The sequence below is a fragment of the Microthrixaceae bacterium genome, from assembly GCA_016702505.1.
GTDB lineage: Bacteria > Actinomycetota > Acidimicrobiia > Acidimicrobiales > Iamiaceae > Aquihabitans.
Genome location: JADJDU010000003.1, coordinates 57,672 through 288,357 on the forward strand (window position 1 = coordinate 57,672; position 230,686 = coordinate 288,357).

At 66.8% G+C, this 230,686-nt stretch carries 193 protein-coding genes, 3 tRNA genes and 12 pseudogenes (1 of these 208 running past the window's edge); 76 read left to right on the forward strand and 132 right to left on the reverse strand.

Annotated features, from left to right (window positions below; all coding sequences use genetic code 11):
* Nucleotides 1-32: 32 nt before the first annotated feature.
* Complete coding sequence (locus tag IPG97_03395) at nucleotides 33-1,034, reverse strand: rod shape-determining protein (protein MBK6855617.1); 1,002 nt, start codon at nucleotides 1,032-1,034, stop codon at nucleotides 33-35.
* A 233-nt stretch (nucleotides 1,035-1,267) separates the two neighbouring features.
* A complete protein-coding gene (locus IPG97_03400) occupies nucleotides 1,268-1,807 on the reverse strand; it encodes a molybdenum cofactor biosynthesis protein MoaE (protein MBK6855618.1) in 540 nt (179 codons plus the stop codon).
* Nucleotides 1,808-1,884: 77 nt separating this feature from the next.
* Between IPG97_03400 and IPG97_03405 the strand changes: the two genes are divergently transcribed.
* Complete coding sequence (locus IPG97_03405) at nucleotides 1,885-2,667, forward strand: PDZ domain-containing protein (protein MBK6855619.1); 783 nt, start codon at nucleotides 1,885-1,887, stop codon at nucleotides 2,665-2,667.
* A 92-nt stretch (nucleotides 2,668-2,759) separates the two neighbouring features.
* On the opposite strand, the gene IPG97_03410 is transcribed toward IPG97_03405, so the two are convergent.
* Nucleotides 2,760-3,476: an NAD-dependent epimerase/dehydratase family protein gene (locus IPG97_03410; GenBank protein ID MBK6855620.1), complete on the reverse strand. Its 717-nt coding sequence runs from the start codon at nucleotides 3,474-3,476 to the stop codon at nucleotides 2,760-2,762.
* Nucleotides 3,476-3,847, reverse strand: a complete 372-nt coding sequence (locus IPG97_03415; GenBank protein ID MBK6855621.1) for an NAD-dependent epimerase/dehydratase family protein — start codon at nucleotides 3,845-3,847, stop codon at nucleotides 3,476-3,478. Before IPG97_03415 ends, IPG97_03410 begins: the two co-directional genes overlap by 1 nt.
* Nucleotides 3,848-3,871: 24 nt before the next feature.
* On the opposite strand from IPG97_03415, the gene IPG97_03420 reads away from it, so the two are divergent.
* On the forward strand, nucleotides 3,872-5,062 hold the full coding sequence (locus IPG97_03420) for a zinc-dependent metalloprotease (protein MBK6855622.1): 1,191 nt from the start codon (nucleotides 3,872-3,874) through the stop codon (nucleotides 5,060-5,062).
* Nucleotides 5,063-5,108: 46 nt separating this feature from the next.
* On the opposite strand, the gene IPG97_03425 is transcribed toward IPG97_03420, so the two are convergent.
* Nucleotides 5,109-6,887, reverse strand: a complete 1,779-nt coding sequence (locus tag IPG97_03425) for an MFS transporter (protein ID MBK6855623.1) — start codon at nucleotides 6,885-6,887, stop codon at nucleotides 5,109-5,111.
* A gap of 227 nt (nucleotides 6,888-7,114) precedes the next feature.
* A complete protein-coding gene (locus tag IPG97_03430; protein MBK6855624.1) occupies nucleotides 7,115-7,555 on the reverse strand; it encodes a hypothetical protein in 441 nt (146 codons plus the stop codon).
* A 622-nt stretch (nucleotides 7,556-8,177) separates the two neighbouring features.
* Here IPG97_03430 and IPG97_03435 point away from each other — a divergent pair.
* Nucleotides 8,178-9,380, forward strand: coding sequence for an IS256 family transposase (locus tag IPG97_03435; GenBank protein ID MBK6855625.1), 1,203 nt, complete (start codon nucleotides 8,178-8,180; stop codon nucleotides 9,378-9,380).
* Here the strand turns inward: IPG97_03435 and IPG97_03440 are convergent.
* On the reverse strand, nucleotides 9,274-10,467 hold the full coding sequence (locus tag IPG97_03440; protein MBK6855626.1) for an IS110 family transposase: 1,194 nt from the start codon (nucleotides 10,465-10,467) through the stop codon (nucleotides 9,274-9,276). The two genes, IPG97_03435 and IPG97_03440, sit on opposite strands and share 107 nt — an antisense overlap.
* 258 nt (nucleotides 10,468-10,725) lie before the next feature.
* On the opposite strand from IPG97_03440, the pseudogene IPG97_03445 reads away from it, so the two are divergent.
* Nucleotides 10,726-10,941 (forward strand): annotated as a pseudogene (locus tag IPG97_03445) (transposase).
* 434 nt (nucleotides 10,942-11,375) lie between these two features.
* Here IPG97_03445 and IPG97_03450 read toward each other — a convergent pair.
* From IPG97_03450 to IPG97_03545, 20 genes and pseudogenes are all read right to left on the reverse strand, one after another.
* On the reverse strand, nucleotides 11,376-14,267 hold the full coding sequence (locus tag IPG97_03450; protein ID MBK6855627.1) for a hypothetical protein: 2,892 nt from the start codon (nucleotides 14,265-14,267) through the stop codon (nucleotides 11,376-11,378).
* A complete protein-coding gene (locus IPG97_03455) occupies nucleotides 14,264-15,289 on the reverse strand; it encodes an RHS repeat protein (protein ID MBK6855628.1) in 1,026 nt (341 codons plus the stop codon). The genes IPG97_03450 and IPG97_03455 overlap by 4 nt, the downstream gene beginning before the upstream one ends.
* On the reverse strand, nucleotides 15,273-15,872 hold the full coding sequence (locus IPG97_03460) for an RHS repeat protein (protein MBK6855629.1): 600 nt from the start codon (nucleotides 15,870-15,872) through the stop codon (nucleotides 15,273-15,275). Before IPG97_03460 ends, IPG97_03455 begins: the two co-directional genes overlap by 17 nt.
* Nucleotides 15,873-15,908: 36 nt before the next feature.
* On the reverse strand, nucleotides 15,909-16,655 hold the full coding sequence (locus IPG97_03465; protein ID MBK6855630.1) for a transposase: 747 nt from the start codon (nucleotides 16,653-16,655) through the stop codon (nucleotides 15,909-15,911).
* Nucleotides 16,656-16,824: 169 nt separating this feature from the next.
* Complete coding sequence (locus IPG97_03470; GenBank protein MBK6855631.1) at nucleotides 16,825-17,877, reverse strand: IS110 family transposase; 1,053 nt, start codon at nucleotides 17,875-17,877, stop codon at nucleotides 16,825-16,827.
* 177 nt (nucleotides 17,878-18,054) lie between these two features.
* Nucleotides 18,055-18,596, reverse strand: a pseudogene (locus IPG97_03475) (molybdopterin-dependent oxidoreductase).
* A 352-nt stretch (nucleotides 18,597-18,948) separates the two neighbouring features.
* Nucleotides 18,949-23,676: a hypothetical protein gene (locus IPG97_03480; protein ID MBK6855632.1), complete on the reverse strand. Its 4,728-nt coding sequence runs from the start codon at nucleotides 23,674-23,676 to the stop codon at nucleotides 18,949-18,951.
* A gap of 912 nt (nucleotides 23,677-24,588) precedes the next feature.
* Nucleotides 24,589-25,299: a response regulator transcription factor gene (locus IPG97_03485; GenBank protein MBK6855633.1), complete on the reverse strand. Its 711-nt coding sequence runs from the start codon at nucleotides 25,297-25,299 to the stop codon at nucleotides 24,589-24,591.
* Between the two features lie 8 nt (nucleotides 25,300-25,307).
* Nucleotides 25,308-26,516: a two-component sensor histidine kinase gene (locus IPG97_03490; protein ID MBK6855634.1), complete on the reverse strand. Its 1,209-nt coding sequence runs from the start codon at nucleotides 26,514-26,516 to the stop codon at nucleotides 25,308-25,310.
* A gap of 80 nt (nucleotides 26,517-26,596) precedes the next feature.
* Nucleotides 26,597-27,367 carry a phosphate signaling complex protein PhoU gene (gene phoU, locus IPG97_03495; protein ID MBK6855635.1) on the reverse strand — a complete coding sequence of 257 codons (771 nt, stop codon included), beginning with the start codon at nucleotides 27,365-27,367 and terminating at the stop codon, nucleotides 26,597-26,599.
* Between the two features lie 14 nt (nucleotides 27,368-27,381).
* On the reverse strand, nucleotides 27,382-28,224 hold the full coding sequence (locus IPG97_03500; GenBank protein MBK6855636.1) for a phosphate ABC transporter ATP-binding protein: 843 nt from the start codon (nucleotides 28,222-28,224) through the stop codon (nucleotides 27,382-27,384).
* A gap of 42 nt (nucleotides 28,225-28,266) precedes the next feature.
* Nucleotides 28,267-29,193 (reverse strand): phosphate ABC transporter permease PstA, encoded by a 927-nt coding sequence (pstA, locus tag IPG97_03505; protein ID MBK6855637.1) that lies wholly within the window; start codon nucleotides 29,191-29,193, stop codon nucleotides 28,267-28,269.
* Nucleotides 29,194-29,201: 8 nt separating this feature from the next.
* Nucleotides 29,202-30,140: a phosphate ABC transporter permease subunit PstC gene (gene pstC, locus IPG97_03510; GenBank protein ID MBK6855638.1), complete on the reverse strand. Its 939-nt coding sequence runs from the start codon at nucleotides 30,138-30,140 to the stop codon at nucleotides 29,202-29,204.
* A complete protein-coding gene (gene pstS / locus IPG97_03515) occupies nucleotides 30,137-31,216 on the reverse strand; it encodes a phosphate ABC transporter substrate-binding protein PstS family protein (protein ID MBK6855639.1) in 1,080 nt (359 codons plus the stop codon). The genes pstC and pstS overlap by 4 nt, the downstream gene beginning before the upstream one ends.
* A 124-nt stretch (nucleotides 31,217-31,340) precedes the next feature.
* Nucleotides 31,341-32,396 carry a substrate-binding domain-containing protein gene (locus IPG97_03520; protein MBK6855640.1) on the reverse strand — a complete coding sequence of 352 codons (1,056 nt, stop codon included), beginning with the start codon at nucleotides 32,394-32,396 and terminating at the stop codon, nucleotides 31,341-31,343.
* 171 nt (nucleotides 32,397-32,567) lie between these two features.
* A complete protein-coding gene (locus IPG97_03525) occupies nucleotides 32,568-32,978 on the reverse strand; it encodes an NUDIX hydrolase (GenBank protein ID MBK6855641.1) in 411 nt (136 codons plus the stop codon).
* Nucleotides 32,979-33,110: 132 nt separating this feature from the next.
* Nucleotides 33,111-35,171 (reverse strand): annotated as a pseudogene (locus IPG97_03530) (RNA degradosome polyphosphate kinase).
* A 69-nt stretch (nucleotides 35,172-35,240) separates the two neighbouring features.
* Entirely contained in the window at nucleotides 35,241-35,510 is a 270-nt protein-coding gene (locus IPG97_03535; protein ID MBK6855642.1) for a hypothetical protein, read from the reverse strand.
* Between the two features lie 55 nt (nucleotides 35,511-35,565).
* Nucleotides 35,566-37,221, reverse strand: coding sequence for a molybdopterin-dependent oxidoreductase (locus IPG97_03540; GenBank protein ID MBK6855643.1), 1,656 nt, complete (start codon nucleotides 37,219-37,221; stop codon nucleotides 35,566-35,568).
* 104 nt (nucleotides 37,222-37,325) lie between these two features.
* A complete protein-coding gene (locus IPG97_03545) occupies nucleotides 37,326-38,489 on the reverse strand; it encodes a trypsin-like peptidase domain-containing protein (protein MBK6855644.1) in 1,164 nt (387 codons plus the stop codon).
* 457 nt (nucleotides 38,490-38,946) lie between these two features.
* Here IPG97_03545 and IPG97_03550 point away from each other — a divergent pair, with 457 nt between their 5' ends.
* Nucleotides 38,947-39,213, forward strand: coding sequence for a WhiB family transcriptional regulator (locus IPG97_03550; protein ID MBK6855645.1), 267 nt, complete (start codon nucleotides 38,947-38,949; stop codon nucleotides 39,211-39,213).
* Here the strand turns inward: IPG97_03550 and IPG97_03555 are convergent.
* Nucleotides 39,207-39,704 carry a hypothetical protein gene (locus IPG97_03555; GenBank protein MBK6855646.1) on the reverse strand — a complete coding sequence of 166 codons (498 nt, stop codon included), beginning with the start codon at nucleotides 39,702-39,704 and terminating at the stop codon, nucleotides 39,207-39,209. The genes IPG97_03550 and IPG97_03555 overlap by 7 nt on opposite strands.
* Before the next feature lie 111 nt (nucleotides 39,705-39,815).
* On the opposite strand from IPG97_03555, the gene IPG97_03560 reads away from it, so the two are divergent.
* The 8 genes from IPG97_03560 (at nucleotide 39,816) to IPG97_03595 (ending at nucleotide 51,626) form a co-directional block, all read left to right on the forward strand.
* Nucleotides 39,816-41,357 (forward strand): trypsin-like serine protease, encoded by a 1,542-nt coding sequence (locus tag IPG97_03560; GenBank protein MBK6855647.1) that lies wholly within the window; start codon nucleotides 39,816-39,818, stop codon nucleotides 41,355-41,357.
* Nucleotides 41,354-42,283 (forward strand): glycosyltransferase family 2 protein, encoded by a 930-nt coding sequence (locus tag IPG97_03565; GenBank protein MBK6855648.1) that lies wholly within the window; start codon nucleotides 41,354-41,356, stop codon nucleotides 42,281-42,283. The genes IPG97_03560 and IPG97_03565 overlap by 4 nt, the downstream gene beginning before the upstream one ends.
* A complete protein-coding gene (locus IPG97_03570) occupies nucleotides 42,273-43,418 on the forward strand; it encodes a hypothetical protein (GenBank protein ID MBK6855649.1) in 1,146 nt (381 codons plus the stop codon). The genes IPG97_03565 and IPG97_03570 overlap by 11 nt, the downstream gene beginning before the upstream one ends.
* The gene (locus IPG97_03575; protein ID MBK6855650.1) at nucleotides 43,415-44,974 is read left to right on the forward strand and encodes an oligosaccharide flippase family protein; all 1,560 of its coding nucleotides are present in this window, start codon (nucleotides 43,415-43,417) and stop codon (nucleotides 44,972-44,974) included. Before IPG97_03570 ends, IPG97_03575 begins: the two co-directional genes overlap by 4 nt.
* Nucleotides 44,975-44,976: 2 nt before the next feature.
* Nucleotides 44,977-46,407, forward strand: coding sequence for a hypothetical protein (locus IPG97_03580; protein ID MBK6855651.1), 1,431 nt, complete (start codon nucleotides 44,977-44,979; stop codon nucleotides 46,405-46,407).
* Nucleotides 46,408-46,423: 16 nt separating this feature from the next.
* Nucleotides 46,424-47,734: an O-antigen ligase family protein gene (locus IPG97_03585; GenBank protein ID MBK6855652.1), complete on the forward strand. Its 1,311-nt coding sequence runs from the start codon at nucleotides 46,424-46,426 to the stop codon at nucleotides 47,732-47,734.
* Nucleotides 47,731-48,657 carry a sulfotransferase gene (locus IPG97_03590; GenBank protein MBK6855653.1) on the forward strand — a complete coding sequence of 309 codons (927 nt, stop codon included), beginning with the start codon at nucleotides 47,731-47,733 and terminating at the stop codon, nucleotides 48,655-48,657. Before IPG97_03585 ends, IPG97_03590 begins: the two co-directional genes overlap by 4 nt.
* Nucleotides 48,658-48,764: 107 nt before the next feature.
* A complete protein-coding gene (locus IPG97_03595) occupies nucleotides 48,765-51,626 on the forward strand; it encodes a hypothetical protein (GenBank protein ID MBK6855654.1) in 2,862 nt (953 codons plus the stop codon).
* 134 nt (nucleotides 51,627-51,760) lie between these two features.
* Here the strand turns inward: IPG97_03595 and IPG97_03600 are convergent, their stop codons facing one another.
* From IPG97_03600 to IPG97_03610, 3 genes are all read right to left on the reverse strand, one after another.
* Nucleotides 51,761-52,690 carry a glycoside hydrolase family 16 protein gene (locus IPG97_03600; protein ID MBK6855655.1) on the reverse strand — a complete coding sequence of 310 codons (930 nt, stop codon included), beginning with the start codon at nucleotides 52,688-52,690 and terminating at the stop codon, nucleotides 51,761-51,763.
* A gap of 231 nt (nucleotides 52,691-52,921) precedes the next feature.
* A complete protein-coding gene (gene larE / locus IPG97_03605; protein MBK6855656.1) occupies nucleotides 52,922-53,818 on the reverse strand; it encodes an ATP-dependent sacrificial sulfur transferase LarE in 897 nt (298 codons plus the stop codon).
* Between the two features lie 45 nt (nucleotides 53,819-53,863).
* Nucleotides 53,864-54,550, reverse strand: a complete 687-nt coding sequence (locus tag IPG97_03610) for a chlorite dismutase family protein (protein ID MBK6855657.1) — start codon at nucleotides 54,548-54,550, stop codon at nucleotides 53,864-53,866.
* A gap of 184 nt (nucleotides 54,551-54,734) precedes the next feature.
* Here IPG97_03610 and IPG97_03615 point away from each other — a divergent pair, with 184 nt between their 5' ends.
* Both IPG97_03615 and IPG97_03620 read left to right on the forward strand, forming a co-directional pair.
* Complete coding sequence (locus tag IPG97_03615) at nucleotides 54,735-59,192, forward strand: FHA domain-containing protein (GenBank protein ID MBK6855658.1); 4,458 nt, start codon at nucleotides 54,735-54,737, stop codon at nucleotides 59,190-59,192.
* Nucleotides 59,193-59,227: 35 nt separating this feature from the next.
* Entirely contained in the window at nucleotides 59,228-59,503 is a 276-nt protein-coding gene (locus tag IPG97_03620) for a WXG100 family type VII secretion target (protein ID MBK6855659.1), read from the forward strand.
* 161 nt (nucleotides 59,504-59,664) lie between these two features.
* Here IPG97_03620 and groL read toward each other — a convergent pair whose 3' ends face one another.
* Together groL and IPG97_03630 are read right to left on the reverse strand one after the other, a co-directional pair.
* A complete protein-coding gene (gene groL, locus IPG97_03625) occupies nucleotides 59,665-61,284 on the reverse strand; it encodes a chaperonin GroEL (protein MBK6855660.1) in 1,620 nt (539 codons plus the stop codon).
* A gap of 295 nt (nucleotides 61,285-61,579) precedes the next feature.
* A complete protein-coding gene (locus IPG97_03630) occupies nucleotides 61,580-61,855 on the reverse strand; it encodes a MoaD/ThiS family protein (GenBank protein MBK6855661.1) in 276 nt (91 codons plus the stop codon).
* A gap of 60 nt (nucleotides 61,856-61,915) precedes the next feature.
* On the opposite strand from IPG97_03630, the gene IPG97_03635 reads away from it, so the two are divergent.
* Nucleotides 61,916-62,917: a glucosyl-3-phosphoglycerate synthase gene (locus IPG97_03635; GenBank protein ID MBK6855662.1), complete on the forward strand. Its 1,002-nt coding sequence runs from the start codon at nucleotides 61,916-61,918 to the stop codon at nucleotides 62,915-62,917.
* 17 nt (nucleotides 62,918-62,934) lie between these two features.
* Here the strand turns inward: IPG97_03635 and IPG97_03640 are convergent, their stop codons facing one another.
* From IPG97_03640 to IPG97_03655, 4 genes are all read right to left on the reverse strand, one after another.
* Nucleotides 62,935-63,462, reverse strand: coding sequence for a hypothetical protein (locus IPG97_03640; GenBank protein ID MBK6855663.1), 528 nt, complete (start codon nucleotides 63,460-63,462; stop codon nucleotides 62,935-62,937).
* Between the two features lie 66 nt (nucleotides 63,463-63,528).
* Entirely contained in the window at nucleotides 63,529-64,143 is a 615-nt protein-coding gene (locus tag IPG97_03645) for a hypothetical protein (GenBank protein MBK6855664.1), read from the reverse strand.
* Nucleotides 64,144-64,161: 18 nt separating this feature from the next.
* A complete protein-coding gene (locus IPG97_03650) occupies nucleotides 64,162-65,643 on the reverse strand; it encodes an NAD(P)/FAD-dependent oxidoreductase (protein MBK6855665.1) in 1,482 nt (493 codons plus the stop codon).
* A gap of 165 nt (nucleotides 65,644-65,808) precedes the next feature.
* Nucleotides 65,809-67,239 (reverse strand): aldehyde dehydrogenase family protein, encoded by a 1,431-nt coding sequence (locus IPG97_03655; GenBank protein MBK6855666.1) that lies wholly within the window; start codon nucleotides 67,237-67,239, stop codon nucleotides 65,809-65,811.
* Between the two features lie 95 nt (nucleotides 67,240-67,334).
* Here IPG97_03655 and IPG97_03660 point away from each other — a divergent pair, with 95 nt between their 5' ends.
* The 3 genes from IPG97_03660 (at nucleotide 67,335) to IPG97_03670 (ending at nucleotide 70,404) form a co-directional block, all read left to right on the forward strand.
* Nucleotides 67,335-68,153 (forward strand): phosphotransferase, encoded by an 819-nt coding sequence (locus tag IPG97_03660; GenBank protein MBK6855667.1) that lies wholly within the window; start codon nucleotides 67,335-67,337, stop codon nucleotides 68,151-68,153.
* Nucleotides 68,154-68,239: 86 nt separating this feature from the next.
* The gene (locus IPG97_03665) at nucleotides 68,240-68,785 is read left to right on the forward strand and encodes a DUF1697 domain-containing protein (GenBank protein MBK6855668.1); all 546 of its coding nucleotides are present in this window, start codon (nucleotides 68,240-68,242) and stop codon (nucleotides 68,783-68,785) included.
* Between the two features lie 131 nt (nucleotides 68,786-68,916).
* Nucleotides 68,917-70,404, forward strand: a complete 1,488-nt coding sequence (locus IPG97_03670; protein MBK6855669.1) for a DUF222 domain-containing protein — start codon at nucleotides 68,917-68,919, stop codon at nucleotides 70,402-70,404.
* A gap of 23 nt (nucleotides 70,405-70,427) precedes the next feature.
* Here the strand turns inward: IPG97_03670 and IPG97_03675 are convergent, their stop codons facing one another.
* The 3 genes from IPG97_03675 to IPG97_03685 all read right to left on the reverse strand — a co-directional run bounded on the left by IPG97_03675 (nucleotide 70,428) and on the right by IPG97_03685 (nucleotide 72,302).
* A complete protein-coding gene (locus IPG97_03675; protein MBK6855670.1) occupies nucleotides 70,428-71,324 on the reverse strand; it encodes a response regulator transcription factor in 897 nt (298 codons plus the stop codon).
* Nucleotides 71,258-71,821 (reverse strand): hypothetical protein, encoded by a 564-nt coding sequence (locus IPG97_03680; GenBank protein ID MBK6855671.1) that lies wholly within the window; start codon nucleotides 71,819-71,821, stop codon nucleotides 71,258-71,260. Before IPG97_03680 ends, IPG97_03675 begins: the two co-directional genes overlap by 67 nt.
* A 109-nt stretch (nucleotides 71,822-71,930) precedes the next feature.
* Nucleotides 71,931-72,302 carry a cupin domain-containing protein gene (locus tag IPG97_03685; protein ID MBK6855672.1) on the reverse strand — a complete coding sequence of 124 codons (372 nt, stop codon included), beginning with the start codon at nucleotides 72,300-72,302 and terminating at the stop codon, nucleotides 71,931-71,933.
* A 352-nt stretch (nucleotides 72,303-72,654) separates the two neighbouring features.
* Here IPG97_03685 and IPG97_03690 point away from each other — a divergent pair, with 352 nt between their 5' ends.
* Nucleotides 72,655-73,191, forward strand: coding sequence for a TIGR03086 family protein (locus IPG97_03690; protein MBK6855673.1), 537 nt, complete (start codon nucleotides 72,655-72,657; stop codon nucleotides 73,189-73,191).
* A gap of 243 nt (nucleotides 73,192-73,434) precedes the next feature.
* Here the strand turns inward: IPG97_03690 and IPG97_03695 are convergent, their stop codons facing one another.
* Both IPG97_03695 and IPG97_03700 read right to left on the reverse strand, forming a co-directional pair.
* The gene (locus IPG97_03695; GenBank protein MBK6855674.1) at nucleotides 73,435-73,716 is read right to left on the reverse strand and encodes a preprotein translocase; all 282 of its coding nucleotides are present in this window, start codon (nucleotides 73,714-73,716) and stop codon (nucleotides 73,435-73,437) included.
* Nucleotides 73,717-73,778: 62 nt separating this feature from the next.
* Nucleotides 73,779-74,954 carry an SIR2 family protein gene (locus IPG97_03700; GenBank protein ID MBK6855675.1) on the reverse strand — a complete coding sequence of 392 codons (1,176 nt, stop codon included), beginning with the start codon at nucleotides 74,952-74,954 and terminating at the stop codon, nucleotides 73,779-73,781.
* Between the two features lie 838 nt (nucleotides 74,955-75,792).
* On the opposite strand from IPG97_03700, the gene IPG97_03705 reads away from it, so the two are divergent.
* The 5 genes from IPG97_03705 to IPG97_03725 all read left to right on the forward strand — a co-directional run bounded on the left by IPG97_03705 (nucleotide 75,793) and on the right by IPG97_03725 (nucleotide 78,824).
* Nucleotides 75,793-76,368, forward strand: coding sequence for a hypothetical protein (locus tag IPG97_03705; protein MBK6855676.1), 576 nt, complete (start codon nucleotides 75,793-75,795; stop codon nucleotides 76,366-76,368).
* Between the two features lie 35 nt (nucleotides 76,369-76,403).
* Nucleotides 76,404-77,438, forward strand: a complete 1,035-nt coding sequence (locus tag IPG97_03710) for an EcsC family protein (protein MBK6855677.1) — start codon at nucleotides 76,404-76,406, stop codon at nucleotides 77,436-77,438.
* Nucleotides 77,439-77,736: 298 nt separating this feature from the next.
* Nucleotides 77,737-78,036 carry a hypothetical protein gene (locus tag IPG97_03715; GenBank protein ID MBK6855678.1) on the forward strand — a complete coding sequence of 100 codons (300 nt, stop codon included), beginning with the start codon at nucleotides 77,737-77,739 and terminating at the stop codon, nucleotides 78,034-78,036.
* A gap of 16 nt (nucleotides 78,037-78,052) precedes the next feature.
* Entirely contained in the window at nucleotides 78,053-78,253 is a 201-nt protein-coding gene (locus IPG97_03720) for a hypothetical protein (GenBank protein MBK6855679.1), read from the forward strand.
* A 118-nt stretch (nucleotides 78,254-78,371) separates the two neighbouring features.
* Nucleotides 78,372-78,824, forward strand: coding sequence for a PASTA domain-containing protein (locus IPG97_03725; protein ID MBK6855680.1), 453 nt, complete (start codon nucleotides 78,372-78,374; stop codon nucleotides 78,822-78,824).
* A 55-nt stretch (nucleotides 78,825-78,879) separates the two neighbouring features.
* Here IPG97_03725 and IPG97_03730 read toward each other — a convergent pair whose 3' ends face one another.
* Complete coding sequence (locus IPG97_03730) at nucleotides 78,880-80,610, reverse strand: amidohydrolase family protein (protein ID MBK6855681.1); 1,731 nt, start codon at nucleotides 80,608-80,610, stop codon at nucleotides 78,880-78,882.
* Between the two features lie 168 nt (nucleotides 80,611-80,778).
* Between IPG97_03730 and IPG97_03735 the strand changes: the two are divergent.
* A pseudogene (locus IPG97_03735) lies at nucleotides 80,779-83,011 on the forward strand (NADP-dependent isocitrate dehydrogenase).
* A 139-nt stretch (nucleotides 83,012-83,150) separates the two neighbouring features.
* Here IPG97_03735 and IPG97_03740 read toward each other — a convergent pair.
* Nucleotides 83,151-83,459: a nucleotidyltransferase domain-containing protein gene (locus tag IPG97_03740; GenBank protein MBK6855682.1), complete on the reverse strand. Its 309-nt coding sequence runs from the start codon at nucleotides 83,457-83,459 to the stop codon at nucleotides 83,151-83,153.
* 164 nt (nucleotides 83,460-83,623) lie between these two features.
* On the opposite strand from IPG97_03740, the gene IPG97_03745 reads away from it, so the two are divergent.
* Together IPG97_03745 and IPG97_03750 are read left to right on the forward strand one after the other, a co-directional pair.
* Nucleotides 83,624-84,160, forward strand: coding sequence for a Uma2 family endonuclease (locus IPG97_03745; GenBank protein MBK6855683.1), 537 nt, complete (start codon nucleotides 83,624-83,626; stop codon nucleotides 84,158-84,160).
* 1,066 nt (nucleotides 84,161-85,226) lie between these two features.
* Complete coding sequence (locus IPG97_03750; GenBank protein ID MBK6855684.1) at nucleotides 85,227-86,612, forward strand: ISL3 family transposase; 1,386 nt, start codon at nucleotides 85,227-85,229, stop codon at nucleotides 86,610-86,612.
* 278 nt (nucleotides 86,613-86,890) lie between these two features.
* On the opposite strand, the gene IPG97_03755 is transcribed toward IPG97_03750, so the two are convergent.
* The 10 genes from IPG97_03755 to IPG97_03800 form a co-directional block, all read right to left on the reverse strand.
* Nucleotides 86,891-88,426 (reverse strand): RHS repeat-associated core domain-containing protein, encoded by a 1,536-nt coding sequence (locus tag IPG97_03755; GenBank protein ID MBK6855685.1) that lies wholly within the window; start codon nucleotides 88,424-88,426, stop codon nucleotides 86,891-86,893.
* 156 nt (nucleotides 88,427-88,582) lie between these two features.
* The gene (locus IPG97_03760; protein ID MBK6855686.1) at nucleotides 88,583-89,611 is read right to left on the reverse strand and encodes an RHS repeat protein; all 1,029 of its coding nucleotides are present in this window, start codon (nucleotides 89,609-89,611) and stop codon (nucleotides 88,583-88,585) included.
* 26 nt (nucleotides 89,612-89,637) lie between these two features.
* Nucleotides 89,638-90,309, reverse strand: coding sequence for an RHS repeat protein (locus tag IPG97_03765; GenBank protein MBK6855687.1), 672 nt, complete (start codon nucleotides 90,307-90,309; stop codon nucleotides 89,638-89,640).
* Nucleotides 90,285-91,607, reverse strand: coding sequence for an RHS repeat protein (locus IPG97_03770; GenBank protein ID MBK6855688.1), 1,323 nt, complete (start codon nucleotides 91,605-91,607; stop codon nucleotides 90,285-90,287). Before IPG97_03770 ends, IPG97_03765 begins: the two co-directional genes overlap by 25 nt.
* Before the next feature lie 892 nt (nucleotides 91,608-92,499).
* Entirely contained in the window at nucleotides 92,500-94,746 is a 2,247-nt protein-coding gene (locus IPG97_03775) for a nitrate reductase (protein MBK6855689.1), read from the reverse strand.
* A complete protein-coding gene (locus tag IPG97_03780) occupies nucleotides 94,743-96,548 on the reverse strand; it encodes a dimethyl sulfoxide reductase anchor subunit (GenBank protein ID MBK6855690.1) in 1,806 nt (601 codons plus the stop codon). Before IPG97_03780 ends, IPG97_03775 begins: the two co-directional genes overlap by 4 nt.
* Nucleotides 96,549-96,738: 190 nt before the next feature.
* On the reverse strand, nucleotides 96,739-97,869 hold the full coding sequence (locus IPG97_03785) for a uroporphyrinogen-III synthase (GenBank protein MBK6855691.1): 1,131 nt from the start codon (nucleotides 97,867-97,869) through the stop codon (nucleotides 96,739-96,741).
* 87 nt (nucleotides 97,870-97,956) lie between these two features.
* Nucleotides 97,957-98,340, reverse strand: a complete 384-nt coding sequence (locus IPG97_03790) for a nitrite reductase (NAD(P)H) small subunit (GenBank protein ID MBK6855692.1) — start codon at nucleotides 98,338-98,340, stop codon at nucleotides 97,957-97,959.
* Nucleotides 98,337-100,961 carry a nitrite reductase large subunit gene (nirB, locus tag IPG97_03795; protein ID MBK6855693.1) on the reverse strand — a complete coding sequence of 875 codons (2,625 nt, stop codon included), beginning with the start codon at nucleotides 100,959-100,961 and terminating at the stop codon, nucleotides 98,337-98,339. Before nirB ends, IPG97_03790 begins: the two co-directional genes overlap by 4 nt.
* Nucleotides 100,962-101,128: 167 nt before the next feature.
* Nucleotides 101,129-101,995, reverse strand: a complete 867-nt coding sequence (locus IPG97_03800) for a methylenetetrahydrofolate reductase (GenBank protein ID MBK6855694.1) — start codon at nucleotides 101,993-101,995, stop codon at nucleotides 101,129-101,131.
* A gap of 154 nt (nucleotides 101,996-102,149) precedes the next feature.
* On the opposite strand from IPG97_03800, the gene IPG97_03805 reads away from it, so the two are divergent.
* Together IPG97_03805 and IPG97_03810 are read left to right on the forward strand one after the other, a co-directional pair.
* Nucleotides 102,150-103,124: an ATP-binding cassette domain-containing protein gene (locus IPG97_03805; GenBank protein ID MBK6855695.1), complete on the forward strand. Its 975-nt coding sequence runs from the start codon at nucleotides 102,150-102,152 to the stop codon at nucleotides 103,122-103,124.
* The gene (locus IPG97_03810; GenBank protein ID MBK6855696.1) at nucleotides 103,121-103,969 is read left to right on the forward strand and encodes an ABC transporter permease; all 849 of its coding nucleotides are present in this window, start codon (nucleotides 103,121-103,123) and stop codon (nucleotides 103,967-103,969) included. The genes IPG97_03805 and IPG97_03810 overlap by 4 nt, the downstream gene beginning before the upstream one ends.
* A 4-nt stretch (nucleotides 103,970-103,973) precedes the next feature.
* On the opposite strand, the gene IPG97_03815 is transcribed toward IPG97_03810, so the two are convergent.
* The 5 genes from IPG97_03815 to IPG97_03835 all read right to left on the reverse strand — a co-directional run bounded on the left by IPG97_03815 (nucleotide 103,974) and on the right by IPG97_03835 (nucleotide 109,463).
* Nucleotides 103,974-104,840 (reverse strand): bifunctional 5,10-methylenetetrahydrofolate dehydrogenase/5,10-methenyltetrahydrofolate cyclohydrolase, encoded by an 867-nt coding sequence (locus IPG97_03815; GenBank protein ID MBK6855697.1) that lies wholly within the window; start codon nucleotides 104,838-104,840, stop codon nucleotides 103,974-103,976.
* Between the two features lie 121 nt (nucleotides 104,841-104,961).
* Entirely contained in the window at nucleotides 104,962-105,885 is a 924-nt protein-coding gene (locus tag IPG97_03820) for an alpha/beta hydrolase (protein MBK6855698.1), read from the reverse strand.
* Nucleotides 105,886-105,997: 112 nt separating this feature from the next.
* Nucleotides 105,998-106,846 carry an SGNH/GDSL hydrolase family protein gene (locus tag IPG97_03825; GenBank protein MBK6855699.1) on the reverse strand — a complete coding sequence of 283 codons (849 nt, stop codon included), beginning with the start codon at nucleotides 106,844-106,846 and terminating at the stop codon, nucleotides 105,998-106,000.
* 396 nt (nucleotides 106,847-107,242) lie between these two features.
* Nucleotides 107,243-108,799, reverse strand: a complete 1,557-nt coding sequence (gene purH / locus IPG97_03830; protein ID MBK6855700.1) for a bifunctional phosphoribosylaminoimidazolecarboxamide formyltransferase/IMP cyclohydrolase — start codon at nucleotides 108,797-108,799, stop codon at nucleotides 107,243-107,245.
* A gap of 58 nt (nucleotides 108,800-108,857) precedes the next feature.
* Entirely contained in the window at nucleotides 108,858-109,463 is a 606-nt protein-coding gene (locus tag IPG97_03835; GenBank protein MBK6855701.1) for a phosphoribosylglycinamide formyltransferase, read from the reverse strand.
* Nucleotides 109,464-109,553: 90 nt separating this feature from the next.
* Between IPG97_03835 and IPG97_03840 the strand changes: the two genes are divergently transcribed.
* The gene (locus IPG97_03840; GenBank protein MBK6855702.1) at nucleotides 109,554-110,036 is read left to right on the forward strand and encodes a hypothetical protein; all 483 of its coding nucleotides are present in this window, start codon (nucleotides 109,554-109,556) and stop codon (nucleotides 110,034-110,036) included.
* A 10-nt stretch (nucleotides 110,037-110,046) separates the two neighbouring features.
* Here IPG97_03840 and IPG97_03845 read toward each other — a convergent pair whose 3' ends face one another.
* On the reverse strand, nucleotides 110,047-111,564 hold the full coding sequence (locus tag IPG97_03845) for a hypothetical protein (protein ID MBK6855703.1): 1,518 nt from the start codon (nucleotides 111,562-111,564) through the stop codon (nucleotides 110,047-110,049).
* Nucleotides 111,565-111,642: 78 nt separating this feature from the next.
* Between IPG97_03845 and IPG97_03850 the strand changes: the two genes are divergently transcribed.
* Together IPG97_03850 and IPG97_03855 are read left to right on the forward strand one after the other, a co-directional pair.
* The gene (locus IPG97_03850; GenBank protein ID MBK6855704.1) at nucleotides 111,643-112,353 is read left to right on the forward strand and encodes a glycerophosphodiester phosphodiesterase; all 711 of its coding nucleotides are present in this window, start codon (nucleotides 111,643-111,645) and stop codon (nucleotides 112,351-112,353) included.
* A 182-nt stretch (nucleotides 112,354-112,535) separates the two neighbouring features.
* The gene (locus IPG97_03855) at nucleotides 112,536-113,048 is read left to right on the forward strand and encodes an HAD-IA family hydrolase (protein MBK6855705.1); all 513 of its coding nucleotides are present in this window, start codon (nucleotides 112,536-112,538) and stop codon (nucleotides 113,046-113,048) included.
* Nucleotides 113,049-113,082: 34 nt separating this feature from the next.
* Here IPG97_03855 and IPG97_03860 read toward each other — a convergent pair whose 3' ends face one another.
* From IPG97_03860 to sucC, 3 genes and pseudogenes are all read right to left on the reverse strand, one after another.
* The gene (locus IPG97_03860) at nucleotides 113,083-114,261 is read right to left on the reverse strand and encodes an L-lactate dehydrogenase (GenBank protein MBK6855706.1); all 1,179 of its coding nucleotides are present in this window, start codon (nucleotides 114,259-114,261) and stop codon (nucleotides 113,083-113,085) included.
* 269 nt (nucleotides 114,262-114,530) lie between these two features.
* Nucleotides 114,531-115,416 (reverse strand): annotated as a pseudogene (gene sucD, locus IPG97_03865) (succinate--CoA ligase subunit alpha).
* Between the two features lie 31 nt (nucleotides 115,417-115,447).
* Nucleotides 115,448-116,587, reverse strand: a complete 1,140-nt coding sequence (sucC, locus tag IPG97_03870) for an ADP-forming succinate--CoA ligase subunit beta (protein ID MBK6855707.1) — start codon at nucleotides 116,585-116,587, stop codon at nucleotides 115,448-115,450.
* A gap of 136 nt (nucleotides 116,588-116,723) precedes the next feature.
* Here sucC and IPG97_03875 point away from each other — a divergent pair, with 136 nt between their 5' ends.
* Nucleotides 116,724-117,227 (forward strand): hypothetical protein, encoded by a 504-nt coding sequence (locus tag IPG97_03875; GenBank protein ID MBK6855708.1) that lies wholly within the window; start codon nucleotides 116,724-116,726, stop codon nucleotides 117,225-117,227.
* Between the two features lie 10 nt (nucleotides 117,228-117,237).
* Nucleotides 117,238-118,209 carry an NADPH:quinone oxidoreductase family protein gene (locus IPG97_03880; protein MBK6855709.1) on the forward strand — a complete coding sequence of 324 codons (972 nt, stop codon included), beginning with the start codon at nucleotides 117,238-117,240 and terminating at the stop codon, nucleotides 118,207-118,209.
* 26 nt (nucleotides 118,210-118,235) lie between these two features.
* Here the strand turns inward: IPG97_03880 and IPG97_03885 are convergent, their stop codons facing one another.
* The gene (locus tag IPG97_03885) at nucleotides 118,236-119,747 is read right to left on the reverse strand and encodes an AMP-binding protein (GenBank protein ID MBK6855710.1); all 1,512 of its coding nucleotides are present in this window, start codon (nucleotides 119,745-119,747) and stop codon (nucleotides 118,236-118,238) included.
* Between the two features lie 58 nt (nucleotides 119,748-119,805).
* The gene (locus IPG97_03890) at nucleotides 119,806-121,137 is read right to left on the reverse strand and encodes a diguanylate cyclase (protein MBK6855711.1); all 1,332 of its coding nucleotides are present in this window, start codon (nucleotides 121,135-121,137) and stop codon (nucleotides 119,806-119,808) included.
* A gap of 103 nt (nucleotides 121,138-121,240) precedes the next feature.
* On the opposite strand from IPG97_03890, the gene IPG97_03895 reads away from it, so the two are divergent.
* The 4 genes from IPG97_03895 to IPG97_03910 all read left to right on the forward strand — a co-directional run bounded on the left by IPG97_03895 (nucleotide 121,241) and on the right by IPG97_03910 (nucleotide 125,778).
* Nucleotides 121,241-122,443 carry a nucleotide sugar dehydrogenase gene (locus IPG97_03895; GenBank protein ID MBK6855712.1) on the forward strand — a complete coding sequence of 401 codons (1,203 nt, stop codon included), beginning with the start codon at nucleotides 121,241-121,243 and terminating at the stop codon, nucleotides 122,441-122,443.
* Nucleotides 122,440-123,141, forward strand: a complete 702-nt coding sequence (locus IPG97_03900; protein MBK6855713.1) for a glycosyltransferase family 2 protein — start codon at nucleotides 122,440-122,442, stop codon at nucleotides 123,139-123,141. Before IPG97_03895 ends, IPG97_03900 begins: the two co-directional genes overlap by 4 nt.
* The gene (locus tag IPG97_03905) at nucleotides 123,141-124,166 is read left to right on the forward strand and encodes an NAD(P)-dependent oxidoreductase (GenBank protein ID MBK6855714.1); all 1,026 of its coding nucleotides are present in this window, start codon (nucleotides 123,141-123,143) and stop codon (nucleotides 124,164-124,166) included. The genes IPG97_03900 and IPG97_03905 overlap by 1 nt, the downstream gene beginning before the upstream one ends.
* Nucleotides 124,167-124,326: 160 nt before the next feature.
* Nucleotides 124,327-125,778, forward strand: a complete 1,452-nt coding sequence (locus IPG97_03910; protein ID MBK6855715.1) for a hypothetical protein — start codon at nucleotides 124,327-124,329, stop codon at nucleotides 125,776-125,778.
* Between the two features lie 7 nt (nucleotides 125,779-125,785).
* Here the strand turns inward: IPG97_03910 and pcrA are convergent, their stop codons facing one another.
* Entirely contained in the window at nucleotides 125,786-128,038 is a 2,253-nt protein-coding gene (pcrA, locus tag IPG97_03915; protein ID MBK6855716.1) for a DNA helicase PcrA, read from the reverse strand.
* 242 nt (nucleotides 128,039-128,280) lie between these two features.
* Between pcrA and IPG97_03920 the strand changes: the two genes are divergently transcribed.
* A complete protein-coding gene (locus IPG97_03920; protein MBK6855717.1) occupies nucleotides 128,281-129,339 on the forward strand; it encodes a flippase-like domain-containing protein in 1,059 nt (352 codons plus the stop codon).
* Between the two features lie 13 nt (nucleotides 129,340-129,352).
* Here the strand turns inward: IPG97_03920 and IPG97_03925 are convergent, their stop codons facing one another.
* Nucleotides 129,353-130,081: a hypothetical protein gene (locus IPG97_03925; protein MBK6855718.1), complete on the reverse strand. Its 729-nt coding sequence runs from the start codon at nucleotides 130,079-130,081 to the stop codon at nucleotides 129,353-129,355.
* A 117-nt stretch (nucleotides 130,082-130,198) separates the two neighbouring features.
* Here IPG97_03925 and IPG97_03930 point away from each other — a divergent pair, with 117 nt between their 5' ends.
* A complete protein-coding gene (locus IPG97_03930) occupies nucleotides 130,199-131,926 on the forward strand; it encodes an EAL domain-containing protein (protein ID MBK6855719.1) in 1,728 nt (575 codons plus the stop codon).
* Here the strand turns inward: IPG97_03930 and IPG97_03935 are convergent.
* The 5 genes and pseudogenes from IPG97_03935 to IPG97_03955 all read right to left on the reverse strand — a co-directional run bounded on the left by IPG97_03935 (nucleotide 131,927) and on the right by IPG97_03955 (nucleotide 137,411).
* Nucleotides 131,927-133,382 (reverse strand): annotated as a pseudogene (locus IPG97_03935) (amidase).
* A 203-nt stretch (nucleotides 133,383-133,585) separates the two neighbouring features.
* The gene (locus tag IPG97_03940; GenBank protein MBK6855720.1) at nucleotides 133,586-134,569 is read right to left on the reverse strand and encodes a glycerate kinase; all 984 of its coding nucleotides are present in this window, start codon (nucleotides 134,567-134,569) and stop codon (nucleotides 133,586-133,588) included.
* Entirely contained in the window at nucleotides 134,547-135,974 is a 1,428-nt protein-coding gene (locus tag IPG97_03945; protein MBK6855721.1) for a trehalose-6-phosphate synthase, read from the reverse strand. The genes IPG97_03940 and IPG97_03945 overlap by 23 nt, the downstream gene beginning before the upstream one ends.
* Nucleotides 135,975-135,987: 13 nt before the next feature.
* Nucleotides 135,988-136,734, reverse strand: coding sequence for a trehalose-phosphatase (gene otsB, locus IPG97_03950; protein MBK6855722.1), 747 nt, complete (start codon nucleotides 136,732-136,734; stop codon nucleotides 135,988-135,990).
* Between the two features lie 56 nt (nucleotides 136,735-136,790).
* A complete protein-coding gene (locus IPG97_03955; protein MBK6855723.1) occupies nucleotides 136,791-137,411 on the reverse strand; it encodes a LytR C-terminal domain-containing protein in 621 nt (206 codons plus the stop codon).
* Nucleotides 137,412-137,568: 157 nt separating this feature from the next.
* Here IPG97_03955 and IPG97_03960 point away from each other — a divergent pair, with 157 nt between their 5' ends.
* The 6 genes from IPG97_03960 to IPG97_03985 are packed head-to-tail and all read left to right on the forward strand — an operon-like array spanning nucleotide 137,569 to nucleotide 143,279.
* Nucleotides 137,569-140,322 carry a DUF4040 domain-containing protein gene (locus IPG97_03960; protein ID MBK6855724.1) on the forward strand — a complete coding sequence of 918 codons (2,754 nt, stop codon included), beginning with the start codon at nucleotides 137,569-137,571 and terminating at the stop codon, nucleotides 140,320-140,322.
* On the forward strand, nucleotides 140,319-140,678 hold the full coding sequence (locus tag IPG97_03965) for an NADH-quinone oxidoreductase subunit K (protein ID MBK6855725.1): 360 nt from the start codon (nucleotides 140,319-140,321) through the stop codon (nucleotides 140,676-140,678). Before IPG97_03960 ends, IPG97_03965 begins: the two co-directional genes overlap by 4 nt.
* Nucleotides 140,675-142,177 (forward strand): Na+/H+ antiporter subunit D, encoded by a 1,503-nt coding sequence (locus tag IPG97_03970; protein MBK6855726.1) that lies wholly within the window; start codon nucleotides 140,675-140,677, stop codon nucleotides 142,175-142,177. The genes IPG97_03965 and IPG97_03970 overlap by 4 nt, the downstream gene beginning before the upstream one ends.
* Nucleotides 142,174-142,683, forward strand: a complete 510-nt coding sequence (locus IPG97_03975; GenBank protein ID MBK6855727.1) for a Na+/H+ antiporter subunit E — start codon at nucleotides 142,174-142,176, stop codon at nucleotides 142,681-142,683. The genes IPG97_03970 and IPG97_03975 overlap by 4 nt, the downstream gene beginning before the upstream one ends.
* Nucleotides 142,684-142,704: 21 nt before the next feature.
* A complete protein-coding gene (locus IPG97_03980; GenBank protein ID MBK6855728.1) occupies nucleotides 142,705-142,929 on the forward strand; it encodes an MrpF/PhaF family protein in 225 nt (74 codons plus the stop codon).
* Nucleotides 142,926-143,279, forward strand: coding sequence for a monovalent cation/H(+) antiporter subunit G (locus IPG97_03985; GenBank protein MBK6855729.1), 354 nt, complete (start codon nucleotides 142,926-142,928; stop codon nucleotides 143,277-143,279). Before IPG97_03980 ends, IPG97_03985 begins: the two co-directional genes overlap by 4 nt.
* Before the next feature lie 109 nt (nucleotides 143,280-143,388).
* Here the strand turns inward: IPG97_03985 and IPG97_03990 are convergent, their stop codons facing one another.
* Nucleotides 143,389-144,675: a diguanylate cyclase gene (locus IPG97_03990; protein MBK6855730.1), complete on the reverse strand. Its 1,287-nt coding sequence runs from the start codon at nucleotides 144,673-144,675 to the stop codon at nucleotides 143,389-143,391.
* 183 nt (nucleotides 144,676-144,858) lie between these two features.
* Here IPG97_03990 and IPG97_03995 point away from each other — a divergent pair, with 183 nt between their 5' ends.
* The 5 genes from IPG97_03995 (at nucleotide 144,859) to IPG97_04015 (ending at nucleotide 150,150) form a co-directional block, all read left to right on the forward strand.
* The gene (locus IPG97_03995) at nucleotides 144,859-146,496 is read left to right on the forward strand and encodes a hypothetical protein (GenBank protein ID MBK6855731.1); all 1,638 of its coding nucleotides are present in this window, start codon (nucleotides 144,859-144,861) and stop codon (nucleotides 146,494-146,496) included.
* Between the two features lie 36 nt (nucleotides 146,497-146,532).
* The gene (locus IPG97_04000; GenBank protein MBK6855732.1) at nucleotides 146,533-147,477 is read left to right on the forward strand and encodes a MoxR family ATPase; all 945 of its coding nucleotides are present in this window, start codon (nucleotides 146,533-146,535) and stop codon (nucleotides 147,475-147,477) included.
* 12 nt (nucleotides 147,478-147,489) lie between these two features.
* A complete protein-coding gene (locus IPG97_04005) occupies nucleotides 147,490-148,518 on the forward strand; it encodes a DUF58 domain-containing protein (protein MBK6855733.1) in 1,029 nt (342 codons plus the stop codon).
* Nucleotides 148,515-150,083, forward strand: a complete 1,569-nt coding sequence (locus tag IPG97_04010) for a hypothetical protein (protein MBK6855734.1) — start codon at nucleotides 148,515-148,517, stop codon at nucleotides 150,081-150,083. Before IPG97_04005 ends, IPG97_04010 begins: the two co-directional genes overlap by 4 nt.
* Nucleotides 150,074-150,150: transfer RNA gene (locus tag IPG97_04015), tRNA-Thr, on the forward strand. The genes IPG97_04010 and IPG97_04015 overlap by 10 nt, the downstream gene beginning before the upstream one ends.
* 8 nt (nucleotides 150,151-150,158) lie before the next feature.
* Here the strand turns inward: IPG97_04015 and IPG97_04020 are convergent.
* The 5 genes from IPG97_04020 to fdhD all read right to left on the reverse strand — a co-directional run bounded on the left by IPG97_04020 (nucleotide 150,159) and on the right by fdhD (nucleotide 156,142).
* Nucleotides 150,159-150,644, reverse strand: coding sequence for an HD domain-containing protein (locus IPG97_04020; protein ID MBK6855735.1), 486 nt, complete (start codon nucleotides 150,642-150,644; stop codon nucleotides 150,159-150,161).
* A gap of 98 nt (nucleotides 150,645-150,742) precedes the next feature.
* Nucleotides 150,743-151,495 carry a phytanoyl-CoA dioxygenase family protein gene (locus IPG97_04025; protein MBK6855736.1) on the reverse strand — a complete coding sequence of 251 codons (753 nt, stop codon included), beginning with the start codon at nucleotides 151,493-151,495 and terminating at the stop codon, nucleotides 150,743-150,745.
* Between the two features lie 7 nt (nucleotides 151,496-151,502).
* The gene (locus tag IPG97_04030) at nucleotides 151,503-153,017 is read right to left on the reverse strand and encodes an amidase (GenBank protein MBK6855737.1); all 1,515 of its coding nucleotides are present in this window, start codon (nucleotides 153,015-153,017) and stop codon (nucleotides 151,503-151,505) included.
* Nucleotides 153,018-153,086: 69 nt separating this feature from the next.
* Nucleotides 153,087-155,381, reverse strand: coding sequence for an FdhF/YdeP family oxidoreductase (locus IPG97_04035; protein ID MBK6855738.1), 2,295 nt, complete (start codon nucleotides 155,379-155,381; stop codon nucleotides 153,087-153,089).
* Nucleotides 155,378-156,142: a formate dehydrogenase accessory sulfurtransferase FdhD gene (gene fdhD, locus IPG97_04040; GenBank protein MBK6855739.1), complete on the reverse strand. Its 765-nt coding sequence runs from the start codon at nucleotides 156,140-156,142 to the stop codon at nucleotides 155,378-155,380. Before fdhD ends, IPG97_04035 begins: the two co-directional genes overlap by 4 nt.
* A gap of 142 nt (nucleotides 156,143-156,284) precedes the next feature.
* Between fdhD and IPG97_04045 the strand changes: the two genes are divergently transcribed.
* Entirely contained in the window at nucleotides 156,285-157,640 is a 1,356-nt protein-coding gene (locus tag IPG97_04045; GenBank protein ID MBK6855740.1) for a diguanylate cyclase, read from the forward strand.
* A gap of 215 nt (nucleotides 157,641-157,855) precedes the next feature.
* Here the strand turns inward: IPG97_04045 and rlmB are convergent, their stop codons facing one another.
* The 3 genes from rlmB to IPG97_04060 all read right to left on the reverse strand — a co-directional run bounded on the left by rlmB (nucleotide 157,856) and on the right by IPG97_04060 (nucleotide 160,012).
* Nucleotides 157,856-158,815 (reverse strand): 23S rRNA (guanosine(2251)-2'-O)-methyltransferase RlmB, encoded by a 960-nt coding sequence (rlmB, locus tag IPG97_04050; GenBank protein ID MBK6855741.1) that lies wholly within the window; start codon nucleotides 158,813-158,815, stop codon nucleotides 157,856-157,858.
* A gap of 100 nt (nucleotides 158,816-158,915) precedes the next feature.
* The gene (locus IPG97_04055; GenBank protein MBK6855742.1) at nucleotides 158,916-159,398 is read right to left on the reverse strand and encodes a 2-C-methyl-D-erythritol 2,4-cyclodiphosphate synthase; all 483 of its coding nucleotides are present in this window, start codon (nucleotides 159,396-159,398) and stop codon (nucleotides 158,916-158,918) included.
* Nucleotides 159,389-160,012, reverse strand: a complete 624-nt coding sequence (locus tag IPG97_04060; GenBank protein MBK6855743.1) for a 2-C-methyl-D-erythritol 4-phosphate cytidylyltransferase — start codon at nucleotides 160,010-160,012, stop codon at nucleotides 159,389-159,391. Before IPG97_04060 ends, IPG97_04055 begins: the two co-directional genes overlap by 10 nt.
* A 138-nt stretch (nucleotides 160,013-160,150) precedes the next feature.
* Between IPG97_04060 and IPG97_04065 the strand changes: the two genes are divergently transcribed.
* Nucleotides 160,151-160,750 carry a Crp/Fnr family transcriptional regulator gene (locus IPG97_04065; GenBank protein ID MBK6855744.1) on the forward strand — a complete coding sequence of 200 codons (600 nt, stop codon included), beginning with the start codon at nucleotides 160,151-160,153 and terminating at the stop codon, nucleotides 160,748-160,750.
* Nucleotides 160,751-160,766: 16 nt separating this feature from the next.
* On the opposite strand, the pseudogene disA reads toward IPG97_04065, so the two are convergent.
* Together disA and radA are read right to left on the reverse strand one after the other, a co-directional pair.
* Nucleotides 160,767-161,830: pseudogene (gene disA / locus IPG97_04070) on the reverse strand (DNA integrity scanning protein DisA).
* Nucleotides 161,831-161,875: 45 nt separating this feature from the next.
* Nucleotides 161,876-163,233, reverse strand: a pseudogene (radA, locus tag IPG97_04075) (DNA repair protein RadA).
* A gap of 156 nt (nucleotides 163,234-163,389) precedes the next feature.
* Here radA and IPG97_04080 point away from each other — a divergent pair.
* Nucleotides 163,390-164,598 carry an LLM class flavin-dependent oxidoreductase gene (locus tag IPG97_04080; protein MBK6855745.1) on the forward strand — a complete coding sequence of 403 codons (1,209 nt, stop codon included), beginning with the start codon at nucleotides 163,390-163,392 and terminating at the stop codon, nucleotides 164,596-164,598.
* Nucleotides 164,599-164,620: 22 nt separating this feature from the next.
* Nucleotides 164,621-165,226 (forward strand): TetR/AcrR family transcriptional regulator, encoded by a 606-nt coding sequence (locus IPG97_04085; GenBank protein MBK6855746.1) that lies wholly within the window; start codon nucleotides 164,621-164,623, stop codon nucleotides 165,224-165,226.
* Here the strand turns inward: IPG97_04085 and IPG97_04090 are convergent.
* Nucleotides 165,216-167,787, reverse strand: a pseudogene (locus IPG97_04090) (ATP-dependent Clp protease ATP-binding subunit). The gene IPG97_04085 and the pseudogene IPG97_04090 overlap by 11 nt on opposite strands.
* 110 nt (nucleotides 167,788-167,897) lie before the next feature.
* On the opposite strand from IPG97_04090, the gene IPG97_04095 reads away from it, so the two are divergent.
* Nucleotides 167,898-168,887: a polyprenyl synthetase family protein gene (locus tag IPG97_04095; protein MBK6855747.1), complete on the forward strand. Its 990-nt coding sequence runs from the start codon at nucleotides 167,898-167,900 to the stop codon at nucleotides 168,885-168,887.
* 23 nt (nucleotides 168,888-168,910) lie between these two features.
* Nucleotides 168,911-170,140 carry a CapA family protein gene (locus IPG97_04100; protein ID MBK6855748.1) on the forward strand — a complete coding sequence of 410 codons (1,230 nt, stop codon included), beginning with the start codon at nucleotides 168,911-168,913 and terminating at the stop codon, nucleotides 170,138-170,140.
* Here the strand turns inward: IPG97_04100 and IPG97_04105 are convergent.
* From IPG97_04105 to IPG97_04215, 23 genes and pseudogenes are all read right to left on the reverse strand, one after another.
* The gene (locus tag IPG97_04105; GenBank protein MBK6855749.1) at nucleotides 170,124-171,050 is read right to left on the reverse strand and encodes a hypothetical protein; all 927 of its coding nucleotides are present in this window, start codon (nucleotides 171,048-171,050) and stop codon (nucleotides 170,124-170,126) included. The genes IPG97_04100 and IPG97_04105 overlap by 17 nt on opposite strands.
* Nucleotides 171,051-171,112: 62 nt before the next feature.
* On the reverse strand, nucleotides 171,113-171,943 hold the full coding sequence (locus IPG97_04110) for an alpha/beta fold hydrolase (GenBank protein ID MBK6855750.1): 831 nt from the start codon (nucleotides 171,941-171,943) through the stop codon (nucleotides 171,113-171,115).
* A 4-nt stretch (nucleotides 171,944-171,947) separates the two neighbouring features.
* Nucleotides 171,948-172,625: a hypothetical protein gene (locus IPG97_04115; GenBank protein MBK6855751.1), complete on the reverse strand. Its 678-nt coding sequence runs from the start codon at nucleotides 172,623-172,625 to the stop codon at nucleotides 171,948-171,950.
* Nucleotides 172,622-173,620, reverse strand: a complete 999-nt coding sequence (locus IPG97_04120) for an NAD-dependent epimerase/dehydratase family protein (protein ID MBK6855752.1) — start codon at nucleotides 173,618-173,620, stop codon at nucleotides 172,622-172,624. Before IPG97_04120 ends, IPG97_04115 begins: the two co-directional genes overlap by 4 nt.
* Nucleotides 173,617-174,953 (reverse strand): annotated as a pseudogene (lysS, locus tag IPG97_04125) (lysine--tRNA ligase). The gene IPG97_04120 and the pseudogene lysS overlap by 4 nt, the downstream one beginning before the upstream one ends.
* Before the next feature lie 151 nt (nucleotides 174,954-175,104).
* Nucleotides 175,105-175,452 (reverse strand): hypothetical protein, encoded by a 348-nt coding sequence (locus IPG97_04130; protein ID MBK6855753.1) that lies wholly within the window; start codon nucleotides 175,450-175,452, stop codon nucleotides 175,105-175,107.
* 39 nt (nucleotides 175,453-175,491) lie between these two features.
* The gene (locus IPG97_04135; protein MBK6855754.1) at nucleotides 175,492-176,307 is read right to left on the reverse strand and encodes a type III pantothenate kinase; all 816 of its coding nucleotides are present in this window, start codon (nucleotides 176,305-176,307) and stop codon (nucleotides 175,492-175,494) included.
* 53 nt (nucleotides 176,308-176,360) lie between these two features.
* Nucleotides 176,361-177,233 (reverse strand): carboxylating nicotinate-nucleotide diphosphorylase, encoded by an 873-nt coding sequence (gene nadC / locus IPG97_04140; protein MBK6855755.1) that lies wholly within the window; start codon nucleotides 177,231-177,233, stop codon nucleotides 176,361-176,363.
* A 61-nt stretch (nucleotides 177,234-177,294) separates the two neighbouring features.
* Nucleotides 177,295-178,845 carry an L-aspartate oxidase gene (gene nadB / locus IPG97_04145; protein MBK6855756.1) on the reverse strand — a complete coding sequence of 517 codons (1,551 nt, stop codon included), beginning with the start codon at nucleotides 178,843-178,845 and terminating at the stop codon, nucleotides 177,295-177,297.
* Between the two features lie 71 nt (nucleotides 178,846-178,916).
* Nucleotides 178,917-179,342, reverse strand: coding sequence for an aspartate 1-decarboxylase (locus tag IPG97_04150; GenBank protein ID MBK6855757.1), 426 nt, complete (start codon nucleotides 179,340-179,342; stop codon nucleotides 178,917-178,919).
* Nucleotides 179,343-179,471: 129 nt separating this feature from the next.
* A complete protein-coding gene (locus tag IPG97_04155) occupies nucleotides 179,472-180,329 on the reverse strand; it encodes a pantoate--beta-alanine ligase (protein MBK6855758.1) in 858 nt (285 codons plus the stop codon).
* A 46-nt stretch (nucleotides 180,330-180,375) separates the two neighbouring features.
* A complete protein-coding gene (locus IPG97_04160) occupies nucleotides 180,376-181,137 on the reverse strand; it encodes a DUF2520 domain-containing protein (GenBank protein MBK6855759.1) in 762 nt (253 codons plus the stop codon).
* Complete coding sequence (gene folK, locus IPG97_04165; protein ID MBK6855760.1) at nucleotides 181,124-181,597, reverse strand: 2-amino-4-hydroxy-6-hydroxymethyldihydropteridine diphosphokinase; 474 nt, start codon at nucleotides 181,595-181,597, stop codon at nucleotides 181,124-181,126. The genes IPG97_04160 and folK overlap by 14 nt, the downstream gene beginning before the upstream one ends.
* Nucleotides 181,594-182,001 carry a dihydroneopterin aldolase gene (folB, locus tag IPG97_04170; protein MBK6855761.1) on the reverse strand — a complete coding sequence of 136 codons (408 nt, stop codon included), beginning with the start codon at nucleotides 181,999-182,001 and terminating at the stop codon, nucleotides 181,594-181,596. The genes folK and folB overlap by 4 nt, the downstream gene beginning before the upstream one ends.
* Nucleotides 181,998-182,510, reverse strand: coding sequence for a hypothetical protein (locus tag IPG97_04175; GenBank protein ID MBK6855762.1), 513 nt, complete (start codon nucleotides 182,508-182,510; stop codon nucleotides 181,998-182,000). The genes folB and IPG97_04175 overlap by 4 nt, the downstream gene beginning before the upstream one ends.
* Nucleotides 182,511-183,317: a dihydropteroate synthase gene (folP, locus tag IPG97_04180; GenBank protein ID MBK6855763.1), complete on the reverse strand. Its 807-nt coding sequence runs from the start codon at nucleotides 183,315-183,317 to the stop codon at nucleotides 182,511-182,513.
* A 59-nt stretch (nucleotides 183,318-183,376) separates the two neighbouring features.
* Nucleotides 183,377-183,946, reverse strand: a complete 570-nt coding sequence (gene folE, locus IPG97_04185) for a GTP cyclohydrolase I FolE (GenBank protein ID MBK6855764.1) — start codon at nucleotides 183,944-183,946, stop codon at nucleotides 183,377-183,379.
* Nucleotides 183,943-184,503 carry a hypoxanthine phosphoribosyltransferase gene (gene hpt, locus IPG97_04190; GenBank protein ID MBK6855765.1) on the reverse strand — a complete coding sequence of 187 codons (561 nt, stop codon included), beginning with the start codon at nucleotides 184,501-184,503 and terminating at the stop codon, nucleotides 183,943-183,945. The genes folE and hpt overlap by 4 nt, the downstream gene beginning before the upstream one ends.
* Before the next feature lie 53 nt (nucleotides 184,504-184,556).
* Nucleotides 184,557-185,483, reverse strand: a complete 927-nt coding sequence (gene tilS / locus IPG97_04195) for a tRNA lysidine(34) synthetase TilS (GenBank protein MBK6855766.1) — start codon at nucleotides 185,481-185,483, stop codon at nucleotides 184,557-184,559.
* Entirely contained in the window at nucleotides 185,450-186,511 is a 1,062-nt protein-coding gene (locus IPG97_04200) for a zinc-dependent metalloprotease (protein ID MBK6855767.1), read from the reverse strand. Before IPG97_04200 ends, tilS begins: the two co-directional genes overlap by 34 nt.
* 192 nt (nucleotides 186,512-186,703) lie before the next feature.
* A complete protein-coding gene (gene rsrA, locus IPG97_04205; GenBank protein ID MBK6855768.1) occupies nucleotides 186,704-186,934 on the reverse strand; it encodes a mycothiol system anti-sigma-R factor in 231 nt (76 codons plus the stop codon).
* Nucleotides 186,935-186,948: 14 nt separating this feature from the next.
* Complete coding sequence (locus tag IPG97_04210) at nucleotides 186,949-187,548, reverse strand: sigma-70 family RNA polymerase sigma factor (GenBank protein ID MBK6855769.1); 600 nt, start codon at nucleotides 187,546-187,548, stop codon at nucleotides 186,949-186,951.
* On the reverse strand, nucleotides 187,506-188,456 hold the full coding sequence (locus tag IPG97_04215; protein ID MBK6855770.1) for a serine/threonine protein kinase: 951 nt from the start codon (nucleotides 188,454-188,456) through the stop codon (nucleotides 187,506-187,508). Before IPG97_04215 ends, IPG97_04210 begins: the two co-directional genes overlap by 43 nt.
* An 81-nt stretch (nucleotides 188,457-188,537) precedes the next feature.
* Here IPG97_04215 and IPG97_04220 point away from each other — a divergent pair, with 81 nt between their 5' ends.
* A complete protein-coding gene (locus IPG97_04220; GenBank protein ID MBK6855771.1) occupies nucleotides 188,538-191,117 on the forward strand; it encodes an EAL domain-containing protein in 2,580 nt (859 codons plus the stop codon).
* A gap of 32 nt (nucleotides 191,118-191,149) precedes the next feature.
* On the opposite strand, the gene IPG97_04225 is transcribed toward IPG97_04220, so the two are convergent.
* From IPG97_04225 to IPG97_04275, 11 genes and pseudogenes are all read right to left on the reverse strand, one after another.
* Nucleotides 191,150-192,115: a hypothetical protein gene (locus tag IPG97_04225; GenBank protein ID MBK6855772.1), complete on the reverse strand. Its 966-nt coding sequence runs from the start codon at nucleotides 192,113-192,115 to the stop codon at nucleotides 191,150-191,152.
* Between the two features lie 109 nt (nucleotides 192,116-192,224).
* Nucleotides 192,225-192,300: transfer RNA gene (locus tag IPG97_04230), tRNA-Thr, on the reverse strand.
* 50 nt (nucleotides 192,301-192,350) lie between these two features.
* A complete protein-coding gene (locus tag IPG97_04235; GenBank protein MBK6855773.1) occupies nucleotides 192,351-193,433 on the reverse strand; it encodes an ATP-binding protein in 1,083 nt (360 codons plus the stop codon).
* Complete coding sequence (tmk, locus tag IPG97_04240; GenBank protein MBK6855774.1) at nucleotides 193,430-194,032, reverse strand: dTMP kinase; 603 nt, start codon at nucleotides 194,030-194,032, stop codon at nucleotides 193,430-193,432. The genes IPG97_04235 and tmk overlap by 4 nt, the downstream gene beginning before the upstream one ends.
* A 36-nt stretch (nucleotides 194,033-194,068) precedes the next feature.
* Nucleotides 194,069-196,730 (reverse strand): annotated as a pseudogene (gene topA, locus IPG97_04245) (type I DNA topoisomerase).
* A 63-nt stretch (nucleotides 196,731-196,793) separates the two neighbouring features.
* Entirely contained in the window at nucleotides 196,794-197,063 is a 270-nt protein-coding gene (locus IPG97_04250) for a metal-sensitive transcriptional regulator (GenBank protein ID MBK6855775.1), read from the reverse strand.
* A gap of 14 nt (nucleotides 197,064-197,077) precedes the next feature.
* Nucleotides 197,078-199,363 carry a copper-translocating P-type ATPase gene (locus tag IPG97_04255; protein MBK6855776.1) on the reverse strand — a complete coding sequence of 762 codons (2,286 nt, stop codon included), beginning with the start codon at nucleotides 199,361-199,363 and terminating at the stop codon, nucleotides 197,078-197,080.
* Nucleotides 199,364-199,440: 77 nt separating this feature from the next.
* Nucleotides 199,441-199,626 carry a hypothetical protein gene (locus IPG97_04260; GenBank protein ID MBK6855777.1) on the reverse strand — a complete coding sequence of 62 codons (186 nt, stop codon included), beginning with the start codon at nucleotides 199,624-199,626 and terminating at the stop codon, nucleotides 199,441-199,443.
* Nucleotides 199,623-199,841 carry a heavy-metal-associated domain-containing protein gene (locus IPG97_04265; protein ID MBK6855778.1) on the reverse strand — a complete coding sequence of 73 codons (219 nt, stop codon included), beginning with the start codon at nucleotides 199,839-199,841 and terminating at the stop codon, nucleotides 199,623-199,625. Before IPG97_04265 ends, IPG97_04260 begins: the two co-directional genes overlap by 4 nt.
* A gap of 91 nt (nucleotides 199,842-199,932) precedes the next feature.
* Nucleotides 199,933-200,985, reverse strand: a complete 1,053-nt coding sequence (locus IPG97_04270; protein ID MBK6855779.1) for an acyl-CoA desaturase — start codon at nucleotides 200,983-200,985, stop codon at nucleotides 199,933-199,935.
* Nucleotides 200,986-201,178: 193 nt separating this feature from the next.
* The gene (locus IPG97_04275) at nucleotides 201,179-201,583 is read right to left on the reverse strand and encodes a 2Fe-2S iron-sulfur cluster binding domain-containing protein (GenBank protein ID MBK6855780.1); all 405 of its coding nucleotides are present in this window, start codon (nucleotides 201,581-201,583) and stop codon (nucleotides 201,179-201,181) included.
* A gap of 252 nt (nucleotides 201,584-201,835) precedes the next feature.
* Between IPG97_04275 and IPG97_04280 the strand changes: the two genes are divergently transcribed.
* On the forward strand, nucleotides 201,836-202,522 hold the full coding sequence (locus tag IPG97_04280) for a TetR family transcriptional regulator (GenBank protein ID MBK6855781.1): 687 nt from the start codon (nucleotides 201,836-201,838) through the stop codon (nucleotides 202,520-202,522).
* Nucleotides 202,523-202,595: 73 nt separating this feature from the next.
* On the opposite strand, the gene IPG97_04285 is transcribed toward IPG97_04280, so the two are convergent.
* The 8 genes from IPG97_04285 to IPG97_04320 all read right to left on the reverse strand — a co-directional run bounded on the left by IPG97_04285 (nucleotide 202,596) and on the right by IPG97_04320 (nucleotide 210,166).
* Complete coding sequence (locus tag IPG97_04285; GenBank protein MBK6855782.1) at nucleotides 202,596-203,057, reverse strand: nitroreductase family deazaflavin-dependent oxidoreductase; 462 nt, start codon at nucleotides 203,055-203,057, stop codon at nucleotides 202,596-202,598.
* Between the two features lie 61 nt (nucleotides 203,058-203,118).
* A complete protein-coding gene (locus IPG97_04290) occupies nucleotides 203,119-204,552 on the reverse strand; it encodes an ABC transporter substrate-binding protein (protein ID MBK6855783.1) in 1,434 nt (477 codons plus the stop codon).
* Complete coding sequence (locus IPG97_04295) at nucleotides 204,549-205,439, reverse strand: carbohydrate ABC transporter permease (protein ID MBK6855784.1); 891 nt, start codon at nucleotides 205,437-205,439, stop codon at nucleotides 204,549-204,551. Before IPG97_04295 ends, IPG97_04290 begins: the two co-directional genes overlap by 4 nt.
* A complete protein-coding gene (locus tag IPG97_04300) occupies nucleotides 205,429-206,352 on the reverse strand; it encodes a sugar ABC transporter permease (GenBank protein MBK6855785.1) in 924 nt (307 codons plus the stop codon). Before IPG97_04300 ends, IPG97_04295 begins: the two co-directional genes overlap by 11 nt.
* Nucleotides 206,349-207,431 (reverse strand): ABC transporter ATP-binding protein, encoded by a 1,083-nt coding sequence (locus IPG97_04305; protein MBK6855786.1) that lies wholly within the window; start codon nucleotides 207,429-207,431, stop codon nucleotides 206,349-206,351. The genes IPG97_04300 and IPG97_04305 overlap by 4 nt, the downstream gene beginning before the upstream one ends.
* 167 nt (nucleotides 207,432-207,598) lie before the next feature.
* Nucleotides 207,599-208,750: a class I tRNA ligase family protein gene (locus IPG97_04310; GenBank protein MBK6855787.1), complete on the reverse strand. Its 1,152-nt coding sequence runs from the start codon at nucleotides 208,748-208,750 to the stop codon at nucleotides 207,599-207,601.
* Nucleotides 208,751-208,811: 61 nt separating this feature from the next.
* Nucleotides 208,812-209,660, reverse strand: a complete 849-nt coding sequence (locus IPG97_04315; GenBank protein MBK6855788.1) for an SDR family oxidoreductase — start codon at nucleotides 209,658-209,660, stop codon at nucleotides 208,812-208,814.
* A complete protein-coding gene (locus IPG97_04320) occupies nucleotides 209,648-210,166 on the reverse strand; it encodes a carboxymuconolactone decarboxylase family protein (protein ID MBK6855789.1) in 519 nt (172 codons plus the stop codon). The genes IPG97_04315 and IPG97_04320 overlap by 13 nt, the downstream gene beginning before the upstream one ends.
* 224 nt (nucleotides 210,167-210,390) lie before the next feature.
* On the opposite strand from IPG97_04320, the gene IPG97_04325 reads away from it, so the two are divergent.
* The 7 genes from IPG97_04325 to IPG97_04355 all read left to right on the forward strand — a co-directional run bounded on the left by IPG97_04325 (nucleotide 210,391) and on the right by IPG97_04355 (nucleotide 220,508).
* A complete protein-coding gene (locus IPG97_04325) occupies nucleotides 210,391-211,623 on the forward strand; it encodes a chloride channel protein (protein ID MBK6855790.1) in 1,233 nt (410 codons plus the stop codon).
* Nucleotides 211,620-212,045, forward strand: coding sequence for a winged helix-turn-helix transcriptional regulator (locus IPG97_04330; GenBank protein ID MBK6855791.1), 426 nt, complete (start codon nucleotides 211,620-211,622; stop codon nucleotides 212,043-212,045). The genes IPG97_04325 and IPG97_04330 overlap by 4 nt, the downstream gene beginning before the upstream one ends.
* Nucleotides 212,046-212,157: 112 nt before the next feature.
* Nucleotides 212,158-212,233, forward strand: a tRNA-Lys gene (locus IPG97_04335).
* Between the two features lie 230 nt (nucleotides 212,234-212,463).
* Nucleotides 212,464-213,918 (forward strand): tyrosine-type recombinase/integrase, encoded by a 1,455-nt coding sequence (locus tag IPG97_04340; GenBank protein MBK6855792.1) that lies wholly within the window; start codon nucleotides 212,464-212,466, stop codon nucleotides 213,916-213,918.
* 125 nt (nucleotides 213,919-214,043) lie between these two features.
* A complete protein-coding gene (locus tag IPG97_04345; protein MBK6855793.1) occupies nucleotides 214,044-214,505 on the forward strand; it encodes a hypothetical protein in 462 nt (153 codons plus the stop codon).
* 85 nt (nucleotides 214,506-214,590) lie between these two features.
* Nucleotides 214,591-217,908 (forward strand): relaxase domain-containing protein, encoded by a 3,318-nt coding sequence (locus tag IPG97_04350; protein MBK6855794.1) that lies wholly within the window; start codon nucleotides 214,591-214,593, stop codon nucleotides 217,906-217,908.
* A 2,252-nt stretch (nucleotides 217,909-220,160) separates the two neighbouring features.
* The gene (locus IPG97_04355; protein ID MBK6855795.1) at nucleotides 220,161-220,508 is read left to right on the forward strand and encodes a hypothetical protein; all 348 of its coding nucleotides are present in this window, start codon (nucleotides 220,161-220,163) and stop codon (nucleotides 220,506-220,508) included.
* Nucleotides 220,509-220,986: 478 nt separating this feature from the next.
* Here the strand turns inward: IPG97_04355 and IPG97_04360 are convergent, their stop codons facing one another.
* From IPG97_04360 to IPG97_04370, 3 genes are all read right to left on the reverse strand, one after another.
* A complete protein-coding gene (locus IPG97_04360; protein MBK6855796.1) occupies nucleotides 220,987-221,400 on the reverse strand; it encodes a Fic family protein in 414 nt (137 codons plus the stop codon).
* Nucleotides 221,397-221,606, reverse strand: coding sequence for a ribbon-helix-helix protein, CopG family (locus tag IPG97_04365; GenBank protein MBK6855797.1), 210 nt, complete (start codon nucleotides 221,604-221,606; stop codon nucleotides 221,397-221,399). The genes IPG97_04360 and IPG97_04365 overlap by 4 nt, the downstream gene beginning before the upstream one ends.
* 360 nt (nucleotides 221,607-221,966) lie before the next feature.
* Nucleotides 221,967-222,212 carry a hypothetical protein gene (locus IPG97_04370; GenBank protein ID MBK6855798.1) on the reverse strand — a complete coding sequence of 82 codons (246 nt, stop codon included), beginning with the start codon at nucleotides 222,210-222,212 and terminating at the stop codon, nucleotides 221,967-221,969.
* 113 nt (nucleotides 222,213-222,325) lie between these two features.
* Here IPG97_04370 and IPG97_04375 point away from each other — a divergent pair, with 113 nt between their 5' ends.
* Complete coding sequence (locus IPG97_04375) at nucleotides 222,326-223,003, forward strand: helix-turn-helix domain-containing protein (protein ID MBK6855799.1); 678 nt, start codon at nucleotides 222,326-222,328, stop codon at nucleotides 223,001-223,003.
* A 9-nt stretch (nucleotides 223,004-223,012) separates the two neighbouring features.
* Here the strand turns inward: IPG97_04375 and IPG97_04380 are convergent, their stop codons facing one another.
* The 3 genes and pseudogenes from IPG97_04380 to IPG97_04390 all read right to left on the reverse strand — a co-directional run bounded on the left by IPG97_04380 (nucleotide 223,013) and on the right by IPG97_04390 (nucleotide 224,663).
* A complete protein-coding gene (locus tag IPG97_04380) occupies nucleotides 223,013-223,483 on the reverse strand; it encodes a group III truncated hemoglobin (GenBank protein ID MBK6855800.1) in 471 nt (156 codons plus the stop codon).
* A gap of 33 nt (nucleotides 223,484-223,516) precedes the next feature.
* A complete protein-coding gene (locus IPG97_04385) occupies nucleotides 223,517-224,059 on the reverse strand; it encodes a glycosyltransferase family 4 protein (protein ID MBK6855801.1) in 543 nt (180 codons plus the stop codon).
* A gap of 82 nt (nucleotides 224,060-224,141) precedes the next feature.
* Nucleotides 224,142-224,663: pseudogene (locus IPG97_04390) on the reverse strand (glycosyltransferase).
* 56 nt (nucleotides 224,664-224,719) lie between these two features.
* Between IPG97_04390 and IPG97_04395 the strand changes: the two are divergent.
* The 8 genes from IPG97_04395 to IPG97_04430 all read left to right on the forward strand — a co-directional run.
* Entirely contained in the window at nucleotides 224,720-224,947 is a 228-nt protein-coding gene (locus IPG97_04395) for a hypothetical protein (GenBank protein MBK6855802.1), read from the forward strand.
* Complete coding sequence (locus IPG97_04400; GenBank protein ID MBK6855803.1) at nucleotides 224,926-225,594, forward strand: glycosyltransferase; 669 nt, start codon at nucleotides 224,926-224,928, stop codon at nucleotides 225,592-225,594. The genes IPG97_04395 and IPG97_04400 overlap by 22 nt, the downstream gene beginning before the upstream one ends.
* A 45-nt stretch (nucleotides 225,595-225,639) precedes the next feature.
* Nucleotides 225,640-225,816, forward strand: a complete 177-nt coding sequence (locus IPG97_04405) for a hypothetical protein (protein ID MBK6855804.1) — start codon at nucleotides 225,640-225,642, stop codon at nucleotides 225,814-225,816.
* Nucleotides 225,813-227,417 carry a hypothetical protein gene (locus IPG97_04410; protein MBK6855805.1) on the forward strand — a complete coding sequence of 535 codons (1,605 nt, stop codon included), beginning with the start codon at nucleotides 225,813-225,815 and terminating at the stop codon, nucleotides 227,415-227,417. Before IPG97_04405 ends, IPG97_04410 begins: the two co-directional genes overlap by 4 nt.
* Complete coding sequence (locus IPG97_04415; protein ID MBK6855806.1) at nucleotides 227,351-227,812, forward strand: glycosyltransferase family 1 protein; 462 nt, start codon at nucleotides 227,351-227,353, stop codon at nucleotides 227,810-227,812. Before IPG97_04410 ends, IPG97_04415 begins: the two co-directional genes overlap by 67 nt.
* Before the next feature lie 63 nt (nucleotides 227,813-227,875).
* On the forward strand, nucleotides 227,876-228,331 hold the full coding sequence (locus IPG97_04420) for a hypothetical protein (GenBank protein ID MBK6855807.1): 456 nt from the start codon (nucleotides 227,876-227,878) through the stop codon (nucleotides 228,329-228,331).
* Nucleotides 228,328-229,971 (forward strand): ATP-binding cassette domain-containing protein, encoded by a 1,644-nt coding sequence (locus IPG97_04425; protein ID MBK6855808.1) that lies wholly within the window; start codon nucleotides 228,328-228,330, stop codon nucleotides 229,969-229,971. The genes IPG97_04420 and IPG97_04425 overlap by 4 nt, the downstream gene beginning before the upstream one ends.
* Nucleotides 229,972-229,992: 21 nt before the next feature.
* A protein-coding gene (locus tag IPG97_04430) for an SPFH domain-containing protein (protein MBK6855809.1) crosses the window boundary here: on the forward strand, nucleotides 229,993-230,686 show its 5' portion. Its footprint extends 509 nt past the window's final position; the window shows 694 of its 1,203 coding nt (coding positions 1-694); it begins with the start codon at nucleotides 229,993-229,995; its stop codon lies off the right edge, out of view.

Below are 230,686 nucleotides of genomic sequence, written 5' to 3' on the forward strand. Positions count from 1 at the left end.
ATCACCACATCGGGGCGCCGCGTGGGTCTGTTCTAGCGGGCGCCCATGAACATGACTCGGAGCTCGTCGTAGTGCTCGATGCAGCGGCCAGCGCCCATGACCACGCATTCCAGGGGCGCATCCACCAGGGTGACCGGGATGGCGGTCTCTTCGGCGATGCGCTTGGCCAAACCCTTGAGCATTCCGCCCCCTCCGACCAGGTGCATGCCCCTCAGGATCAAGTCGTGAGCCAGTTCGGGCGGGGCTTCTCCCAAGCACGAGATCACCGAGGCCACCATGGCCGACACCGGTTCGGCTATGGCCTCCCTAACCTCTTCGGGCGAAAGGATCACGGTCTTGGGCAGGCCGCTCATCAGGTCTCGGCCGCGGACCTCGGCCTTCACCCCGTCTTGCACCGGCCACGCCGAGCCGATGGCCACCTTGATCTCCTCGGCGGTGCGCTCGCCCACGGCGATGCCGTACTCCCGGCGGATGAAGGTCTGGATTGCGGCGTCGATGTCGAAGGAACCAACGCGCACCGCCCGCAGTGCCACCACGCCACCGAGGCTTATGAGTGCCGTCTCCGATGTCCCACCACCGACGTCGATCACCATGTTGGCGATGGGTTCGTTCACCGGCAGGTAGGCGCCCAGCGCCGCAGCCATGGGCTGCTCGATCAGTTGGGCGTCGGCGGCTCCGGCTCGGCGGGCCGCCTCGATAACCGCTCGCCGTTCCACCTCGGTGATGGCCGACGGCACGCAGATGACCACACGGGGCCGGTTGAACCGAGACACCCCGGCCCGCTGCAACAGCAGGCGGATCATTCGTTGGGTCACCTCGAAATCGGTGATGGCACCCTGGCGCAGCGGCCGCACGGCCACGATCGAGCCGGGCGTCCGGCCGATCATCTGCCATGCCTCCTGACCCATGGCCAGCACGTCTCCGGTCTGCTGGTTGAGAGCGATCACCGAAGGTTCGTTGAGGACGATGCCCTGGCCTTTGGCGTAGACCAAGGTGTTGGCCGTACCCAGGTCTATGGCGAGGTCGCGCGCCATCTCAGGACGCCGTTCCCGGTGGGCGGGGCGGACGAGGGGACCGGGGCGCCCGTCACTGCCTGGTTCTTCGCGGTGACGGAAGCTGGGGGCCGCCTCGGGTGACAACGCCCTCATCTCCCGCCGGAACGAGTCGAGCCCTGCTTCCATCGAGGTGGGTTGACGGTTCCGAACCCAACTGATCACGGCCACGACGGCAACGACCAGGGCAGGGATCAAGATGTAGACGAGGATCTTCACGCCGTGGTCGACTCCATGGAACCTACGGTGACCGATTCCAGGTCAACCCGTTCGGGCGATGCGATGGTGTGGCCGTGGTCGCATCGCACCCACTCGGCACCCCCAGGCCAATGCTCTCGCTTCCAGATGGGAGTGGTGGCCTTCAGTTCGTCGATGGCCCAGCGCGCTGCCGTGAAAGCCTCGTCCCGGTGAGGGCTCGACACCGCCACCACCACCGCCACATCGGTGACCGCCAACTCACCGGTGCGATGCCACAGCACCACCCGGCCCAGGTCCGGCACCACTTGGCGAACCTGGTTCGCCACCCGTTCCAGCGCTGGAACCACATACTCCTCGTAGGCCTCGTACTCCAGCATCTCTATGCCGGTTCTGGTTCCGGCGTGGTCTCGGACGGTACCGGTGAAAGTGACCGCCGCACCGCACGATGGCAGCACCACCCATGCCCCGGCCGCACCGGCATCGAGATCTGAAGGGCTACAGGCGATCCAGTCACGACCAGCAGGGGGCGACAGCCACGACGACGAGCCGACAGACATGGGACCCATCGTAGGTCGCCACCCTCGAAGGCCCGCCCGCGGCAAACCCGGACTTGTCCGTCGATAACGTTTCAGCGATGCCCGAGGAGCCTGACGATCAATGGGACCAGGCCCCGACGGGGGTGCCGGCCCCAGGCGACCGGATTTGGCGCCACCCCTCCGAGCTGGGGACGGCGGGCAGCGATTCGGCCAACGGCTTCGGGCTCGATCACAGCCTGGGCGGTGGCCACCCGATCGCGCCCAGGACATCAACCCGCGGTGCCCTGGTCGGAGCTGTACTGGCCGGGTTGTTGGTGTCGGTCGGGGTCATCTGGTTGGCCCAGCCCCTGCCCGATGGTCAACGCCGTTCACCACTGGGCGGCGTCACCGCTTCGATCGTGCCGCAAACCACCACGACCCCGGTTCCCGCCGCTCGTGCCGCCCAGCCGTTGGCGCGGCCCCTTGTTCATCCCGCTTCGCTGCTGACCACCACCGCGCCCACGTCAGCCACACCGTCCACGATGACGGCCCCGACGACCGCCGCGATCCCCACGGTTAGCGTGCCGTCGACGGACTCCAGCCCGGTCGGAGGCCACGACCCTGGCGGGAGACTCGGCGTCTCGATCGGCGACGCCGACCTCGACGGCGACGGGGCCCCCGACGGGGCGCTCGTGATGGCCGTCGATCCGTCCGGGCCAGCGGCCAGCGCCGGCCTCGCCGTCGGCCAGACGATCACCGCCATCGGCCAGGCTCCCGTAACCAGCGCCGGCGATCTCACCACCGCCCTGAAAGCCACCCACTCTGGTGACGTGGTGGTGGTGAAGACCTCCACCCAATCGCATGGCACCGCATCCACCGAGGTGGTCATCACCCTCGGATAGCGCATCGGCCGAGCAAGTCGGCCAACCCAAGGAGATCAGAGGTTCGAACGACCATGCCCGCCGTGTCGTCCGGGCGAGTGGGGCTGGCCCGTTCAGGAAGAATGGCGACGGTTGCGGATCAGCGCCGCCACTCCGGCACCGGCGGCGGCCACGGTGGCCGCCACCACCCCCAACGCCAGTTCCTGGCGACGCTGAGGGCTGATGGTCTCGATGGCCCGGGCCTGATGACCGGCCACATAGGCCTCTTCGTTGCTGTTGGATGCGGTCCACCCGGTGGCGGTGAGACGATCGTTGGCCACGACCCACGGGTGACGGGCGTAGGCCAACACCCCAGGAGCGGTGGGAGCCAAGCGCAGACGCCAACGCCAGTCGGCCACCCCCAGCGCCACCGACTCGGGAAGCCGCACCTTGGGCACCGGGTCGAGCGCCCGGCGTTCGGTGGGTGTGAGCCATCCGTCGGGCGCAACGTTCACCGGGCCGTCCACCAAGGCGGCCCACACCGCCACCACCGCCGAGGCCAGGTCGTCTATGTGGAGGTACTGGATCGGGGTCTCCTCGTTGGCCGGCAATGCAGCCGACGCGTGCAGCGCCTTGGCCAGCCAACCACCAACCCCGTCTGCCACCACGGTGACGGGCCGCAACAGGGCCGCAATCGCCCCCGGATGATCTGCCGACCATTCGCCCACCATCCGCTCGATCTCGGCCTTCTGGACGGCTAGCGCCAGATCGGGGTGAGGACGCAGCGGGGCTTCCTCGGTGAGGGGAACCGGGTTGTTGGCCCACGGCCCGTAGACGGTGGCACTCGACATCACCACGATGTGGTCGACCCCGGCCCGCCCGCGGCGTCCAGCACCCGCCGGGTGACCGCCACCTCGACGGCGGTGTCTATCTCGGGACCTTCGATGGCCGCACCGAACACCGAAGCCAGGTGCAACACCGAGTCGGCCCCGGCGAACACGTCGTCGAGATCGGCGGTCAGCAGGTCGATCTGGTGGTTCACGCCACCGGGGTTGCAAGACACCAGGTCGACACCGATCACCTCGAGGGCGTCGTCACGCGACGTCAACAGTCGCACCACCCGCGCCCCCAACCGTCCAGCCCCTCCGGTGACCACCACACGTGTCATCTGGTGAGCATGCCCGGCCCGGACCCCGGCCCGCCACCCGCGGGTGGCCTCCACGTCCAACCGTCCTACGCTGCACCTATGGGTTCCGACGACCAAAACCCCTTCGAGGGCATGCCGTTCTTCGGCGACATGTTGCGAATGCTCGGCAACCAGGGTCCGGTCCAGTGGGACGGTGCCCGCCAGTTGGCCCTGTCCATCGCCACCGGCGGAGACAGCGAACCCAACATCGACCCGTTGGAACGCATCCGTTTCGAACAGCTCGCCCGGGTCGCAGACCTCCAAGTGGCAGCGGCCACAGGGTTGTCCACGTCGACCACCGGGCAGTCGATCACGGTCACCCCGGTGACCCGCACCCAGTGGGTGATGTCCACCCTCGACGTGTACCGACCTCTGGTCGAAGCCATGGCCGCCGCCCTGCACCCACCGACGGAAACCGGCACCGACGCCAGCGAGGTCGAGCCCAGCGGCGCCGACCCCGCCGAAGCCTGGTTCGGTCAGATCATGGGACTGTTGAGCCCCATGCTGTTGGGCATGACCGCGGGTTCTCTGGTCGGCCACCTGGCCACCCGGTCCTTCGGTTCGTTCGACCTGCCGGTTCCTCGCCCTCCCTCAGACGAGGTGGCGGTCATTCCCGCCAACATCGAACCTTTCGCTAACGACTGGTCCATGGACGGAGATGATCTGCGCCTGTGGATCTGCCTGCACCAGATCACCCACCACACCGTGCTCGGCCTACCCCACGTCCACCAGGCCTTGACCGGTTTGCTCACCGATTACGCCGGGGCGTTCGAATCCGACCCTGACTCGTTGGGTTCACGGTTCGCCGACTTGGGAGTGGAGCCCGGCAGCGACCCCATGGCCCAGTTCCAAGAGCTGTTGGGTGACCCAGACGTGTTGTTGGGCGCGGTCCGTTCGCAACGCCAACAAGAGATCCAGCCCCGGCTCCAGACCCTGGTGGCCGCGGTGGCGGGCTATGTCGACCACGTCATGGATTCGGTCGGGAGCCGCCTCATCGGGTCCTACCCTCAGATCACCGAGGCCATGGCCCGTCGCCGGGTGGAGGCATCCTCCAGCGACCGATTCGTGACCCGGCTCCTCGGCCTCGACCTGACCCAGGACCACTTCGACCGGGGCCGAGCCTTTGTGGACGGTGTGGTGGAGCGGGCCGGCGCCGACGGGCTGGAACGGCTGTGGTCGTCGGCCGAGGTGCTGCCCACCCCCAACGAATTGGTTGCCCCCGGGTTGTGGCTGGCCCGCATCGACCTCTGACCGCCCGCCCAGGTTCAGAAACGCCGTGGCAACCACGGCATCCAGGTCAGCGGTCTGGCGACCAGGGATAGGGGTTGTTGACCGAGGTGGGCACGTCGGCCAGGTAGGCGTCGGAAGGTTCGACGCGTTCGGTGGGGGGTTCCCACGGGTATTCGGAGCCGTCGGCCCATTGGGGTTCGGGCCAGGTGTCGGGGTCGTCTCCCAGCTCGGGGTCCTCGTCCACCGACCCGGCACCGGTGGTGGTGCTGGGTTGGCCTGGGTTCCCGGAGTAGCCGGCGTTGGCCGGGTCAGCTTCGGCGACCCCGTCACCGTCCCAGTCGCCGGGCTGGTCCCGCTCGTCGTCTAGGAAGACGGCCTGATCGAGCTCGTCATCGAGCTCGTCGTACCCGTCGTCGTAGCCGTTCTGTCCTGGGTACTCGTAGTAGTCATTCGACGTGGCGTAGCTGTCGGGGTCGTCGACCTCCCCGCTGCCGCGGCTCCCGGGCCGGACCCGGCGTAGCGCGGCGCGGGGTGCGCTGGTGAGACGGTCCCGAACTTCGCCGGATACGTCGCTGAACCGTTCTTCGATGGCGGCCGCCGCCGCGGTGGCCGGGGTCTGACGGGCTCCGCTGCGATGGGCCAGAGCAAGACGACCCACCGCGTAGGTGGCCAAACCGATCAGGGCCAGCCCTTCCACCACCCCGAACCCGATGTCGAGCTTCATGGTGAGCCAAACCGGGATCAGGGCGCCGAGGACCCACATGATCTGGAAGCGGGTCTCGAAGCGGGCGAAGGCCCGGCCCCGGTTGGCGTCGGGGGCGTCTCTTTGCAGAATCGAGTCGAAAGCCAGCTTGCCCAGCGCCGCGGAGAAGCCGACGCTGGCGCCGAGCAGCGCGGCCCCGGCCACGTCGCCGATCACCAGGGCCATGACCCCACCGATGACCACCAGAGCCAATGCCCCGGTGAGCAGGTTCTCTTCGCTGGTGTGGGCACGGATGTGGGGGGCGGCGGCGGCCCCGCCGAGTTGGCTGAGCACCGAGGCCCCGGCCACCACGCCGAGCTGCCACGTTCCACGGTCTCCCCGGAAGTCGAAGGCGACCAGCAAGGTGAGAAACCCGACACAGGCCCGCAGCAAACCCATGGCCGACCCGGCCATGACGATCCCCGCGCCGCGCAGTTCGCTGCGCTCCATCTCGTCGGGGGCCGACGACGCCACCTGGGCCGGTGGTATCTGGGCCGCCAGCACCGCGGCCACCAGGTAGGTGACCAGTGCCATGGCAACGGCCCACTCGGGCCCGAAGAACTTGACCACGAGGGCCGCAGGCCCGGCCCTGGCGAAGCTCGACAACCCGCTGAGCAGAGACAGCTTGGAGTTGGCCTCGACCAGTTCGCGGTCGCTGCGAACCACGGTGGGAACCAGGGCGCTACGGGCCAACTGGTAGGCCTTCTGGCCGACCAGCACACACAGGGCCAGCAGGAAGAACCCGGTTCCGGCCTCTTCGATCTGAGAGATGAGCAGGTAGCACAACAAGGCCCGCACCAGAGCGGCGCCGACCACCACGAAGCGGTGACCGCCACGGAGCCGGTCGATCAAGGGACCGATCAACGGTGACAGCACCGCAAACGGCAACATGGTGATGAGCAGGTAGCGCAGCACCGGCCACCGGGCGTCCGAGGCCGGCAGCGAGAAGAACAGCGACCCGGCGAAGGCGGCGGCGACCATGGCATCGCCGACGGTGCCGGCCACGTGAGCCCGGGCCAGCCGAGCGAAGGGCGTGACGGTGAACGCAGCCTGCCCGGCCGCCGTGGCTGGCCCCACCACGCTGGAGCTACTGCGATCCGTCACAGACCCATGGTAGAGAGGCCAACCGACACTCCGCCCCCCACCCAGAGGGCCGACCAGACCCAGACTGAGCCAAACGTCAGATCACCACCCAGCGTTGACGGCGTTCCTACGCCACACCGCGCATGAGATCCTGGATCCTGCCCACCCCCGGATACACACACGCCTCCACCGTCCCATCCCCGGCTCAATCAGCGGCATGCCCCGTGGGCTCGCGACCCAGACGCCGCTCACTCACCGCTTACCAAATATTGATGCCATAACAGGTCATAGACTGGATCCAGCAGCGCTTTATTCACAATAGACCGAATAACTTTGGATGGTGTTCGATGTGTTGTGATGAGCCGGGCAAACTGCACCGAGGCGATACAAGAGATACATCCAGGGAATAACGTACCTAAATGGTCCTTCCGGGTCTTGATGTTTTCCATCATTGCGTAAAGTAGATTTTCTTGAAATGAGTCATCACACAATGCATACTTACTCCAGGCAACATCGTACACCCAATCAGCCCCCTCACCACGGTCCCGGATCTCGGCAGCAAGGTCAGCTCCTATCGGCAACATATGCCGGTACACGCTGACATCCAGAGCGACGGCGATCAGGTAGTCTACTGCGGCATTGGTAATTAGATCATCTACCTGACGCTGCCCGCCATGAGCGTAGGACATAAGATACCTCTTTCGATGTTGAGTTGGAGTCGAAATTATGCCCCAATTAGACCTTCCTCTGCCGTGAGAAACATCAAGGCTGCAATACCGGCGGCCCAAGCCGCCCCCTCCAAGACATCTGATACCGGAATGTCCCAAAAGCTGTTCCGGATCTCTCGTCTGATAATCTGCCCCGGCGCGGGGTAATCAGACTCCATCAAGGCCTCCCCGATATTCAGAAGGTACGTTGAGAAGGGCGGACCGTCCGAACAATCATCATCTGCCCGAAAGTCCTTGACTGCGCTACGAAGCGCTCGCTTCTCATTTTCATATGCCTCTATGTGACCCAAATCTCCGTCTTGATGGATCATTCCCCACATATACCGAATGAGGACGCCTCCCGGTCCTGTTTTTGTAAATCTTCCCTCCCGGATTCCGCGGTCGCCAAACAGCGCCCGTCGCAACCTTTCAAAGGACCCACATTTCCCATCATTTTTCCCAGAGCGACCTCCCGCTGACCCGCTGCAAAGCCCGCTTGGATCAATCCCATTCGCTGGGTTGGGGACTGTGGAGGCGTGTGTGTAACCGGGGGTGGTCCTGATGGTCCGCGGCGTGGTGCTGCGGGCCGGGAAGGATCGTTTCTATGGCTACATCGAAGAACACGCCGGCCAGTGCTGAGGGTGTGACCGGCACCTTGGTGTTGCCGCCTGACGCGCTGGTGTCGGCAGCGGCTGGCCGTCTCGTCGAGGAGGCCAGGGCCAATGGGGTCGCGTTGACCGGCGACGGTGGCCTGTTGACCGGGCTGGTCCGCGAGGTGTTGCAGACCGCGTTGGAAGCCGAGATCACTGACCATCTGGGCTATGAGCCTCACGCGGTCGAGGGTAGAGGATCAGGCAACTCCCGTAACGGCTACTACCCCAAGACCGTGCGAACCGAGGTCGGTGACGTGGACTTGAAGGTGCCCAGGGACCGCAACGGAACCTTCGAACCTGTGACGGTCCCGGTTGGGCAGCGCCGCCTGACCGGCCTAGATCAGATGGTGATCTCGCTTTACGCGAAGGGCCTCACCACCGGTGACATCACCGCTCACCTCCACGACGTCTATGACCAGGACCTGGACCGGTCGATGATCTCGAGGATCACCGACGCCGTGCTGGGAGATCTCGAAGCGTGGCAGTCCCGCCCGCTCGACGCCATCTACCCGGTGCTGTTGGTGGACGGGATCCGCATCAAGATCCGCGACGGGTCGGTCACGACCCGGGTCGTCTATGTGGTGATGGGCATCACCATGGAAGGCGAACGCGACATTCTGGGCCTGTGGGTCGGGCCAACCGGTGGCGAGTCATCCAAGTTCTGGCTCGGCGTGATGACCGAGCTCCGCAACCGTGGCGTCGCTGACGTGCTGGTCCTGTGCTGTGACGGCCTCAAAGGCCTCCCCGACGCGGCCAAAGCCTCTTGGCCTCTCGTTGATGTCCAGCTTTGTGTGGTGCACCTCGTGCGTAACAGCTTGCGCTACGCCAGCCGCAAGCACTGGCCCGCCATCACCCGCCAGATGCGAGCGATCTACACCGCCCCGACCGTCCCAGCCGCCGAGGCAGCGTTCGACGAGTTCGCCGAGCGGTGGCGAGACACCTACCCGGCGATGATCGCGTCGTGGGAGAACGCCTGGGGCGAGTTCGTGCCGTTTCTGGAGTTTCCAGTCGAGCTCCGCCAGATCGTGTACACCACGGATGAAATCGTCAAACTCGAGGCTGGGGCTTTTGGGGTTGCCAGTGAGCGACGAGGACCTCGTAGGCCCGTTCCTCCTGTTCGACGAGGGCCTTCTCAGCGTCTCGTAGCTGCTTGACGTGGTAGTCCCGCGATGGCCCAGCGACCGGGCCGGGATGCGGCGTGGCGCCAGCGGCAAGCTCGAGGCTGCGGCGCTTGTGCGCGACGAGGCTCGGCCGAGCAAACGCGTAGTCGTCGCCTTTGGTGACTAGGTGCCAGCACAGAACGGTCATCTTGCGGGCGGTCGCCACGGTCGCGACTTGGAACCCTCGACGGTCCTTCACTCGGCTATAGAACGCCCGGAGAGGTCCGGGGGCTCTCGACGCGGAGAACGCCGCCTCGACCATCATCCCCCTGGCCTGTGAGCGACCGGCTTTGGTGATTCGCCCGTACTTTGCGGGCGAATCACCGGACTGGGAGACCTTGGGGTTCAGCCCGAGATAGGACACGAGCCGATCCGGGGACTCGAACCGTGAAAAGTCACCCACCGCCGCCACGATCGACATAGCCACAGTGACGTTGATGCCCGGCACGGTCATCAACCGGGCGATCACCGTGTCATCGATAGCGTCGACAGCGATGTCGCGTTCTACCTCGGCGAGCTCGTCACCATGAAAGTCGATCTGACGCAACAGGGCGTCGACCGATCGCTGCTCGTCATCAGGCAACACCTGGGTGGCCAACCACCGCCGACCAACCCCGCCGAAGAGGTCCGCGTGCGGACACGTCGGGACCAGATTGCGCGACAAGATCCCATGCACCTGGTTCTTCAACCGGGTGCGCTGCTTAACCAGGTGCACCCTTCGAGCAACCAGACGGCGCCGGCGACGAGTCTGATCATCAGCCACCCAAGTCTCAGGCAAGAAGTCCGCAGCGAGAAGCTGAGCAAGGATCCGGGCGTCGACCTTGTCTGTCTTGACCTTCGCTTCAGCAATCGCCCGAGTCTTGCGAGGGTTCGACACCACGACCCGACCAGCGGACTCGCGCAACATCACCGCGATCGCATCCGAGTTCGTCGTCGCTTCCAACGCGACCTCATCGTCGGGTCGCAAGAACGACTCAGCCCACTCTCGCAGGTCCTGCGGCCGCACCCCGATCCGGCCCTCGTCGCGAACCAAGCCGTCCTCGACGACCGCGATCTGGGCAAAGGACCGATGCACATCCATACCGATGCAACGCGCCATGTGATACTCCTCTCAATACAGGAATTGAGGAACCACCGGGCGGACACGACAGAAACGGATTCGCGCTCGCAGCGCAGTCGGGCCAGTCGCAGGGGCGGCCAAGTACTAACGCGAGCTCGCAGCTCAAGGTATAGATCGGCCTGCCCTAGCTGTTCCTCCTGAACGCCCCGAACCCGACCACCCAGAACCTAGGGCCCATCAGAAGGCAGCGCTCGTGGCGTCCCAGATTTCATACCCGATACCAACGCCATCGAGTCGCTCAACGCCCGGTTCCGGCGGGCGGTCCGCCACCGCGGGCACTTCCCGACCGAACAAGCGGCCCTCAAGGTCTTGTACCTGGTCGCCACCCGACGGCGACCGAACCGCGAGAACCTCACCGGCCGGATCAACGGCTGGAAGCACATCTTGAACACGCTCAGCGTTCACTACGGTGAACGCATCACCAACCATCTCTAACCAATGAACGCCACGACCGTTTACACACAGAATCGGACAGACCCCTGTGAGGATACCCTGAATCATACTACGCCCACCCCGATTGACATCGGATTTGCGACAGTATGAATATAGACCCGATCGCAACTCCGCCTAATAGCCACCGCAGACGGTACAGGTACCGCCTGGCCATGATAAGGAAGAAGTACCCGGATCCAGATTTAGCACATCGCCTAAGAACCTCCCGCGGCGACCCACGCATTTCAGCTTTTGAGGTCAACAGCACGCCAAGACCGATTGCCGTTAGCAGCACCAAAGAACCGATTAGAACTCCGCCAGTGACGAGTTCTGCAACCCTACAGTATGACATTGCGCAGGTCTCTAGGCTGAGAACGGGCAATGCAAACCCGTAATTGCGTAAGTACAGCATGACAGAGCAAACGACGCCACGACCGCTAGCCACAGTCTACAAAACCAAAAAGGCGGTAGCCGTGACTATCGACTACATACCCAGCAAGTTTCGATGCCGTGCCAATAAAGAACCGAAGAATATCGTCGCCTGCCGCTGCGAGCGCTCGAACACCCAGCCGATCGAGGATCGTCGCAACTGCGCCCAGCGCCGCCGCCTGATGACAAGCGGATGATGACGGGTCGGTTCCACAATACACAACTACTTTTGCAATAGTTGCTGCCATAGAAGCGGTCGTGGCAACGCCGGCACAGGCACCGGCCACCGCCACCCCCCAGCCAGTAATGGCGCCGGATGCGCCTGCCAATGCACACGTCAACCCCAAGCCACCGGCTGTCGATCCGATCATATCAGCATTCTCTCTAACCCATTCGGCCCCAGTGCACGATCCATCGTTATTCTTCCCAAGGGCGCAGTCGACTTCGAGTCCTGTGGTTTCCTCTATTATTCCAGTTGGCGTGCACGGCCCGTCACCCAGGAACCCGCAAAGTCCACTTGGGTCGAATCGGTTCATTGGGTTGCCGCCTACATATCCGTATGGTTCCTCGGTCATCGCCACTAGTGGGTCTTGGGTTGTGAATTGGCCGGTTGTGGGGTCGTAGTGGCGGGCTCTTAGGTAGATGTAGCCGGTTTCTGGGTCGTGGTATTGGCCGGTGTATCCGGCTAGGGGTTGTTCGAGCCACCAGTTTGTGTTGGCTGTGATTTCACCGTGGGCGTTGTAGGTGATGGTGTTTCGGGTGGTGCCGTTGGCGTTGGTGGTGAGCCGGGTGGAGCCTTGGTGGTCTTGGTGCAGGTATTGGACTTCGCCGGTGGTGTTGATCTGATAGATCGGTGTCCCGCCCGGCCCGTAAATCACATACGCACTCTGGGCGCCTTGATGCTCCGCTAGCAGCAACGGCAAGCCGCCGCTGGCGGTCCAGGTGTGTTCTTTACGCCACTCCACACCTGTACCGCTGGTGTTGTCGAGTTGTTTGGCGGTTCGCATGCCGGTGGTGTCGTATTCGTAACGCCACGTCCTAGTCGGCGCCCGGAACACGCCGATCACATCGACCGCCACATCAGTCTCGGTCCAGGATCCGATCGTGAACGTCCCGGTGCCGGTGAGCGGGATGATCATGGTGGCCGATGCGTGTTGGGCGGGATCGAACACCACGATCCCTCCACCCAAGTCGGCTTCGGTTGTCCCAACACCGAGGACGCCGGTGCCGGTCGGGTCGATAGCGGTGACCGAAACCATGACCGCCATGATCTCACCCGACAACCCGCCCTGCCCCGTGACAGCAACTTCGACCGGCGTGTTCGACTGGAGCGTGTCACACGGGCTGGCGTCACAGATGCCGGTGCCGTTGGTCGTGTCCACTAGGCGGGTGGGGGCGTCGAGCAGATCCAGGCCGAGACCGGTGTCGTTTCCGGTGGGAATCTTCCAATACCCCGTCACCGCCACCCTGATATTGGTCAGGCCGGCGGCGTGGAGCGTGATGGTCCCGTCAGGGTTCAACGGAACCGTGAACACACCCGCAGCACCGACACTGCCTGTTTCCCACACCAACTCACCCGCAGCCGCATCCCCCGACGGGGCGACACGCACCTGCCCACCATTGGCGTTTTGGGCCAGGATCGACACCGTGACGGCGCTCACGCCCGTGGCTGGGATCCCGCCTCTACCGGCCGTAGCGACGTCGGTTTCACCCGCAGGGAGCGTTCCACACGGCGAACCATCACACACCCCGGTCCCCGACGTGGATTCGGCAGTGACTGCGGGGGTGACCGGCCAGTAGTTCAAGGCCGGCACCCACGGGGACGGCGCCCGGAAATACCCGACCACATCAACCGACACATCCACCCCCACCCCACTAGCCAAGGTGATCGTCCCGTTCCCAGCCAGTTTCGCCGTCACGGTCTGAGCCGAGGTCTGCCCAGCATTGAGCGGGAGCGTGCCCGCAGCGGCGTCACCAGCGGGGTTCACCTCCAACCAGCCATCACCAGTTGTGCCTGACGCGATGATCGACACCACCACCGCCGTCACCCCCGACGCCGGCACACCACCCACACCGGCGACCTTCACCGCAACAGGGTCATCAGCGGCGATCCTCGCGCACGGGGCACCATCACAAGTCCCAGCACCCGTCGTCGTATCGACGATGCGGGTGGCGGGGACGGGTACGTATTGGCGGGCGGTGTCGTCTTGCCACGTCGTCGGCAACACCGCTGTGGTCATGCGGTTCTCGGCATCAAACCCATACGTTGCGGTCGTACCCGACGGATACGTCATCGAGGTCCGGTTCCCTCGGGCGTCATAACCATAGGTGGTCGCATCAGCCGGTGGGGTCCCACAATCACCGCCCTCGGCGGTTTGCGATGTCCAACACAGCCGTTGCGCGGGGTCGAACACCTGCAACACCCCATCCGCGTCGACCAGATTCGTGGCCGCATCAAACCCGAACCCCTCCGTCCCAGTCGAAGTGAGGCGATCCTGATCGTCATAGGACCACGACTGGTTCTGGCCAGTGACCGCGCCGGTGCCGGTGACGGTGGTGACCTGGCCCTTCAAATCGCGGGGCCCATAGGAGAGGCTGCCCAGCACCGTGGAACCGCGGTTCCAAGACACACCGACCATCCGATCAGCCCGGTCAAAGCTGTAGACGTCACGGTTCTGTGACGACACCGGGAACACCGTTTCGGACCAGTTGCTGTTCTCGTCATAGCCGAACGTGGTCAGCCGCCCGGTCCAATCCGTTACCGACTCCAACCGTCCCGCATCATCAAATTCTCTGGTCACCGCTGTGGACTGGCCGGGGTAGGAGATCGAGGTCAGGTTCGACATGTCATCCCAGCCATAACCCGTGGAACGACCATTCACATCGGTGTGGGACTTCAACCTCGACCGGCCATCCCAGACCCACATCTCAGTATCACCACCCGCGACGCGTGGGTACGGCGACCAACCTGGTCATAGACGATCCCCTCCACATCGGGTGTGGCCGGATCGGCGTAATCGACACCGGTCGGACGGCCCGCCAAGTCATATGCGTAGGTGACACAGCCGGTCTTGGGTGAGGAAGCGCAGTTGCCGCCAGGCTGGGTCACCGACCCCAAACGACCCTCGCTGTTCCACGTGTAGCCCGTGGTCGCGTTGACCGGGTCGGTCACCGACTCGATGCGGCCAAGCCCGTCGCAGCCATAGACCCATTGGCCGTTCAGTTCGTTCACGAACCTGGTTCGGCGTCCGTCAGGGTCATACTCGTAGGTCCGCGCCCCCGGACCGGGCGGATCGACCACCTCGAGACGATCCACCACGTCATACCCATAGGTCGTGACATCGCCTGTGGTGACCGCAGCTGACAAACCGGTCTCCACCCGGTTCATGTTCCCGTTCAGGTCGTAACCGGTCTTCACCCGGTTCCCCAACGGATCGGTCTCCTCGATCACCCGCCCAAACTCATCAGACACCAACCTGGTTTTCCACAGGTCAGGGTCAGCGCCCACCAGATTGCCTTTCGGGGCCACCACCCACTCCAAACGCCCGATCGGGTCATAGCCCATCGACGTCTTGTTCCCCAACGGGTCCGTCACCGACACCATGTCCCCAGTTCCGGGATCATAGGAATACGCCCAGTGCTGGCTACGACCGTCGATCACCTCCACCAGATCATCCCGACGCACCGGGTCATACACCAACGTCGTGGACGCCTCATCAAGCGTGCCCACCGCGTCGACCACCGTCTCGGGCATCCCATCAGCGTTATAGGCAACCGTCGAGGTCACCACATTCGCAGTCGAGGGCGGCAACGGGGCCGCGGTCTCACCCACCGACACCGACGTCACCTGATCAAACAAGTTGTAGGTCCAGCGAGTCACCCGACCCGACGCGTCACGGGCCATCTCACGGTTCCCACGCATCGTTCTCGAACACCACCACCCCAGCCGGGCTGGTGACCTGCTCCAACGCCAACGTCACCGGATCACGCACATAGCCAACCTCCTCCTCCAACGCGGTGCCCGGTGCCATCGTGCGGCCCGTACACACCCCAGCGGTGTCGTAGTGGTCGATACGTTGACGCCCCGACGGAAACGTCACCACCGTCGACCCCGGACCCGGCGTAAAGAAATCAAACCTCGTCACCGAACCGGCCTCATCAGTCTGGGTGTGCAGACGGCCCTGATGGTCATAGGAGTTCACCACCTCCGGCCCAGCAGGCTGACGACCAGGTTTACGCACCCGGATCACCCGATGGTCACCGTCATAACCAAACGACCACACCCCCTCACCAACATCGGTGAAAGACGTCAAATTGCCAGCCGGGTCATACCCGAACTGGATCGACCGATCTCCAACCAACGGATCATCGGCCACCGAATCCAACCGGGCACCGTCCCACTCGAAAACAAGACGCCGCCCCGCCTCGTCCTCCATGAACTCAACCTGCCCGCCCGACCCATAAGACAACGTGGTCTCGTTACCGAACTGGTCACCTAACCCCACCAGACGCCCCGACGCATCAAACCGGTGCTTCGGATTTCACGGGGGAGTCGGGGTGATGTGGGCTAGCAGGTCCCAATTGGGTTGGCCGGCGTAGAGCAGGGTGCGGATCCGGTAGTTCCGGAAGGATTTGAACCCGAAAGCGATGCGCTTGACGACCTTGATCAGGTTGTTCGCTCCTTCGGCTGGGCCGTTGGAGAAGTAGGCGCCGTGCCACGCCGCTATCTGGTGTCGCCACTTGGTGATCGTGCGGCCGAGCTGGCGGATCTCTGGTGGGCAATCGTCGTATTGCATGTCAGCTCCGAGGCGGGTCACGAACTCGAGGGCCAGGTCAGGGTCGTGGTGCTCATAGATCATGCGCACTACCTCCTTCGCGTTCCACGCGGAGCGGACCTCACCATTGGGGTCACCTGCGTCGAGAAGGCCCATCAGCTTGGTTCGGCTGTCGGCGCTGAGACGTTCGTCGGCCATGGTCAACAGGCGCCGGGACCGATACAAGGGGTCGGTTTTGCGGCCCCGGTGACCCAGCGTCGCGTTCTGGACTCGTCGCCGGACCTCGTCTAGGCGCTGGTTGGCGAGCTTGACCACATGGAATGGGTCCGCGATCTGGGTGGCTGCGGGGAGCATCGTGTCGAACGCGAGCCTCCACGGCCCTGACAGGTCCAACACCGCGTACCCGATCCCATCAAGCCAGGCCGGGTCCCTGGCATCGAGCCACCCACAGGCCCCGGCTGCGGATCGGCCCGGGATCACGTCGAGGAGCTGACCGCCGCCGACGTCGACGATCGACGTCGACCACTGCTGGGTTCACCACCGCCCGACCCGGTTGAACAGGGTCTCATCGAGTCCGAGCGCTTCGACCTCACCGATGCGGTCGGGGTCTTCCACCAACGGCGTCCCATACGCGATCACGGCGTCGTTGATCGTGTGCCAGTCACAGATGCTCCTATCTCTGTCAAGTGCTGCTGGGAGGGTTCTCAAGAAGGCGGTAGAGGCGGCGGGCGAAGTAGCGCTTGAGGCATCGGCGGGCTTCTCGGCGGGTCTTGCCTTCGGCGATGCGGCGGGCGATGTAGGCCTTGGTGGCGTCGTCGTATTGGGCGCGGATGCCGATGGCCTGGTGGAGTGCGCGGTTGAGTTGTCGATCGCCTCCTCGGTTGAGTCGGTGCCGGTCCTGGGTCTGGCCCGAGGTCGCCTCGATCGGCGCGACGCCAGCGAGTCGGGCGAACGCCGCCTCGCTGCGGCAGCGGCCCGGATGTGACCACGACACGATGACCTGCGACGCGAGGATCACACCCACGCCGACCTCATCGAGAAGCTGCGGCGCGATCGCTTCGACGAGTGACTTCATGTCGGCCTCGAGCTCGGCGGCCTGGGTGGTGAGGTGCTGGATCCGCTGTGCGAGGGCCCGCATAGCCGTCTTCGTGCCGAAGAGTTCGGGGTCGCCGTCGCGGTCGGGCCGGAACCGAGCGCACCGCTGAGTGAGCTTGATCACGGTGAGGGATCGCAGCTCCTCGCGGAGCACGAGCGGTGCCGTCAGCACGAGTGCCTTGAGCTCGTTGATCGCAGCGGTGCGCGCTAGCTGCGCGCCGCTTTTGGCAACCAGCAGCGCTCGCAGGCCTTCACGGGCACCCCGAGATCGTGGTGTGGACCAGTGGCGCCGACCGAGTACTTCTCTTGCGGCGCGGACTGCGTCGAGCCCATCGGACTTGGCTCCGTCCTTGGTGGGCCGGGTGCTGGGCTGATCGAACTCGATGGCCCACTCGGCTGCCGCCTCGAGTGCTTGGGTAAGCCCGGAGCCGTAGCTGTCGGCTCCTTCGACCGACCAGGCCCTCCTCCCCGCGGTGCTGTGCGCATCCGCCCAGTCGATGGCGCTCGCGTAGCCGGCTGGGGTCGTGGGGAACTCGGCGCGTCCGAGCTCGCCCTGGGTCTTGGCATCGACGACAGCGACGGTGATCCTGTCACGGTCCGGGTCAACGCCGATCACGTGATCGACAAGTTCGCTGAGCATGAGGAGGGTCCTCCGTGGTTCGCTGGATGTGTCAGCGCCGACCTGGTGAGAACCGCTGCGGCAGGACTGTGATGGGTCACCCTCGCGGGGACAAGCTCCTGATCAGGCCAGCTGCGGATGGCAGGTCGGTGCTGGCGCGTCACGGACGAATCTCGACGAAGACACCACCGAAGCAGGTCAGCCAATCTGTGGGTCACGTGGCGCACCAGCACCATCCTCACCGGCACCAGAACCGGCCCCCAGATGATCACAGCCGATCTCCTCGTAGCCCCGCACCCCGGTGATGTCACAAGGCTGACCGGCGCTCAACTCCTGAAGGATCGCGAACACCGACTCGGGATCGGTCCAACGCGAGAACAGAGGGCCGCACCCCCAGGCGTCGGCCACGGCCCGGAAGATCCAGAAGTCGGCCAACGCCTGGCCGGGGCGCGGGCCACCCGCTTCACCAGACCCAGCCGACGCTCGAGGTTGATGAACGTGCCCTCCTTCTCGGCCCAACCCGCGGCCGGCAACACCAGGTCGGCCCGCTCCGCGGTCTCGGTGGTGGTGTAGAGATCCTGCACCACCAAGAAGTCGAGCTTGTCGAGCAGATCACGAACATCGTCCTGGTTGATCCAAGAATGAGCGGTGTTGGTGGCCACGATCCACAGGGCCCGGATCTCACCGCGGTTGATGCCCTCCACGATTCGGTCATAGACCCAACTCGGCCCGTCGGGGATCGACGAGTTCCAGCGGCCGGTGCGCGACGTCCAGCCATGATGACCGGGGCACTCACCACCTCACCGAAGGGGCTCGCCTACCCCCTCAGCTTCTACTGGAGCTAGAACATTGCACTAAATACAGCAACTGCATGGGCAATTGTCAGGATCAACAGAAATGGCATGAATAGAACCGCGTTAACCTTATACGCCAGAAGCCACCAGGACTTCACTCGAGAAGTAGGCTTATCGTGCCAATGTCGTCTCAACCAGACCACTTGAATCAGGAGAATGCCGACTAACAGGACCACACCGCCGACGGAGCCCGACTGTTCCGAATTACTAGTTGACGCCACCACAACGCCAGATCCCATCACGCTAGACATAGGTCTGCCAGTTTCTTGATGGTAGCCTGAATTAGGTTATCAACCTTGGACGGATTAGGGAGAACAGGAACCAAGGCAATTCCCGCTCGAGCAAGCTCCCGTCCGCAAGACGCACTCCACAATCCTGAATCTCGACACTCCCGTGCTGCCCTTACGATCGCCGCACCGTTTCCTGTCGCCTCAGAGGCAACAGCAAGTGGGCAAGCATACGCCGTTCCAAGGCAGGCAATAAATAATGGCAACGACAGATTGCCCAATAGATCCATGCCCTGCAATATGGCCTCGCCGGTAATCTCGATTCCGGCTTCAAGATCCCGCGGTGGCAGAGCTCCTGCGTTATTTAGACCTTCAGGGTCCGTTGAACTCGACTTCTGCCCATTGTCGGGGTCTACGCAGCTACCTGCAAGAACCACGCCCCCGCCCCGTTCGCATAGTTCCCTATCCACCTCTTGGCCTAACCCCCAGGGGTCAAGGCCGTTTGTCGGGTTGCCGCCTACGTACCCGTAGGGTTCTTCGGTGATAGCCACTAGCGGGTCGACGGATGTGAATTGGCCGGTTGTGGGGTCGTAGTGGCGGGCTCTTAGGTAGATGTAGCCGGTTTCGGGGTCGTGGTATTGGCCGGTGTATCCGGCTAGTGGTTGTTCGAGCCACCAGTTGGTGTTGGCGATGATTTCACCGTGGGCGTTGTAGGTGATGGTGTTACGGGTGGTGCCATTGGCGTTGGTGGTGAGCCGGGTGGAGCCTTGGTGGTCTTGGTGCAGGTATTGGACTTCGCCGGTGGTGTTGATCTGATAGATCGGTGTTCCGCCCGGCCCGTAAATCACATAGGCGCTCTGTGCGCCTTGATGCTCTGCGAGCAGCAACGGCAAGCCGCCGCTGGCGGTCCAGGTGTGTTCTTTACGCCACTCGGCACCGGTGCCAGTGGTGTTGTCGAGTTGTTTGGCGGTTCGCATGCCGGTGGTGTCGTATTCGTAACGCCACGTCCTAGTCGGCGCCTTGAACACGCCGATCACATCGACCGCCACGTCAGTCTCGGTCCAGGATCCGATCGTGAACGTCCCGGTGTCGGTGAGGGGGATGATCATGGTGGCCGATGCGTGTTGGGCGGGGTCGAACACCACGATCCCTCCACCCAAGTCGGCTTCGGTTGTCCCAACACCGAGGACACCGGTGCCGGTCGGGTCGATAGCGGTGACCGAAACCATGACCGCCATGATCTCACCCGACAGCCCGCCCTGCCCGGTGACCGCGACTTCGACCGGTGTGTTCGACTGGAGCGTGTCACACGGGCTGGCGTCGCAGGTGCCGGTGCTGGTGGTGGTGTCGACGAGGCGGGTGGGGGCTTCGAGTAGATCCAGGCCGAGTCCGGTGTCGTTTCCGGTGGGGATCTTCCAATACCCCGTAACCGCGACCCTGATGTTGGTGGGGCCGGCGGCGTGGAGGGTGATGGTGCCGTCAGGGTTCAACGGAACCGTGAACACACCAGCGGCACCGACACTGCCTGTTTCCCACACCAACTCCCCTGCAGCCGCATCCCCCGACGGGGCGACACGCACCTGCCCGCCGTTGGCGTGTTGGGCCAGGATCGACACGGTGACGGCGTTCACGCCTGTGGCTGGGATCCCGCCGTGTCCGGCGGTGGCGATGTCGGTTTCACCCGCAGGGAGCGTTCCACACGGCGAACCGTCACACACACCAGTTCCCGACGTGGATTCGGCAGTGACTGCGGGGGTGACCGGCCAGTAGTTCAAGGCCGGCACCCACGGGGACGGCGCCCGGAAATACCCGACAACATCAACCGACACATCCACCCCCACCCCACTAGCCAAGGTGATCGTCCCGTTCGCCGCGACCTTCGCGGTCACTGTCTGAGCCGAGGTCTGCCCGGCATTGAGCGGAAGCGTGCCCGCGGCGGCGTCACCAGCGGGGTTCACCTCCAACCAGCCATCCGATGTGGTTCCTGACGCGATGATCGACACCACCACCGCCGTCACCCCCGACGCCGGCACACCACCCACACCCGCGACCTTCACCGCAACAGGGTCATCAGCGGCGAGCCGGGCACACGGGGCACCATCACACGTCCCTGCCCCCGTCGTCGTATCGACGATGCGGGTAGCGGGGACGGGGACGTACTGGCGGGCTGTGTCGTCTTGCCACGTCGTGGGCAACACCGCTGTGGTCATGCGGTTCTCGGCATCAAACCCATACGTTGCGGTCGTTCCCGACGGGAACGTCATCGAGGTCCGGTTCCCGCGTGCGTCATAGCCATACGTGGTCGCGTCAGCGGGTGGGGTCCCACAATCACCGCCCTCGACGGTTTGCGATGTCCAACACAGCCGTTGGGCGGGGTCGAACACCTGCAACACCCCGTCCGCGTCGACCAGGTTCGTGGCCGCATCAAACCCGAACCCCTCCGTCCCAGTCGCGGTCAGTCGGTCCCGGTCGTCATACACCCACGACTGGTTCTGGCCGGCCACGACCCCGGTGCCGGTGACGGTGGTGACCTGGCCCTTCAGGTCACGGGGCCCATAGGAGAGCGAGCCGAGCACGGTGGAGCCGCGGTTCCATGTGACACCGACCATCCGATCAGCGCGGTCAAAGCTGTAGACGTCACGGTTCTGTGAGGACACCGGGAACACCGTTTCGGACCAGTTGCTGTTCTCGTCATAGCCGAACGTGGTCAGCCGCCCGGTCCAATCCGTTACCGACTCCAACCGTCCCGCATCATCAAATTCTCTGGTCACCGGTGTGGACTGGCCGGGGTAGGAGATCGAGGTCAGGTTCGACATGTCATCCCAGCCATAACCCGTGGAACGACCATTCACATCGGTGTGGGACTTCAACCTGGAACGCTGATCCCAGACCCACATCTCAGTGTCACCGCCCCGCGAGGCGTGAGTGCGGCGACCCACAGCGTCATAGGTGATGGCGGTGATGTCAGGGGTGGCCGGATCGGCATAGTCGACACCGGTCGGGCGACCCGCCAAGTCATACGCGTATGTGATGCAACTGGTCCGGGGTGCAACACAACTGCCGCCAGGCTGGGTCACCGACCCCAAACGACCCTCGCTGTTCCACGTGTAGCCCGTGGTCGCGTTGACTGGGTCGGTCACCGACTCGAGACGACCGAGCCCGTCATAGTCATAGACCCATTGGCCGTTCAGTTCGTTCACGAACCTGGTTCGACGTCCGTCAGGGTCATACTCATAGCTCCGTGCCCCCGGGCCGGGCGGATCGACCACCTCGAGACGATCCACCACGTCATACCCATAGGTCGTGACGTCGCCTGTGGTGACCGCAGCTGACAACCCGGTCTCCACCCGGTTCATGTTCCCGTTGGCGTCGAACCCGGTCTTTACCCGGTTCCCCAACGGATCGGTCTCCTCGATCACCCGCCCAAACGCATCAGACACCAACCTGGTTTTCCACAGGTCAGGGTCAGCGCCCACCAGATTGCCTTTCGGGGCCACCACCCACTCCAAACGCCCGATCGGGTCATAGCCCATCGACGTCTTGTTCCCCAACGGGTCCGTCACCGACTTCAAATCCCCAGTTCCGGGATCATAGGAATACGCCCAGTGCTGGCTACGACCGTCGATCACCTCCACCAGATCATCGCGGTGCACCGGGTCATACACCAACGTCGTCGACGCCTCATCAGACGTGCCCGCCGCGTCGACCACCGTCTCGGGCATCCCATCAGCGTTATAGCCGACCGTAGAGGTCACCACATTCACAGTCGAGGGCGGCAACGGGGCCGCGGTCTCACCCACCGACACCGACGTCACCTGATCAAACAAGTTGTAGGTCCAACGCGTCACCCGCCCCGACGCATCCCTAGCCATCTCCCGGTTCCCACGAGCATCGTTCACGAACACCACCACCCCAGCCGGGCTGGTGACCTGCTCCAACGCCAACGTCACCGGATCACGCACATAGCCAACCTCCTCCTCCAACGCGGTGCCCGGTGCCAACGTCCGACCCTCGATGACCCCAGCGGTGTCGTAGTGGTCGATGCGTTGACGCCCCGACGGAAACGTCACCACCGTCGACCCCGGACCCGGCGTGAAGAAATCAAACCTCGTCACCTGACCGGCCTCATCAGTCTGGGTGTGCAGACGGCCCTGATGGTCATAGGAGTTCACCACCTCCGGGCCCACCGGCTGATGACGGGGCTTGCGCACACGGATCACCCGATGCTCACCGTCATAACCAAACGACCACACCCCCTCACCAACATCGGTGAAAGACGTCAAATTGCCAGCCGGGTCATACCCGAACTGGATCGACCGATCCCCAACCAACGGATCGTCGGCCACCGAATCCAACCGGGCACCGTCCCACTCGAAAACAAGGCGCCGGCCCGCCTCGTCCTCCATGAACTCAACCTGCCCACCCGACCCATAAGACAACGTGGTCTCATTGCCGAACTGGTCACCTAACCCCACCAGACGCCCCGATGCATCAAACCGGAACACCTCGAAATGATTCCGAGTGAACACCCAACCCCCACCCACAGACTCCACCAACCCGGCGCTGAACCGCCCCGGCGCCCCCCACACCCCAGCCACCTTGGAGAACGGGACCGTCGCCCCCGTCTCCTCCACCACCGTCACCGCATCAGACCCATCCACCCGCACCCGCATCGACAACAAAGACGACCACCCAAACCCCGTCGGCCCGTCCACCGCCGCATCCGACGACGAAAACATCAACCCAAACCCCAAACCCGCCCCCCGCCCCGACACCGACAAACCCGGCAACCCAAACCAGAAATTCCCCGTCCGCGTATCCACCGGATCACCCTCGTCGGTCCGGCACGCGCACGGATCTTTCAAAGACCCGCCCGGACGATTCGACTCGGTGTCAGGCCGGGTGCTCGTCGGGCACCCCGGTGCCTTGACCCCAACCGCATTCAGGCCAAGATCAGTGAAGAACCGCGACCGGTACTCCAACCCGCTCCCACCCTCAAAGGTCCGAGTCGTCGTCACCTTCAAGATCACCTCACGACTCGCCCCGTCATTACGCCAAATCGAAATCACACGATCAGACTCATCAGGAGCCGGTACCTCACCCCACCCCGGCATCCCCGGCGTCCCAGACTCACGCTCCGCCTCGAACCGGAAGTTGGTCTCAGCAAGCTGCTCCCCAGACGTCTCCAGCACCGTGTAAACCGCGTCATAGGTGGCGCTGAAATACCAGCTATAAGGCTCCAAACCAATCCGGCCCGCCTCGTTCGCCCTCAACCACGAACCCCCACCCGGAACCCACAACCTCACATAAGCCACCGTCGGATTCTCTGAATGCCGAAACGTCACCGTCTGCGCCGACGTACACCACACCCTCGGAGCCGACTCGACATCACTGCCAGGCGCAACCTCAACCGGCAGAAAAGGGAACCCAGGATGATCCCAGGGCGGACGAGCCGCCACCGGCCCCGCCCCAAACATCACCCCAACCGCCGCCCCCAACACACACACACACACACACAGAAACCGCGCCAACTCGACTCAGCCTTGTACCCGTCATAACGGGGATTATCGACCCCAATCTCGGGGACTTGAGCAGTTCCTGGGGGTCGCCATACCGATCAGCGTTGCGCCGGCCCCGCCTGTGACCCATGGCTAGGCCGTGGTGGGTCTTGGGACTTCGTACTTGTAGCCGAGGCCTCGGATGGTGACTATTCGGGTCGGGTTGGACGGATCTTGCTCCACCTTGGAACGCAGGCGCTTCACATGGACATCGAGGGTCTTGGTGTCTCCCACGTAGTCGTGGCCCCACACCCGGTCGATGAGGACATCGCGAGAGACCACCCGGCCGGCATTGTCGAGCAACAGGGCCAACAACTCGAACTCCTTGAGGGGCAGGTTCACATCGGCGCCTCGAATCACCACCTCGTGGCGGCCCGGATCCAGACGCACGTCACCCACCTCCAGCACCTCGTCAGTGCCGGTGATGCCCGGGTCGACCACGGCCGGGGTACGACGCAGAACCGCCCGCATCCGAGCCACCAGCTCACGGATCCGATACGGCTTGGCCACGTAGTCGTCGGCGCCGACCTCCAAGCCGACCACCGTGTCGATCTCAGAGCCCTTGGCCGTGACCATGATGATCGGCACCTTGGACCGGGACCGCAGCTCCCGACACACGTCGATCCCCGAGATCTTCGGCAACATCACGTCCAACAGCACCAGATCGGGATTTACCAGCTCGAAGAGGTCGAGAGCCTCGACACCGTCTCGGGCCACGTGGACCCGGAAACCTTCACGGCCAAGGCCCACCGTCAACGCGTCGACGAAACTGTCCTCGTCCTCCACCACCAAGACCGTGGTCATCGGGCTCGTCATGATCGTTCCTCCATGGATGATCGGAACCGAAGGGCGAACGTCGATCCCACCCCCTCGACCGAGCGAACCGTCACCTCACCGCCATGGCGCTGTGCCACGTGCCGCACGATGGCCAGCCCCAACCCGGTACCGCCGGTGTCACGGCTTCGAGCCGGGTCCACCCGATAGAACCGCTCGAACACCCGCTCCAGATCCGACGCCGGAATCCCGATTCCGTGATCGGTCACCTCGATCTCCACCATCGGGCCACCATCGGCCTGGCCACCGCCATCCAAGGACCGGGCCCGCACCTCGACCTCGCTGCCCGCCTCGGAGTACTTGACGGCGTTCTCGAGAAGGTTGGCCAGCGCCGACACCAACTGGCGGCGATCCCCCACCACGGACAGGTCGCCAGCCACGGGGAAGACGGTCACTGCCACTCCCGCCAGATCCGCGGTGGCTGCGGTGCGCTCGATGGCCGCCTCCACCAACTCACCTACGTACACCAAGACCGCCTCGGTCTCCGCCGACGCCTCGATCTGACCCAGTTGCAACAGGTCGTCGACCGTGTGGGCCAGGCGAAACGCCTCGGTCTGGATTCGGGCCGCCAAACGCTCGACCGTCGCCGGGTCACCATCTCCAGCCAACGCCTCCGACAGCACCCCTAGCGCGCCAATGGGCGTCTTCAGCTCGTGGCTCACGTTGGCCACGAAATCTCGGCGCACCGACTCCAGCCGCAACTGCTCTGAGATGTCGTCGACCAAGACCAGCACCTCGGGTTCAAGCCCTAGATCGGAAATGCCCTGGGTCGCACCCCCCTCGGTGGGAGGTGACGTCCCCTCTCCAGCCGAGCTCAGGGGACCAGCGCTGATCCGAAACACGCGTCGGGGCGGGCCGAACAGCTCGACGTCGCGCTGAACCGTCCGGCCCCCAACGGCGGCGGCAACCAGCTCCCCGATGGCCGACCCGACCAACGCGTCGCCGTGACGAGCCTCGACGAAGGCGGCAGCGGACCGGTTCCGCCACAGGACATCCCCGTTCGGATCGGCCACCACGATGCCCTGGGTCAATGTGTCCAGCACCGAACGCAGCCTGTTCGCCTCAGACATCGATGTCTGACGGTCGAGTTGCAGGGCGTGGATGGCCTGATCGATTCGTTCCAGGTCTTCGACCACCGGGCGACCCGCGGCAGGGGCGATACCCAGACGCCCCATCAAGGCCGTCACCCGGGTTCGGACCTCCTTCGCCCTAAACATCGGTCATGGTGCCCGCCCTGGCCCCGACCCGGGACCGCCAGGCGGCACCGTCACTCGCTGGCAACCGGGCCGTCGGTTCCGGGCGAACTCGCCGTCGACGACGCCCCACCATTGCCGAGAAGCACACCGGTGCCACCCTTGGCCGCCACCCGGGCAGCGCCGGTCTGTTCGGGCAGCCAGCCGGTGATCATGTAGCGGACCCGCTCCCCGATGTTCACGGCATGGTCACCGATGCGCTCGTAGTAGCGGGCGATCAGAGCGAGCTGCACCGCGGCCTGTACCGGAATCTCTCCCGTGTTGTGCCACAAGAAGATCTCCTGCACGAACTCGGCCTGAAGTGTGTCGAGTCGGTCGTCCAGATCATCGAGGGCAGCGGCCATGCCTTCGTCCTGGTCGACGTAGGAGTCGATGGCGATCCGGAACAGGCGGGTGGCTTCCTCGCCCATCTGGGCCAGCAGGCCCCGCAGCCGGGCCGACAGTGGCACCCCGAACAGCCGGCGGGAAGCCTTGGCGATGTTCACCACCAGGTCACCGGACCGTTCGATCTCGGCGATCATGCGCACCGCGGTGACGATGGCCCGCAGGTCGGTGGCCATCGGCTGCTGCAAGGCGAGCTGTTGGTAGCAAAGCTCCTCCAGCTCTAGGGCCTTGGCGTCGAGGGGGTCGTCACCGTCCACGATGGTCTGGGCCGTGGCCATGTCTCCTTGGAGCATTGCCTGGGTGGCTCGGGGGATCCCCTCGGTGACCAGCGCCGCCATCTGGATCATGTCCTGGCGGATCTCATCGAGGGTCTGGTGGAAGCTCTTGCGGATCTCATCCATGGTTGGCTCCTGGCTCAGCCGAAACGGCCGGTGACGTAGTTCTCGGTGCGTTCGTCTGAAGGGTTCGAGAAGATCTTCTCGGTGGCGTCGAACTCCACCAGAACCCCGGTGCGGGTGTCGCTGGTCTCGCTGACCTCGGTGGTGAAGAAGGCGCAGTGGTCGCTGACCCGAGCTGCCTGTTGCATGTTGTGGGTCACGATGATGATGGTGTACTCCCGCTTGATCTGCTCCATGAGATCTTCGATGCGGGCGGTGGCGATGGGATCCAGAGCCGAGCACGGCTCGTCCATCAACAACACCTCCGGGCCGACCGCCAGCGCCCGGGCGATGCACAGTCGCTGCTGTTGACCGCCAGACAACCCGAAGGCCGACGACTTGAGCCGGTCCTTCACCTCGTCCCACAACGCCGCTGACCGCAACGAGCGTTCCACGATCTCGTCCATGGCCGGACCCTTGCGGGCCAGCCCGGCCAGGCGAGGGCCGTAGGCGATGTTCTCATAGATCGACTTGGGGAACGGGTTCGGCTTCTGGAACACCATGCCGATCCGACGACGCACCTCTACCGGATTCACGGCCTTGTCGTACAGGTCGACACCGTGGAAGGAGAGCTTGCCTTCGACGCGGGCCGACTCGATCAGGTCGTTCATCCGGTTGAAGCAACGCAGCACCGTGGACTTGCCGCAGCCCGACGGGCCGATGAAGGCGGTGATCTCGTGCTCACGGATGTAGAGGTTGACGTCTCGCACCGCCTTGAAATCGCCGTAGAAGACCGCCAGGTCCTCGCTGCGATAGACCGGCGGGTCCTCTGCGATCGGGTGAGCGGCGCCAGAGGCAGCGGGCGACGGGTTGGGGTTCACGGCGACCTCGGTGAGGGCATTGGGGGCGGCGCACACGATGGTCTACTTCTTCCTGTCGAAATGGTTGCGGAGAACGATGCCCACGGTGTTGATGCCGAGCACCACCACCAAGGTGACGAGGATGGCGGCCTGGGTGTTGCCGTTCCACTTGGCTGCGGGTCGGGTGGCCCAGTCGGTGATGATCATGGGCAGCGCGGTGAAGTCGCCACGCAGGTCACCCCACTCACCACCCGAGAACACGCTGGTCTTGGCCCCCATGAAGAACAGCGGGGCCGCTTCGCCCAGCGCTCGGGCCAGACCCAAGATGGTGCCGGTGAGCATGCCGCCCATGGCGTTGGGCAACACCAAGGTCCGGGTCACCTCCCAGCGGGTTGCTCCGACGCCGTAGCCGCCCTCTCGCAGCGACGCGGGCACAGCACGAATGGCCTCGGCCGAGGTGATCACCACGATGGGCAGGACGAGCACCGACAGGGTGAGCCCGGTGGACAACAACGTCGTCCCGCCGGTGACGCCCGAGAACGGGCCGTCCACGAACAGGGCGAACCCCAACAGGCCGTAGACGATGGCGGGCACACCGGCCAGGTTCCGGATGACCAGGTTGACCAACCTGGTGAACCAGTTGTCGCTGGCGTACTCCTCTAGGTAGACGGCGGCCGCCACCCCCATGGGGAAGGCGATGATCGCCACGATCACCGCCGATGTGACGGTGCCCACCGTGCCCTGGAAGACGCCGGCCTTTTCGGGACGGACCGAGAACGGCCGTAGCAAGAAGTCGGCCACGCCACGGGTCGACAACACGTCGATACCCGCCGGTGCCACCGAAACCAGCAGGGCCACCAACGCCACCAACACGATCACCAGACAGGCGATGAGTGCAGCCTTGAACAGTGCTCCGACGGTGTCTGACTGGCGGCCCTGAAGCCGCGCCTGGACGATGTCGCGGGTGAGGTCGCTATCCACGAGGGCCACGAGTCGCCTCAGTACTTCTGTCGGACCCGACGGACGAACCGGTCAGCGACCAGGTTCAGCGTGAGGGTCAGGGCGAACAGGATCAGTCCCAGGAAGAAGGCGCTCTGGAACGTGTTGGAGGCACCGGCCACGTTGTCGGTTCCGGTGGCCACCGCGGCCATGGCGGCGGTGATGGTCGTACCTCCATCGAGCGGTGACCCTGGGCGGGTCGGCACCCCGCCTGCAGCCAGGAACACCACCATGGTCTCGCCGATGGCCCGAGAGATCGACAGGATCAGACCGGCCACCAGTCCACTGACCGCAGCCGGGACCACCACCCGCACCACGGTGGTCACCTTGCGGGCCCCGAGCCCGTAGGACGCTTCTCGAAGGCTCATCGGGACGGCACGCAGGGCATCCTCGGCCACCGATGTCATGAGCGGGATGGTGAGCAGACCTACGGCGATGCCGGCCACCAGCAGGTTCTTGGCGGGCGCCCCGCTGAACAGGCGTTGCACCAGTTCGGGGGCGATGAAACGGATGGCGAAGTAGCCGACCACCACCGAGGGAATCGACGCCAGCACCTCGACCACCGGTTTGACGATGCGGCGCACCCGGGGGTTGGCGTACTCGGACAGGTAGATGGCCGCCCCCAACCCAATGGGTCCGGCCACCAACACCGCCACCAACGTGACCCACATGGTGCCCAACACCGGAGACAACACGCCGAAGCGACCAAGTCGGGGGTTCCAGATCTGATCACCGAGGTCGGCGATGCGGATCGTGGTGACGAAGCCGAGGGCATCTCGCAACAACACGACCACGATGGCGACGCTGATCAACACCGACGTGGCTGCGGCACCGGTCAGGGCGTAGTGGACCAAACGTTCCGTACGGTTGCGGGCAGCGTTGCCGGCCATGTCGGCCAAGGTCAGGCCCGTGGGGTGGCGGGGGTCGACGTTGGTCACCTGTGCACCTCGACGTTCGAACCCACCTTGCGATCGGCCCAGGTAGCCAAGGTGGCCGATGGGTCGGCCAGTGGGATGTAGTCCACGGCGCTCACGTAGTCGTCCAAGCCTTGTAGGTAGAAGTCGATGAAGGCGGCCACCGCCTGGTTGTCGGCGGCCGCTCGAGAGTTCACGTACACATAGAGACGGCGGGCGATCGGGTAGCTGCCGTCCTGGATGGATTCCACCGTTGGCTCGACGCATTTCCCGCCCGGTTCGGCGGCGACGGGCACCAGGTTCACCCCATCGGCGACAGACCCGAAGGCGAAACCGACCCAGCCCAGACCGCCGGGATCCGCCGTCACGCCCTCGATGATGGCGTTGTCGTCGGGACTGGCCGAGTAGTCGGCTCGGGCCGACCCGGTCAGATCCTCGGCGACCTTGCCGGCCTCGGCTCGGGCCTTGGCGGTGGGCTCTATCACCAGTTCCACGAAGCTGTCGTAGGTGCCCGATTCGGTACCCGGCGCGGTTATCACCAGGTTGCTATCGGGAAAGGTGGTGTCAGAGCCCAACTCGGCCGCCAGCGCCTGGGCGTCGGTCCAGTTCGAGAACCCTTCGGACTCGGGCCCGATCAGCGCATACAGGTCAGCGAAGCTGAGGCACTCCACCTCGCTGGAATCAGGAACGACCACCGAAAGACCATCGATTCCCACCTCTAGTTCGATGAACTCGACACCGGCCGCCTCACAAGCCTCGGCCTCTTCGGCTTTGATCGGGCGAGAAGCGTTGGAGACGTCGGTGTCGCCGGCGCAGAACAGCTTGAATCCATCGCCGGTGCCGGGCCCGTCGACTGAGACCGAGGCCCCGGAGTTCGCGGCCATGAACTCCTCGGCCACCAACGCGGTGATCGGTTCCACCGTGGATGAACCAGAGATCGTGACCTTGCCCTTGGCGTCACCGCTGGCCGTCGGATCGTCGACCTTCTTCGTGCACGCAGCAGCGGCCACGACCACCACTGCCAGGGCCACCACCACCCGTCTCCGGGTTGAGGTCTTCGACCTCGACGACCTACCGGGCAAATCCGGGCTGAGGCTCACGATGACAACGGTACGAAGCGATGGTGTCGGCCCCCAAGCGTCGAGGTGAACGGAAGGTGAACGGATTTCGAACACTTCGAAACTCTCCGGGGCCGACATCCATGCCTGCGCTTCGCCTGAGGCCTCAGCCCTGTCGGGTGCCGACCTGACGGTCTTCCCAGGCCTTGACGGTCTCCGCCGGGTCAGCCAGGGCCACGTAGTCGGCCTCCTCGACGAACCCGGTCAGGCCCTCGAGGTAGTAGTCGACGAAGCTGGCCAATGAGCTGTTCTCCTCCGCCTTCGCCTTGTTCACGTAGATGAACAGGTCTCGGGCAATCGGGTATGAACCGTCCTGGATGGTCGCTGCGGTGGGCTCGACGCACTCACCGCCAGCTTCGGCCGCCACCGGCATGAGACGGACCCCATCAGCCTGGTCGGCGAAAGCGAAGCCCACCCAGCCCAGGCCTCCGTCGTCGGTGGCGACGCCTTCGATGATGGCGTTGTCATCGGGGCTGGCCGAATAGTCGGCACGGGCGGCGCCGACCTCGTCCTCGGTGATCTTGCCGGCCTCGACCCGCGCCTCACCAGCCTTCTCGATCACCAGTTCCACGAAGCTGTCGTAGGTGCCCGACTCGGTGCCGGGAGCGGTGATCACCAAGTTCTGGTCCGGGAAGGTGGTGTCCGAGCCCAACTCGGCGGCGAGCGCCTGAGCATCGGTCCACTTCGAGAAGCCTTCGGACTCAGGCCCGATCAGCGCGTACAGGTCAGCGAAGCTGAGGCACTCCAAGGTGTTGGACTCGGGGGCGATCACCGACAGCCCGTCGATGGCCACCTTCAGCTCGATGAACTCGACACCGGCCGCCTCGCAGGCCTCGGCCTCCTCGTCCTTGATCGGGCGAGAAGCGTTGGAGATGTCGGTCTCTCCCTCACAGAACAACTTGAACCCGTCTCCGGTGCCAGGCCCGTCCACCGAGACCTCGACCTCGTTGTCGGCCATGAAGCTCTCGGCCACCAACGCGGTGATGGGCTCGACCGTCGACGAGCCCGAGATGGTGATGGAGCCCGCCCCAGCCGGGGCCTCGCCGTTCGCCGAGGTCGTGGTCGATGCCTTCTCGTCCTCCTTCTTGGAGCACGCTCCCAGCATCAATCCGGGGACGACGACCGCAGCGGTAATTGCGGTCCGGTACTTCTTGGAGATCACGGATTGCCCTCCTTGGGCGGACGTTTGTCGTTGACGTCCAGGACGGTAAGGAGGGCGGGTTTCGCTTCGGAGGTGACGAGCTGAACTGGAGGTGAACTGGTACCCAACACTTTCCTCGGCTGCCGTCAACGGCGTGACGTCAGACACAAATGGCCGAGGATTGCATCGGTTTCAATCGGTCGAGGCTTTCACCGCAGAGTGGAGACGACGGGGGAAAATCCGGTCATGGGGGTAGGTCAGGAGTGACTCGGCTTCGGGGATCGGAAGCCAACGGGCCTCGTCGACCTCGTCGTTGGGCTTGAAGTCACCACCGTCTACCTCCATCGCCCAATAGCGAACCTGCTTCGACCGGCCTTTGCGATCGTGGTAACGGACAGCCCCCAACTCGGTGCCGAGCGGGCCGTGACAACCGGTCTCCTCCGAGGTTTCCCGCAGGGCGCAGTCCTCATCGGCCTCCCCCGGTTCGCACTTGCCCTTGGGCAGCGACCAGTCGTCGTAGCGGGGCCGATGGACTACCAACACCTCCACGTCGCCGTGCTCAGACCACCGCCACGGGACCGTCCCCGCCGCTCGCACCTCGATGGGCGCCCGCCGATCCGCTGGCGGATGTGCACCATCGTTGCTCCCAGACCCCTTGGCTCCAGCGCCGTTCACCCCATCGGCCTGTCCACCAAGCAGGGACGACGCCGGGGTCACCGTCCCCTCGGAGCGACGGCTCCGACCGGTCGCCAGCTCCTGGCACCGCAGGTGGGTGTCCACCTGGCCGAGCCGCTCCACGTGGGTCCAGACCCCGTCACCATCGAGAGCCCAGGCCAACGTGTCATCAGAGAGGTTCACCTCCAACAGTTCGTCTACGAGCCCCTGGAGGGTGCGGTCCATGACCGGGACCAAGGCCTCGACGCGGCCGTCGAGGTTGCGGGGCATCAAATCAGCCGACCCGATGTAGACCATCGGGACACCGAGGCCACCACCGTTGGCGAACCGGTAAATGCGGGAGTGCTCCAGGTAGCGGCCGATCACCGAGCGAACCCGGATGTTCTCCGACAGCCCCGGGACCCCGGGCCGCAGGCAGCAGATGCCCCGCACCACCAGATCCACCTGCACGCCTGCCGCCGACGCCTCGTAAAGGCGGTCGATCGCCACCGGGTCGACCAGGCTGTTCATCTTCATGGTGATGCGCCCGGTACCAGCCGGGGCTGCGATCTCAGCGTCGATCATGGCCAACAACCGGTCACGCATCGAGTGAGGGGCCACCAACAGTCGGCGGTACTCGACGTTGCGGCCGTAACCGGTGAGATAGTTGAAGAGCTGGGTGAGGTCGGCGGTGATGTCGGGGTCAGCGGTCAAGATGCCCAGATCCTCATAGAGGCGGGCCGTCTTGGCGTTGTAGTTGCCGGTGCCGATGTGGCAGTAGCTGCGCACCGCCTGACCCTCGTCTCGCACCACCAGCGCCGTCTTGGTGTGGGTCTTGAGCCCGACCAGGCCATAGGTGACGTGAACGCCGGCCTGTTCCAGGGCTCGGGCCCAGCCGATGTTGGCCGCCTCGTCGAAGCGGGCCTTGAGCTCTACCAGCGCCGCCACCTGCTTGCCCCGTTCGGCGGCCCGCACCAAGGACTTGACGATGTCGCTGTCACCCGAGGTGCGGTAGAGCGTCAGCTTGATGGCCAGCACCTTGGGATCGCGCGATGCCTGACGGACGAACTCCTCCACCGACGAAGAGAACGAGTCATAGGGATGGTGCACCATCACGTCGCCCTCGTCGATCACCGAGAAGATGTCCAACGGGGCGGCATCGTCTCGGGCGGTGAGGCGAGCCTGGGTGACCGGTGTCCACGGTTCGTCCTTCAAGTCGGGCCGGTCCAATGCGTTGAGGGCCCACAATCCACCCAGGTCGAGCGGACAAACCGTGAGCTGTACCGCCCGGTCGGTCAGCTCCAGCTCACGCACCAACAGGTCACGGACCTCGGGGATGACCATGGCGTCGAGCTCGAGGCGAACGGCGGCACCGAAGCGACGGCGGCGCAGCTCCATCTCCACCGCGGCCAACAGGTCGTCGGCCTCTTCCTCCGCCAAGGTCAGGTCTGCGTTTCGGGTGACCCGGAACGCAGTGGTGCCGACCACATCCATTCCGGGGAACAGCCGATCGAGGTGAGCGGCGATCACCTGTTCCAACGGAACGAAACGCTCCCCGTCGGGCATCACCACGAAACGGGGCAGCACCGGCGGCACCTTCACCCGGGCGAAGTGCCGTTCACCGGTATCGGGATCTCGCAGCACCACCGCCAGGTTCAGCGACAGATCCGAGATGTAGGGGAAAGGGTGACCAGGATCGACAGCCAACGGGGTGAGCACCGGAAATATCCGGTTCTCGAACTCACCGACCAGGTAGGCCCGGTCGTCGTCATCGAGCTGCTCCCAACTGGAGAACACGATCCCCACCCCGGCCAAGGCCGGGACCAGCTCGTTGAGAAACAGCTCCTCGACCCGGTGCACCAGCTCGGCCACCCGGTCGGTGATCAGGTCGAGCTGCTCGTTGGCGGTCAGGCCATCGGGAGAACGACCTCCGACACCGGCAGCCACCCGGTCGGCCAGGCCAGCGATGCGGACCTGGAAGAACTCGTCGAGGTTCTGGCTGAAGATGGCACAGAACTTGGTGCGTTCCAGCAGTGGCACCGATTGGTCGGCGGCCATCTCCAGCACCCGGGCGTTGAAATCGAGCCAGGACAGCTCGCGGTTCAAGAACCGTTGGGGTGAATCGGCTAGCTGGTCGTCCATCTCCGGAGGGTACCCACCCGACCGCAGATGGGCACAGGGGTCCGACGGAAGTTCACCCGCTGGTCACCTTCACTCCTCTGGGATGCCGAGGTCCCACTCGAGGATCAGATTCTCCCGCTCGGCGTCACGAACCACCCGCTCGCGGTTGCGCCGGAACTGGGGATCGTGAGGTGGAACGAGCTGGAGGCGGGCCTGCATCCGGTCCCGGAAACCGTCCACCATGGCCCGGTCGCCGAAGTCGCTCTGAAGCTCCCAATGGGGGGCCACCGGACCGAGGTACACCACCCGAACGTGGCCCACGGGCGGCTCGGTGTGAAGGGGGGCTTCGGTCTGTGACATGGCGCTGATCCTACCGGCCCGTCACCGGCACACCGCCAGCCGTATCCCCGAGGGGTCAGGTCACCTTCACGCTTCTGCTGTGCCAACCGGTGGCGCCGTCGGGGGCGGGCGCCGCCACCACCGGGGTCTGGGTTTCGCCTTCGCCATCGGTGGCTCGCACGGTGATCTGGTGTTCACCGACCGATGCGCGCCACCGGTAGTGCCACTGGACCCATGTGTTCTCACTGGCCACGTCCCCCAGCTCGCAGCGCTTCCAGGGGCCATCGTCGATTCTCACCTCGACCGCCGAGATGCCTCGGGTGGGTGCCCACGCCACGCCAGCCACATCGGTCATCCCGGCCGACAACTCGGCGCCTCCTTTCGGTACGTCGATGCGCGACATGGTCTTGATCGGGCCCTCCTTGGCCCAACCGCGCGGTACCCAGTATCCGTCGAAATCGTCCCAGCGAGTCACCTCGATGGCGTCGAGCCACTTGGTGGCCGACACGTACCCGTACAGCCCAGCGACCACGAGGCGGGCCGGGAATCCATGACGGACCGGCAGCGGTTCGCCGTTCATGGCGTAGGCGACCAAAGCCACCCGGCCATCGGTGGCCACGTCCATGGGAAACCCGGCCGTCCACCCATCCAAGGACCGTCCCACGACCTGACCACCAGCACCGGTGGCCACCGAGTGCACCCCGGCCCGTTCCAACAACAACCCGAGCGGGACGCCCTGCCACCGGGCGTTACCTACCAGGTCTCCACCGACCCGGTTGCTGACACAAGACAACGTGACCGTCTCCTCCACCGAGGCCAGGGCCAGCAGTTCGGCGTAGGTCAACTCGAACGGCCGATCGACGAGGCCATCGACGCGCAGTCGCCAGGTATCCAGATCGACCTGGGGGACGGTAAGCGCGGTGTCGATCCGGTAGAAGTCCTGGTTAGGGGTGATGTAGGGACTTACCCGAGCCACATCCAACGACGGGGTCGGAGTGGACGACGACGGGGCAGGTTCGGGGAGCACGACCTTGGCCCGCTCCGCTTCCGACGAGCCCACCGACGCCAGGTGGCGACCGATGGTGGCCACCACCGCGGCGGCGGCCACCACCCCGCCCGAGATGGCCAGGAACGTCCGGCGCGCCACCGCTACCGGGAACATCGAGCTGGACGGCGCTGCCTCCAATCGACCGCCGACGGCCACACCGTCCACCACCACACCGTCCACCACCACACCGCCTGGGACTGCCACGCCGCCGGGGGATCGATCACCGCCACGAAGGCGGCGAGCCACGCTCAACAGGCCCCACAGCACAGCGATCCCGGTCACCACCGCCATCGACGACGCCACCAGACCGGTGGCGGTACGAGACAGTTCGTCGGTTCGGTATGACTGGAACCCAACCGCACCAAAGGCCACGAACCCCGCTATCGCGACCACGAAACGGCGACTGGCGGCCACGCCCAACACCGCTCCCGCCCCCAGGGACACGACGACGATACCCACGACCAGGGCCACCTTGTCGTTGGTGCCGAAGAGGGCGACGGCGATGTCCTTGAGCGAGGCGGCAAACCGATCGATGAAAGCGGCTCCGACCACCGACACCGGCGACGGCTGGCCGCCCCCGGCCAAGCCGGCCACCAACTCCCCTACGGCCAAGGCCGATGCCGCCGCCGCCGATCCTGCCAACGCAGCCCAGCCTCTGGGCACCGAGGTCGACACCACCGACATCGGCGTGAGCACCTCGGGCGAATAGCTGTCGGTGGGGGAATGTCCTTGCTCGGTCACCTCACGCCCCTAACTCCACGACCCTCGCTCGATCCGTCCGACCCTCCTCAATTGGAGCCCAACGTGACCTCCAGGTTGGTTCGTCGCCCCATCCGCTCAACCGTCACGGTCACCCTGTCTCCGGGTTCGGCCGAGCGCACCAGACCGGTGAGCTGCTCGCTTGAAACCACGGCGGTGCCATCGAAGTCCACCACCACATCTCCGACCTCGATGCCCCCATCGGAGGCGGGCGAATCGGGTTCGACCGCCGCCACCAGCGCTCCGGCTTCGGCCGTGACCCCGTACTGGGTTCGCACGGCCTGATCGAGGTCCTCGTCCACCGTCACCGACCGGATCCCCAACAGAGCGGTGTTCCCGGTCAGGTCGCCTTCTCCAGCCTCGAGGCGGGGGATCAGATCCTTCACCGAGTCGATGGCGATCGAGAACCCGACGTTCTGAGCCCCTTCGATGATGGCGGTGTTGATCCCCACCACCCGCCCTTCGGCGTCCACCAGCGGCCCGCCCGAGTTGCCTGGGTTGATGGCGGCGTCGGTCTGGATCAGGTGCTCGAGCGAAACTCGGCCATCACTGATGCTGCGATCCTTGGCAGACACGATCCCGCGGGTGACGCTGGGGTCACCGCCGAGGTTCAGGGCGTTGCCGATGGCGACCACGTCGTCTCCCACCCTCAGGTTGGCCGAGGAACCGAGTACCGCCGGGGTGAGACCGGTGCGTCGGGCCCGGATCAGTGCGATGTCTTGGGCTGTCTCGGCCCCGACCAGCTCCGCCGGAGCGGTGGTGCCGTCGTTGAAGCGCACGGTGATCACGCCCCCTGCTCCCTCCACCACGTGTGCGTTCGTGAGGATCAAACCGTCTTCGGAGATCACAACCCCAGACCCTGACCCACCGAAGATTGAATCGTCGTGCCCGGTCTGGATCGTGACCACCGAAGGCTGCGCCTTGTCGAGAATGGCCCGTATGTCCAGAGCGCCGATGGTGGTGGCACTGGCGCCGTTGGCTACGTCCCCATCGCGGCCGTGGCGATGACCGAGGGCGTAGACACCGAAGGCCGAACCGACCACCAACGCACCGACGAGGAAGGCGATGAACACCGCAAGGGCGTTGCCCCGCCGGGGAGGGGTGGACCCGGGAACGGGACCGTCGAGGAGCGGAGGAGGCGCATCTACCGGTGGCGACGACGGGGTGCCGACCGGCCTCCAGTGGTCGGCCACCGGGGCTCGGCCTGCGCTGTCGACCGTGGGTCGAGGGCCGTTCCACGTCGAGGTGGACGGGCCACGAGCGGGTTCCGCCGGTGACGGTGACGCCGGTGACGGTGACGTGGGTCCTGGCGCGCCCGCCCTTCCCTCGACGTTGCGCCTGGTTCGATCACGACGCGCCGGCGGGGAAGGTTCAACGCCCGGCCGAGGCGCCCACGGCGACCACGAACCACCGCTGCTGGTCCCCGGATGACTCATAGGGACATGCAATCAGGTTTTCCCAGTATCTCCACAGCGCCTGCACCGAATCCTCACACGAGTCGGGGAACGATGTCCCCGGCGGTTTCGTCTCGCTTTATGGCCGACCCGCCACCATCACCACATCGAGGATGTCCCGAACCGGCAGCCGACCCTCGGACGCCGCCAGCGGGACGGAGGAGACCCACCGATGGAACCGATCCAGCCCACGTGGATGAGCCGGGGAAGCTGCCGCAACTATCCCGCGGCCGCGTTCTTCCCCAGCGACGGCGTGGGGGTGGACGCCGCCCGCAAGATCTGCGCGGATTGCCCCGTCAAGGATGACTGCCGTGAGTACGCCCTCGAACAGCGGATCGAGCACGGCGTGTGGGGCGGCTGCTCCGAACGGGAACGGCGCCGCATCCTCAAGTCCCGGCGAGACAAGGTCGGAGCCGTGGCCGCCGACCACCGGTCAGACCGAGAACCGGTAACCGTCTACTGACTCGGTCCACGGCGGCGCGCCATCACAACGTGAGCCTTGGCCGCACCCCATGCGATACCGGGTTCGGCCAGGTCTGGATGTACGTCGGCGAACGACGCTGGCGAAAGGTCATAGACGTCGTCAGGGAAAGCGCGGACCGCAAAGTCGTCTCGCTCCACCGGCGGCACTCCCGCTCGGGCCAACACCTCAGATGGGTAAACCACCGCGGAGCGGACCAACTCCAGTGGCCCACTGCGTTGCAGGTCGACGTCTTGGCCCAATAGGTCACACAGGCGACCAACGACATCTGAGCGAGCGCGCTCCCCCGCCGCGACCGACTCGGCCTGAAGTTCGCTGGCCAAGCCCAGACGCCAACCGTCGGCCACGCTCGCAACACACTGCGCGACCCACTGCACCATCACGGCGTCGACCGCTTCCACCAGCGCACGGGCATAGGCGACGAGTGCCTCCTCACCAACCTGCCCTGGATCACGACGGCGCGGCTGCGACATGGCACCGACGGTACCGGGACCGGCGTCAGCGCCACCCACCCGGTGTCTCCGTCGAGTTGCGAGCAGGCAACGGCGAAGAACCGGCCTGGCCAGGGCACTAGCGTCCCAGCCGTGCGGCGCAACATCATTTCCCTGATCCTCACCGTCTCCATGCTGGCGGCCACCCCTGCGGCGGCCGCCGTGGTCGGCGGGAACGACCCGGCCCCAGGAGGTGGCACCGGACGCATCGTGGGCGGATCCACCTCGTCGCCCGCGGAGTTTCCATACGTCGCTGCGCTCGTCTACGCCGACGGAGGGACCCCAGACGAGGACCTCTTCTGCGGGGCCACCGTCCTCAGCCCGAGTTGGGTGCTCACCGCGGCGCACTGCCTGGTCGACCGTTTCGACCAGTACCCCAACACCTACCCGGGCCCCACGGGCGACTACATCGGCCCCGAGGCGATAGAGGTCGTAACCGGGCTCACAGCGCTGGACGGCGACGGCGGTCAAAGGCTGCCCGTGGCCGCCATCTACCCCCACGCTGCCTATTCCGGGATCTACAACGACTTCGATTTCGCTCTCATCCGCCTAGCCCAGCCCACCACCGCCCCCGCACTGACCGTGATCGGGGCCAACGAGGCCAACCTGGAATCGGCGGGCACCATGGCCACCATCGTTGGTTGGGGGTGGACCGGTGACGACTACCCACTCGACCTCCGAGACGCCAACGTGCCGATCGTGGCCGACTCGACCTGCGCCTCGATCTTTCCCCCCGGTCGAGAGGCCAACGGGGAACCCACCGAGTTCCGGGCCCAATCCATGCTCTGCGCCGGGTTCATGGCCGGCGGGGTAGACACCTGCAAGGGCGACTCCGGCGGTCCCCTCGTGGTCAAGCCTGCCGGTTCTCAACCTCGCTTGGTCGGGGTCGTCTCTTGGGGCGACGGCTGCGCCAACCCCAACCTCCCAGGCGTCTACAGCCGGGTATCGGCGGTGCGACCGTGGATCACCAAGTCCACCCGGTTCGGGCCCTTCGCCCCCGACGCCGCCGCCTACGTGATCCAGCAGTACTACGACCTGGCCGGCCGCTGGCCCACCGGTGCCGAACTGACCCGATGGCTCACCACCTTCGGTGCGGCCGACTCACCGTCCCCGACATCGCTGCCGGTCGACCTGATCAACGCCCCGGCATGGCGAGACGTCGCCCCTCCCATCGCCCGCCTTTACCGGGCCACGTTCCTTCGCAACCCCGAGACCAACGGGTTCGCCTACTGGGTTGGGCCCGGCCGGGCCAGTCGGTCGCTGACCGACATCGCCACCTGGTTCGCCCAGTCGCCGGAGTTCGTCGGGCGGTACGGCAACCTCGACGATGACGAGTTCGTCGACCAGATCTACGCCAACGTCTTCGACCGAGCCCCCGATGCCGGCGGCCGCGCCTACTGGGTGGGACGCCTGGCCAGCGGCCTCAAGCGGGGCGTGCTCCTGGCCCAACTGTCGGATTCGGTCGAGTACCGCAAGGCCACCGGCCCGTCAGTGGCCACCATCACCACCTGGTTCGGTCTGCTGCGCACCATCCCAACCCCGACCCAGATCACCAACAACTCCGACCTCTCCACCGCCGCACTGGTCGAGCGGATCCGCACCGGCGTCGCCTACGCCAGCCGCTTCCAGGGATGATCAGGGCCGACCACCGCTACGACCTGAGCGTCGTCATCTCCACCCACGACCGACCTGCCCAACTTCGCGAAGCCATCGCCGCGGTGCGGGCACAGGACCATCCCGGGCCGATCGAGACCATCGTGGTGTGGGACCGGTCCCAACCCGACGAGACGCTCGAGGTGACGGAGTCGGTCGACCCCCATCGGCCGGTCCGCATCCTGGTCAACGATCGAACCCCCGGCCTGCCCGGCAGCCGCAACTGCGGGGCAGCAGCCGCCACCGCACCCGTGTTGGGCTTCTGCGACGACGACGACCTCTGGCTCACCTCCAAGGCCCGGCGCCAGCTCGACCTGCTGACATCCACCGACTCGGACACGGTGGTGTGCGGCATGGAGTTGGAGGTCGATGGTGAGGTCTTTCCTCGTCCGAGCGACACCGCTCTGTTGCGCTACGCGCACCTGCTCCAGTCCCGCCGGATCGAAGCCAACATGGTGGCGGCGCTGGTCCGCACCGACGCCTTCTGGAACGAGATCGGCCCCATGGATGAACACATCCCGGGCGGCTTCGCCGAGGACTACGACTGGATGCTGCGCGCTGCCCGCCACCAGCCGATCCCAGCGGCGACCGAGCCGCTGATCAGGGTGCGATGGGTGGTTCGCTCCCACTTCCGTCAACAGTGGCCTTCATGGGAGGCCGCCCTGCGGGTGGTGTTGGACCGCAACCCCGAGTTCTGTGGGGAACAACGGGGCCGGGCCCGGGTAGAAGGCCAGATCGCGGTGGCCATAGCGGCCCAGGGGCGTCGCCGAGATGCCTGGCGCCAGATCCGCACCACCTGGGGCTGGTCGTGGCGCGAACCCCGTGCCCTCATCGCCCTGGCCATCGCCGGAGGAGTCCCCGCCGACACCGTCACCGCCGCCTTGAACCGGCGAGGCCGTGGAATCTGAGCCGTCGCCCAGCACCAGCCTGGGTGTCCTCGCCTCTCTGCTCGACCTCCAGCCTGCGAACGATCACCGCGGCGCAGAACCGGCCGGCCCGGTTGCCCACCTGGCGCTGGTAGGTCCTCCAGACCACCCGCGATTCCTGGTCCCGGTCGACCATGGGCCGGCCACCCGCTCCGCCCTCCTGGCCTACAACCGCCTGCGACCACTCAAGACCCGCGCTACCAGGGCGATGCTGGCCGGCGGCACCAAGGTCGGGGTTGCCCGGTTCGCGTTCACCTCCACCTTCACCATCGACGTCGGCCCTGATTCGTTCATCCACCACCTGTGCGAGCTCCTCGGTGTCGCCAACCTCCAGGCGGCTGTCGGTGTCGGCAACTTCGACCCGGTGTGGAAGCCCACGATCCAGTGCTTCGACCCCGACGGGACGCCCTTGGCCTACGCCAAGGTCGGCGTCGGGCCGGTGGGATCACATCTGGTGCAGACCGAAACCGGGGTGCTGACCAAGTGGGCCGAACACGAAGACCCTCGGCTCGTGGTTCCCCGGCCGCTGGCCACCACCGCCTGGCAGGGCCAGCCCGTGGTGGTGTGCGAACCGATGCCCTCCGACGCCCGTCGACTGCCCGACGGAACGATCAGTGCCTGGCCCGCTCGAACCCTCGACGACCCCATCGGTGATCGACCACTCCAAGACGCCACCTGGTGGACCACCCGTACCGCCGATCACCACGATCACCCCGTCGTGGAACCGCTCATGGACGCGGTGGAGACCCACCACGGGTCTCGGGCTCTGCCCTGGGCTCGCTGGCACGGGGACTGGGTGCCGTGGAACCTGGCCCGTTCACGTCGGGGACTGGTGGCCTGGGACTGGGAGTACAGCGAACCCGGTGCCCCGGTGGGGCTCGACGAGATCCACGGTCGCTACCAAGTGCAACGAATAGTCAACGGGCACTCCGTGTCCGCCGCGTTGGCCACCGCCCATCGGGGTGCCGACCCGTGGACCGCCGATGCCCACCTGGTCATGTTGGCCACCCGCCACGCCCTGCTCGAGCGACTGGCCGGGACCCCCATCGGCGATCACCACGAGGTGATGGCCGCGGCAATGGACCGCACCCGGTCACTGTCGAGCCCGGCCCCATGAACCGCCCCGCCGACCCCGCGGTGGCGGCGGTGGCTCGGGGCGGAGCCACCAACCTGATCGGTGCCGTCGTCTACGGGGCATCCAACTTCGTGGTCCTGATCGTGCTCAACCGCATGTTGGGAGTGGATGATGCCGCGGTTGTGGTCGTGGCAATCGCCCTTTTCAACGTGGTTTCCACCGTGTCGGGCCTGGGTTGCACCACCGGGCTGGTGCGCACCATCAGCCGACTCCGGGCGGTGGACGAACCCGAACGATTGCGAGCGACCCTCCGGGTCGCGCTGGTACCGGTCACCTTGGTCTCGGTGGCGGCCGGCGCCGGCCTGGCCCTGGCTGCGCCAGCACTGGCTGACGTTCTGGCCGACGGTGACACCGTCGACCAGGTGGCGACGGTGCTGCGCTGGATGGCCGTGTTCGTTCCGGCCGCCACGGTCCACACCGTCGTGATCCAAGGCACACGCGGCTTCGACACCATGGTCCCGGTGGTGGCCGTCGAGCGCATCGGCCGGGCTTTGGCCCTGCCCGTGGTCGTGGGCATCGCAGCCGCAGCCGGAACCGGCCCTACCGGGGCCGGGGTGGCATGGGCATCCACCAACGCTGTGGCCTTGGCCTTCTCCATCGCGGCCATGAGCAAACGGGTCGACGACGCCCTATCCCGATCGGGGCGCAATCCGGTGGCCCCCGACCCTCAGTTCCGGCGGGCCTACTGGCGATTCACCGCGCCGCGGGCGGTGGGGCAGGCCTCCGAGGTGGCGGTGAACTGGAGCGACACCATCATCGTGAGCGCGCTGGTGTCGACCACGGCTGCTGGCGTGTACGCCTCGGGTACCCGCTACCTGCTTCCCGGGCTGTTCGCCGCCGAGGCATTGATGCAAGTGACCGGCCCTCGGATCAGCGGGCTGATGGCCCGCCACCGTCCCGACGAGGCATCGGCGTTGATCAAGGTGGTGGCGGGCTGGCAGGTGGCGGTGCTGTGGCCGATCTACACGCTCATAGCCCTGTTCCCCACCCCGCTGCTGACCGTGTTCGGGCCCGAGGTGGTCCAGGCTCGGGGCGCGCTGGTGGCTTTGGCGGTGGCGATGCTGGTGGCGACCCCCGTCGGGCCCGCGGCCTCGGCGATCCTCATGGCCGGACGGAGCAGCCAGGCCATGGCCAACACCGGGGCCGTGCTCGGTGTGAACATCGCCGGGAACCTGATCTTCGTCCCCCGCCACGGCATAACCGCGGCCGGCGTGGTGTGGGGCGTGACGATAGTGATCGCCGCGGTCCTCCCTGGATGGCAGTGCCGCCATCTGGGGATCCACACCCTTGGCCATCCGGCGCTGATCGCCGCCGTGCTGTCGACGTCCACGTTCGGGATCACGGCCGGTCTCAGCCGTATGACGATGGGGGACAACGCCAAAGGGCTGGTCGCGGCCGGTATTGTCGGTGCCGCGGGCTACCTCGTGGGGCTGAGGTGGGCCGGACCTGCGTTGAGCCTCCACTCGCTCCGACCCGGTGCCCACCGGTCCGGAGCCACCCACCTCCAACCGGATCCAGACGAGGAACATCAGGGCTGACCATGAGCGAACTGGAGAGCGGTTTCCGAATCTCCGACGTGGTTGGGCTCGTCCGTCGGCGGTTCACCATTCTGGTCGGCGCCCTCGTGCTCGGGCTGGTCCTCGGGGTGGTGGCCTTCTCCACCTCTGATCCGACCTTCAGTGCCACATCGCGGGTTCAGGTCAAACCGGTCTTGGCCGACCCGTTGGATCCGACGTCGGACAAAGAGGTGGTCGACATCGCCACCGAACAGGACCTGGTCAAGTCCGACGCCGTGGCCGACGCGGTGCGCAAGGAGCTGGGCCTCGAGGTCGACAACCGGACCTTGCTGCGCCAGGTGGCGGTCACCAGCAAGGAAGAGTCACTGGTCCTGGAGATCACCTTCGAAGCAGCCGGCGCCGACGAAGCCATGGATGGCGCCAACGCCTTCGCTGACGCCTACATCGCCCAGCGCCGAGCTGACGCCGCTGGCACCATCGAAACCCGCCTGGCCACCATCCGCCAACAGATCGATTTCACCCGCCTGGCCCTCAATGATGCCCGGATCTCGGGCGATCAGGCCGCCATCGCCGAGTTCCAGACCCAGCTCAACTCACTCAACACCAGCTATGCCGCCATCACCGCCATCGACACCGCCGACGTGGGACGGGTGGTCCGCCGGGTGACAACCCCGCCCGAAGCGGTGTTGTCCAAGATGGCGCTGGGCAAGTCGGTCGGCGTGGTGGGGCTGTGCCTGCTGGCCGGCCTGGGCGTGGCCTTCGTTGTCGACCGCTCAGACAGCTTGGGGGGAGGTCGCCGCCGAATCGCGCAGATCCTGCCGGGGGCCAACGTCCGACTCCTGCCCCGCGTCGCCAACCCCAAGGCCACCCAGGCCCAGGTGGATGCGGCTGTGGACCGTCTTGCCATCGAACTCACCTCGAAGGGACGACGCGGTAGCGCCACCGGCGTGCTGTTGACCACCAATACCTCCGAACCACCGATCCAACTGGCTCAGGAGATGGCCTCCAGCTTGGCCTTCGCCGGGATTCCGGCCGTGTTCGTGGTGGCTGGTACCACCCGTGCCGAGATCCCCCAGGCCCGCGTCGTCACCTCCTTCACCGACCTGATCGACCAACAGCACCTCCTCCAGGCCGAGTTGGCCAACCCGGTCGGTCCGTCGGGGGCTGCGGGTCCTTCCATCACCTGGCTACGACCGCGCGGGTCGGTGGAGGCGTCGGGTCTGCTCCAGCGGGCCGTCACCGAGTCACTGCTGACCCGGGCCAGCCGCGACGGCTTCGAAGCCGTGTTCTTCTTGACCCCCAGCCCCACCCATCAGGCCGCGGCGGCCGCTCTCGGCCGCTGGGTCGACAAGACCGCGCTCGTGGTGCTCGACGACGACAGCTTCACCGCCGAACAGGCGGCAAGCGCCCTGGCCGAGGCCGACATCACGGTGACCGAGGCGGTATGGGCATGAGGTCTCGGGCCTCTCGATGAGGGTCGGTGCGGTCGCCGCGCCCCCACGCAGCGGGAGCGGCTCCGCCGAGGTGTCGGCCCGTGAGACCCGTCGCGTGGCCTGGCCGCTCTGGCTGATCACCGCGGGGACGGCACCGGCCATGGCCGTGGGCATCCACGGCATCTCCTGGATGTTGCCCGGGCTGGTTTTCGGATCACGGATCCTGGCCCACCGTGGGACCCGCTTCCCGCGCTCGAGCATCCCGCTGGTCATCCTGGTTGGGTGGATCACCCTCAGCGTCACGGTGATCCCTCCCTCTGGGCTGCCCTTGTTCACCTATCGATGGCTGCTGTGGGCCGGCTGTTTGGCGGTGTTCGTGTGGCTGGTGAACGTGGATGAGCGGGTGGTTCCCTCCGACACCGTGGTCGACTGGCTGGCCGCGCTGTGGATCACCTTGGTCGCCTTCGGCTACCTGGCCACGTTGCTGCCCAACCTGGCCACGCCATCACCGTTGGGGATCCTCGTCGGCCCGCTGAATCGGGTGGAGTTCGTGGCCCGGTTGTCGGAGTGGCGCTTTGCCGAAACCCAGCAGTTCATGGGGTATCCGGTCCCCCGGCCTGCCGCGCCCTTCGGGTCCTCCAACGCGTGGGGGTCGGCCATGGGCCTGCTCACCCCGTTCTTCCTCAAGTCGTGGATCGTGGGGGTGTCACCAGCGCGCCGTCGCCGGGGGGTGATCATCGGTCTGGTCGGGGTCTATCCGATCCTCGTCTCGGTCAACCGGGGGCTGTGGCTCAGCCTGATCGTGGGTGGCATGTACTTCGCGGCACGCCGTGCCCTCCGCGGCCGGTTCGCAGCGCTGGCCGTGCTCATGGCCGGGATGTTGGCGGTGGCAGCCCTGTTGGTGTTGACCCCGGCCGGTGGTCTGGTCAACGACCGTCTCGACAAGTCAGAGAAGTCCAACAGCGCCCGATCTTCCCTTTACGAGCGGGCGTGGGAGGGAGCGTTGGAATCTCCGCTGGTGGGCCACGGTGCCCCCGTTTTCGCTCCCGACCTACCCGAAGGCACCCCGCCGGTGGGAACCCACGGCCTGATCTGGTACCTGATGTTCATCCACGGATTCCTGGCGCTGGGGTTGTTCCTGGTCTGGTTGGGGACCGAGGTGGTGTTGTCGGGGCGGCTCAGGACTCCCTTGTCGTGGTGGGTGCACCTGAGCCTCATCGCCACCGTCGTCCAGATGCCGTACTACGGCTTGATGCCACACCTGGTCATCGTGGGCGTCACCGTCGGCCTAGCCCACCGCGAAGCCCGGCGCTCACGCCAACCCACCCCGTCCGGAGCCATTCCATGAGTCCCGTCGATCCAGTTCCCTCTCGTAGCGGCCCCTTGGAGGGGCTGCGCCGGTCTGGGCCGGGCACCGCGGTCACCGATGTGGCCAAGCACGGGCTGAGAGCCGTGGGTATGGCCACCGCAGGGCTGCGCCCCGGGCCAGACCTGTTGGTGATCGGGGCCAAGCGGGGCGGTACCACCTCACTTTGGCGCTACCTGTCCGAGCACCCGGGCATTCTGCCGACGTTCCCTCGGGCTCAACAGATCAAGGGCACCTACTTCTTCGACGAGGAGTGGAGCCGCGGGGTGCGCTGGTACCGGTCACACTTCCCCACGGCCGCGACCCGCCGGCTCATGCAACGCCGGCTGGGTCACGAGATTGTGAGCTTCGAGGCCAGCCCCTACTACCTGTTCCACCCGTTGGCCCCCGAGCGGGCCCGCCAGGTCACACCCGAGGCCCTGGTAGTGGCCGTGCTCCGAGACCCGGTGGAGCGTGCCTTCTCGCATTGGAAGGAGCGACGGAACCACACCGAATCGCTGGGTTTCGCCGAGGCTCTCGATGCCGAGGCCGAGCGCACCAAGGGTGAGGAGAGCCGCCTGATGGCCGACCCGTCGGCCCGGTCGATGGCCCATCGTCACCAGACCTACGTTGCCCAAGGCTGCTACGCCCCGATGTTGGAGCGTTGGTTCGGGGCCTTCGGCCGAGACCGAGTTGTGGTGGTGCCATCCGAGGAGATGTACGCCGATCCCCAGCGGTTCTGCGACGGCCTGTTCGACCGGCTCGGCCTTCCCGGGCATCGCCTCGCTTCGGTGGAGCCTTGGAACGCGGAGCCGAGCCCAGGAATGGATGCCGCGGTACGAGAGCGGCTGACCATCGAACTGACCCCTCACGTGTTGGCCACCGAGGAGATCCTGGGCCGTTCACTGCCATGGGCGAGGGCCTGAGCACCGTCCCCGCATATCACCCTAAGTGAGATCAATTGGACTATTGCCACGGAGGGTGATCGGCGTAGGCTGGGGGGACGGACCGGCAGGGCGAGAGGAACACCCCCATGAAACTGGCCAAGGCACTGAAGAGGTTGGCGCTGCTGTTGGCCGTCCTTGTCATCCCCCTCACCGCATGCGACCCCGCCGACGTGCCTGTCGGCGACGGCCTCACCTCCACCGGTGCCGGGGCATCGTGCTGGGGAATCAAGCAGGCGTTCCCAACCTCACCCGACGGCATCTACTGGTTGTACCTGCCCACCCTGGACCGCCCCACCCAGTTCTACTGCGACATGACCACCAACGGCGGGGGGTGGGTGTTGGTGGCCCGCGGTAGAGACAGCTGGAACTTCCGTCCGTCGGGCCAAAGTACTCCCGGTGTGCTGCGAAACACCGTCGACGGAACCGGGGCCTTCAGCGCTGCGGCGTTGAGCACCGACACGATCAACGACCTCCTCAACAACCAACCGGTCTCGGGCCTGACCGACGGCATCCGCCTCGAGCGCTCCACCAACGCGTCGGGCACAACCCGCCAGGACATGCGCCTGTTCCCGACCTACACCGGCTGGAGCTGGGCCTTCCCCCAAGGCTTGAAGCTGGCGTCCATGCGAATCGGCTCCACCAACTACGCCAACGGCAACACCAAGGACACCTACTCGACCTTCTACGACTACCCCACCGCCGGTCTCAAGAACTACAAGGGAACCTCCAGGCTCCGCACCTACGCCTCCCAGGGCAACGGCTGGAAGCAGGGGTTCGGGTTCGGAACCGGGGTAAGCGGATCCAACAGCGCATCCACCTTCTTGTACCGCCACACCGCCACCGGGTTCGTCCTGCCCTTCACCCGGGTTTGGCTTCGCCCCCAGATCGCCAACGGCTCGGTCGAGCTCCCGGCCATCCCCAGCCAAGGTTTCGGGCCTGAGGCGGTGCCGGCAACCCTCCAGGCCACACCGGAGACGGCCCCATGGGGAGTGACGGGCCTCGACCACACCGGTGAGGACGACATAGACCCGTGGAACACCACGGTCAACGCGTTGAAGGTCTACGGGGACCGGGTCTTCGTGGGCGGTCGCTTCACCGATGTGCAGCAAGGCCCCGGTGGCCCCACCTATCCGCAGGCGTCCCTGGCCGCCTTCGACCTGGATGGCAACTGGATCTCGTCGTTCAACCCGGTGTTCGCCGGTCGGGTGTGGGCCATGACCATGACCGACGACGGAAAGCTGATCGTGGGCGGTGACTTCTCCTCGGTCGACGGGCTACCCGACACGTCGGGCCTGGTTGCCCTGGACCCCTTCACCGGTGAGGTCATCCCGACCTGGAGGGCCAACATCACCCACACCTCAGAGACCCATCTGGTACGGGGCTTGGACCAACGCAACGGCTGGATCTACGCCACCGGCCGGTTCAACCGGGTCAAGGGTGGGACCTGGAACGAGATCACCGTGTCCCGAGCCATCAGCGTCAGCGCCACCGACGGATCACCGGGAACGTGGAAGCCGATCCTCACCGGCACTGGCGTGGGGGTAAGGGCCGCCGCAGCCGGGGACCGGGTGTACCTGTCAGGCTTCTTCGACTCGGTGAACGGAGACACCAACCACGGCTACTACGCCATCACCGATTCCGCCACCGGCTCTCCCGTACCGGGCATGGGCCCCTTCCAGCCTTCGGTCGACGGCAGCGATCCCGACGAGCAGAAGTACCAGTACGCGGTGGAGGAGTACGCCGATCAGATCATGGTGGGAGGTTCCGAACACGACACCCAGTGGTACGACCGGAACCGAACCACCCTGCTGGACTCCCACCTCACCAAGGCGGGCGGGGACACCCAGGCGATAGAGGTCCTGGGCGACTGGGTCTACGTGGGATGCCACTGCGATGACACCCTCCTCTTGGGGACCAACAACTTTCGCAGTCCCCAGGGGTTCCGGTCGGTCCATCCCATCAACACCGTGGCTCGCTTCAACCCCGTCACCCACGAGGTCGACATGTCCTGGTTCCCCCACGGTCTCAAGGGGGCCGTAGGCGAAGGCATCTGGGCCATCGACCAGGACAACCGCGGGTGCGTGTGGGTCGGTGGGGACTTGGCGCAGGGCTCGGCCACCGGGGCGTCTGCCGATGACTGGCTCGGCGGGTTCGGGCGCTTCTGCCCCATCGACTCGACGCCGCCCAGCGCCCCGTCCTCACTCGTCGGCGCCGCCGGCACCAGCACCGTCTCACTGAGTTGGTCCGGCTCGTCCGATTCCAGCGGATGGGTCGGCTACGACGTGTACCGCAACAACCGGGTGATCGCTTCGGTTACCTCCACCTCCTTCACCGACACGGTGCCGATCTCGGGGTCCCGCTACGCCGTTCGGGCCTACGACGCCACCGGCAACCGGTCGGCCTCGACCACGCCGATCGAGGTCATCGGCCCCACACCGGTCGAAGACCAACTCCTCACCTTTGGGTCGGAGTGGCGGTGGTCCTACTCCGACACCCCGCCCGATGGAAACTGGAACACCGTCGGCTTCGATGACAGCACCTGGAACCTCGGTCCCGGCGAGTTCGGGTTCGGCGACACCCCCAAGGCCACGATCATCTCCTCGGCCCCGGCCCCTCGGCCGCTGACCTCCTACTACCGCCGGACGGTCCAGATCGTCGACCCGGCCGCCATCACCGGCGTAGACCTGAAGGTCATCCGCAACAGCGGAGCGGTGGTGTACGTGAACGGGGTCGAGGTGGCTCGTACCAACATGCCCGCCGGCCCGGTCACTTCCGAGACGTTTGCGGCGGGCCCGGTCCCCGTTGGTGAGCGGCACCTTCCCTTCACCTTCGTCGTGCCGGCATCAGCGTTCGTGGCTGGCACCAACACCATCGCGGTGGAGATGCACCTGAACAGCCGCAACCAGGCCACCGCTGGCTTCGATCTGGCCATCGACGCCCGCCACTGATCCTGGAACCACCGATCCTGGAGCCACCGGAGGCAGAGCCTTGCGGTGGGGACGCGAAAGAGCCCCGGGTCGACATTGACCCGGGGCTCTTTCGTTCGCCCTGACCGGTGCGGGGTCCGGTGGGGCCGATGACGTCAGCGGGTGTAGACCCGGACCCAGTCGACCTCGTAGGTGGCGTCGGCGGAATCGGCCCAGTCGACCCGGTTGATGCCGGTGGTCTTGCAGCCGCCGGGGAAGGTGCCCGAGATGGAGCAGCGGTTGACCAGCGGAAGCTCACCGAGCACGCCGTCGGGATCGCCGCCCCAGTTGCCACCCACGGCCTGGTTGATGGCGATGTCCCACGTTCCGGCTTCAGCGCCCGATGCCCAGTTGTGCTGGGTGTCGGTGTAGGTGTGGGTCAGGTTCCCATCGAGCAGGAAGTCGAACTTCACCGCGCCGCCCTCGACCGGGCTGATCTCCACGGCCCAGGTGTGCCAGCCCGGGGTGGGCACGCCGGAGCTCTCGAAGGTCGAGGACTTCTTGGACAGGTTGTGGCGACCGTCGAGGTGCAAGGTGTTGGTGGTCTTGCCGGGGACCTGGGAGTGGAAGTACTCCATGATGTCGACCTCGGCCACGCTGGCTCCGTTGCGGTGACGCAGCCAGAACGCCGGCCACAGACCCTGGTTGTGGGGAACCCGGGCCCGCATCTCGAAGCGGGCGTAGCGGGTGTAATAGGTGCCGGTCTCACGGGAGCCGATGAAGCCCGAGGTGTAGTTCCGGGCCTTGTTGCCGGGGCAGGTGACCGTCTCCTTCTTGGAGGTGATCTTGAGGCTGCCACCGGTCACCGCCACGTTGTTGGGGGTCAGGCAGGCGTACTCGTTGTTCCCGTCGCCGTAGGTGTTGTTGTAGGCGGACCACTTGGAGGTGTCGAGGCTGGAGCCGTTGAACTCGTCGCCGCCGACCAGGGTCCAACCGGTGGGGGGAGGGGTCGGGTCGACCGGAGCCGGATCGCAGGCTGCGAATCCGGTCACGGCGATTCCCGCCGCTATCGATACTGCCACCTTGCGGAGAGCTGAGAGCTTCATGGTTTCTGGCCCCGTTCCTACTTCTCGACGACTGGGTCGGAAGGGGTAACGGCGCGCCCTGAAGCGGACTCAAGACCAAATTTGGGCCTCTTCGACGATCTTCACATAAAACCGTGGACCGTGGTTTTCAGCCCACTCCAAGTGGGATTTCGACCACTCATTGCAGTCGCAAAACCGCTGTTCGTGATGGGTAGTTTCGCCCTCACTCTGACAGCGTTCGGGCCACCACGATCAGCGATCTACAGGATTCTCGGCGGGGACTCCCGCTCGAACCCCAGCGGTGGCCCTCGGCCCCCCGGCGGCACCGTTCAGGTTGCCGCTCCGAAGTCCTTCGAGGTCGACGGTCACATATCGATATCCGGCGGCCTGCACCGCCTCCACCACCTCCAGGCGGCGATCGATCACCTCGGCCAGCCGGTCGACAGGAACCTCGATACGGGCGGTTTCGCCGTAGTGGCGGACTCGCAACTCGGTGAATCCGAGATCGTGCAGAGAGGCCTCGGCTGCCTCTACCTCCCGCAGCACGGTGAAGGTCACGGGGGTTCCGTAGGGAACCCGCGACGCCAGACAGGCAGCGGCTGGTTTGTCGGCCGTCTCAAGCCCCAACACCCGCGAGCAATCACGCACCATCGACTTGGTCAAACCGGCCTCGACCAGTGGAAACAGCGCTCCGCGTTCGGTGGCGGCCCGCTGCCCGGGACGGTGGTCGCCCAGGTCATCGAGGTTGACTCCGAGCACCACCACCGCGTCGCGCGCCTCGGCCAGAGGCTCCAACGCGCGCGACAACGCGTCCTTGCAGTGGTAGCAGCGCTGCGCGTCGTTGCGCTGGTAGGCGGGGTCGTCCAACTCGTCGGTGACCACCTTCGACCAGTTCAGGCCCCACGAGGCCGCCAACTCCGAGCAACCTGCCAACTCGGACTCGGGCAACGACGCCGACACCGCGGTCACGCAGTGCGCTCGCTCAGGCCCCAGAACGTCGTTGGCCACCCATGCCACCAGCGCCGAATCGGCCCCACCCGAGAACGCCACCACCACGGCCGGCTGATCCGCAAACCAGGCCCGCAACCGCGACAACGCGGCATCCGGGTCGATCACCGTGGCCAACTCGGCAGGTTCCACGACCGTCATGGTTTCACGTCGCTTCCGGTCGCGTCCCATCGCCAGCCCATCTGATCAGCGCGCCACCCCGGCCGCGTCGAGCACTTCGTCGAGCGAGCCGACCATTCCAGTGACGAAGGGACCGAAGTCGGCGTAGAGGGCCGACGCCTTGTCGAAGCGCATCTTGTACACGACTTCCTTGAGGTCATCGGGCTTCTGGGCAAACAGGGTCACGCCCCACTCGTAGTCGTCGACGCCGGCCGAACCGGTGATGAGCTGGAGGATCCGCCCGGCGAAACCGCGCCCGGTCGAACCGTGTTCACGCATCAGGGCATCACGATCCTCGAACGGAAGGGTGAACCAGTTCTGTCCCTCCCCACGACGCTTGGACATCGGGTAGAAGCACCAGGCCGGCTTACCTTCGGGCGGAAGCTGGGGGTAGAGCCGGGCCTGCGCCATGGCCTCTGGCAGCCCCTGGGCATACTCGGACAACTCGGTTAGCGACACGTAGGAATCGACCACGGTCAGGCCTGCGGCCACCGCCTCGGACTGGAAAGACCGAAGGCGCCACAGATCCGGGCCCAACGCCATGAGGGCGACATCGGCCTTGTGACCTAGCACCGCAACCGGCACCACCTGAACACCGTCGACCCCCGCCGAGGAGACGGCCTCGGCCAGCGCACGCCGATCCACCCCCGCGGTAACCGTGCAGAAGAGGTGGATCACACCCAGGCCGACGGAGGGGGAAAGTGGCTCAGACATGGCATCGAAGCTACCGGTACCAGATCAGCCGACCATGATCGCCGGCCACCGGCAACTCGTCACCGGAGCGGGCCGAACTGGTTGGAAGAAGGGTGTCGGGGGTAGGTGCGGGATCTCGTCGGGGCCCTCCACGGCACGGACCCCAATCCTGCGAACGGCCGTCGATCGCGCTTTCGGGAGAACCGTGCCCACCCACCGCCTGATTCGCCACCACAACCACGACCTGGTCGTGACCACTTCCGACCCCGATGCCACCATCGCCGATCTCGTCACCGCCCTCGATCCGACCGCGCCTCCTGGGCCGGCATGGATCGATGGGCAAATCACCACACCGGCCACGCCAATCGACCGGGCTGGCCTGCTCCACGGCTCAGAGGTGCACACCTCCCCGCCACGGCCGGGTTGGGACGGAGGCGATCACCGCAGCGACCTCGGCGATTACGGCACCAATCCGTTCACAGCCGGGCTTCGCCTCAGGTTCACCACTGGAGCCGCCTGTGGGTTGATCGTGAAGCTCAGATCCGGTGACCAGATACTGGGAAGTCGCCCACCGGCGGACGGGCACCTGGTTGCAGACCCGACCGTATCGGGCACTCACGTCCGCCTGAATGTGAGCGCCAGCCCAGGTGTCACGGTCACCGTCACCGATCTGAACAGCTCCAACGGCACCCTGGTCAACGGGCTCCGCGCCGTCGAACCTGTTCGGCTCGAGGTGGGGGAAGCGATCAACCTCGGCAACGCCAGAGCCGTGCTGGAGCACAACCCCCGCCCACCGGCCGCGGCGATGGTCGGGGCGAGCCCTGAAAGCGACGGTCCAACGATCGCCCACCACCGCAGCGGGCGACGGCCGACCGATCCCGATCCCTCGGCGGTGGCCCTACCCGAACCGTCGCCACCACCGATCAAGCCGGTGCCGTTCGGCCTGGTGGCCCTGGTGGTGTCGGGCGGTGGGGCGCTGGCCATGGTGATGCTGCTCGGTTCGTGGCGTTACGCCGCCTTCGCTCTGCTTGGACCGCTCACCATGTTGGGCCACCTCGCTGACGGTCGCCGCAACCGTCGGAGGGGACGACGACGCGAGCAGCGTCGTCTCCGACGCGAACTGCAACGTCTCGGAACAGACCTCGCCACAGCGGCTCACCAGGAGCGGCGAAACCGTCTTCACCGTTTCGCCGATGCCTTCACCATCGACCTCACCGACACGAACGGTCCGCACCTATGGGAGCGCCGAGCCGACCACTGCGACTTCGGCCTCATCAGGGTGGGCCACGGTACCGGGCCGTGGGCGCCTCCGGTGACCGCTTCGCTGGACGGGGCCGACCCCGCGGTGGTCGACATGGTCGCCCGGCACCGTGCTTTGGCCGACACCGACATCGGGATCCGCCTCCTGCCGGGTAAGGCGATCGCTGTAGTCGGCCCTGCGGACCAAGCTCGAGGATTGGCCCGGACCATCGTGTTGGGAGCGGCCGCCGCGCACGGGCCTGTCGATCTGGGCGTTGCCGGGATCTGGACGGATCACCACTGCGACTGGGATTGGCTGGCCTGGCTTCCTCACACCACCAGCCACGCCGGTCAGACCCTGCTGGCCAACGACCCCGATGGCGCCGCTCAGGTGACCGAGACGCTTGTCGACTCGTGCTCGCCAGACTCCGCCGGTGTCGGGCCCCACTTGACGCTCTGCATCATCGATGACCCCCGAGGCTTGGCCCAACGGAGCTCGCCGGCTCGGATCGCGCTCCAACGATGCACCGAAACGGGATCGACGATGGCAGCGGTCGTCGTCCTGGCCGAGGGAGCCCCGGTGCCGGCCGCGTGCGTCGAGGTGATCCGCGTCGCACAGGACGGCACCTTGACCGGCCCGCCTTCGGTCTCGGCCGGCTACTCGGTGGCGGCTTGCACCGCTCGAGGTTTGGCCGCGGAGCGGGCCCGGGCCATGGCCCGTTTCGAGGATCCCGAGGTCCGTAACCCGAGCAGAGATCTGCCCACGGTGGTGTCGCTGCGTTCGGTCCTCGGCCTGTCTCACGCTTCACCGTTCACGATGCTGTCTCGGTGGCGGGCCGGTGGTCCGGACCCGGCCCCCACCGCCACCTTGGCCGTGTCCGCCGATGGTCCGCTCGTGATCGACTTGGCCGCCGACGGCCCCCACGTGTTGGTGGCCGGCACCACCGGATCAGGCAAGAGCGAACTGTTGCGATCACTGGTGGTGTCCCTGGCGGTCGGATCGAGCCCTGACCACCTGAACTTCGTCTTGATCGACTTCAAAGGGGGAAGCGCATTCGACGTCTGCGCCCGCCTGCCCCACACCGTGGGCGTGGTCACCGACCTCGACGAGGATCTTGCAGCCAGGGCCCTGCGGTGTCTGGAGGCCGAACTGCGCCACCGCGAGTCCCGTCTGCGCGCCGAAGGAGCCAGCGACATCACCGAGGTTCGTCTCAACACCTCACGGCCCGACGACCCACTCCAAGCGCAGACTTCGGCCACCGATCCGTTCCCCCGTCTGGTAGTGGTGATCGACGAGTTCGCGGCACTGGGGTCGGCGGTTCCCGACTTCGTTGACTCCCTGGTCGACATCGCTCAACGGGGGCGCAGCCTGGGTGTCCACCTGGTGCTGGCCACCCAACGCCCAGCCGGGGCGGTGAACGCCGCCATCCAAGCCAACGTGGGCCTTCGACTTTGCCTGCGAGTCGCAACCGCCCAGGACAGCGTGGACGTAATCGGCACTGCCTCGGCATCTGAGCTGCCCCGTTCCATTCCGGGCCGTGCCCTGGTGCGACTCGGCCCTCGAGATCTGACCACCGCCCAGGTGGCCACCGGAGCTGGGGCTGGTGACATGGGCGCACTGGGGTCGGTTTCGGTGAGACCGCTGGGTCCCACCCCAACCAGTCGGGGTGGTTCCACATGCCATGGCACCGGCTCGGTCGATCATCTGGCTGACGGAGCCTCCGATCTCGACAGGCTGGTCGACCTCATGGCCAAGGCCTGGCACGAGGCCGAGGGCCGCACGCCCCGATGTCCGTGGCCACCGCCGCTGCCCAACCATGTCACCTGGCCGGTCAGCGGCCCGGAAGCTGGCCCGGTCGGCGGTCCGGAAACCGACACCGTCGGCGCCCTCGGGCCGAGTCGAAAAGTTTGGAGCATCGTGGCCGACGGGCCTGGACCGACGTCTCGGTTGGTCCTGGGTCTGGCCGACGAACCCGACCAACAGCGCACCGGCCCCTTCACCTGGGACCCCGCTCGGGGTCCACTCCTGGGGCTAGGGCTGCCCGGGACCGGGCCGGCCACGCTGGCCGGCACCGTCACGCTGGAGGCGTGCCGGCGATGGGCTCGACCTCGGCTGGACGTCCACATAATCGACGGCGGGGCCGGGGACCTCGCTCCCCTGGCCGGGTTGGAACCGGTGGGTGCCGTGGTAGGACCCACCGATCTCGAGCGTCAGCGTCGAGCCATCGGCGCGCTCGCCATTGAGCTGGCCCGACGCAAGGCCGACCCTGGACTGGAGCGTCCGCCGGCCCTGCTCGTGGTCCACGGGGTCAATCGCTTGCGCCTGGCCTGGGAAGAGATCGGCGACACCGAGACCTGGAGTCGCCTCGTGATTCTGGCCACCGAGGGCTCGGCATGTGGGATCCACCTGTGCATGACGAGTGAGGCCGGCGTACCCCAGCAGCTGTTGGCCGTCTGCGAGCAGCGGTTGCTGTTCCGATTGGGCGATCCGGGCGAGGTGGCGGCCCACGGCATATCACCGCGGGCGGTCCCGACCCTCGGCGTCGACCGTGCCGTCACCGTCGTCGATGGTCAGGTCACCGTGGTCCAGGTGGCCCGACCCGACCTCGGCCTGGCTGGCGCAGTGGCCCAACTGAGTGGACCGGGTGGCGGGTTGCCGACCACGCGCTGGGTCGGGGTGCTGCCTCGCCAGGTGAGCGACTCGGACCTGTGGACCGAGCTCGAGGCTCGGTGTGTCGTCTCCTCGCGCTCAGCAGGGCACTCGGAACGGGGTGTGACCATCGATGGGCCCGAAGGCATTGGACTCCCGCTGGGTCTCGCCGACCGAGACCTGGGGCCGGTGTCGCTGCACCTGGCACCCGGGAGCCATGCGCTGATCGCTGGGCCTCCCCGTTCGGGGCGCACCACAACACTGGTTCGGTTGGCGGTCGACGCAGCTGGGCGCGTGCCGACGTACTGGATCAGCCCTCCGTCATCGACGGCCCCATCGCTGCCGACCGCCGTTCGTGTTCTCCCAACCGTGGCCGGGGCCGTCCCAGCCGGGGCGTTCACACCGGAGCATCTCACCGCCGGCCCTGTCCTGGTGTTGGTCGACGATGCCGAACGCATCGACGCCGAGGACCCCGTTCTGGTTGGCCTCGTGAGTAGCCGAAACCCGGGCGTGCACGTGGTGGCGGCGTGTCGCAACGACCGGGCCCGTACCCAGTTCGGGCACTGGACCCGAGAGGTGCGGGCTCATGGAACGGGGCTGTTGTTGAACCCGGACCTGGATCTGGATGGAGACCTACTGGGCGTTCGGTTGCCCCGTCGGCCCATGGTCGACCTGGTGGTGGGTCGGGGTTGGCTGACCGGACCGGACCAGGACGTGTCCGGCTTTGTCCAGGTGGCCATGCCACCCGTTGACGAAAATGGATCTTTCATGTAGTTTCATGTCATTCCAAACCCGAGACAGGAGCAAAGATGACCAGAGTCCTCTCCACCGATACCGCCCGCACCGCGGTCACCACCATGGCGTCGATCATCAACGGCGGGTTGGCCGAACAGATCAGCCAACTCGACCAGCAAGGACGCCAGCTCTCCCAGCCCGACGTGTGGGACGGGGCGTTGGCCACCCAGTTCCGCAGCGCCTGGCCCGAGACCTCACGCTCCCTCCAGACCGTCCGCACCGAACTGGAGGACCTGCGTCAGCGGGTCGAACGCATCAACGCCGACATCATGGCTGCCGGCGGCAACTGACCGGAGCGACACCGCCCGGGCCGCCGCCGGGCCAGGTGTCCCCGCAGCGTCGGGTCTCTCCCCCCAGGCCCGATGCGCGAGAAGGCCGGCCCCATCGGGGCCGGCCTTCTTGGTACTTCGGGTTCAGGTCAGGGCGACGATCGAGCCGTCACCCCATCAACTCAGAAGTCCTCCATGCCTCCGCCGGGCATGGCCGGGGCCTTGTCCTCGGGCTTGTCGGCCACCACGGCTTCGGTGGTGAGGAACAGAGCCGCAATGGAGGCGGCGTTCTGAAGGGCCGAACGGGTCACCTTGGCCGCGTCGGGAACGGTGGGCAGCATCGGCCCGTACTCGTCGGTGGCGGCGTTGTAGCCGTCGTTGCCCGACAGCTCCTTGACCTTGGCCACGACCACGCCACCCTCGAGACCGGCGTTGACGGCGATCTGCTTGAGGGGCTCTTCCACGGCGCGGGCCACGATGAGCGCACCGGTGGCCTCGTCGCCCTCGAGCTTGCCGGCGGCTTCGATCACCGCAGCCTGGGCCCGGATGAGGGCCACGCCACCGCCCGGCACGACGCCCTCTTCGATGGCGGCCTTGGCGGTGGAGACGGCGTCCTCGATGCGGTGCTTCTTCTCCTTGAGCTCCACCTCGGTGGCGGCGCCGACCTTGAGCACGGCCACGCCACCCGACAGCTTGGCCAGACGCTCTTGGAGCTTCTCGCGGTCGTAGTCGGAATCGGTGTTGTCGATCTCGGTCTTGATCTGGCTGATCCGACCCTTCACGTCATCAGCGTCACCGCCACCTTCGACGATGGTGGTCTCGTCCTTGGTGATGATGACCTTCTTGGCGGTGCCGAGCAGGTCGAGGGTGGTGTTCTCGAGCTTGAGGCCTACGTCCTCGGAGATCACCTGCGCGCCGGTGAGAATGGCGATGTCTTGGAGCATGGCCTTGCGACGCTCACCGAAGCCGGGGGCCTTGACGGCCACCGAGCGGAACGTGCCTCGGATCTTGTTGACCACCAGGGTGGACAGGGCCTCACCCTCGATGTCTTCGGCCACGATCACCAGCGGCTTGCCCGACTGCATGACCTTCTCGAGCACCGGGACCAGGTCACGGACGTTGGACACCTTCGAGGACACCAGCAGGATGAGGGCGTCGTCCATGACGGCCTCCATCCGCTCGGGGTCGGTGACGAAGTAGGGCGAGATGTAGCCCTTGTCGAAGCGCATGCCCTCGACGAAGTCGGTCTCGATGCCGAAGGTGTTGGACTCCTCGACGGTGATGACGCCGTCCTTGCCCACCTTGTCCATGGCCTCGGCGATCTGCTCGCCGATCTCGGAATCGTTGTTGGCCGAGATGGAAGCGACCTTGGCGATCTGCTCCTTGTCGTCCACGTCGACGGCCAGGTCGGCCACAGCGGCCACAGCGGCCTCGACGGCGGCCTCGATGCCCCGCTTGAGGACCATGGGGTTAGCGCCAGCGGCCACGTTCTTGAGGCCCTCGCGGACCATGGCCCGGGCCAGGACGGTAGCGGTGGTGGTGCCGTCACCGGCGACGTCATCGGTCTTCTTGGCGACCTCCTTGACCAGCTCGGCGCCGATCTTCTCGTAGGGGTCGTCGAGATCGATCTCCTTGGCGACCGATACGTCGTCCTTGGTGATAGTGGGGGCACCCCACTTCTTCTCCAGCACCACGTTGCGGCCCTTGGGGCCGAGGGTGACGGCGACGGCGTCGGCGAGCTGGTTCATGCCGGCCTCGAGGGCCCGGCGGGCCTGCTCGTCGAAGGCGATGATCTTGGGCATCTGAAGGTTCTCCCAGAAGCGGTGAGGGTCGGAACGGTTAGCACTCTCGTAGAGAGACTGCTAACAGCAAACCACCTACGGCCGCCGTTAGCAACCGCAGGGGGAGACTGCTAACCGCTGACGAGCTCGCGCTGGCAGCCGACGGGAGGTCAACGACAGGCCAAAGGGTCGAACGACCCATCATGGGCCGGTCCCGATCCGTCGATCATCTAATCAGTAGGAGCGACGCTCCACCGCACGAGAGCGGGGCATCGATGGGTCGGAGGGAGACCATCGGTGTCCCGCTCGATGCGTTTCAGCCTCCGGCCACCGCGGGGATGATCGACACGGTGTCGCCGTCGGCCACCTCGGTGTCCAACCCGTCACGGAACCGCACGTCGTCGTCGGCCACGTACAGGTTGACGAACCGGCGCAGGCCGCCTTCGGCATCGAGCAACCGGTCCTTGAACCCGGGGTGGGCGGCCTCGAGGCTGTCCAGGACGGCGCCGACGGTGCCGCCCTGGACCTGCACCTCGGACTCGCCGCCGGTGAGGGTGCGGAGCGTGGTGGGGACTCGAACGGTTACGGACATGGGCCGGTTACCTCGACTGGTTGGGAGAACGGGTCCTCGGGAGGAGGACGGGCGGGCCCGATGGTAGTGGCGGGTTGCGGACCTTCCACCAGTGGGCGATCAGCGGTCGAAGGTGGTACCGGGCGTCCTCTGCGGCAAGCTGGTGGGGTGACCGATGGCATCAGGGCGCTGGAAGAAGACCGCTTCCCGCGCTCTTACCCTCAGGGCTGGTTCCGGGCCGCGGACCTGACCTCGCTCAAGGGGGCGACCACGGTGTCGGTGTGCCTGCCGGCCCGCAACGAACAGAGCACCGTCGGCGAGGTGGTGGCATCCATCCGTCACCACCTCGTCGAGCTCACCCCCCTGGTGGACGAGATCGTGGTCGTTGACGACCACTCCACCGACCTCACCGCGGAGCGGGCCGCCGCCGCTGGTGCCCGGGTGGTCGACGCCGGTGAGGTGTTGACCGAGTACGGCGCCGGCCACGGCAAGGGGGAAGCGCTGTGGAAGTCGCTTCACGAGAGCACCGGCGACGTGGTGGCGTGGGTAGACAGCGACATCGTCGATTTCGATCCAGCGTTCGTGGTCGGTCTGTTGGGTCCGTTGTTGACCGACCCGACCATCGACTTCGTGAAGGGCCACTACCACCGGCCCGAGTCCGACGGCGTTGGCGGCGGTCGGGTGACCGAGCTGCTGGCCCGTCCTCTGTTGTCGCAGTTCTTCCCCGACCTGGCCGAGGTGGCCCAGCCGTTGAGCGGCGAGTACGCGGGACGCCGCACGCTCCTCGAACGACTGCCCTTCATGACCGGCTACGGCGTCGACGTGGCCCTGCTGATCGACGCGGCCCGCACCGTCGGCATCGAACACATAGCCCAGGTCGACCTCGGTGTGCGCCACCATCGCAACCGCACGCTCGATGAGTTGGGCCCCATGGCTCTCACCGTGAGTCAGGTCATCTTGGATCGGGCCGGTGTCCGGCCACCCGGACCTGCCATCCTGCGTCGTCCCGGGACGTCGCCGCTGGTCGTCTCCCCCAACGAGCGCCCTCCACTCGCCAGCCTGGCCGCCCGCTCCCGGCTTTGAGCGGTGGATGCGGCTCCTTAAGCCCGGGTGAGTATCCGGTCGAGCACGCCGGCCAGCCGCGACACCTCAGTCCGGTGGATGTGGACGGTGGCCAGCATGGGTTCGATCAGGTGGCGACTCCAGGTGACCCACATGCCCTGGAATTCGAAGGGCCGTTCGATCCAGGCCGGAGGCACATCGGCGAAGCACAGGACCCGATAGATCGGCAGCGACTCCAGCGGGGACGCCACCAGCGCCCGGGCCACCGACGCTTCGTCGGCAGCGCTCACCACGGCCACGTCGCTTCGGTCCTGGTCGCCGACGTAGAGGCGGGGCTCGGCGGTGAACCAATCTCCGACGTCGCGGCGTTCGATTCGGCCGGTGGCGGGAGGTTCGGTCTTGACCAGCCACACCCCGTTGGGAGACACGGCCACGTGGTCGATGGTGCGTCCCTCGGGTGTGGTGCGAGGTCCGAGCCACACCAACCCCCGGTTCTCTGCGGCCATGAGCACCCGGCCGATGGCGTCGCGAGGTTGAGCCCGCCCGGCACGAACGGTGAGCGGCACCGGATCTGGTTCGGCGGTCCTGACCCCATCTCGGATCCGAGGTTTGGCCCGGGCCGCTTCGGACCCTCACCCCACCCGCACCGGAGGCCCCTGGAACAGTTCTTCAGAAGCCGACCACGCCACTACGGGTTCGGGCGGGCTGTCATCGTTCGACTCCGAGACGGGAGGGGCCGCCTCGGTCGAGGGAGCTTCGCCGGGTGCAGGCGTCGGCGGCTCGGTCCCCACCAGGGCCCCGGCCTCGAGCGGGGCGATGTCCACCGTCGGCTCGGGCGGGTTGGCAATGGCGGCGGCGTAGGCGTCGGCTTCTTCCCGGGCTTTGCGGGCTGCTGCTGCCGCCGACTCCTCGACCGACCGGGCCAGGGTCTCGGCAAGAGATTGGGCCACCGAGTGGGCGACGGACTCCACCGCTTCCACCGACAACGCCTCGGCTTCGGCCTCGGCTCTGGCGCGGGCCTCGAGCTCGGCCTTCTGGATGGCGGTGAGGTAGCCCTCGGGGCGGAGCTCCTCAGGGAAGGTGCCGGCTCGGAAGCACGTGTCGCACACCACCTGTTCGACACCGGAGGCATCCCGGTGCACCCAGGCCAGCCCGCGCGGGGGCAGCTTGCTTCGACAGCCCACGCACTGGGCCCGATGGCGGAGTACCTCCTGTTGCACGGCGCCAGTATCGACGCGATCGCCCATCGGTTCCACGTCCCCCGTTCACACCCGGTCGAAGTCGCTCCAGCGAGGACGCCACGTCCGCCGCCAGTAGTCCAAGGTGGTGCCCGACCAGTTGTTGGTGATGCGCCCCGTGGCCGTCTTGTACCAGGAATGACACGACGTGGCCCACACCGTGCGTCCCAGGTCTCGTTGCACACGGCGGTTGGAGGCGGCCTGGGCCCCGGGCCGCACGTCGAGAGGCCGACGGTCCCCCACCAGGGCGCGGATGCAGGTCAAGGCGTAGGTGATCTGGCGTTCCAGCATGAAGATGATCGAGTTGTGGCCCAGGTTGGTGTTGGGGCCGTAGAGCACGAACAGGTTGGGGAACCCGCTCACCGTGATCCCGTGGTGGGCCTCGGCACCATCGGCCCAACTCTGGTGCAGGTCGATGCCGTGGCGGCCGGTGACGGTCATGGGCATGAGGAACCCGGTGGATTCGAACCCGGTGCCGAACACCAAGGTGTCGACCGGGTGGGCGACTCCGTCGACCACCACCGCGTCGGGCTCGATTCGTTCCACCCCGCCGCACACCACCTCCACGTCGGGACGCATCAGCGTCGGGTACCAGTCGTTGGCGATGAGGATTCGCTTGCAGCCCAGGGTGTAGTCGGGGACGACCATCTCGCGGGTCAGCTTGGGCCCGACGGCCTTGGCCAGTCCTTTGTCGAACAGGTTCTGACCCATCTTGTTGAGCACCGAACCGTCGCGCAGGGCCATGAACCGGGCTTCGAAGCGCGCCCAGATCGAGAACCGGTAGGCCTTGCGGAAGGCGTCGACGTGGAGCAGCCGGCGGGCCCGGGCACTGAGAGGGGCGTCGGCCTTGGGAGCTACGTAGTTGGCGCTGCGCTGGAACAGGGTGAGCGACGCCGCCGCCTCCGCAATGGCGGGCACGAACTGGATGGCGCTGGCCCCGATCCCGACCACCCCGACGTGACGACCCGTCAGGTCGAGGTCGTGGTCCCATCGAGCCGAGTGGAACACCGGACCCTCGAAGGAGTCGAGGCCGTCGAGGGCGGGGATGTGGGGACGGTTGAGCTGACCGGTGGCGGCGACCACGGCGTCGAAGGTCTCTGTGGTCTGGGTGCCGGTGTGGAGGTCGGTGACGGTGACATGCCAGGTCTTGGTGTCGTCGTCGTAGTGCAGGGCCTTGACCTCGGTGCCGAGGCGGATGTGGTCGGTGATGCCGGTCCGGGCCGGGATGGAGTCGAGGTAGCGGCGTATTTCGGGTTGGGTGGGGAACTTGCGGGTCCAGGCCGGGTTGGGCACGAACGACAGCGAATAGAGGTGTGACGGCACGTCGCAGGCCGCCCCGGGGTAGGAGTTGTCCCGCCACGTGCCCCCCACCGAGTCGGCCTTCTCGAACACGGTGAAGGTGTCGATCCCGGCTTGGCGCAGGCGGACGGCCATGCCGAGGCCGCCGAAGCCGGAACCGATGATCGCCACCCGCGGGGTGGCCTGGCCCGGCCGGACCGGTGGGGCCATGGCGCCGGGGAGGGCTTCGGCTCGCTGCCTCAAGGGCAAGGGGAGCAACGACGCGATACGGGCAGTGCGGCTCGGTCGCAGTCCCCGGTTCCCTGACATGGGCGGGATCGTACCGAGCGTGACGAGCCGATTCTCCGACGTTCGCTACTCGGCCGACAGCGCCGGTCAGATCTGGATGGCCTTGGTCTCGAGGAACTCCTCCAGCCCGGCGCGGCCGTACTCGCGCCCGATACCGGACTGCTTGTAGCCACCGAAGGGGGCGAGGGTGTTGTAACGGCCGCCGTTGACCTCGACCTGGCCGGTCCGCAGGCGCCGGGCCACGGCTAGCGCCTCGTCTATGTCGGCGCCCCACACCCCGCCCGACAGCCCGTAGTCGCTGTCGTTGGCGATGGCCACCGCGTCGTCCACGGTGCCATAGGGCAGGATCGACAGCACCGGCCCGAAGATCTCCTCGCGGGCGATGGTCATGTCGTTGGTGACGCCGGCGAACACGGTGGGCTTGACGTAGTAACCGGTGGGCTGGTCCTCGGGGGCGTCGGCGCCGCCGGTGACGAGGGTCGCCCCCTCGTCGATGCCGGTGCGGATGTAGGCCCGGACCCGGTCCCGCTGAGTGTCGGAGATGAGGGGGCCGAGCCGACCGGCGTCGGTGAGCGGGTCGCCGAGGGTGTAGCGGGACTCGACTTCGTCGCGGACCACGTCGACCACTCCGTCGTGACGGTCGGCGGGGACCAGCAGCCGGGTGAGGGCGCTACAGGTCTGTCCGGAGTTGAGGTAGGCGCTGGACACCGCGGCGCGCGCCGCCTTGTCGAGGGTCGCCTCGTCGAGGGACGGCAGCAAGATGTTGGCCGACTTGCCGCCCAGCTCGAGGGCGACCCGTTTGACGGTGGCGGCCGCCACCTCCTGAACCCGGCGACCGGCCCGGGTGGAGCCGGTGAAGCTGACCATGTCGACGTCGGGGTGGACGGCCAAAGCCTCGCCCACCACCGGTCCGGTCCCGCTGACCAGGTTGAACACTCCGGCGGGCACCCCGACGGTATGGATGATCTCGGCCAGTGCGAAGGCGTTGAGCGGTGCGACCTCGCTCGGTTTGAGGACGACGGTGCACCCGGCACACAGCGCGGCCGCCAGCTTGGCCACGATCTGGTGGAGCGGGTAGTTCCATGGGGTGATGGCGGCCACCACTCCAACCGGCTCGCGCACCACCAGGGAGTTGCCCACCTCCTCCTCCCAGGCGAAGTCGTCGACGATGCCCGGGTAACCACCCGCCACCGCCACCGGCAGGCCGACCTGGATGATCCCGGCCAGCTTGCGGGGCATGCCGACCTCGCCCGAGATCAGCCCGGACAGCTCGTCTCGTCGCTCCGCCATTCCTTCACCGATGGCGGCCACCACCGCGGCCCGCTCGGCCGGCACGGTGGACGCCCACCCGTCGAAGGCGGCACGGGCGGCGGCAACGGCCCGATCGACGTCGACCTCGGTACCCGCGGGAATGCGGCCCATCACCGCCTCGGTGGAGGCCGAAATCACGTCGATCGTCTCGGTTCCGGCCGGGTCCACCCAGGCGCCGTCGATGTAGAGCTGGCGGTATTCGTTCACGACTGACCTCCTGGGCGGCGGCCGACGCACGGTCTTTGTCGGCAGATCCGAGGGTACCGGTCTCAGGCCATCGGCCTGCCTGGCAAGATCACGACGTGGACGAGACAACCATGGCCGGAGGGGTCGGCAACGACGGTGAGGTGGTGCAGGTCGGCGCCCACATCCTACGACCGGCCGGACCCCACACCCCCGCCGTGCACGCCCTGCTCTACCACGTGCGCACCCATGGCCTGATGGGGGTGCCGGCCGTGGTGGGCATCGACCCCGACGGGCGGGAACGACTCCTCTACATCGCCGGTGAAGTTGCGTTGCCACCCTTTCCCACCTGGTCGTTGACCGACCGGGTCCTGGTCACCATCACCAAGCTCCTTCACCGCTACCACGACGCCGCATCGAGTTTCCCGATACCGGCCGACGCCGTGTGGAACACCGAACTGGCTGACCCCACTCCAGGTCCCGACCCTGTGGTCTGCCACAACGACGTGTGCCCGGAGAACGTGGTGTTCAGGGGTGCGTCGGCCACGGCCCTCATCGACTTCGACTTCGCCGCCCCCGGCCGTCGGGTGTGGGACGTCGCCGCCATGGCCCGCCTGTGCGCCCCCATCGAGACAGCCGAAGACGCGGCCCGTACCGGCCGCGGAACCCTCAACCCGGTGCGCCGCCTACGAGTGGTGGCCGATGCCTACGGCCTGGACGAGGCCAGCCGCCACGACCTCCTCGACGCCCTCACCACCCAGATCGACCAACGCGGCGAGTTCGTTCGCCGTCGTGTCGAAGCCGGCCAACCAGCCTTCGTGGCCATGTGGGAAGCCACCGGCGGCCAAGCCCGCTACGACCGCCGCCAAGCCTGGTTCCAAGCCGAACGCGCCCACTTCCTGGACACCCTCTGCCGGGACCTACCGCCAACCCCCTGACTACGGATCAAAAGGCTGGGGGTTCGAGTCCCATGCCCCAAGTCGCCAAGGAACGAGGCTGGCAGCGTGGTCCTACCCTTTCGACCATGACCCGGTACGCGGCGCTGCTTCGGGGCGTGAGCCCGATGAACTGCAAGATGGACACACTCGCCAGAGCCTTCACCGCTGCGGGGTTCGGTGACGTGGCGACGGTCCTGTCCAGTGGGAACGTGGTGTTCACCACTAGCTCGCGGTCGACATCGGAGATCAGGGCCATGGCCGACAAGGCGATGGCCGAACACGTGGGGCGGACCTTCGAGATCACCTACCGCACCATCGACGAACTCCAAGGACTGCTCGACGGGGACCCGTTCGCGTGGTTCGACGTTCCGGAAGGGTCCAAGCGGGTCGTGTCGTTCCTGTACGAACCCGTCGACCCTGCCGCGACCAAGACCCTGCCGGTGACCGTCGACGAGGCGACCATCTGGCAGGTAGCGGGGACCGAAGCGTTGGTCAGCTACCTCCCCCACCCCGGTGACCCCGCGTTCATGCGCCTCATCGAGAAGACGTTCGGCAAGAACGTGACCACCCGGACCTGGGACACCGTCGCCAAGATCGTCGCCCGCTCCAACAAGGTCCACACCCCCGGTTGACCGGAGGCTCGGGGCCGTCGCGGCCGTGACTTGCCTTCGCGGAACCGACCTGTTGGGAGACCCATCGCGGAGTTGAGACTTTCCAGGAACAACGGCTTGCTAATCGAACATATGTTCGCTAGAGTACGGGTATGGAGCTTGGCGGTTTCGATCCCGGTGAACGTGGCGATGGCGGTAACAGCGCAAACGGGGTCGAGCAGGCGCTGGTCCTGTTGGGCGAGTTGTTGGGGGCTTCGGTTGGGGATCTGACAGACGGTGAGGTGGTGGACGCCCTGGTAGGGGTGGTGGAGTTGTCGGGGCGTCTGGATTCGTTGGTGGCGCGCCTGGCGGCTTCGTTCGATACCAGGGGTCTGGCTATGACCGATGGCGCCCGGTCCACCGCGGGCTGGCTGGCGGCTCGCAGCGAGTTGTCTCGTCCGGTAGCGGGCGGGTTGGTCGCGACGGGGCGGGCCTTGCGGGCCTGCCCCGTCGTTGACGCTGCGGCTGCTTGCGGGCGGCTGGGGTCGGCAAAGGTACGACTGCTGGTCGAGGCTCGGAAGGGTGTTGAAGACCTCTTCGGCGAGCACGAAGCTGACCTCGTCGATCTGATCACAGGTCTGACGGTGGCTCAGGCTCGGGTGGCTGTCGCTCACTGGCGGCGCTTGGCGTTGGCCACCGCCGGCAAAGACGATGGACCCGAACCTTCAGGCGACACGGGTCGAAACACGGTCACATGTTCGGAGACGTTTCAGGGTCGCTGGCATCTGAACGGCGATCTCGATGCGGTGACCGGCTCCGCGCTGTCGACGATGTTGGAATCCTGGATCGATGCTGGCGTACGGGCCGGGGCGATTCGCCCCGACGATTCGCGGCCTCGGGCCGCCCATCGCGCTGACGCCCTGGCGGCGCTGGTCGCGGCTGGCTCCCATGCCCAACCCGGTTCCGCCCAGTCACGAGCCCACGTGAACGTGTCCTGGGACGCCGATGACATGTTCGGCAAGGAGGTCACCGATCTGGCCGAGGTCGGTCGGCGCCGTTGCCTGCTCGACGGTGGCACCGCCCTGGCCAGAGCGATCGCGGACCAGTTGATGTGCGACGCCGAGATCACCGACCTGTTGGTGCGTTTCGGCCTAGACGGGTCCAGAGAGATCCTGGGCGCCACCCACACCCGCCGGTACCCGACCCGCCGAGAGCGTGCCGTGTTGGACCAACGGGATCGAGGCTGTGTGTTCCCCGGATGTGACGCACCACCCAACTGGTGTCACGCCCACCACACCGTGCCCTACGAGATCGGCAGACGGACCCGCCTCGACGAGTTGGTGCTGCTGTGTCCCTTCCACCACCGAGCCGTGCACAACGGGTTCGTGCTGTCACGATCGGTGACCGGCCACGTCCGGGTAGCCAGACCCGACGACACAGAACTGCAAAGCGCCGTGCCCGACACCCCACCCGACCTGGTCCGGGGGCGCAAGACCCCGGTCGGGCCGCCGCGATCCCGTTTCGCCCCGGTACTGACCCGGAGACCACCGCCAATCTGGCAGCCCGCCGAACCCGAGCCATTCGACCCGATCGAAGAAGCCCGCATGGACAAGGCCCTCCAGAAGCGCATCCAAGACCTCATGCCTCCCGAAGCCGCCTGACCCTCTGTCACCCCCTGGCCTGGCTAATCACCAGGAGTGACAACGCCGTTCTCGAAGGCGAACGCGGTGGCCGCCGCCCGGGAGGTGACTCCGATCTTGACGAAGATGTTGGACAGGTGCCGCGACACCGTCTTTACCGAGAGGTAGAGCGCCTCGGCCATCTCCGCGTTGGTCATACCGGTGGCCAGGAGCCGCAGGACCTCCACCTCTCGTTGGGTGAGTCCTGCTGGGAGCGACGTGGGCATGGCACCCCCACCAGCGATGCTCGCGTCCAACGACGCGCCGATCTCGTCGAAGGTGGCTGATGCCTCCGCGAAAGCGGCGACGGCACCTCGGTCGTCGCCGGAGTTGCGCAACGCCAGGCCCAGCAGGGTCCGGGTCGTGGCCACCTCGTAGGGAACACCGAGCATCTGCCACGCTCGACAGGCTTCACCAATCGTGCTCACCGCGCTCGGGTCACCGGTCGCCAGCTGTACCCGGCCTCGGGTGCTGCGTGCGGTCGCGCTCAGATAAGTCGACGGATAGGCCTCGGAGATCTGGTCCAACTCGACGGCGGCCGCCTCGGCCGCGTCCAGGTCGCCGCCCGCTATCGCAACCTGGACGAACACCGGCAACAACTTGGCCTTGGCCAGCGGTGACGGCCCGCAACCGGCCCGGCAACGGTCGACCGTGGCCCGGGCCTCCTGGGTGCGGCCCTGTGCCAGCAGCACCAGCGCGTAACCGCCACACAACCCTCCCGCCATCTCGCTGGCCTTGGCAAACGCGTCGGCAGCGGCGTCGAGATCACCGAGGCGTCGGAGGATGTCGCCCACCTCCTGGTAGGCAGCCGCCGCGTTCGGAAGGTGGCTGGCGGTCAGTTCCTCTCCGGCCCGGCGAGCCTCCTCTGCGGCCTCGGCCAGGGCCCCACGCTGCTTGAGCACCACCGCGTGATGGACGCGGCAGATCCCGGGAAAGATCGCCCTCGGGTGCTGTTCGGACCACCGGGCCGTGGCATCGGTCCACTCCGAGGCCCGTGCCAGGTCACCAAGCCCCCCGCGCTAATCAGCCCAGGTGCCCCGGACTCCTGGGCCGGTCTCCGGACCGCCCGGTGCGGCTCCAGCACCAGACGGGCACGACGCAGCCACGCCTGGGCGATCCGGGGTCGGGCTCTGAACAGGTGGTGTTCGTAGAGCCACACCGCGCACTGGCCTGATCGACGGGCCTCCCCGACCGCCGTCCAAGCGGCGAACGCCGCTTCGCGGTTCGAGATGCAGTCCTCCAGGTTCCCCAGCCACCACGCCGCTTCGGCCAACAGGTCGAGCCGCTCGGCCTCGCTGACCGGGTCGGCGAAGGAGCCGTCCCGCGCCCCGTCGAAGGCGGCCTGCCAGTCGTAGTGCTCCATCGCCTCACGCAGGACGGACAGCTGTTCCAGGGACATGTGACCTCGCCCGAACCGGTTGCGGGTGCTCACTGTATGGAGCCGGGAGGACAGGTGGTGGCCCGTCAGCTCGGAGCGGTCGACGCGGCCGGGGAACCGTGTCCGGCGATCATGTGGCGGGCAGAAGCTGCGCTCCCAGATGGGCGAGAACCGGGTGAAGGTCGGCGGCCGGGCTGAACTCCAAGAAGGTGACACCCTCGTCGGTCCAGCCGGTGTGGCCGGTCGGCCAGTGATAGGCATCGCCGGCACGGCAGGTCTCCTCGGTACCGTCGGCGTAGCGGATCGTGATCGATCCGTCGATCACGTAGCCCGAGTGCGGGCACTGGCACCTGTCATCGGGCAGCCCCACGAACAACGGGGTGAAGTCGACCCCGGCGGGCAAGCTGATCCAACGGACCAACTGGTCGCCCCACTCGACTCCGCGGGTCCTGATCTCTCCGACCTCCATCTCGCTGGGGATCTCATCAAAAGGTGCGTGCATGGCGTTCTCCTGTGGTTTGGTGCCGGGCTGATCCCGGCGGCATCCATCAGCATCTGCTCGCCCGGCCCCGCCCCGCATCGGGCACGAACCGCAATCGGACCGAGTCCGCCCGAGGGTCGTGGGGTGAACAACCCATGACGGCGTCGATCGCCCCAGTCACAATTGGGGCACATGCCCGACGCTCGACACAGTCTCGGTTGCCCATGATGTGGGCATGTCCGACCAAGGCAGCCCCGGCGTGGATGAGCTGATCAAAGCCGGGCGCGACCGCGAGGCCGCGCGGCTGGGAGCAAAGTCGACTGGACGAACCCAAACAGTGCGAACCCAAACAGTGCGAACCCAAGGAGATCTGATGGAACCGCTCGCTCAACTCAACGATCTGATGCCGACCCTCGGCGCGCTGGTCGAGACCGTGACCCCAGCCGACCTGGACAGGGCGACGCCGTGCACCGAATTCACGGTCAGGGGCGTCCTCGAGCACATGGTGAGCGGTGCCTCCGCCTTCGCCGCCGGATACCGCGGCGATGCCCCGCACGACTTCGACACGACCGATGTGGTGGCGGCATGGGGTCAGGCGATGACCGAGTTGGGCGAGGCGGTCAGCGCCGAGGGCGCCCTCGGTCGATCCATCGAAGCTCCGTTCGGCACGGTGCCTGGCGACACGTTCGCCCGGTTCATCGCCCTCGACGGTTTGGTCCATGGTTGGGACATCTCCCAGGCCATCGGAGGCAGCTACCAGCCCTCAGATGACCTGGTGGCAGCGGCCGACGAGTTCGCTCGAGGCGCGATCGAACCTCTGCGGGGAGCTGCCTTCGCGCCGGCCGTCGAGCCACCGACCGGCGCAGATGCCATGACACGGTTGGCGGCGTTCACCGGCCGGCAGGTCTGATCACACTTAGAACCCCGGCCAAGCCTGTGACTCGCGCCCACGAGACAGTTATCCAGGAGGGCCGACCCGACGATGGCGTCGTTACGGCCAGCCTCTCACCGATCACGCCTTTGGACGTTCCCAGCCCGAATGACCCAACCCCTGCTTGCCCTCGTCGTCAAGGTCGTCTAGCTCTGCGACGACATCGGAGCCAAGTACGCGCTCGGAGGGTCGCTAGCCGGTTCGTTCCAATAGCGGAGCCCGCTACGACATCGCGTCGAGGTAGTACCAGCGACCGTGGTCCCGCACGAACCGGGACCGTTCGTGGTGCACTCCGAGACCGGCATGAGGCGTGCTGTAGGTGGCCCGGAACTCGACGATCCCGGTCTCGTCGTCGGGGCCGCCGTCGACGGTGTCGACGATCTGGAGCCCTTGCCAGTCGGGGTTCCCGCTGAGGTCGACCGACGCCGGCCGGGTAGAGGGATGCCACGAAGCCAACAGCCATTCCACATCCCCTGACCGGAACGCCTCGAACCTCGACCGCATCAGCCGCTCAGCCGTAGCCGGCCACCGCCGCCCACCCGGCAAGTTCGCAGGTTCAGGCGTCACTACTGTGCGCCGGAACTGCGCCGCGTTCGGTCCGGAAGAGGACCGCCATAGCTCGCGATCAAATCGTGCACCGGATCCCACTCTGATCCGTTGCTATCGGCACTGCCAAGGGATGCATCCCTGAGGGCGACCAGCGTCTTCTTCAGCCGCATTTCCGATTCGTTGAGCATGTCGCTGTAAGCATCGTCGAGAATGAAGGCGCGCAGGTCCGCCGCCTCGTAGGCAACCTTGTCCAGGAAGATCCTGAGTCGCCGGGCAGCGTTCTGTAAGGCGGCGCTGCGGTCAATTTCCACCTGGCCCGATCTTTGGCGAGCATCAGAGCGGCCTTCAGCCATCGGGATGATGGTGAGGTCGTCCTCCCACAGCTTGGTGAAGAGCGGGTCTGGCTCAAGCGTGAGAGTCGAGCCAAGGACATCAACCACGTTGGCGTCGGATCGAGCAACACGCACCTCCTCAACCAACTTGTGGAAGTCCTCGTCTTCAAGCGAGTAGCCGACGAACAACATGTGGCGGGTCATGAGCATCGCCTGCACGATGCCAAACAACGCCCCATGGGTTGATGCCGTCGACAGGTAGTCCCGTCGCGTGAGCACGATGGTCGCGGCGCGATCGATGGTCCCATGAAGCTTGAGAAGCCAACGCTGACCGGGCGCAACAACCTGGTCGGGAAGGACAGCAATGGAGTCGTCCTCGATTGCCCGGACCGCCTGCTCGAAGAGCTCGTCATAGTTGGTGGTCACGGCCTCAGAAGTGGGGAGCGACGCCAGGAGCGAGTGGGTCAGCGTGCCTAGAGGTGTCCCGAATCGTTCGCGGAGGTCTTCGTAGATCTTGGTCGTTTCCTCCCCTTTGAGTTTGGCGACAACGGTGGCTTGGTCTCGGTAGTCCAGCGCCTTGAACCGGTCGAGGTTGATGTCCTCGGCACCTGCCATTTTCAGCAGGTCGAGCAACAGTTCCGACCAGTCCGGGAGCCCGGAGTCCGCAGACGCGCCTGCCCCCAGAAAGAGGACGAGATTGCCGGATTGGGCGTGGGTTGCAAGCCTGTGCGCCGACTCGTGGAGCTCCTCGGTCAGGGCCCCAAACTGCTCGAGTTCCGCTTCTGGCTGTTGCTTGAAGTGGGCCCGGCGCGCCCGTTGGGCCGCAGGTAGGCCCGCGCCTGCGCGCCACGAGAGCGACATCCACTTCATGGTCTCGGGAGGCCTCGACCAAGGCGTTCACCAGTGCCATCTGGACGGTTCCCTTCCTGTCGGCCAACCCACCCTCTCCGGTACCGATCACGGGGAGGGCAAACAGCGGACGCCCGAACCGATCACCCTCCCCGATGGCTGCACGCGCCGCCTTGACAAAGGCTCTGGCACAGTCGGCCACGTGCTCGGCCGCGCTGAGCTGCCGGTCGGCGCCATCCCTGGCATTCTGACCGCTACCACTAGGCCAGGCCTTTCCGACATTGCCGAGGAAGATCCGGGGATCCCCCGCGGGAGTGTCCCCCCACTCAACGACTGGATCCCTAAGCCATGACAAGCCGCGGAGCCGCCCTGATGGCTCCAACCCCACGCAACCGGCGAAGGCCCTACTAACCACGAAGTCACGGTCGGTTGGAAGAAGCCATGCGTCGCATTGAAGTCGAGTTACATCACCTGCGACTACGAAGACGTGGCCCATATCCTTCGTTGCCATCGATGCCTTTCCCGATCTCAGTGGTCACTCGCGTGAATAAATGGCCGACGGGGCACTGCTACAGGTGACGTCGCTTGGCCCGTTGGCGCGCGGCACTCCCGCTCGTCCCGTGGACCCGCGTCGGGGTCCGTGATGAGAGTACGCGTGGAGGCCTACGCGATCCGCCCCCACAGAAGATCGTCGCCAAAGACCATCGTTGGCGGCCAGATTTGGGACCTACCGGTGGCCGTACGATCGTCGGCCAGGTCACGGATCGCCGGTACTTTCGCGGGCGAGCGTGCCGGCAACGCAGGAGGGGAACCGGTAATGACCGATGGTGCAGGAGCGACAGGGTTCAGCGTGGCTGATGCCTTTCGCATCGCCCGGGAAGGTCACGCCTCCCAGATCGACAAGTCGGGCCAGCCGTACATCGGCCACATCTGGCGGGTAATGGGCGGGGTCGACGGCAACGCCGAGAAGATGGTCGCGGCGCTGCACGACTACCTCGAGGACGTCGAGTCCGCCTCGACCCAGGGACTGCTCGACCTGGGTGTACCGACCGAGGTGGTGGATGCGGTTGAGGCGCTGACCAAGCGAGATGACGAGAAGGGCAGCGATGAGGGCTACTTCCGGTTCGTGCGTCGGGCCGCCCAGAACCCCCTCGCACGCAAGGTCAAACGTGCCGACCTGGCCGACAACACCAACCCCGAGCGGGTACGCCTGTTCTCCGAGAACAGCCAGACCTTGGCCGCCGAACTCCGCCAAGGCGCCGACGACTACCGACATGCCGCCACTTCGGCGGACCCGGCCCTGGCCCAAGAGCTACTCCTGGTCGCCGACCAGTTCGACCACGAGGCCAACCAGGTCGAAGCCAAGCCTGCCCGCCTGAAGGCCAAGTACGACGAGGCGATCAAACTCCTCGACGAGCTCACCTAAGCCCTGAACACGGCTTCATCTCAAAGGATCACGAAGTGGACAACTCAACAGAATTCTGGGATCTCAGTGATCTCAGCCCGTACGAGCGGCAAGCGTGGGACGCCATCCAGAAGTGGCAAAACGCGGCGCGTCGCAACCTCCTGCCCGAGAGGATGCGCGGGAAAGCCAAAGAACTCGGGACAGGCGTCACCACCGCCTGGAAAGCTGTCCCCGGAACCGACCAGCTCACCGAAGTCATGGAGAAGGTTCTCGCTGGAGGAAACCAGGCTCTGACCGACGCAGTCGCTGCGTCGCTGCGCCGTGACCGCATCCTGGAAGCGGCCCGCGATGCAGGAGCTGACGTCCACGCTCTGTCCGACATGAGGCAGCTCGACCTTGAGGCCATCGACGGGATCCTTCCGAGGCTGAACATCCGTTATGCAGCAACCTCAGCGGCAACGGGCGCAGGATCGGGATTTGTCGCAGGGGGCGGAACAGCAGCCGTCATGGGCACCGCGGGCGTGGCAGCGGCACCGGGCGGACTCGCCGTTGGGAGTGCGCTCGTCGCCGACGTCGTAGCCACGATCGCCCTGGCGGCCCGCGTGGCAACTCACTACGCGGGCTACTACGGCTACGACGCGCGCGAGGAAGAGGAAAAGGCCGTCCTCCTAGCGGTCATCAGTGCCGGGGTCGTCGGGGAAGGCGCTGCAAGACAGACTGCGATGCTCCACATCCGACAGGTCGCGATGATGGTCGCACGACGAGCGACATGGAAGGAACTGGGCGAGGAGGCGATCGTGAAGCTCATTCAAGGCCTCTTCGCGAAACTCAGCGTCAATCTGACGAAGAAGAAGCTCGCTCAGGCACTGCCTGTCGCTGGAATCGCAATCGGCGCGAGCTTCAATTACGCGCTCATGCGGAAGGTAGGCACCGCTGCCTCCTACGCCTACCGCGAGCGATTCCTGATCGAAAAGTACGGACTTGACACTTGGATGCCAACTCCAAGCTTTGACGACCTCATAGTTCTGGACAAACTTGATGCACTCCTGCCCGAGCCGGACGGCTCCTACATCGAGAGGGCCGGCGAGTAGATCGAGTCGCAAGGGCCGCAGCAGAGGCCGCAGCGAGTCGGCACCACCGTTGCTCTGACCCGAAGGGGTGGGAGGTCCGACCCCTCGCTAGTGCACTCGGCACCCGCCACAGCACCACCCGTAGTCTGCATGAGTGGCTGGCAACGAGACCCGGGACAGTGCGGCGGAATCGCTCACAGCCTTGGCAGATGAGCTGGAACACTCGCTCGGTGACGCTGTGACGATCGATCGATGGGCCGTGCCCGGTGACGGCGTGACTCTTACGCCGACACGAAATACAGCGCTCGCGGTGGGGTGGATGGATTTCGGCGACGAGGTCTACCTCGAAACGCTCGGCGGCCCGGGTGGCCGATGGGAACTCCGCCGTTCAAGGCAGGACATCGAATGGCTGGAGTCAATCGTCCGATCCGTCATCGCGGGCCGTGTCACCGAGGTCTTCGGACCGAGCAGGTCTCAGGTCACTGTTACGACGGAGGACGGGAAGCGGTACTCGGAGCGTGGAGCGGTGGCCGGGGATGGCTGCATTCCCTTGCCGTTCTGGACTCGGTGGGGTCAGAAGGTGAAGTACACGCCCTATCTGGAAGACACTCCCGCCTAGCTCCACATCGGCCCCAATGGAGTACGAAGGATCACCGAACTACTCGGCTCTCCTCCCCACCGCCACCCCCACGACGGCAACTGCCAACCTGTTGGTGGGCACACTCCGCCTCGTCCACTTGGCCGCGTTTCCCGCCGACCTGGCCTACTCATACTGCTCCGACGACGAAGAACACCACAGCTACCTGTTCCTCGGCCTCGAAGAGATAAACGACTGAGGCCGGGGATGTCACGGCGGGGCCGTACGTAGGCAGCGATCGCTCACCGTCTCTCGAAAGGGACCCCATGAAATCGCAACGTCGCCTGACTGCCCGCACATGCGCGCTCGGTTCGCTCGTGACCTTGGCCATCATCACCGGAACCGGCTGTGGCACCAAGGGCGGGGATACTCAGGAATCTCAGGCTGAGACCACCGCTGCCCCAGCGACCACCCTCACTCCCACCACCTCAGAGACGCCCCCATCGACTGCCGCGCCAGCCACGACCGCGGCGCCTACAACGACCGCGGCGCCCGTCACCACGACAGCACCACCGACCACCGCTGCTCCGGCGGGATACACCATGCCCGATCTCGTGGGCCAGAACCTGCAGGACGCCCAAGACGAGCTCCAGTCAGTCTCAGGAAACCCGCTCTTCTACTCCGCGTCCCACGACCTTGCCGGCAACAGAAACCAGGTCCTGGATAGCAACTGGAAGGTCTGCACGCAGAACATCCCGGCCGGGTCGACCTTCACCGACGACACCACCGTCGACTTCGGTGTCGTGAAGCTGGACGAGATCTGCCCGTAGGCGGTGGACCGAACCCGCCCGGGTCGACCTCCGGTGACCTCAGCGCGCTATCGGGTCAGCGGGTGGCGACGGTGTCGGTGTGGGTTCCGCTGCGTAGGACGGTGCCGGGGAGGTCGCCGGTGGCCTGTCCGTCGACCACGGTGACCACGCCGTTCACCAGCACCTTGCGGACCCCGATGGAGTCGGCGGTGAGGCGCGGCGAGTTGCCGGGCAGGTCGTGTACCAGGGTGGCCAGCTCGCTGCCCACCGTCTCGGGGTCGACCACCACCACGTCGGCCTGGTAGCCCTCGACCAGCCGGCCACGGTCGCGCAGGCCGAATAGGGCGGCCTGGTCGCTGGTCATCATCTGTACCGCCCGCTCCACGCTGACCAGCTTGCGGCCTCGCAGGCAGTCGCCCAGGAACCGGGTGGGGAACGGTGCTCCGCACATGCGGTCGAGGTGGGCGCCGGCGTCGGAACCACCAAGGATCGAGCGGTCATCGGCCCAGGTCTGGCGGCGCAGCTCCCACGACTCGGCGTCACCGTCGGGCGGGATGGGCCACAACACGGTGCGCAGGTCGTCGGCCACCACGATGTCGACGAGGGTGGCGAAGGCGTCCTTGCCTCGTTCGGCAGCCAGGTCACCGACGCGGCGGCCCTGGAGGCCCTCGTTGGCCTCCGAGTAGGTGTCGCCGATGATGTAGTTCTCGAAGTCGGCCAGACGGCGGAACACCCCGGCCTCTTCGGACCCGGCCCGTTCCACCATGAACGCCTGGGTCTCGGGATCCTGGAGGCGGGCCATGCGCTCGGCCAGCGGCAGCCGGAGGATGTCACCCCAACCGGGGATCAGGAACAGCCCGCAGTGGTTGAGGAAGCTCATGTTCATGGGCACCTGCACCGGCAGGGTGAGGGCCACGATCCGCCCGCCCCGTTCGGCGGCGACGTCGGCGGCCGAGAGCTGGCGGGGGATGCGGTCGGGCACCTTGGAGTCGATGGTGAGGACGTTCCAGTTGAGGGGGCGCCCGGCAGTGGCCGACATGTCGGCGAACAGGTCGATCTCCTCGTCGCTGAAGCGGTCGAGGCAGCCGTCGGTCATGCCTTCCAGCGTGGTGCCGGGGTAGCGACCCACCACCTCGCACATGGCCAGGATCTCGTCCTTGGTGGCCCATCGTGACGACACCGGCTGGCCGTCGCCGTCGGAATGGGTGCGGCTCTGGGTGGTGGAGAAGCCGAGGGCCCCGGCCTCGATCGACTCAGACAGGACCCGCTGCATCTCGGCCACCTGCTCGGGGCTGGCTTCGTTGCCGATGGCGTCGGCACCCATCACGTAGCGGCGCAGCGCGCAGTGCCCGACCAGGAACCCGATGTTGACCCCGACCTTGCCTTCGAGCACGTCCAGGTACTCACCGAAGGTCTCCCAGTTCCACGGCACGCCCTCTTCGAGCGCCGCCACCGACATGCCTTCGACGCTGGCCATCATCTCGCGGGTGTAGGCCCCGTCCTCGGCCCGCAGCGGGGCCAGGGTGAACCCGCAGTTACCGGCGATCACCGTGGTCACGCCGTGCACGTTGGACGGCGAGGCGTAGGCGTCCCAGTGGATCTGGGCGTCGTAGTGGGTGTGGGGGTCGATGGCGCCGGGGATCACCAACATGGCGGTGGCGTCGGTTACCTGGGCCGCCTCCTCGGTGATGGTGCCCGGCTCTGCCACCGCCACGATCTTCCCGTCCCGCACCGCGATGTCGGCGGGCCGGGCCGGGGCGCCGGTGCCGTCGATGACGGTTCCGCCGGTGATCAGGTGGTCGAGCATGGTGGGAAACCTCCGGGGCTCGCCCGGGTGCCGGGCGTTTCTGACGGGCCGTCAGATACTACCGTCCCCGCCGCCCGCACACCCACGCCACCGGCTGGCAGGCGGACCGGGCAGGGTCGGTAACGTCGGGGGACCAACGGAAGTACCCACGGAAGTGAGACCGTCGCCATGACCGACAACGCCCCGTCCATCGTCTACACCCACACCGACGAGGCCCCGGCCCTGGCCACCCGGTCGCTGCTACCCATCGTGGAAGCCTTCGCCCGCCAGGCCGGTGTCCCGGTGACCACGGCAGACATCTCCCTCAGCGGGCGCATCCTGGCCGCCTTCTCCGACCTGTTGCCCGCCGACCAACGGGTGCCCGACACCCTCGCTGAGCTGGGTGCCTTGGCGCTGCGGCCCGAAGCCAACATCATCAAGCTGCCCAACGTCAGCGCGTCCATGCCTCAGCTCAAGACGGCCATCGCCGAACTGCAGGCCTTGGGCTACGCCCTTCCCGACTACCCCGACGAGCCCTCCACCCCCGAAGAGGTGGACGCCGCGGCTCGCTACGACAAGGTCAAGGGCAGTGCCGTCAACCCGGTGCTGCGCGAGGGCAACTCGGATCGTCGCGCCCCCCGCTCGGTCAAGGAGTACGCCCGTACCCACCCCCACTCCATGGGTGCCTGGTCGGCCGACTCCAAGACCAACGTGGCCACCATGGATGCGGGTGACTTCCGTTCCACCGAGCAGTCGGTGACCATCGCCTCGGCCGGCACCATCCGGATCGAACACGTGGCGGGCGACGGAGACGTCACCGTCCTCAAGGGTGACTTCGCCGTGCAGGCCGGTGAGATCGTCGACGCCGCCGTCATGCGCCGCAAGGCGTTGGTGGCATTCCTGGCCGAGCAGGTGGAACGAGCCCGCACCGAAGGCGTCCTGCTGTCGGTGCACTTGAAGGCCACCATGATGAAGGTCTCGGATCCGATCATCTTCGGCCATGCCGTACGCACCTACTTCGCCGACCTGTTCGACACCTACGGCACCGCCCTCGAGGAAGCCGGCGTCAGCGCCGACAACGGAATGGCCGCCCTGCTGGACGCCCTCGATGGGCTGCCCGCCGACACCGCCACCGCCATCAGGTCTGCGATCGATGCCGCCTACGCCGCCGGACCGGCGCTGGCCATGGTCGACTCCGACAAGGGCATCACCAACCTTCACGTTCCCAGCGACGTGATCGTCGACGCCTCCATGCCGGCCATGATCCGCACCTCGGGGCAGATGTGGAACGCCCAGGGCGCCCAGCAGGACACCCTGGCCGTGCTACCCGACAGCAGCTACGCCGGCATCTACCAGGTGGTGCTCGACGACTGCCGGGCCAACGGCGCCTTCGACCCCGCCACCATGGGATCGGTGCCCAACGTCGGCCTCATGGCCCAAAAGGCCGAGGAGTACGGCTCCCACGACAAGACCTTCCAGATCGAATCGGTCGGTGTGGTGCGAGTGGTCGACGGCTCCGGGACCACCTTGATCGAGCACCCGGTCGCCCCCGGCGACATCTGGCGAGCCTGTCAGACCAAGCAGGCGCCGGTGCTGGACTGGGTGAAGCTGGCCGTCACCCGGGCCGCGCCACCGGAGCCCCCGCCGTGTTCTGGCTGGATGAGACCCGCGCCCACGACGCCGAGGTGATCGCCAAGGTCCGCGCCGAGCTTCCCAACCACGACACCGACGGCCTCCAGATCGAGATCATGGCCCCCGTGGCGGCCATCGCCTTCTCCCTGGAGCGCATCCGCCGCGGTGAGGACACCATCTCGGTAACCGGCAACGTGTTGCGCGACTACCTGACCGACCTGTTCCCGATCCTGGAACTGGGGACCAGCGCCAAGATGTTGTCGATCGTGCCGTTGATGAACGGTGGCGGCCTGTTCGAGACCGGAGCGGGCGGTTCGGCCCCAAGCACGTCCAGCAGTTCCAGAAGGAGAACCACCTGCGCTGGGACTCCCTCGGGGAGTTCCTGGCCCTGGCTGTGTCCTTCGAGCACTTCGCCAACCTCACCGGCAACACCCGAGCCCAGGTCCTGGCCGACACCCTCGACACCGCCACCGGCGGCGTCCTCAACAACGACCGTTCGCCGTCACGCAAGGTGAACGAGCTCGACAACCGGGGCAGCCACTTCTACCTGGCCCTGTACTGGGCTCAGGCCCTGGCCGCCCAGACCACCGACGCCGACCTGGCCGCCACGTTCACACCCCTGGCCGAGAAGCTGGCCGCCGAGGAAGCCACCATCGTCGCCGAGCTGAACGCCGTCCAGGGCTCCCCCGTCGACTTCGGCCCCTACTACCGCCCCGACGAAGCCAAGGCCACCGCCGCCATGCGCCCCAGCCCCACCCTCAACGCCGCCCTGGACCTGCTCCCCTCATGAAGAGAGTTACGTAGGCGACTCAAACATCATCGCCAGCCGTCCAGGGAGATCGGCCTCGTAGTCCTCCCATCACCGCCCCGCCACGAAAGCGGCCACGTTGCTCGTGGCTTCGTGAGCATCCCAAAGGTAGGTTCTCGGGTCAGGCTGCATACAGCTCCGCTTGGTTCTCCCTGACTGTTGCTGCGAGGTAGGGGTTTCGCAAGGCCGAGGGGTCGACCAGATCGACAGGGCTGCGCAGCAGCGACTCCAACGCTTCCTTCAAGCCGAAGTAGGCGTCAAAGCGTGACTGTCCCGTTGGTGGGTCGAGCTCAACCAGGAAGTCGACATCGCTCAACCCAGCCCTGAACGTCCCATCGACCGCCGACCCGAACACCACGAGACGTCGCACACCGAAGCGGCGACACAGCGACTCGATCTCGGTGATGTGGTCTGTGACAGCCGCGATCATGCCGACATTCTCGCACCGATTAGCCCCCACCCTGGAGGCCTACTTCCTGACGGAGGGCCCATCCGCGCCACCGTTCGCCCCCTCGGTGGGACGCCCCCCCCCCGCTCGGTCAGGGGAGCATGGAGACCTTCCCCGGGCAAATTTGACCGAACGAGAGCAGCACGATGTCTGTCAGGCAGGCGATTCACCGCATGACCGTCGACGAGTACATCCGCACCGTTCACGACCTCGGATGGACCTCCACCGAGCTCATCGAGGGAGTGGTGTACGACGTGACACCGGAGTTCGACCGCCACGCCGGGACCGTCATGACCGTGCTTCACCAGTTGGAGGATGCCTTTCCCCATGACGTCGTCCGAGTCGTCGGCAGCGTCCAGCTCAGCTCGACCACGATCATGGATCCCGATGCCTACGTCATCGACGGCACCTTTCCCCGCCACCCAGACCGGCCCATCCCAATCGGCGCGGTGAAGCTGGTGGTGGAGGTGAGCGTCACGACCCAGCTCCACGACGGTGGACCGAAGCTGGCCGCCTACGCCCAGGCCGCCGTGCCCGAGGTGTGGTTGATCGATCCCCGCCCCGATGCCGCAACTCTGACCCGCCACCGCCATCCCAGCGGCAACGGCTATCGGACCATCGACACGATCGCCATCGGCGAGAACGCCAGCCGTCTCGACGCCACCGAGGTCCTGTCCAGCTAGGACGTGGAGGCCGTGGTCATGGCTGAGTGCCAGATGACATGGGCCTGCACTCGGCGCTCCGGAGCGGCCAAGACACGCCCCTGTGCTCCCACCCCGGCCACCTGAGTCAGTGCAGTGGTGAGTGACCCAACCATCATGGCCCAACACCGTGCAGTGGCTTCTGGAATCCGCCGACCCGTCACCTAAAGGGGTGCCGTCACCCCATGAACCCGCCGTCTCCTCTGTGATTCGAGTCGTGGAACAACCCGAACCATGGTCGAGACCCCCGACCCCACCGCGGACCCTCAGCCCCTCACACCCCGCTCAGACGCGAAGCGCCACCAAAAGAGGTGCCGACTGAATAGCTACCTTCACTCGATTTATTGAATCTGGCCTCCTCCTAGGAAACCGAGGTCTCGAGCAAGATGCAAGACATCTTCAGCATCTGCCTGACTCGACTTGCGGACCGGCAGGCCTATAACGTGACCTGATACAAGACTCAGGCGGAGGACGTAATCGGTTCTGAGGAACCAACGCGATCGGCCAAAATCTATTGAGCTAATCTCTGACCACCTCCATCGCCGTCGGAACGGCCAGCACCGACGGATTCCTTCCTCGTCAAAGACCAATGATACAGCCTTTGCGCCAATTAAAAATAGGGAGAGCGAAAAGGCGACCATTGCGATACCAACCATTCCTGCTGAGAGGAACGCCGGCAACAGCGGAACTATCATCACGACTGAGCCAAATATCATTCCACCAAACTCATTCGACCTCACTATTGTCGCGCCTGCAGAGCGATACTTACTCATCTCTTGGGACACCTGCTGCAAGGCCCACCCAGGAGGCGAAATCGGCCAAGAGAGTTTCCCAGAAACCCCATCTCACGCCAGCCGCCGCGTCATCAGCGAAGGATCCACCCAATTTTCCTGGCGCTCCTGACCCTTGTGTGGGTGAGTTGAGGGCCCGGGTCGGCTGAGAGCGTTGTGGGTACACGGGTTCGGGACAGGCGGACGGGGTGCGTGACGTGCGCGGGTTCCCCGGCCACGATGCGGGTGTCGAATCCATCCCGTGAACAGAGGTTCCCGTGCGCGCCACGACTGCATTCAACCGTCTCCTCGCCCTTGAGTCCACCACCGTGCAAGCTGTGCGGCTCGAAACCACCGAGATCGTGGTCGTGGTCAGGTTGGCGACCCGGCGGCTGCGTTGCCCTGACTGCGACTACACGACCTCTGCCACCTATGACCACCGGCCCAGCCCGTCGAGGTGGCGACACCTCGACGTGTGTGGCCGATCGCTCATGTTGGAATGTGACCTGCGGAGGCTTCGCTGCCCGGCTCATGGGGTTCGCACCCAAGCAGTGCCTTTCGCCAGACCCGGCGCACGGATCACCCGTCAGTTCGAGAACCTGATCGTGTGGTGCGCCTCGTCGATGGACTGGACCGCGGCATCGGTGCTGTGCCGCGTCGCGTGGCGCACCGTCGCCAACGTCGTCGAACGCGTCGTACCCAGCTCAACGGAGTTGTCCGAGCTCGACGGGCTGGTTCACATCGGCGTGGACGAGATCTCCTGGAAACGCGGACACAAGTACCTGACCTTGGTCATCGACCACGATTCCGGCAAGGTCATCTGGGGGGCCAAGGACCGCACCGCAGTCACACTCGACGCGTTCTTCGACGATCTCGGCGAAACCAAGACCGCTGCCATCAAGTCGGTCTCGATGGACTTCGGTGCCCCCTACGCGAAAGCCGTCCGTGAGAAGGCCCCCCACGCCGCGATCTGTCTCGACCCGTTCCACGCCGTTGCCTTGGCGACCAAAGCCCTCGACCAGACCCGCCGCGACACATGGCGCGACATGCGAGGAGTCGACCCCGACGCTGCCCGTCGCTTCAAGGGCACCCGGTTCGTGTTGCTAGGCAACCCCGAGAACCTCACCGAAAACCAAGCCGCCGACCTACGTCGGATCCAACAAGGCGGCGGGACCATCTGGAAGGCCTACCAACTCAAAGAAGCACTCCGCGGCATCTACGCGGAGGCCACCCTCTCCCTCGACGAGTCCATCGACCTGCTCCACGCATGGATCGACGCCGCCCAACAGTCAGGCATCGCCCCATTCGTCAAGCTCGCCAGCACGTTCAAACAACGATCCCAGGAGGTCATCAACACCTGGATCTGGGGCACCACCAACGCCCGCAACGAAGGAACCCACTCAGCCATCCGAGCCGTGTTCTCCCGAGCGCACGGCTTCCACCGTGCCGACACAGCCCTCGCCGCCATCAACCTCACCTGCGGCACCACCCCATCCCCAACCCACACCCAGCAGCCGCCTAGCCACCCACAACTACATCAGGAGAACCAAATTTTTTCGCAAGCACCAAAACCGCGGTCGCATCCGAACGCCTCGTCTTACGAACTGGCAAGATGCAAACTCGACCAGTTACAAGCCGTATTCGGAGGACGTAATCAGTCCTAATGAGCCAACGGGACTGGACGAAATCGATTGAAACAATCTCGGCCCATGCCCATCGTCGCCTTGAGGGCCAGCGTCGCCTGATGCCCTCCACGCTGAGGACGACCGACACGGCGTTTGTCCCAACAAATGAGACCGAGAGAAGTAGGGCAAAGACAAGAATGCCAACCAGTCCATCAGAAAGGAAGATCGGCAAGGTTGGGATAAGCATGACTATAGATATGATAATGATTCCCCCAAACTCATCTGACCTGACTACTGCAATGTCAGATGAATTCTTCTTACTCATCGCGCGGGACACCTGCGGCAAGGCCGACCCAGCTAGCAAAATCAGCCATTAGAGTGGTAAAGAAGCCATAAGAAACGTTCGCAGCGGCGTCATCAGCAAAGGACCCGCCCAATTTACCTGCGGCCCCAGCAGCGGGCAAGGTGCCAAGAGCAAAGAAGATATAGGTCACCAACCCATCGACAGCTGTGTTGCGCACCCAATTTTTGTCGCATTCCCGCCAACGCTCGAGTCCGCGAAATATGATGGCAAACCCTTGCGCCGCTGCGCAGAGACCGGGGCCCCCGAGGCATGCTACTGATGCAACGATGGTAGCGAACTGACCTGGATCATCTACGGCCAGCGATTTGAGGCCACCCAAGGTGCCACCGTTCATCTCACTTCTTGTAATGCACGATGAATCCGAGCCAACTAGTGGTAAGGCTCCGATATCGATACACCGGTCGTCCCAAGGCCATAGCCCGGTCGGATCCCAACCGTTGGCTGGGTTTCCACCAACGTATCCGTAGGGTTCCTGGGTCAATGTTACGAGCGGGTCTACGGTTATGAATTGGCCTGTTGTGGGGTCGTAGTGGCGGGCTCTTAGGTAGATGTAGCCGGTTTCGGGGTCGTGGTATTGGCCGGTGTATCCTGCCAGTGGTTGTTCGAGCCACCAGTTTGTGTTGGCGGTGATTTCACCGTGGGCGTTGTAGGTGATGGTGTTGCGGGTGGTGCCGTTGGGGTTGGTGGTGAGCCTGGTGGAGCCTTGGTGGTCTTGGTGCAGGTATTGGACGTCTCCGGTGGTGTTGATCTGATAGATCGCTGTCCCGCCCGGCCCGTAGATCACATACGCGCTCTGGGTGCCTTGGTGCTCCGCTAGCAGCAACGGCAGACCACCGCTAGCGGTCCAGGTGTGTTCTTTACGCCACTCGGCCCCTGTACCGGTGGTGTTGTCGAGTTGTTTGGCGGTGCGCATGCCGGTGGTGTCGTATTCGTAACGCCACGTCCTTGTTAGTGCCTTGAACACACCGATCACATCGACCGCCACATCAGTCTGGGTCCATGATCCGATCGTGAACGTCCCGGTGTCGGTGAGGGGGATGATCATGGTCGTGGATGCGTGTTGGGCTGGGTCGAACACCACGATCCCGCCACCCAGATCGGCTTCGGTTGTCCCAACACCGAGGACTCCGGTGCCGGTCGGGTCGATAGCGGTGACCGAAACCATGACCGCCATGATCTCACCGCCCAGCCCGCCCTGCCCGGTGACTGCGACTTCAACTGGTGTGTTGGCCTGGAGCGTGTCACACGGGTCGTCATCGCATATGCCGGTGCCGTTTGTTGTGTCGACGAGACGGGTGGGGGCTTCGAGTAGATCGAGGCCGAGGCCGGTGTCGGTTCCGGTGGGGATCTTCCAATACCCCGTGACCGCCACCCGGACATCAGCTGGGCTGGTGGTGTGGAGGGTGATGGTCCCGTCAGGGTTCAACGGAACGGTGAACACCCCCGCGGCACCGACACTGCCTGTCTCCCACACCAATTCCCCCGCCATGCGGTCGCATCCGGGGCGACACGAACCTGACCGCCGTTGGCGTGTTGGGCCAGGATCGACACGGTGACGGCGTTCACGCCTGATGCGGGGATCCCACCACGGCCAGCGGTAGCGATATCGGTTTCACCCGCCGGGAGCGTCCCACACGGCGAGCCATCACACACACCTGTTCCTGACGCTGATTCGGCGGTGACGGTGGGGGTGAGCGGCCAGTAGTTCAGGGCCGGAACCCACGGTGACGGCGCCCGGAAATACCCGACCACATCGACCGACACATCCACCCCAACATCTGACCAGGGTGATCGTCCCGTTCCCAGCCAGTTTCGCGGTCACGGTCTGAGCAGTGGTTTGCCCGGCGTTGAGTGGGAGGGTGCCCGCGGCGGCGTCACCAGCAGGGTTCACTTCCAACCAGCCATCACCAGTGGTGCCTGACGCGATGATCGACACCACCACCGCCGTCACCCCACTGGCGGGGACACCACCCACACCAGCGACATTCACCGTCACGGGGTCATCGGCGGCGAGGCGGGCACACGGGGCACCGTCACACGTTCCAGCACCGGTGGTGGTGTCGACGATGCGGGTAGCGGGGACGGGGACGTATTGGCGGGCCGAGTCGTCTTGCCACGTCGTGGGCAGGACCGCGCTGGTCATGCGGTTCTCGGCATCAAACCCATACGTTGCGGTCGTTCCCGACGGATAAGTCATCGAGGTCCGGTTCCCGCGGGCGTCATAGCCGTAGGTGGTCGCGTCAGCGGGTGGGGTCCCACAATCCCCGCCCTCGACGGTTTGCGATGTCCAACACAAGCGTTGTGCGGGGTCGAACACCTGCAACACACCGTCCGCGTCGACCAGGTTCGTGGCCGCATCAAACCCGAACCCCTCACTCCCCGTCGAAGTGAGGCGGTCCCGGTCGTCATAGGCCCACGACTGGTTCTGACCAGCGACCACGCCGGTCCCGGTGACGGTGGTGACCTGGCCCTTCAAGTCACGGGGCCCATAGACGAGGCTGCCAAGCATCGTGGCACCGCGGTTCCATGTGACACCAACCATCCGATCAGCGCGGTCAAACGAGTACACGTCACGGTTTTGTGAGGACACCGGGAACACCGTTTCGGACCAGTTGCTGTTCTCGTCATAGCCAAACGTGGTTAGCCGCCCGGTCCAGTCCGTTACCGACTTCAACCGTCCGGCATCATCGAATTCTCTGGTCACCGTGTGGACTGGCCCGGATAGCCAATCGAGACCAGGTTTCCCGTGGCATCCCAGCCGTAGCTGGTGGTCCGAGCATTCACATCGGTGTGGGACTTCAACCTGGAACGCTGATCCCACACCCACATCTCAGTATCACCACCCCGCGACGCGTGGGTACGGCGACCAACCTGGTCATAGGTGACGGCAGTGACGTCTGGGGTGGCCGGGTCGGCGTAATCGACACCGGTCGGACGGCCCGCCAAGTCATACGCGTACGTGATGCAACCGGTCCGGGGTGCAACACAGGTGCCGCCAGGTTGGGTCACCGACCCCAGGTGGCCCTCATCGTTCCACGTGTAGCCCGTGGTCGCGTTGACCGGGTCGGTCACCGACTCGAGACGGCCAAGCCCGTCATAGTCATAGGTCCATTGGCCGTTCAGTTCGTTCACGAACCTGGTTCGGCGTCCATCAGGGTCATACTCATAGCTCCGTGCCCCCGGACCGGGCGGATCCACCACCTCGAGACGATCCACCACGTCAAACCCATAGGTCGTGACATCGCCTGTGGTGACCGTCGCTGACAACCCGGTCTCCACCCGGTTCATGTTCCCGTTGAGGTCGAAACCGGTCTTCACCCGGTTCCCCAACGGATCGGTCTCCTCGATCACCCGCCCAAACTCATCAGACACCAACCTGGTTTCCACAGGTCAGGGTCAGCGCCCACCAGATTGCCTTTCGGGGCCACCACCCACTCCAAACGCCCGATCGGGTCATAGCCCATCGACGTCTTGTTCCCCAACGGGTCCGTCACCGACACCATGTCCCCAGTTCCGGGATCATAGGAATACGCCCAGTGCTGGCTACGACCGTCGATCACCTCCACCAGATCATCGCGGTGCACCGGGTCATACACCAACGACGTCGACGCCTCATCAAGAGTGCCCACCGCGTCGACCACCGTCTCGGGCATCCCATCAGCGTTATAGGCAACCGTCGAGGTCACCACATTCACAGTCGAGGGCGGCAACGGGGCCGCGGTCTCACCCACCGACACCGACGTCACCTGATCAAACAAGTTGTAGGTCCAGCGAGTCACCCGACCCGACGCGTCACGGGCCATCTCACGGTTCCCACGCGCATCGTTCTCGAACACCACCACCCCAGCCGGGCTGGTGACCTGCTCCAACGCCAACGTCACCGGATCACGCACATAGGCAACCTCCTCCTCCAACGCTGTGCCCGGTGCCATCGTGCGGCCCGTACACACCCCAGCGGTGTCGTAGTGGTCGATGCGTTGACGCCCCGACGGAAACGTCACCACCGTCGACCCCGGACCCGGCGTAAAGAAATCAAACCTCGTCACCGAACCCGCCTCGTCGGTTTGAGTGTGCAGACGGCCCTGATGGTCATAGGAGTTCACCACCTCCGGACCCGCCGGCTGATGACGGGGCTTGCGCACCCGGATCACCCGATGCTCACCGTCATAGGCGAACGACCACACCCCGTCGCCAACATCGGTGAAAGACGTCAAATTGCCAGCCGGGTCATACCCGAACTGGATCGACCGATCTCCAACCAACGGATCGTCGGCCACCGAATCCAACCGGGCGCCGTCCCACTCGAAAACAAGACGCCGGCCCGCCTCGTCCTCCATGAACTCAACCTGCCCGCCCGGCCCATAAGACAATGTGGTCTCGTTGCCGAACTGGTCACCAAACCCCACCAGGAGACCAGCCGCATCAAACCGGAACACCTCGAAATGATTCCGGGTAAACACCCAACCCCCACCCGGACTCTCCACCAACCCGGCGCTGAACCGGCCCGGCGCCCCCCACACCCCGCCCGTCTTCGAGAACGGGACCGTCGCACCCGTCTCCTCCACCACCGTCACCGCATCAGACCCATCCACCCGCACCCGCATCGACAACAAAGACGACCACCCAAACCCCGTCGGCCCGTCCACCGCCGCATCCGACGACGAAAACATCAACCCAAACCCCAAACCAGCCCCACGACCAGACACCGACAAACCCGGCAACCCGAACCAGAAATTCCCCGTCCGAGTATCGATCGGATCACCCTCATCCGTCCGGGCTGCGCAAGAGCGCTTCAACGACCAGCCAGGACGATCCGTCTCGGTGTCGGGCCGGGTGCTCGTCGGGCACCTCGGTGGATTTCCCTCCACCACGGAACCATCAAGTTTTGAATAGAAGGTGCCCCTCCACTCAAGACCAGCACCGCCACCCGTCTCGTCGGTGGTCACCCGAACCACCACTTCGCGCCCCGACGCAGAATAATTGGTGAAAACCGGATAATCCGACGGTCCAAAGAACTTCCAGCCCGGCATCCCCGGAGTACTGCCATCAGCATGAACCGTGATCGGCCAACCCGACTCGTCCAACTCAGTCACACCATCGGCCGCGAACACCGTGTGCTCAACCGCGTACTCCGCCTGAAACCACCAATTCCACGCCACCAACGACGCCCGACCCGCCCGCTTCACCCGCAACGTCGCGCCCGCCGGAACCCACGCCCGCACAAACCGGACCGTCGGATCACCAGACTGCACGAACGTCGCCGTACGACCCGACGTACACCACAACCTCGGAGCCGACCCAGCGTCCTCCCCAGCCTCTACCGGAACCAGCACAGCCCCAATCAGGCCCAGATCCTCATCACCCCAAGGCGGCGGACCCTCCACCCCACCCACCGGACTGGCCAACACCAGCCCACCAATCAACAGAGAGAGAGAGAGAGAGCAGTCGCGCCCGACCAAACCTGGAACCCGTCATAACCCCTATTATCGGCACCCCTCCGCGGAACTTGAGCCGTCTAGCTGGGGGGACTGGGGACTGCGGGGGCGCTGGTCGACGCGGCCGTTAGTGGGTGTGGTCCCAGGGTTCGGGGTGGGCTACCTGGACTGCCGCGTACTTGTAGGACGGCTGGCGGGACTGGGGGTCGAAGGACGGGAAGGTGAGCTTGTTGGTGCGGGCGTCGTGCATGGACACGAACACCCGGCCCTGCCCGACGGTGGGGGTGACGTGGGCTCGGGCGATCATCCGCCCTCGGGCCGAACGCACCACCACCTCCTGGCCGCCTTCGATTCCCCGTTCGGCGGCATCGGCCGGGTCGATCTCGACCCAAGCCCCGTCGGGGGCCAAGGCCCGCAACGTCGCTGACTTGTCGGTACGGGTACCGGTGTGCCACTGGCTAGAAGAGCCCCGCCCCGTCAACAACACCAGCGGGTAGTTTCGACTAGGGCGCTCCAACGGTCGTTCGGGGTCGGCGGCCACCAGCTTGGCCCGACCATCGAGGGTGAAGAACCGGCCGTCGGTGAACAAGCGGCGCTGGGCTCGCGGGTCGGTGGCATCCACCTCGGTGCCGAGGTCGGGTTCCACTCGGTCACCTTCGCGGTAGGGCCATTGCACCACCGCCAAGTCAATCTCCTCGTAGCCCCGCACCCCGGTGATGTCACAAGGCTGACCGGCGCTCAACTCCTGAAGGATCGCGAACACCGCCTCGGGATCGGTCCAACGCGAGAACAGAGGGCCGCACCCCCAGGCGTCGGCCACGGCCCGGAAGATCCAGAAGTCGGCCAACGCCTGGCCGGGGGCGCGGGCCACCCGCTTCACCAGACCCAGCCGACGCTCGGAGTTGATGAACGTGCCCTCCTTCTCGGCCCAACCCGCGGCCGGCAACACCAGGTCGGCCCGCTCCGCGGTCTCGGTGGTGGTGTAGAGATCCTGCACCACCAAGAAGTCGAGCTTGTCGAGCAGATCACGAACATCGTCCTGGTTGATCCAAGAATGAGCGGTGTTGGTGGCCACGATCCACAAGGCCCGGATCTCACCGCGGTTGATGCCCTCGATGATTCGGTCATAGGCCCAGCTCGGTCCGTCGGGGATCACCTCTTCGCTGATGCCCAGGACCCCAGCCACCTTGGCCCGGTGCTCGGGCTTGGCGAAGTCGTGGCCACCGAGCAGGTTGGTGGTGTTGGAGAACAGCCGTGACCCCATGGCGTTGCACTGGCCGGTGATCGAGTTGGCCCCGGTTCCGGGCCGACCGATGTTGCCGGTCAGCAACGCCAGGTTGATGATGGCCTGAGCGGTCCGGGTGCCCTCGTGGCTCTGGTTGACGCCCATCGTCCACCACAGCGACACCCGCTCCCCGGTGCCGATGAGCTGGGCGGTGCGCTCCAGGTCCTCCCGGCTGATACCGGTCTCGGCGCACACCCGCTCGGGGTCGTAGTCCACCAGGTGGGCGACCAGTTCCGGGTAGCCACTGGTGTGGTCACGGACGAAGGCTTCGTCCACCCATCCGTTGGCCACCACCAGGTGAGCCAACCCGTTGAGCAGCACCAGGTCCGACTTGGGGTTGTTGGCCAGGTGGAGGGTGCCGGCCGAGGCCGTCTCGGTGCGGCGAGGGTCGACAACCACGATCTCGGGTGAGTGCGGGTTGCGGGCGATGTGCTCCCACATGATGGGGTGGGTGACGCACAGGTTGGACCCAACCAACACGATGACGTCGGACTCCTCGAAGTCCGCGTAGGTGTAGGGCGGGGCATCGAACCCGAAGGACTCCTTGTAGGCCGCCACCGAGGTGGCCATGCATTGGCGGGTGTTGCCGTCGCCGTGACGGATCCCCATCCCGAACTTGGCCAACGCCCCCAGGAACGCCATCTCTTCGGTCACGATCTGACCGGTGGAGATGAACGCCACCGACTCGGGCCCATGTTCGGCCTGGACCGCCTTCATCCTGGTTACGAAGGTGTCCAGAGCGGTCGACCAGTCGACGGGGCGGAGGTGGCCGTGGTCGTCTCGCAGCAGCGGCGTGATGGCTCGGTCGGGGGCCGCCAAGGGAACCAGGACCTCCCATCCCTTCGAGCAGGCCATACCCAGGTTGACCGGGTGTTCGTTGCTGGGAGTGAGGCCCACGGCCTCGCCGTCGCGCAGATGGACGTCGAGGCCACAGCCGGTGGCACAGAACCCACAGATCAGGCGGGTGGTGGCGGTGGGCTGGCGATCCTCGGGAACCTGGGGCAGTCCGAACCCAGGGCGCTGGCGGGCCAACCGATCGGTGAGAGGCCCGTCGCGCTGGGGACGAACCAGTGAGATCAGGTCCTTCATGCCCGGGCTCCTTCCAACTCCGACAGTGCCGGTTCCAAGTGAGGCTCCCGGTGCTGCGGGCCGGCGAAATGACGGGGAGCAACCGACGCCGAGAAGAAGAGGCGCCGGTCGGTGTACTCACCCAGCATGAACACCACCAGCGAGAACAGGCAAGCCAACGCCAAGCCGGGCCGGGCCAACGAAGTTTCATCGACGGGCACCCCGGCCAACGCGGCCCGAGCTACCAGCGGGATGACCACACCACCGAGCACGGTGGCTCCCACCCGCAGGCCCAACAGCGGCTTCAAAGGTCCGCTTAGCAGGCTCCGGGTGGCACCCAGGTCAGAGGATCGGGGCCGGGTCGCCGTACCGGGCCGCAGCACGAGGGCCTGGCCGATCAGGCTCACGACGGTCACCGCCACCGACACCGACAAGAGCACCCGTGCCGCGCTCAACGACGACGTGTGCGACGGCCACCCCAACGCCACCGCCGCCACCAACAAGGAACCACCGGCCAGAGCCGTCAGCCCGAAGCGGTTGGTGCTAGTGCGCACCCTCCACCAGGTTCGGCCCGTCACCGCGTAGAGCATCACCGAGCAGGCCAGCCCGGCCAGCCCCGCACCGGCGGCTGCGATCTCGAGCGCGGTCGTGACCCAACCGGCCATGCCGACCAGCGCGGAGAGGGCGTGAGCCACCCCGAGACCAGCGAAGGCCCCGAACGCCACGATCTCCCGGCTCAACCAGGAGTGACGGATACCGATCACGGCCCGCCACGCCTGCAACGGCCGGCCGAGGTGGCCGACCGACGCGGCCAGAGCCACCAGGGCCACACCCAGAGCGGTCACGGCCACCGCGTCGGGCACGGCGTCGGGGGAAACCACACCTAGACCCGCACCCACCGTCGAAGCCCCCACCGAAACCTGGGTGAGGGTGAGCATCACCGACAACGGGGTGTGCTCATGAGACGGGGCCAACACCCGGTGATCGGCGAAGTCCCCGGCCCCGACTGCTCCGGCCGCCACCCGACGAGACCGATACCGGGTGGTGGGCACCGTGAGGGTCGAGTCGGGCGCTCCGGGCACGAGCCTGGTTGCGGGTTCGGCCACCAGCTCGGCCCGCAACACCTCCACGTCGACCACGGTGATGGTGATGGCCCCGTTCGGGCAACCCTGCACGCAGGCCGGCGCCTCCCCCTCGGCCAGACGCCCGCGGCACATGTCGCACTTGCGCACGATGCCGAGATCGGCGTTGTAGAGCGGCACCTCATAGGGGCAGGTGAGGGTGCAGTAGGAGCAGCCGATGCACTGGTCGTCGAGGTGGGCGACGATCCCGGTGATCGGGTCCTTCTCGTAGGCGTCGACCGGGCAACCGGCCAGACACGCCGGTTCCACGCAGTGGTGGCACGCCGCGGTGACGGTGAGCACCGACGGTCCCGCCGGGGCGGTGCAGGTGGCGGTGGTGCCGTGGACGGTGGTGACCGCTCGCCACTGCTCGCCCTCGTCCAGCCCGTTCAGGTTGTTGCACGCCGACACGCACGCCTTGCAGCCGGTGCACGAGTCCAAGTCGACCTCGAAGGCGTACTGCTCGCCAACCCCAGGGGCCGCGGTGGGCAAACGGTCGGCCCACCACCGTTCCCCGGCCGGGATCAGATCGGCCTCGTGGACCCGGGCGAAGCGCTCCACCGGGGTCAGCTCCTGCTGGCGCCCCAACAACACGTCGATCGGGGTGAGCCCGGCCTCGATCGTGTCCGTCAGGCCACCGGAGGCCGAGCGCGTCCGTCCCAACTGCACCGGTACCGAGGTGGCCAAGGCCGCGGCGCTCACACCGACTCCTCGGGTGCGGTCCACCTCGAGGGGGGACACGGAGGTTGGAACGTCATCCTCCAAGACTGCCGACCCCGGGTTACCCACCCGTTTGGTCGGCGTTACATCGCAGACACACCGTCCTCACACCAGGCCCGACACCGTGTGCGGTTGATGATCGCTGCCTCGCGGCAACGGTCTCGTGATCTGATCAGCCGACGGCGAGGCGGTAGCCGCGGCGCATCACCGTCTCTATTCCGTCGGAGGCTGGGCCCAGACGGCGGCGAAGGCGACCTACCGTCACCTCCACGGCGTGATCATCGGCTCCGTTCGCCCACACCTGACGACGGAGCTCACCCTTCGAGACGACTGCTCCGGGGCGGCGGCTCAGCGCCGCCATGACCGCACGCTCTCGGTCGGTCAGCCACACCGGCTTTTCCCCGGCCACCACCAGGAGCCGGCCCTGGACCCGAACTTCGGACCCGGTGAGCATGAGCTCCACGGCCTGGGGAGCCAACGCGTGAGCGACGGTGGCGACCATTGCCCCCAACCGGGTCGATCGTGGGCTGTAGGGCGAGGACAACCCGAGCGATGTCAGACAGTCGGCGGTGGCCGGCCCAACCGCCACCGCCAACACGGTTCCGTCGGTGAAGGCCGCCTTCACCGCATCGAGGGCCTCCATCTGCTCGGCCAACGTCACGAAGTTACGGACCGCGGGCGGCGAGGTGAAGGTGACGGCATCAACGGTGCCATCGACCACCGAGGCGATCACCCGGTGGGCGGGCTGGGTGTCCTCGGGGAGCTCCCACCGGTAGACCGGCACGGGTATCACGTCGATGCCGGGGGACAGCTCGGCGACCGACTCGGCCAGCCGTAGGTCACCCGATCCGTCGAGCTGCACGGCGATACGGGTTCCGGCCTCGAGACCGTGGAACTTCTCGGATTCGAGGTGAGCGAGCAACTCGGAGAACCGACCCGACGGGGCCGTCCAGGTCACGTCGAGCCCGGTGGCCATGGCCACGCCCGACACCGATCGACCCCGAGCCAGGACAACCGGTCCGCTCAGTACTTCCAGCAGCTCATCGCCCAACTCGACGCTGTCGGCTTCTGTCAGCCACGCCCGGACCCCCACCGCGGTGGTGAGGATCACGACATCGGGCCGCCGGTCCACCAATGACCTGGTGGCGTCCAGCAAAGCGATCCGGTCGGTCACCGACTCGGTACGGATCACCGGCCCGTGCACCACGGTGGCTCCGAGGCGGGACAAAAGGGCAGCCTGCTCGTCGGCGCGGCGGTCGGCGGTGACGGCCACGGTGAATCCGGCGAGAGGTTCCAACTTCACCGCCAGAGCCTCACCCACTCGTGTTTCCGAGTGGTTTCGGGCCGATGACCCCGGCATGATCGCTGGCTCATGACCGGGCGACAACGGTCACATGGCCGGGGTGACCAGGGTGTCGGCAACCTCGACCACGCCGTCTGTGATCCGCACCGCCCACACCGCCAAGGCGGGGTCGCCTTCGGTCAGCCCTTCACCGGTATCGAGGCGGTAACGATGCTTGTCCAGCGGGGAGGCCACGTAACGGATGACAGCCCCGTCGTCATCGGCGTCGTTCCCCGACGCCACGGCGAGCGAACCGGTGATGCCGTGGGCCATCACGTTGGCGCCACTGCGGGGGTCGATGCCGCCGACCGCGGCCACCTCGGTGTCGGACAGTCGGAACACGGCTACGCACTCACCATCGACCAGAGCCCCGACGCCACGCCCCACGATCAGGTCAGCGAGGGGTGCCACCGGCACCCATGCCGCGGTCACGCCGTCACCGCCTCGAGGACCCGCTCGGTGCGGCCGGGGATCTTCTCGTCCGGTCGGGCCGGGCGGACCTGGCCCCGCTCCCGGATGAACACCACCGTCGGGTCGGGGGTGCCGGGCGAGTTGACGAAGGTGGAGAAGCGGGCCAGGCGGTCGGGGCGCTCCAGCGTGGCCGCCCACTCACACTCGTAGGTGTCGAGGTGGTGAGCCATGGCGGCGTCGAGCTCGTCGACCACACCCAGCACGTCCTCGAAGATCACGGCCCGAAGCCGGCTCAGACCGCCTTCGAGGCCCTCCACCCAGGTGCTGGTGCGCTGGAGCCGGTCGGCGGTGCGCACGTAGTACATGAGGTACCGGTCTATGGCGGCCACCAGCTCGTGGTCGGACAAGTCCTCGGCCAACAGGTCGGCGTGACGGGGCTGCTTACCGCCGTTGCCGCCCACGTAGAGGTTCCAGCCCCTCTCGGTGGCGATGACCCCGACGTCCTTGCTCTGGGCTTCGGCGCATTCACGGGCACAACCAGACACCGCCATCTTGATCTTGTGAGGAGAACGCAGGCCCTTGTAGCGGTTCTCCAAGAAGATGGCCATGGAAGTGGAGTCCTTGACGCCGTATCGGCACCAGGTCTCGCCGACGCAGGACTTCACCGTTCGCAGGGACTTGCCGTAGGCGTGACCCGACTCGAAGCCGGCGTCCACCAGTCGCCGCCAGATGTCGGGGAGCTGGTCGACGGTGGCACCGAACAGGTCGATGCGTTGGCCGCCGGTGATCTTGGTGTACAGGTCGAAGTCCCTAGCCACCTCACCGATCACGATCAGACCTTCGGGGGTGATCTCTCCGCCAGGGATGCGGGGCACCACCGAGTAGGTCCCGTCCTTTTGCATGTTGGCCAGGAATCGGTCGTTGGTGTCTTGGATGGCGGCCCGGTCGTCGTCGAGCACGTGCTCGTTGACCACGGTGGCCAGCACCGACCCGATGACCGGCTTGCAGATCTCACAGCCGTCACCGGTGCCGTGGGCTTCGATGACCTCGGCGAAGGTGCGGTACTGGTGGATGCGGACCAACTCGAACAGGTCGACCCGGGTGTAGGCGAAGTGGGGGCACAGGTCGGTGGAGACCTCGACGCCCTTGGCCCGCAGCGCCAGGTTGACCAGCGTGGTCATCTGGGGGACGCAACCACCACAACCCGAACCACCCTTGGTCACACAGGTGACAGCAGCCACGTCGGGGCAGCCCTTGGCCACCGCCTCCTCGATCTGACCCTTGGTCACGTTCTCACAGGTGCAGATCACGGCCTCGGCCGGCAGGGCGGCCAGGCCGCCGCCAGCCGCGGCGTCTCCCTCGGCCTGGGGGCCGCGGGCCAGGAGCATCGCCGGTTCCTCGGGCACCGGGGTGGTCCCGGTGATGACCTGCAAAAGCGACGGATAGGCGGAGGTGTCACCGACCAGGACCGAACCAAGGGCCCGGGTACCGTCAGCGGAGACGACCAGCTTCTCGTAGGTGCCGGTGAGCGGGTCGTCCCACACCAGGGCTCGGGCGTCGGGGTCGTTGCGATCGGCGTGAGGGTCACCGAGGCTGCCCACGTCCACACCCAGGAGCTTCAGCTTGGTGGAAAGGTCCGCTGACTCGAAGCGGGTCTCGGGTAGGTCCTCACCGCGGGCGGCAGCCACCAGGCGGGCAGCCAGGAGTCGGGCCATGGTGTAGCCGGGGGCCACCAGTCCGTAGACCCGTCCGCCCACCACCGCACACTCGCCGATGGCCGAGATGGCCGGGTCAGACGTGGTCATCACGTCGTCGACCAGGATGCCGCCCCGTTCACCGACCTCGAGGCCGCAGTCCCGGGCCAACTGATCCCGGGGCCGGATACCGGCCGAGAACACCACCAGGTCGGTGGGCAACGGGTCACCCTCGGCGAAGTTCACCGCGGTCACACCGTCGTCGCCCTCCACGCTGGCGGTGGCGACACCGGTGTGGACGTGAACCCCGAGCCCCTCGATGTGGGTCTTGAGGACCTCGCTGCCCCGGGCGTCGAGCTGCACCGGCATCAGGCCCGGCGCCATCTCCAACACGTGGGTCTCCAGCCCGAGGCCCAGAAGGGCGTTGGCGGCCTCCAACCCCAGCAGGCCACCGCCGACCACCACGCCCCGCTTCACGTCGGGGCGTTCGGCCGCCGCGGTGATGGCCTCGAGGTCCTCGATGGTGCGGTACACGAAGCGATCCGGGCCGGTGGCGCCGGGGATGGGAGGCACGAACGGGGATGAACCAGTGGCCAGGACCAGGTGGTCGTAGGGAAACGTTGCCCCCGATTCGGTGGTCACGGTTGCGGTGTCACGGTCGATGCCGGCCACGGCGTCGGCTAGGTGGAGGGTTATGCCGTGATCGGCGAACCAGGCTTCGGAGGTGAGGGCCAGGTCGTCGGCATTGCGGGTCTTGAACCACGACGTCAGGCCGACGCGGTCATAGGCCGGGCGGATCTCCTCTCCCAGCACCGTAACGGCCACCTCGGTGGTGGCACCGGCGTCGACCAGAGCCTGGAGCAGCTTCTGGCCCACCATGCCGTTCCCAACCACCACCAGGCGCAGCGGGCCGGCGGCTGGGTCACGACGATCGGAGTTCTGGTCCATTGACATGCCGACACCCAACACGGTCGCTGTCACGGGGCCGCGACACGCCGATGACGCCCGGGCGAACGCCATCACGCACCGCGCCGACCACCGATGTGCGTGTGCTCACACCCCTGTCCCCTGCGGTGTGAGCTTTCGTTCACGCGGACGTCCAGGTCGGGCCGCGGTCAGCTCTGGTTCTTGGAGATGCCCAGGTTGTCGTAGATGGCGGTGATCGAGTCGGCCCGGTTCATGGCGTACAGGTGGATCCCTGGTACCCCCATCTCCAAGAGGGCCGCAACCAGATCGGTGGCCACCTCCACCCCCAGCTTGCGGGTGGCGTCGGGATCGCCATCTACCTGGTCCATCCGTTCCTGGAGCCAAGCCGGGATGTTGGTGTTGTTCACCGCCGACATGCGCCGGGCGCCGGCGACGTTCACGAACGGCATGACCCCGGGCAGGACCGGGGTGCGACAGCCGAGGTCGTCCAACTCGGAGACCATCCGCTCGTAGTGCTCGACCTCCCAGAAGAACTGGGACATCCCGAAATCGGCCGACGCCAACTTGGCGGCCAGGTGGGTCCGGTCGCTTTCCCGGTCAGGCGAACGGGGGTGCACTTCGGGGAACGCGGCCACGGCCACCGAGAAGTGGTCGACATCGTGAACCAACTCGACCAGCTCGGAGGCAAAGGTGAAATCGCCGCCGGCATCGGAGCCGTCCGCAGGCGGGTCTCCGGCCAGAGCCAACACGTTGTGTATCCCCGCCGATCGATAGTCCTCGAGCAGGGACAGCAGATCGCTGCGGGTATGGCCCACACAGGTGAGATGTGGCATGGCCGGGAACGCCTGCTCGTCGTTGATCCGCACCACGACATCTCGGGTGGTGGAACGGGTCGAACCGCCCGCCCCGTAGGTGACCGACACGAAATCTGGGCTCAGCTCACCCAGAGAACGGACAGTCTCATCCAACGCCACCAACCCCTCAGGCGTCTTGGGCGGGAAGAACTCGAATGACCACGTGGGGCCAGCGGCGAGAAGGTCAGAGATCCGGGTCATGGTGGGCAACGATCCTACCGACCCGACGCCAGCCTTCCGGTCGAAAACAAGTGGTGGAAACGCGGGCGCGAGTCGGCATAATCGTCCGGCACCGCTGAGGGGTACCGGTGCCTCTTGTCGTCCGCTGAGAAAGGACGCCTCCACGGCGCCGCCCATGTCCTCTGACCATGCCATCGAAGCCCGCGGGCTCGTCAAGCGCTTCGGCCCCAAGACCGCGCTGGGCGGCATAGATCTGACCGTGCCCACCGGCACGGTGACCAGCGTGCTCGGCCCCAACGGGGCCGGCAAGACCACCGCGGTGCGGATCCTCACCACCTTGAGCATCCCCGACGAAGGCACCGCCACCGTGGCGGGGTTCGACGTCTCCAGCCACCCCACCGAGGTTCGTCGGCGCATCGGTCTCACCGCCCAGGACACCACCGTCGACGGGCTCCTCACCGGACGCCAGAACCTGGTGATGATCGGTGAGCTCCACCACCTCGGCCGGGCCGTAGCCCAACGCCGGGCCGACGAACTGCTCGAAGAGTTCTCCCTCTCCGACGCCGCCGACCGGGTGGTCAGCGGGTACTCCGGCGGCATGCGCAGACGCCTCGACATCGCCGCCACCCTGGTGGCCGACCCCGAGGTGCTGTTCCTCGACGAGCCCACCACCGGCCTCGACCCCCGGGCCCGCAACGAACTGTGGGACGTACTCGACACCCTGGTCGACCGGGGCACGACCATCTTGTTGACCACCCAGTACCTGGAAGAGGCCGACCGTCTCGCCGACGACATCGTGGTGGTCGACCATGGCCAGATCATCGCCCAGGGCGACGCCCGCTCGCTCAAGCGTCAGGTGGGTGGCGATCAGATCCAGGTGGTGGCGTCGAGGGCAGACCAACTCGACGCCGTCGTGGTCATTCTGGCCCGGGCCAGCGCTGGCGAGCCGGCCGTCGACGCCTCGTCCCGCTCGGTCACCGCCCCCACCTCAGACGGAGTTTCGGCCTTGGCCGCCGTGGCCAGCGCCCTCCACGCCGAGGGGATCGAGGTCGACGACCTCGGTCTGCGCCAACCCACCCTCGACGAGGTGTTCCTCACCCTCACCGGAACCCCCGCCACCGACGAAGAGCCCGAGGAGTCCACCCGATGACCGCCGTAGCCGTTCGAGAGTCCGCCGCGCCGTCGGCCCACGACCGTAAGGGGTCGATGTTCAGCGACATCTGGGTGATCGCCAAGCGCGGGCTGGTGCACATGCGCCGTCAGCCCGAGGCCCTCAGCGACGCCACCATCCAGCCCGTCATGTTCGTGCTGCTGTTCGCGTACGTGTTCGGCGGGGCCATCGCCGTCCCCGGGGGAGGCAGCTACCGGGAGTTCCTGATGGGAGGCATCTTCGCCCAGACCATCGTGTTCTCTGCCTTCGGTGTGGCCATCGGCATCGCCAACGACCGCAAGAACGGTGCCATCGACCGGTTCCGGTCCCTGCCCATCTGGCGCGGTGCGGTGCTGGGCGGTCACGCCCTGGCCAACCTGTTCAAGGCCATGCTGCCCATCATCTTGATGTCGCTGTGCGGGCTCCTGGTCGGGTGGCGCATCCGCTCGGGGCTGATCGATGCCGTGTCGGGCTACGTGTTGATGATCGCCTTCTCCTTCGCCATGGTGTGGGTCGGGGTGCTGCTGGGCAGCCTGGTCGCCACCCCCGAAGGGGTGACGGGCATAGCGTTCGCCGCCCTGTTCCCCATCACCTTCGTGGCCAGCACCTTCGTACCGGTCAGCTCCATGCCCGGCCCGCTCAAGGTGGTGGCCCAGTGGAACCCGACGACCACTCTGGCCGACGCCCTGCGTGAAGCCTTCGGCAACCCCAACACGCCGGTGCAGGCGGGAGACCCCTGGTCCATCGCCAACCCCACGCTCTACACCTGGATCTGGATCGTGGGGATCGTGGCCGTGTGCGCTCCCCTGGCCATCCGCGCCTACCAGCGCAGCCACGCCGACTGAACGTTCAGCTCGTCGGGGCAGATCGCCGTTCGGCGGCTTCCACCGCGTTGCGGAACAACATGGCGATGGTGGTGGGGCCCACTCCACCCACCCGGGGGGTGATGGCGCCAGCCACGTCCTCGCAGCTCTCGTCCACGTCGGGCAGGAGCTTGCGACCCTCGTAGCGGACACCGCCCCCGACCACCACCGCTCCGGGGGTGATGTGTTCGGGGCGCAAGATGCCGGGAACACCGGCGGCGGCGATCACGATCCCGGCCCGGCGGGTGTAGTCGGCCCAGTTGGGGACCCCGGTGTGGACCACGGTCACGGCGGCGTTGGCCGTCGGGCGTTTCTGGGACAACAGCAGCGCCAACGGACGACCCAGGGTGGTGCCACGGCCCAGGATGCACACCTCGTGACCCGACACCGGGATCTCGTAGTGGGAGAGCAGGGCCTCGATGCCCGCTGGGGTGCACGGCACCGGGCCCGGCATGCCCAAGGCCAGCCGCCCCATGTTCACCGGGTGTAGCCCGTCGACGTCCTTGTCTGGGTCCAGTGCCAACAGGGCGGCATCGAAATCGATCTGGGGCGGGGTGGGGTGCTGGATCAGCACCGAGTCGACATCGTCGGCATCGTTCATCTGGCCGATGGCGGCCAGCACGTCGGCCTGAGTGGCGTCATCGGGCAGGTGGATGTGCGGCGAGGTGAAGCCCAGCGACTCGGCCTTCTCCATCTTCATACGGATGTAGCCGGCACTGGCCGAGTCTCCGCCGACCAGGATCGTGCCCAGACCGGGGCGATGACCGGCGGCCACCAGGGCCGCGATCCGGGGCTCGAGGTCGGCGAACACCGCCTCGGCCACCGGGGCCCCGGGCATCATCCGTGCTGCCATGGTTCTGATCCTCCTCCGGCCGACCCCGGCCGGGCGGCACCGATGTGCCATCGTCGCACGACCGGCCCGGGGTCCCGCCATCTGACCCGACGAGGTCGAGGCGACGCCCCCCTCGGCAGGGTCAGGCCGGGACGAGCGCGAAGAGGTTGAGATCGTTCCAGAGGTACGACGCGATCTCAGGCCAGAACGGGCCGCCAGCGTCGAGGTTCACCGTGTGACCGGTCCCCTCGTTGTGGTACAGCGAGCACTTGCCGCCGCCCTGGGAGACGTTCGTGCAGGTCTGGAGCGCCACCTCGATCGAGTCGCCGGTGACGGTGTCGGTCGAGTAGTGGAACATGTGGATCGGTGCGTCGGCGGGGGTCACCGTGACCACCCCGTTCTCGAAGCCGAGCCGCAGGTTCACCCCGGTCGACACGGCCGAGGCGATCTTGGGCGAGTGAGCGCCCAGCGGCCCGCCAGGCGTGGGATCGTCCATCACCGCCGTCCCCATGGCGATGGCACCGCCGGCCGAGCTGCCGACCATGGCAATGCGGGTGGTGTCGATCTGGTAGGTCGAAGCGACCGAGCGGGCCCAACGCGCCGACTCCATCCCGTCGTCGATCGCGTCGAGGATGGCGCTCAGGTAGCGGCCCATGTCGAAGGGGCCCGCCCCAGGGTCCAGGCGGTAGCTGATGGTGGCGGCCACGAACCCACGGCGGGCGTAGCTACGGGCGGCACTGGCCATCGACGTCCGGCTCCCCGATGTGAACCCTCCGCCGTGGATGGCGATGACCATCGGGCGCAGGGTGGGTCCGGCATCAGCGGGCGGAAGGTAGAGGTCGAGTCCCAGGTTGATCATGGTCCCGGCGGCGTTCTCGACCGTGGCGTACACGACGTTGCTCACCGTGGTGAGCTGGGCATCGGTGTAGATCTGGGTCGAGTACCGACCGCTGGCGGGAACGGGCCGGCATGATGCGAGACCCACCAGCAGCACCACCGCCGCCACCATCAACGCCGTCGAACGCAACACACCCTTGGACACCACAGCCCCCTCTGGCCTGAGCACCGCTACCCGATCGGACACCGGTTCGGGCGAAGAAGGTACCAGTTGGGAAGGTTACGAGGGCGGGGCGCAACCGAGCCCGCCCTGAAGGCTCCGCCTCTCGGCGGGCGCAGGTTCAGGCGGAGGCGACGGCTACCGGCGCCGAGGAAGCGACCGTGTCGAGCTGCTCCATGAGCTGACGGGCCGCCGTCGTGATCCGGTCGGCCCAGATGCGGTACACCTGCGGGCCGGGGTGGAAGCGGTCGGCGCACAGCAGCTCGCGCCCGGCAGCCCGGCTGAGGTCGGCGGGCATGGTGGCCACGTCAGCCGTGATGGCATGGGGGTGGCGGTCGACGACCCGGCGGCGGGCGGCGTCGAAGTAGCGGGCCCGACGCCCGGCCAACCAGCGCAACGGCTGGCCGATGCGGTCGGCCATGGTGATGTCGGGCATGGACATCACCACGGTGGGAGCCGGAGCGGTGGCGGCCAGGATTGTGTCGAGCCGACGGGCGTAGCGGTGACGGGACGAAGCCGACGCCACGTCGTTGGCGCCCACGCTGATCACCACCAGGTCGGTGGGTTCGAGTCGGGGAAGCTGATCTTCGACCACGTCCTTCGCCTTGGCCCCCGACACCGCCAGGATCCGGAGGTCGACGGGCCGTTGGAGCAGTCGGGCCACGACCATCGCCGGGGTCTCCTCCACCGCGTCGGCACCGACACCGGCGGCCAGGCTGTCACCCAGCCATGTGACCCGCAGCGGAGTGGGGTCTTCGACGTTCTGATCGGCCAGGAAGGCGTCGGTGGCCACCACGTCCGGAGCAACCCCGGGGTGACGGCGGGCCCGCCGGACCTGCACGGCACAAACCGCGAAGGCGGCCCCGCCCATCACCGGGCCGACACCGACCCCGACGACGATGCTGGCCAGGGCCCAGGGGCCGAGTCCCGAGCGAATGGTGGGGGCGGGGGTGGGAGCGATGTACTGCATGGCGCTGCCTCGTGGAGCTGGGTGCCTGGTGCCGACACCGTTGGGCAACAGTAGGAATCGACAGGTTTCGCGACCTACTTGATCAACTCGCTGACAGTGGTGATTTCCGCCACACCCCGTAACCCTGCGGGCTGCGCCAAAGACACTCAGAGACTGAGCCAAGAGCCGGCACGGCACGAAGTGCCGGCACGGCAGACCGTGAACCGTTTGCACAATGCGAGCTTGCGAGCGATTGGGCAAACGCCGTCAAGCCGCCGCAACGAAGTGAGGACCGGGCTTGACGGAACCAGAAATCGTCCGCCAAAGGCGGTCCACGAGAAACGCACAGCGTGCTGCACCAAAGACACTCAGAGACTGAGCCGAGAGCGGGCACGGCACGAAGTGCCGTGCCGGCCATCAGTGCTTGAACTGGCGCTCTCCGGTGAAGAGCATGGCCACACCCAACTCGTCGGCCCGGGCGATGTTGGCCTCGTCCTTGACCGATCCTCCGGGCTGGACGATCACGGCCACACCGGCAGCGGCGGCCGCCTCGATACCATCGGGGAACGGGTAGAAAGCATCGCTGGCACAGGCGCCACCGGCGGCCCGACCCGCGGCCTTCTCCGCCGCGATCTGGCCGGCTTCGACCCGGTTCTGCTGACCGGCCCCGATACCCCAGGCCACGCCGTCCTTGGCCAGCACGATCGAGTTGGAGGTGACCGCGGCACAGATCCGGAAGGCCAGGGCGGCATCGGCCCGCTCGGCCTCGGTGGGCTGGCGGCTGGTGACCACCCGCCATTCGGCGGGAAGCGTGACCAGACGGTGCGGCTCCTGCACCAGCCATCCACCCGAGATCGGTCGCAGGTGGCGCGAGGCGGGCGTGGGAGCTACCGCCTCCAACAGGCGGGTGTTCTTGCGCTTGGCTTGAAGGCGCTCCACCACACCGGGGCCGTAGCCGGGAGCGATCACAACATCGGCTTGAGCGGCAGCCACCATGGCCTCGACGGTGGCATCGTCGACGGGCTGGTTGAGGGCCACGATGCCCCCGAATGCCGACCGGGGGTCGCAGTCGAAGGCCTTGGCGTAGGCGTCGGCCAGGGTGTCGGCGACCGCGGCGCCGCACGGGTTGGCGTGCTTGATGATGGCCACCGCCGGACGGGACGGCGTGACCGAGCCACCGAGCGACCCCAGATCGTGGGCCAACAACCAGGCCGCATCGGCATCGAACAGGTTGAGGTAGCTGAGAGCCATGCCGCCGTGCTGGGTGGCGGTGGCCCACCACGGATCGGCGCCCTGGTCGCGGTAGAGGGCCGCGGCCTGGTGGGGGTTCTCGCCGTAGCGCAGGGTCCGGTCCTCGCGGGTGGCGGCCACGTGCAGGGTGGGAGCCAGCAGGTCGCCGGCCTCGGCATCGAACCAGGCCACCACGCCGGCGTCGTAGGCCGCGGTGTGGGCGAAGGCGGTGCGGGCCAGGCGGCGACGGGTCTCAGCCGACAGGCCGCCATTCTCGGCGATCTCGGCCAACACCACCGGATACTCAGCCGGGTCCACCACCACGCCGACCTGAGCGTGGTTCTTGGCCGCGGCCCGGGTCATGGCCGGTCCGCCGATGTCGATGAGGTCCTCGGCCGTGCCACCTCCATGGGTGAACGCGGCCGGATCCGAACCGAACGGATACAGGTTGGTGACCACCAGGTCGATCGGCTCGATGCCGTGGGCTTCCATGTCGGCCAGGTGATCGGCCTTGGTCCGGTCGGCCAGGATCCCGCCGTGCAGCTTGGGATGCAGGGTCATGACCCGATGCCCGAGGATGGCCGGGAACCCGGTGAGGGTCTCGGTGTCGGTCACGGTCAGGCCGGCGTCGCGCAGGGCAGTGGCCGTACCTCCACTGGACACGAGGTCCCAGCCCAGGTCGGCCAGGCCCGCGGCTAGCTCGACGATGCCGGTCTTGTCGTACACGGAGAACAGCGCCCTCATGGCGTGGTGTCCCTTCTGGGATTGGTGGTGTGGGAGCGGATGGTGTGGGAGCGGGTGATCACGGAAGTACCGTCCCCCGCTCGAGGATGGCCAGCACGGTCTCGGGGTAGAGACGTCGTTCCACGTCCTTGATCCGTTCGTGCAAGCTCGACTCGGTGTCCTCGGGTAGGACCGGAACCGCGGCCTGGGCCAGGATCGGGCCGGTGTCGACGTCGAGCCCGGCCACGTGCACGGTGCAGCCCGAGACCTTGACCCCGTAGTCCAAGGCGTCACGCACGGCGTGCCATCCCTTGAACGAAGGGAGCAGCGCCGGATGCGTGTTGAGAATCCGCTCGGGGAAGGCGTCGTGCATGGGCTGGGACAGGATGGTGCCGAAACCGGCCATCACCACCAAGTCGATGCCGTGGCGGCCCAGCTCGCGGGCCAGTCGAGCGCAATAGTCATCACGGTCGAAATCAGGGGCGAAGCTGGCGCGTTCCACCAGTTCGGCGGGGATGTCACGGTCGGCGGCCAAGCCCAGACCGGGACAGGGGCGGTCGGCCACCACCAACGCCACCGGGACCCCGGCGTCGAGCATGGCGGTGAGGATGCTCCCCGTTCCTGACACCAGCACCGCGACACGCACGGGATCCGACGCTACCGAGTGAGCCCGACCGGCCCCCAACCTGGCCGGGCCAGGGTCCGCCCTGCACCGGTGCGGTCTGAACTACGTTGGCCTCAAGCTCCCCAGCAACACGCCACAGGAGGCGGGACCATGGATCTGACCAAGCTCACCCTCGGAGACAAGGTGCTGGCTGGTTCCGGCCTGGCCCTGTTCGTCTTCTCGTTCCTGCCGTGGTTCGGGGTCGAAGGCTACGGAGGAGGCGGCAACGCCTGGGACGTTGGTTTCTTCACCGGCATCCTGCCCACCCTGATCGGCTTGCTGCTGGTCGGCTACGTCGTGGTCACCAAGCTCGCCGACGGTGTCGCCCTGCCCGAGCTCCCCGTGCCCTACCCGCTGGTGGTTCTGGGTCTGGCCGGAGCGGCGGCGCTGCTCATCGTGATCCGGCTGCTCATCGGTTACGAGGTCGGGTTCGGCTACGACCTCGACCGCAAGTACGGACTGTTCCTGGCCACCCTTGCCGCCCTGGGCATGGCCGGCGGTGCGTTCCTCAAGTTCCAAGAAGAAGGTGGCGAGTTGCCCAAGGGCGGCGGCTCGGGCGGCCAGAGCGGCAGCCAGCCCCCCACCCCGTTCTGAGCCGCATGGTTCAGGACTTCGGGACCCAGATCTCGGTGCCGCCGATGGTGGTAGTCATCTCGTAGTTCTCCTCCACCCAGCGACGGATGGCGGAGAAGCGGGTCATCGGGTAGGCGTCGTAGTCGCGGATCCCGGCTGTGGACGTGTCGATGACCAGGCGCGGCAGGTTGCGACGGAACGAACGGAACAGGGCCGTGGAGGCTCCGTCGGTGGCTTCGTCGAGGGTTTCGGGGCCCGGTTCGCGGCCACCGGACCGGCCGGTGATGAAATCGCTGTGGACCAAAGCCCCACCGGGTGGCCTGTCCCCGGACCAGTGGACCTCGGGGAAGTTCCCCCACAAGAAGACGGTGTCGCCGGGATTGGTGTGGGCGTCGACGTAGGCGGCCAGAGGCTCGGGGTCGGGCAAAGTGCGGAAGGTGTCGGGGGTGAAGGCGAACGCCACCGCCACCGCGGCGGGCACGGCCACACCGGCCAGAGCCAGACGGGCCGAGCTCCCCCTCAGGTGGGCCAGGCGGGGTGCGACCAGCATCACCGCCGGCGCCAACACCTGGAGCCAGTAGTGACCGAAGAACCGGAAGCCGGCCAGTACCCCGGCACAACCGGCGAACACCCATAACCACAGGTCGATGTCGACCCGCCAGTCGCTCCAAGTACGGATTCGGTCCCGGCCGGCAAGCACACCCGACACCACCAGGGTGAGGTGGAAGGCCACGAAGATTGCGACGGTGGCAGCGAATCGCCCCACGGTGGATCCCACCTCCACTTCCGACAGCACGTAGCCACCGGTCTCAGAGAAGGTCCAGGCCCAGAACTCACCGAACGGCACCCAAAACCCGGCTGCGGCCACCGCCGCCGCTGTCGCCGCCAAGAAGATCACCGCTCGGGCCAACCCCCCGGTCAGGTCCCGGCCATCGCCCGAACCCGTCTCGGCCGCGGCGCCACCAGCCCACCACGATGCCGCCACCCCCGGAACGATCCCGGCGATCCAGGATTGCCGGGTCAACACCGCCACCCCCAACGCCATCCCCGCCACCGCACTGGCAGGCACCGTCCCCCTCCGTGCCCACACCACGGCCACCGCTCCGGGGAACAGCGCCAGGTGGGCGTAGTTGGCGGCTTGGGCATCCACCGGGAAGAACGCAACCGCCCCACCGACCATCAGCACTCCGGCCCACCAGCCGGCCCGGATCCCGTGTCTACGGCGGGCGTCGAGACCCACCACCAGGGCGGCCCCGGCCAGACCGAGGGCGGCAACCAGGTGCAGGGGCCGCAGGTCGGTGGACCCCATCAGTCTGAACGACGTCTCGTACACGAAAGCTGGCAGCGGCGGCTTGCGGTCGATGGCGTCCACGTAGAGGGTTCCGCCGTCTCGCATCGAGATGGCCTGGGACGCGATGGCCGCCTCGTCGGGGTCGAACAACTCGTGCACGTAGCCCGGGGTGCGCACGGCCATGGCCAGGCCGACCAACACCACCACGAAAGCCCACGTCGGGCGCAACAGACCCCGAAGGCGGGCAGAAGTGATCACGGCCGTCCGACGCTAACCAGCCCCGACCAGCCCCGACCAGCCCCAACTAGCCCCAACCAGGTCTGGCACCATGGGGGTGTGGTGTACCTGTTCGCCCACCGGGGCGGGTTCGACAGCGGTGGTCCCGAGAACACGGTCGAGGCCTTCGCCCATGCCCTGGGCCTGGGTGCATCGCTGGAGTCCGACGTCCGACTGTCGGTCGACGGGGTGCCGATGCTGGTTCACGACCCCCACATCACCGGCGCTGCTCGCCTTCCCCGTCGGGTGCGTCGACTGACCGCGGATCGCTTGGAACGGATGGGCGCCCTCACGTTGCATCGTCTGTACCGGGAGTTGGGCACCGACTTCCAACTTTCCCTGGACCTCAAGGACCGTGACGCCGGGCCCGCCACCATCGAGGTGGCCCGAGCCGCGGGCGCGGCGCAACGGTTGTGGCTGGTTCACGACAGCATCCCAGTGCTCCAACGGATCCGACGGGCCGCCCCCGACGTCCGGCTCATGCACGAGACGCGCCTGCATGACTTGGCCCGCAACACCGTTCTCCCCGACACCCACATGGACGTCCTGGCCCGCTGGAAGGTCGATGCCCAGAACACCCACTGGTCCAGGTGGACCCCGGCGCTGGTCGGGGCCGCTCACCGGCGGGGCATCTTGGCCTTCGGCTCCATCGCCCAGGAACGAGACGACATGGCCCGAGCCCTCACGAAGGGACTGGATGGCCTCTACACCGACCACGTCGCCCGACTGGTCGAGGTGGCCACCGACCTCGGCCTCGAGGTGACCAGGTGAGTTTCCCGCTGGTCGAGACCGTCGGCCCGGGGCCGATCAGGGCCGTGCTGTTCGACTTCGGCCACACCCTCTTCGCCCATGTCCCCGGACCGGAGGTGATCGAGACCGAGTCGGCACGACTGGGGCATCCGTTGAACCCGACCGAAGCCGTCGAACTGTGGGCCGAGATCGATGCCGCGGCCATGGACCCTACCGAGGTAGCCCGAGGCCGAGATCTCGACGGCGACGTGTGGCGCACCCGGTGGACCGTCCTCTACGCCCTGGCCGATCGAGCGGTTGCCGGCCTGGGCTCAGCGCTGGACCACAGCTTCCATGACCCCCACGCCTGGGTCCCCTACGCCGACACCGCCCCCACCCTGGCTGCCCTGACCCATGCCGGGATAAGGATCGGGGTGGTCAGCAACACCGGGTGGGACGTGCGGACGCCGTTCCAGGTCCGAGGCCTGGACTGCTCGGTCGACGCCTTCACGTTGTCCTATGAGTGCAAGGCCACCAAGCCCGACCCGGCGATCTTCCTCGAAGCCTGTGCTGCCATCGGGGCCACGCCAGCCGAGACCCTGATGGTCGGCGATGATGCCCGCGCCGACCGGGGAGCGCTCGACGCCGGACTGGCCGGGGTGGTCCTGGTAGACCCCGCCACCCCGATGGGCGACGTCCACGGCCTCGACGTGGTCACCCGAACCGTCTCGGCCTGACCAACCGACCAAGACCGTCCAAGGCGCGTCAGCGTCAGTCGCTACCGAGCAGGATGCCGCAGTCGATGTCGGCCACATCGGTGGTGCCGGTGAGCCCCATGGCCACGTCGATGTCGGAGCGGATCACGCTGAGGACGTGTGCCACACCAGCCTCACCGCGGGCGGCGACCGCCCACGCCCAGGCCCGGCCGACGAGGCAAGCCTTGGCGCCGAGGGCCATGAACTTCACCACGTCGAGCCCCGAGCGCACTCCCCCGTCGACCAACACGTCCATCTGATCGCCCACAGCCGCGGCGATGGCGGGAAGGGCCGCCACCGTCGATGACACCGCGTCGAGTTGACGCCCGCCATGGTTGGACACCACCAGCCCGTCGACACCGGCGTCGGCGGCCCGACGGGCGTCTTCGGTATCGAGCACTCCCTTGACCACCAGCTTGCCGTTCCAGTGTTCCCGGACCCAGGCGATGTCGTCCCAGGTGACACTGGGGTCGAACTGGTTGTCCACCCAGCGCCGGAACGCGACCGGCGTCTTGGCGCCGGGCACCACCTGTTCGAGGTTGCCGAAGATGAGAGGTTTGCCCCCCACCGCCACCTCGCGGACCCAGCGAGGATGGCCGGCGATGTCCAGCCCCCGGCGGGCCTTGGCCAGACCGCTGGCTTGCCCGGTCATGGCGTTGCGGGTGTCACGGAACCGGGCCCCGACCACCGGCAGGTCGACGGTGAGGATCAGGACCGGCACGTCCAGCGACGCCGCTTTGGCCATGAGACCTTCGGCGAAGCTGCGATCGCGCATCACATAGAGCTGGAACCACGGCGGGCGGCTCGATGCCCCGGCCACCTCGTCGAGTCCGCAGATCGACACCGTCGACTCGACGAAGGGAACTCCCGCGGTGGTCGCAGCCCGGATGGCCTGGACCTCGGCCCGGGGGGCGAACATCCCAGCCATGCCCACCGGGGCCAAGATCACCGGGGAGGCCAGGTCCTGGCCGAGGACCGTGGTGGCCTGAGATCGGGTCTCCACGTCGACCATCACCCGCTGACGCAGCTTGATGGCCTCCAACTCGGACACGTTGGCCCGCATGGTGGATTCCTCGTACGCCCCACCGTCGATGTAATCGAAGAGCTGGCGCGGCAGTCGGCGTCGCGCCAGCTCTCGATAGTCGCCGATGGTGGCCGGAGCCACACCAAGTGGTCGGTCAGGAGTGAATCGCATGACCGCCGACGGTACCCGCCGAAGCCGAGCCCCGTAGCTCCGCGACCACCCCAGCCAAAGGACCGTGACCGGAGACCGGAACCGTTTGAGCGGAAGCGAGGGAAGCGAGCCCGCTCAAACGCCGGGGATAGGGCGCAGCGAAGCGCGCACCCCTATCCCCGGAACCAGAAAACGACCGCCGAAGGCGGACCAATAGACCCGACCCACCAACGACCCGAACCCCCACGACCACCCCAGCGAAGGACCGGAGACCGGAGACCGGTCACGGCTCAGAGGCTCTTGACGATCTCCACCATCAGCTCACCGGCCTCGGTGGGGTTGTTGCCCACCTTCACGCCGGCATCGGCCAGGGCCTCCATCTTGGCTGCCGCGGTGCCCTTGCCACCCGACACGATGGCGCCGGCGTGGCCCATCTTCTTGCCGGGAGGGGCGGTGACACCGGCGATGTAGGCCGAGACCGGCTTGGTCATCTTGTTCTTGATGAACTCGGCCGCCTCTTCCTCGGCGGAGCCACCGATCTCACCGATGAGCATCACGGCCTTGGTCTCGGGGTCGGCCTCGAAGGCCTCCAGGCAGTCGATGAACGACGTGCCGGGAACGGGGTCGCCACCGATGCCGACGCAGGTGGTGACGCCGATGCCCTGGAGCTTGAGCTCGTAGAGGGCCTGGTAGGTGAGGGTGCCCGAGCGGCTCACGATTCCGACCGGCCCACCGGCCAGGGCGATCTCGCCGGCGGTGATGCCGATGTTGGCCTTGCCGGGGCTGATGATGCCGGGGCAGTTGGGACCCAGGATCCGGGTGCCGGGGAAGTCCCGCTTCACCTTGTTGAAGAAGTAGGCCTCGTCCTGGGCGGGGACGCCCTCGGTGATGACCACCACCAGCTCCATGCCGGCCTCGGCGGCCTCGAGCACGGCGGCCTTCACGCCCGGGGGCGGGGATGAACACGCACGACACGGTGGCGCCGGTGGCGGCCTTGGCTTCGGCCACGGTGGCGTAGACCGGGATGCCGTCCACGTCGGTGCCAGCCTTCTTGGGGTTGACGCCGGCCACGACCTGGGTGCCGTAGTCACGGTTGCGCAGGCCGTAGAACCGGCCCTGGGAACCGGTCAGGCCCTGATACACGACCTTGGTGTTCTCGTCGACGAAAATCGCCATCGTTCTGTCTCTCTTCCTTCGGTCGCGGGGCTTACTTGGCCAGCTCGACCGCGGTGCGGGCGGCCTCGAGCATGGTGGGCTTGGACTGGAGCATGTCCGACTCGTGGGCGGCGAGGATCTCGCGGCCCTGATCGGCGTTGGTGCCGTCGATGCGGATCACGATGGGAGCGTCGATCTTGACGCGTCCCAGGGCGGTGACGATGCCGTTGGCCACCTCGTCGCCCTTGGTGATGCCACCGAAGATGTTGATGAAGATGGACTTGACGTTGGGGTCGTTGTTGATGACCTCAAGAGCCCCGGCCATCACCTCGGCGTTGGCACCGCCGCCGATGTCGAGGAAGTTGGCGGGCTTGCCACCGACCTGGTTGACGATGTCGACGGTGGACATGGCCAGGCCGGCGCCGTTGGCGATGACGCCGACGGTGCCGTCTAGGCCGACGTACTGGAGACCCTTGTCGTGGGCGGCCTGCTCGCGCTCGTCACGGACCTGGGTGGCCTCGAAGACCTCCCAGCCTTCGTGGCGGAACTGGGCGTTGCCGTCCAGGGTGACCTTGGCGTCGAGGGCGTGGACCTCGCCGGTGGGCTTGAGGATGAGCGGGTTGATCTCGCAGAGGTCGGCGTCGCCCTCGGTGTAGGCCCGGTAGAGCTTGAGGAGGATGTCGACCGCGCCGTCGGTGGCGGCCGGGTTGAGCTTGGCGGCCTCGACCCAGGCGCGGGCGGCCTCTTCGCTCAGCCCGTCGACCGGGTCGATCCAGATCTTGGCGATGGCGTCGGGGTCGGTCTCGGCCACGGTCTCGATCTCCACGCCGCCCTGAGCCGAGAGCATGCCAAGGTGCTTCTTGGCCGAGCGATCCAGGGTGAAGCTGGCGTAGTACTCCTCGGCGATGTCGGACGCGAACTCGACCCACACCGTCTTTACGATGTGGCCCTTGATGTCCAGGCCGATGATGTTTCCGGCGTGTTCACGGGCCTCATCGGCGTTGGCGGCAAGCTTCACGCCACCGGCCTTGCCCCGTCCACCGACGTGGACCTGGGCCTTGATGACCACCGGGTAGCCGATCCGTTCGGCGGCGGCCACGGCGTCTTCGACGGTGGTCACCGCCTCACCCGGGCTGACCGGGATGTCGAAGCTCGCGAAGAACTGCTTGCCTTGGTACTCGAGAAGGTCCACGAGGACTCCTGGGAGGTAGCGCTGAACACTCAGGCTGGCGGATTGGGGGTTGCCGTAGGCACGGCCGCGACTCGCAGGGGCCACGACACGGCAGGGATACTAGGCAGGTGCCTGTGATCGTCCCCCATCCACACCGGTGAGCCCGGTCGAGAGTTCGGGCCACCACGCCGGGCGGGCAGCCCTGGTGGCCCTGGTCGGGGTGGTGGTGCTGTTCGGCACCCTGGGCCTGATCACCCTCACCCTCAAGGACCGCAACAGTCCCGACCTCCAGTTGGGCGACCAAACCTTCAAGGCGGGCCGGGCCGAGGCCCTGGCCGGACGCATAGCCGAAACCGGGCCCCGCCTGTATGCCGACGTGTCGGGTCGCAAGGACCGAGACATGATCCTCCACCACATCGGCGACGACCCCGACTCGGGCTGGTACGCCTTCCTGGCCGCCCCCATCGACAAACCGCGTGACTGCACCTGGGATTGGCAGGCCGAGGACCGCACGTTCCGAGCCAAGTGCGACCGCGACCTCATCGCCCCAGCCGACGGCGCCGGCCTGCCCCAGTTCCAGGTGACGGTGGTCGACGGACAGGTGGACGTGGACCTGAACGCGGATGCCCGCAAGCCCTCGGGGTCCACCACGACCCGGTAGGTTTCGCGGCATGCGTCGAGTCGTGTGCACCGCGTGGGGAGAACCCGAGGGCCTGGTCATCGAGGACCTGCCCGACCCCACCCCCGGGCCCGGCCAGGTCGGGGTCCAGGTCGCAGCGGCAGGGGTGAACTTCGTGGACGCCCTGTTCGTGGCCGGCAGCTATCAGATCAAGGTGCCCCCGCCCTTCACCCCGGGGAGCGAACTGGCCGGGACGGTGGTGGCCGTGGGTGAGGACGTGACCAGCCCGACGGTGGGCGACCGGGTGCTGTCGTCGTTGGGGCTGGGCGCCTACGCCAGCCACGTGGTGGTACCGGCCGCCAGCCTCACCCCCGTTCCCGACAACCTCTCGAGCCCGGCGGCGGCGGCACTGGCTCAGAGCTACTGCACGGCCTGGTTCGCCCTCACCCGACGGAGCGCGGTCAGACCAGGAGAGACGGTCCTGGTGCTCGGTGCCGGCGGAGGGGTGGGCCTGGCCACCATCGACGTGGCCCGCCACCTGGGGGCCCGGGTCATCGCCGCCGCTTCCACCGCCGAGAAGCTGGCCGACGCCGTCGCCATGGGCGCCGAGATGACCATCGCCTACGAGGATGAAGACCTCAAGGCCCGGGCTCGAGAACTGGCCGGTGGCCAACTCGACGTGGTCGTCGACCCCGTGGGCGGCGCCCACACCGAGGCGGCACTGCGGGCCTTGGGCATGGGCGGAAGGCTGCTCGTCATTGGGTTCGCGGCTGGGGAGATCCCCTCGCTGCGCACCAACCTGGTCCTGCTGAACAACCGAAGCGTCATAGGCGTGGATTGGGGTGCGTGGGCGATGAGGAACCCCCACGAACAATCCGTGCTGCTGCAAGAGGTGCTCAGCGGAGTGTCCTCCGGCGATCTGCACCCCTCCGAACCTACCGAGAGACCGCTGGACGGGGTCGGCGCCGTCCTGCGGGACCTGCTGGAACGGAGATTGCAGGGCAAGGTCGTCCTGGTCCCCTGAGCGGGGCCAGGGCTGAGCCCCTCGGTTCAGGCCTCGATCAGACCGTTGACGATCTCCGCCACCTTCTTGCGCTGGATCTTGTCGGTTCCGGTGCGGGGGAAATCGTCCACCTCCACGAAGTGGGCCGGCACCTTGTAGCGAGACATCCGACCCTCGGCGAAGGCGCGCAACGCGGCCTCGTCGAAGGAGGCCCCGGCTTGGAGGCGGACGGCAGCCACCGGCACCTCCCCGTCACGGGCATCGGGGTAGGGAACCACCGCGGCCTCGGCCACGTCGGGGTGTTCCTCGAGGTCCTGTTCAACCTCTACGGCGTACACCGAGTAGCCACCCCGCTTGATGACGTCCTTCATTCGGCCTTCGAAGTTCACCGATCCCAGAGGGCCCCGCCGGACCATGTCACCGGTGCGAAGCCATCCGTCGCTGGTCAGGGCCGCGGCTGACGCCTCGGGGGCACCGTGGTAACCCTTGAGGATCGACGGGCCCGACAGGTACAGCTCACCCACCGTCCCCACCGGGACCTCGTTGCCATCGGGGTCGACCACCTTGAACTTCACCCCGGGCAGGGGCAGGCCCATCGATCCGCCCAGCGCGCCGGGAACCAGCGGAGGCGACACCCGCAGAGCCACCCCGCCTCCGGTCTCGACCATCCCGTAGCCCTCGACGAAGGTGGCGTCACCAACCGGGCCGACGACGGGGAGCTGGGTGGTGGCCCCGAACTTCTTGAACTGCTGGGACAGCTCTTGGGGCATGGCGTCGGCACCGGAGATGAACATCCGGATCGACTTGAGGTTCCGTTCCGGAGCGCCCGCCTCCAGCATCATCCGGTACATGGCTGGCACCCCACCGAAGATGCTGGCCCGCCTGGTCTCGATGGCGTCGAGCACCTTCACCGGGTTGAACTTGGGCATGAAGTAGACGGGCATGCCCGAACAGGCCCCGGCGATCATCAAGGTGAAGCCGAAGATGTGGGCCACCGGCAGGGCGGCCACCAGCTCGTCCCGGTGCGTACGACGGGGGATCAGAGCCGTCAGCGGCAGGCCGCCGAACAACGCTCGGTGGGTGAACTGCGCACCCTTGGGCTTGCCGGTGGTCCCCGAGGTGTAGAAGAGGGCAGCCACGTCACCGGGATCAGCCGGTTCGGCCCGTCCGAGCGGCTTGTCGGTGTCGAGCTCCTCGGCGGTGGCCAGCACCAGGGTGGCCCCGGAGTCTTGGATCACGTGCTCGACCTCGGCCGGTGCCATCTGGCTGTTCACAGGAGCGGGCAGCCGACCGGCACGGGCCACCGCCAACACCAACAGGAACTGCTCATAGGTGTTGCCGGTGGCCAGCACGACACGGTCTCCGGGTTCGGTCAGAGCCTGGATGGCCCCAGCCCATCGGTCCACGTCGCCAGCCGCGTCGCTGAACGTCCGAACCCGGCCCGAGTCGGCCTCCACCACCATCGGTCGGTCGCCGTGGAGGGTGGCCAACCGTTCCATCAACACCCCGAGGGTGAGGTCCTTGCCGCGGGCCAGATCGAAACGCACTCCCAGGTTCATCTGCTCACCCTAGGAACCGGGCCGCCCACCGTGCTAGCCCCGTGGATGGCAACCGCGGTCAGACGGGGGGAACATCCTCGATGACGCGACCACCACCCCGCCGCTTGGCTCGGTAGAGGGCTACATCGGCCCGGTGCAACAGGTCGTCTACCGATCGAGCTGGGCCGGTAGCCAGACCTACCGACACACCAAGGCAAACCGGCTCACCTTGGACCAGGACCGGTGAGTCCAACGCCTTCACCAGCCGGTCAGCCATATCGCGGGCCGTGGCGACGTTGGCCCGGACGAACACGGTGAACTCATCGCCCCCGATCCTCGCCACCTCCGCGACCCCAGCGGTCGCCTCCCGAAGCCGACGGGCCACCTCGACCAGCACGGCGTCGCCCACGCCGTGGCCCCGGGTGTCGTTCACCGCCTTGAACCCGTCCAGGTCCAAGTAGAGGAGCGCAAGCTCCTCGTCGGCGGCCAGGGCTTCGCCGATCACCTGTTGCTGACGAGACCGGTTCAGCAGACCGGTGAGGTGGTCGTGGTCGGCCATGTAGGCGAGGCGACGGTGCTCGGCCGAACGCATCAGAGCCAACCGGATGTAGCCCAGCGACCGGGACAACTCGAAGTCATGGGCCCGTACCGGAGCCGAGTCGGCCGGGAGCCAGACCGTCATCACCGCCGGTTCGACGTCGGCCATGGCCGGGATGGGAATGGACCAGAAGCCACGGACCGAATCTGGGATTGCGCCGCACCAGGCCTCATGACAACCGGTCAGCGAGACGACCTGCATCTCACCGCTTCGGGCCGCGTCGCACCAGGGTCCCGAGTCGGGATCAGGGGAACGGGCGGGATGCCCGGTTCCGGTGACGCCGGTGAAGCGCTCACCGTCGAAGCCGAAGTGGATACATACTCCGATGGCCTGAAGGGCCACTGTTATCGATCGGGCCAGGAGCCCGAGCACCACGTTGAGCGGTTCGTCGGCTAGGAGCGCGGCGAAGAAGGCATCGAGGTGGCGTTGGGCATCCCAGGACATGAAGTAGAAGGTCGTGCCCTGAACGACGGTGTCGAGCAACGGCACCGCTCCGATCGACATCCACCGGTGAGAGCCGTCCTTGCAGATTATGGGGAAGGCGGTGGGGACACCGATCCCCAGCTCGTCGGCACGGCCCAACTCGTCGATCGACTGGAGCGCCCTTTCGGCCTCGTCGGGTGGGGTGAACTCCAGCACGTTCCGACCGACCAGTTCGGCCGGCCGATAGCCGAAATCCCGCTCGACCGACCCACCGGCGTAGGTGACGGTTCCGACCGCATCGGTCACCAGCACCGGCAACGACAAGGTTTCGACAATCACCCGGAAGGCGGCGTCGCTCAGCCCCGGGCCGGGTGCCTCGCTCTCTCCCATCCATAGCGACGATACCGATGCCATCCGCAACCACGGCAGCTCAGAACACCCGAAACCCGAGAACGGGCCATTGGACCCATGCCCTCGGCTAGCCTCACGTGCCGTGCGCAACCAAGGTGAACCAGGGGGGGTTGCCGTCGTCGGTGGCTGCGGTCACGTCGGGCTTCCGCTGGGCTTGGCCTTCGCCGACGCCGGGCTCGACGTACTCCTCTACGACATCAACGACGCGGCGATCGACACCGTTCGGGCCGGCAAGATGCCGTTCTTCGAGACCGGCGCAGACGAGGTGCTGGCTCGCGCGCTGGCCGCAGGCAAGCTCACATTGAGCAGCGACCCTGCCAGCGTCTCAGCCGTGGAGCACGTGGTCGTCGTTGTCGGTACACCCGTCGACCAGCACCTGAACCCCGATCCAGCTGCGGTGGTGAAGGCCATCGAAGCGATGATCGACCACCTCCACGACGGACAGCACCTGATCCTGCGCAGCACCGTCTACCCCGGCGTGACAGCCCTGGTGGAGCGACTGCTGGCCCGCCACGGCAAGCAGATCGACGTCACCTTCTGCCCCGAGCGCATCGCTGAGGGCAAGGCCATGGAGGAGCTGCACACGCTCCCCCAGATCGTGTCGGGCCGCACCGACGAGTCCACGGCCCGGGCCGCCGAATTGTTCGGCTACCTCACGAACCAGATCGTCACCGTCGGGGTGGAAGAGGCCGAGCTGGCCAAGCTGTTCACCAACACCTGGCGCTACATCAAGTTCGCGGCCGCCAACCAGCTCTACATGATGGCCACCGACTACGGGCTGGACTACGAGGCCATCCGCCGGGCCATGACCCAGGACTACCCCAGGGCCGCCGACGTTCCCGGCGCCGGGCTGGCGGCCGGGCCGTGCCTGTTGAAGGACACCATGCAGTTGGCGGCCTTCAACAACAACAACTTCATGCTGGGCCACGCCGCCATGATGGTGAACGAAGGTCTCCCGATGTACCTCGTGGACCAGATCGAGAAGGACCACGACCTGTCGACCATGACCGTCGGGCTGTTGGGCATGGCGTTCAAGGGCGAGTCCGACGACATCCGCTCCAGCCTCAGCTACAAGCTGAAGCGACTCCTGAAGATCAAGGCCGAGCGGGTGTTGTGTACCGACCCGTACGTGTCGGTCGACGACGACTTGGTCCCGCTCGACCAGGTCTTGGAACAGGCGGACATATTGGTGGTCGGTGCCCCCCACCGGGCCTACGCCCAGATCAACCCCACCGTTCCCGCCATGGATGTGTGGAACATCTTGGGTACCGGAGCCAGAGCGTGAGCCCACGCTTCTCGGTGGTGGTACCGGTCTACAACGAAGGTGCCGAGATCGAGGTGTTCCTCGACCGGCTGTTCGACTCGATCACCCTGCCGTGCGAGGTGCTGGCCGTCTACGACACCCCCGACGACACCACCCTGCCCCACCTGGAGAAGTACGCCGAGCGAGATCCCCGCCTGGTGCCCACCCACAACACCTACGGGCGGGGCGCGGCGCGGGCCATGAAGTACGGCATCGACCACGTCAACTCCGGCATCGTCGTGGTCACCATGGCCGACGGCAGCGACGACCCTCAACAGGTAGAGGCGCTGGTTCGGCTGGTCGAACGAGGGGTGGTGGTCGCCGCCGCGTCCCGGTATCTGAAGGGCGGCCAACAGGTGGGGGGCCCGGTGGTCAAGCGTGTCATGTCACGCGCCGTCGGACTGTCGCTGTACTGGTTCGGCCGGGTCGGCACCCACGATGCCACCAACTCGTTCAAGGCCTATGACCGGGACTTCGTGAACATGGTCGGCATAGAGTCCGACACCGGCTTCGAGCTCGGGTTGGAGATGGTGGCCAAGGCCCGCCGTCACCGACTGCCGGTAGCCGAACTACCCACCATCTGGCTCGACCGCACGGTCGGTGCCTCAAACTTCCAGGTCTGGTCCTGGTTGCCCCGCTACCTGCGGTGGTATCGATACGCCTTCGGGCCGAGGTTGTGATGAACGTTCTGGTCAGTGGTTCCTCAGGTTTCATCGGTGGCTACGTGGTGGAGGAGCTGCTGTCACGCGGTCACACCGTCGTGGGCATCGACAACCACTCCAAGTACGGCAAGGTGGCCAAGTCCTACGACGACCACCCCGACTACCGCCTGGTAGAGGGTGACTGCCGAGACACCGACCTCATGGTCGAACTGCTGGCGGATTGCGACCACTTCATCGCCGGAGCCGCCCTCATCGGCGGCATCTCGTACTTCCACGCCTACGCCTACGACCTGATCGCCAACAACGAGCGCATCATGGCGGCGTCGTGCGATGCCGCCATCAAGGTGTTCCAGGAAGGTGGCCGGCTCCAGAAGGTCACCTACATGAGCTCCTCGATGGTGTTCGAGTCCACCGACCACTGGCCCTCGGTCGAAGGTGACGAACGCAAGATCGCTCCTCCGCTGTCGTCGTACGGCTTCCAGAAGCTGGCGGTCGAGTACTTCGCCCGGGCGGCCTGGGATCAGTACAAGCTGCCTTACACCATCGTGCGTCCGTTCAACTGCGTGGGGATCGGCGAAGGGCGGGCCCTGGGAGACGTCGAGGTCCCCAGCGGCAACGTGAAGCTGGCCATGAGCCACGTGGTACCCGACCTGGTGCAGAAGGTGGTCAAGGGACAAGACCCCCTGCACATCCTCGGCGACGGCAACCAGGTGCGCCACTACACCTACGGCGGAGACCTGGCCCGCGGCATCGTGACCGCCATGGAGCACCCCGCCGCCCGCAACGAGGACTTCAACCTCTCCACCGCTCAATCCACCACGGTGCGCGAGCTGGCCGAGGTGATCTGGCGCAAGATCAAGGGTCCCGACGTCCCGCTGTCGATCGTGTCCGACGATGCGTTCGAACACGACGTAGCCAAGCGGGTCCCCTCCGTCGACAAGGCCCGAGACGTCTTGGGCTTCGAGGCCACCACCACCCTCGACGAGATGCTCGACGAGGTGATCCCTTGGATCGCGCAGGCCGTGACCGACGGCCGAATCTGAACCTAACGGAAGAGAGCACGGCACGGTGCGACAGCACGAGCCCGGCCAGCAAAGCGACGGTCAGGCACCACCGAGGCCGCCCCGGCTACGGAATCTGACCACTGTCGATTTCGTGTGGGCTGCGGTGGTAGTCGGCACGGTCGCGTACTGGTTTCAGGCCATGAAGGACGTCTGGTTCTTCATCGATGAATGGCCCATGGCCGACCAGGTGCGCGATCCCCTGGGCATCTTCCGGCCTTACAACGGTCATCTGACGATCACGATGCTCACCGGGTACCGCGTACTGCTAGGGATCTTCGGGTTCTCGACCCACAGCCCATATCGCCTCATGGGTCTGCTGGCCTTCTCCTCATTGGCAGTCGCCTTCTATCTCACCTCCAGGTCGAGGCTCACACCTCCGATCGCCGCGGCATGCTCCTTCGCTCTCCTCTGGTCGCCGCACCTGAGTCTCGAAGCAGGGTCGTTCAATCACTCCTTGGCCATGGCCGGAGGGGTCGTCTGCGCCTACGGGCTTCGGGGTACCGCCAACCGCGATGACCTGATCGTGGCCGGAGCTCTGGTATTCGCCTTCAGTACCAGCAGTGCCGGGCTGGCGGTGGCCGCGGCCGCGCTCACCCACTGCGCCCTTCGACGGGCCAGCCTCCGACGATGGATGGCGACGGCGGCGCCCACCGTCGCTTGGCTTGTTTGGCGATCCGTTGCCGTCGAAGGGCAGTCCGAAGCCGTCTCGCAAGCCAGGCCACCACTGTCTGAACTACTTGTACGAACTGCCGGAGACTGGGTGAGCTCGTTCTCTCAGCTTTCTCTGGGCCACGAAGGTCTGGGCACGGCCCTGGCCGTCGCTTTCCTCGCCTTCCTGGCTATCCGCCTACGGAAGGGCCCTGCCTACGGCGCCAACATGCTCGCCTGGTCAGTCGGGCTCTTCGTTTGGTGGTTCGGTCTGGAGTGGATGAGGTGGATGTTGCCCCTAGATAACGTCTACCGGTACGACATCGTGAGCGCCGGAATGATCCTCGTCGCCCTGGTTCCTGACGATCCCATCAGGCTGCCCCCCGTCCCCGCGCTTTCCTGGACGCGACATTGGCCCGCAGCAGGCGCGGCCGTCGTCGCTGCGGTAACCATCGCGGGAAGCCACGGTGGCTTCGTGAAGTTCCGAGACCTCCACGGACAGTTCGGTCAGGTCCAGCGCAAGCAATCGGTGATCGTGGACATGTTTCCGACCCTGGTTCCTGAACCAACCGATATGGGCCTGGCCTTCGGGCTGTTGACCGCCGGTGATCTCCGAACCCTGTTCACGGCATTCGGTCCCCCCGAGGGCCAGGGCGACCTCGAGCGCCTGCTGACCGAGTCTGTGACCATCGAGGATCTGCCACCGAGCACAGCACCGTCAGACTGCGCTCCGGTGGAGACTCTCAGGCTCGGCCCCTTGGCATCTGTGACCGTGACCCCAGGAGCTAGGACAGCGGTTGTCGACGTCCGCAGGTTCGGCTCGGACTGGGTGACCGTCGCCGCCGTGGCCGGGTCCCATCGGGCGAAGATCACACTGCGATCGGTGCTGACCGACGAACCTTGGGAGTTGCGGGCCCCCGGTGCCTGTGTGGTCTCGGGCTGATACCGACTCACACCTTCTTCAGCGGGGCCCACGCCAACAACAGGACCTTCTGGCCGACCGTGGGGAAGTTCACGGTTATCTCGGTCTTGTCACCCGAACCCCGTAGGTCCACCACCACCCCTTCGCCCCACTTGCCGTGCACCACGTCTTCTCCGATGCGGAAGCCGGAGTCTCCAGCTACGGATCGGGACCCCGCGTCCATTGCGGCGTCGACCATGCGTTCCCGGTTGGCGGCCCGCCGTTCCGATGAGATGCGGCTCTGACGGCGGGGTCGTTCACCCCAGCTCGACTCGGAGGACGTCATCGACGCGGCGTCGGCCCAGGCCCCGGATCGGGAGGACCGTCGGTTGCCTTCGATCGCCTGGACCAGGCGTTGGGGGATCTCGTCGAGGAAGCGGCTGGGCGGGTTGTATTGGGTGGACCCGAAGATGGTCCGGCTCCAGGCATGGCTCAGGTAGAGCCGTTCACGAGCCCGGGTGATGCCGACGTAGGCAAGCCGCCGTTCCTCTTCCAGTTCGTGGGGCTCGGTCAACGACCGGAGATGGGGAAACACGCCGTCCTCCAGCCCCACCAGGAACACGGCGGGGAACTCCAAGCCTTTGGCCGAGTGCAAGGTCATGAGAACGACCTGAGAATCGTCGTCGGGGATCTGGTCGGAATCGGCCACCAGGCTGACCTGTTCGAGGAACTCGTCCACCGAAGTCGCCTCCCGCGCCGATCCCACCAGTTCGGCCAGGTTCTCCAGCCGTCCCTCGGCTTCCACCGAGTGCTCGGCCTGGAGTTCGGCGGCGTAGCCGCTGGAGTCCAACAGGGCTTCGAGCATCGCCGCCGGGCCATCGACGACCAGCGGCTCGACGGCATCCAACAACGAGATGAACGACTCGATACCCCTCACCGCCCGCCCGGTGACGCCAGCCTCGTCTGCCCGCCGCAGTGCCTGCATGAACGTGTATCCGTGCATGGCGGCCCAGGCGTCCAGACGGGCCACGGTGCTGTCTCCGATGCCCCGCTTGGGCAGGTTCAGCACCCGCTTCACCGAGATCTCATCCGCCGGGTTGACCGCGGCCTTCAGGTAGGCGAGCGCGTCCTTTACCTCTCGTCGATCGTAGAAGCGCGTGCCGCCAACCACCTTGTAGGGGATCCCGGCCCGCAGAAGGTGTTCCTCCACCACCCGGCTTTGAGCGTTGGTGCGGTAGAAGACGGCGACGTCACCCCAGCTGTGGCGGCCCGAATCGTGCAGCTTGGCGATCTCGTGGGCCACCCATTGGCCCTCGTCACCCTCGTCATCGGCGTGGTAGCGGATGATGGCGTGACCGTCACCCTCCTCTGTCCAAAGTTCCTTGGGCTTGCGTCCCGCATTGTTGGAGATGACCGAGTTGGCGGCGTCGAGGATGGTCTGGGTCGAGCGGTAGTTCTGCTCCAACACGATCACGGTGGCCTCGGGAAAGGCCTCCTCGAACTCCAAAATGTTGCGGATGTCGGCGCCCCTGAACCGGTAGATGCTCTGGTCGCTGTCTCCGACCACACAGATGTTGTGGTGTTCACCCGCCAACTGGAGGACGAGTTCGTTCTGGACGCGGTTGGTGTCCTGGTACTCGTCGACCAGGACGTGGCGGAAGCGGCGGCGGTAGTGACCCAGGACCTCGGGCTGGGTTCGGAAAAGCTCGACGACGTTGCGTAGCAGATCGTCGAAATCCATGGCTCCGGCCTTGAGGAGCCGGGCCTGGTACTCGGAGTACACGTCGGCGATCTTGCGTTCGAAGATGACCTGGGCCCGTTCCCGGTACGCCTCCGGGCCGAGATCGTCGTTCTTGGCCGCCGAGATGATCGAATGGACCTGACGGGGTGGGAACCGTTTGGAGTCCAGCCCCAAGTCCTTGACTACATAGCCCGTGAGCCGCTGGGCGTCGGCCTGGTCGTAGATGGTGAACGACGACGGGAACCCCAGATGGTGACCGTCTCGACGCAGGATCCGCACGCAAGCCGAGTGGAACGTGGACACCCACATCTTGTCTGCCACCGGGCCCACCAGGGCCCCGACGCGCTCTCGCATCTCCTGAGCGGCCTTGTTGGTGAAGGTGATGGCCAGGATCTCGAACGGCGAGACCCCCTGGTCGATCAGATGGGCGATGCGATGGGTGAGCACGCGGGTCTTGCCCGACCCGGCCCCGGCCACCACCAGCAGCGGGCCTTCGAGATGGGTGACCGCCTCGGCCTGGACCGGGTTCAGGCCCGCTACCAGGGGAGACAGGGAAGGCATCGACGACATCGGGCCAACCCTACCGGCGGCCACCGACGGCCTATCCGGGGCTACGGGGCCCGGGCCGGGAAGAATGGACTCATCGTGTCTCCCGAGCTCGATCCAGCCGCCACCGCGGACCACTCGGCCGCAGCGCTTCCCGCCACCAACGGACGGCGAGCCTCGACGTCTCTGCGCGCCGTCAAGCGAACGCTTTTCGTGCTCCTCTTCCTGTTCGTCGTCTACTACGTGGTCCTGCCCCAGTGGGCTCGGTCCAAGGAATCAGCCGACCTCCTGACCCAGGTCAACCCGGTCCTCCTAGCGGTCGCCGTCGGACTTCAGATCGCGTCGCTGCTGGCCTACACCGTGCTGACCAAGGTGACACTCCCCCCCGAACCTCACCTCTCGCTGTTCACCATCTTCCGGATCCAGCTAGCCACCAAGTCCGTGACCAACGTGGTTCCAGGTGGTTCAGCCGCGGGGGCACGCTCGGCTACCGACTGTTCACCGAGGCCGGAGTCGCGCCCACCTCGGCCGGGTTCGCCATGGCCACCGTGGGGCTCGGATCCGCCGTGGTGCTCAACCTGTTGTTGTGGGTCGCCCTCCTCATATCCATTCCCCTCAACGGCTACAACCCGCTTTACGCCGGTGTCGCTCTGGTCGGCGTGATCTTGCTCGCCTCGGCCGCGGCTCTGGTGTACCTGTTGATGGAGGGTCGCGACCGAGCCGAGAAGGTGCTCCGCTCCATCGCCCGGCGACTGCCCTACGTGCAGGAGGAGACGGCGTCGCGGTTCGTCCACCAGTTGGCCGATCGTCTCCACGACCTGGCCCGCCAGCCACAGCTACTCAAGAGCGGGGTGCTGTGGGCCAGCGCCAACTGGCTGCTCGAAGCCGCGTCACTGTGGGTGTTCCTGATGGCGTTCGGAGCGTGGGTCAACCCGATCAACCTGATCGTGGCCTACGGGCTAGCTGGAGTTCTGGCCGCCATACCCGTGACCCCCGGCGGACTCGGCGTGGTGGAGGCCGCGCTGACCCCCACCCTCGTCGGGTTCGGGGTTCCGGCCGGCACCGCCACCATCGCCGTGTTGTGCTGGCGGTTCGTCCAGTTCTGGCTGCCGATCCCGCTAGGAGGGACGGCCTACCTGTCTTTGAGGTTCGGCGCTCTGGGACGCCAGAAGAAGATGGGTACCGTTCGCGACCTTGCCCACGAAACCGGCCGGGCCGCCACCCGTCGGGTTTGGGACGATCAAGCCGGTGAGTACCGCTGGGTCAAGAGCCCCGACCCCGCAGCGGGATCGAACCCCCCCGAAGAACCGATCTGACCAGCGCCCTTGGTCACGCAGACGGGCCCCGGCTGGCCAGCGAAACCTGCGGGGGATTCACAGGATCTGGCATACCCACCCGGTGAACGCCGATGGTGCCAGGGGTCGAGGACACCAGCGCGTTCACCTCGTCGACAGCTCCAGATTCTGGATCTAGTTCGAGGTAGGCCAGATGCCGTCCGGCCGTGGCCACCTCTCGGGCCCTCTCCAGCGCCAGCGCACGCCCATCGGCCAGGAACGGGGCCAGAGCCTGCGGATTCACCTCGGCCTCGGCGGCCTCGGGCAAATCGTTGGCGAAGATGTGCGGGCAGACGTAGTCGATGCCAGCCGCGGCGAACAAGCCCGGATACAGCTCGAGCGGGCGCCCGATCCGTTCCGGGTAGCGGTGCTCGACCACGTAGTGGATGCGAAACCCACGCTGAGCCAGTGACGAGAACACAACGCCCCACGTGGCCCGCACGTAGGCAGAGATGTCAGGAGTCCACAGGTCTAGGGATGCTCCACCGCGATAGAGACGCTCGACGGCATCGACTGACAACCGGGCCAAGGTACGAGCATCCAGATCCGCCACCATGGACTCGACCCGCATCTCAGCCGCGGTCAGAGCTACCGACCGCTCCTCGGCGGTGAGGACCGACAACCTCTCGCCCTGCAGGACCGGAACCCCCGCGTCGACGTCTAGGTAGTCGACCAGTTCCGGATAACGCCACTCCCCCGCCAACTCGGCGATGTCTGCTGCCATGGATCAATCCTCCCACACGATTCCGGAGATATCTCAGAGGTATCGGGCGTATTATCCGCGTCACATCGGTGCCAAGGCCCTTCGACCGGATGGACCGAGCCGATGGAAGGACCACGCATGGGGGCACAAGACGAGGCTCGACCGAACGCGGACCCTTCTGTCGAGCGCGCCGTGGATCAGCTCCAAAGTGATGCCGAACTGCTCAAGGTGATCGTCGATCACACCGCGGACTCGATCGTCCGGTTCGATCGAGCCTTGCGATACGACTTCGTCAACGACCGCGCGATCCAACTAACCGGCATCGGAGCCGAGCGGTTCCTCGGGGCCACCCAGGCCGACCTCGGGTACCCGCCCGAGGAGGTCGAGGTTCGGGAGGAGCGGATCTCCAAGGTGTTCGCCAGTGGCGACGTGACGACCTATCACGATGTGATCGTCAACCTGGAAGGTGAACGCTGGTACGAGACCACCCTCCTGCCCCAGCGAGACGACACCGGCGACGTGACCCATGTGATCGTCATGTCCCGGGACGTGACCGCCCGCAAGATGGCCGAGGACGCCCTGGTTCGAGCCGCGGCTCGGGACCCGCTCACCGGGCTGGCCAATCGGTCCGCCCTGCTCGAGGTGCTCCACCACGCCATCGAGTCCTCCGAAGATTCCCGACTCACCACCGCCGTGCTTCTGATCGACCTCGATCGGTTCAAGCTGGTCAACGACTCGCTCGGTCATGCCGTCGGCGACCGCCTCCTTTGCCTTGCCGCCGAACGGATCCGCCAGAACGTGAGGCCCGAAGATCTTGTGGCCCGTCACGGCGGCGATGAGTACGTGGTCGTGATGCGAGACCTCACCGACCCAGCCGAAGCGGTCGGGGTGTCGCTGCGCATCGTGGAGGCCTTTCGCCAGCCGTTGCTCTCGGGCGAGACCGAGCTGTCCACCACGGCCAGCGTCGGCATCTCGGTGACCGCTCCGACCCGGGTCACCATCGACGCCAACGACCTGATCCGAGAAGCTGACACCGCCATGTACGTGGCCAAGGCCAACGGCCGAGACGGCGTGTCGGTGTTCGACGAGGCCCTCCGACTCGAAGTGGACGACCGACTCCGGATAGAGAACCAGTTGCGCGGGGCCCTCGGGCGAGGCGAGCTGGCCATGTGGTACCAGCCCGAGGTTCACCTTCGGTCCGGACGGATTCGCTCAGCCGAGGCGCTTTTGCGCTGGCACCATCCCTCCGGCGAGGTGCTCCCGGCGGCACGCTTCATCGATGTGGCCGAGGACAGCGGCCTCATCGCCCCCATCGGGGCCTGGGTACTGAACGAAGTGGTTCGCCAGTCGGCGGTCTGGACCGATCGGGAGGTGATCATCCGACTGAACCTGGCCAGCCGCCAGCTCAACGACCCAGACCTACTGGGAGCATTCGACCGGGCCGTGGCCCGCCACCAGGCTCGAGCCGACCTGCTGTGCGTGGAGATCACCGAGACCACGCTCCTGCACGACACCCCGACCGCCACCCGCAACCTCAAGGGGCTGACCGCCCGGGGGGTGAAGGTGGCGCTGGACGATTTCGGAACCGGCTACGCCTCACTCACCTACCTGCGCCGCTACCACATAGACGTGGTCAAGCTTGACCGGAGCTTCGTCACCGACATCGACACCTCCCCCCGGGATCAGCGCCTGGCCGCAGCGGTCGTGGCCATGGCCCAGCAGCTCGACATCCGGGTGACCGCAGAAGGGGTGGAGACCAGAGCCCAAGCCGACGTGGTGCGCAAGCTGGGTTGTACCGGCGCTCAGGGCTATCTGTGGAGCCCCGCGGTGCCACCCGACGAGTTCGAGCGCATGATCACCGGTTGATCAATCGGCCCAGACCTCGGGCCGGCGGTCCGCCCACGGGGCCGCCTCCTCCAACTGCGCCGCTACGCGGATCAACAAGTCCTCGCGTCCGGGGGCTGCCACCAGTTGCATGCCCATCGGCAGACCTTCGCTGCTCTGGTGCAACGGCAAAGGAGATGGCGGGCTGACCGCTGATGTTGAAGGGAGCGGTGAACGCTACCAACGGGCTCGATCGGAACAGACCGGTGAGGGGCTGATCGGCAGTCGAGGTGAACTGGCCCAATGTGGGAGGCAGTTCGGGGATCGTCGGCGTCAACAAGAGGTCGTGCTCCTGCCACCATGACACCAGTCGACGCGACGCAGCGTGCATGCCTTCCATGGCGGCCACGTACTGGGCCCCCGTCACCGACCTTCCCCCTTCGGCCAGCACCCAGGTCCCCGGTTCGACGCCATCGACGGTCACCGGCTCTCCCACCATCTCGGCCATCCGGTCCAACTCCCGCGCCACCCAAACCCCGTAGGCAACCAGGAAGTGGGTGGTGGTCGCCGGATCGGTGAGACCGGGGGGATGGGCCTCGGTGACACGATGACCCAACTCTTCGAGCAGGCCGGCGGTGGCGGCGGTGGCCGCCACCACTTGGGGGTCGGCCTGGAAGGATCCATCGGGCGAATCGGCCACCCAGCCGATGCGCAACTCGCCGGGGTCCATCCCGATCTCGTCCACATAGGGCCGGACCGGGGGCGCCGCCCAGTACGGGTCCCCCACACCGGGACCCCAGACCACGTCCAACAGTGCGGCTGTGTCCCGAACCGACCGGGTGACTGCCAATCGAGCCACCAGCCCACCCCAAGCCTCACCTAGGTCCGGGCCCAACGTGATCCGACCACGGCTTGGTTTGAGTCCAACCAGGCCACACTCCGACGCCGGGATCCGTATCGATCCGCCCCCATCTCCGGCATGACCCACTGTCACCATCCCGGCTGCCACCGCCGCCGCCGACCCACCACTTGATCCGCCGGTCGACCTAGCGGTATCCCACGGGTTGCGCGTTGGTCCGTAGGCCGCCGGTTCGGTGGTGGTCACCAACCCCAACTCGGGGGCGTTGGTCCGGCCTACGACGATCAGGCCTGCGGCCCGAAACCGTTGGAACAGCTCGGAGTCGACCGTGGCCCGGTAGTGGTGTTCCTTCAAGAACCGGGTGCCGAGGTGGAGTGGTTCGCCGGCCTGGGACCCGTCCATGTCCTTGAGCACCATGGGCACGCCGGGGAAGGGACCCACCGCCGGGTTGACCCGGCCCGCCTCCTCCCGAGCCCGTTCGAACCGACGATGGATCACCGCGTTCAAGGTCGGGTCGATGCGCTCGACCCTTTCGATGGCGGCATCCACCAGCTCCAGAGCCGACACCTGGCCCGACCGGACGAGGGCGGCCTGGCCGGTTGCATCCAGCTCCGCGGGAACAACTACCGAAGAGGTCATGACCGCACCGTAGGCGTGAACGGAGTGCCTAGGCTGGTTGTGACCACCGGCCGGCCCTAGGGGTGACCGACCGGTGGCCACGATGCTCGAACCGGACCAGGAGTCCACCCGGGCCGGGAGCAGTGCAGACAGCAAGCCGTCCGCTTCACCATGGTGGTTCGTGGTCAGCGCGCGATGCCGTAGACGCAGCGCGCATGGTCACCTCAGATCGACAAGCGTTCCCGGATCACCTCGCCGATGCACACCTGGGTGTGGTTCATGGCCCGCTCACGCCCGAACCTCTCGACCAGGCTGACCGCGTCGACCCACTGGTGAACCCCGTCGAACAGCTCCCCAGCCACCACCAGCACCGGCACACCGACCTCAGACGCCAGCTCCACCACCCCGCCCACCACCTTGCCGTCGAAGGAAGTCTCGTCCACGAACCCCTCGCCGGTGACCACCAGATCGGACTTCTCGATCGCTCCAGCCAGATCGAGCTCTTCGGCGATCAGCTCGAAGCCTGACACTATGGTCGCCCCCAACGCCGCCAACCCTCCGGCGAGTCCGCCCGCTGCTCCCGACCCCGCCATCGTGGTCACATCGACCCCATGCTCGTCCCGGTACACCTGGGCCAGTCGCCTGAGCCGTCGGCTCAACAGTTCGACCTGGGCCGGGGTGGCACCCTTCTGGGGACCGAACTCATCGGCAGCCCGAGTGAATTCGGTTCTCACATCGACTGCGGCCACCAGCTCCACGCCTCGAAGGCGCGCCCCGGGGAACAGGGCCTGAACTGCTCCCAGCCCGCCGTCGGTCGAGGCCGATCCGCCGTGGCCGACCACCACGCGCCGGGCACCGAGGTCGACAGCGGCGGCGATCAACTCGCCGGTTCCGCTGGTGGTGGCAGCCACCGGATCGTTCCCTCCGGGTCCCCCGATCAGCATCAAGCCCGAAGCCTGGGCCATCTCCACCACCGCGGTGCGGCCCTGGAGGCGCCAGCCGGCCTCGACAGGCGATCCCAGTGGACCGGTCACGAGCATCGACCGGTTGGCACCACCGAAGACGTCGAGGAAACCCTCGCCGCCGTCGCTCAAGGGCACCTCTCGCACCCGGGCCCCGAGGGAGCGACCCACCGACGCCATCGCTTGGGCAACCTGCGCGGCGGTGGCGGTTCCCCGGAACTTGTCAGGGGCGACGAGTATCCGCATGGCTCCGCGGTGCGGCCGCGATCTGGTCAGCCAGCCAGTCGGTCGGGGTACGCGCCGACGCGGCACGGACCAGCAGCTCAGCCCGACGGCGGCGTTCGTCGGGGTCGAGCTCGACCACGGTGGCCAGCGTCGCCGCCGTCTGGCCCACGTCAAAAGGGTCGACAAGCCACGCCCCTTCGGCCAGCTCGTGCCAGGCACCGACCTCGGGTGACAGGAGGATCTGGGCATGACGACGATTGACCAGGGCGGCCTCCTTGGCCACCAGGTTGAGACCATCTCGAATGGCGTTGACCATCACCACGTCGGCTCGGGCCAATGCGGCCATTGACCTCGGGTAGTCGTCGGTGGGGTCGTAGTGGATCGGTTCCCACTCCTCGGTCCCGAACCGCTGGTTGACCCGATCGACCACCTCGCCAACAGCTCGGTGGTAGCGGTCGTACGCATCGACACCCAGGCGTGACGGGTAGCAGAACGCCCCGAACACCACCCGGCCGTGAAGGTCCGGGCGACTTTTGAGCATCGCTTCGTAGGCCAAGAAACCTCGAACCATGTTCTTGGACAGCTCGATCCGGTCTACCCGCACCACGAAGGTCCGGTCCCCGACCAGGAGGTCGAGTTCGGAAGCTGCGTCCCTGCACTTCGTTGACCCGATCGTTGCCCTCAGGTCATCGAGATCAGGCCCGAGGGGAGCAACGAACACGGGGGGTACCTCCACCCCCGACGCCGAGCAGGAACTCTCGAAGTCGTCAGCCCAACGCTGGGTGTGAAACCCGCAGGCATGAAACCGGGCCAATCCTTCTAGCAGTTCGACGCGGGCCGCGGTGGGGAGCATCCCCAGCCATTCCGGCGGAGCGAACGGGGTATGGCTGAAGTGGACCAGATCCAGGTCCGGGCGCCGATCCCGCAACATCGGGGCCATGAGGCAGAGGTGGTAGTCCTGCACCAGAACCACCGCCCCGGTCGGGGCGTCGCTCGCCACCGCTTGGGCGAAGGCCTCGTTCACCCGTCTATGAGCCGCCCAGGGACCTTCCACCCATCCGACAGGCCAGCTCGGCTCATAGACCGGATCCCACAAGCCGTGGTGAGCGAACCACAGCGCTTCGTTGCACACGGTGTCGTAGTGCTCCCGCCACCACCGCGGTTCGAAGTCCAAGAGCCTGACTCGAAACCCCTCGGCGTCGGTCACGCCCCGAGCGGCCATGACCCGGTCGCCGTCGGTCATCGCCGCGGCCACCCAGGTGGTGTCGGTTCCTCGCACCAGGGGTCCGAGGGCAGAGACGAGACCTCCGGCACCGCGCACGGCCACCGGGGTGGCGTGGTCGTCGAGTCGGAACGTGACGGGACCTCGATTGGACACCACCACCACTCGGCGATGGGCAAGATCGAGGTCGATCGAGGTGGTCACGGGGCTCTCCCGGTCACGCCGGCGGAGGAGCGGTGGCCAGCAGTTCCAAAAGGGTCACGACCTCATCTTCGCGGATGACCAGATCGGCCCGGCGCCGGAGGCGAGGATCGATCTCGGTCGACTCGACAGCAATGGCCATGGTCTGAACTCCGCCCTCACTCAATGCCCCCAGTGCTTCGAAGGCCGGCAGGTCGCCGACGTCGTCGCCCACGAACAGCACCGCGTCGACGTCGGGCTCAGCAGTGACCAGGTGCTGGACGACAGATCCCTTGTCGGCCTCGACGGGAGGGTGCACCTCCACCGACATTCGCGCCGCTCGCACGGTCAGGCCATGGCGTTGGGCCAGGGTGTGGGCCAACGCCTCCACGGACTGGGCGAGGCCAGGGCTGGAGCGGTAGTGGAGCGTCACCGACAACACCTTGTCCTCCACCTCCATCTCGGCCAAGGCAACGTCGGAGAGCCGGGCTTCTCGTGCAGCCGCCACCACGGCGGCGACCGGTTCCAAGTACCTGGAGAACGCGGGATCGACCACCGTCGCACCGAGCTCGTCGCTGGTCTCCATCCCGTAGAGACCGGAGAGGAACAGCGAAGCAGGAAGGTGCCGGGTCAGAAACGACACCGGGCGACCCGACACCACTCCGACCCGTCGGTATCGGGTCGACAGCAGGACAAGCCGTTCGACCACACCGGGACGAGGTCGGGCTTCAGCCGGATCATCGACGATCGCGGCCAACGTGCCGTCGAAGTCGAACAGCAACATGGCGCTGCTCGGATCAGCGGCTAAGGGCCCAAGGGCGGTACCGAGCGGGCTCTGGTTCAGTTTGCCGAGGAGGAGGAGGAGGTGGATGAACCCGACGAGTCAGCCGGTGGGGTGTCCTTGCCCAGCACCACGACCACGTTGGCGTTGTCGGCCCCGGGCCCCGGGGAGGTGGACGGCATCGATTCGACGGCGCTGGAAGCCTTGCCGATCAACAGCGCCACCGCCTCGGCCTCGGCTTGGAAGCCGTCGGCGTAGTACACGACGGTGGTGGTGGCAGAGGCAGCAGAGTTGCCCGGCGGCTGCATCACATAGCCCTTCTCCCCAATCGTGTCACTGGTGGTACGGGCCACCCCGGGAAGCCCCGATCCGTTGAGGACAAGGACCTTCACCTCTCCAGGGTCGCGAAGCCCATCGGATGGGGTACTCGACGAGGTGGTGGTCTCATCTGGGGTGGTGGTGGTCACATCGCCTGGTTCGGTGTCACCCAGATCGGAGATGTCGATGGTGGTGACCGAGCCGTCGCCTGCTGAGGCCGACACCTGGGTGCCGCCCCCGCCGCCTCCGCTGGTCATCAGCAGCAGGAGCCCGACCACGACAGCCACCGCCAAGACGGCCAAGCCGCGGGCATTGGCGTCGAGCCCGCCGGATTTTTGAGGTGAGGGTGCGGTCGCGGCCATCGGACAAGAGTTGTCGGCCAGCCCAGTCGATGCAAGCACCCCCGGGTCACATACTGAACGGCCAGCCTTCGGGCTTGGCTCCTAGAGTGGCATCGATCATGGTTCCGCCGATCCCGTGCCCCAGGCCACGGCACCAGAGGGTCCAAGGTGGGAAGCCGTGATCGCCCTAATGGCATGGACCCTGTTCGTGGGTACCGCCATCTTGACCTTCGGTTCGCACCTCGGACGCATTCATCCCCGCCTGACGGCCGCTCTGGCCCTGACCGCCCCGGCCGCCACCCTCACCTGGGTCCTGACCCAACTCCCGGCCGTGAACCGGGATCACACGTCCGCAGAACACGTTTCGTGGATGCCCCAGTTCGGCATCGACCTCGACCTCAGGCTCGATGCCCTGGCCGCCGTCATGGTCCTGCTGGCAACCGGGATCGGCGTTGCCGTCTTCGTCTATTCCGACGGCTACTTCGAACGGGGAGCTCGGGCCACGGTCCGCCAGCTCGGTCTATTGACCCTCTTCGGCGGGGCGATGGTCGGGCTCGTCCTGGCCGACAACCTCCTGGTGCTCTACGGGTTCTGGGAGCTCACCTCGGTGCTCTCGTTCCTGCTGATCGGCAACGACCACACCCGCAAACAGGCCCGTGACGCCGCCGTTGCCGCTCTGCTCGTCACCGGGACCGGCGGCCTGGCGATGCTGGCCGGCTTCTTGATGCTGGGCCACGAGGCCGGGACGTACTCGATCAGCACCATCGTGTCGGCTCCCCCCACAGACGGGACCGTCGGCGTGGCTTTGGCCCTCATCCTCCTCGGGGCCTTCACCAAATCCGCCCAGTACCCGTTCCACGCCTGGCTTCCCGGCGCGATGGTGGCTCCGACCCCGGTGAGCGCCTACCTCCACGCCGCCACCATGGTGAAAGCCGGCGTCTACCTGGTAGCCCGCCTGGCTCCCGCCTACGCCGACCAGGTCGAATGGTGGAGGCCGGTGGTCCTCACCGTCGGTCTCACCACCATGGTGATCGCCGGGTTTCGGGCATTCCACCGGAACGACCTCAAGGTCATGCTGGCCCACGGCACCGTCAGCCAACTCGGGTTCTTGGTTGCCGTGTTCGGCATCGGTACCGACGAGGCCGTAGCGGCGGGGATGGTGATGCTGTTGGCGCACGGCTTGTTCAAGGCTTCGGCCTTCTTCGGGGTCGGAGTGGTCGACCACCAGTTCGGCACCCGTCACATCGATGAGCTGCCACGCCTTCCACTGCTTCGCCGCGAATCGGCTGCCGGGTGGCTCCTCAGCGATCGGCTGGCCGTGGCCGCCGCCGCGTCAATGGCCGGCATCCCCTTCCTGCTCGGGTTCATCGCCAAGGAGGGGGCCATCCGAGCCGTGCTGCACGACGCTCCGCTAGCAATCGCCCCGGTGGCGATCGGGTCGGTGTTGACGGCCGGATACAGCTTCCGCTTCGCCTGGGGGATATTGGGACGGGACTCGACCCGCCCGGTCGAGGTCGATCCGGGACGAGTTCCGCCATCAAAGGTGATGGTGGTGCCGTCGGTCCTTCTCGGGATGCTCACTCTCGTCGGCGGGGTGTGGCCGGCGTCGCTCGACCAGCTCACCCACAGCCACCTCTCGCTCTGGCACGGTTTCGACACCACCCTGGGAATCTCGCTGGCGGTGATCAGCAGCGGGGCGGCGCTGTTCGCCGGCCGTCGGCGCCTGCTTCGGATCGGATCGCCCCCCACCGACTCGGCCGTGGGCCTACGGCCGGCGCTGGACCGTTTGGACGAGGTGGCCGAGCGCATCACCTCGTTTACCCAGCCTGGGGCGCTGCCGGTCTATGCCGGAGTGATCTTGTTGACGGCGGCCGCCGCTCCGCTGTGGGCCTTGAGCCGAGGACCGGGTTGGCCCGGTTGGCCCCAATGGGTGGAGACCCCGGCCCACCTGGTGGTGGCGGTGATGGTCTGCACTGCGGCCATCGGCGCTTCGGCATCGCGCCGGCGGTTCTCGGCGGCGTTGTTCCTGGGCACCACCGGCTATGCCATGGCCGGCTTGTTCGTGGTCCAGGGCGCCCCCGACCTGGCCCTCACCCAGGTTGCCATCGAGACGTTGTCGACCGTGTTGTTCGTTCTGGTCCTGCGCCGTCTCCCCGACCGGTTCGGGTGGGGCGGGAGCGGCGAATCGGCCATGCCCCGACGACAAAGAGCCCTTCGGGTCGGCGTCGCCGCTGCTGTGGGCACCGCCATCTTTATTTTGGCCATCGCCATGGCCGCGCCACAGCCCCCCACCCCGGTGAGCGACGAGATGGTGGCCCGTTCGGTTCCCGACGGGGGCGGGGCCAATGTGGTCAACGTGATCTTGGTGGACTTCCGCGGGCTGGACACCCTGGGCGAGATCACGGTGCTGGTGTCGGCCGCCATAGGCGCAGTGGCGTTGGCTCGGGCCGGCCAGCGCCCAGGGCAGGGATCCGGCCTCCCTCCCCTGACCCGCTTATCTCGGGTGGTCACCTTCGACGTTTCGGTGCGCGTCCTGTTCGCGGCCGTGGTGATGAGCTCCCTGTACCTGCTGTTCGCGGGCCACAACCAACCTGGAGGCGGGTTCGTGGGCGGCATCCTGGCTGGCGCCGCGGTGTCTCTCGTGTACCTGTCCCGGGGCATCTCCGGGGTCCGAGCCCTGTCTCGCCGACAACCCTGGACGGTGCTCGGGGCTGGTCTGTTCCTGTCCATCGGTACCGCCACCGCCCCCCTGCTGTGGGGACGACCGGTGCTGTCGGCCTCCTACGTCAAGTTTCATCCCCCGTTGTTGGGAACGGTGAAACTGGCCACCCCGACCGTGTTCGACATCGGCGTCTACCTCGTGGTCCTGGGATTGGCCCTGATGATGTTCGAGTCCTTCGGCGACGACCCTTCACCCGAGGTGGCGCCATGAGCATCGTGCTGGCCGCAACCGCCGGGCTCCTGTTCGCTGTGGGCACCTACCTGGTGCTCCAACGCAAGCTCTCCCGAGTGATCATCGGACTGGGCCTGCTCACCCATGGGGCCAACGTGTTGATGATCACCGCTGGCCGCCGAGGTCGGTCGCCACTGGTCGGCACGGGACCCGTCGGGGAGATCGCCGATCCGTTGCCCCAAGCCCTTGCCCTCACCGCCATCGTCATCAGCTTCGGGGTCACCGCGCTCCTCTTGGCCTTGGCCTACCGTTCGTGGCGCCTCTCCGACGACGACGAGATCCACGACAGCCGTCACGACAGCCACCCCGACGAGGACACCGGGGGACACCGGTGAACGCGCTGCTGACGCTGCCGATCCTCCTGCCCCTGTTGGGGGCGGCGGTCTCGATCCTGGGTGGCCGGTCCCGGCGGGTGCAGCGCACCGCCGGTCTGTCGGTGCTCACCGTCAACGTCGGCCTCGCGGTAGCGCTACTGATCGAGGTCGATCGCCACGGCCCCCGCGCCATCCAGGGCGGGGGCTGGTCGGCGCCGATGGGCATCACCTTGGTGGCCGACCGATTGTCGGCCCTGCTCTTGGTGGTGGCCACCACCATGTTGCTGGCCGTCCTCGTCTACGCCATCGGTCAGCCCGGTGCCGAACGCAACCACGTCGGTTTCACCTCGGTGTACCTGGTGTTGGCCGCTGGGGTTTCGGCGGCCTTCCTCACCGGCGACCTGTTCAACCTGTTCGTGTCGATCGAGATGATGCTCACGGCCAGCTACGTGCTCATCACCCTGGGCGGACGGCTCGATCAGGTCCGGGCCGGCATGACCTACGTGGTCATCAGCCTCCTGGCTTCCACCCTGTTCATGACGGTGCTCGCATTCGTGTATGCCGCCACCGGCACGGTCAACATGGCCGACCTGAGCCAACGGATCGGCGATCTGCCCGCCGGAACTCGGGCCGCGCTCGCCATAGCCATGTTGGTGGTGTTCGGCATCAAGGCCGCTCTGGTCCCGCTGCACTTCTGGCTTCCCGACTCGTATCCGACGGCACCGTCTCCGGTGACGGCCGTGTTCGCCGGGCTCCTGACCAAGGTCGGCATCTACGCCATCGTTCGGACCCAGACCCTGTTCTTCAGCCCTGGAGACGTTCCAACCGGACTTCTATTGACCCTGGCCGCCGTCACCATGGTGGTGGGCATGGTTGGAGCCATCGCCGAACACGACGTGAGGCGCATCCTCTCGTTCTCCATCGTCGGCCAGATCGGCTACATGGTGGCGGGCATCGCCCTTTTCGACCTGGCCGGCCTGACCGCGGTGGTGCTCTCGTTGGTACACCACATCGTGGTCAAGACCGCGTTGTTCCTCACCGGCGGCCTGGTCGAACACCATGGTGGGTCCACCCGACTCGAACGCCTGGGCGGCATGGCCCAGACCGCGCCGGTCCTGGCCCTGCTGTTCCTGGTTCCGGCGCTGGCCCTGTGCGGCGTTCCCCCACTTTCAGGGTTCGCGGCCAAGTACTCGCTGCTGTCGGCGACCGCGGCTCGTCAAGAGTGGTGGACGCTGGCGGTGATGATCGGCGTCGGAGTTCTGACGCTCGTGGCCATGGTCAAGATCTGGACCGAGGTGTTCTGGTCCCCACCTGCCGAGGGGCCCGATCCATCGACGGCGCGAACGGGCAGCTCACCTCCCGCGTTGATGGTGGGTCCGGCCGCCGTCCTGGTGGCGGCGGTGGTGCTCATCGGCCTGTTCGCCGGACCCATCGCTGGTCTCGCCGAGCGCTCGGCCGTCGAACTGTTGGACCCCGCCTCCTACCGGGCCGTGGTCGCCGGCGCCGGGGGGAACCCGTGAAACGGGCCACGGGGATCGCCCTGCCCTTCATGCTGGTAGTGCTCTGGGTGATGTTGTGGGGTGATCTGTCGGTCGCCAACGTGGCCAGCGGGGCCGCCATGGTCGCCTTGGTCGTGGCTGCCATTCCAGGCGTCGGGTTCGGAATGGACCGTCCGACGGTGAGACCGATCTGGACCATGCGATTCCTCTTCAGCGTCACCAAGGGCCTGATCTCGGCCAACTTCGTCGTGGGCATGGAGGTCCTGTCGCCCCACCCCAAGGTCCACACCGGTGTGGTAGCCGTCCCCCTACCCCACTGCTCGGAGTCTCTGCTCACCTTGGTGGCCAACGTCTTGGGGCTCGCACCCGGCACCATGGCCGTCGAGGTCACCAGTGAGCCAGCCGTGATCTACGTCCACGTACTTCACCTGCGCGATGTTGAGACGGTCCGAGCCGATGTCACCCACCTTGCCGAGCTGGCGGTGCGGGCCTTCGGCCCGACCCATGCGGTGGAGGACCTGTCGTGATCGGGTTCATCCTGGTTCTCCTTGGACTGGCCGGGGTCCTGTTCGGCTACCGCCTACTGCGCGGACCCTCTCTGGCCGATCGGGTGTTGGCCTTGGACGGTCTGCTGGCCACCGCGGTCGCCGCCCTGGTATCGCGCTGTCGAGAGTGGGGACGGATCATTTCTTCCTGTGGCCGTGGTCCTCACCCTGGTCGGGTTCATCAGCACCGCCACCGTGGCCCGCTTCATCGAAGGCCAGGGAAGATGACCGTGGCCGAACTGCTGATCGGGGCAGGATCGGTTCTGATCCTGTTGGCTGCGGTGGGCGTGGCTCGCTTCGGCGATGTGCTGGCCCGCATGCACGCCCTGTCCAAGGCCACCACGCTGGGGTTGGTCATGGTGCTGATCGGAGGTGCGTTCGGGCTGAGCGGGGCCAACAACATCACCTTCTTGGTGTTGGGCGGTGCGCTCCAGATCATCACGGCACCAGTTGGGTCGAACCTGCTGGCCCGGGCCACCTACCGGGCCGAGGGAATCCCCCACCAGGTGGACGCCATCGACGAGTTGGCCGAAGCCAACCTGGATCACCCCAGTGAAGGCCAAAGCGGCCGTCCCTAGAGCACCGCTCGGGTCCTTGGGAGGCGAGCCGACCCTTGAATACGGCATGGTTAACCGAGGCGAAGCCTCGGTCTGATCACCCTCGCAGCGAAGACGTCGGCCGGCAGGTTTAGCGATCGTTCTTGGGCTTCTCGGCGTACATGGCAGCGTCAGCCCGGCCGAGCAGATCCCACGGCTCGTCACCCGGTCGCGACCGGGTGATACCGACGCTCACACCAACCTGCTCCCGGATAGCACCCGGGTTGGTCAGCACGGCAGCGCGGATCCGGTCCCGCAACGTTGCTTCTTCGTCGAGGCTGGCCGGTGGCGATGCCGCGCCGGCAGGGGCCACCACCACGAACTCGTCGCCCCCGACTCGGGCTGCTGATTCATCGGAGTGGAGACTTGACTGGATAGCGACGGCAACCTCGGCCAGCAGGTCGTCGCCAAGGGCATGGCCACCCCGGTCGTTGACGGCCTTGAAGCCGTCGAGGTCCACGAAGGCCACCAGCAAAGCCTGGCCGGAGCGGAGCCGGGACTGAAGGTGATCGAGGAGCCAAGAGCGGTTGGGGAGGCCGGTGAGGGAATCGTGGTTGGCCCGGTGTTCCAGGTGGCGTTCGTGGGCCAGGCGGTGGGTCACGTCCTCGAGGGTGACCACCACGAACTGGACGTGGTCACCGGTACCTTCCCCGGCTCGGGAGACGAAGGTTGCCGACAACAGACGAGGCGGATCCAACTCCAGAGCGGCAGTGAAGGTCTCCCGACCGGGGGCGACACGAAGGCGTCGGATGATCTCGCGGATCTGGGCCTCGTCTTCGGGCCCGAAACCCGACGGCACAAACCCGTCGAGCAGCGTGTCCCGATCGGTGGCCATGAGATCGGCGGCCATCTGGTTTACGAACACCACGTCACCCTCGGAGTCGAGGAGCAGCAGGCCGATGGGGAGATGATCGCCAGCTCCGAGCTGCACGGTGGCTGCCACCTCGGCAGGCATGGACGGAGCGTCGGCCGGCTGAGGGTCGGGCAACGACCGGGAGACGACCACCACCCCCTGGATCACCGGGTCGTCGAGGCGATTGTGGAGCTCGATGTCGAAGAGCCCGTAGGAGCCATCGCCCCTCTGAGCGCGCACCTCGAAGGAGCAACGCCATCCCGGTGCGCTCTCCATGGCCCGCTGCGCGTACCCCGCGACCCGCTCGACGTCGTCGGGATGCATGGAACTGAAGGGATGGCTACCAGTGGCGTTCCCTCGTCCCAGGACGCCGCCCGGGGGACCGAGGTCCGCAGAAACCGACCAGTCCCGTCGAACCACCATCACCGACATGTCGAGGTAGGGAACGAGGCGGGCCAGGATCTCGGGCGCGGGGATGTCCGACAACGCTGCTTCGGTCGGTTCGCCCTGCGAGTGCCGCTGCATGTGGATGCGTCTCGTCCCCCGGTTCGGATCTGGGCAGACGATACGGCAGCCGAAGCCACCGCCGCACCCATCCTGAACTTGCACGAAGCGTGCAAACAAGTAGCGTTACGTAGTCGTTGTCGCACTATGGGCGGCCAGACGACCGCAGGGGAATCAGTCCACGAGTGCTTTCAGGGGGCACCGATGTCCGACCAGCTCACCAGCGACGTACCCGCCGCAACCGAACCCGGGGCCGTGGAATGGATGGTGGCCGGCCTGTCGGCGGGCGCCGCCGTCATCCACTTCGCCATGGTCCCCAGCCACATCGGTGAGAGCCTCATCGATCCGCTGGCCTTCGCCGCCGCTGGCTGGTTCCAGTTGTGGGTCGCCGCCGCCGCCCTGACCGCCAAGGCCGGACGTCGCACCTGGCTGGCCTCGGCTGTAGGCAACCTCGCCATAACCGCCGTGTGGATCTGGAGTCGCACCGTCGGCCTTCCGGTCGGAAACCACGAAGGCATCGTGGAGGAGGTGGGAGCCATCGACATGGCCGCCCAGACCCTCGGCGTCGCCGCCGCGCTGCTGTCGGCCCGGCTCGTACTCGCCCCGGGCGGCTCCCCGTCCCGGTCCCGTCTGGCCCCCGCCTTCGCCGCCGCCGCTGCTATTGCCCTAGCCACCACCGTCATCACCTCGCCCGATGCCGCCGACCACGGCAGCTCAGGAGAACCCACCCTCACCGACCACGCCGCCCAGATGGCTCAGATCGACCAGGAACGCTGCGACAAGGGCTTCAACCATCCTGCCTACTGGGCCGAAGCCGACACCTTGGGGATCGACACCTACCAGGGCGGTGCCATGTCGATGACCGCCGAGGAACCGGGGGCATCATCCGGCGGCCACAGCCATGCCGCCGCAGCACCGGCCACCACGACGACCACCCGACCCGATCCGAACCAGGGCCGGGGCTCGGAAGGGCTCGACAAGCTGATCGGCCTCACCGGTCCCGCGGGCACCAGCGAGGGGGCCGCGGCCCAACTGGTGATCTCGTTGGGTGAAGCCTCCGACGCCGACTACGACGCCTGGCTCTGGTGGATGCGGGCCCAGGGATCTGGAGGTGACCACCACGCTGCGGCCGCTCCTGGAGATTCCGGCGGCCACGGAGGTCACGTCGGTCCCCACCCGTGGACCGCGATGACCGACCAGGCTCAGTGCGACCGCCTCGAAGCCGAGCTGGATCAGGCTCGGGCCGTCACCGAGAAGTACAACACCGTGGCCAAGGCCGAAGCGGGCGGCTGGGTGAAGGTCACTGGCTACGTCCCCGGGATCGCGGCCCACTACATGAACTTCGGTGAGGTCGACACCAAGTTCGACATCGACCGCCCCGAGATGATCTTGTTCGACGGCACCGACCCGGACTCGGCCGTGGTGGGGCTCAGCTACTACATCATCCACGAGGGAGAGGCCGAACCGTCACAGGGGTTTACCGGCCCCAACGACCACTTCCATCGCCATATGGGTCTTTGCATTGTGAACGGCGTGGTGGCTGGCGACAGTCAAACCACCCAAGAGGATTGCGCTGCCAGAGGCGGCTCCAAGGCTGGAGGAGACAAGCAGTGGATGAACCACGTCTGGGTCGTTCCCGGCTGTGAAAGCCCATGGGGCGTGTTCTCGGCGGCGACACCGGTGCTCGACGGAGCCCTCGGTGGCGAGAGTGGCTCAGACGGAGGCGGGTGTGCTGGCAGCGGGGTGAGGGACCGCTACGGACTCGACGACGTCGCCCCCGCGGCGGTGAACGACAGCGGTGGCGACGACGAGACCGCTGGAACTGCCACCGGAGGCAGTTGACGACATCGGAGGCAGCGGCTCGGCCAGACTGACGCCGTGACCGAGCCGACCCAGTCCCCGTTCGACGCCCTGGTCAAACAGGTGTCAGGCGTGGTGCTCGGCGATCCCGAGCCGATCCGCCTGGCCGCCACCGCGTTCCTGGCTGGTGGTCACGTCCTGTTCGAGGACATCCCCGGCGTGGGCAAGACCTTGTTGGCCAAGGCTTTGGCCGCGTCGATAGGCGGTAGCTTCGGCCGGGTCCAGGGCACACCTGACCTGTTGCCGTCGGACCTGACCGGGGTGTCGATCTACGACGACAGGGATCGCACGTGGTCCTTCCAACCCGGGCCCCTGTTCCACAACGTGGTGTTGGTGGACGAACTGAACCGGGCCACGCCCAGAACCCAGTCGGCGCTGCTGGAGGCGATGGCCGAAGGTCAGGTGACGGTGGACGGAACCACCCACCTCCTACCCCGCCCGTTCTTCGTGTTGGCCACCCAGAACCCCCACGGTGGCGATCTGGGCACGTTCCCCTTGGTGGCGGGCCAGCGAGACCGTTTCGCCCTGTCCCTCTCGATGGGCCTGCCCGGTCGCCAGGCCGAGTCCGCCATCATCGAGGGGCGCGGAGGAGACCGCTCGCTCGACGCCCTTCAGCCGGTCGCCGACCTGGACCACTGGGTCGCTCACCACGCCCAACTCGATGACGTGTACCTCCACCCGGCGGTGGCCACGTACCTGCTGGATGTCATCGACATGGTTCGCACCCGATCGGGGTCGAGCACCCCGCTGTCCACCCGTGCCTCGCTCACCATGGTCCGCCTCGCCCGTTCCCGAGCCCTGGCCGCGGGTCGGACCTTCGTCGAGCCCGACGACATCCAGGCTCTGGCGGTTTCGGTACTGGCCCACCGCATCCTCGACGTCACCAACGATGACTTGGCCACCGCCCGCGTGTGGATCTCGAACTTCGTGGCCCAGGTGCCGGCTCCCCCGGTGCAGGCCTGACCTGGCCTCCACATGGTTACCCGGTCGAGCCGACTCCACCTCAAGCGGTCGACCACCGCCACCGGCGTCGTCGTCTTGGCGGTCATCACCACCCTGCTCGGACTGGTCACAGATGAATCCGCGTCGACCATCGTCGGCCTGAGCCTGATCACCGTGGTGGCGGTCGACGCGATGGCAGCCTGGCTCACCGTCGCTCCCGTAGACATCTCGCTCCATGGCCCACCTGGGGCCATCACCGGCCAGCCCTCTGAGTGGGTGCTGACGGCCCGCGGACTCAGACGTCCGGTGATCGTCAGCCCAGCCACGATCCCCCGCAACCCCAGGTACCTGATCCACACGGCGGCCCCGGCCATCATCACCTTTCCCTCGCTCCCACGCGGGCTGATCCACCATGTGGGCCTCGACGTGGTGGGCACTGGGCCTCTCGGGCTGTATCAGGCCGGGCGACGCCTGGTGATCCCGTTGACGGTCCCCTTGGCGGTTGCCCCCGCTCCCATAGCGGTGGACTTGGAGTGGCCGCGACCCCGGGCCATGAACTCCGGTCTCACCACGGGGTCGCCGCTCGGCGATGACCTGTTTCGCAGCCTGCGCCCCTACCGACGGGGTGACCTACCCCGCCACGTCCACTGGGGGGCAACGGCTCACCATGGCCATCTGATGGTGCGCGAGCACGATGGGACCGGCGTGATCGGCTTGAGGATCATGGTGGACCCCGGTCTGCCTGGCGACATGGCGGACCACGTGACCGGGGTTGCCTCAGCGGTGGCCACCGAGGCCTTGGCCCGAGGATGGGTCGTGCAGATGGTCACCGCCGACGGCGAGAGGCACCGGCCCGATCCGCCGACGCCGCAGAGCCCGTTCGGCGCCCGCCTACCCACGGAGGCCTACCAGCCTGGCTCTGCTGTCACCCGGGCCGACATGGTGAGCGGGATCAGGGCGGTCAACCACCAGTTGGCCACCGCGACCCAAGGGGTGCTGACCGTCCGAGGCTGGGCGGGACTCACCTGCCATGTGACACCACGCGGGGTGGCGTGGGGATGACGACACCGACGTCCATGCCTTGGAACCTGGGAATGCTGGCCGTACCGGAGGGACGGGCTCGCGCTGTCAGCCAGCTCGCGGTCTACGCCACCGCGACCTACATGTTCTTCCTACTCGGCTGGTTGAGCCTCAACTACCAGTACAGCGTGAGCGCAGCACTGAGCCTGGCCGCAGGTGCGGTGATCAGCGCCAGAACCGAGGTGGACCAGAAGTTCCAAACTGTCTCGGGCCTGGCCGCCGGGTTCTTGGCCATGATCGCGGTAGCTGTGGCGGTGGGTCTGTTCCTCACGGTCACGAGCATCGACCCGGGAAGCGGTGACCTCGTGGAGCACCTGTTGTTGTGCTCATGGATGTTCGTCACAGGCTTGGATTGGCGTCGGGTCCGCCGGCTTCGCATCATCCCGGCCGTGACCGGCCTGCCGGTGGTGTTCGTGGTGCTGGGCGCCGACAGCTCGGCCCTCGCCCTGGGACTCCTATGGCTGGGTCTGGCCCTGTTCTCGCTGTGGTCCTTGGAGACCGACCAACGGCGCGCTTACCACCAGCCGGGCTCGTTGTCCCCCGGCTCAGGCGGCCCGCCCCTGGGACGGGCCGGAGATCTGGTGTCCAGCGTGGTCCTGGCCCTGGTTCTGGGGGCGTTCGTGGCGTCGTTCGCCTCGCTGCCGTCGTGTCGGCCCTCCTTCGGGCCCTTCGGTTTCGATCGAGGCACAGGAGAACGGCGCGAGATGTCACCGGACAACTCCGAGCCGATCGACCTGTACGACATGACCACCACCGGCGACCGGCTCGGCGTGAACCCGTCGACGGGTACGGGAACTACCACGATCGACGGCGAGCCCTACAGCCTGAGCACCGACCCGAGTGGACGGGCCCAGTTGGAGAACCAGCTCACAGGTGAACGACTGGTGCTTGGCGTCGAGGGAGACGACGTGGTGGCCCGAGACTCCCAGGGACGGGAGCGAGCTCGCTTCCCCGGAGCAGGCGGCTCCACCAAGGGTGGAGGCGGAGACTCAGGGGGCGGAGGTGGCCGCGGCTCCAGCTCCGGGAGTGGGCCCGGCTCCGGCAACGGCTCCGGCTCCGGCAGCGGCTCCGGCTCCGGCTCCGGGTCGAGCACCGGAACTGGGGCGGAGACGCCCGATCGAAAGCCGCCGGCTTGGCATTTGGTCTTGGCCGCGTCGTTGATTGCGGCATCGCTGGCCTTGTTGGTGTGGTGGTTCCGCCAGGATCGAGGCGATCCCGGTCGGGGACCACGGTCGTGGGCCGAAGAACAGATGCGCGTCATCGACCGCTTCAGCAGGGCCCACCAGGTTCCTCGGGCACCGGGACAGACGATCCATGTCAGCCTGGCCAACCTGACCACAGCCGTCGGTGCCGATCCGCGGCTCGGACACGTTGGTGACGTGCTGTCCGAAGCCTTGTTCGACCGGGGCGAACCGTCGATGGCCGAGCGTCTCTGGGTGGAGCAGGTGATCGATGACCTGGTGTCATCCCATCCACCTCCAAGGCGTTGGCGTCGTAGCCCACCGGCCTCAGCCCCTACGATCAGCGGGCCAGTCCCGCCCGTGTAGCTCAGTTGGTCAGAGCAGCCGCCTTGTAAGCGGCAGGCCGTGGGTTCGAATCCCACCGCGGGCTCCAAACCGGTGCTATTTACCCAGCTTCCTGCCGGTCACGCGGACCAGGGCGGGGAGGTGGTCCTCGAACGGCGGAACTTCGAGATCGGTGACCTTGCCAGCATCGTCCCAGCGTCGAAGCCTCACCGCGTCGAAGTGCGAGGAGTTCGCCTGAAACGACTCCATCTCGGCCCGGTTCATCGGGCCGCCCTGACGGGCCAGGCTGGCCCGTGATCCGGCAGACAGGTCCGCCCGATAGCTCGGGTCGAGCGCGCACAGGTAGCGCTTGGCCTCGACGTGCAACGCGATCGGGCGGGTCACCTCCGGTGGGAACACGGCGCTCAACCAGGCGGCACCCCGGACCTCGTGGTGGAGATCCTGGGACACGTCACCTTCCACGATGCCGCCGTCGCGCAACTCCAGCAGGTGGCCCACGTCGTGGAGCAAGGCCGCGACGACCAGCACATCGGGGGCACCATCGGCCCGAGCCAGCGCCGCGGTCTGGAGGGCGTGATCCATCTGGGATACGACCTCGTCGTAGCGGTGGTGGGCGTAGTCGCCGAACAGGTCGACCACTTCGGCCACCGTGGACGCGGTCGGATCCGGGGCCGAGCTGGTCACACCGCGTCCCCCTGGAAGTCGTCGATCAGCGAGACCTTCACCTTGCCGTCGGCTCGCTCTCCCTCGGCTGCAAACCGGGCCAGCTTCTCTCGGTAGTAGTCGGCGCGCAGGTCGCCCTCGGCCCGCGCGTTGTAGGTGGGATACAGCGCCCGTCGAGGGCGATCGCTGCGGTTGGGGCCGCTGCGGTGCGGGGTGCGGGAGTGGAACCAGAGGGTCCACCCGGCGGGCACCTCCACCGGCCGCCAATCCAGCTCGGCCACCACGTCGGCTGCGATGCAGCCGGTCTCGTCGGTGGGCAACACGTCGAGGTGACAGGCCGAGACCACCTCCAGGCAGCCGTTCTCCTGCGTAGCGTCATCCACCGCCACCATGCACGACACGTGGGAGTCGATGAAGGGGTAGGCCGGTGCATCCTGATGGGGCGCGTACCCACCACCGCCGGGAAGCTTGTAGTTGATCTTCTCCTTGTAGAGCACGGCGGTCTCACCCAACAGGGCCGACGCCGTGTCGAGCATGGAACCGGTGGTGAGCAGACGACGAAGCCCGTCGTGGAAGGGAATGAGGTTCTCGCTGCGACACAGTGCGGCCCCGTCGGGGGTTCGTTCACGATGGTGCATCCAGCCGTCCCCATCATCGGGCCACGACGAGATCTCATCCACCCAACCGCGCAACTCGACCGCGCCGCGTTCGTCGACGGTGCGGGTCAGCACCCACCCTTGGGCGAGGAAGTGGTCGACGTCGACGGTCATGGGCGACCTACACCGACGGGGCCACCAGCGGCCACGGAAGGGTTCGCTCGGCGGCCAAGGCCACGTCGAAAAGCAAGGCATCCTCGTGGTGGCGGGCCAGCACCTGGGCTCCCACCGGCAGCCCGTTGACCAAGCCGGCGGGGATGGACACCGCCGGGTTGCCGTAGATGTTGGACAAGATCGTGAGGCCGCCCATGCCGACCAGGTCGGGGAACTTGGATTCAGCCAGTCCGATGATGCGTGACGGAAGCTTGTGGAAGGCTCCGCTCACCACGCTCACCGAGGTCAGCGCCCCCCGCAGTCCGAGCCTGGCGATGCGGTTCGACAACAGGTGGTCGAGGACCTCGACGTTGGCCGACTTGGTGCTCTCGGCCGGGAAGGCCGGGCCCGGGTTGGTGGATGCGATCACGAAGTCGACCTGGTCGAAGGCCGAGGCCATGGCCTCGTGCAGTTCGATGCGTTGACGCTCGGCGATGGCCGCCGCCTCCAAGTTGTAAAAGGCCTGGGACAGGTAGAGGCCCAACGCCACCTCGTCGGTCAGCTCGTTGGCGCACCCCGGCCAGTGTCCCTCCAGTTCGGGCAACAGGGTGGAGAGGTTGCCCATCATCCACATGGCCGCCAGGTTTGGGGTCTGGAGGTTCACGTCCACCAGCTCCATACCGGTGGTCTTGACCATGTCGTCCACCCAGCGATGCAGGTTGTCCTCGACTCCAGGTTCGAGGGTGACCCCTCCCAGTGCCGGGACAACTGCGATCTTGCGACCTTTCAGGTCGTGGGATCCGAGGTCGGCCTCCCATGTGCCCTTGGACGGGAGGCTGGTGGGATCCCGAGGATCGGTACCGGCGGCAACGTCGAAGTAGCGGGCCGCGTCTCGAACCGAACGCGACAGGTTGCCCAATACCACCGTTCCAGGCCGGAACGCGGCCCTGGGTCCCCTGGAGATCCGACCGTAGGTGCCCTTCATGCCCAACAGTCCGGTGTAGCCGGCAGGTATGCGGATCGATCCGCCGCCGTCACCGCCGCTGGCCAGGCTGACCAAGCCCCCCGCCACCGCGGCGGCCGAACCCGACGACGACCCACCCACGGTGCGACCGTGCTGCCATGGGTTGTGGGTCACCCCGTTGAGCTTGGTGACGCTCACGTTCAGGCCACCGAACTCGCTGGCGGTGGTGAGCCCAACCGGGACGGCGCCCCCCTCTCCCACCACCTTTTCGATCACCCGTGACGTGTGGGTGGCGATCCGGTCTTTGAACACGAGTGACGCCCCGGTGTCGGGCCATCCCTCCACCTCGTCGAGCTCCTTGATGGCGAAGGGGACTCCACCGAAGGGCAGGGAGACATCGGCAACATCGGCGGCTTGGCGGGCCCGTTCGGGGTCGACGTGGGAGAAGGCGTTGATGTCGCTGCGTTCGATGGCGGCGAGGGTCGCCTCCACCTCTTCTCGGGGCGATCGCTCGCCGGAACGGAAGGCATCGACGAGAGAGCAGGCGTCGCCCTGCCAGGGCTGATCGGTGGTGGCCATCTTCGGCACGGTATCGGCCCCCCTGATCCGAGTAAACCCACCGCTTCTGGAGGCACCCGGCCGCGGGCCTCAGGTCGCCACGAAGCGCACGATGATCGACTTGGACGTTGGAGTCCGGCTCTCGTCGGCGATCGAACCCAAGGGAACCAACGGGTTGGCTTCGGGGAAGTAGGCAGCGCAGGTCCCTCGCGCCACCGGGTAGGCCACCAGGCGGAAGTCGTGGATCCGCCGACACCGCCCATCTCGCCATTCGCTGACCACATCGACGCGGTCGCCGTCGCCGTGGTTCAACTCGGCCAGGTCGGCGGGGTTCACGAACACCACCCGACGACCGTTGCTGATTCCCCGGTACCGATCGTCTAGTCCGTAGATGGTGGTGTTGAACTGGTCGTGGGACCGCACGGTCTGCAGTAGCAGGTGCCCAGGTGGGACCACCTCGGGTGCGAACTCGTTGACGGTCAGGTGGGCGAGCCCGTCGGGGGTAGGGAACCGGAGGTGGTCCCGAGGGGGGTGCGGCAACACGAACCCACCGGGATGGTCCAGGCGTCGGTTGAAGTCGGTGAACCCTGGGACAACGGCCTCGATGTGGTCTCGGATCAGTCCGTAGTCACCAGCCAACCCCATCCAGTCGATCCCCTCATAGGGGTCGACCCGGCTGCCCAGCTCGGCCACGATCGCCACCTCGCTGAGCAGATGATCCGACGCTGGGGCCAGCGACCCCGACGAGGCGTGGACCACACTCATCGAGTCCTCCACCGTCACCCGCTGGACTCGCCCGCCGGTGCGGTCGACTTCCGTCCGACCCAGACAGGGAAGGATCAAGGCCGTCCCGCTGCCGATCAGGTGAGACCGATTGAGCTTGGTGGACACGGCCACGCTGAGCCCGACCCGAGCCAAGGCCTCCGCCACGACCTCGGTATCGGGAGACGCCGACAAGAAGTTCCCGCCCATCGCCATGAACACGTCTACATCACCGCGAGCCATGGCTTCGATGGCCGCGACCACGTCGGTCCCATGCCGGGTGGGGGCGTCGAAACCGAACTCGGCTCCGAGCGCGGCCAGGAACTCGACCGTCGGCTTCTCCACGATGCCCATGGTCCGGTCGCCCTGGACGTTGGAATGGCCGCGCACCGGGCAAACCCCGGCGCCGGGTCGGCCGATGGCACCCCGAAGCAGCAAGGTGTTGACCATCTCGCGGATGGTGGCCACCGCCTGACGGTGTTGGGTGATACCCATGGCCCAGCAGATGACGATCCGTCTCCGGTCGGCCAGGAGCCGGGCCACCGCCTCGACCTGTTCCCGGGGAAGGCCGGTGGCAGCGAGGAGAGCGTCAGAGTCGACGGCCGCAAGGTGTTCGGCCAACTCCGGCCACCCGTGGGTGTGGGAGGTGACGAAACCATGATCGACGACACCTGGCGTCTCGGCGTCCAACTCGACCAGGCGCCGATTCAGCCACTGGAACAAGGCCAGATCGGCTCCCACCCGGATCTGGAGGAAGTGGTCGGCGAGCCCCGCCGGTCGCCCGGCCAGGCCCCGGGCGGTCTTTGGATCAGCGAATCCCAGCAGGCCGGCCTCGGGCATGGGGTTGACGGCCACTACCTGGGCACCGTTGGCCTTGGCCTTGCCCAACGCAGAAAGCATCCGGGGATGGTTGGTTCCCGGGTTCTGACCGACGACCAGGATCAACTCGGCCTGGTGCAGGTCGGTGAGGGTGACGCTGCCCTTGCCCACCCCGATCGTCTGGGTCAGCGCCACGCCGCTCGATTCGTGGCACAGGTTGGAGCAATCGGGCAGGTTGTTGGTGCCCAACCGGCGGGCCAGCAGTTGGTAGAGGAAAGCGACCTCGTTGCTGGTACGTCCCGAGGTGTAGAAGACGGCACGGTCGGGGTGACGGGTAGCGGCCGTCCGCAGCCTGTCGGCCACCAGGTCCAGGGCCATGCTCCAAGCCACCGGCCGGTAGTGCGTGTCCCCGGCGGTCCGCATCATCGGGTGGGTGAGCCGACCCTGCTGGCCGAGCCAGTGGTCGCTCTGTTCGGCCAATGCGGCCACCGGGTGGGAGGCGAAGAAGTCGGGACCGCAACGGCGGACGGTGGCTTCCTCGGCCAGTGCCTTGGCACCGTTCTCACAGAACTCGAGGTGGGATCGCTCGGCCGGTTCGGGCCAGGCGCAGCCAGGGCAATCGAAACCCTCGGGCTGGTTCACCCTCACCAGTAGGCGGGTACCTCTACGCAGACCAAGTTGAGCGGCGGTCTGGCTCATGGTGGAGCGAACCGATCCCAGCCCGGCCGCGACTCGGGCCGGGCCGAACACCTGGAGCTGATCGGCTTCATCGTCAGGGCGTGGAGGAGGGGCCGGACGGGTCATGGTACGTAGACGTTCAAGCGTCCCGGACGGGCGAACCCGGCCAGCATCAGGCCAGCGCGGCGGGCGGTGTCGACGGCCAACGACGATGGAGCGCTCACCGACACGACCGCCGAGAACCCTGCGGCCCACGCCTTCTGGATGATCTCGAAGCTGGTCCGGCCGCTCACGAACAAACCCATCTCACCGGCAGGCAATCGGCCGTCGAGCAGGAGCCTGCCCACCACCTTGTCGACGGCGTTGTGGCGGCCGATGTCTTCGCGGACCACTTCGGGCCGACCCGTGCGATCGAAGGCGGCCGCGGCGTGCACGCCTCCGGTCAGTTCGAAGAGGTCCTGGGATTGCCTCACCCGCTCGACCACTGCCCCCAACACGGCCACGTCGAAGGGCCACCGGGACCCGAGGGGCTCCAACCAAGACGCCAGGTCATCGAGGGCATCGGTGCCGCACCACCCGCATGAAGAAGTGGTGGCGGTGAGGCGGGTGGTCGGAACGGGGGCCTGACCGCCGGTGTCCACGGAGGCGGCGTTCCCGGCACCATGGTCGACCCCGAGCACCGAGGCTCCTCCCAGCAGCCCGTCGGAGAAGCAGAAGCCCGCAGCCAGCTCACCGTCATGGCCAGGGGTCCTCATGGTGGTCGTCACCCGCACGCCGTCCAGGCGGATCTCGAGAGGTTCTTCCACCACCAGATGATCGGTTGCCCTCTCGGTGCCCGACCGGTCGACCTTGTCGACGAGCTGAGAAACGGAGCGACTCCTGGACACACCGGAACGCTACCCATCGCCGTCCCCCGATGGGCGAGAGGTCGGACTCTGGCTCGACAACACGCATCGTCGCCGAACGACCTCAGAGCGTGACTGAACGACTCGCCGATGGTACGATCCGGGCTGGGAGGGCGCCAGGACCATGGACACGTCCAGCATCAGCCATGCAGGCAACGATCCTCTGCGCGTCCCCGAATCGCTGTTCCGGGCCATCGTCGACAGCACCGCCCACCCCTTCGTGGTGGTCAGCCTGGACGGCACCATCCAGTACGCCGGTGAATCGATCGTCACCCTGCTGGGCTGGAAGCCAGCCGACATGGTCGGCCACAACGTCGTCGATTTCATCCCCCCCGACGAAGTCGACCGGGCCTTGGCCGCCTTCGCCCAAGTTCAGATCACCGAAGGCCGGGCCACCTCCATCCCGATGGTGTTCAGGCTCTTGAACAGCGACGGGACCTCGACGTGGTGCGAGGTGGCGGCCATCAGTGCTCAATCCACCCGCCAGCACGATCTGGTCCTCCGACTGCGGTCCTGGGAGCACAACTTCCACTTCAACCAGTTCCTCGGAGCGCTCAGCGGTGCCGACCCGTTCTCTGAGGTCTGCGAGCACCTGTGTCGGTCGATCATTCCGACCCTCCAGGTGGCGGGGGCGCTCATCCACCACGGATTCGATGGTTACGAGTTCCGCTGGACCGACGGGGCCGGGGTCCCCAAGGCCTGCGTACCCACCGATGCGGGACCGTGGCATCGGGCCGCCTTGACCGGAGAGCAGGTGAACGCCACCATCGACGACCTGCCACCTCGGGCCCGGATCCCCGCCGAGGAAGCTGGGCTGGCCGGGGTGTGGTGCATCCCCATCGAGGTCTCGCCCAAGCTCCCCCCGGCCGTCTTGTCGGTATGGCGTCACGACGATGCCGAACCCCTCCTCGGCCACCAGATGGGACTCGAGCTCCAGGCCCGTTATGCCCAACTGGCCATCCAGAAGTGGATCGAGCACCAGCGCCTCATCCACCTCGCCGGCCACGACAGCCTGACCGGGGTGGCCAACCGCGCCACCTTCCGGGAGCGTCTGGCCGAAGCCCTCGCCATCGGCGAGGGGGAGTTGGCGGTGGCTTTCTGTGACCTCGACGCCTTCAAGCCGATCAACGATGCCCACGGCCACCAGGTCGGAGACCAGGTACTGGTCCAGGTGGCCGAGCGCCTCCGCTCGGCGCTACGGGCCGGGGACGACCTGGCCCGCCTGGGTGGAGATGAGTTCACCGTCCTGCTCCGACGGGTTCCAGATCCGACCACGGCCAACCACCTGGCCGAGCGGATGTTGGCCACCATGGCCACCCCCTTCGAGGTGGGCGGGCTGCGCCTCCGCCTGGGTCTGTCGATCGGCATCGCGCTGGTTGCTCCGGGTCTGACCGCCGATTCCCTCCTGGGCCTGGCCGACGGCGCCCTCTACCAGGCCAAACACCAAGGCGGCGGCTGCGCCTGCCTGGCTAGCCGCTGACGCTCGACCCACCTATCCGCTGCGACCACCGTTAGTGCTCGGCTGTCTGACGAGCTGAAGTCACAGGACTGGGCGGGTGTTCGGGGTCAGAGCCCTTTGTGGCGGAGCCCCTGACCTGCGGAGATCGGCTTCGCCGGTCGCAGCAGCGAAGACGTCGGCCGTCAGGCCGGCGACCGAACTCCGCCGGAAGGCTCTGCCTTTCGGCGGATCCAGGCTTAGCCAAGGCTGCGAGCCCGGGCCACCTCGAAGCAAGCCAAGGCCCCAGCCGTGGCCACGTTGAGGCTGGACAGGCGACCCCGCATTGGGATCGACACCACCTCGTCGCAGCGCTCCCGAACCAGCCGACCTAAACCAGGGCCCTCCGCTCCCAGGACCAACGCCACCGCGCGATCGGCCATCGCCACGTCCAGCTCCCACAGTGACCGGCTTCCCCGTTCGTCCAGTCCGATCACCAGGACCCCCGACCGACGAAGCTCGTCCACCGTCTTGGCCATCCCCCCCACGATCGCCATGGGCAGGTGCTCGATGCTGCCCGCCGCCGCCTTGGTCACGGTGGGGGTGATGTGGACGGCACGATGTCGGGGAAGGACTACCCCTGTGACCCCCGCACACTCGGCCGAGCGGAGCAGGGCCCCGAGGTTGCCGGGGTCGGTGATTCCATCAGACAAGAGCAGGAACGGCGAGCTTCCCCCGTAACCGGGACCCAGCAGGTCGTCCACGGAGACCTCGGGCAACGGCCGAGCAAAGGCGATAACCCCCTGAGGGGCATCGGTGCGTGCGGCAGCATCGAGCTTGGAGCGACCGACCTCCTTGATGACCACCCGGGCTTCAGCAGCCAGCTCTCGGATGTCGTCGAGCACCGGAGCCGGGTCCAGGTCGGCCGCCATCCAGATCTCCCGGGTGTCGCGCCGGTTGGCCAACAGCAGTTCCCGCACCGCCTGGCGACCCTCGACCTGCTCTCCGCCCAAACCCGTGGTGCTGGAACGGCGCGGAGCGCGACCCTGAGGGCCCATCTGCCCCAACGGGTTGCGCGGCCCCTGACCCGAAGCGCCGCCGCCCTTCCCCCGTCCCTTGCCACCTCCCGACGAACGGGGCGCGGCGGAGCGCGCCTGACCACCCCGCCCGCCTGAACCACCCTTGCCCGAACCCCGACCCGAACCGCGTCCTGAAGCCACCTCAACTCCTCCTATTGGAACCCGAGCGGACAGGTCCGGCCGTCATCTCTGCCAGGGTAACCAGACCGAGGCTATGCCTCCCTTGCTCCCTCGGGATCGGTCAAGGGCGGGTCACCACCGCCACCGCCCAACATGCCACGCCCTCGCCTCGCCCCAACGCCCCGAGACCTTCGGGTCGACGGCCCTTGACCGAGACCGGAGCCTCCACCGCGGCGGACAGGCGCTCCTGCATCTGGACTCGGGCTGGCGCCATCTTGGGATGATCGGTCACCACCGACGCATCGACGTTTCCCGGCTCCCAACCAGCGGAGCGGACCCGTCGGGCCACCTCGGCCAACAGATCGATGCTGTTGGCCCCCGACCAGCGGGGATCGGTGTCAGGAAAGAGCATCCCGATGTCTCCGAGACCCGCCGCCCCGAGCAAGGCATCAGCACAGGCGTGAGCGATGACATCGGCATCGCTGTGCCCGGCCAGGGCCCGGGGACTGTCGAAGACCACCCCGCCGAGAACCAGCGGCCTGTCCGGATCGTCTATGAAGGGATGGACGTCGAAGCCCTGACCGACCCGAACCCTCACCGGTATCCCTCCAAGATCGCCTCGGCCACGGCGAGATCGCCGGGCTCGGTCACCTTCAGGTTCCACCTCTCGCCGCTCACCTGACGCAGACGGCCACCGGCAGCCACCACCAGCGATGCATCATCGGTGGCTTCGGGCTTACTGGCGTGTACCCGAGCCAGCGTGTCGGCGCTGAAACCCTGTGGGGTCTGCACCACCCGGAGCCGATCCCGATCCACCACGGCCCCGTGCTCATCGGTGACCGTGTCCACCACCGCCACCACCGGCACGGCAACGTCGGCTCCGGCCAGCACCGCGTCGACCACCGATCGGAACAACGAGTGCGTGGCCAGCGGACGGGCGCCGTCGTGGACGACCACCACGGCCACATCGGCGGGCAAGACGGACAATCCGGCCCTGACCGACTCGGACCGCGTCGCCCCGCCGGCCACCACCAGGTCCACACCCGGTTCGACCTCGGTCGTACGGTCCGGTGGAACCACCAGGACCACACCGTCAGACACCGACCGAGCCGCTTCGATCGACCAGTCGACCACCCGACGCCCCAGCAGTGAAGCGTATTGCTTGGCCCTCCGAACCGGCTGCCCGACCCGGCGGCCACCACGATCGCCCAGGTCGATCCCATGGCCGCCACGCTAGGAGATGGTCGGGCCACCCATCGCCTTCCCCATGCCGTGCCAGTAGGTAGCCTCGGCCTCGTGGTTGACATCGACCTGCTCCAGACCGTCGAACTACTCACCCAACTCACCGACGAGGAGATGGTCGCAGTAGCTGCGTCGGCCCAGACCCGCCGTTACCTCCGGGGAGATGTGGTTTTCGCCGAGAGCGACGCGCCCGACCGTCTCTGCGTGGTGTCCTCGGGGCGCATCGCCATCTCCAAACGTTCCGTCGACGGGCGCGAATCGATGGTGGCCCTCATGGAGCACGGCGATGTGTTCGGGGAGATGGGTCTGTTCGACGGCCAGGGACGCTCCGCCGAGGCCCGGGCCCTAGAGGCGTCCGAGCTGGTCGAGGTTCCCTACGAACCCCTACGCCACATCTATGAGGCCCGCCCCGACTTGTTGTGGGGCGTGGTCCACCTGCTGGCCCAACGTCTGCGCGTTACCGACTCGGCCCTCGCCGATTCGGTGTTCCTCGACGTGACCGGCCGCACGGCCAAGCGGCTCTTGGAGTTGGCCGGAGATGCCGAGGACTTCGCCCTGCCCATCACCCAAGAGGAGCTGGCCGGTATGGTCGGCGCCTCACGGGAGCGAGTCAACAAGGCCATAGCCAGCTTCGTGCGCCTGCGGTGGATCGAACAGCATGACCGCCGCTACCGCATCACCAACCGAGAAGAGCTGGAGCGCCGCTCCCGCTGACCCCGAACCACCGCGGTCAGTAGCGGTCGATGATCGCTGACTCTGCGATGTGGTTCAGGCCATCCTTGATGGCTCGCGCCCGGGTGGCACCCACCCCTCGACGTCGTCGAGGTCATCGATGGTGGCCCGCATGATTTTTTGGAGGCTGCCGAATCGGCTCACGATCCGCTCCACGATCTGATCGGGCAGACGGGGGATCCGCGACAGCATCCGATAGCCACGAGGCGACACCGCCGCATCGAGCGCCATGGTGGGCAGGCGCAGGGCGTGCACGAGCTCGGCCGGGTCGATCAGGTCGTCGGTGGTCAGCGCCGCGAGTGAATCCAGCACCGTGTCTAGCGAGACCTTCTTCTCTTGGCCCCGGTAGTCGCGGACCAGGTGGCGACGATCGCCCTCGACTCCGCCCATCAGCTCCACCAGTTGCAGGCGGACGAGGCGACCCTCTTCGCCCAGTTCGATGATGTGACCCTGGATCTCAGAAGCGATCCGCTCCACCCCCTCGATGAGCTGGAGGACGTTCACCACGTCTCGGATGGTGACCAGATCCTCGATCTCGAGGGTGGACAGACCGGCGGCGTCGGACTCCAACCGGGAGCGGTAGCGCTCCAGGGTGGACAGGGCCTGGTTGGCCCGGTTGATGATCCGAGCGGTGGACACGATCTCGTGCTTGTGGTCGCCGACGTAGATCTTGATCGTCGACATGCGCTGAGACACGGTGATGACCGGCACGCCCAGCGACTTGGCCACCCGCTCGGCGGTGCGGTGACGGGTGCCGGTCTCAGACGTGGTCACCGTCGAGTCGGGCACCAGGTGCACGTTGGCCCTGGCGATACGGCTGGCGTCTGACGCCAAGATGATGGCGCCGTCCATCTTGGCCAGCTCCGACAGCCGCTGCGGACTGAAGGCAGCATCGAGCAGGAACCCACCCGAACAGATGTTGAGCACGTCGGGGCCGTCGCCCACCACCAGCAACCCGCCCATGCCGGCCTGGAGGATTCGATCCACCCCCTCGCGCAGAACCCGACCCGGCGCCACCTGGGTGAGCGCCGCCTGAAGCTCGGGCGGATAGGGCGCGATCATCAGACGATGTTAGGGGCCAGCCCGGTACCGGTTGGTGCTATTGGTTCAGGTCAGCCCGACCCGGTCTATGGCATCGGCCAAGGTCCCCACCCGCATCAGCTCGATGCCTTCGACGGTCTGGGGGGCGCTGTAGGGGACCATGGCCCGCTTGAACCCCAGGCGGGCCGCTTCGGCCAGGCGCCGGGGGTGTGGGCCACCTGTCGCAGCTCACCACCGAGGCCAACCTCACCGCAGGCCACCAGATCGGGCGGGGCCGGCCGGCCCCGAAGAGCCGACGCCACCGCCAGACCCAGAGCGAGGTCTGCGCCCGGTTCGTTGACCCGCACACCCCCCACGGCCAAGGCGTACACGTCCAGGTTGGCCACGGGGAGCTGCACCCGCCTCTCCAGCACGGCCAGCACCATGGAAAGCCGGCCTTGCTCTACGCCCTGGGCCGACCTCCTCGGCGATGGCAGGTGCGAGGTGGCGGCCAAGGCCTGGAGCTCCACCAGGAGGGGCCTGGCTCCCTCCATGGTGGGTACCACCACCGAGCCCGGCACGCCGACTCGCCTGTCGGCCAGGAACAGACCGCTGGGGTCTGGCACCCCGACCAGCCCGTGCTCGGTCATCTCGAACAGACCCAGTTCCTGGGTGGATCCGAAGCGGTGCTTGACCACCCGCAGGAGGCGCAGCGCGTGGTGCCGGTCTCCTTCGAAGGCCAGCACCGTATCCACCAGGTGTTCGAGCACCCGAGGACCGGCCAGGTTGCCTTCTTTGGTTACGTGGCCGACCAGCACCACGGCACATCCTCGCTGCTTGGCCTCTTGCACCAGCCGGTGGCTGCACTCACGCACTTGGGCCACCGAACCCGGGGCCGAGGCCAGCTCGGGGACCGACAAGGTCTGGATGGAGTCGACCACGACCAGTTCGGGCCCTACGCCGTCGATCGATCGCACCACGTTGGGGACAGACGACTCGGCCGCCAGGTAGAGCAGTGGGTGCAGGGCGCCGAGTCGCTCGGCCCGAAGGCGCACCTGCTGGGGCGACTCCTCGCCGGTGATGTACAGCACGGTACGACCCGACGCGGCCACCTCGGCGGCGGCCTGGAGCAGAACGGTGGATTTGCCGATGCCCGGCTCTCCTCCCAACAGGGTGATCGAACCCGGCACCAGGCCGCCGCCGAGCACGCGGTCCAGCTCGGGGATGCCGGTCGGTCGGGGCGTGAACTCGGTGGGGTCGACGTCGGCGATGGGTACCGGTGGCCCGCTGGAAGGGACCAGACCGACCACCTCCGACGCCCCGGAAGGACCGTCCAGCTCTTCGACCAAGCTCCCCCATGCCGAGCACCCCGGGCACTGGCCCACCCACTTGGGTGCGCTGGTGCCACAGTCTGGGCAACGGAAGACGGTTCGGACCTTGGCCATGACCGGACCCTACGAAGGGGGTCTGACAGTGAAGTTCGACGCCATGCCCGAAACCGTAGCTCAATCACGAACAAATGTTCGACCACGGAGACTTGCAATCGGCTCCTAATGGACTACATTAGAACCGGTTCTAACTTCTCACCCTAGGAGTAAGCAATGGAGTTCGGCCTGTTCTTGAACGGCTACCTGCCTGGTCCGGCGGCCCACAACCGTGATGCCGAGCACACCATGCTCATGCGCGAGCTCCAATACGCCATCCATGCCGACGGCTTCAACTGGAAGTACGCCTGGTTCGGCGAACACCACGCCCTCACCGAGTACTCGCACATGTCCGCCCCCGAGGTCGTCATCCCCTACGTGGCGGCCAAGACCGAGCGCATCCACCTGGGCTCGGCCATCATCAACCTGTCCCGCAAGGTCAACCACCCGGTCCGCAACGCCGAGCGCGTCGCCATGCTCGACCACATCACCGGCGGCCGCTTCGAGTTCGGCACCGGTCGCGGCGCCGGCGCCCACGAGATGGCCACCTTCGACCTCCTCACCTCCGACACCAAGGAGATGTGGAACGAGGCCGCCCCCGAGATCGTCCGCATGTGGGAACAACGCGATTACACCTTCGACGGTGAGAACTTCAAGATCGAAGAACCGCACAACATCCTGCCCAAGCCCTACGGCGTGGGCCATCCGCCGATCTGGGTGGGCTGTGGCAACCCCGGCACCTTCACCACCGCCGGGCAGTCCGGCATCGGCGCCATCGCCTTCAACTTCGAACCCGTCTACAACCTCAAGGGTCGCATCGACGCCTACAAGGAAGGCATCGCCAACTGCACCGAGCCCCTCGGCCAGTTCATGAACGACAACGTCATGATGACCAATGCCGTGGTCTGCGTGGCCGACGGCAAGCGGGCCCGGGAGATCGCCATGTCCCCCGGCCGGGGCTACCTCAACACCATGGTGAACATGTACCACACCACCATGCCACCCCAGCCCGGCGCGGTTAAGTGGCCCGGCCGCCCCCGCTCCATCCGCACCGAGGAAGAGCTCGACTACGCAATCGACGCCGGCTACCTGCTGTGCGGCAGCCCCGAGCAGGTTCTGGAGCAGATCGCCAAGTACCAAGAGGTCGGATGTGACCAACTCGTGTTCGGCATCCCCAACGAGGGGTTCGAACACGAGGAGGTGCTCGAGATGATCGAGCTGTTCGGCAACAAGGTCATCCCCGAGTTCGACAAGGACCCCGAGCACCGCACCGCCAAGATGCGGGCCACGGCCCAGCGCAAGTACCCCGACTTCGCCAACCCGCTGCCCGAGGGTCTCGACGTGGAGATCATCCCCACCAACGCGCTCATTCCGCTCGAGGGCTGAGCTCACCCCAAGGCATCTGGCCGTGGCTCCCCTCGCCGTCGCCACCCGCGAACGCCTGCTCGACGAAGCCGAGCGCCTGTTCGCCCGAGGTGGCGTCCAAGGGGTGACCACCCGCCAGATCACCGAGGCCGCCGAACAACGCAACGCATCGGCGGTCACCTATCACTTCCGCTCTCGCCAGGGTCTCCTCTTGGAGATCCTGGCGAGGCGTGGTGGCCCCATCGATGACGAGCGGGGAAGACTTCGGGCCGCGGCGGGTGTCGACCCCACGGTCCAAGACCTGGTGGCCTGCCTGGTGCGGCCCTATGCCGACCTACTGGTCACCGAGCCGGGACGTTCCTACCTGAGGATCGTTGCCCAACTCCGCGGTCGGTTCGCGGCCTGGCGGCTCGAATCGGATGCCGCGACCACCGCTCACCTCGCCACCATCCTCGACGAGATCGAGCAGCGGCCCGCGGCACCAGGGCCCATCCGTCGGGAACGGGTGCTGGCCTTGATCATCTTGATGACCGGCAGTGCTGCCGAACGGGCTCGACGCCTAGACGCCGGGGAACCGGTGGAACTCGACCACCCTGACTACGTCGAGAACCTGATCGAGATGTGCACTGCGTTGGTCGTCACTCGGTAGCAGGACCGGTTTCGGCCAGCTCGGCCGACTCGGCCGCGACCTCGTCTCCCTCGCTCGCCGCCGTGGGCGACACGAACCCCTCGACCGAACGGAACGTCATGACGGTCTCGTTGGTCTCGGGATCCAGCTCGGCGTCCACGATCACCAGTTCGCCGGCGCGGAACTGCTTGTAGAGCAGCCGCTCCGACAACGGGTCCTCGACCAGTCGCTGGATTGCTCGACGCAGCGGGCGAGCCCCCATGGTGGGGTCGTAGCCCTTGTCTACGAGAAGGGTCTTGGCGGCGTCGGTGAGCTCGATGCCCAGGCCCTGCGCTTCGAGCTGGACGCTGGTCCGCTTGAGGAGCAGGTCGACGATGGTGGTGACCTCGGCCTTCGACAGCTCGTGGAACACGATCGTCTCGTCGATCCGGTTCAAGAACTCGGGCCGGAAGTGGGCCTTGAGAGCCTCGTTGACCTTCTCCTTCATCTTCTCGTAGGAGATGGCTTCATCGGCCTTGCCGAAACCGACGTTGGCCTTGCGCAGATCGGCGGTACCCAGGTTGGAGGTCATGATCAGCACGGTGTTGCGGAAATCAACCGAACGCCCCTGGCTGTCGGTGAGGCGACCCTCCTCCAAGATCTGGAGCAACGTGTTGAACACGTCTGGGTGGGCCTTCTCGATCTCGTCGAACAGCACCACCGAGAACGGCTTGCGCCGCACGGCCTCGGTGAGCTGGCCGCCCTCCTCGTAGCCCACGTAGCCGGGGGGCGAACCCACCAGGCGGCTGACGGTGTGCTTCTCCATGTACTCGGACATGTCGAGGCTGATCATCGACTGCTCGTCACCGAAGAGGAACTCGGCCAGCGTCTTGGCCAACTCGGTCTTCCCCACGCCCGAAGGTCCGAGGAAGATGAACGAACCGCTGGGACGCTTGGGGTCCTTGAGGCCGGCCCGGGTCCGGCGGATGGCCTGGCTGACGGCCTTGATGGCGCTCTCCTGGCCGATGACCCGCTTGTGCAGCTCGTCCTCCATGCGCAGGAGCTTGGCCGTCTCCTCCTCGGTGAGCTTGTAGACGGGGATACCGGTCCACAGCGAGAGGACCTCGGCGATCGACTCCTCATCTACCTCGTCGAACAGGTCGACACCGGAGGCCTTGATCTCGGCTTCCTTGGCGTCCTTCTGGGCGAGGAGCTCCTTCTCCTTGTCGCGGAGGCGACCGGCTTCCTCGAAGTTCTGGGCCTCGACCGCGTCCTTCTTCTGCTGGACGACCTGGGCGATGGCGTTCTCGATCTCCTTGTAGTCGGCCGGGGTCTCCATGCGCTTGATGCGCAGGCGGGCGCCGGCCTCGTCGATGAGGTCGATGGCCTTGTCGGGCAGGTGACGGTCCGAGATGTAGCGGTCGGCCAGGTTGGCCGCCGCCACCAGGGCCTGGTCGGTGATGGTGACCCGGTGGTGCTGCTCGTAGCGGTCCCGCAGGCCCTTGAGGATCTCGATGGTGTGGGCCACGGTCGGCTCTTCCACCTTGACCGGCTGGAACCGACGTTCCAGCGCCGCATCCTTCTCGAGGTGCTTGCGGTACTCGTCGAGGGTGGTGGCCCCGATGGTCTGGAGCTCACCTCGGGCCAGCATCGGCTTGAGGATCGACGCCGCGTCTATGGCGCCCTCGGCCGCACCGGCACCCACCAGGGTGTGGATCTCGTCGATGAACAAGATGATGTCGCCGCGGGTGCGGATCTCCTTGAGCACCTTCTTGAGACGCTCCTCGAAGTCGCCGCGGTAGCGCGACCCGGCCACCAGGGCCCCGAGGTCGAGGGTGTAGAGCTGCTTGTTGTGAAGGGTCTCCGGGACGTTGTCGGCGGCGATGGCCTGGGCCAATCCCTCGACGATGGCGGTCTTGCCCACGCCGGGCTCGCCGATGAGCACCGGGTTGTTCTTGGTGCGTCGGCTCAGCACCTGCATGACCCGCTCGGTCTCACGGGCGCGGCCGATGACCGGATCGAGCTTCTTGTCCTTGGCGAGCTGGGTCAGGTTGCGCCCGAACTGGTCGAGCACCAGGGACCCCGATGGGGTGTCCCCGCCGGCTCCTCCGGCGGTGGCGCCCGCCTTCTCGCCCGACCCCGCCTGGACCACCCTGGCCCGAGCCCGAGTAGCCCGACAGGAGCTGGATGACCTGCTGGCGGATGCGCGACAGGTCGGCGCCCAGCTTGACCAGCACCTGGGCGGCGACGCCCTCGCCCTCACGGATGAGGCCGAGCAGGATGTGCTCGGTGCCGATGTAGTTGTGGCCGAGCTGGAGCGCCTCGCGCAGCGACAGCTCGAGCACCTTCTTGGCCCGGGGCGTGAAGGGGATGTGGCCGCTGGGCGACGACCCGCCCTGGCCGATGATCTCCTCGACCTGGCTGCGCACTCCCTCCAGGGAGATGCCGAGGGACTCCAAGGCCTTGGCCGCGGTTCCTTCGCCCTCGTGGATGAGCCCGAGCAGGATGTGCTCGGTACCGATGTAGTTGTGGTTGAGGAGACGGGCCTCCTCTTGTGCCAGGACCACCACGCGGCGGGCCCGGTCCGTGAATCTCTCGAACACTCGATGCCTCCCTGAGAACGGGATTCGTCGTTGGAGTGTACCGCCGAGGGGCGCACGGGCGGTCCCCACCAATGGCATCGGAGGGCCTGCCCGGCTCCTAGCCTGCGCCCATGACCTCCAACCCGCTGCTGGCCCTGCCCCACGTAGACACCGACCGGAGCCGGGTCGAGGAGGAGTTGAGGCTTGCGGTCACCGCCCCAACCGAAGCCATGACCGAGATGGCCGGACATCTGATCGGGGCCGGCGGCAAGCGGGTACGCCCCCTGTTCGCGGTGGCCGCAGGCCGGTGCATCCCCGGTCACGACGGTCCCGCCGATCTGGACGTGGTGCGGGGCGGGGTGTCGGTGGAGCTGGTCCACCTGGGCTCGCTGTACCACGACGACGTCATCGACGAAGCCACCACTCGACGGGGTGTGGAGTCGGTCAACTCCCGCTGGGGAAACCTCAAGGCGATCCTGGCCGGCGACTTCCTGCTGGCCAAGGCATCCGAGATCGCCGCGTCGCTCGGCGTGGAGGTGGCGGGCCTGCTGGCCGCCACCATCGGACGGCTGTGCGAAGGCGAGGTCCGCGAGCTCCAGGACGCCTACCAGGTGAGCCGAACCGAAGAGGCGTATCTGGCCTCGATCGAGGGCAAGACGGCCAGCCTGTTGTCGTCGGCCTGTCGGATCGGGGGAATCGTGGCCGACCTCCCTCGCCCCGAGATCGACGCCCTCACCGAGTTCGGCCTGGCCTACGGCATGGCGTTCCAGATCGTCGACGACATCCTCGACGTGGTGGCCACCGACGAGCAGCTCGGCAAGCCCGCCGGTCACGACCTGGTGGAAGGCGCCTACAACTTGCCCGTGCTGCGGGCACTGGCCGGACCCACCGGAGACGAGCTGGCCGGACTGCTCGGTGCCCCCATCCACGGAGAGACCTGGGAGCGGGCCCGCGCCCTGGTCCGCCAGAGCAACGGGGTGGCCGAGTCGGTCGAGGTGGCACAGAGCTATGTGGACCGCGCCGTGGCGGTGCTGGCCCCGCTGGCGGACCGCCCCGCCGCGGCCGCCCTCCAGGGCGCGGCCCGCCATCTGCTCACCTCCCTCGACACCGTTCCAGCCTGAACCAACGGGACTCGGCTGATTCGATGCGATCACGGGCTGCGGTTGGAGCTGGGCACCTGGCCGTCTCGCTGATGCTCGCCGCCACGGTGGCGGGCTGCTCAGGCGCGGACGGGTCGAGCCGGGCCACCTCGACCACCGCGGCACCGACCACCACGGGATCGACCACCACCTCTGAGCCAACCCCGTCCGAGCAAACCGCGACGGCCACGTCGGCCCCGGCTGCACCGTCCGAACCCGTCACCTTGACCTTCAGCGGAGACGTGCTGCTCCACATGCCGGTCAATGATCGGGCGGCCCGGTACGGAGCCGAGACCGGCAAGGCCTTCGACTTCGGGCCCATGTTCGACCCGATGCGACCGCTGGTGGAGGCCGCGGACCTGGCGCTGTGCCACATGGAGGTCCCGATCGCCCCCGACGGCCGCCTCACCAGCTACCCCTCTTTCGGAGCCCCGAGCCAGGTGATGGACGGGTTGGCCCATGGCGGTTACGACGGATGCTCGACGGCGTCCAACCACAGCCTCGACCGGGGCAACGCCGGCATCGTTCGCACCCTCGAGGAGCTCGACCGGGTCGGGCTCGGCCACGCCGGCACGGCCCGGGGGCCGTGGGAGACCGGGGCGCGGGTCTATCCCCTCGACGCCGGCACCACCACCATCGAGCTGGCCCACCTCAGCTATGCCTACGGGTTCAACGGTTACCGACTCCCGGCCGACGCCCCGTGGGCCGCCAACCAGATAGATCCCGACCGGATCCGGGCCGACGCCGCCGCCGCCCGCGCCGCCGGAGCCGAGCTGGTGGTGGTGAGCCTGCACTGGGGCACCGAGTACCAGCACCAGCCCGACGCGTTCCAACGTTCCACCGCCGAGGCGATCCTGCCCGACTCCGAGATCGACCTGATCATCGGCCATCACGCCCACGTGGTTCAGCCCATCGAGCTCGTCCACGGGCGCTACGTGGTGTGGGGGCTGGGCAACCACCTCTCCAACCAGACCCAGGCCCCGCGTCGTGACGGGCTCACCGTGACGGCCACCGCCGCCGCGGGTTGGGACGGACGATGGAGGGTGACGGGCATCGAGGCCATCCCTACCTGGGTGGACATCGCCAGCTTCGAGGTTCTGCCGGTCGCCGCCGCCCTGTCGAACCCAGCCACCCCGGCGGGCCTCGCCAAGGAGCTACGAGCCTCCTACCGCCGAACGGCAGACGTGATCAACTCGCCGACAACGCCCGGCGTGACCGTCACACCCCTGCCTTGAGGCCGGGCGGTACCAACACGTGTAGGGCCTGGTGCCTGACCCGGAACCGCAGCGGGCTGCGCAACACCTCGGCCTCACCATCGATACCCACCCTGACCGTGCGGGACCGGGCCGTGATGGTGAGCTCGGGCACGGCGATGGTGTCGATCTCGGGCAGAGCGTCCGAACCGGAGCGGGCCGCCCGCCACCCGGCCTCGACCAGGGCCCATCGGCTGCGCGACCGGGCCACGGTCAGATCCAAGGCCCCATCGGTCAGGGACTCCAGGGCTGTGGCCCCGGTGATCCCGCGACGGTGTGAGCCGTTGCCCACCAGGACCAGCGGAGTGCGAAGGCCTCGCCGAGACACACCGCCGGGGGCTTGCAGGTCGACCCGGCTGGTGGGCACCTGGCCCATCACCCGCACCGAGCCGGCCAGGGCCGAACGGATCCGTCCCCAGCCCTGGCCGGTCTGGATGCGGTCCATCACCTGCAGCAGCTTGGGGTCGGTGCCGAGCACGGTCTGGTTCACGAAGGTCCGGCCGTTCACCTCGCCGACATCGACGGCCACGGCATCGGCGGCGGCCAGGGCCCGCACCGCGGCACCCAGGTCGAGCGGGATGCCGAGCTGCTGGGCGAAGTGGTTGAACATGCCTATCGGCAACACGCCGAGGACCACGTCGGTGCCGACCACCGCGGCGGCGGCATGACTGACCGTTCCGTCACCGCCGGCCACGATCACCGCGTCGGGCCGATCGGCTCCGGCCCACAAGATGCCGACGGTGGAAGGGATCCGTTGGGGGTCCACCACGTCGACGGCGGCTTTGACCCCGACATCGTCGAAGGCGGAGGCCAACGCGTCCGGCTCCAGGGCCACCCCGGCTCGCAGACCCGCACTGGCGTTGACGAGAACGACCACCGATGCGACTGGCACGACAGGAACAGTATCCACCGTCAGATCCGATCCCTCCGGGGCTGACCACCGACGGTGTCGGGTCAGGTTTGGAGCGTGACCGGAATCTTGGTGGTGACCCGATCCAGGAACCCGGTCACGGCCTGGTTGAAGGCCCCGGCCTGCTCGACCATGAACAAGTGAGCTCCGCCTCGCACCACGGCCAGCTCCGAGTTGGGGATCAGGTCCGCGATCTCCTCGCTGTCTCCCTGGGTGGTCAGCACGTCCTGGCTACCCACCAGGACCAGGGTTGGGGCGCTCACGTGGACCAGTTCGTCTCGCAGCCCGTCGTCACCACCCAAGATGGCTTGGATCTGGGCCACGAACGACGCCACCGGAACGTTGAAGGCCAGTGGCCCCAGCACCGCCATGGCCGGCCACAGCCGCTTGAGGGAACGGGGACCGACCATCCACTCCATGTTCCGGAGGGTGAACTCCCTCATTCCCCTTGTCTCGGCCAGTTCTGCCCACTCGGCCAGGAGCTCACGGCGCCACGAGTAGTGGTGGGCGGCGGTGCAGGCCAAGGTCAGGGACCTGACCTGGGTGGGATAGAGGACAGCCACGATCTGGGCGATGATCCCACCCATCGAGGCCCCGACCACGTGGGCCGAGCCGTAACCGGCGTGGTCCAAGACGGCCATGGCGTCAGCGGCCATGACAGCCAGGTCATAGGGACCCTCGGGGCGATCGGAACGGCCCACCCCCCGGTTGTCCACCGCAATGAGGCGGAAGCGCGAACCGAGCGCTCGACGCTGCATGATCCAACCCCGGGTGTCGGCCCCCAGGCCGTGGATGAGCAGCAAGGGCTCACCATCACGGCGACCGCCCAAGGCGTAGTTGATCCGGGTTCCGTCCTCGACGGTCACGACGGGCATCTGGTCACCACCACCATGAGGCTGGAAGGGTCTCGTCCAGCAGTTCCTGCACCACCGCTCGGGTGGCTTCGGCCAGTTCCTGGGCGGCCAGCGGACCAGACCGGCGACGGAGCCGCACCGGCTCCCCCAGGGCCAACTGCCATTCCCGGCCCACCTCCCGGCCGACGGTGGCCACCGGGACCACGGGTGCGCCGGTTTCCAGGGCGGCACGGATACGCCCCACCTCGAGGCGGCCCACGTGTTCGCGGTTGACCAGGTCCCGGCGCATGGGCAGGCCGACGAGCTGGCCGGCACGCAACAACCCGGCTACCTCGTCGGTGCGATCCAGCACGCCACCGAAACGGCGGATCAACGGGCCCAGCGGAGCCACGTCGGGGGCACCCACCGTGCGCACGAACCGGCCACTGGCCTGGCGGATGCCGCGGGCCACCACCCACGGCTCGCTGATGCCCAAGCGCCGGTTGAACACCAACACCGCGCCGCCGACCTTGGGCAGGCGCTCGGCCCCCAGCACCGTGATGTTCCAACGAAGCCCGAAGATCGGGTCAGCCAGCTCGACCAGATCGGGGTCCAGGCCCCACTCGTCCAGGTCGTAGGCGCCGGTGAGGCGGCGTTGGACCACACCCACCGCCGACTGCATCGCCGTGGGAACCTCGCCGCTGAGCAGGTCGAAGGGCTTCACCTGGGACTCCTTCCGGTGCCACCCGAGGCTCGACCGTCGCTGCGGCCGTGGGTCACGGGGACCATGGCGACCTTCTCCCAGTGGTAGAGCTGTTCGATCACCTCACGGGTGGGTCGAGGGTCTACCCCCAGCACGGTTCGGCCCGAATCTCCGTCGGCCACGCCACCTCGGACGACGATCTCAGCCACGTGAGGGGGCAGGGGGGCTCCGAGCAGGTCGGCGCTGCGCCCCGCCAGCCACCAGGCCGGCCCCATCACCGGCAATGGCACTCGGCCGCCGATGAGCACGGCCTGGGAGGCGGTGACCGCCCCCGGTCCCGTGACGATCAACGGTCCGTCGTGGCCGACGTTGGCGGCCGACACGAAGGCGGCGGCGGCGTCCTCTTGGTGCAGCACCGAGAACGGCAGCTCGGCCATTGGGTTCACGGCGACGACGGGAAGCCGGAGGTAACGACCCACCGGACTGGGGAAGCTGGGCCCGAGGATGGGGGCACAGCGCAAAAACGTGACCGGAACCCCCGCGGACTGCCCCGCGTCTCGGGCCACCTGTTCGACGTGGGCCAGCGACGCCCCGAAGGGTGTGGTGGGGTCGACTCGCGAATCGATGTCGGGGCGGGTGGGCGCGCCTCGTCTCCGGCCGTAGACCTCGATACCCGACCGCACCACGATGGCCTTCAGGGACGGACACGAGGTGGCCGCGCCCAGCACCGAGACGGCCGAAGCCGCGGTGCTGAGCCGGGACCGGGTGGGATCCAGCCGGGCGTTCGGCTCGTACACGCCAAGGTGAACGATCACCTCGGGGTCGAAGTCGCGCACGACCGCCACCGCTTTGCGTCGGTCGGCGGGATCGACCCGGTGGAAGGCAACCCGGTGGATTCGTCGGCGGGGAGGCCAACCGTCGATACCGCAGATGTCGGTGACGGCCGGGTCACCCTCGAACAGGTTGACCACCCGCGTTCCGAGCTCTCCCCCCATACCCGTTACCAGTACCCTCACTGCTCCCCCTCGCCTCCGGTGCCCTGAAGGGCTGGGTTGGAATCACCGGCCACCTGCTCGGGGCGCAACGTCGGGAACAGCACCACGTCTCGGATGGTGGCGGAGTCGGTGAGCAGCATGACAAGGCGGTCGATGCCGATGCCGAGCCCACCGGTGGGTGGCAGCCCGTACTCAACGCCCGGAGGTAGTCATCGTCGACGGCCATGGCCTCTTCGTCGCCGCTGTCGCCTTCGCGGACCTGGTCCTCGAAGCGGGCGCGCTGGTCGTCGGGGTCGAGCAGCTCGCTGAAGGCGTTGCACAGCTCTCGTCCAGCCACGATGGCCTCGAAGCGCTCTGTCATCCCCTCCAGCGTACGGTGGGGACGGGCCAGCGGAGAGACTTCTACCGGGTACTCGGTGACGAACACCGGGTCCCACTGCGCCGATTCGGCGGTCTTCTCGTACAGCTCGAGCAGCAGCTTGCCGGGCCCGTAGGACTCCTTCCAGGCCACGTCGTACTGGTCACACAGCGAACGAAGCTCCTCGACGGGGGTGTCGAGCCCGACCGGCCGTCCGATGGCCTCCTCGATCAGCGATGCCAGCGTCGCCCGCTTCCACGGCACCGAGACGTCGAGCTCGCGGCCCTGGTAGGTGATCGTGGTGCTCCCGCACAGCTCGGTGGCGAGGTGGGCGACCATGTGTTCGACCAGGCTCATCATGTCGGTCCAGTCGGCGTAGGCCTGGTAGAGCTCGAGCATCGTGAACTCGGGGTTGTGGCGGGGCGAGAGGCCCTCGTTGCGGAACACCCGGGCGATCTCGAACACCCGCTCGAATCCGCCCACCACCAGGCGCTTCAGGTAGAGCTCGGGCGCGATGCGCAGGAACATCTCGAGGTCGAGCGCGTTGTGGTGGGTCACGAACGGCCGGGCCAGGGCGCCACCGGGGATGGGGTGGAACACCGGGGTCTCCACCTCCATGAAGCCCTGGTCCTCGAGCCAACGACGGATCAGCGACACGGTGCGGCTGCGGGTCTGGAGCGTGTGTCGGGCTTCCTCGGTGACCCACAGGTCGACGTAGCGCTGGCGATAGCGGGTGTCAGGGTCGGTGATGCCGTGCCACTTGTCGGGGAAGGGTCGTCGGGTCTCGGCCAGCACCGACCACGCCAGCACCTTGACCGACAGCTCTCCCTTGCGGGTGGTCATCACCTCACCGGTGACCCCGATCCAGTCCCCGAGGCTGAGCCGTCCGAAGTCCTCGAAGTCGGGGGTGACGTCGGCCGGGGCGAACAGCTGGATCCGCCCGGTCGAGTCGGCGAGCTGACCGAAGACCAGCTTGCCCTGACCCCGTCGCAGCATCAGCCGCCCGGCGACGGTCACCCGGTCACCGGTTTCCACCCCGGCCTCGAGGTGGCCGTAGGAATCGTGCAGACCGGCCGCCGTCGCGTCAGGGTCGAACCGGTAGGGAACGGGGGTGCGGTCGGTCACAACACAACAGCCTGCCCGAAGGTTACGCGGGGGGTGAAAAGCCTTGGTCGGGTGCAGCACAGGCCAGCTCTCCCCGTTCGCCCTTGCGGACCAGCCACAGACCTCGGGCCGTCCCCGCCGCCCACACCGCGGTGATGATCACCCCGGCCAGCACCGCGTTGTCCCGGACCATCGCGCCGAGCGCGGTACCGCCGAGCACCACCCCGAGGAACCCGAGGGTGAGGGGCAGATGACAGGGACAAGCCAGGAACGACCAGATCAACCAGGCTCGTCCTTTTCGTTCCAGCGTTTTGTCGGCCCTGGCGACAGGTCCAGCCGAAGCGCCGTCGGGGCGAATGTCGACCACCGGCTCAACCAGGTTCATCTCCATACCCCCAAGGGTATCAGACGAATCGGGGGAGGATGTCGGTCAGGAGTTGCGGGCGAAGACGAGGCGCAGGCCGTGGAGGGTGAGCCAGGGCTCGATGTTGCCGATCGAGGCGGTGTGAGGGGCGATCCACTCGGCCAAGCCACCGGTGGCCACAACGGTCAGGTCGCCCAGTTCCTCGGCCATGCGACGACAGATGCCGTCGACCTGACCGGCGAAGCCATACAGGGCACCGGCCTGGATCGACTCGACCGTGGTCCGACCGATAACGCTGCGCGGCTCCACCAACTCGACCCGGCGTAGGGCCGCGGCCCGGGTGTAGAGGGCATCGAGGCTGATCTCCAACCCCGGGGCGATGACACCGCCCAGGTACTCACCACGGGCCGACACCGCGTCGTAGGTGGTGGCCGTGCCGAAATCGATGACCACGATCGGACCGTCATAGAGGTCGGCGGCCCCCACCGCGTTGGCGATGCGATCGGCTCCCACCTCCCGCGGGTTCTCGGTGAGGATCGGCATCCCGGTCTTGACGCCAGCCTCGATCACCACCGGCTTGAACCCGAAGTACTTGACCGTCATCTCCCTAAGTGCCGCCGTGACCGACGGGACCACCGACGCGATGGCAATGCCGTCGATGTCGTCGTCGAAGGAGAAGCCGTGGAAGCCCAAGAACTCCTGGATCTGAAGGGCGTACTCGTCACTGGTCCGACGACCGTTGGTGTGGATCCGCCAATGGTCCAGCAGCCCCTCCTCGCACCGACTCACCTTGTCGTGGTCGTCAGCGGAACCGACCGAACCGTCGTCTCCGAACAGCCCGATGAGGGTCTGGGTGTTGCCGACGTCGGCGGCCAAGAGCATCCCGAAAGCCTGCCCGACCCGCCTCGGCTCCACCCAAACCCGCAGAAGGAACCTCAGCGCACGTCTATGTCGAGCCCTATGTCGAGTACCTCTGACGAATTGGTCAGCGACCCGCTCGACACCACGTCCGCCCCGGTGTGGGCGTAGGAAGCAACCGTCTCGAGGGTTATCCCGCCCGACACCTCGAGAAGGGCCCGGCGAACACCGGATGCGGCGGCATGTTCGGTAGCGACCTCGACGCACCGGCGGACCTCTTCGGGCGTCATGTTGTCCAACAACAGGGCATCGGCTCCGGCGTCGAGGGCCTGCCGCACCTGATCTATGTGATCGCACTCCACGTGGACGGTGCGCCCCGGCCACGTGTCACGGGCCAAGGCCACCGCATCGACGATGCCGAGCGCGGTCAGGTGGTTGTCCTTGAACATCACCCAGTCGCTCAGGTTGCCCCGGTGGTTGCGGGCCCCACCGGCTCGCACCGCGGCCTTCTGTACGGAGCGCAGACCGGGAATGGTCTTGCGGGTGTCCCACACCCGCAACGGTGAAGCAGCATCGACGAAAGCCCGGGTACGGGTGGCGATGCCGCTCAGGTGGCCGAGGAAGTTGAGTGCGGTGCGTTCCGCGGTGAGCACCGATGCCAGTGGACCGTTGACGGTGCCGAGCACGTCTCGGGGGTCCACCACATCACCGTCGGTGACCCGCCACTCACAGGTGATGGCGTCATCGACCTGGGTGAACGTCTCGTCGACGCAGGCAAGGCCGGCCACCACCCCAGACGTGCGGACCACGAAGCGGGCTTCGGCCCGAGCGCTAGGCGGCAGGAGGGAAGCACTCAGGTCACCGAGCGGATCGAGGTCCTCAGCCAGAGCCCGGGCAACCAGGTCACGCACGACACCCCGGGGCGGGTCGAAGGGTCGGCGCACCGTCATGGGCCAAGACACTACCTAGGACCTGAGCGGACAGGTCTGGTCGCCGTCGCTGCGAGGTTGATCACACGAACACAAAACGACGGGCGAACTCGGGCCGAGCGTCGGGGAAGTCGTCTCGGGTGTGGGCCCCGCGGCTCTCCTCGCGCCGCTGAGCGGCGACCACCGCGGCACGACCCACCGTGGCGAGGTTGTGCAGCTCGTGATCCGCGATGGTCCCACCCCGGGGCGCGGCCAGCACCTGGTTGACGGTGGCCAGCGCACAGCCGAGGGATCCTGCATCACGGAGGACCCCGGCGTGGGCGGTCAGCTCACGCTGGAGACGAAGTCGTGCCTCGGCGACATCTACCGGTTCTCCTGGAGCAGGCTCCGACCGGTCGAGGTGAACGAACTGGCCCCCGATCACGCCCGGCGGTACTGGGGCCGAACGATCGGGGTCTGAACCCATGACCGTACGCATGGCACCCGAGGCCTCGGGTCCCACCACACCGGCCTCGATCGCCTCCACCGCCCGCGGCCCGAAAACCATCCCCTCCAACAAGGAGTTCGATGCCAAGCGGTTGGCCCCATGGACCCCAGAGCAGGACACCTCACCGGCCGCCCACAATCCCGGAAGCGACGAGGCTCCGTGCAGGTCAGTGACGATGCCGCCACAGGTGTAGTGGGCGGCTGGGGCTACCGGCAGCCAGTCTCGGGCCGGATCCAGTCCGACCTGACGCAGCTCGGCGGCGATGTTGGGGAACCGCTGGTCGAACGCCTCCAGCCCGGTGGCATCGAGGAACACGTGATCGGCACCCAGCTCCAACATCCGCCGGGTAGAGGCCCGCGACACCACGTCACGAGGTTCGAGTTCGTTCACGAACCGCTCACCGGTGGTGTCCCGCAGCAGGGCCCCGTGGCCGCGCAGTGCCTCGGTGAGCAACGGCCGAGGCATCGAGTCGATCGACAGCGCAGTGGGGTGGAACTGGGTGAACTCGATGTCGGCCACCGCCACCCCGGCCCGCAGGGCCATGGCTATGCCGTCGCCGGTGGCCTCCAACGGGTTGGTGGTGACCGCGTACATCTGACCGGCACCGCCGGTGGTGACCAACACGTTGGTGGCCCGGACCTCCCGTACCGACCCGTCGGCGAACAGCGCCGTCACCCCACGGCAGTGGCCCGCCTCTACGATCAACTCCAAGGCGAAGGCATGCTCGTGAAGCACCGCCATGGTGGCCTGCACCGCCTCTACCAATGCCCGCTCCACCTCGGCTCCGGTGGCCGAACCGCCAGCGTGGACGATCCGGTTCAGAGAGTGACCGCCTTCGCGGGCCAGTTCGAGCTCGCCGTGGGCGTCCCGGTCGAACATGGCACCCATGGCGATCAGTTCGTTGACCCGGGCCGGCCCTTCATCGACCAGCACCCGAACCGCTTCGGCGTCGCAGAGCCCCGCCCCCGCCGCCAGGGTGTCGGCCAGATGCAGGTCGGTGGAGTCGGGATCGTTGCCACCCAAGACCGCGGCCACCCCACCCTGAGCCCAACGGGTGGTGGCCTGAGGGAGTTCCCCCTTGGTCAGCACACCCACCCTCATGCGGTGGGTGTCCGCGGCTCGGACCGCAGCCGAAAGCCCGGCCACCCCCGACCCCAGGACCAGCAGGTCCAGCGGCGCGTCTGCTATTTCTGGTTCGGTTTTGGATCGGGGCCGGGTCAGACCCGGGCCTCGACCTCGTGGTACGGGCGAGGGGCCGGCGTGTGCAACGCGGCCAGCGCCGTGGCCGTGGCCTCGTCGACCATGGTGTTGGAGGTATCGACGTGGACGATGGTGGGGGCGTAGGTGTCCAGCTCAGCCTGTTCGTAGTCGGCGTAGCTGATGATGATGACCTTGTCTCCGGGGGCCACCAGACGGGCCGCGGCACCGTTCAGACAGATAGCACCCGAGCCGCGCGGTCCTTCGATGACGTAGGTCTCGAGCCGGGCACCGTTGTCCACGTCGACAACAGCCACTTGTTCGTACTCGAGCAGGTCGGCGGCATCCATCAGATCACGGTCGACGGTTATCGAACCCACGTAGTGAAGGTTGGCGTCGGTCACCGTGGCGCGGTGGATCTTGGACTTCATCATGCGACGACGCATCCGCTGGTTCCTTTCGTGGTGGGTGCCGGTCTCCCGGTCACCCCCTGGTGCGGAGGGCGAACACAGTCTGCCAACGTTTCGACCCGTTTCTCAATTCCCGGTTCCCGGTGGCGAAGATCCAGCGGTCAGCTATCGAGCGGTCAGCTCCAGGGCCAGGTTGTCGAGGAGCCGGGTGGCACCGAAACGGGCCGCCACGAGGATCCGCTGGCGGCCGCCGACGCGCTCGGCCACCTCGAGCGTGTCAGCGTCAACGATCTCGGCGTAGTCGACCTTGTCGACCCCGGTGGTGCTGGCGATCCGGTCGAGGAGCCCAGCGGTGAGGGGTTTCACGTTGCCGTCGCCTCCCTGGGCCTGCTCGACCACGTCGACCATGGCCCGGTACAGCACCGGAGCGGCGGCACGTTGGTCGGCCGAGAGGTAGACGTTCCGGCTGGACATGGCCAGGCCGTCCGCCTCTCTGATCGTCGGACAGCCGACCACCTCGATCGGCATCGACAGATCCGAAGCCAGCCGTCGGACCACCGCTAGCTGCTGGTAGTCCTTCTCCCCGAAGTAGGACCGGCACGGTCCCACGATCGAGAACAGCTTGGTCACCACTGTGGCCACCCCGGCGAAGTGCTCGGGGCGGGCCGCGCCCTCGAACCGTCGAGTGATCGACGACACCGTGACCACGGTGAGGACGGGACGGGGATACATCTCCTCAACCGACGGGTGCAGGACATCCGTTACCCCAGCCGCCTCGGCCACTTCGAGGTCCCGGTCCAGATCCCGCGGGTAGGTGCTCAGATCCTCTGTGGCCGCGAACTGGAGCGGGTTCACGAAGATGCTGGCCACGGCGAGGTCGTTGCCAGTTGACGCCTCTCGCATCAACGAGGCGTGGCCGTCGTGCAGGTAGCCCATGGTGGGTACGAAGCCGACGGACGCCCCCTCGGCCCGACGTTCGTCCAGGATCTGACGGAAGCCTTCGATGGTGGTGTGGACCCGGATTGCGCTGGCCATGGTCTGATCCTTTCAGCTCCGCGGTGATGAACGGTCAGAGTCCGGGGGGTAGGCCGTCCCCATCGACCAGGCGGCGGGCGGCCGCTGCCAGAGCCCGGTAGGCCTCGTGCTCGCTCGGGTCCAGTTCGGCCAGGTGGCGGCCCACCGTGGCCCAGTCACCGCGAGCCACGGGGCCGGTCAGGGCATCGGCCGCGCCCAGGGTTTGCACGTTGTCGATGGTGGCTCGCACCAGGTCCAGGTATGCCTCAAGCGGGACCCCGATCCCCGATGCGATCCGTTCCACCTGCCCCATCAGCGCCACCAGATGGTTCGAGGCCACTACCGCGGCGGCGTGGTACGCAGCCCGGTCGGCATCGGCGACCGTGAACCATCGTCCGCAGAGGTCGGCCACCACCCGCTGTGCCAATGGGTCACCGGCCACCGCAAACCATGCCCCCGCAGCCAGCCGCTCGGCCCCCAGCACCGCCGACGGCAACGCCACCAGCGGATGTATAGCCGCCACCCGCGGCTGGGTGAGCACGTCGAGCCCCAAGCTCCCCGCGCAGTGGGCCACGACCGCGGTCGGGACCGGTTCGATGCGCGCGGCCACATCGCCGACCACGGCATCGGGAGTGGCAACCAGGACCAAGTCCACCCCATGTGCCGCCCTGGCTACGTCGTCACCTCGCCGCAGGGGCTCGGCCACCGCCCATCCGGCCCGGGCCAAGGCCATTGCGAAGGCGCCGCCAGCCCTGCCGGGGCCGATCACCCGAAGCCTGGGAGCGACCGTCACCGTGCCGTCATCAGTCCGGGCCACCCGCGTCGGCCAGCGGCCCGAGCACCTGCACCGAGCCCTCGGCGTCGAGCAGGGCATGCTCGGACACCAGGTCGGGGGCAAGGTCGCGCAGCGGGGCCAACACGAAGCGACGTTCCCACATTCGGGGGTGTGGGATCTCCAGGTCTGGGTCCGAAACCATCTGACCCTCGATCCAAACGATGTCGACGTCGAGGGTACGTGGACCCCAACGTTCGGCCCGGACCCGCCCCGCCGCCGACTCGAGTCGATGGCACACCGCCAACAGGTCCCGGGGTGCAACGTCGGAGTCCAGCTCGACCACCAGGTTCAGGAACGGGCCCTGGTCCGGGCCACCGACCGGGTCGGTCTCATAGACGGGTGACACCGCCACGACCATGGCGCCTAGAGACTCGATCGCCTCGCTCAACACCCGTCGTCGATCCCCCAGGTTGGAACCCAGCGACAAGAACGCCCGGGTCACGACCGGGTCTCCGGACCCCGAACCCGGTGGATGCTCACCCCGGAGGTGGCCAGAGGCTGGGGAACCGGTGGTCGAAGCTTGCGCACCCCCACCGTGACCGCCACGATGCGGGCATCAAGGTCCAACACGGTGGTGGCCAGCGTCTCGGCCAAGTGCTCGAGCAGTTGGGGGCGCCCGGTTTCGACCACCACCGCCAAGGCGGTGCAGATCGCCCCGTAGTCGACGGTGTCATCGAGCTCGTCCGATGCCCCGGCAGCGGAGAACGGTACGTACACATCGACGTCCATCTCCAAGGGCTGGGCCCGTTCCCGTTCTTCGGGCAAAGCTCCGCAAATTCCAATGAGGCGGAGACCCCGCAGCTCGATGCGATCGGCCGCCGACCCCGGACGATCGCCGACGCTCACGGAGCCGGCGGCAGATCGAGGGCCACGGCCACCAGCTCTCGGCCCACCGGGCCGAGCTGTCGGGCCATCAGCTGCTCGGTCAGCGATATGGCCCGAGGGCCGCTGGGCATCAGGCCGGCCCACACGATGTAGGCGCCGATGATCCCCGAGATGCGGTCCCCAAGTTCCTCTCCGTGGATGAGCACCTTGTTCTTGGCGCCCAGTAGTGCCTTGAGCTCGGGCAGGAACTGGGTCAGGTACGCGGCCATGTCCTCGTGGTTGCCGAAGGGCCGGTGGAGCCATGTGACGTTCAGCTCGTCATAGTTGTGGAGGTTGGCCGGCGACGGAATGATCGAGATGACGGGCGAAAAGCCCTGCTCGCGCACCCAGATGATCTCCTCTTGGCGACGGACCCGGCGGTGGTTGGCGCCGTAACCGCCCGGACGTTCGCACACGGCGAGGACGTCCTTCATCACCCACCGGAAGTTGCGGGGCTCGATGCCCTGCGCCCACTTTCCCTTCGCTGCCACTTATCCGTCTCCCTGATGGGCTGCCTGTAGTTGTCGATCTGAGCTGGTGTCGGACCATGCCGCGTCCAAGGCTGCGACGGTCTCGGCCACGTCGTGTACCCGAACCATGGCGGCACCATCGATGGCGGCCCTCACCGCGGTGGCCACCGATGTCTCCAGGCGATCCGTCACCGGGGCGGGCTCGCCATCGACCCCGGGGCACAGTGCCCCGAGGAAAGCCTTGCGGCTGGTACCCACCAGCACCGGCCAGCCGGTGGCGGCCATATCTCCGATGGCGGCCAGCAGGGCCCAGTTGTGCGCTGCGGTCTTGCCGAAGCCGATACCCGGGTCGATCCACACCTCGTCCACGCCAGCCTGACGGGCAGCTTCGGCCCGAGCCACCAGGTAGGCCGTGACATCCGCGGCGACGTTTCGGTAGGTGGGACGGTCCTGCATGGTGCGCGGTTCGCCCTGCATGTGCATGGCAACCCATCCCACCCCTCGATCGGCGGCCACGTCGTGCAGCGACGAGGTGATGTCGTTGATGAGGGTGGCGCCGGCGTCGACCGCCAGGTTGGCCACCTCCGCCTTGGCCGTGTCCACCGACACCCGCACCTCGCTGGCCAGGGCTTCAATGACGGCTAGCACCCGGTCCGCTTGGGCGTGGACCGGGACCGGTTCGGCACCCGGTCGACTGGATTCCCCACCCACGTCGATCACGTCGGCCCCAGCCGCCACCAACCGCCGGGCGTGGGCGACCGCGGCCGCAGGATCGGCGAACTGCCCGCCGTCGAAGAACGAGTCGGGCGTGACGTTCACGATGCCCATGACCAGCGGACGCACGGCTGTCAAGGGTACAAGGCCCGTCAAATCCGGGCCGGGGGAGATCAGCGCCCCTGGATGAACCTCATGGCTTCTTCGCGGGTGGCCACGTTGGTGCGGAACAGGCCCCTGACCGCCGAGGTGACCGTGGTGCTACCGGCCTTGCGCACGCCCCGCATCGACATGCACAGGTGTTCGGCCTCGACGACGACCATCACGCCCTTGGGGGTGAGTCGGTGCTGGAGGGCATCGGCGACCTGGCTGGTGAGACGTTCTTGCACCTGGGGGCGGCGGGCGAAACCGTCGACCAGGCGGGCGAACTTGGACAGCCCGATCACCCGGCCGTCGTCGTTGGGGATGTAGGCCACGTGGGCCTTCCCGATGAAGGGGGCCAGGTGGTGCTCGCACAGGCTGTAGAGCGGGATGTCACGGACCATGACCATCTCGTCGTGGTCGGCCTCGAAGGTGGTGCGGATGTGATCGGATGGGTCCTCGTGTAGCCCCGAGCACACCTCGGCGTACATGCGAGCCACCCGGGCCGGGGTCTCGAGCAACCCGTCACGCTCGGGATCCTCGCCGATGGCAAGCAGAATCTCCCGCACCGCTTTCTCGATGCGGGCGGTGTCGATGGTCACTCTGGATCCTCCACGTAGGACGCCACGAACGGCAGACCTCGATATCGCTCGCCCACATCCAGCCCGTAGCCCACCACGAACGCGGGCGGGATCCGAAAGCCGACGTAGCGCAGGTCGGGGTCGTGCTTCTGAAGCCCTTCGCGAACCAGCAGAGCACACACCTCCACGCTGGCTGGGTTACGGGCCATGAGGTTCTTGCGGAGGTAAGCCAGGGTCAGGCCGCTGTCGATGATGTCCTCCACTATCAGCACGTGGCGACCCGAGAGGTCGACGTCGAGGTCCTTGACGATGCGCACCACGCCACTGGACTTGGTGGCGTTGCCGTAGGAAGCCACAGCCATGAAGTCGAACTCGACGGGTAGGTCGATCGCCCGCGACAGGTCGGCCATGAACATGAACGCGCCCTTGAGCACACCGACCAACAGCACCGGAAGGCCCTCGTAGTCGGCGGTGATCTCGGCACCGAGCTCTTGGATCCGTCGACGCAGATCGTCGACCCCGACCACCACCTCCCCCAGGTTCGGATCGCCTTCAACTCCGTGAACGGGGTCACCCATGTCCCGCATCCTTGCAGGAGGGACGGTCGCGGAGAAGCCGAGCCATCAGCGTCTCATCGTTGACCCGACGGAGGCTGGAGCCCGAGCCGACCCCGAGAGCGAGCCACCCGCCACCCACCGACGACCTCGGTAGCCACCGACGACCCCCGGGCCACGTCCAACACTCGCTCCACCGCGGCGGCGTCGACCACATAGCCGCCGCCGACACCGCCCTGCACCAGCCAGTCCCGGATCGCCACCCTCGCCACCGCCACGGGGATCGCCGCCAGCTCCCGGGCCGAAGTCGGATCAACCGCGCCCGCCACCTCGTGCAGCCAGTCGGCCACCTCCGCCAACAGGTCGGCCTGACGGTTCAACAAGGGGACGACGTCACGCCCCGCAACATCGGCTGCCAAGGGCAACAGCTCGTTGCGAACCCGGTTGCGACGGTGCACCGGATCGAGGTTTGAGGGGTCTTGCACTGGCTCGAACCCCAACAGGTCACATACCCGCTCGGTGTCCGAACGTCGCAACCCTACCAGGGGGCGACGAGGGCCCGGAGCCAGCGGGGCCAAGCCGTCCAGCCCCGTACCTCGCATCATGTTCAACAGCACGGTCTCGGCCCGGTCATCGGCGGTGTGGCCGGTGAGCACGTCGGGAGGGAGCACCGCGTAGCGCGCCTGGCGGGCCCGGGCCTCCAGGTTCGGACCAACGGGAACCGTCACCGCCACCGAGCGGAACCCGGCACCGAGTTGTCTGGCGGCGGCGGCCACCACGTCGGCCTCATGGTCTGACCCCGGGCGCAACCCGTGGTCCACGTGGACCGCGGTGGCCACGCAACCAGCGGTGATGGCCAGGGCCAGGAGCGCCAGGGAATCGGCTCCTCCCGACACCGCACACGTGACTGCCGTACCCGAGGCGGGAAACGGGCACCGTGCCGCCAGAGCGGCCAGTTCGAGCCCCGGTGTCAGGCGGCGGCGGGACGGATCCGGGTGATCCACGTCTCTGGATCTCGGATCTCAGCGATGCTGGGAAGGTTCGCCGGGTCGAGCCAGGCCCGATCCAACAGGTCGGTACCACCGGCGCTCTCTACGGCCTCGATGAACCGCTCGCCTTGTTCGTACTGGCGCATCTTCGCTTCGAGCCCGATCAACTTCTGGAGCAGCTTGACCGCGGAGCCAGCTTCGGCCCGTCGTTGACGCAGCACCTGACCGAACCTTTCCGCCGAAGGGATCTGGTCGGCTCCGGCCCGGTCCATGGTGACGTCGCCGTGACCTTCGAGCAGGCTCATGAGGCCCGCGACCTGGTCGAGCACCGCCCGCTGTTCGGGTGAGGCGAACACCGCCATGATCCCGCCGTCATCGAGGGGGTTGCGGCCCGATCGAAGGTCGGTGGCCAGCCGACCGAGGGCGTCCATGAACCGCTTGGGGTCCGGGTCGAGGCTGTTGACCGTCTCTTGGACCAGCCCGATGAAGTGCTCGCGCATCCAGGGGATACCGGTGAACTGGGCCCGGTGGGTGACCTCGTGCAGGGCGAGCCAGTGACGGAACTCGCGGGGCGGGAAGCCAAACCGCTTCTCCAAGCCCAAGACGTTGGGACCCACGTAGTAGACGATGTCTTGGTCTTCGGGGTTCTCGTCTTCCACGACCAGCAGGTCGTACTGGCCGAGCACGCGGCTCGACATCCACCCCAGGATCATACCGACCTCGGCACCGGCCACCCGGCTGGCCACCGGGGCCAAGGCGTTGGCGGCCATGTGCTGGTCGAGCCTGGTGGTGATGGGGCTGAGCAGGCGTTGAAACGAGGCGATGTTGGCTCGCACCCACCCCTGACGGTCTGTCACCCGGGCCCGGGCCGTGCCAGTGAGGCTGCGCAGACCGGTGGCCTCGGCAACCTGGTCTTCGGCGATTGCGGTGAGCTCCAAAAAGTCCCGGCTCAGGGACTGGTAGTGGTACGACTCGGCGAACGGCTCACGGCCGGTGGCCCGAACCGCGACCTTCTCGGCCAGCCCCCAGTCGACCGCTCCCACCCGATCAGGCCTGGTTGCGCGGGTACCTGGGCCGGGTCACCTTGGTCAGGTAGCCCACGATGGTGGCGAGCACGAACAGCACGGCCCCGGCCACGAGGGGCACGGCGATCCAGTACGTCCAGACTTTGGCGAACAACATGGTGGCGATCCTAGAGGGGAAAGGTGGGGCGACAACCACTCAGGTGGCTGTGCTCAGCCCTGGGTTTCCTGTATTGCGCGGGCGATGCGGTCTCGCAGCGACTCGGGGACCTGATCCACGCAACGGTTGCGGACCACCATCCGAAGCTCGGCCTCGAAGTCGTAGGCCTCCAGACACGGCAGGCAGTCGTCCAGATGCTGCTGGATGTGGTCCCGGTCCGAGTCGGTGAGCTCACCATCGAGGAACAGGTAGAGCTCTCGTAGGGTCTCGTTGCATTCGGGCATGGGCGTCTCGAGGGTCAGCGTTCCGACGGCAGGGCCGGAGCGGGATCGGGGGGCAAATCGGCGAGCCCGTGGGTGACGGCGTAATCCATCAACCGCTTCTGGAGGGCCTTTCTTCCCCGGTGGAGGCGGCTCATGACCGTGCCGATCGGGACGTCGAGGATCTCGGCGATCTCCTTGTAGGAGAAACCCTCCACGTCGGCGAGGAGCACGGCCATACGGAAGTTCTCGGGCAGGTCCTCGACCGCGGCCTTCACCTCGGCATCGGAGAACGTGTCCATCAACTCGTCTTCGGCGCTGCGGCTCAGAGCCGCTGTCTCGAGTCCACCAAGCCTGCGGTAGAGGTAGAGGTCCTCGACCTCGTCCAGTTCCGTGGTCTCGGGCCTGCGTTGCTTGGCCCGGTAGGAGTTGATGTAGGTGTTTGTGAGGATGCGGAACATCCAGGCCTTGAGGTTTGTGCCTTCCTGGAACCCGCCGAACCCGCGGTAGGCGCGCAGGTAGACCTCTTGAACCAGGTCTTCGGCATCGGCGGCGTTTCGGGTCATGCGCAACGCGCCGGAGTACAGGGGCCCCATCAGGGGCATCGCCTGCTCCGAGAACGTCGCCTGATCGGCCATCTGAGCAACCTAGCCCGGGGGCGGTCCGAATCGTCGTGCGACGGAGGTCGAGGCGCCCCGGTGATCTCGACGGTGTGATTGGACCGCTCCGACACCGCCACCGGTGACGGCACCCCGCCGGGCAGCACGACTTCGTGCCGATCCACCAGCGCAGTCAGTTCGGCCACCAGTGCAGAACCGTTCGGGGGCCGATGCTCGGGATCGGCCGACAGGCCGCGCTCCACCACCTCGGCCACCGGGGCCGGGACCGTGGCCCACGACGCCAACGGACGATGAGACCCCCCGGCGGCCGCGGCCAGCGCCCGTTCCAGGTCCGACCCGTGGGGACGGCGGGTGGTGAGCAGCTCATAGGCGATGACCGCCAGGGCGAACACATCGCTGCGTTCGTCTGCCGGTCGGCTCGGGTCGGCCAGCTCCGGGGCGAGGTAGCCGGGGCTGGCCAGCCCCGAGGCCCCAACGACGTCGGTCACCACCGGTCGGCCGTCGGAGCGCAACAGGATGTTCTCGGGCTTGAGGTCGCCATGGACCAGGCCATGAGCCGATAGTCGCTCGAGCACCGTGGCCACCGGCGCCAACAGGGCCACCACCTCGCCGGCCGATAGCGCACCCCGTTGGTCCATGAGGTGGCGCAGCGTGCCCCCGGGGACATAGGGCATGACCGACACCAACCCGGGTTCGGAGCCAGGCTCGGGATCGTCCCACCGGGCCAGGACCGGCAGTAGGTCGGGATGTTCGATCTCGATGAGGTGTCGGGCCGCGGCTCGCTCCGCTCGAGCCCGGATACCACCCCTGACGACCTTCACCACCACATGGGTCGCCTGTGGTCGATCGGCCACCAGCCACACCCGGGTGTCGGGACCGACGTGGAGCAGAAGGTCACGGCGTTCGTCAACCCACTGGCACGTCATCGGCCGCAGATACCCGCCGGGTTCGGGGGTGAAACCGGCGGTCCTGATGCGAGTGCCGTCTCGGTGCGTACGCTGCGCTCAGTGACAGAACAGTCGGCAAGTCAGGCGGGAGACCCGGCGCTTGCAGTCGGCTCGCCGCGGCGTGAGGTGGTGTTCGCGGTCCTAGCCGTGGTCGGCTACCTGGCCGCCGCGGTCTGGGCTCGCAACCGGAGCCTGCCCGGCCCGGTCCTCATCTGGTTCCCACCCGCGGGGGTGGCCATCGGCACGCTCTTCCTGCGCCCCCGGCTGTTCCCCCTCCTCGTCGCCGCCGAGGTGGCCAGCACCGCCGTGATCATGGGCATGGCCGACGATTTCGGTCCGCTGGGGCTGATCGTGAACGCATTGGCCATAGTCGGCTCCTACCAGTTGGCCGGCATCGCCCTCCGTAGCCTCGGCTTGGATCCTCGTCTACGCAGCTCCGAAGACCTGGTGGCGCTGGCCTTCGGTTGCATCGTGGTCGGATCCGGACTGGCGGCACTGGGTGGGATCGCGGTCCAGTACGGGCTGGACCTGGTGGCCTCCGCCGATGTGGCCCGTTCCGTGGGCCTGTTCTGGGTGGGAGACGTGATCGCCTGCGCCAGCCTCACCCCGGCCATCGTCATTACCGGCGATGCCTTCCTGCGCGGGCGCCCGATCCCCGTCGCCGACGATGACGACACGGTCAACCGCTGGCTGCTGGTCGCCGAGTTCGCCCTCCCGCCCGTGGTGGCCGTGGCCCTGATGGTGGCCGGAGACGAGCCGATGCAGTTCGTCTACCTGGCCTTCGTACCGGTCATCTCGCTGGCCCTCCGCCACGGTGTGGCTGCCGCGGCCATGTCGGCCTCCACCATCGGGGCGGTGCTCACCGCCGGGGCTCACGAACTGGTGACCGACCCGATCGACCGGGCCGACGTCCAACTTCTGATGGTGGTGCTCACCCTCAGCGGTGTGCTCATCGGTTCGGTGGTCAGCGCCCGGCGCGACCTGCTGGCGGCCAGCCGCAAGGTGAGCCACATCGTGGAAGCCAGTCCTGACCTGGTTGCGACCACCACTGCCGACGGGGTCATCTGCTACCTGAACCCGGCCGGCCAGATCCTGCTCGGAGTCGACGCCGGGAGCAGGGACGTACTCGCCTTCGACTTCTTGCCCGACGAGCTGGCCGCCGACCTGCTTCGCGAAGGGATGCGAGTTGCGGCCCGGGAGGGAACCTGGACCGGTGAGAGTCGGATCCGGCGCGTCGACGGCCGAGTGGTTCCGGTCTCGTTGGTGTTGATCGCCCATACGGGATCTGGCGACGGTGCCGTCACCTTCAGTGCCGTATGCCGCGACATCAGCGCTCAGCGAAAGCTGGAAGAGCAACTCCGCCGAGCCGTCCTCTACGACGACGTCACGGGCCTACCCAACCGGGCCTTGCTCGAAGATCAGCTGGTCCGTCTGGTCGATTCCGCCGACCCCGACCGTCGCACCGCGGTCATCTTCGCCGACGTGGACAACCTGCACCGGGTGAACGAGACCTTCGGTCTCGATGTGGGCGACCGGGTGGTGGGAACCGTGTCGGCCCGGCTAACCGAGCTGATCCGCGGGGCTGACCTGTTGGCCCGCTACGGCGGTGTGCATTTCGCGGTGGTCCTGCCCGACGTATCGGACGAGTTCGAACCGGTCGTGTTCGCCAGCCGGATGCTGGCCTGCTTCTCCGAACCGATCGACATAGACGATCACCGGGTGAGGATCACCGGAAGCGTCGGAATCGCCGTGGCCCTCGGTCGCACCGACGGTCGTGAGGTGTTGCGCAGCGCCGAGATCGCCCTACACCGGGCCAAGGAGGCCGGAGGCGGTCAGTTCGCGCTGTTTGACCAGGACCTCGAACAACGGGCCAAGGCCCGCATGGATCTGGAGTCAGACCTGCGTGACGCCCTCGAGTCACAGGCGTGGTGGCTGGCCTACCAGCCCATTGTGGATACGGTCACCCGGAAGATCACCGGTGCCGAAGCACTGCTGCGCTACACCCATCCCGACCGTGGGCCGGTCTCGCCCTATGAACTGGTGCGCCTGGCCGAGCAATCGGGGGCGATAGTCGACCTCGGCCGAGCCGTCCTCACCCGAGCCTGCGCCGAGGCCGTGGAGTGGCAGCGTCTGGGTCCGGCCCTGACCATCGCCGTCAACGTGAGCGCCCTCCAGCTCCGCGACCCCGGCTTCGTGGACGACGTGGCCGCCGCCCTGGGCGACACCGGCCTCAGTCCTGATCGGCTCGTGATCGAGCTGACCGAGACCACATTGGCCACCGACGGCCACGGGGAGGTCGAGAGCCTTCAGGCCCTACGAGCCCTGGGTTGCCGGGTGGCCCTCGACGACTTCGGGACCGGGTTCTCGTCCCTGTCGGGCCTTCGCGATCTGCCCATCGACGTGGTGAAGCTCGACCGGTCGTTCATCACCAACCTGACCAACTCGTCGGAGGCCACCGCCCTGGTGGAAGCCGTGGTGCACTTGGCCCAAGCCCTCGAGCTGACCGTGGTGGCCGAGGGGGTGGAGACCTCTGACCAATACGATGCATTGGCTGCCCTGAACTGCAATCGGATCCAGGGCTTCGTGATCAGCCATCCGATCACACCCACCGAGTTCACGTCGCTCCTGACCAGCCGCTAGCGCCTCGCCCGCCTTCGGCCAAACACCCCTGGCTAGTTCCCTCGGACTTGGTCGAGGGTGGCCGCGACCGAGCGGACCAGTTCCTGGGCGGATGCCTGGCTGGTCACCGCGACGCGTTCGCCGAGGGCGGGCTCGAGCGCCTCGGCATCGAGTTGGCGGTAGTCGGACTGGTCTCCGCCGACCAGATGCCCCACGTACCAGCCGGCACGGCCCGCATACACCCATTCGTCGGGAACCACGAAGGAGGCTCCGAATCCAGGATCGGCCCACGCCGGCTCATCGGGCTGAAGCACCATCGACCAGGCCTTGAACTGGACCACGCGCCCGACGGTCCTGGCACACAGACGCCATGGCAACGGTGGCGTCTGGAACACGGTCGGACCGAAGGAATGGCTAAGGACCACCTGCCCGATCACCTCACCGCGAGACCCCGACCAGAGGTGCACATTCCAGCCGTTCCGTGCCCCGAAGAAGATGTTGTTGGTGACCGTGATCGCCTGAGGTCCTCCCGGAGCCGACCGGACTCGCAGAGCCACCCCGGCCTGGGCGATAGGTCCGGTGAACTCAGACCACGTCACACAGGATTGGGCATCGACCGCTGGAGACTCGTCGTCGAACCACCCGACCTCTCGAAGGTTCACTCCCTGGTTGGACGCCGGCGCGGTGACGACCAAGTCGAGTCCGGTACCCGCCTGACCGCCACGGCGTCCGGACCGGGAGGATTGTTGGAGCACGTATTCGTAGCGGTCTGCCCCGTCAGCGGTCAGGTTGGCCGTGACCAGGTGAGGTGATGCCGCCGCCTCGGCCGTTCGACCCGACGCCGAGATCCCTCTGGCTCGGGGGGTTCGGCTCAGGTCTGCCTCGGCGCGACCACGGGCCGCCTCGGCCACCTGCGGGGACGCGGTAGCGCCTGGACCCCATCCCGCCATGGCCGCCGACGCGACCACGCCAAGTGACGCGAGCGACACGAGAAGTGCTCGGCGAACCGACCTGGACATGGCTGCGACGGTACCGCCCAGACGCAGGACGCGCCCTGTCGCCAGACCGCCCCGACCGACACCGATTAGGCCCAGAAGCCCCGGGATCGGCCCGGAACCAGCGAGAGATTGGAGCCCGAGAAGGGAATCGAACCCTTGACCTGCTCATTACGAGTGAGCTGCTCTGCCGACTGAGCTACCCGGGCGGGGATCGCTCACCGTACCCGATCGCCTCGAACGCCCGGAACCCGGATCCTCAGTTGAGGGTGGGTAGGCGCAGGGCCAACGCCGTGAGCCACAGCTCCTCGTTGGGGTTGAAGGCGAGATCGGTCTCAGCGGAGCGCACGGCATCGATTCCGGCCATGGACGGAGCCGGATCGGCAGCCACCAGCATCTCGTCCCGGTAGGTCCCGGCCAGGGCTGATAACCCGAGTCTGAGCTCATCGGTGCGCAGGCGCCGCACCTCTCGCTTGTGCCGAGCCTCCAGCTCCCGGGCCCCCGAACCCCGCTGCCCGTAGCGTTCGATCCGCTCCGAGAGCTCGGCCACCTCGGCCTCCTGGCGGGCTCGCAGCGGAGCTTCCACGTCGTCGATGGCACCGCGCAGGTCGGCGACCGCCCGAGCCGCCGCCGATCCGGTTCCGTTGATCGTGCGAGGCAGGTCTCGCCACGCCGCCACCCTCAGCGCCAGTCGGTCGTCGGTGGCCAGCAGGCGGGCTCGACGCAGATCCCCGCCGGCGAATCCCGCGGCCTCGGCGGCCCGCTCGGCGGGAACGCCGTCGGCTCGGAGCCGCTCGGTGATGGCGGACGTGGGCACCGGGGCGAAGTCGACCCGGACGCAGCGCGAGGCGATGGTGACCAGCGCCGGAGGGAGCTCGTCGGCCAGGACCACGAAGAACGTGCCGGGGGTGGGCTCCTCGATGGTCTTGAGCAGCTTGGGGGCCACACCGTCTGCCATCAGGTGGAACTCGTCGAGCACCAGGACCTTGCGTCGACCCTCCGAAGGGGAACGACTGGCCCGGGTGATGATCTCGTCGGCCTGGTCGCTCGAGATCGATGCTCCGACCCGCTCCACCACCACCAGATCGGGGTGTTGTTCGTGCAAGGCCAGGCTCCGGGCCCTCGCCGCCGCCTCGACATCGCCCGTACCTTCGGCTTCGGCGGCCAGGAGATCTCCGGCGAAGGCGCGAGCCGCGGCTCGCTTGCCGGATCCGGTCGGGCCTACGAACAGCCAGGCGTGAACAGGGTCTCCGGTGGCCGCAGTCCGCAGCAGGTCGACGGCACGGGATTGCCCCACCACCTCGGACCATGCATCCACGGGGAACATACCGACGTCGGTCACGGGAGTCGATCCTTCACCACGGCATCGACCCGGGCCCTGACCTCTTCGACCGGACCAGACCCGTCCAGGACCACCCAGCGGTCGAGGTTGTGGGCGGCAACCATCCGGTATCCCTCTCGCACCATGGCGTGGAACTCAGCACCGGCGGCCTCCATCCGGTCGGGAGAGCCGGTGAGGGCCATACGTCGGGCCGACTCCTCGGGTGACACCTCCAACAGCACCACCAGGTCGGGCACCAGGCCGTCGGTGGCAAAAGTGGAAAGGTCGGCGATCGCCTCCACGCCGAGTCCCCGGGCATGACCCTGGTAGGCCAGGGAGGAACCGACGTAGCGGTCACAGACGACGTCTTTGCCTCGCAACAGGGCGGGGCGCAAGACGGTGGCCACGTGTTGGGCTCGATCGGCCGCCATGAGCAGCGCCTCGGCCCGCGGATCCAGGTCGGACGTGTCGGGGTCGAGGAGGATTCTCCGCAAGCGGGCCCCCACGTCGGTGGAGCCGGGTTCGAAGGTGAGCAGAGCCCCCCACCGGTCAGCCAGCAGTCGGGCCTGGGTCGACTTTCCCGACCCTTCGCCGCCTTCGAACACCACGAACCTTCCCACAGCGCCGACGGTACCCGGTCCGCAGGCCCGGGCCGATCAGCCCTCGGGGTCGGGAGCAGGCTCGGCCTTCTTGGCGGGTGCCTTCTTGGCCGCCGCCTTCTTGGCCGGAGCCTTCTTGGCCGTCGCCTTCTTTTTGGCCGGAGCTTTCTTGGCCGCGGCCTTCTTCTTGGTGGCCTTCTTCTTGGTGGGTCCGGCGTCGCGGCGGATCTGAAGCAGCTCAGAGGCCCGCTCGTCGGTGATGGAGTCGACCTCGTCGCCCTTGCGGAGCGACGCGTTCGTCTCGCCGTCGGTCACGTAGGGCCCGAAGCGGCCGTCCTTGATGACCATCTGCTTCTCCGAGACCGGATCGACGCCTAGTTCCCGCAGAGGCGCGGAGGCCGTCTGGCCCCGTCGCCGCTTGGGCTCGGCCAGGATCTTGAGGGCCTGATCGAGGGTTACATCGAAGATCTGCTCCTCGGTCTCCAACGATCGGGTGTCGTTCTTGGCCACGCCGTTCTCGTCGACGAAGTCCTTGCGCAGGTACGGCCCGTAGCGACCGTTCATGGCCACGATGGTCCCCTGATCGGCAGGATCGACACCGACAGTGCGAGGAAGGGCCAACAGCGACAGCGCCTCTTCCAAGGTGATGCGCTCCACCGTCATCGTCTTGAACAACGACGCGGTGCGGGGCTTGTCCTCGGCCTTGACCTTCTTGGCCTTGCCGGTGCCCTCGGGCATCTCGCCCAGCTGCACGTAGGGGCCGAAGCGGCCGGCCTTCACGGTGACGTCGAGGCCGGTCTCGGGATCGGTACCCAGCACCCGGTCCCCGCTGGGGGCGTCGAGCAGTTCGAGCGCCTTGAACACGTCGAGCTCGTCGGGGGCCAGGTCATCGGGGATCGACGCGGTGCGCTCCCCCTGCTTGAGGTACGGGCCGAACTTGCCGGGCTTGATGAGGATGTCCTCACCGTCGGGCGGGGTCAGGCGACCGACCACGTTGATCTCGGCCGGGTCGATCCCGGCAAGACCCTGGTCGACCAGGACCTTCAGCCCCGGCGAGCCCGGCGACACGTCGGCCAGGTCCGAGGTCTGCTCACCGGCCTCGTCGCCGAACCAGAAACGGTTCAGCCACGGCTCGCGCTGGACCTGACCGCTGGCGATGCCGTCCAACTCGTCTTCCATGCGGGCGGTGAAGGCGTAATCGACCAGCTCACCGAAGTGCTCCTCCAACAACCGGACCACCGCGAAGGCGATCCAGGTTGGTCTCTTCGAGTCGTTTGACCAGCGACGCCTCGGTGAAGCGGGCCGGCGGCGAGGTCGAGTGGCCCTTGGCCTCGAGGCCCGGCTTGGGCAGGGTCTGACCGACGGCCAGGACCGGCAGCAGCGTCTCACGGTCATCGAGTGCCGCATCGGGATCATCGGCACCCTCCACATAGGCCCGCAGGTAGCCGGGGAAGGTGATGGAGCGGCCCGACGCCGCGAACTCGGCGTCACGACCGTCGGCGGCCGTGGCCCCGATGCGCACCGACACCGACTGGCCCCGGGCATCCACCATCTGGGAGGCGACGGTGCGCTTCCAGATCAGCTCGTACAACCGCATCTCGTCGCCCCTCAGTTCACCGGCCAACGACTCAGGGGTGCGGAAGCTGTCACCGGCGGGGCGGATGGCCTCGTGGGCCTCCTGCGCGTTCTTGACCTTGCGGTCATAGGTTCGGGGCGCATCGGGCACGTAGTCGGGGCCGTAGAGCTGACGGGCCTGGGCCCGCGCCGCGTTGAGGGCGGTCTCCGACAGCGTGGTGCTGTCGGTTCGCATGTAGGTGATGTAGCCGTTCTGGTAGAGGCTCTGGGCGACGCGCATCACCTGGGCGGCGCTCATGCGCAGCTTGCGCCCACCCTCTTGTTGAAGGGTGGAGGTCATGAACGGGGCCTTGGGCTTGGATGTGAAGGGCTTCTCCTCCACCGACCGCACCGAGAACGATGCGTCGGCCAGGGCGTCGACCAGGCCCCGGGCCGTGGACTCGTCGACCACAACCACGTCGCGGGTGAGGTTGCCGGCGTCGTCGAAGTCCTTACCGGTGGCCAGTCGCCGACCGTCGACAGCGACCAGGGTGGCCGGGAATCCGGGGTCGGTGGGGAAGGAAGCCTCCACGTCCCAGTAGTCGGCGGAGCGGAAGGCGATGCGCTCACGTTCGCGCTCCACCACCAGCCTCACCGCCGGCGTCTGCACCCGTCCCGAGGACAGTCCGCCGCCCACCTTGCGCCACAGGACCTCCGAAACCGGGTAGCCCCACAGGCGGTCGACAATGCGCCGGGTCTCCTGGGCGTCGACCAAGCCCTCGTCGATCTCTCGCCAGTTCTCCACCGCGTGTTCGATGGCGCCGCGGGTGATCTCGTGGAACACCATGCGCTTGACCGGCACCTTGGGCTGAAGCACCTGGAGGAGGTGCCAGCTGATGGCCTCACCCTCGCGATCCTCATCGGTGGCGAGATAGAGCTCGTCGGCCTCCTTGAGCGCCTGTTTGAGCCGCCGGATCACGTCCTTCTTGGAGGCGTGGACCTCGTAGGTGGGCTCGAAGTGGTTCTCCACATCGATGCTCAACCCCTTGGACGGCAGGTCACGGATGTGACCTACCGACGACTCGACGTTGAACTCACCCCCGAGGAACCCCGCGATGGTGCGGGCTTTGGCCGGGGATTCGACGATGACCAGTGGCTTGGGCACGGGCTGAAACTAAGGCCATCACCGCGCCTCGTGTCAACACAACAGATTTCATCCGGTCACCGTTCAGGATCGGACGAGACGCTCGATGGCCTTGGTGGCTTCGGCGACCTTGGCCCGCGCCGCGGCCTCGTCGCCCTGTTGGGCGGCGTTCATCACGCAGTGGTTGACGTGCTCCTCGAGGAGGCCGATGCCCACGCTCTGCAGGGCCTTGGTGACCGCTGAGATCTGGGTGAGGACGTCGATGCAGTAGGTGTCCTCGTCGATCATGCGCTGTATGCCGCGGACCTGCCCCTCTATGCGGCGGAGCCGCTTGAGGTAGTCGTCCTTCTCCATGGTGTAGCCACGGCTCACTTGGTGCCTCCCGGCGAGATGGTGGAGCGGAACCGGCGGAGCCGGAGGCTGTTGGACACCACGAACACACTGGAGAAGGCCATGGCCGCTCCGGCGATCATCGGGTTCAACAACCCGGCTGCAGCCAACGGGATGGCCGCCACGTTGTAGGCGAAGGCCCAGAACAGGTTGCCCTTGATGGTGGCCAGCGTCCGGCGAGAGAGCGCGATGGCGTCGACGGCCACCAGCAGGTCACCGCGAACCAGCGTGAGGTCGGAAGCCTCGATTGCCACGTCGGTGCCGGTGCCCATGGCCAGGCCCAGATCGGCGGTGGCCAGGGCCGCGGCGTCGTTGACCCCGTCACCCACCATGGCCACCACCCGCCCCTCACCCTGGAGGCGGGTGACCTCGCGGACCTTGTCTTCGGGCAGCACCTCGGCGATGACGTCGTCGGGCTCGATGCCTACCTCGGCGGCCACCGCTTCGGCCGCCGCCCGGTTGTCGCCGGTCAGCAGCACCGGTCGCAGCCCCAGCTCACGAAGTCGGCGGATTGCCTCGGCCGAAGTGGGCTTGATGGTGTCCGACACCACCAGCGCTCCCCGCACCGCACCGTCCCAGGCCACGTAGACCACGGTCCGGCCCTCGGCGGTGGCCCGGTCCCGGGCTTCGGCCAGCTCGGCGGGGAGGGCGGCCTGGCCCACCTGTTCGAGCACGAAACGCTCGCGACCGGCGGCCACGCCCCGGCCCTCCACCCCGGCGGTCACGCCCAAGCCCTGGTGGTTGACGAAGTCGTGGGCCGGTGCCAGTTGGTGCCCGGCGTCACGAGCGGCGGCGGCGATGGCCGCGGCGATCGGGTGTTCGGATGCGTCCTCGATGGATCCGGCCACCCGGATGACCACATCGTCGTCCTCGGAGGCGGCGGGGGTCATCGAGACGAGCGCCATGCGCCCCGTGGTGACGGTGCCGGTCTTGTCCAACACGATGGTGTCGACGGCCCGCGTCGACTCCAGCACCTCGGGGCCCTTGATGAGGACTCCGAGTTGTGCTCCCCGGCCGGTACCCACCAGCAGGGCGGTGGGGGTGGCGAGGCCGAGCGCGCAGGGGCAGGCGATGATCAACACCGCCACCGCGGCGGTGAAGGCCTCGGCGGCGGGGGCACCGGTGCCGAGCCAGAAGCCGAGGGTCGCCACCGACAGGGCGATGACCACCGGTACGAACACGGCCGAGACCCGGTCGGCGAGACGCTGGACCTTGGCCTTGCCCGATTGGGCGTCCTGCACCATGCGGGCAATTCGGGCCAGGGCGGTGTCGGCACCAACCCGGGTGGCCTCGACCACCAGGCGACCTCCGGCGTTGACGGTGGCCCCGACCACGTGGTCGCCGACCCCCACCTCGACCGGCACCGGCTCTCCGGTGAGCAGCGAGGTGTCGAGCGCGGAGCGGCCATCGACCACCGTTCCGTCGGTGGCGACCTTCTCGCCGGGGCGCACCACGAACCGGTCGCCGACCACCAGTTGATCGACAGGGATCTGCACCTCCGCTCCGCGGCGCAGGACGGCCACCTCCTTGGCCCCCAACTCCAAAAGGGCCCGCAGGGCGGCACCCGATCGCCGCTTGGCCCGGGCTTCGAACCAGCGCCCGCTGAGGATCAACACGATCACCACCGAGGCGACCTCGAGGTAGATCTCGTGGGCCCCGCTCCCCCGACTGGGGATCAGGTCGAAGCCCATCCGCATGCCCGGGTCGCCGGCGGGGGTGAACAACAGCGCGTACAGCGACCAGCCGAAGGCGGCCAGGGTGCCGACCGATATCAGCGTGTCCATGGTGGCGGCACCGTGACGGAGGTTGACCCAAGCGGCCTTGTGAAACGGCCAACCACCCCAGGCCACCACCGGGGCGGCCAGGGTCAGCGAGATCCACTGCCAGTGGTCGAACTGGAGGGGCGGCACCATGGCCAACAGGAACACCGGCAAGGTGAGTGCACCCGAGATCAGAACCCGCTGACGCAGGTCACGGTCTTCCAACTCGGCGTGGTGGGATTGAGGGTCGGCGGCGACGTCACCGGCCGTCGGGCTGGCTGCACCTCCATGGCCTGGGTGGGTGTGAGCGGCTCCACCCACGGGGGGCGGGGGAGGGATCACCTGGTAGCCGGTGGCCTCCACCTCCCGGGTCAGGTCGTCGATCGAGATGGCCAGGGGGGCGGTGACCCGGGCCAGTTCGGTGGCGTAGTTCACCGAGGCCTCGACACCGTCGAGCTTGTTGAGGCGGCGTTCCACCCGGGCCGCGCAGGACGCGCATGTCATCCCGCCGATCTGGAGGTCGGCCGACCAATAGGTGGGGGTCTCATCGTGTTCGTGGTTGGTTGCAGACCCCGATGTGTTCACGACCCCATCTCCCCGTGGCCTGCCTCGACGGGGTGCTCCACCCCGGCGGGGTGCCGGCCAGTCGGCGACGGGTCGGTACCGACCGGTCCCACCGCCCGCCCCAGGCCGAAGCCGGCCCCGAAGATCATCACCAAAACCACGGCGAACGCGGCGAGGCGAAGCCCCGGCGACACGGCGGTCACCCCTCCGTCGTAGCCAGGTCGAACCCGGCCTCGTCCACTGCCGCCCGTACCGCCTCCACGTCCAGGGGTGAGGCGCTGGTGACGGCCACCGACCCGGCCGCCAGGTCCACCTGAACGCCGGTCACTCCGGCGAGCTTGGAGACCTCCTTGGTCACCGAGTCGACGCAGTGCTGGCAGTTCATCCCGGTTACGGCGTAGCTGGCGGTGGTGGACATGGCTGACTCCTCGGGTGGTCTGATCAACTACCCAAACCCTATACCCCTATGAGGTATATGCCAACCCTGGTTCTCGGAGAGTTCGACCCTCTCAGGGCAAAGCCAAGCGAACGATCTTGCGGACCACCGAGCCGAACTGACGGACCAGGCCGCCGGAGTTGTAGGTCAGTCCGTAGCGCTCGCAGATCTCCCGCACCTCCACCGACATCTCGGCGTAACGGTGGGCCGGCAGGTCGGGGAACAGGTGGTGCTCGATCTGGTAGCTGAGGTTGCCGCTCATCACGTCGAAGATCTGACTGCCCTCGATGTTGGCGGAACCGAGCATCTGACGCAGGTACCACTGGCCGCGGGTCTCGCCCTCGGCTTCCTCCTCGGTGAAGGTGGACACACCGTCGGGGAAGTGACCGCAGAAGATGATGGTGAACGCCCACACGTTGCGAACGAAGTTGGCGGTGAGGTTGGCGCCGAAGGTGAACGGCGCCGATGGGCCGGTGAGGAGTGGGAACAGGACGTAGTCCTTTAGCGACTGCCCCGAGAACTTGCGGCCCACCTCGAGAAGTTGGGAGATGAGGTCGGTCCGGTCCTTGTCGCCCTTCGTGATCTTCTCGACCTCGATCCCGTGCAGCATCACCCCGTACTGGAACAGGGTGGCCAGGGCCGCGGCGTACAGCGGGTTGGCCAGGTTGTGGAGCTTCCACGGCTGTTCGGGCGTCACCCGGATGATGGCGTAACCGACGTCGCGGTCCTTGCCCAAGGCGGTGGTGAAGGTGTGGTGCTCGTAGTTGTGGGTGTGGCGCCACTGCTCGGCCGGGCACGCCGTGTCCCATTCGAAGTGGTTGCCGACCAGTTCGGGGTCACCGAGGAAGTCGTACTGCCCGTGCATGACGTTGTGACCCACCTCCATGTTGTCGAGGATCTTCGACAACGAGAGGGCGACGGTTCCCGCCAGCCACGCCGGCGGCAGGAAGCCAGCGAACAACAGCGCTCGGCCAGCCAATTCCAGGCGTCGCTGGGCACCGACAACACCGTCGATGTAGTCACGGTCACGCTGGCCGAGGTCGCCCACCGTGCGCCGACGAAGGTCGTCGAGCTCAGCGCCGAGAGCCTCGACCTGTTCGGGGGTCAGGTGCTCGGCCGAACGCAGCGGCCGGGGCGAGCGGGCCGCCTGGTTGCGGCTGGCTGGACTCTGCGGGTCCGGCTCGTGGGCTTGGGCGGATGCGACGGGTTCGGCGTTCGATTCCCGCGGGGCTTGGTTTCAAGGTCATCGGGTCACTCCTGGATCATGCGGGGCTCGGCGGCCCCGCTTCGTCACGTTGCTGGGGTCGTCTACCCCGGGGTCAGAGGTCGAGCACGACCGGTCCTTCGGCCACCGACACGCACAGGCGCACCGGGGCCGGCCCTTCCACAAGGTCACCGGTCCGGCTGTCACAGACCGTGCCGCTCACCAAGACGGTGGTGCAGGTGGCACACACCCCACGTCGACACCGGTTGGGCGGCGTGAGTCCGGCGGCCTCGGCCACCTCGAGCAAGGTCCCGTCGTGGTCGGAGGTGACCCCCGATCGGGCGAAGGTGGTCCCCTCGGTCGACACGGTGTCGACCGAAGACTCCGCAGCCGGTCGCGGGTTTCGGGGAGGGGCGACGGCAACACCCGAGTACACGGCGCGGGCCGAGCGAGGGGTGAGCCAGCGCAGGTATGCGTCGGCGCCGTGGGGGGCGAAGAGTCGATCCACCAGTGCTGTCAAGACATCTCTCCTTGGTTCAAGTCCTGGGCGATCCGACCCGGCGACCAGGCCGCCGCCTTCGACAAACCGAGACCGGCCCACCTGACCAACGCATTACCGGCAGACGGCAGGCCGACTTCGTACGAGTTCAGTATACACTTGTTTACCGTATAGATCACCACTCCACTCGCCAACCCCATGCCTTCCTTGGACCCTCATGCCCAAATCGTGAACATACGTACACCGAGGGAGGTCCGGTCTACGCTCGTCCCGATGCCGTCCACCGAACGACCAGCCTCGGGACCAGCCCACCGGGGTCGATCCTCCAGCGGCTCGAGCCACCCCCGGTCCCACGACAAGGCCCGGACCCGGCGCGCTCTGCTCGACGGCGCCCTCGAGCTGCTGGCCGACCGCAGCCTCGACAACGTCGGCATACGCGAAGTCACCCGGGCCGCGGGCGTGACCCCCGCCGCCTTCTACCGTCACTTCGACCGAATGGACGACCTCGGCGTGGTCCTGGTCGACGAGGCCTTCGCCACCCTGCGCCAGCTCATGCGCGACGCCCGTGACGACGTGGTCGCCGCCGACGACATTGCCCAGCGATCGGTTGGCGTGCTGGTCCGCCACATTCACGATCACCGGCCCCACTATCGGTTCCTGGTCCGCGAGCAGTACAGCGCTCTACCCGAGGTCCGAACCCGGATCCGCACCGAGATCAGGTTGTTCTCCACCGAACTGGCCACCGACCTGGCCCGCCTCCCCGTGGTGAACGGATGGCCGGTGCGCGATCTGGTGATGTTGGCCGACCTCATCGTGGACCTGATGGTCCGCACCGCCCAGCGGATCCTCGAGGCGGTCGAGGAAGCCCCCGAACGAGAACCGGTCCTGGTCGAAGAGACCGTCCGCCAGCTCCGCTACCTCACCCTGGGCGCCACAGTCTGGCAACCCCGCCGCACCTGAAGAACCGGGCGAGCCCGACCCCGCCGTGGCTCCGGTCTACGCCTTTGCTGCCATGACCCACGCGGCCATCAGGTCAGAGCGGGTCCAGTTGGAAGACCCGAATGTTGCGACCGCTCACCTCGACGTAGTCGTCATAGGCCGGCCACACCGCCACCAGAACCGGCCACACCGTGGCCTTCTCATCGTCGTCGAGGAGCCGGGCAGTGACCTCGGTGGTCTTGCGTCGGACGACCACGGTCGCCTTGGGATTGGCGATCAAGTTGCCCGTCCACGCCGGATGCTTCTCGCGGCCGAAGTTGGAGCCCACCACGTACCACCCGCCCTCGGGTCGGGGCACGCAAGCCAACGGTGACTCCCTCGGAAGGCCGGACTTGGCGCCGGTGGTGGTCAACACCAAGCTGGGCACGATCGCCCCGCTGACCGACCACCGGCCACCCGAAACGCGGTGGACGAAGCGGTCCAGCGGCGGAACCACCTTGGGGCCGACCTTGCGGAAGGCCGAGCTGGTGGCGACCTTCTGGACCGCTCGACTCATTGAACTGGACGGCGCGAAGGTGGGCATCGCAGCAGAGTACCCAGATCGGTGACCGGGCCCGCTAGGCCCCGACGCGGTCGTTGTACTCCTGGATCACTATGTCGGCCTCGGCCTTGGCATCTCGGGCCGCCTTCTCGGGATCGACGTTCTGACGCAAGGTGCGGATCAGGCCGTCTCGCACCGCGTTGCGCAGGCCCTGGTACTCCCCCAACAGGGTGCCCACGTTGGCGTCGCTCATCTCGCCGCCCAACAGTTGGTCATGGGCGACGCGGAACATCGGGAACTCCTTCCACTTGGCCTGGAGCACCGGCTGGTCCACCGCGGAGAGGCGCGTGGGCACGTATCCGCCGGCCGCGGCCATCTCGGCCTGACGCTCGGGTGAGTTCAGCCAGGTCATGAACTGCCAGGCCGCGGCCCGATGGGCGGGATCGGAGGCCTTGGGCATCCACAGGGCCCCGTCACCCACCGGCACCCCGCCGCCGGGGGTTAGGGCCGGAAGCGGTGCCACGTCGGGCTTGACGTGGGGGAAGGCCCCGGTGGCCAAGATCCCGGCGATGGGACCGATCGATGCCGAGGATTCGAGCGTCATGGCCGCACCCTCGGTCTCGTTGGCCAGGGCCAGGATGTGATCGATGTTGGCCGGGTCCTCACCGGCGGTATCCAGAGCCAACCCGTCGGCCACCATGTCGTGCCACCACTGCCAGATTGCCAACGCCTCGGGTGAGTCCAAGTTGGCGTGCACGGCCCGTGCCTGGCGGCCGTTGCCGTTGTCTACGTACTCCCCGCCGCTCTTGGCCAGCAGGAACTCGAAGATGAACGGTGCCGGCTTCAGGGCGATCCCGAACTTCGCTGCACCGGACTCAACGATCTTCTCGGAAACCTCCCGGACCTCGTCCAGGGTCTCAGGCGGATCGTCGGGGTCGAGCCCGGCCTTCTCGAAGGCGACGCGGTTCATGAGCAGCACAGGGCTGGAGATGACCCACGGCATGGCCCGCTGAACGCCTCCCGAGGAGTAATAGGCCAGGCCTCGGGGCAGGTAGTCGGACAGATCGGTCTTGGTGGCGTCGATGCAAGCCTGGGCCGGCACCGTGGAACGGCTGTCGATCATCTGCTGGACGACGGTCTCTTCGGCCTGGATCAGGTCGGGTAGATCCCCACTGGCCAGGCCGGCCTTGTACTTGGTGAACATGTCCTCGTAGTTGGGCTGCCGGCGCAGGACCACCTTCACCTTGTCCTGAGATGCGTTGAACTCCTTGGTGGAGGAGATCAACCAGTCCAACGAGGTTTCGGCCAGGGCGTGCCAGAACACGATCTCCACCGGGCCGTCTTCGGCCTCAAGCGCTTCGATCCCGCAGTCGGCAGGGTCGACGGTGGTGTCGAAGGTGCCGCCCACCCGGTCGTCGGCCGTGCAACCAGCCAGCAACGATCCGACCAGGGCCAGGGACACCAACCCCCGGGCTCCGATGCGACCAGCGGCCCCACTGATGGCTCTCATCCCTTCACCGCCCCGGCCGTGAGGCCTCGCACCAGCTGCTTCTGGAAGAAGATCAGCAGGATGAACAGCGGCAGCGCGGCCAGGATGGTTCCGGCAAAGGTCACGTTGATCTGATCCACCTGGGTGTTCTGTAGGTACTTGAGCCCGATCTGAACGGTTCGTAGCCGTTCGTCCTTGGTGACGATCAGTGGCCACAGGTATTGGTTGAACGCACCGAAGAAGCTGAACAGCGCCAACGCCGCGATCCCGGGTCGGGCCAGCGGCACCGCCACCTTGGTCATGAACCGCCAGTGGCCGGCCCCGTCGAGTTCGGCGGCATCGCGCAACTGGGGAGGAAGGGCAAGGAACGACTGGCGTATCAGGAACGCCCCGAACCCGGTGGCCAAGAACGGCACGGTCAATGCCAGGTAGGTGTCGTACCAACCGAGGTGGACGATGGTGGTTTGGTTGGTGAAGAAGGTGACCTCGAAGGGAACCATCATGGTGGCCAGGAAGAACACGAACAGCGCTCGTCGCCCGGGAAAGTCCAAGAAGGCGAAGGCGTAGGCAGCAAGGACCGATGTGATCACCTGGCCGACCACGATCACCGCGGTGACCAGGAAGCTGTTCATCAGATAGCGCCCCAGGTGCCCCTTGGTCCACGCCGTCGAGTAGGTGGACCAGTCGGGATCAGTGGGGAACAACGTCGGCGGCCGTTTGGCAATCTGCTCGGGTTGAAGCAGCGAGTTCACCACCGTGATGTAGATCGGGAACAAGATGATCGCGGCCAACACCGTGAGCAGCAGGTAGCGCCCGATCAGCACCGCGGTGCGGCGAGCCCGGCGGCGAGAGGCGGCCTGTTTGACCGAAGGGAAATCGACCACGGGAGTCGGCAGTTCATCGCTCATAGGACACCCGCCGTTCGATGAGGCGAATCTGCACCAGGGTCAGGATCAGGGTCAGTCCGAACAGGGCTACCGACAGAACCGCGGCCTTTCCTTCGTTGTTCTGGCGGAACACCGCGTCGTACATGGCGTACACCAGGACGTTGGTCTTCTTGAGGGGTCCGCCGTTGGTGAGGATGTCGATCTGCCCGAAGGCTTGAAGTGACATGATCCCGCCGACCACCGCGGCAAAGAACAGCGTGGGCGACAGCATCGGCAAGGTCACGTTGCGAAGCCGGGACCAGGCCCCGGCGCCATCGATCTCGGCAGCCTCCAACAGGTCGTCGGGCACCGCCTGGAGCCCGGCCGACATCAGGATGAACGACAGGCCCAGGTTCTGCCACACCGTCACCACGGCGACTGCCACCAGCGCCCACTGCGGGTCGGCCAGCAGAGACGGCCGACCCTGGAGACCCAGCCAGTAGCTGAGCAGGCCGACCTGGGGGTTGAGCAAGGTGAAGAAGATGACCGAGGCCACCGCCACCGAGGTGGCCACGGTGGAGGAGAAGATCGTCCTATAGATGCCAATGCCTCGTAGTTGCTGGTGGGCGACAACCGCCAGCAACAGCCCCAGGAACAGTCCTGTCGGCACGGTCATGACCAGGAACAGGGCGGTGGTCCGCAGGCTGGCCACGAACTCGGGCGAGGTGAGGATCTGCTGGTACTGCTCGTAGGCGGCGTACCGGCGGGGCAGCCCGGGGAAGGGAGGGGTCCGGTACAGACCGAGCCAGATGTTGCGGGCGAACGGGTAGACCACGAAGGCCATGAACACCACGAGCGAAGGCGACAGCAACAGGTAGGCGAAGAGCGTCTCCCGTCGCTTCCGGGACTTGACCGTGCGAGGACGACGGCCAGCAGCAGCAACCGGCACGGTCATGGGTCGAGCCGATCGCCGCTGGCCCGATCGAAGATGTGCACGGCATCGGGATCCCACACCACGTGCACGGTCTCGTCGTCGGCCGGCACCGGGTCGTCGTGATCGATCCTGACGGTGATGCCCTGCCCGTCCGGGGTGGTGCAGACGACGTGGCGCTCATGGCCGAGTGACTCGATCACGGTGACCTTGGCCGTTATCCCCCCCGAGGAGGCCAGGCTGAGGTGCTCAGGTCTCACCCCCACCACCGCTTCGCCTCCGCTGGCCTGGGCCGCGGCGGCGGTCAGGTGACCGGGGAGCTCGAGTCGGTCGGACCCGATGGTCACCGAAGCGGCCTGCTCGGTGCCGGTCGAGATCTTGCCGTCCAACAGGTTCATGGGGGGATTGCCGATGAACCCAGCCACGAAGACGTTGGCCGGGCGGTCATAGACCTCGCCGGGGGGACCGACCTGTTGGAGCACGCCGGCCACCATGACGGCGATCCGGTGACCCATGGTCATGGCCTCGACCTGATCATGGGTGACGTAGACGACGGTGGTTTCCAGTCGACGCTGGAGGTCGATCAGCTCGGCCCGGGTCTGGACCCGAAGCTTGGCGTCGAGGTTGGACAGCGGTTCGTCCATCAAGAAGACCGTGGGGCGCCGGACGATGGCTCGGGCCAAAGCGACCCGCTGTCGTTGGCCACCCGACAGTTGCGCCGGGCGACGATCAAGGAGGTTGTCCAAACCCAGGACACGGCTGGCCTCGGCCACCGCAGCATCCATCTCGGCCTTGGGAACCTTGCGGTTGCGCAGCGGGAACTCGATGTTCTTGCGCACCGACATGTGCGGGTACAGGGCATAGCTCTGGAACACCATGGCGACGTCGCGGTCGCGGGCCACCACGTCGGTGACGTCCTCGCCAGCGATCTCGATGGTGCCCTCATCGGGCAGATCGAGCCCGGCGATCATGCGCAACGCTGTCGACTTGCCACAGCCTGACGGACCGAGAAGCACCAGGAACTCGCGGTCGACGATCTCGAGATCGAGGTTGTTCACCGCCACCACATCGCCGAAGCGACGGGTAACGCCGTTCAGTACCACGGCTCCACTTCGGCTGGATGACCCCACGGGCACTCCCTGTTCAGATGTCCGGCCACCTCACCGGAAAATCAGCCACCACAGTAGGGACGTTGGACACCCCATGCGGGGTGACCACCATCACGCAGAGCCTCCCGGCCCTGGCGAATCACCGTGGCGACGGGCGCTCCTCAGGGGTTGGGGAGCATGCTGGTTCGGGTGGTGGGCTCGAATGGGTGCAAGCCGAGCACCTGGAGCACGACCTCGGCCGCTGGGCCACCTTCGGTCTCGGCCACGGCCAGGGCGGCCGGTACATCGAGGTCGTCGGCCAAGGCCGCCATCACGCGGTCTCGGCCTCCCTCGGTGGAGCCGGGTCGAGCTGCCCCCGCCCGCAGTGCGGCGACCCTCTCCTCGGCCCGCTCCAACTCGGAGGCGTCGAAGGTCCAGTCATCCCACCAACGACGGTCGCAGATCATGAGGCGAATGGCGCCAGCGGAGTGGCCGACCAGAAGGTCCCGCACCATCACCAGGTTGCCCACCGACTTGGCCATCTTCTGCCCGTCGTGGTGAACCGAACCAGCCCGCAGCCAGGCTCGAGCGAAGGGCGTGACCCCGGTGGCGGCCTCGGCATGTGCCGCCTCGAAAGCGTGGTGGGGAAAGGCCAGGTCGGCGCCACCACAGTGGAGGTCGAGGCCAGGACCGAGGGTGGCCAGGGCCATTGCCGAGCATTCGACGTGCCAGCCCGGTCGACCTCGACCCCAGGGGCTGTCCCAGACCGGCTCGGTGGCATCGCCTCCGGCACCTGCCCCTTGCCACAGCACGGTATCCAGCGGATTCTCCTTGGCCGGATCAGCCGGCTCCTCACCCCTCTCTCCGGCGAGCCCCAGGGCGTCCTCGTCGGTGAGACCGGCGCGCTGGGCCACTCCGGGGTGACGGGCGTATATGGTGCCCGACCGCTCGTAGGCGTGGCCGAGGTCGAGGAGGGCCTGAGTCAGTTCGATGACCTCGGCCACGTAGTTGTGGGCCTGGGGTTCGAACGTGGGGGTCGACACCCCGAGTCGGGCCATGTCGTCCTCGAACTGGTAGGTCTGTCGGGTGGCAAGGGTCCGCCATGGGGTCCCGGTCTCGCGGGCCCGGGTCAGGAGGCTGTCGTCCACGTCGGTGATGTTGCGGGTGACCTGGACATCGTGCCCGAGCTGGCGAAGGAACCGAACCGCCACATCGCTCCACACGAAGGTGGCGGCATGACCCAGGTGGGTGGCGTCATAGGGCGTTATCCCACAGATGTAGACGCGGGCCCGGCCCACGATCGCAAGGTCTTGACCACCGAGTCTGATCAGCATGGATGGCAGCCTACGTAGACCTCACGAAACCAGGCACACGACGTGGTGCCGGGACCGCGGCTCAGCCGATGCGGGCCGACTGCCCGCCATCGACGGGCAGGATCACGCCGGTGACGAAACGACTCCGATCGCTGGCCAGGTACAGGACCGCCTCGGCGACATCCCAGGCGGTGCCCATCTTCCCGCCGAGCGGCACCATCGAGTCACGAAGCCGGCGGAGGTCGTCGGGATCGACCCCGGCGGCTTCGCTGATCCCCTCGATGGCCATGGGGGTGTCCATCAAACCCGGCATGATGGCGTTGACCCGCACGCCTCGCTTGACGCTGGACATGGCCAGCTGGTGGGTGAGGGCGTTCACCCCGGCCTTGGAGGTCTTGTAGGCCAGGACCCCGACCGAACAGACCGCGGCCACCGAGGAGACGTTGACCACCGCTCCCGATCCCTGAGCGCGGAGCAACGGGACGATGTGCTTGCAGGTGAGCCACATCCCCTTGAGGTTGACGTCGTGGATGAGGTCCCAGCTCTCCTCGGTGAGCTTGGTGGCGCCGGTGTCGCCCGAGCCGATACCGACGTTGTTGATCAACACGTCGACGTGGCCGTACCGCTCGATTACCTCGGTGGCGATGACGCGGCAGTCCGCCTCGCTGGTGATATCGGCTCGCAGGGCCGATGCGGTACCTCCTTCGGCCTCGATCATCGCCACCGTCTCGGCCGCCGAATCCAGGTCACGGTCTACAGCCAGTATCGAAGCACCATCTCGAGCCAGGAGGATGGACGTGGCCCGTCCGTTTCCGATGGTCGTGCCGGGGGTCTGGCCGGCTCCGACCACCACCGCCACGTGGCCGGTGAGCCGTCGTTCGCCAGGATCAGGCCCACCTAACACGGGCTCCGCTGCGGTCACGTCGGCCATCCGGGCACGCCTGGTTCGCGCTGGACGCCGAAGGTATTGAGCGCCATCGAGACCATCACGTACTGGCCGACGGTGAACACGAGATCGATCAACTGCTGAACGCTCAGCTCAGCCTCGAGCAATGCCCAGGTCTGATCGGTGATCCGGTGCTCGGCGACCAGTTCGTCGACGGCTCGTACCAACATCGAATCGCTTTCGGACCAGCCCGAAACGCCCTCGGTGGCGAGACTCCTCACCTCGTCATCGGTGAGTCCGGCTCGCAGTCCGATCACCGTGTGCTGACCGAACTCGTAGTCGCTTCGGCACCGCCAACCAGCGCGCAGGATCATCATCTCTCGCTCCCGCTCGGGGATGGAGTTCCCGGCGAGGACGTGGCCACCGAAGCGGAGCCAGCTCTTGAGGGCCTTGGGATGGTGGGCGAGCGTGGTGAAGATGTTGAGCCCACCCAGCGAGTCGATCAGCGTGTTGGTCTCTGGGTCGCGTTGGTCTGCAGTGGTGGGCGCCAACCGGGGACCTGATTCGGTCGAGGTCGGCTCAGGTCCGGGTGATGCCATGTGGCTCCGATCGTGGTCCCTGACTCGGTCCCGGCGGGGCGCCGGCGAGGACCGCGATGGTCCCACAGGAAATCGGTGGATGTGGCGGTTTGGGACTGGCAATTAGATCGCAATACGATGTATTTGTGGTTGCCCAGGACAAGACCCCGTCAGACCTCCGATGGAGAACCAACAGGTTGCGCCAACGTCTGGTCTCCCCCGAACTGAGCGCGGGTCTTTCGGTCCCGGTGATCGTGGTCGGCCTAGGCGGTGGCCTCATCGGCGCCGCCTACCTCACCGCCCTCCACCTCGTCACCGAACTGATCGGACCTGGTGATCGTCCGAGCTGGCATCAAGGGTTGATCCTGGTCGTGGTCGGCGCGGCCATCACCCTGCTGACGAAGGTCCTGGGCCCCAGCGGCAACGTCGAACTGCTCGTCGACAACATCCACGTACTTGGAGGTGCCGAGGACACCCGGATGGTCCGCTCGGTGATACCCACCTCGCTCTTGTGCGTCGGCGCAGGCGGAACCATGGGCCCCGAAGCCCCGCTCGTGCAGACCAACGGCACCCTCGGGTCCTGGGTCGCCGGAAGGTACGGACTGGATCCGGCCGACGTGCGGGTGCTCACCATCACCGGCATGGCCGCCGGGTTCAGCGTGTTGTTCGGAGCTCCGCTGGGTGCCGCGCTGTTCGCCCTGGAGATCCTCCACCGACGGGGTCTCCAGTACTACGAGGCCCTGGTGCCCGCCATCATCGGGGCCTTGGCCGGCCACGCCGTCTACTTCGCCGCATCCGGACTCGGGCTCCGCCCGGTGTGGACCCTTCCCCCGGTGGGAAGCCTGAGCGGTGCCGACCTCGGGTGGGGAATCATCTGTGGTCTGCTCGGCGGCGTCGGCGCCCTGGCCTTCGGGCGCCTGGTGAACATGGCGAAACGCGTCACCTCGGGAATCTCTCCGATCTGGTTGCCGACGCTCGGCGGTGCCGCCCTCGGCGCCTTGGCCTGGTGGTCGCCCTTCGCGCTCACCAACGGCGAGTTCCAGGTGGAGGAGATCGTGGCCGGAGGCCTCACCGCCGGTGCTCTGGCCGTAGCAATGGTGGCCAAGCTGGCCGGAGTGCTCGTGACCCTCACCGCCCAGTGGAAGGGCGGTTTCATCATCCCTCTGTTCTTCATCGGAATCGCCGGAGGTCAACTGATCGGCGAGCTGGTGCCATCGGCAAACGTGACGGTGGTGATGGTGGGCCTGGCCGTCGGCCTCTGCGTCGGGGTCACCAAAACCCCCCTGGGCTCGACCCTGGTCGTCACCCAGATGGCGGGCCTGACCCTGGCCCCCACTGCGCTGATCGCCGCCACCCTCGCCCTGGTGTTGACCAACCGAGACGCGGTGATCGAATCTCAACGACCCCGGGTAGACCTGTCCACGACATGAACGCCCGGCCCGACGATGAACTGACCGACAAGGACTACCAGAGACTGGCACGCTTCCGCCACGGCCTGCGGGTGTTCCTTCGCTTCTCCGAGGAAGCGGCCCGTTTCGAGGGCATCACCCCGGCCCAACACCAGTTGATGCTGGCCGTGCGAGGCTGGCCCCACCCTCAAGACCCCACCCTCACCAACCTGGCCGAAGCCCTCCAGCTTCGTCTTCACTCCGCTGGGGAACTGGCCCGACGGGCTCAAGCCGCCGGATTGGTGGACCTTCACGTCGACCCGAGCGATCACCGCAGACAGCACGTGTCCCTCACCGCGATGGGAGCAGAGAAGCTCCGCGCCTTGTCGGTGCTACACCGAGACGAGCTACGGCGCTTCGGAGCCGACCTGTCAGACCTGTTCACCGGGGACGAATCGTTCTGAACACCAGATGTGCGGGCCAGCCGTGGCTGGACCTAGTGGATCCCCATTAGGTTTACTGACCCCGCACGCCCCGGACAGACGCCGTCAACCACGGCCCGGGACCCGGACCCCGGGGCCACTAGCTCAATTGGCAGAGCATCGGACTTTTAATCCGCCGGTTCAGGGTTCGAGTCCCTGGTGGCCCACCAACTCGAATCCCCTGCTCACGTAGGGGATTTGGCCGTTCAGAGGCTCCTTCGCGGGAGGTGCATCAGGCCCACTTACGCGGTTCGCGACCGCGATGCACCCTCTGATGCACCTTCCGATGCACCGTTTGGCGGCGTACCCTGTTGTCCGGTGGTCGATGGCCTCCACCTCGTCATGGCCGTCCCAAACGTTGTTGCAGCGCCGCGGAGCGCTGGACGAAGGGACGAAGGCCATGGCGAGATCGTTGGCGGAACGGTTCGAGGAGAAGGTCGATCGGACTGGTGAGCACCACCTGTGGCTCGGAGCCACGAACCCCGATCGGGGCACCGGGCGACTGAAGGTCGCTGGACGCAACATGACGGCGCACCGGGTTGCTTGGGAGATCGAGCACGGCGAGGCGCCGCCAGGCACCAAGGTGCTCCCGTGCCGGGTCGAGCCGAGGTGCGTCCGACCGGATCATCTGACTGTCGAGCACACCACCAGTGGTGCAGTGCAGCGGTCAGCTCGAGGTGGTGGCTCCAAGCGTGAGGTCGGCCCGGGCACCTGGGAGCTGGCAGCGTCTGCGGGCATCGGTTCGGATGGCAAGCCCAAGCGGGTGTTTCGCCGCGTGACCGGGACCAAGCAGGAAGCGGCCCGAGCCCTTGCCGCGCTCGTAGCCGAGGTCGGCGACGGCCGAGATGTTCCGGACCGCTCCCAGAAGGGCGTCACGGTGAAGCAGCTGCTCGACGGCTACCTCGATCACCTGCGCGATCACAAGGGTCGACGTCACTCGACGCTGGTCCGCTACGGAGGTCTCGCCGAGCGTTGGATCGCCCCGCATCTGGGCAGCCGTGTCGCTGATCGAGTGCTTCCTGATGACGTCGAGCGGGCGCTCGGGGTCATGCGGGCTGCCGGGCAGAGCCAGAGCTCGATCCACCAGACGTTCACGTTGCTCAACGGCACGTTCAAGTGGGCTCGGCGCAATCGGGTGATCAGCCGCAACCCGATGATCGAAGCCGAGGAGCCGAGGAGCACCGCGATTCGCCGCGAGGTCATCCCGCCCGACATCGAGTCGCTCCTGCGGCTGCTCGCCGCCGCGAAGGACGTCGATGCCGAGTTCGGGCTCCTCGCCCACCTCGGCGCGGTGACGGGTATGCGTCGTGGTGAGCTTGCCGGGCTCCGCTGGCGCGCTGTCGATCTCGAGGCCGAACGCATCGAGGTCGCGACGACGGTCAACGACGCTGGCGGCACCGTCGTGATCACCGACACCACCAAGACCGGCAAGCCCCGCCTGGTGGGCATCGACGCCCACACCGTCGGGATGCTCCGCTCGCACCGCCGCGGCATGGAGGAGCGCGCGGCGGCGTGCGGGACCGTGCTTGTCGAGGACGCGTTCGTCGCCAGCAGGTCACCCGACGGCTCCCTGCCGGTGCGCCCCGAACAGCTGTCCCGCAAGATGCTCCGGCTCCGCCGGCGGCTCGGCATGGACGCCGCCAACTTCGACGCCACGATGCACGCCCTGCGGCACTGGGCCCAGACGACGCTCACCGAAGCCGGGTTCGATTCGCGTCAGATCGCGGATCGGGGCGGCCACACCGAGGCCCTGATGAAGTCGGTCTACATCCACCGCACCGACGAGTCCGAGCAGAGGATGACCTCCCATCTCGGGTCGCTGCTGGCAACCCCGCCGAGCACTCCCGAGGGGTGAACAGGCGGGGCGTGTCGCAGATCGGGGACAAGGAATCGCGGTGAGTTCGCGATTTCTGCGCGGTTTTCGAGGCCTAGAGAGGCCTACGTAGGTAACGGGATCATCGCGCCCGTTCGGAGGTCACCATGGCAGCCGAGCAGCTCACCCTCCTGGACCTCGCACCCGAGGTCACCGGACCGAGGTCGGCGCGTCCGCGGGCGCGCCGAGCCGGACCCGCCAAGCCTGCGATCGCTGCGCGTTCGGACGCCAGGTCGGCCGAGCCGGTGGCGGGAGAGGTAGTGATCGAGCACCGCTACCCGCAGGCGCTCGAGTTCCTGCGCGAGCACGGGCCCGACGCGGTGGCGGTGCTGCACGTCCTTGTCGCCCAGGCCGACTCGGTCGACGGGCGGCTGGAGGTCGCGGCGAGCACCCGGGGTATGGCCGAGCGGCTCGGGTTCCTGTCCAAGGACAGCGCGCATCGGCGGCTGCGCCAGCTCAGCCGAGCCGGCGTCCTCGAAGCCCTGCCTTCGACGGGACCAATGGACCCACCTGCCTACGTGGTTCACCTCGACGGCACCGGCATCACCGTCACCCATCCCTCCCGCTGAAGGAGCTACCCGTGACCGAACCGACTCGAGCGCAAGCGTCGCAGCGATCGACAGACGAGTGCACGAGCTCGTGCGGGGGTCGGTCGTGACCGCCAGAGTGACCACGCTCAAGGGCCCCGATGCCGGCGCCTACTACGTCGACGGCCCCGGCCGGTACTACCTCGACGGCGACGAGCCGCCCGGCCGGTGGTTCGGCCGCGGCGCCACTGCGCTCGGCCTCGCGGGGGAGGTGGATGACGATGACTTCCTGTCCCTGATGGATGGCCGGGACCCGGCCAGCGGCGAGCTGCTGGGCACAAGGCATCACGAGCGAACAGTGCGCGGGTTCGACGTCACCTGCTCGGCCCCGAAGTCGGTGTCGGTCCTGTTCGCTATCGGAGACGACCGCGTCCGCAAGGAGGTCCTCGAGGCGCATGACGCTGCGGTCGCTGCGGCGTTCGGGTGGATCGAGGATCACGCCCACTGCCGGTATCGGGTCGATGGCGAGGTGTGGACCGTCGATGCCCGGGGCCTGGTCGCTGCCGCGTTCCGCCAGCACACCAGCCGGGCACATGATCCGCAGCTCCACACCCACCTGGTGATCCTGAATCGGGTGATGGCCCCCGACGGCCGGTGGCTGGCGCTCGATGCGCGGACCCTGAAGCACGACCAGCGCACCATCTCCGCGCTCTACGCCGCGGGGCTGCGCTCGGAGCTGACCACCCGGCTCGGCGTCCGGTGGAACGAGGTCGTGAACGGTCAGGCCGAGATGGTTGAAGCCCCCGACGAGGTCCTCGACGCCTTCTCCCAGCGCACCCGCCAGATGGCCCGCCGCCTCGATGAGAAGACAGAGCGCTTCGTCGACAACCTGGGCCGACGACCCACGCCACGGGAGCGGTGGCGCATCGAACGCGAAGCCGCCATCGACAGCCGACCCTCCAAGACCAGCGAGGACGCCCAGAGCCTCCACGAGCAATGGGCCGAGCAGCTCGACGCACTCGGCTACAATTCATCCAGCTACCTGGAGCGGGTCGCCGGCCGCACCCGCGCGATCGAGGCCGACGCCACTACCGATCGGGACGCGGTCGTCGACGCGTTGTCCTCGCTACGAGACACCCAGTCGGTGTGGCGCCCCGCCGAGATCACCCGCGAGATCGCCGCCGCACTGCCCACCCGCCTCGGCGGCACCGCCACCGAGACCGTCGACAGAGCGCAGCGGCTGGCGTCGCACGTCGAGGACGAGCTGACCGTCGACATCTCCCGACCCGTGCCCGGCAACATCCCGCTCCGCCAGGACGGGCGACCGGTCACCGAAGGAGCCCTCGACCGCATCCTCACCACGAAGGCGATCCTCGACGAGGAGGGGCACATTCTCGACCTCACCCGCCGCTGGACGGCCGAAGGCGGCAGCGATGCGCAGGACCTGGACCCCGACGGCGAGCTGACCGCCGTGCAGAACCACGCAGCGGGCGCCGTCGCAGGAGAGCGACGCCTCGTGCTGGTCGTGGGACCGGCTGGCACCGGCAAGACCACCGCCATGCGCCCCGCCGTTGCCCGACTTCACGCCGAGGGGCGACCGTGCTTCGGTGTCGCACCCTCGGCCGCGGCAGCGGAGGTGCTGGCGGTGGACACCGGGATGGATGCCGACACGCTCGACAAGCTCCTCATCGAGCACCGCCTCGAACGGCCGCCGCGCCATCGCTACGACCTCCCCGCCGGGACGACCGTCGTGGTCGATGAAGCCGCGATGGTGCCCACGCCACGCCTGGCCGAGCTGATCAACCTCGCTGAGCGACGTGGGTGGCGGCTCGCCCTGGTCGGTGACCCGATGCAGTTCGCCGCCGTCGGCCGCTCGGGCATGTTCGGCCACCTCGTCGACACCATCGGCGCCGTCGAGCTCGACCGGGTCCATCGCTTCGACGCGTCCTGGGAACGAGACGCCAGCCTCCGGCTCCGCCGAGGCGACACGGACGTCGTCGCCCTCTACAACAACCACGACCGGTTCCACGGCGGCACCGCCCGCCAGATGGCCACCGCCACCGTCATCGCATGGCGACGCGCCATCGAGGCCGGGGAGACCGCGGCGATGATGGCCCCGACCCGCGAAGCCGTCGCTGTCCTCAACGAGATCGCGCAACAGATCCGGATCGCCGCCGAAGAGGTCGAGCCGAAGAGCCCGTCGGTGAAGCTCGGCCCGACCCGGGCGCATGTCGGCGACCTGGTCGCCACCCGACGCAACGACCGCACGCTGCTCACCGACCGAGGACGGATGGTCAAGAACCGCGACCACTGGACCATCCAAGCCGTCCACGCTGACCGGTCGGTCACGGTCGCCGGGGCGACCGGACGCGTCACCCTGCCCGTCGACTACGTCGCTGGGGATGTCGAGCTGGCGTACGCCGAGACCAGCCACGCCACCCAAGGACGCACCGTCGACCGCTCCTTCCTCTACCTCGACGGCCCCGCCGACACCCGAGGCATCTACGTCCCACTCACCCGAGGCCGCACCGCCAACAAGGCCTTCGTCGTCCTGCGCGATGAGCGCACCGCCGCCGAGGTCATCGCAGAATGCGTCGCTCGAACTTGGATCGACCAACCCGCCACAGCACTCCGCCGCGACCACGCCTCCGAGCCGTCGGATACGGGTAGGGGAAGAGGCCGCGGTGTGGCGGCCGCCCCCGCTGCCAGGCCTCGCCTGCCTCTACCAGCCGACGAGCTGCTGGACCTGGTACAACGCACCATCTGCCAACAGGCCGCCGCCGACAAGCACCAGGCCGTGCTCAAGGCCCACAAACAGAACCTCTCGAACCTCGCCAGCTGGGCCCGTGAGGCCAACCGGGAGTACCGCAGCACCGTAAGGCGCCTGGCGGAAGCCAAGCGGATGCTCGCCGAGCACGACCGGCCGCTACACCGACGCCAACACCGGGCCGCGATCCGCCAAGCAAAGCAAGATGTAGCCGACCTACCCGGCAGACTCGACGCCCTGAACCAGGAACGCACCGACCTCGTGTCGAGACACGCCGCCGAGAAGAAGGCGCAACACCGAACGAACATCGCTGCGAAGGCCAGGCCCGAGAACTTCGCCGTCGACAGGACCGACGCCGCCATCGCCGACGACGCCCGCACCCGAGGCGAACGGATTGCAGCCGGCCCCGACCCGGTATACCTCGATCACCTCGGCCCCGTCCCCGACGCCCCGGAGGCGCGAGAACACTGGATCGACGCCGCCGGCAGAGTCGCCCAACACCACACCCTCTGGGGCCAGCCCACCGGGCCGACCTTCGTCGGCCACATGCCCACGTTCAACAACGACGAGGACTATCGCCAAACCTTCTACGCCGCCAACCAAGCCATCCACGACCTCGACCGTACCGCCGGCATCCCCCATCGAGCCCAACAGTGCCCGGGCCTGGCGCTCTTATAAGCGGACCAGGTCGCTCAACCGGTCGACAGCCGGCTCCCGCATAGCCGGCGCTCTCCACCGCAAGAAGTGGGCCAGACTTTAGCAGCGCCCGAGACCATCATCGTTAGAAGCAGCCAAGCCACCCGCCCTGCGACGGAACACTTGCCCCCGAATGGGGCCAAAGGTCAAGCCTAGATCAGGCAACACCGTCGATCTGATAATTGCCCCGCAAAAGATTTGACCGGCGCCGCAATCTGCGGCCGGCCGCCATGCTATGCGCCACACGCCGCCAACACGCCGGAATCGCTAGGAACCCGTCTCTGCCCTAGTTCCGCAACCTAAGAGCCGAGGACCGTGTCGCCGCCGACCTTCAGGAAGCGTGGAGCGTCATAAGAGATCGAAGTAGCCTCGGACCGAATGGTGGTCCGACATGCCCAGAATCGTAATTGTAGCGTTCCCCGCCGAGGCGGTATTGGGCCTCACAGCGTATATGTAATCAATCCCAGTGCCGCCGTCCGTTGTCGAGCGTTTCGGACTGGTTAGGTCAGCTTCTCGAAAGTCGGTCTGATACGAGCCTGGTAGACTAGCTCGGCCGCGATTTAGATCGCCCATTCCGAAGCGATACGTAGCAGTAGAAAAGATTGTGTAGTTATAGAAATCCGCCTCCTCTGTGGACCAGCCTCCGAAATGCGTGGAACATGAGTGGAAGGCGTTGAGGAACGCAGTCGTGTCTATGCAGACAATATTGGGCCAATGGTACGAGTCAGTACCCGCTGAATACGCTGCGCTTCCCTGACGAGCGGCGAGGGAGGAGGCGAACGTGAACCGACTCAAGACCTGGTTACCGTACTCCACGCGAGAAGAATTACCATCGAGTCGACAGTTTCCAGCTGCCGCGTTCCACGGGCGATGAAACTTCCACTCGTACCTTTGAGAGTAGCTTCCGTTCAAGTAATAAGCTAGAGAGAACGCCTGCGACAGGCAAAGCTCATTGAGAGAGATCGATATAAATTGCTCCGACACTGCGCGGGATCGAATGTACTCAATTTGGTCCAATCGCCGCGAATCGCTGCTATTCCCAATCAAGCCCTGCACGTTCCAGTGAAAGAACGCCGATTCAGTAGCCGCCCTTGACTGAGATGCGCCTGGCTGAGCCGCCTGCTCAACTGACGTTCCGGCACCATCCAGCCCCCGCTGCATTAAGGACTCTGCATGCGCTGCTCGCGACGCTATTGGACCCAGCATTGTGACGACTGCAGCACAAGCAAGCGCCCCTCTCATAGCCGCTCTCACTCTAGAGGCCACCGAGGCCGGCATCAGTTCCCACCAATCTCTATCAAATCGCGGTTGAGGCCGCCATCCAGGCCGAGCCGGAGGAGTACAGACTCAGAGACGGGAACCATTACAGATACCTTCTGTGAAAGACCGGCGAGCTCTCTTGTAGTCCCACGGTCGGGATCAAACTCAAGCAAATTAGAACCATACGGAAGTGGCGTAGCAATGACTGAGTCGACGGTTGGCCAACTAAATGGTTGGAGGGCTCCGAATCCAGGGGCCAGCGATACTTCTGTCCAGACCCCTGACGAGATGTCAAGCACTGCGCCTCGAGTCGGAGACTCGGGTGGCCCCCATGGAATAATGACAACGTGGCTTTTCGTGCAATTTACCTTCAATCCCGTACCCGCGCCTGTCAAGATTTTGGGCGAGTTGCGGATGTCCGCCCATCTGCCATCTACGTCCAACACGGAAAGCTGAGTTGCGAGCTCCTCAGAACCTTTCGTATCAAACGGAAGCATCGCCGCTTCTCCAGAGGATGCGATCAAACGATCGCCCGACTGGCACAAAGAACCGCTTGTCTGCTCTATGGGAGTCCAACCATCAACAACTCTCTGAGCGTACTGTATTCCGGGACTTCCGTTTGAATTAGCATATCCCATTACAAGCCTACCGTAAGACGAGTTCAAACTAACATATCGGCCGACCATGGACATGTCTGCTAAGCCTGGCTCCGGTAGATCTAGGGCCCGTTCCTTGCCAGTAGTAAGATCGTATTCAAACAGACGGTACCCTCCGGGCTCACAGATAAACTGCCCTACGTCGTCGTATTGGAACTCACCTACGCACGGAATACCAGCCAAGAAGAGCGATCGCCCGATTGCAGTCGCAACCGGCTCGGCTAAAGGTGTGCTCAGACTCAAGTTGTCCACCACTTCCCCGTCTGAATTGAGTCGCACTCCAGAGCGCGTCGCAATGACGCCACCACCGGTGCGTTCGTGCCCAACAACAATTACCGCACCGCCATCGGCGAGAGGAACAGTGAGTGGATCCACTGTGCCTTCGGTGACCTTAATAAGATAGTCCCGTTCCGGGAGCTGATCACCGCCACTCGATTGACGGCTCGGCTCAATCTGCTCCTGATCGCCACAAGATACGGTCCCCACAACCAGAACGCCCGCAGCGATAATCCGGTACATGGATCTGACGACCATTTCTTGAGTCCATTCAGTGCGAAGACGACCGGCACCGAGCACGATATCAGGCGCTGGCCTGCGCAGGCGGGTAGCTCCAGTCTCGACACATACCCGCTCTTCGGATCTGAGGGAGAAGTGATCGGCGGGTAGGGGTATCGGCTAGACCCCATCTGAAGGCCGACGTCGCTCAGAGCATCGGCATAGCCGAAGTACTGGCCAAGCGAGCCCTTGATCCTCTGGTCGACGTCGGCGTCGGTGCCGAGCCGCGCGGCATGACGTGCGCGTCGTTGGTGAGCCGCTGGTCTCGGTGGCGCAGCTCGACCGAGTAGCCCATGCAGCCCAGGGCCGGAGCGGACCACGTCATTCCGCGTCTTCTGGAGCAGCAGCCATACGGACCGGCTTCTCGGTCACAGGCACCCTGCTTCGGCCGCTCCTAACCCTTATATGGGGAGCGCCACCAGCCGCGCTCGTCTCGGGCAACCCTCCACCGCGTATCTCACCGCGTAGCTCGGTGGACCGGGGTGCGTCCAGAGGTACAGAACAGACGGACTGCTTCAAGGGAACGGCAGGTCAGGGTACAGATCGGTACGCAATGGCACGCTGTTCGTCGGGCTTTTAATCCGCCGGTTCAGGGTTCGAGTCCCTGGTGGCCCACCAACCGAGGTCGAAGCCAGGCCGCAAACTCGGCCTCACCCCAGATCCCGGATGCCACCGCGACCACCGCTTGCTCCGCGTCATCGATCGACGGCGAATCGACCCAGGTCCACTCGTTCAGCATGACGAAGTACCGCATGGCGACCCAGGCCACCCGCTTGTTTCCGTCTGGCAGGGGATGGTTCTTGGCCAGCCGGACCATCAGCACCGAGGCCTTGTCCACGAAATCCGGGTAGAGGTCTGATTGCCCGAACCCCGCCGCTGGAGCGTGCAGCGCCGAATCTGCGAGATCCAGGTTCGCGACTCTCAGGACGGTGGTCCCGTCGAGCCCGGTGACCTCCTCGGCGATCGCGACGTAGTCGGTGAGGTCGAGGTATCTGACGGTCACCTGGCCAGACGTTCGAGAAGTTGCCGGTCCTCCTCGACGATCTGACTGATCCGTGCCTTGAACTTTGGGTCCCGCCGCCTGCGCTCGACTGTCTCCCCGAGTGCTTCCTTCACCAGTTCGTTGACGCTCTTGCCCTCGACACGAGCCAGCGCCTCGGCGTCCGCGGCGAGGTCGTCAGGCAACCGAACGGTCATGTTCCTAGTCATGGTGTCATGCTACTACGCCACCAACCTAGAACGAGGGGGCTTCATGGGCAGGACCAACGTTGAGGTGGCTCGAACAAGAGGTCGGGGCCCCGTGAACCCGGCCGCTACTTGCCGGTTCAATCGTTCTACCCACCTCGAGTAGTCCGCTGTCGGATTGCCCGAACGCCACCGCGTATCTCACCGCGCAACTCCTTGGCACGAGGTGGGTCCAGGAGGGACGGAACGGGAGGAGCGGTCCAAGAGAACGGCACGTCATAGGACGAATCAGCACGGGACGACACGCTGTTCGTCGGGCTTTTAATCCGCTGGTTCAGGGTTCGAGTCCCTGGTGGCCCACCAACGAAGAGCTGGCGGAACGGGTCAGTGCTCCTCGTGATTCGACACCCAGGTGACCCCCGCCACCATCGTGCCGAACCCGACGCCACCCCAGAACCCGACGAAAAGTCCGAGACCTACAGCCGAACCCACCTCGGCACCGGCCGCGACCATGCCAGCCGTGGTGGCTATGAACGACAGGACGATGCCGATGGCCGCGCCCAACGCGACAGCCCGTCCCATCCCCGGGGTCTCCTGCCACTGGTCACCTGCAACACCATGATCGGTCATACTTCTGGTATCTACCAGATATAAAGGCGCTGGTCACCCTCGCACTCGGGACCCCTCCACCTCAGACCCTCGCCCATTACCCGCAGACCCACACCTGACCTTCAGGAATCGCCATGCCAGAACCGTCGTTGCAGGACCAGGCCCGAGCGCTCGGCGATCCAACACGGCACTCCATTTTCCGATACGTCGCCGACTCGCCCGTTCCTGTGGGTGTAGCCGAGTTGACCGATCACCTGGGCCTCAACCACAACGCCATCCGCCAGCACTTGGCCCGGCTGGTCGAGGCGGGGCTGCTACTGGAGAGGACGGCGCCGCCTACCGGACGGGGACGCCCACGGTTGCTCTACCGGGAGAACCCGAATGCAGACAGCAGGTGGGGCGTCACCGGCCCTTACGAGCGGCTGGCCATCCTTCTCGCCGAGGTGGTGCGGAGCGGCGACAGCCCTGAGGAAGTAGGTCGACGAGCCGGGCTCCGAACTGGAAGCTCCAACAGGTCTAGCCACCCAGACCCCATGACCGCATTCAGCGAGGAGATGGCCCGCCAGGGCTTCTCTCCAACCGTCGAGCGCAATGGGTCCGAAGCCACGGTGACCCTCATGAACTGCCCGTTCGAGTCCGTGGTTCCGGCCGACGCCGACACGGTGTGTGGCCTACACCTCGGGCTAGCCCGTGGCGTGGCCGAAGCGGTGGGAGGGCTCGAGGTGACCTCACTGGAAGCCCACGAACCGAAACGAGCCGAGTGCCGCCTCAGGTGCCATGTCGGAGACGCAACTGCGACGTCGGGGACGTAGCGGATTCGTTCAGTCGGCCCACACCAAGCCCGACCAGCAAGCCGGGTCGCCGGCCTCTGCATCCGGCTGCCACTCGAAGGGCCGACCGGTCAGGTGTTGGCTGTGCACTCGGGCCACGTTGCGGGCCAGGGCCATGGCCTGGTCCGCCATGGGACCGGTCCAGCCACCGCCGACGGTGTCGTGGAAGAGCGTGAGCCATCGATCGAAGTGCGCGGGTGTGAACGGCACCTGCTCGTGGGTCTCGACGTGGGCGCGCATCGGGTTACCCGTGAACCCGGGAATCCCTAGGAGCACGCGATTCCAAAAGGCAGCGAGCTTGGGCAGATGTTCGTTCCAGTCGACCTGGGCGACATCGATGAAGATCGGGCCGAGAAGCGGGTCCTGAGCCACGTCCTGGTAGAAGCGGCGAACCATCTCGGCCACCTCCTCGGGAGTGTCGAGATCCCGGGTGGGCGTGGTTGTGGGTCGACATTGACTCATGGCGGGATCATATCTAGTAACCACTAGAACAATTCACCCGGGACCGTCTACAACCGCTTCCAGGACGCCGCGGTAACGCTCGCCTGCCACCGCCATCGAGAACCGGGCCGCGCGTAGACGTGCAGCCCGGCCCATGCCGTCAAGGCGCTCACGATCGGCCAGCAAACCCGACACCGCGTCGGCCATGGCGGTCACCTCGTGTGATGCGAGGACCAGCCCGGTCTCACCGTTGGCCACCACCGCGGCCACCCCGCCTACCGGGAAGGAGACCACCGGGCATCCAGCCATCTGAGCCTCGATCGCCACCCCCGGCATTCCCTCCCCGTCGCTGGTGAGGATCAACAGATCGATCCCACCTAGGACCTGCTCCACCTCTGACACATGACCCAAGAGGTGAACCCGTTCCGCCAGACCGGCCTTGCCGACCTGGAGCTTGACGGCACCCGACCGTGGCCCTTCCCCGCCATAACCAGGTGAACCTCCACGCCCCGCTCGGCCAGTGCGGCCACCACCTCCACGGCCACGTCGGGACGTTTCTGGTCTCGAAGTGACCCACGAAGCCGACGAGCACGGCATCGGACGGCAAACCCAGGCGCGACCGCAGACGACCGGCCTCGAGTTCTCGGTCGATGGTGTCGAAGCGAACCGAGCTACGAGAGTTGGGAATCAGTTCGACCGGTCCTTCGAAGGCCAACGCCCTCACCTCAGCCGTCAACTCAGGTGTCAGCGAGATGATCGCATCGGTACGCCCGAACACCAATCGCCACCACCAGCGCCAACACCGGCCCCGCTCTGCCACCGGCATCCCCATTATGAGCTGGTTGACCACCGGACGCCTCCGACCGCCCAACACCGCCACCTGCAACGCTGAGCCGCCGTGGGCCAGGATCACGTCGGCATCGGTAACACCGACAGCACGACGCAACCGGGCCGCCGCCAGGGCAATCGCCAGCGGGGACTGACGAACCGCTCCGGTCAGTACCGGCAGGTCGGCAACGGTTCCTCCCTCGTGACCCGGACCGACTGCCCAAAAGGAGCTGGAGTGGCCGAACCGCTCCAGCTCTCGAGCCAACTCCAACGCCACCAACTCGGCACCACGATGGTGACTGCGGCCGACGAGGTGGAGGATCCGCACGGCCGGGAGTCTGTCACGCGCACCCGGACCATCGGAGCGGGTCATACTCGCGTGCCGTGTCCACTCCCGACTGCGCACCTGTCAATGGCCAGGAGCGGCCCGTGCGCGTCCTCGACCTGGTCAAGGGGCTCGACCGAGGCGGAGCCGAGACGCTCCTACTGACCGGCGCCCGCCACCGGTACCCCGCCATCACCTCCGAGATCGCCTACCTGAGCTCCCGCCACGACCAACTCGTCGATGAGCTGACCGCCGAGGGGGTGAAGGTCACATGCCTGGCACCAGGTTCTATGGTCGACCCCCGCTGGCTTTGGCGTTTGCGTCGCGCCTAGCCGAAGTGGACGTGACCCATTCCCATTCACCGGTCCCGGCCACCGCGGCCAGGATCGTCTCGCGGACGATTCCCCGCCACCGTCGACCATCGCTGGTGACCACCGAGCACAACGTCTGGGACAGCCACCACCCCCTGACCAGACTGGCCGAGCGGATCACCTTCAAACTCGACGACGCCCACCTAGCAGTGTCCACCGCTGTGCTCGAGTCGCTCCCAGAGACCTACCGACCGGGTGTCGAGGTGGTGAGAGCGGGTGTCGACCTCGACGACGTCCGCTCTCACGCCGACCGGACCGGGATGCGCACAGAACTGGGAGTCTCCGATGACGAGGTCCTGATCGGCACCGTGGCGAACCTGCGAGCGCAGAAGGGCTATCCCGACCTCCTGAGAGCGGCAAGACACGTGATCGATGCCGTGCCCAACGCCCGGTTCGTGGCCGCGGGACGAGGGCCCCAACAGGGCGAGCTGGAGGCCCTGCACCTCGACCTGGGCCTAGGTGACCGATTCAGGTTCCTCGGTCACCGGGCCGATGCCGTGCGGGTGATGTCCGGGCTGGACCTGTTCTGCCTCGCATCGCATCACGAAGGCCTGCCCGTCGCCCTAATGGAAGCACTGGCTCTGGGTCTGCCGGTGGTGTTGACATGAGTTGGAGGCATTCTTGAGCTGATCACCGACGGTGATCAAGGCCTCTTGGTCGACATCGGGTCGGTGGACGCCCTGGCCAACGCCCTCATCTCCGAGGCCCGCAACACCGAAGAACGCGCCACCCACGCCCGGGCGGCGCTGGCCACCGGCGATCAGCTCTCGATCAAGACCTCGGTGAAGCGGACCGAGGATCTGTACCGAACGATGGTCGAGGCCCGATGAGCGCCACCGAACCGGGTACCGGCGGTCACGAGGCCGGTCAGGCCCGCGAAGGCGACATTCCCAACCTTCAACGCCAACTCGAAGCAGAACGGGCCGGAGCCACCTATTGGCGAGAACGGGCCCAGCACCACGAGAGCGCCCTGGCTGAGATCAAGTCCCGAACCGGGGTCCGAGCGGTCCTGGCTCTCGAACGTCGCACCGCGGGGATTCGCCGACGAGCCAAGGCCGTCGCCGCCGAGGTCCAAGCCGCCGGTTCGAGGTCAGCGCTGACGATTTCGGCCTTGCCCACGAGGGCGGTGATCCCCTCCCGACGCCGGGCGTTGGACGAAGCGGTGGCCCAAGCCAATCGCATGCCCCCCCTCGACCTTCGGCCAGTCCTGGTGGTGTGCATCGGGGTTGCATCGCCTCCGGCGTGGGCGGCATCAGTGGCCAGTCGTTCGACCGCCTCCGGCTCGATCACCGTCACCGTGTCCGAGATCGAGGACCTGCCCGAGGTTGTGTCTCAGGCCGACGACGAGATCGAACTGATCTGCCTGGTCGATGCCCAGGTCGAGCCGCTCACGTCCACCTGGCTGGACCATCTGTATGGGTCCCTCACCGAGAACGACGCGGCCGCGGCAACCGGCGTCATGGTTCACCCCCAACGGGCCCTCGCTCATTCGACGCCTCACGACTACCTGATCCGCTCAGCCGGGTTCGAAGTGCTCACCGACACCTCGGGCGCCCCATCGGTGGTCCCGCTCCTGGCCGGCAGCATCGTCTCCCGTGCTGTCGACCGCACCGTCGATCTGGCCGGCGGGGCAATGTTGTTGGTGGATCGCCAGGCCGCGGTCGCCGCCGGTGGCTTCGACCGCTGGGGTTCCGCCGATGCCTGTGCCGTCGACCTGTGTTCGAGGCTCAACCGGAGGGCCCGGGCCGTGACCGTGGCGTCGGCTGCGCTCGGTATCGACCACCGCGACGTAACCGATCGACGCGGATTGCGCCGCCCCTTCGACGAGACCGCTCCGGTTTGGTGCGATCTGCTCGAGCGATGTGGTCCGGCGCTGCGCCGAAGCGCAGCCACCGACCGCAATGCCCCGACATCGTTCACGTTCGCGGTGGCTGCACCCTCACCCAAGGTGGCCGACCGATGGGGTGATTGGCACCTGGCCGAGGCCATGTCCCGCGCCCTGCGATCGGCGGGATACGGAGCCGCCGTCCACACCAATCAGAGCGGAACGATCCCGGGGCCCTGTGTGCCGACGTTCAGGTGGTCGTCCGTGGCCTGGCTGGCTCGACCCCCACCCCGGGACGCCACCAGGTGCTGTGGGTTATCAGCCACCCTGAGGACCTGCAGATCACCGAGTGCGACCGAGCCGACCTGGTACTGGTCGCTTCGAAGCTCTACGCCGATCACCTGGCGACCCTCACCTCGACTCCTGTCGGCGTGCTCCTCCAGGCCACCGACACGGCGCGCTTCCGCCCGGTACCCACCAACCCGGATCGTCACCACGACGTGGTGGTGGTCGCGAAGTCCAGGGATGTCCTTCGGCCCATGGTGTCCCACGCCCTGGCGGCCGGCCTTCGGCCCGCCATCTACGGCAGCGGTTGGGACCACCTAATACGACCGTCACTGATCGTCTGCGACCACATCGACAACGAATCCCTCCCCGAGCTCTACTCATCGGCCGGAGTTGTCCTCAACGACCACTGGGACACCATGCGCCACTGGGGCTTCCTGTCCAACCGCCTGTTCGACGTCCTCGCCTGCGGTACACCTGTCATATCCGACCCGATTCCCGGCCTCGGGGAACACCTCGGCGACCTGGTACCAACCTGTTCGACACCCGGTGAGCTGGCAGACCTGGTCCGCGGTGCGTTGTCGCTGAACCGAGACGCCTTTGCCGAACGGGCCCGGACAACCATCACCGCGGCCCACACCTTCACCCAGCGGGCCCGCGAGCTGACCAACGCATTGGCCGCGGCTGGAGTTCCCATCCACCATCCAGTGTGCTGATCGGCGATCGATAACGCGCGCTAGCATTTCCGGTCGCTGTTACCAAAGGAGTCGGTTCGCACAATGGGTTACGTGATGGTGCCGGTGCCCGAGGAACACGTCGAGGAAGCGATGGAGGCCGTCCTTCGCATCACGCGCAGCGCTCGACTCACGCCTTGGGATCAGGAATCCATGGATGAGTTCTGGGCCGGGCTCGACGAGGGGGCCAAGGCCTTGGCTTCGTTGGTTGCCAGGGCAACGCTGGCCAACCGGCAGATCTCCCAGGCATCAGCAGCAGACCGCATGGAGGTCACCCAACGGGAGATCCTCGGGATCGTGCGAGACGTGAACCACCGAGCCCACGACATCGAAAGGCCCGCGGTCCTGATGGTCCAGGAGGCCACCGAGACCCTGGCCAACGGGCGGACCCGGCCGGTTTCCATCGTTTCCACCAACGTGGCGCTGGCCCCCCTGATCCAACAGGCCGAACAGAACGACCTGGCCGGAGGCACCTCCACAGGGAGCGGGCTTCCGGGGTGACAGACTTCGCCAGCGCGGCCGGCGAGCGCCCGTACAGCGACGTCGAGTACGTCTTCGAGCCGCACGACCACTCGCTTCCCGACCCTCGCGGCTACATCCGCGATGTCTGGGATCGTCGTGCCTTCATGGTGGCGAACGCCAAGGCGGAGATGAAGAGCCCCTACGCCGGGACCGTTCTGGGCGAAGCCTGGCACATCCTCGATCCGCTCTTCCAAGCCCTGATCTACATGTTCCTGTTCACCGCTATCAGAGGAAACGGGAGCACCGACTACTTCCTCATGGTCGTGTCGGGGGTGTTCCTGTTCAACTTCACCATGGTCGGTCTGGGTCGTGGAGGGCGGGCCATCCAACGGTCGAAAGGGCTGGTGCTCAATTCGACCTTCCCGCTGGCAACCCTCCCGTTCTCGATGCTGTACGGCGGGTTCTTGGAGTTGTTGCCCACGTTGGGCGTGTACGCCGTGTTCCACCTCGTCTTCGGGGAGCGTTCGGGGTTGGCTTGTTCACCCTTCCTCCTGTTCATCCTTCAGGTCGCGATAATCGTGGGGCTGATGCTCCTCTTCGCCACCCTCACCGTCTACGTGAGGGACATGTCCAACCTGTTGGACTACATCCTCCGTATCCTGATGTTCGTCACCCCGGTCATCTATCCGGCGTCCCAGTTGGAGAAGCTCCCCACGGTTCTGGCCGCGATTTTGCACCTGAACCCGTTCTTCACCCTCTTCACCTCCTACCAGACCGCACTGAGCGGTGGGGTTCCGCGGCCCACGGACATCGCCCAGTCGATGGTGTGGGCCGTGGTGCTACCCATCTTGGGATTTCGGTTCTTCGTGTCCGGGAACGGGCTTCGCCATGAGGCTCCAGTGACTACAGGACCCGATCTGCCCGCGATCGAGGTGCAGAACCTGTCGACGTCCTACCACGTCCACCTCGACGCTGGTTCGACGTGGGGCGGCATCTACGACCTGCTTCGACGCAGCCCGGACACCGACAGGATCGTCCCGGCCTTACGAGATGTCTCCTTCGAGGTGCCCCGAGGCAACGTTCTGGGTGTCATCGGACGAAACGGTGCCGGAAAATCGACCCTGCTGCGCTGCATCGCTGGGGTACTACCCCCCGAACAGGGGCGAGTGGTGGTCCGGGGCCGAATCTCCTCACTTCTCAGCATCGGCGTGGGCATGAACGGCAGCCTCACCGGACGGGAGAACATCAGGCTCGGTGGTCTGGCCATCGGCCTGAGCCCCGACCAACTCGATGACATGACCGACGACATCGCCCACTTCGCCCAGTTGGGCGAGTACGTGGACTTCCCGGTCAACGCCTACTCGTCGGGGATGAAGGCCCGCCTCGGATTCGCGGTCGTCGCCCACTTGGACCCCGAAGTCCTCCTCATCGACGAGGCCCTGGCTGGCGGCGACTCCAAGTTCCAGGAGAAGGTGGCCAAGAAGATGGCCGAGATCTGCAGCAGCGGCCGGACCATCGTCTTGGTGAGCCACGGTCTCAATGCTCTGCGGTCGATGGCCACCACCGCCATTTGGCTGCACCAAGGACAGATCGTCGAGGACGGGGACCCCGATGACGTCGTTTCCTCATACATGCGCTTTGCTCGAATCCAGGCCCTCGGCGGCGAACTCGACTTCTGATACGGAACAAAGGACACCTACGTGACGATCCCTTTCACTCCATTCGAAGACGACGACCTCCCACCCAGATCACGTCCTGTCAAAGAGCCCGAGCCGATCGACGACACCGTGCCGCCAACGTCAGCGCAGACGGGCCGAACCCCCGATGCCGGCGCCTCCAGCGACGATGTGACCGAAGACGACGACGAACCCCGCCTGGGGACGTCGCCCACCATCTCCAAGGCCGACGTCTCGGCCAAGGCGTCTAGGCGCAAGGCTCGGACCGGGGGTTCAGGTGGCTCAGGAGCGCGGCGCCGCAGCCGCCCCATCCTGGGGATCTCACTCGTGGTTCTGGCGGCGGTGGTGTTCGCTGGCCTTCCGCTCCTCAAGTCGGCGTTCGCCCGCACACCCAAGGACCGCATCGGCATCAGCTACGGCGGTGGCCCGATCGAAGGCGTTCACTTCCAAAAGATCGTCGAACCCGGCCACGGCCTCTTCTTCAACGGCTTCTTCGATTCTCTCTACCTCTACCCCGCCGACCAGCTCAACTACATCCTGGCTCCCAAGCCGACCAAGGACGGCAAGGACACGACCCCCGACGCGGTCGTTGCACCCACCTCAGACCGTGTGAACGTGAGCTATCAGGTTGCCGTCTACTACCGGCTGAACACCGACAAGCTCCGAGACTTCCACGAGGAGTTCGGCCTCCGCTATCAGGCCTACACCAACAAGGGCT

Bases quoted from the DNA above. Each gene is read 5' to 3' on its own strand.
- IPG97_04295 (MBK6855784.1), bottom strand. From the start codon at position 205,439: ATGAGCGATGAACTGCCGACTCCCGTGGTCGATTTCCCTTCGGTCAAA.
- IPG97_03595 (MBK6855654.1), top strand. From the start codon at position 48,765: ATGAAACTGGCCAAGGCACTGAAGAGGTTGGCGCTGCTGTTGGCCGTC.
- IPG97_03435 (MBK6855625.1), top strand. From the start codon at position 8,178: ATGGCTACATCGAAGAACACGCCGGCCAGTGCTGAGGGTGTGACCGGC.
- IPG97_03775 (MBK6855689.1), bottom strand. From the start codon at position 94,746: ATGAAGGACCTGATCTCACTGGTTCGTCCCCAGCGCGACGGGCCTCTC.
- IPG97_03665 (MBK6855668.1), top strand. From the start codon at position 68,240: ATGACCCGGTACGCGGCGCTGCTTCGGGGCGTGAGCCCGATGAACTGC.
- groL (MBK6855660.1), bottom strand. From the start codon at position 61,284: ATGCCCAAGATCATCGCCTTCGACGAGCAGGCCCGCCGGGCCCTCGAG.
- IPG97_04110 (MBK6855750.1), bottom strand. From the start codon at position 171,943: ATGCCCGTCGTGACCGTCGAGGACGGAACCCGGATCAACTACGCCTTG.
- IPG97_03990 (MBK6855730.1), bottom strand. From the start codon at position 144,675: ATGCAGCGGCACTCGCAGGGCGAACCGACCGAAGCAGCGTTGTCGGAC.
- IPG97_03650 (MBK6855665.1), bottom strand. From the start codon at position 65,643: ATGGCCCCACCGGTCCGGCCGGGCCAGGCCACCCCGCGGGTGGCGATC.
- IPG97_03700 (MBK6855675.1), bottom strand. From the start codon at position 74,954: ATGTCGCTCTCGTGGCGCGCAGGCGCGGGCCTACCTGCGGCCCAACGG.
- IPG97_03805 (MBK6855695.1), top strand. From the start codon at position 102,150: ATGTCCTCTGACCATGCCATCGAAGCCCGCGGGCTCGTCAAGCGCTTC.
- otsB (MBK6855722.1), bottom strand. From the start codon at position 136,734: ATGTTGCTGTTCGACTTCGACGGCACGTTGGCCGCGATCGTCGATGAT.
- IPG97_04065 (MBK6855744.1), top strand. From the start codon at position 160,151: ATGGTCGCAGTAGCTGCGTCGGCCCAGACCCGCCGTTACCTCCGGGGA.
- IPG97_04385 (MBK6855801.1), bottom strand. From the start codon at position 224,059: ATGCCGTGCTCGTCGGCTTCGTGGGTCACTTCGAGACCAGAAACGTCC.
- IPG97_04375 (MBK6855799.1), top strand. From the start codon at position 222,326: ATGCCAGAACCGTCGTTGCAGGACCAGGCCCGAGCGCTCGGCGATCCA.
- IPG97_03470 (MBK6855631.1), bottom strand. From the start codon at position 17,877: ATGCTCAGCGAACTTGTCGATCACGTGATCGGCGTTGACCCGGACCGT.
- IPG97_04210 (MBK6855769.1), bottom strand. From the start codon at position 187,548: ATGGCCGATCAGGCGACGTTCTCGGAGCAGGCGATGCCCCTGATGGGG.
- IPG97_03715 (MBK6855678.1), top strand. From the start codon at position 77,737: ATGGATTTCGGCGACGAGGTCTACCTCGAAACGCTCGGCGGCCCGGGT.
- IPG97_03955 (MBK6855723.1), bottom strand. From the start codon at position 137,411: ATGGCCGCGACCGCACCCTCACCTCAAAAATCCGGCGGGCTCGACGCC.
- nadC (MBK6855755.1), bottom strand. From the start codon at position 177,233: ATGACGGTGCGCCGACCCTTCGACCCGCCCCGGGGTGTCGTGCGTGAC.
- IPG97_03455 (MBK6855628.1), bottom strand. From the start codon at position 15,289: ATGCGTGGGAACCGTGAGATGGCCCGTGACGCGTCGGGTCGGGTGACT.
- IPG97_03535 (MBK6855642.1), bottom strand. From the start codon at position 35,510: ATGTCACAGACCGAAGCCCCCCTTCACACCGAGCCGCCCGTGGGCCAC.
- IPG97_03755 (MBK6855685.1), bottom strand. From the start codon at position 88,426: ATGGCGGGGGAATTGGTGTGGGAGACAGGCAGTGTCGGTGCCGCGGGG.
- IPG97_03890 (MBK6855711.1), bottom strand. From the start codon at position 121,137: ATGGGAGAGAGCGAGGCACCCGGCCCGGGGCTGAGCGACGCCGCCTTC.
- IPG97_03730 (MBK6855681.1), bottom strand. From the start codon at position 80,610: ATGCTCGACCACCTGATCACCGGCGGAACCGTCATCGACGGCACCGGC.
- IPG97_04340 (MBK6855792.1), top strand. From the start codon at position 212,464: ATGGCGAGATCGTTGGCGGAACGGTTCGAGGAGAAGGTCGATCGGACT.
- IPG97_04010 (MBK6855734.1), top strand. From the start codon at position 148,515: ATGACGACACCGACGTCCATGCCTTGGAACCTGGGAATGCTGGCCGTA.
- IPG97_04420 (MBK6855807.1), top strand. From the start codon at position 227,876: ATGGGTTACGTGATGGTGCCGGTGCCCGAGGAACACGTCGAGGAAGCG.
- IPG97_03645 (MBK6855664.1), bottom strand. From the start codon at position 64,143: ATGGGCGATCGCGTCGATACTGGCGCCGTGCAACAGGAGGTACTCCGC.
- IPG97_03555 (MBK6855646.1), bottom strand. From the start codon at position 39,704: ATGTCGCAGCCGCGCCGTCGTGATCCAGGGCAGGTTGGTGAGGAGGCA.
- IPG97_03940 (MBK6855720.1), bottom strand. From the start codon at position 134,569: ATGCGGATACTCGTCGCCCCTGACAAGTTCCGGGGAACCGCCACCGCC.
- IPG97_03840 (MBK6855702.1), top strand. From the start codon at position 109,554: ATGGATCTGACCAAGCTCACCCTCGGAGACAAGGTGCTGGCTGGTTCC.
- IPG97_03925 (MBK6855718.1), bottom strand. From the start codon at position 130,081: ATGGCAGCAGACATCGCCGAGTTGGCGGGGGAGTGGCGTTATCCGGAA.
- IPG97_03905 (MBK6855714.1), top strand. From the start codon at position 123,141: ATGAACGTTCTGGTCAGTGGTTCCTCAGGTTTCATCGGTGGCTACGTG.
- IPG97_03815 (MBK6855697.1), bottom strand. From the start codon at position 104,840: ATGGCAGCACGGATGATGCCCGGGGCCCCGGTGGCCGAGGCGGTGTTC.
- IPG97_03440 (MBK6855626.1), bottom strand. From the start codon at position 10,467: ATGGATGTGCATCGGTCCTTTGCCCAGATCGCGGTCGTCGAGGACGGC.
- IPG97_04020 (MBK6855735.1), bottom strand. From the start codon at position 150,644: ATGGATCACGCCCTCCAGACCGCGGCGCTGGCTCGGGCCGATGGTGCC.
- IPG97_04250 (MBK6855775.1), bottom strand. From the start codon at position 197,063: ATGGAGAAGGACGACTACCTCAAGCGGCTCCGCCGCATAGAGGGGCAG.
- IPG97_03485 (MBK6855633.1), bottom strand. From the start codon at position 25,299: ATGACCACGGTCTTGGTGGTGGAGGACGAGGACAGTTTCGTCGACGCG.
- IPG97_04135 (MBK6855754.1), bottom strand. From the start codon at position 176,307: ATGCTCTTGGCCGCCGACGTCGGCAACACCCAGACCCTCATCGGGCTG.
- IPG97_04415 (MBK6855806.1), top strand. From the start codon at position 227,351: ATGGTGTCCCACGCCCTGGCGGCCGGCCTTCGGCCCGCCATCTACGGC.
- IPG97_04255 (MBK6855776.1), bottom strand. From the start codon at position 199,363: ATGACATGCGCGTCCTGCGCGGCCCGGGTGGAACGCCGCCTCAACAAG.
- IPG97_03885 (MBK6855710.1), bottom strand. From the start codon at position 119,747: ATGAACCTGGGAGTGCGTTTCGATCTGGCCCGCGGCAAGGACCTCACC.
- IPG97_03695 (MBK6855674.1), bottom strand. From the start codon at position 73,716: ATGCGGTCGAGGTTCGAGGCGTTCCGGTCAGGGGATGTGGAATGGCTG.
- IPG97_04005 (MBK6855733.1), top strand. From the start codon at position 147,490: ATGGTTACCCGGTCGAGCCGACTCCACCTCAAGCGGTCGACCACCGCC.
- IPG97_03610 (MBK6855657.1), bottom strand. From the start codon at position 54,550: ATGTCTGAGCCACTTTCCCCCTCCGTCGGCCTGGGTGTGATCCACCTC.
- IPG97_04150 (MBK6855757.1), bottom strand. From the start codon at position 179,342: ATGCGTCGTCGCATGATGAAGTCCAAGATCCACCGCGCCACGGTGACC.
- IPG97_03575 (MBK6855650.1), top strand. From the start codon at position 43,415: ATGAACCGCCCCGCCGACCCCGCGGTGGCGGCGGTGGCTCGGGGCGGA.
- larE (MBK6855656.1), bottom strand. From the start codon at position 53,818: ATGACGGTCGTGGAACCTGCCGAGTTGGCCACGGTGATCGACCCGGAT.
- purH (MBK6855700.1), bottom strand. From the start codon at position 108,799: ATGAGGGCGCTGTTCTCCGTGTACGACAAGACCGGCATCGTCGAGCTA.
- IPG97_03580 (MBK6855651.1), top strand. From the start codon at position 44,977: ATGAGCGAACTGGAGAGCGGTTTCCGAATCTCCGACGTGGTTGGGCTC.
- IPG97_04045 (MBK6855740.1), top strand. From the start codon at position 156,285: ATGGACACGTCCAGCATCAGCCATGCAGGCAACGATCCTCTGCGCGTC.
- IPG97_03995 (MBK6855731.1), top strand. From the start codon at position 144,859: ATGTCCGACCAGCTCACCAGCGACGTACCCGCCGCAACCGAACCCGGG.
- IPG97_03600 (MBK6855655.1), bottom strand. From the start codon at position 52,690: ATGAAGCTCTCAGCTCTCCGCAAGGTGGCAGTATCGATAGCGGCGGGA.
- IPG97_03400 (MBK6855618.1), bottom strand. From the start codon at position 1,807: ATGTCTGTCGGCTCGTCGTCGTGGCTGTCGCCCCCTGCTGGTCGTGAC.
- IPG97_03565 (MBK6855648.1), top strand. From the start codon at position 41,354: ATGATCAGGGCCGACCACCGCTACGACCTGAGCGTCGTCATCTCCACC.
- phoU (MBK6855635.1), bottom strand. From the start codon at position 27,367: ATGGATGAGATCCGCAAGAGCTTCCACCAGACCCTCGATGAGATCCGC.
- IPG97_04300 (MBK6855785.1), bottom strand. From the start codon at position 206,352: ATGACCGTGCCGGTTGCTGCTGCTGGCCGTCGTCCTCGCACGGTCAAG.
- IPG97_03745 (MBK6855683.1), top strand. From the start codon at position 83,624: ATGTCTGTCAGGCAGGCGATTCACCGCATGACCGTCGACGAGTACATC.
- IPG97_04265 (MBK6855778.1), bottom strand. From the start codon at position 199,841: ATGTCCACCACCGCCAGCTACGCCGTAACCGGGATGAACTGCCAGCAC.
- IPG97_03910 (MBK6855715.1), top strand. From the start codon at position 124,327: ATGAAGGACGTCTGGTTCTTCATCGATGAATGGCCCATGGCCGACCAG.
- IPG97_04130 (MBK6855753.1), bottom strand. From the start codon at position 175,452: ATGGAGATGAACCTGGTTGAGCCGGTGGTCGACATTCGCCCCGACGGC.
- IPG97_04345 (MBK6855793.1), top strand. From the start codon at position 214,044: ATGGCAGCCGAGCAGCTCACCCTCCTGGACCTCGCACCCGAGGTCACC.
- IPG97_04225 (MBK6855772.1), bottom strand. From the start codon at position 192,115: ATGTCCAGGTCGGTTCGCCGAGCACTTCTCGTGTCGCTCGCGTCACTT.
- IPG97_04285 (MBK6855782.1), bottom strand. From the start codon at position 203,057: ATGAGTCGAGCGGTCCAGAAGGTCGCCACCAGCTCGGCCTTCCGCAAG.
- IPG97_04080 (MBK6855745.1), top strand. From the start codon at position 163,390: ATGGAGTTCGGCCTGTTCTTGAACGGCTACCTGCCTGGTCCGGCGGCC.
- IPG97_03410 (MBK6855620.1), bottom strand. From the start codon at position 3,476: ATGTCGAGTGCCACCGTCTACGGGCCGTGGGCCAACAACCCGGTTCCC.
- IPG97_04095 (MBK6855747.1), top strand. From the start codon at position 167,898: ATGACCTCCAACCCGCTGCTGGCCCTGCCCCACGTAGACACCGACCGG.
- pcrA (MBK6855716.1), bottom strand. From the start codon at position 128,038: ATGCCTTCCCTGTCTCCCCTGGTAGCGGGCCTGAACCCGGTCCAGGCC.
- IPG97_03860 (MBK6855706.1), bottom strand. From the start codon at position 114,261: ATGCGATTCACTCCTGACCGACCACTTGGTGTGGCTCCGGCCACCATC.
- IPG97_03930 (MBK6855719.1), top strand. From the start codon at position 130,199: ATGGGGGCACAAGACGAGGCTCGACCGAACGCGGACCCTTCTGTCGAG.
- IPG97_03680 (MBK6855671.1), bottom strand. From the start codon at position 71,821: ATGTCCCTGGAACAGCTGTCCGTCCTGCGTGAGGCGATGGAGCACTAC.
- IPG97_03855 (MBK6855705.1), top strand. From the start codon at position 112,536: ATGGACCCTACCGAGGTAGCCCGAGGCCGAGATCTCGACGGCGACGTG.
- IPG97_04365 (MBK6855797.1), bottom strand. From the start codon at position 221,606: ATGACTAGGAACATGACCGTTCGGTTGCCTGACGACCTCGCCGCGGAC.
- IPG97_03395 (MBK6855617.1), bottom strand. From the start codon at position 1,034: ATGGCGCGCGACCTCGCCATAGACCTGGGTACGGCCAACACCTTGGTC.
- IPG97_03420 (MBK6855622.1), top strand. From the start codon at position 3,872: ATGGGTTCCGACGACCAAAACCCCTTCGAGGGCATGCCGTTCTTCGGC.
- IPG97_03685 (MBK6855672.1), bottom strand. From the start codon at position 72,302: ATGCACGCACCTTTTGATGAGATCCCCAGCGAGATGGAGGTCGGAGAG.
- IPG97_03740 (MBK6855682.1), bottom strand. From the start codon at position 83,459: ATGATCGCGGCTGTCACAGACCACATCACCGAGATCGAGTCGCTGTGT.
- IPG97_04280 (MBK6855781.1), top strand. From the start codon at position 201,836: ATGCCGTCCACCGAACGACCAGCCTCGGGACCAGCCCACCGGGGTCGA.
- IPG97_03550 (MBK6855645.1), top strand. From the start codon at position 38,947: ATGAGCCGGGGAAGCTGCCGCAACTATCCCGCGGCCGCGTTCTTCCCC.
- IPG97_03670 (MBK6855669.1), top strand. From the start codon at position 68,917: ATGGAGCTTGGCGGTTTCGATCCCGGTGAACGTGGCGATGGCGGTAAC.
- IPG97_04030 (MBK6855737.1), bottom strand. From the start codon at position 153,017: ATGGCCACCACCGATCAGCCCTGGCAGGGCGACGCCTGCTCTCTCGTC.
- IPG97_04035 (MBK6855738.1), bottom strand. From the start codon at position 155,381: ATGACCCGTCCGGCCCCTCCTCCACGCCCTGACGATGAAGCCGATCAG.
- IPG97_03620 (MBK6855659.1), top strand. From the start codon at position 59,228: ATGACCAGAGTCCTCTCCACCGATACCGCCCGCACCGCGGTCACCACC.
- IPG97_03985 (MBK6855729.1), top strand. From the start codon at position 142,926: ATGACCGTGGCCGAACTGCTGATCGGGGCAGGATCGGTTCTGATCCTG.
- IPG97_03810 (MBK6855696.1), top strand. From the start codon at position 103,121: ATGACCGCCGTAGCCGTTCGAGAGTCCGCCGCGCCGTCGGCCCACGAC.
- IPG97_03720 (MBK6855679.1), top strand. From the start codon at position 78,053: ATGGAGTACGAAGGATCACCGAACTACTCGGCTCTCCTCCCCACCGCC.
- IPG97_03965 (MBK6855725.1), top strand. From the start codon at position 140,319: ATGAGCATCGTGCTGGCCGCAACCGCCGGGCTCCTGTTCGCTGTGGGC.
- IPG97_03800 (MBK6855694.1), bottom strand. From the start codon at position 101,995: ATGACCCGGATCTCTGACCTTCTCGCCGCTGGCCCCACGTGGTCATTC.
- IPG97_04330 (MBK6855791.1), top strand. From the start codon at position 211,620: ATGAACGCCCGGCCCGACGATGAACTGACCGACAAGGACTACCAGAGA.
- IPG97_03880 (MBK6855709.1), top strand. From the start codon at position 117,238: ATGCGTCGAGTCGTGTGCACCGCGTGGGGAGAACCCGAGGGCCTGGTC.
- IPG97_04370 (MBK6855798.1), bottom strand. From the start codon at position 222,212: ATGACCGATCATGGTGTTGCAGGTGACCAGTGGCAGGAGACCCCGGGG.
- nirB (MBK6855693.1), bottom strand. From the start codon at position 100,961: ATGGACCAGAACTCCGATCGTCGTGACCCAGCCGCCGGCCCGCTGCGC.
- IPG97_03585 (MBK6855652.1), top strand. From the start codon at position 46,424: ATGAGGGTCGGTGCGGTCGCCGCGCCCCCACGCAGCGGGAGCGGCTCC.
- folP (MBK6855763.1), bottom strand. From the start codon at position 183,317: ATGGGCATCGTGAACGTCACGCCCGACTCGTTCTTCGACGGCGGGCAG.
- IPG97_04410 (MBK6855805.1), top strand. From the start codon at position 225,813: ATGAGCGCCACCGAACCGGGTACCGGCGGTCACGAGGCCGGTCAGGCC.
- IPG97_04025 (MBK6855736.1), bottom strand. From the start codon at position 151,495: ATGACCGTCGACGTCGACCACTTCCTCGCCCAAGGGTGGGTGCTGACC.
- IPG97_03430 (MBK6855624.1), bottom strand. From the start codon at position 7,555: ATGTCCTACGCTCATGGCGGGCAGCGTCAGGTAGATGATCTAATTACC.
- IPG97_03690 (MBK6855673.1), top strand. From the start codon at position 72,655: ATGGAACCGCTCGCTCAACTCAACGATCTGATGCCGACCCTCGGCGCG.
- IPG97_03480 (MBK6855632.1), bottom strand. From the start codon at position 23,676: ATGTTTTCGTCGTCGGATGCGGCGGTGGACGGGCCGACGGGGTTTGGG.
- hpt (MBK6855765.1), bottom strand. From the start codon at position 184,503: ATGGGTGACCCCGTTCACGGAGTTGAAGGCGATCCGAACCTGGGGGAG.
- IPG97_04315 (MBK6855788.1), bottom strand. From the start codon at position 209,660: ATGGCCGACGTGACCGCAGCGGAGCCCGTGTTAGGTGGGCCTGATCCT.
- IPG97_03630 (MBK6855661.1), bottom strand. From the start codon at position 61,855: ATGTCCGTAACCGTTCGAGTCCCCACCACGCTCCGCACCCTCACCGGC.
- IPG97_03405 (MBK6855619.1), top strand. From the start codon at position 1,885: ATGCCCGAGGAGCCTGACGATCAATGGGACCAGGCCCCGACGGGGGTG.
- IPG97_04290 (MBK6855783.1), bottom strand. From the start codon at position 204,552: ATGAGAGCCATCAGTGGGGCCGCTGGTCGCATCGGAGCCCGGGGGTTG.
- IPG97_03635 (MBK6855662.1), top strand. From the start codon at position 61,916: ATGGTAGTGGCGGGTTGCGGACCTTCCACCAGTGGGCGATCAGCGGTC.
- rsrA (MBK6855768.1), bottom strand. From the start codon at position 186,934: ATGCCCGAATGCAACGAGACCCTACGAGAGCTCTACCTGTTCCTCGAT.
- IPG97_03540 (MBK6855643.1), bottom strand. From the start codon at position 37,221: ATGTCGGTGGTGTCGACCTCGGTGCCCAGAGGCTGGGCTGCGTTGGCA.
- IPG97_03825 (MBK6855699.1), bottom strand. From the start codon at position 106,846: ATGCAGTACATCGCTCCCACCCCCGCCCCCACCATTCGCTCGGGACTC.
- IPG97_03770 (MBK6855688.1), bottom strand. From the start codon at position 91,607: ATGTTTTCGTCGTCGGATGCGGCGGTGGACGGGCCGACGGGGTTTGGG.
- IPG97_04215 (MBK6855770.1), bottom strand. From the start codon at position 188,456: ATGACGTGCCAGTGGGTTGACGAACGCCGTGACCTTCTGCTCCACGTC.
- IPG97_04100 (MBK6855748.1), top strand. From the start codon at position 168,911: ATGCGATCACGGGCTGCGGTTGGAGCTGGGCACCTGGCCGTCTCGCTG.
- IPG97_04380 (MBK6855800.1), bottom strand. From the start codon at position 223,483: ATGAGTCAATGTCGACCCACAACCACGCCCACCCGGGATCTCGACACT.
- IPG97_04310 (MBK6855787.1), bottom strand. From the start codon at position 208,750: ATGCTGATCAGACTCGGTGGTCAAGACCTTGCGATCGTGGGCCGGGCC.
- IPG97_03590 (MBK6855653.1), top strand. From the start codon at position 47,731: ATGAGTCCCGTCGATCCAGTTCCCTCTCGTAGCGGCCCCTTGGAGGGG.